Genomic DNA, 230,686 nt, shown 5'->3' on the forward strand with positions numbered 1-230,686 from the left:
CGGGTCGAATCAGCCCTGTGACCGGGCCCTCAGGCGGCGAACGAGTCCTCGCACAGTGACTTTGAGCGATCAGGGCGTGGTGCTCCGGCTGATCGCCAGAACGACCACTATGGACAGCGGTGCCGGACACGAGTTTTCGCCGACTGTGCTCGGCCCCGGCCGACACGATGCTGCTTCCTGTCCGAACAGGATGGTTGGCCGGAACCTGGAAAGCCTGCGAATCGCGCCGTCCCGCGGAACCGTCGGCTGTCCGGTCCGGCGCGGCCGAAGGTGGGCACTGATCGCCGAGTTTCGTTGCAGGACGGTGAGTTGGTGGCGGAGGGTCAGGGCCGAACAGCCCCAAGCGCCTGAGGGTGGGACTCGCCGGGCGCCGACGCGTCGAGCCGACTTTGCCGGGGCCCTGCCCTTACGACACGCTCCCGCGTCCCACGATCCAGTGTTCGCCAACAGGCTCTCAGACCGACTTGGTCTCTCCGCCGTCAACGCGGAGGTTCTGTCCGGTCATATAGGCAGACTCCTCGCCGGCCAGGAAGCGTACGACCCGAGCGGCCTCCGCGGTGCTCTGCGCTCGACGCAGTGGGATGCCGCTCGTCCACTCGGCCGGGACCACGCTGGGGTCGTCCTTGGTCAGTCCGGTGAGCACGTTGTTCATCCGGATGCCCTGCGGGCCGTATTCGTTGGCGTACAGCTTGGTAAAAGAGGCCAGCGCCGCTCGCATCGTCACCGACACGGGGAACATCGGGCCGGGCTCGAAGGCGCCTGCGGTGGAGATGTTCACGATCGCGCCGCCGCCGGAGGCGACCAGGTGGGGCGTCACGAGGCGGGCCATGCGCACGACGTTCAGCAGGTAGAGGTCGACGCCCTCGAACCATTGCTCGTCCGTGATCTCAAGTACCGGGCCGCGTGCCGCGTGACCGCTGCTGTTGACGACCGCGTCGACCCGGCCGTAACGCGACACGGCGAGGTCGACGCACGCCTGAAGGTCCTCGATGCTGGTGTTCGAGCCGTCCAGACCAGCGCCCCCGAGCGATTCGGCCAGGGCCCGGGCCCGGCCCGACGGCGACATCGCGACCACCCGGTAGCCGTTCGCGGCGAACTCCCGCACGCACGCGGCACCGATTCCGGATCCGCCACCGACGACGATCGCGACCTTCTCGGAGGCGGGCGAGGAGGTCTCAGGCATGCTCGTACCCCTTCAGGCGGGTGGTGACCAGGGACTCGAGCGCGTCGGCAGCCAGCTCGGCGTACCGGGTGAAGTCGATGTCATCGCCGGCGGCCGCGGCTACCCGGAAGCCGTCGGTGAGCGCGCGCCCCATGACGGCCAGGTCGTGCGCCAACTCTTCCGCGACATCCTCCGGTACCTCCGGGTACGAGGCCCGCAGCTGGCAGGTGACGAACTGGAACATCTCCTTGCGGATGGCGAGGTACCGCTGCCGTGCGAGGTTGTCCTCCAGGCGCCGCTCGAACGCGAACACGAGACCGATGCTCCAGAACGCGGCGGCCGGCGCGGCCAGGCTCGCGGAGGCTGCCGCCGACTCGCTGATGCTGCGTCGTAGCAGGTCGCGCATGCTACCGATGGGCGCGTTGGCCTGCTTCCAGACCTCGAAGCAGTAGTCGAGCAGCTCGACGAAAAGTTGCTCCTTGTTCTGGAAGTGCCAGTAGACCGACCCGATCGGCAGACCCGACGCGCTGGCGACATCGGCCATGGTGGTGCCCTCGTACCCGGCCTCGACCGCACGCGAGAGCACGGCTTCGAGAATCGCCCGCTTCGACGACTCGGACGCCTGGCGGGTCTTCCGCCTCGTGGTCATCGATCCCCTCGCTGCTCTCGGACTGCAGTAGTTCTACCAAATCGGCGCCAACCCTTGACACCGGCGATGGCCATGGTCATTGTAATGGCGATTCTAGAACTCTGCTTCTAGGTTAGCTCTGACGGAACGCGACCCGGTACGCGGTCCACCTCATCCCAGCGGGCCACTGCAATGGCGCATGTCCGCTCGATCCGAGATAGAGAGACCTTCATGAGGATCAATGACCAGATCACTCAAGAGAAGATGAGCGGCCTACAGATCCGCGCCGTCAGCGTCGCGATCGCCCTGGTCGTACTCGACGGCTACGACGTTTCGCTCTCGTCGTTCGCCGCCCCGTACGTCGAGAAGGGCTTCGGGATCTCCAAGGCCGAACTCGGACTCGTCATGTCCGGCGCCCTGATCGGCATGCTCGTGGGCTCGATCATCGTCGCGCCGCTCGCCGATCGCATCGGCAGGCGCAAATTGGGCGTCATCTCCACCGTGACGATTGCGATCGGCATGCTCATCGGCCCGTTCGCGACGCGGGCGACCGGGACCGGGCCCCTCGTCGTGAGCCGCATCATCACCGGCATCGGCGTCGGCGCCCTGGTGGCCGCGGTCGGCGTCATCCTCGCCGAGTACACGGGCAAGCGCGTGTACTCGCTGGTGATGGCCATCTACGCCGCCGCGATCAACATCGGCGGGCTGCTCGGCTCCATGATCGTAGGCCCGATGCTCGGCGCACACGGCTGGCAGTTCGGCTGGTGGGTCGGATTCGCGCTGAGCGCGATCGCCGCGGTCGCCACGTTCGCCTTCCTCCCCGAATCGCTCGCCTGGCTCTCCGAGGGCCGTCACACGGACTCCCTGCAGCGGCTCAACGCGCTCCTGACGAAGATGCGCCGCCCCGCACTCGAAGCGCTCCCGGAGTCCGACTCGACGGGCGTCAAGGCGAAGGGCTCGCTGCGCACCGTGTTCACCGGCCGGACCGGCTTCTACACGCTGCTGATGGTCGTCGGGTACGTCGCGTACATGCTCAGCTTCTACTTCATGACGACCTGGGCGCCGAGCGCTGTCGCGTCCGCCAACCACAAACCGGCACTCGCCTCGCAGCTCGTCACCGCCTTCAGCATCGGCGGCATCCTCGGCAACGTGCTCTTCGGCTTCCTCGGCAGCAAGCTCAACGTCCGCTTCCTCGCCCCGGTCTTCTTGTTCCTGGCCACCGCCGCCCTGTCGCTGTTCGGCATCGCCGGCCCGGGAATGCCGACCGCCTGGTGGACCCTGTTCCTGGCCTCGTTCTTCGTCTGCGCGGGCACCGCCGCCTTCTACGCGATCGTCCCCACGCTGTACCCGACGCTGGCCCGCTCGACCGGTTTCGGTGTCGTCATCGGCGTCGGCCGGTTCGGCGGCATCGCGGCGCCGATCCTCGGCGGGGCGGCCTTCGACGCGGGCATGGGGATGGGGCAGGCCTTCACCGTCTTCGCTTTGCCCATGCTCGTCGCCGGCCTCTGCGTCGTGGGCCTGCACCTGGGCCTGCGCCGCTCTCCTGTACCGGATGCCCAGCTCGCCGGTACGTCCGCGTAGCAGCCGTCCACCACTTTCGAAGGGAAACAAGCCATGCCGCTGGCCGTCGCAGCGCTCTCCCATGCACCGTCCTTCGGCAACGTCGACCCGGGCGGGGAGACGTTCGCCGAGATCAATGCCGCCATCGACGAGGTCAGGGGGTTCGTCGCCGAGTACGGCCCCGACCTGGTCGTGGTGTTCGGGCCCGACCACTTCAACGGCCAGCTCTACTCGCTGATCACACCGTGGGTGATCGGTGCGGTCGCCGAAGGGGTCGGTGACTACGGCACCACCGCGGGGCCGCTCCCCGTCGACGGCGGCGCCGCCCGGGCCTTCCACACGGCCGTACTGGGTGAAGGCATCGACATCGGCCGCAGCGAGCGGATGAAGGTCGATCACGGCGTGGTGCAGCCGCTCGACTTCGTGTTCGGCAAGGGTTTCACGCAGCCGATCGTGCCGGTGTTCGTGAATGCGATCGGCCTGCCGCTTTCCCCCATGCGGCGGGTGCGCCTCATGGGGGAGGCGTTCGGCCGGGCCGCCCAGGCGATGGACAAGAAGGTGCTGTTCCTCGCCTCGGGCGGCATCTCCCACAGCCCGCCGATCCCTCGCTGGGAGGGTGCCCCCGACACCGTGCACGAGCGCTTGGTCAGGTATGCGCCCTCCCCCGAGGAACGGCACGAGCGCGAGCAGATGATCGTCCGGGGCATCCAGGCGATCGCCGACGGCAAGGCCCCGAGCGACCCGCTGAACGAGGAATGGGACACGCTCGTCCTCGACGTGCTCCGCTCCGGCGACCTCAATCCGGTCGACGACTGGGAGAACGGCTGGTTCCTGGCGGAGGGCGGCTCGGCCGCGCACGAGATGCGCAGCTGGATCGCCGCCTACGCGGCACTGTCCACGGCGGGCCCGTACCGCCTGGCCGTCGACCACTACTGGGCGGTCGAGAAGTGGGGCGCCGGCTTCGCGATCCAGGCGGCGGTGACCGCATGAACCGCGGCGGAAAGACACACCTCGCGACCTTCTGGGAGGAGATCGCGGACCTGGAGCACACGCTGCGGTACGTGGACGCGGGCGGCTACCGCACCCGGGTCCTCGACTGCGCCGGAGCGGGCCCCGGGGCGCAGACGGTCGTACTCGCCAACGGCACCAGCGGCCACATCGAGGCGTGGACGCAGAACATCCGCGCCTTCGTCGAGGCGGGCTTCCGGGTGGTCGGCTACGACTACCCTGGCCACGGCTACACCTCGCTGGCCGATCATCCGCTGGAGATCCGCGACTACGAGGAGCACCTGCTCGCGCTGCTCGACGCACTGGAGCTGGAGCGCGTGCACCTCGCCGGCGAGTCGCTGGGCGGGTGGCTCGCACTGAAGTTCGCGCCGAAGCACCCCGAGCGGCTGCACACGGTGATCCTTTCCGCGCCGGGCGGGCGGATGATCGCCGAACCGCGGCTGGACAAGACGCAGTCGGTGAGCACCCTGGCGGTGAGCGAGCCGACCTTCGACAACGTGAAGAAGCGCTTGCAGGTCGTGATCCACGACCCGGAGAACATCACCGACGAGCTGGTACGCATCCGCCAGGCGATCTACGCCCGGGACGGGTTCAGCATGGCGAACGTGTCCGCGCTGCGGGAGCCGGAGCGGCGGTGGCGCAACCGGGTCACGGACGAAGACTTCGCCGCGGTGCCGGTCCCAGCCCTGATGGTGTGGACCGACAACGAGCCGACCGGCGACGAGGCCGAGGGCGAGCGGCTGTGCGGACTGCTGCCGGACGGCGAGTACCTGCTGGTCCGCGGGGCCGCGCACTGGCCGCAGTGGGAGGGCGCGGCGGAGTTCAACGCCGCGGCGGTCGCCTTCCTGAAGAAGCACGCGTCCGGAAAGGACCGCCGGTGAGTGTCGCCAAGGAGACCATCAACCGGATCGCGCGCGAGCTGTTCGAGGCGAAGCGCGGCGTGTACACCGTGCCGTACGTGAGCCCCCGGCTCCCCGAGCGTGATCTCGATGCGGCGTACGCGATCTCCGCCGAGTTCGCCGCCCTCCGCGAGCGCGAGCTGGGGGTGAAGCGGGTGGGCCGCAAGGTCGGCCTGACCAACCCCCTCGTCCAGCAGCGCGTGGGTATCGATGAGCCCGACTACGGGATCATCCACGACGACATGGTGCACCCCTCGGGCTCGCATCTGCCGCTGTCGCGGTACAACCGGCTGCTGATCGAGGCAGAGGTCGCCTTCGTGCTGAAGAGCGACATCCTCGAGGCCTCCCGCGAGGGCGTCGAGGCCGCGATCGACTACGTGACGCCGGCGTTCGAGGTGGTCGACTTCCGCTACGGCGGTTCGGTCGGGCAGATCGTCGACACCATCGCGGACAACGCCGGCTGCAGCGGCATCGTGGTCGGCGAGGAGCAGCACCCGTACGGCGAGGTCGACCTCACCAAGGTGGAGATGGTCATCACCGGCGGCGCCACGGAGATCACCCGGGGCGTCGGCGGCAATGTGCTGGGGGACCCGGTCAACGCGGTGATCTGGCTGGCCGAGACCGCGATCCGCACCGGCGAACCGCTGCGGGCCGGCGAGGTGCTGCTGTCCGGGTCCATCGGCTACATCGAGCCGTGGCCCGCGGACGTCGAGTGCGTCGCCACCATCACCGGACTCGGTCGCGTGGTCGCGACCGCGGATTCGAAAGGCTGAACATGAGCGACTACCGCCCCGTCGACGCGGCGGCCCGCGTCGAGATCGAGCAGCTGATCGCGGAGATGCTGTACCGCCTCGACCACAACCAGGCGGACACCACCTGGGAGCTGTACACCGAGGACGGCGTCTCGGTCGGCCCACTGGGTGACATGGACCGCGAGGCCATGAAGGCCTGGGGTGCCCAGCGCGCCAAGCAGACCGACATCGTCAGCCGGCACTTCATCGGCGGGATCCGCCTCGTGTGGGACGGCGAGGAGGTCGACGGCACGGTGCAGTACCTGACCTTCCGCGACACCAACGAGCCGCAGACGCAGCCCGCCTCGGTCGGCGAGTTCCGCGAGCGGTACCGCAGGGTCGACGGGCAGTGGCGGTTCGCCCGCCGCGAGATCGTGCCGGTCTTCGGCGGCAAGGCGGCCGCCGCGCACGCCGCGCGGCTGGCCGGGCGAGAGGGGCCGGCGCAGTGAAGCAGGCAGCTCTCGGCGGCGGCAACCCCGTTCTGTACCACCAGTCGGTGCCGTCGTTCTCGATGCCGGAGTGGGCGGCGGCAGCCGGCTACGACGGGGTGGTGCTCGACCTCCAGCACGGCGAGCTGGGCCTGGAGGCGGCCTGCGGGATCCTGCGCTCGCTGCCGCGTCAGAGCGCGTACTCATACGCGCGGGTGGGTTCGGTGGATCCCGCGCCGGTCCTGCGGCTGCTCGACAGCGGGGCCCGCGGCATCATCGCGCCCGCGATCGAATCCCGGGCCGAGGCCGAGGCGCTGGTCGCCGCGGTCCACTACCCCCCGGTCGGCAACCGCAGCCTTGGCCCGTCCAGACCCGCGCTTTACCAGGGCGCCTCGTACACCGAGGCCGGCAACCGCGCCGTATCCGCCATCGCCCAGATCGAGACGAAGACCGGCGTGGACCGTGCCGAGGAGATCATCTCGACCCCGGGACTGGACTCCATCTACATCGGACCGGCCGACCTGGCCGTCTCCTACGGACTGCCCGGGCGGGGCGACTGGGCGGACGGCCCCGTGCGGGAGGCGATCGCGCACCTGCGCGAGGTGACGACCGCACACGGCGTCACCCTGGGCATCTACTCGGGGCAGCCGGCGTACGCGGCCGGCCTGTTCGCCGCCAGCCTGGTCGACTACGTGGCCCTCGGCATCGACCTCGTCCTGCTGAACCGCGCGTTCGCCGACACCATCGCCGCGCTGGACTCGGCGCGATCTTCTGGGAGCACCGCATGAGCAAGACCACCGCCGATGTCCTCGTGATCGGTGCGGGGCCCGTCGGCCTCACCCTCGCGAACCTGTTGGGGCAGCAGGGCGTCGAAGTCCTCCTCGTCGAGCAGGGCGAGGAGCTGATCGACTACCCACGGGCCGTGGGCGTCGACGACGAGGCGCTGCGCGCGATGCAGACCGCCGGGCTCGTCGACGAGGTGCTCCCGCACACCATCCCCGACCAGAAGATCTACATGGTCAACGGGGAACGGATGATCCTGTCCGAAGTGAACCCGACGACGCGCGAGTTCGGCTGGCCGCGCCGCAACGGATTCGTGCAGCCGCTGGTCGACCAGGTGCTGCTCGCCGGCCTGGATCGCTTCCCGAACGCCGCCGTACGGTTCGGCGCCGAGGTCACCGATCTCGTCGAAGACGCGGACGGCGTGGTGGCCACCCTCGCGGGCGGCGGGACCGTCCGCGCCCGGTACGTGGTCGCCGCCGAGGGCGGGGCTTCACCCACCCGCAAGCGCCTCGGCATCTCGTTCGAGGGCGAGACCCGGCCGACCGACGGCATCGTGATCGACGTCGCCAACGACCCGATCGGCACGCCCCATGCCGTCTTCGGCGGGGACCCGGCCCGCAGCTACGCCTCCATCGCGCTGCCGCACGGCATCCGACGCTGGGAGTTCACACTCTTCGAGGACGAGCCCGCCGACCTCGTCGACGACGACGCCTACATCTTCGGGCTGCTCGCACCGCACGTGCCGGACCCGTCCAAGCTCGACATCATCCGCCGCCGCGTGTACCGGCACCACGCCCGTATCGCCGGGCGGTTCCGCCACGGGCGGATCTTCCTCGCCGGTGACGCCGCCCATGTCATGCCGGTCGTCGGCGGCCAGGGCTGGAACTCGGGGATCCGTGACGCCTTCAACCTCGGCTGGAAGCTGGCCGCCGTCCTCAAGGGCCTCTCGACCGACGCTCTGCTGGACACCTACGAGACCGAACGGCGGGGCCACGTCACGCAGATGGTGGCCGTCTCCCTCGGAATGGCGAAGGAGATGACCGACCACGATCCCGAGAAGGCCGCCGAGCGCGACCGGATCGCCGCCAACCGCACCCCCGAGGAGCGGGAGGCCCAGAAGCGGCAGGCGTTCAAGCCCCAGCCGAAATTCGAACAGGGCGTCGTGGTGCACACCCCGCTGCCGACGTTCAAGACGCTGCCGGCTCGTGACGTGCCGCGTCTCGCCGGCTCGATCTTCCCGCAGCCGCGGGCCACCGACGCGGACGGCGTGGAGATGCTGCTCGACGAGGCCACCGGGCAGGGCTGGCGGGTGATCACCTGGAACAACGACCCGACGGCCTTCCTGCCGGCGGAGCGGCTCGCCGTGCTCGAGCGCCTCGGCGCCCACCTCGTGCAGGTCGTGCCGAAGACACAGCTGCCGTGGGCGCGCAAGCACGCCGCGACCGGCGTCACGGTCGTCGGCGACCTCGGTGGGGTGTCGAGCCTGCAGGCGTGGTTCGACGCACGCCCGGTCGGCGCGGTCATCGTCCGTCCCGACCACGTGATCGCCGCCGAGTGCCTCGCCCAGGAACTCGACGACGTACTCGGCAAGGTCTTCGAGGCCGCCTGCATCGCGTGATCCCGCCCTGTCCCCGAGCGAACCCCGAACACGATGGAGCGCTGATGCCCGACCCGAGCGAGGTCGCCGAGATCGACGACGTGTACTGGCGCGACGAGTACACGCCCATCACAGAGGACGACGCCTTCCTCGAACGCATCGTCGCAGAGGCCGACCTGCCGTCGCTGCTCACGGCGCTGGCGGCCCTGACCGGAGATCACACGCTGATCCCGGCGGAGCTGCGCCCCCCGCTTCCTCCCGTCGACACGACCCCGCCTGCGCACGGCGGCATGAGCGAGGCCGCGCAGGCTCAAGCGCGCGAGCTCGCGCTGCCCGCGCTCAAGCGCGTCCGCGATGAGGGGCTCATCTCGCCGCGCCTGCTGGAGCCCGAGGAAGCACGCACCCTTGTCGACTTCCTTACGGGCGGGGCGAGTGCCGAGGATGCGGCACTGATGATGCACGAGCTCGACCTGGTCACACAGCGTCCGGGAGCACCGACTTGGCACATCGACGAGGTCGCGCCCGGCCGCGACTTCGAAGTCGCGGTGATCGGCACCGGGATGAGCGGCATCGCAGCCATGTACCGGCTCAAGCAGGCGGGCGTACGGTTCGTCGCGTTCGAGAAGCACCCCGAGGTCGGCGGCACCTGGTGGGCCAACACCTACCCCGGCGTACGTCTCGACACCCCGACCTTCGGCTACAGCTTCTCCTTCGCCCAGCGGGCTGACTGGCCCAACGCCTACGCCGAGGGCGCGGAGATCGAGGCGTACGCCGTCGAGATCGTCGATCGCGCCAAGCTGCGTGAGCACATCGAGTTCAACACCGAGGTCATCTCGATGACCTGGGACGAAGCATCGGGCACCTGGGAGGTCGTCGTACGGCGCGACGGCGCCGAGCAGTACCGGCGGTTCCACGCCGTCGTCGCCGCGACCGGGCAGCTGGAGAAGCCGAACATCCCGGAGATCCCCGGACAGGACGACTTCGGCGGCGTACAGATGCACTCCGCGCGGTGGGACCACAACGTGGACCTGACCGGGAAGCGCGTCGCGGTGGTCGGCACCGGCGCCAGCGCCTACCAGATCGTCCCGGGCATCATCGACCGAGTCGCCCACCTCGATGTCTTCCAGCGGTCCGGACCGTGGACGGTTCCCGCCCCGAACTACCACGACCCGGTACCGCCGGCCCTGGCCTGGCTCAGCGACCACGTCCCGCACTACGGGCAGTGGTTCCGATTCCAGGCGTTCTGGGGTGCCCGCACGGGACGGCTGCACACCGTCAAGGTCGATCCGGAGTGGAACCGCACCGACTCGGTATCGGCAACCAACCTGCGGGTGCGTGAGGCACTCACCGCGATCATGCGCGAGCAGTGGGCAGACCGTCCCGACATGCTTTCTGTCGTCGTGCCCGCGTATCCCCCCGGCGGCAAGCGCATGCTCCGCGACAACGGCGTGTGGACGCACGCACTGCACCAGGAGCACGCCGATCTCGTCACCTCCCCGATCGAACGGTTCACGTCGGACGGCATCGTCACCGCCGACGGCGAGCAGCACCCGGTCGACGCCGTGATCTACGCGACCGGGTTCAAGGCGTCCGACTACCTCGACCCGATCGTGGTCACCGGGCCGTCCGGGCAGACACTCAAGGAGCAGTGGAACGGTGATGCGACGGCCTGGGCCGGTATCGCCGTGCCCGGCTTCCCGAACCTCTTCCTCATCCAGGGGCCCAACACGAACTACGTCGTGCACGGCCAGTTCCACTTCATGATCGAATGCGGGGTCGAGTTCACCACCGAGGCGATCCACCAGCTGCTGCGGCGCGGGGCGGCCTCGCTCGAAGTCAAGCAGGAGCCCCTGGACCGCTTCCTCGCGTGGATCGACCAGGGCAATGCCGAGTGCGCATGGGGGCAGTCACAGGTACGCACCTGGTACAAGAACTCCCGGGGCCGGGTCTCGCAGGTATGGCCGTACAGCCATCTCGAGTACTGGACGCTGACACGGGGCGCCGACTTCGACACCGACTTCACGTTCCGCCCACGACCTGAGGCGACACCGTGACAGCGCGCCGTGACGTGCTCGTGGTGGGTGCCGGTCCGATCGGGCTCGTCGCCGCCCTCCTGCTCGCCGATGCGGGTGTGCGTACGACGCTCGTGGAGAAGGAGACCGAACCGGGAGACCTGCCTCGCGCGATCAGCCTCCAGGACGAGTCGTTCCGCACCCTCGAGCAGCTCGGTGTGGCCGACGCGCTCAAGGCCGAGTCCCTGCTCGACACGGGTAGTCGCTACTTCGGGCTCGGGGACCGCCTCCTGCTCGAGGCGAGGCCGGTCGCGTCCCGGCTGGGGCATCCCGCCAAGACCCAGTTCGACCAGCCGATCCTGGAGCGGCTGCTGTGGGAGCGAGCGGTCGCGCACGAGGGACTCGAATTCCTGCGCGGCGCCGAGGCAACGGCGATCACGCAGGACAGCGACGGGGCCGGCGTGACCGTGACCGTCGGAGAGAAGACACGGACCCTGACCTCCGACTGGCTGATCGGCGCCGACGGCGGGCGCAGCTTCACCCGCCGGGCGGTCGGGATCGATCTGGCCGGCACCACCCAACCGCAGCGGTGGATCGTCGTCGATCTGCACAACGAGCCGCACGCGCGGGGCCCGTTCGCCGAATTCCACGGCGACGGGGAGCGGCCGTACGTGCTCGTGCCCGGCGTCAAGGGACGCCTGCGGATCGAGTTCATGCTCTTCGACGACGAGGACCCCGAGGAGATGACGACGCCGGAGCGGATCCGCGAACTGGTCGTGCCGCGCTTCCGGGCCGAGCTGGCACCGGATGACGTGCGCCGCGCGGCCGTGTACATCGCGCACCAGCGTGTCGCGCGGACGTACCGTGCGGGGCGTACGTTCCTGGTCGGTGACGCCGCACACCTGATGCCGCCGTTCGCGGGCCAGGGCCTGAACGCCGGTATCCGCGACGCGACCAACCTCACCTGGAAGCTGATCGAGGCGATCAGCGGCGGCGCGACCGAGCGGCTGCTGGATTCGTACGAGGTCGAGCGCCGCACCCACGGAGCCGCGATGGTGAGGGTTTCGCGCCGCATCGGCGGGGTCGTCATGGCGACCCACCCGGTCGTCACGCGCTTACGCGACACCGTCGTCCGCACGGTCAGCCTGATCCCCCGGGTACGCGAATTCCTCGCCAACATGCGCTTCATCGCACCACCCGACTACTCCACCGGAGTCGCCATTGCGTCCCACGGCGTCACCCTCGACACCGTGACGGTCGGCCGCGCCCTGAGCCAGCCGGTCGTACGCGACGCCACCGGTGCCGAGCGTGGACTCGACGCCCACCTCGGGCGCGGGTGGACGCTGCTGCAGATCGGAGGTTCGCCCGACGCGGCGGTCGACGCGTACTGGGACGCGATCGGCGCGAACCGGCTGTGCGTCCGCGCACCGGGCGGCGAGCCGACCGACGGCATCGTCACCGAGACCACCGCGGTGCTCACCTCCGGCACCGGCCCCCTTCCGGTCTTCGTCGCGGTACGTCCCGACCGCTACGTCGCGGCGGTATTCGACTCCGCCGGCGAGCAACGCGTCGTCGAGCGCCTCCGCGCCTTCATCGATGACCGCTGCCGACCGGACTGATCCATACTCCGAAATCCCGCACTCGAGCCCACCACGGAACAGGAACCCGATGAGCAAGTTCGTCAGTTACTACCGCGCCGACCACAGCATTGCCTGGGGGCGTCTCGACGCCGAGACCATCTATGACGCGACCCCAGCAGCACCCTCGCTTGCCGAAGCCATCGCCGCCGGCGCCCTCGATTCCTTGGCCCACTACACCGATCGCGCGGTGGCGCTCGACGATGTACGGCTCGCTCCGGTCATCCCGGAGCCCGGCAAGATCATCTGCATCGGGGTGAACTACCGCAGCCACCAGGACGAGATCGGCAAGGCGGCTCCCCAGGCCCCGGTCGTGTTCGCCCGCTTCGCCGACAGCCAGATGGGCCATGGCGAGGACGCCCTCAAGCCGGTGCACTCCACGCAGTTCGACTACGAGGGCGAGGTGGCTCTGGTCATCTCCAAGCCCGCGCATCAGGTCTCCAAGGCCGAGGCCTACGACCACGTCGCCGGCTATGCCGTGTACAACGACTTCTCGGTGCGCGATTGGCAGCGTGCCGCCAGTCAGTGGCTGCCCGGCAAAACCTGGCCGGGGACCGGGGGCTTCGGTCCTTGTCTGGTAACAGCCGACGAGGTCGGCGATGTCACCGAACTCGAACTCACGACCCGGGTCAACGGTGAGGTACGCCAGCGCGGCAAGGTCGCCGATCTGATCAACGACATTCCCTCGATCATCGAGTACGTCACCACGTTCACCCCGCTTGCGCCCGGCGACGTCATCGTCACCGGCACGCCGGGCGGTGTCGGGCTCTTCATGGAGCCGCCGGGATTCATCGTCGACGGTGACGTCGTCGAAGTCGAAGTCAGCAAACTCGGGACGCTTCGCAACACTGTCCGCGACGTCTCCTGACCGGCGTAGGGCGGCAGGGCATCAGGCCCGTTGGTGAATGGTCACGTGGCTGGTCGTGACGACCGGCTTGAGGGGCGGCAGTCCTGCCTGTACTGCTGCGTCGGCCCTTTTTCGGGGTTGAGTAGCAGCGGTTCGCCTCCATGCCGGTGGAGTTGCTGACGGATGAGCAGGCCTTCCTGGATGACGAGGACCGGTGGCTGATCGGGAAACGCCGGGGCGATCATTCGCGCCTGGGGTTCGCGTTGGGGCCGGAAGTCCCGGACTTTCCTGTACGGGCGGGCGTAGACACACGCGGAGGGGCCGGTGGCGTTGTTCAACCACCAGGCCCGCCTGCACGTCCCACGCCTGGCCCGTCTCTGATCCTGGACGCGGCGTCGGCCGAATTCGGCGCACGCGGCTACGCGGGCGCGCGGATCAGCGCGATCGCGGCCAGGGCGGGCGTCAACCAGCAACTGATCTCGTACTACTTCGACGGCAAAGAGGGCCTCTACCAGGCCATGTCGCAGCAGTGGCAGCAGCGGCGGCGTGAGCTGACGCCGCCGGGCACCCCGCTGCCCGAACAGCTGCACCGCCACGCGCTGGAAGCGCTGGCCAATCCGGCCGGACTCCGGAGCCCGCCCTCGCCCCCTGGATGCTGCACGCGGAGCCGAAGCCGAAGCCCCAGTCCGCCGAGCACCAATAAGGACTCGGATCACAGGTTGATCAGCCGTACGCCCTCACCGAGGGGGTGCTCCGGGGCGGTCACGTTGCCGATCCTGGAGTGCCGCACGGACACGCGGGATGACGTCGTCGCCAAAGTGTCGCACCTGATCGACGGATTCGCTCTGGGGGACGAAATTGATGGTGTCGAAGCGTTCGTCGGTGACGAACTCGGTGATGATCTGGGCCCAGCTCTCGGCGTTGGCGTGGATCGGGGTGTTGCCGCGACCGGTACGTGGCCGGGAGGCGGTCGCGCCGTCGATGAGGCCGACGAGTTGGATCACGCGGTGGATGTCGGTCGGCTGTCGACCGGCGGCACGGGCGGCGGCGTCGATGCGGTCTTGCGCGGCTGGCTTGGTGTCGAAGGCCGTCGCCAGGGGAGCTATCCAACCGTCGGCCTTGGCTCCGAGCAGGTTGAGCATGCGGGGGCCAGCGGCGCCGAGCCAGATTCCGATCCGGTGGGCCGGGGGCGGGCCGCTGGCCGCGTCGATGAGCGGGTAGTGGCCGTCGGAGACGTTCAGAACGCGGTCCGCGGTCCACAACGCCCGGATCGTGTCGATGGCTTCGCTGGTCGCGGCGACGGTTTCACCGGGGCTCCAGCGGGGGCCGCCGAGTCCGGCGATCTGGTCCCATGCCCGGCCGCCGCCGAGTCCGAGTTCGAAGCGGCCACCGCTGAGCAGGTCGATGCTGGCGCTGGTCTTGGCCAGCATGGGCGCGGGCCGCAGTGGCAGGTTGGCGACGTTGGTCATGAGCCGGATCCGGCTGGTCGTGGTCGCCAGGTGCGCGATGAGGGTGAAGGTGTCCACGTAGTGGGGCACATACGGGTGGTCCTGAATGGACACATAGTCGAAGCCGGTCGACTCCGCGGCCTGCGCCTTCTCGGTGAGCTGGGGTAGTCCTTCGACATGGGGGCTGAGGAACACCCCGAACCGCGGGCCTGACATGGGTACTCCTGGTGTCGAAGATGGTGGTGGGCGCCCCGCCCCGACTCGTTGATCAGCGGGGGTGAATCCTGTCCAGGGCTTGCGTCGTTCTGGATTGCGGCCATGGCTCACGCCGTGATCACCGATCAGGGCCGCGATCGTGACGAAAAATCCCTCAGGGAGCGGAATGGGCACCCGTCATCAGGGCGGCGAGGTCCTCGGGCTTGATGAACGACGGCGGGGGTGGGGGACCCCAGCTGAACAGACCCTTGGCGCCTTCCAGGGTTTCCGGCGTCCACAGCTGGTCCTCGACTATGCAGTCCATGTCCGAGTAGTACTCGCTGAAGTTGCCCGCCGGATCCATGAGGTACCAGAAGAAGTTGGAGCCCGCGTGGTGCCGTCCCAAACCCCACACATGCCTTTCCGGATGGTCCTCCAGCATGGCCATCGCGCCGCGGCCGACCTCGTCGACATCGTCCACCTGCCACGAGGTGTGGTGCAGGTAGGGGATCGGCGCCCGGAGGACGAGGACGTTGTGGTGGTCGGTCGAGCACCGCAGGAAAGCGCCTTCGCCCGCGATCCGGTCGGAGAGCCTGAATCCGAGGCCCTCAAGGAAGAAACGCTCGGTCGCCTCGACATCGGGCGTGCCGAGGACGACGTGCCCGAGCTTGCGCGGCCGCACAGCCGTCTCGCGCAGCACGCCGGGCGCCCGGCTGCCCGCCCGCTCGACCCGGCCCGGACCGTTGTAAGCCGTCGCCCGCACCGCGGGTTGTATCAGCCGCGGTGCGATACGCACGAACGCACGCGTGCCCGTCACCGGCTCGACGACACCGATCCCGGCCGGGTACTGCTCTGCCCGGATCCCGAGTGCGGCGAGCCGGGAGGTGATCCGGCCGAGATCCTCGTGGTCGTCCGCGTGGATGGTCAGCGCCACCAGGCGGCGGCTCGGCGCCGGCACCAGGCGCAGTTGCTCCCCGCCGTCGAGAGTGCTGAACGCAGCGCTGCCGTCGCTGGTCTCCGCTGGGCTCAGCCCGAATTCCTCGTAGTAGTGGGCGGTTTCCGCGACGTTCGGTACCCCGATCACCACGGAGGCGAGACGGTGCAGACTCATGAGCTTGGTCTCCTTCCGGATTGGCCCCTCAGGCTTGGACGAAGCGCTGGCGCAACTCGCCGATACCCCGCGCGAAGCTCACGAGCTCGTCACCGGGCTGCAGGAAACGTTGTGGCTCGCGGCCGAGGCCGACGCCGGACGGAGTGCCGGTGAAGATGACGTCGCCGGGCAGGAGCGGGGTCACCCTGGACAGTCCTTCGATGAGCCGGGGGACCGAGAACAGCAGGTCGCTGGTACGGCCGTGCTGCAGCACCTCGCCGTCCACCGAGCAGCCGATCTCGATGTCGTCCGGGTCGTCGAACTCGTCGACCGTCACCAGCCACGGGCCGAACGGCGCGAATCCAGGGAACGACTTGCCGAGGCTGAACTGCGGTGCGGGGCCGGCGAGCTGACTGACCCGTTCGGAGATGTCCTGCCCGACCGCCAGACCGGCCACACAGGACCACGCCTCGTCCGCGCTCACCCGATGCGCGCGGCGGCCCAGCACGGCGACCAGTTCCACCTCCCAGTCGACCTTTCCGCCGGGAGGCAGTTCCACGGTGGTGCGGGCCCCGGCGAGGGAGGTCCGGAACTTCGTGAAGACGGGCGGGAACTGGCTGGGCACCTCGAAGTCGGATTCGGCGGCGTGGTCGGAGTAGTTCAGCCCGATCGCGAACACCTGCGCGGGGGTGGGCGCCGGGGCCTCCAGTGACCCGGCGTCAAACGGGATGGCCTCCTCGGCAGCGACTCCCGCGGCCCAGGTGCGGAACTCGTCCCACACCTCATAGACGGCCTGCGGGTCCGCCCCGAAACGGCCGTCCGACGCTTTTTCCACGTCCACCGCGCCGTCCCCGATCAGCAGGGCCGCTCGTCCGGACACATTGGCAAAACGCACGATCAGTCTCCTTCGACACAAACCGGCCGCGAGGACCACGGTGTGCGGGACCGCGCGCGAGGTGACTGCCTCGTGGCGCCGGATCTTCAGTATCAGGCGGCTGGTTCGATAAGTCCAGAGATTTTCGACATTTACCGACCGTCATTCACCCACGGCGGACGGCACGGTGCGCCGTGGGTTCGACCTGGGAGCCGCGCGGCCTGCTGCCGTACACGGCCAGAGGGCTGGATGTCCCCGACGATCACGACCGTCGGGGAAGGTACGGAGACGCCGGGCCGGCGATCGTGTTGCGCCGGCGGCGGATCGGGTGAGCTCAGCCGCGCGCCGCGTCGACCGCGCCGCCTTCGACATGCCGCAGCAGCACGTCGGTGGTGTACCGGATGTGGCGGGTGAGCGCCGCGACCGCCGCCTCCTCGTCGTGCGCCAGGACGGCCTCGAGGATCGTCCGGTGCTCGCTCGCGATGTCCCGGTGTGTCGGATCAAAGGGCACCGACCAGCGCCGGTACAGCTCGGCGGAGTCACGCAAGGACCGGGCGATCGCGAGCAGTCTGGGGTTCGGGCAGCCCATCAGCAACGCGTCGTGGTACGCGGCGTGTGCCCGGGCCCATTCGTCCGAAAGTCGCGCCGGGTCGCCCTCGGACATCTGCGGGGTGTGCTGCAGTTGGTGATGGGCGGCGAGCACCTGTGACTCCCAAGCCACGCCACCGTTCGCGAGCGCCTCGCGCAACACCAGCGTCTCGATGGCGCAGCGCGCGTCGGTGAGGTGGCGCAGGTCCTCCACCGACAGCGAGCGCACGCGGAAGCCCAGCTGTGGCACCGATTCGACGAGGCCCTCGGCGGCGAGTCTCGACAAGGCTTCGCGAAGGACGCCGACGCTCGCGTCGTACCGCGGGGAGAGATCCGCGAACGGCAGCTTCGCCCCGGGTTCGTGCCGTCCGGCGAGGATGTCGGTGCGCAGCGCATCGTAGGTGCGCTCGACCCGCGTGACTGGTCGTTCGGGAGCCATGGCGTCCAGTCAACCATCTTCGAGCTTGGCCTTCAATGTCGAAAATCCTTGCAGTCTCCTCGTCGAGACTCGACGATGGCAGGTAATTTCGAAATTATGCTTGCTATTCGATCCTGGCGATGTCACGCTTGACCCGTTGCGAGACACCCCCCGGGGGGTCGGGGAACTCCCCGTCGATCACATTCACCACATTCACCAGGGAGTGAAGATGGAGATCGGGTTCGTCGGTGCCGGACGGATGGGCCGTCCGATGCTGGTCAATCTCGCGGCCGCCGGACATGACGTGACGGTCTACGAGCGCAACGCCGGAGTCCTGGCCAGCCTGCGGGAAGAGGGGGTGCGGCCGGCCGGATCGGTGCGCGACCTGGCCCGGCTGCCGATCACGCTGAGCATGCTGCCCGACGGTGACTCCGCGGTCGAGTTCCTGCTGGGCGACGACGGCCTGCTCACGGCGGCCCGTCCCGGGCACTGTCACGTGCTGATGGGGACGGTCGGGCCCGAGTTGGTGCGGGAACTGTCCGCGGAGGCGGCCAAGAGGGACGTCCGGCTCGCCGATGCCCCGGTGTCCGGGAGCGTGGCCGCGGCGAGCGCACGCTCGATCGTGACCATGGTCGGGGCCGACGCCGACGTCTACGAGCGGATCCAGCCCGTCCTCGCCACGATGACGGCCGCACAGCTGCATGCCGGACCGGTGGGTTCGGGATCCGCCGTGAAGCTGGCGGTCAATCTCGTCATCGCGGCCTTGAACCAGGCCGTCGCCGAGGCCCTGCTGCTGGGCGAAGCGGCCGGGATAGCCCCGGCGATCCTGTACGACGCGCTCGAGCGGGGCGCGGCGAACGCGCCCTTCGTCGGGCAGAAACGTGCTGCGTTCCTTGAACCTGACCGGACTCCGGTGGCGGCACCGGTCGCACTCATCGCCAAGGATGTGCGGCTCGCGCTCCAACTGGCCGACAGCCACGGCTGCCGCCTCCCCGGAACTCTGACGACGGCCAAGGTACTCGAGGAAGCGTGTGCCGCCGGCGACGGCGGTCTGGACATGGCGCAAGTGCTGCGGACCCTCAAGACCACGGAACAGGGGAAGTAATGATCCGGCACGTCGTGACCTTCGCGCTCAAGGAAGACACCAGCGCGGACGACCTCCGTGAAGTCGAAGAAGCCCTGGGAAAGCTGCCCGGCCTGATCCCGGAACTGGTCTCCTACGAGTTCGGCCGCGACCTCGGACTGAATGCGGGGAACGGCGGATTCGCGGTCACCGCGCTCGTGGAGAAACCCGAGTACGTCGGCAGCTACCTGGACCACCCCGAGCATCTCCGGATCAGGCACGAGATCCTCGGCCCGCACGTGGCCGGCAAGACCGCCGTCCAGTTCGCCGTGCCCGACCGGGACTAGTCACGACCGGCTGCGGGCTCGTCCGGCAATGGGACACTGTGTGCTCATTCCTCGATGATATTCGCCATCTAGTCAACGGAGTATTCTCATGTCAGAGCGCATCATGCCCTGGAAAGACATCGTCTCCTACTCGGAAGAACACGGCCTGCTCGCGAAGCAGATCTACGTCGTCTTCTCCGATCCGGTGAACGGCATCGGGCCAGTCCTGGATTCCCTCGACCCGCACGTGGAGTACCAGCGGAAACTGGAGCGGGACGGCATCATGTTCGCCGCCGGCCCGTTCGCCAGCGAGGATCTGCAGGAATGGAAAGGCGACGGAATGTTCGTCTACCGGGCCGATTCGCTGGAGGCCGCGACGGCACTCGCCGAGGCGGATCCGATGCACATCAGCGGGGCACGTACATTCCGCGTTCGGCAGTGGCTACTGAACGAGGGCACGTTTTCCGTGCAGCTGTTCTACTCGGGCGGAAAACCGAAAATCGTCTGAACAGCGGTACCGGTCGGAGGACCAGCGGTCAGCGTGGAAGTCGGGGGTGGACTGTGCGGGTCTTGGCGGCTGGACCGTGGCCTCGTACCGAACGGCGAGCTTGTCATACCTCGTCGCCACCGCACTGTTGCGCTTGAGCCGCTTGATCCCGCATTCCACCGCGTGCCGAGGCTTGTAGCTCTCCGCATCCAACGGCGGGGGCGACCGGATCGGTCGTGTTGGGCCGTTTGGAGCAATTTCGGCGCGGCCCGGGCAGTTGCTGGAACCCGATTGGTCGCCGTGTGCATCAATTGTTCAGGCATGAAGCCGAGGAGGCCGCGTCCGCAGCCCGGGGGAAGATCATGAGTAATCCGCTGGTGGCCCAGAAGCAGGATTCGACGACCTGGCATTCCGGCATCAACGTCCTCGACGACGCGGCCGGGGTCTATCAGGGGGTTCAGTCCGGAAGCTGGATCGAGGGCGGGATCGCCGCTCTGGGTACCGGGATGGACCTGCTGACCATGGCGATGAACCCGGTCGGCACACTGATCTCCTACGGGTTGAACTGGTTGATCGAACACGTCAAACCGTTGAAAGACGCGCTCGACCAACTGGCCGGGGACGCCGACCAGATCGCCGCTTACTCCCAGACGTGGAAGAACGTCGCCCAAGCGGTCCAGCAAGCGGGTAAGGACCTCGCCGCTACGGTGGAGAAGGACACGGCGAACTGGTCGGGCCAAGCCGCCGACACCTACCGCGCCAACCTCAAGAACAAGATCGGTCACATCAACGCCGCATCCACCTGCGCGGAGACCATCGCCATCGTGGTGCAGATCGTCGGCGTCATCACCGGCGCGGTGCGCGGCATCGTGCGGGACATGGTCACCCAGGCCATCGGTGACTTCATCCAGGACGCCCTGGAGGAGGTCTGCTCCCTGGGCCTGGGCACTCCCGTCGTGGTCGCGCAGGTCGTCGAGCAGGTCTCCGCGTGGATGGAAAAGATCGGCGCGGTCATCAAGAAGCTCATCAACTCCGTCGAGAAGTTGCGGCCGATGATGAGCAAGCTGGAAGAGATCTTCGCCGCCATCAAGAAGGTCATGTCTGCCCTCCACGGCCGCCCTGGCGAGGCAGAGCCTCATCTCCCCGGCGAAAGCACCCACGCCTCCTCCGCCCACGACACCCCGGCCAGTCCGAACCCGGAAACTCCGCTGGGCAGCCATACCACGGATGGCACCACCCCCTCCGGGACCGAACCCTCGTCCGGAGGGATCAAGGACAATATCGGCGAACCACGGGACAACGCCGTTCCCGCCGACCAGCTCAAGTGCGCGCAGGACCCGGTGGACGTGGCCAGCGGGCGAATGGTCATGGCGCAGACCGACGTACAACTCCTCGGCGTCCTTCCGGTGGTGCTCCGGCGTGTCCACCTTTCCTCGTACCGCGCCGGCCGGTGTTTCGGCCCGAGCTGGGCATCCACTTTTGACCAGCGGCTCGAAATCGAGGACGAGACCGTGTACCTTGCGGCCGACGATGGCACGTTGCAGTCCTTCCCCAATCCGGCACCGGGATTCACGTCCCTTCCGGACGAAGGGCCTCGGCGGCTGCTCGAGCGTGCCGAAGACGGCGGATACCGCCTGACCGATTTCGAGCAGCGCGTAATGCTGTGTTTCGAACCCGACGGACCGGTACGCCGGCTGGCCTCCATCACTGACCGGAACGGGAACCGGGTCGAGTTCCAGTACACCGGTTCCGGTGCTCCCACGGAGATCCGGCACAGCAGCGGCTACCGGATACGAGTCGAGTGCGACGGAGATCTGGTCTCCGCGCTGCACCTTTGCGACAGCGGCGATGGTGACGACCTTCTCCTCATCTGGTACCGCTACCAGAATGGCAGGCTCACGGAGGTCGTCAACTCCTCCGGGCGACCGCTCCGCTTCGACTACGACCCCACGGGCAGGGTGACCGGCTGGACGGACCGGAACGGCGGCTGGTACCGCTATTTCTACGACGGTGCCGGACGGGTGGTGCGCACCGAGGGGCCGCAGGGTGCGGTCAGCGGAACGATGGAATACGACCTGGAAAACAGGGTCACGTATTCCGTCGACTCACTCGGCGGCCGGACCGCGTTCCACCTCAACGAGGCGAAGCAGGTGGTGCGGGAGGTGGACCCGCTCGGTAACGAGACGCGGTTCGAGTGGGACCGTTACGACCGCCTGCTGTCCCGCACCGACCCGCTCGGAAGAGTCGAGCGCTACCGCTACGACGAGGACGGGAACCTCACCACCATCACCCGTGCCGATGGAAGCCAGCACCTGTTCGAATACAACGAGTTCCGGCTCCCGGTGACCAGCGTCGGGCCGGACGGCGCGGTCATCCGGCGAGAATTCGACGAGCATGGCAACGTTACGAAGGTCGTCGATCCGGCCGGCAACGCGACCGAATTCGCCTATGACGAGCGAGGCGGGTGGACGGTCGGCGGCGGTTTGGCCTGGCGTGGTCTGCCGGACGGCTCGGTCGAGAAATGGGTCTACGACGGCGAAGGGAATTCCCGGGTCTACACCGACCCGATGGGACGCCCGACCCACACCGAGTACACCCATTTCGACCTGCCGAGCGTGGAGCGGCGCCCCGACGGCACCACCCTGGAGTTCACCTACGACACCGAACTTCGGCTGATCGGCGTCACCAACGAGCTGGGTTTGCAGTGGCGGCGTGAGTACGATCCGGCCGGAAATCTGGTACGTGAGACGGACTTCAACGGCCGGACGATCGCCTACCGCTATGACGCCGCCGGACAGCTGGTTGAGCGGGTCAATGGCGCGGGTGAGGCCACGCGTTTCACCTACGACGCTCTCGGCAACCTTGTCGAGCGCCGCAACGCCGCGGGTGTGGCGACCTTCGGCTACGATCCGGCCGGCCGACTGGTTTACGCGAACGACGGTGCCACCGCACTGTTCTTCCAGCGGGATGCGCTCGGTCGTGTCCTCACCGAGACCTGCAACGGGCACGCTGTTGTCTCCAGCTATGACGCACTCGGGCGGCGAGTCCGGCGACGCACACCGTCCGGGGCCGAGAGCCGCTGGGAGTACGACGCCAACGACCAGCCGGTCGTGCTGCACACCGCCGGGCGGACCCTGCGGTTCACCTACGACCCGGCCGGACAGGAGTTGCAGCGGCATATCGGCGCCGGTGTCGTACTCGCGCAACGGTGGAACGCCAATCGGCAGCTCGTCAGCCAGACGATCGCCGGGTCGTCCGGACGCCTGCAGCATCGCTCGTACACCTATCGTGCGGACGGTTTCCTCGCCGGGATCGATGATGGCCTGGCCGGGCGCCGGTCCTTCGACCTCGATGCGGTCGGCCGCGTCACCGCGGTCACGGGCGCGGAGTGGCGCGAGAACTACCGCTACGACCGGGCCGGGAACATCACTGGTGCGTCGTGGCCCGCCGACCCGGCAGATGGCGACTTGCTGGGCGAACGCCGGTATGACGGCACCCTCGTCCAGGAGGCGGGAACGACCCGATACCAGCGCGACGCCCAGGGACGGGTGGTGCTGCGGCAACGAAAGCGGTTGTCGCGCAAACCGGAGACGTGGCGGTACTTCTGGGATCCCGACGATCGCCTGGTCGGGGTCCGCACGCCGGATGGCACCAACTGGCGCTACTCGTACGATCCACTGGGACGGCGCATTGCCAAGCAGCGACTCGGCGCCGACGGGCATGTAGTGGAGCAGATCGACTTCAGGTGGGACGGTGTCGTGCTCGCCGAGCAGGCACATCGGACGGGCTCCGATGACGTCCGTGTGACGGTCTGGGACCACGAACCCGACCGGTTCACGCCGGTGACCCAGAACGAGCGCTCCTGGTCGGGAAACTCGTCACAGGAATGGTTCGACGAGCAGTTCTACGCCATTGTCACCGACCTTACCGGCACCCCATCCGAACTGGTGGACGAGCGGGGTGCCATAGCCTGGTTCCGCCGCGCCAATCTGTGGGGAAGAACGATCACGGAAAGCATGGCGGGCGCCGCCGCTACCCTGTTGCGGTTTCCCGGCCAGTACGCCGATCCGGAAACTGGTTTCAACTACAACTACTTCCGGCACTATGATCCGGACACCGGTCACTACGTGAGCGCCGATCCGCTGGGATTGGCGGCGGGGCCGCACCACTACCGCTATACGGTCAACCCGCTGCAGTTCATTGACCCTCTCGGGTTGGTCTCCTGCACCCTCAATGACTACGCCGACAGTCTGCGCGGGTCGAACCAGGCGAGCACTCCCCGTGTGGCGTCGGAATACACCACGCCGTCCGGCCAGAAATATCGTGCTCACAACCGGGAAGGGGTGCCGATCCCGGACCATCTGCGCAACGAAATGGAGCAGATCGCCCCACTGAGCAATCGGCACGGTGCGTGTGCGGAGGTCAACGCCCTGTCGAAGGCATACCTGGGTGAACGGGCCGCGGCGATCGCGGCCGGGAAGACCCCGGAAGAAGCCGACGCGCTGGCGCGGCAAGCTATCCGTGGTGGGAACATGGAGTCGGTGCGGGTGCGGCCGAGTGGGAGCCCGGTGAACTCCCATGGCACACCCATCGACCCGTGCCCGCCATTCTGTACGCCGTTGTTGCGAAGGCTGGGAATCAGCTGGTAGGAGCGTAACCGTGGGAGTTTTCGACAACCTGTCGCCTGGTGTCACTCGCGCACTGGAGGCGAGTGGCTGGAGCGCGGGAAGGCGGGTTTCGATCGACGGATGGAACCAGGTGCTGGCGAACGAGGGGTTCTTCCTCTCGGAGCCGGCGGCAGAGATACTGCGTTCACTCGGTGGGCTGGAGATACGGCCGGGAGCGGACGGTCCCTATGCCCACCCGCTACTGTTCGAGCCGGTGCTCGCCGGCAGTGGTGCGTACGATATCGCGGAAGAATTCGAATCCATGTTCAAGCAGCGATTCTATCCGATCGCGGAATGGATATCCAACGCGTGCGTCTTCGTCGGCGAGGCCGGCAAAGTCGTTTCGTATGACGACATCGAGTGGCTCGACATAGCGGACGACTTCGGCGCGGCTTTGGAGGTGTTCCTGCTGGGCGCACGCCGGCCTCGCGTGATCAGGGAGAACTGACTGGAAGATCGGCTATGGGGCCGATGGCCGCGCACACCGCGGGACTGCCGCAAGCAGCGGCATCGGCGTCGATGAGATTGACCAGGTCCGAGATGGATCTCGACCTGGTCTCCATCCACACCCTCATCCCCAAAATTCAGATCTTCTATTGTCGCCAGGGCTTCCTGGAGACACCAGACGACCTGCGGTACGCCCTGCCAGGTAATTCTCCGATTCTGGTCGACCGGCGGACGGGCGAAGCTCACATGACGGGGAATGCGCGCGACGTGACGTACTACGTGAGAGGGGTGCTCATCAGACGGCCTCAGCCGGTGACCACATAGGGACCACTGTGCTAAGGGCCGTCTCGGGGTCATGCACCCGGCGATGGGCCTCTTCCCGCCGCAACAGTTTCTGAACACCCTGAGCCAGGCTCTCAGCCCACTCGTCCAAGCCGGGCAGCAAACCGGGGCCCGATGATCGCCTGGTGGCAGTCTCGGTGGTGACGACGACATTGCCCAGAATCGAGTTCGCCTGCACCACGGAACCACAGACCACACCGCTGACCTCATTGTGCGCGACCGCGGGCGAGTGCTTCGCAACACCGTCATCGCGTTCCCCCACGCCCCCATGGTCGCAGAGGTCCGTTCGCGACAAACCGCCACCGCCGCACCCAACCCGCCAACGGTAGGCGATGCGACGGCCACGATCACGACAACGTTCCGTCACCCGTTCTGCGTGCGACCACATCGGGCCGTGAAACGCCTCAGGACGCCGCGACCAGTGCCTGCGGGGCGGCCTGCTTGACGCGCGTGACCAGCCACCGCAGTTGCCGGGTGAGGTCGTGCTGCGCGGACTCCACCGTGGCGACCAGTTCCTCGTCCCGCAACGCCCGCCCCGCCTGCCCGACCACGGTCCAGGTGAGTTCGGCCAGGGACGCGAGGGTGTGCAGTTCCTGAAGATCCCGCAGCAGGCCCAGCCCGCCCCGGCTGCCCTGGGGCGGTTCGGTGTGCAACCGCTCGGGTTCCTCCGAGCGTCGCGCGGCGTAGCGCTCCATCAGCGGCGGGAGCGCGGCGAGATGGCGGTCGTTGAACCGCGCGAGGGTGTGGCAGATTTCGGCCACGTCCGGCTCGTCGCCGTGCGCGTCGGCCACCTTTCGGAACGACGGCCTGCCCGCTCAGCTCTCGAATTCCAGCCGTTCCCACGCCAGCGCCGTTCGCCAGTCCTCGCGCTGGAATGCCCAGCTCTGGACGGTGCTCACGACGGTGTCGAATGCGGGTGAGAACGCGCTGTCCCACGGCGAGTCGTCGCTGACGACGGCGCGGAAATGTGCTTCCGGCCCACCTTCACGGAATTCGACGAGATACGCGCGCCCCTGGTCCGGGTCGACTCGTTCGTCGAGGCGCACCTGGAGGTAGTGATCACCAGGATCGTCGTCAAGGCGCTCGACGATCACGAACGGCACACTCAGGTTCATGTCCGCGAGGAGGTCGTGCAACTGCGTCTCGGAAGGACCTTCGATGGTCCGGTGGGAATCCGTCGCAACGATTCGCGGCGCTGTCGGCTGTTCGAGCACCCGAGCAGGATATCTTCGGGAACGGCCCGTGCCACAATACCGTTCATGACCGGGGAAGGTCTGCTCGCGCGGCAGGACGCGCTGCAGGAAGAAGCCGAAGCCGTGCACCAGGATCTCGGACTCGACCGGCTCGGGGAACTGGGGAAACCGGTCCGGGTCGGCAGTGCCGCACTCGGCCTGATGGTGCGGCGCGACCTGGACCTCACGGTGATCTGCCCGGCGCTCGACGACGAAACCGCGGACGCGGTGGCCCGGCTCGGGGCGCACCTGATCGGCCACCCCCTGGTGCGCGTGGTCACCCTGCGCGACGACACCGGGCACTGGAACACCGACCCCGCCTATCCGGACGGACTGTACCTCGGCGTGAAATACCGCTCGCCCGAAGGAAAGGACTGGAACCTCGACATCTGGTTCGTCGACGAACCAGCACGCCAGCCCGACCTGGCGCATCTCGAAACCTTCCCGCCGCGGCTCACCGACGAGACGAGGAAGACCGTTCTCGCCATCAAGAACGCGTGGGCGGACAACGCGGGCTACGGGTCGGAGGTCACCGGCTACGACATCTACACCGCGGTTCTCGACCATGGCGTCCGTTCTCCCCGGCAGTTCGAAGAATGGCGCCGCGCGAGGCACTGACAGGCTCAGCCCGGCCCGGATTCTCGTTCAGCGCACCGTGCGGGAAGCGGCGTTCGGCTGCCGAAGATCTGACTGGTACGGTGTTCGTGTGTCACGAACGGGGTTCGAGAGGCAGCGCACCGCAGCCCGCGCGAAGGGGCGGCAGGTCCTGTCCAGGCCGGAGGTACTGGCCGCCGCGGCGCAGCTGCTGGACGAATCCGGCATCGAGGGTTTGTCGATGCGGGCACTGGCCAGATCGCTCGGTACCGGGCCGGCCACCCTGTACTGGCATGTGCGCGACCGCGACGAACTGCTGACCGCGGTGCTGGACGAGACACTTCGTCACATCGACGTACCGATGGACGGCCCCTGGCAGGACCGCCTGGTGCTGCTGGCGGAACGGATGCGGGCGGCGTTGTTGCCGCGTCCCGCGTTGATCGAGGTTCTGTGGCACCGGGACTGGCAGCTGGGGCCGGTGACCTTGGGCCTGGCAGACGCCACAGTCGGTTTGGTGGCCGAGAGCGGGCTACCGGACGAAGATGTGGCCGACGCCTATCTGGCCGTGCTGTGGTTCATCCTCGGATTCATCTACGCGGAGTCGCAAGCCGCGGCCAACACCGGGTTCCCGCCGCAGGCGGGGGCCGACGACGAGCCAGCGCGCTACCCCAATCTCGTCCGCTACAGCCCCAATACGGACCTCGCCGCGATGCACCGTCGATTCGTGGCCGGGCTACGTCAGCTTCTCGCCGGCATCGAGGCGAGGACCCACCACACCGATCGAGAGGCTTTATCGTGAACGTTTCGACCCCGGCGACCGACGCGGTGATCGCCGCGGACCGGCGTTTCTTCGAAGCATTGTTGGCTGCCGACCGCGCCGCGCTCGACGCACTGCTCGATCCCGAGTTCGTGATCGTCGACGTCGCCGCCGGTGATGTCACGGCCCGCGCCGAATTCCTGCAGTTCGTGAGCGATCGAATCGTCCGGTTCACCCGGATCGACCAATTCCTCGACGAGGCGCTCGTGCGGCGATTTGGCGCGACCGCCATCATCGTGGGCCGTACCGCGATGGAATTCGGTCTGCCCGACGGCACGCAGGTCACCGCGGCCAGCCGGTACACGCATGTGTTCGTCTCCACCGAAGAGGAGTGGCATTTGGTGTCAGCGCAGGGAACGGCCATCGGCGCGTCCTAGTGCCTCTGTTGGAAACGGGGACATTCGGCGTCCGGGCGTAAGAATCGTCCGGTGCAGGCGGTCGGTCGCGTGCCGAAGGGCGGGTCACGGGATCCGGGTCGCGCGAGCTGTTGTCGGCAGGGTCCGAACTCGACCGGATCGCGTGCTGGCGGACAAGGCGTACAGTTCTCGCGCTAACGGTGTTCACGGCTGACGATAATGGCTGACTGGGATTCTGGATGAGCATTGGTGGATCGCGGTTGGCGGGACTGATCGAAAAGATCATCTCCGTATCGCCGGAGGAACGTGGAGATATTCGACTCGCAGTCGATGAAATGCTATGACATTGCACCGGTGTTCGACATTCCCGAAATAAGCCTTGATCCTTCAGAGGCTTCCCATGTTGAACAGTCAGAGAGTTCCTTGGACAGGTGCGGTGATGTGGTGAGTAACCTCTGACTATCCGTGGGCCGCTCATGCCGGTCGAACCTATGTGAGGCAAGGGGTGCAATGAGCGGACATCTGGTCGAGCCGAACCGCGACGAAATTCCACGGCCAACGTGTTGACTACGCGCCGTGCAGCCGGAAGAGGCGTTCCGCGTTGAGGTGGGTGATCTTTTCCCGTTCTTCGGGTGTGAGGTCGAGTTCGTGGAGGAACTGCCGGGTGTCGTCGAGGTGGCGGTAGGGGTAGTCGACGGACCAGATCAGTCGGTCGAGTCCGATCACGGCCCGGATGAAGTCGAACTGGGGGTGGTGGAACATGCCGCTCGGGGTGATCCAGACGTTGGAGCGGTAGATCTCGGTGATCGTTCGCGACAGCCCGGTGTCGCCTGGGGAAAGGATGTCGTCGAGGCGGCTGAGGTAGAAGGGGACCATCTCGCCCCAGTGGCCGCTGATGACCTGCAGGTCGGGGAGGCGTTCGAAGACTCCGGCGAGAATGAGCCGCAGGACGTGTATCCCGGCTTCGTGGTGCCAGCCCCAGGCGGCCAGGGAGAGTTCGGCGCTCACTTTGTCGTTGAACCCCGCGTAGTAGGCCTGCTGGACCTGCGGGACCGGATAGAAGGGGTGCACGTAGAGCGGCACTCCTAGCGCGGCGATCCTGTTCAGGACGGGCTGGTAGACGGGATCGTCGAGGAAGCCGGAACCGGGGCGCCCCATGATCAGGACCCCGCGCAGGCCGAGGTCGGTCACGGCGCGGTCGAGTTCGTCCACGGCGGCGGCGGGGTTTTGCCATGGCAACGCCGCCAGTCCCTGGAGCCGGCCGGGGTGGTCGGTGACCGCCTTCGACAGCCTGTCGTTGGCCGAGCGGCACAGGGTGATCGCCTTGTCCTCGGGGACCAGCTGAATCGGACTGGTCCAGGAGACGATCTGCATGTCGATGCCGTGCTCGTCCATCCGTCGGATGCGGCCCGGCCCGAGGTCGGCCCCGAGGCGGAGCGCTTCCTGGATGTCGACGGCGGGCCGTCGGTCAGGACCTGGTCGGACGGGGGAGGAGCTGGAGCTCTGCCAGCGCATGTACGGCGCTTCGCGGGCGAGGACCGGGCCGGCCGATTCGACGATCGCCTGATCGACCGCGTGCTCTTCGATGCAGATCAGCGTCATGGATCTTCCCTGCTACGAGTTGGATGTAAACTAAACTGTACCGTATACGTTCGCTGGGCGGGAGTGCCGGAAAGCCGGGCCGTGAGCAGGACCCGCCGGGTAACCCGGATTTCGTTCGATTCCAAGGAGCTCACATGATCGTTGTCACGACACCGACCGGCCGGATCGGCAGCTGCCTCGTCCGGCGGTTGCTCGACCGGCGGTGCGCGGTCCGGGTCATCGTCCGCGAGCCCTCGCGTCTGGACGGGGGCGTCGCCGAGCAGGTCGAGATCGTCCAGGGGGCCCATGACGATCCGGCGGTGCTGGACAGGGCACTGCCCGGGGCCGACGCACTGTTCTGGCTCGTTCCTCCGAACCCGGCCGCGCCGAGCGTCCAGGAGCACTACCGCACCTTCGCTCGAGCCGGGCCGCGGCCGTCCGGCGCCACGGTGTCGGCCACGTCGTGGGTGTGAGCAGCGCCGGGCACGGTTGGCCTGCCCCGGCGGGCGTCCTGTCCGCGGCATTCGCCATGGACGCCGAGTTGGCGAGGTCGGGCGCGGCCTACCGGGCCGTGTCCCCGCCGTTCTACCTGGAGAACCTGCTGGGGCAGAGTGCCGCGATCCGCGGGGATGGCGCGTTCTTCCTGACCTATGCCGCCGACCGGCCGCTCGCGTCCGTCGCGACGCGGGACATCGCCGGTGCCGCCGCCGACCTGCTCGCCGACCTGTCCTGGACGGGGCAGGAGAACCTGCCCTTGTTCGGTCCGGACCGGCTTTCCCCGGCCGGTATGGCGGAGGTGATGAGCCAAGTGCTGGGACGTCCGGTGGTCTACCGTCGCACCAGCGTGGACGACTTCGCGTCGATGTGCCGCTTCCAGGGGGCGAGCGAGCAGGCCGTCAAGGACATGAGCGAGGCGTTGGCGGCTCAGGACGCCGGCATCTACGACGCGGACTGGGTGACCGCGAAGATCGCGACGACGGACTTTCGGACCTGGTGCCGGGACGTGCTCAAGCCCGCGGTGGATGCGAAAGCGATGGCCTGAAGGCCGGCGGCGGCGCCTGCTCATCCGGTCACCGCTGGTTTGACGGTTTCCTGGGCGAACTGGCGGAAGGTGGTGGGTGTGGTGTTTTCGGCAGTGCGTTGTGTGGCGTTGTTGATGCCGCGTTCGCCGGCGATGTCCATGTCGATGGTGGATTGGGCCATCGCCTCGGAGAAGCCGCGGCCGATGAGGAATTGTTTGATGGCGGCGCGGTCTCCGGGCTGGAAGCGGATGGGTGTGCCGAGAACGTCGGTGAGGGTTTCGGCGATGTCGCGGTAGGAGAGGTCCTCGCCGCCGAGGACTTCGACGGTGTCCTGCCCGGTCCAGGTGCGGTCGAGGAGGTACCGGGCGGCGAGTGCCGCGATGTCCTTCGTCGCGATCCAGGGCATGGTGAAATCGGCGGGATGGGTGCCGGAGATGACGCCGTTTTTGATCGTGGGCACCTGCCGGAGGATGTTGTCCATGAAGGTGGGCAGGGCCAGTGCGCGCACGTGCGCGCCGGTGCTGCGGAAGAGGTCCTCCATGGCGTGCGAGGCGGAGATGTGCCCGGCGTAGATCTGCGATCCGCGCCCGAGTGCGGAGATGATCACGACACGGGGCACCGCGTGGTGTACGACGGCGTCGGCGCCCGGGATGGAGGCGGTCACGTACGCCTCGTAGGGGCTGCTCGCGGTCGCGGCCGACGGCATCAACCAGAACAGTGCGTCAGCGCCGTCGAGGGCGTGGTCCAGGACGTCGCGGTCGCGGTGCGATCCGGTGACGATCTCGGCTCGTTCGCGTACCTCGGCGGGCAGTCTGCCGGGGTCGCGGGCGATGAGGCGGACCGGTTCGCGCTGCGCCAGCAGCGTGGCGACGAGCTTGCCGCCGATCTGTCCGGTCGGGGCGGTAATCACAATCATGGATGATGACTCCGATCAGCACAGGAACTGAAGTAAACTCTACTGTACCGTATACTTGAGGTGGATGTCATGGCCCGACGCGGGGAAGCACTGCGTGCGCACATCCTCGACGCGGCGAAGCTCGCGTTCCTGGAGTCCGGCTTCGAACGGACCTCCATGGATGCGATCGCGGCGCGCGCCGAGACGTCGAAGCGTTCCCTGTACGCGCACTTCCCAACCAAGGACGCGCTGTTCCTCGCGGTCGTCGAGCGCATCCGTGCCCTGTTCGGCGAGCGGATGCGCACGCCCGCCGAATACGCGGGGCAGCCGTTGGAGGCGGTCGTGCAGTACTGCGGGCGCTTCCTGCAACTGTTGCGCTGGTCCTCGGTCGGGAAGATGGTCCGTCTCGGCATCGCCGAGGCGGAACGGCTGCCGGATCTGGCGGCGGGGCTCTACGACGTCCTCTTCGGACTCACGGTTCGCGATCTCGCGTCACACCTGGTGACCGCGTCGGGGCTCGCGGCCGACGAGGCAAAGGTGGTGGCGAACGAGCTGATCGGCCTCACGATCCACCCGCTGCTGCCCCGCCTGCTGTTCGGAGTCGAACCCCTCACGGAGGAGACGCCGGAGGAAACCCGCCTCGCGGAAGATGTGGACCTCGACAGAATCAGGCGTCTCGTCGGCATCGTGTTGCCTCCTCCGCCGGCGACGCCTTCAGGCTCACGGAAGGCGTGACACCGTAGGCGTCGGCCGCCACGAGTTCGCGATGAGCCCGGCCGAGCCGGATCCGCCGCAGGTACTCGTGCGGGGTTTCGTCGAGCGCGCGACGGAACCCCAGTTCGAGGGCCCGGACGGTGACACCGAGGTGGCGGGCCAACTCGCCGACGTTGAACACCGCCGCCGTCTCGTCCTCGATCAGCCGCATCGCCGACCACACCGCTTTGCTCGGAGCCGCACGGTGGGCAGGCTTGGTGGGAGCGCTGAGATCGTGCTCCAGGCCGAGCAGGACCGCGCTCAGCGCGTGCTCGGAGAGTGCAGCAACCCGTGGGGTACGGCGGCGACGTCGTCGTACCGTCCGAACGTCTCGGCGAGCAGCCTGGCGGCGCTGTGGACGACGTAGCCCTGCTCCAGCGGCAGCACCTGGTGCACGAACCGCGGTGGCCGCGCCGAGTCCCGTTCGCCCGTCAACCCGCCCGCCGCACGGGCAAGCGAGGAGGTTGTCACGCGGAGCAAGAGGACGTCGCAGTCGGCGCTGAACTCGGCGAGGAAGCGCCCGTCCGCCGCGATCACGACCATCGACTCCCCGGCCCACGCCTCGACGACCTCGCGCCTTCGCCAGACGCGCATCCGTCCCGACAGCGGTATCACCACCCCGACGTATCGAGAATCGGCCTGCCGGTCGATGATCACCTTCGCGCCGTAGCTCATCCGCCCGACCCCGACGGAGCCGGTGTCGGCGTAGAAGGCTCGCGCGCGGACGTCGTCGCGGTCACTGAGGCGGGCACGCAGCCGGCCCGGTGACATGAACCGGCTGATCTCCAGCTCCGCGACCTCGAGGTCGTGTGTCTCGTACCGCTTGTAGGCGGCGAGCGATCGCAGTACGGAGTCCTCGGCGCGCGGTTGGTGAGCGACGTCAAGCGTGGCAGTCATACGGCTCTCCCCGATGTCGATGCCTGGTCCGCGCTCGAGCCCAGGTCACGGATTCTGACGCGTCTGCGAATCCAGGAGCGCTCCGGCCAGGGCGATAGCCACCGAACGAAGTGACCAGGTGCATTAGGCGAACCCGCCGCACCACGCGAACGGCCGCGAGGGCTCACCGGACGCGTGCGTGCTCGTCAGGCGGCGCTGACCGCTTCGCCTGGTGGCTCGCGGGCGCGTTCCCGCGCACCTAGCGTGTCACATCGCGGCCCGGCCGTACGACGGGCCAGGAAACCGCTTCCAATCGAGAGGACGCCGGATGACCGCCGAGCAGCCTGCCACCTACCCAGACGTCGATGAGCGGCTTCTCCCACTGCTGAACGAGGCGACCATGGAGGTCGTTCCCGTGAAGGGCGCGCAGGCGCAGATCCTGGCGACGTCCCAAAACGCCACCGTCGCGGTGACCTGCTCCCCGAAGTTCGGGCTGGGGCGCACCCTGGAGCACTGCGCGATGGCGGCGAAATCCGGACGGCGCGTCGTCCCCCATCTCGCGGCGCGCATGGTGGCGGATCGCGCGTCGCTGCGCGACTTCGTGCGGCGCCTCGCGGACCTGGGCGTGACCGACCTCTACGTCGTCGGCGGCGACGCCACGACTCCCGTCGGCCGGTATCGCGAGGCCGCCGAGTTGCTCGACGACCTGTCGTCGATGGAGCACCCGTTCACGCGGATCGGCATCGCCTGCTATCCCGAGGGGCATCCGCACATCGACGACGACCGCCTGTGGGAGGCACTGCTGCGCAAGCAGGATGCGGCAGGCTACCTGGTCAGTCAGATGTGCTTCGACGCCGCGACGCTCACGTCGTGGCTGAGGCGGGCGCGAGAGCGCGGCGTGTCACTGCCGATCCGCATCGGCATCGCCGGACCGTTGAAGGTCCCCAGGCTTACCGAGCTGTCACTGCGCATCGGGGTCGGCCGGTCGCTGCGCTTCCTGGCCAAGCAGCACGGACTGGTCGGCAACGTCCTCATGGGACGGACCTACGACCCGGCTCCCCTCGTGCGGGCGGTGCTCGCTGCGGAGCCGGAGCCGGGCAGCGACATCGAGGGACTGCACGTCTTCACCTTCAACCAGGTGCCCGTCTTCCAAGCCTGGCTCCGCACACAGGCTGGAGCCACGGCATGACCGAGGCCCCGGCTCCCTTCGCCTACGCCCCGCAGTCCACCGGCAGCGCGAATTCACCGAGGCGTTGACGTGGCCGCCGAGTCACCGACGGCAACGCGATCGCAGGTCGGATCCGAGAGGTACTGGCTAGCGTAGGGCGCCTGCGGGTTCGGGCCGGTCAACCATCTCCCCTTTGGGGTTCAGGCGCGGTGGTGGTGGCGGCGTCGACAGGTGCCCCGTCGCCACAGTCATCCGGACGCCGAAAACGGCTCGCATTCCCCGCCACCGGCGCGGGACACTGACGCGGCCGAACTCGACCGCCGCTTTCCGGCTCTTCGGGGACGCGAGGTTGACCGCTGCGGCGGTCACCCGCCGATTGGGTATCCAACCCATCGGTGCCCACGAGGCGGGCGAACCGGTCAGCCGCCGCTCGACCGCCACCCGTGACTACTCAAGTAGATTTTTCGGTACGCCATTTCAACACCGCGCCACGGCGCTGCGTATCCCCTTGGTGAACAGGCACGGAGGGACCGATTCATGGGTGTGCGGACAAACCGCCGGGGGGACGCGAAGGTGACCGACGCGGACGGTCCGCCGGAGTCACTGCGGACCGAACGGGACGTCGAAACGGCTTACGCCCGTTATGGCAACGAACTGTTCGGGTTCGTCCTGAACGCGGTGCGGGACCGTCCCCTCGCCGAGGAACTCGTTCAGGAGATCTTCTTCCGAGCCTGGCGCGCCTCAGCGCGGTTCGACCCGGCGGCGGGCACGCTGCGGACCTGGTTGTTCGCGATCGCCCGGAACAGCGTGGCGGACTCGGCCCGCCGCCGTTCCGTCCGGGCCCGCGTGGAACAGACCGGCCGGAGCGACCGGCCGGACGGGCCGAATCCGGCGGACCCCTTCGATCGCCTGCTCACCGCGATCCAACTCGACGAGGCGTTGCAGCGCCTGAGCCCGGAGCACCGCCAAACGGTGGTCGAGGTCTACTACCACGGCCGCACCTGCGCCGAACTCGGCGGCGAACTGGGCATCCCGGCGTCCACCGTGCGCAGCCGCCTGTACTACGGGGTCCGCGCGCTTCGCCTGCTCCTGCAGGAGAACGGGGGACTGGTCTCATGAATCCGGCGTGCGCGGCCCTGCGCCCTGAACTGGCCGAAACCCTGATGCTCGGCCGCCCGCTGACCTTCGTGCAGCGACGGCACCTGGCCGGCTGCCCCGGCTGCGCCCGCGAGGCCGACGAGATCCGGGAGGTCGTGGCCACGCTGGATCAGGCGGAGGGCTTCCCGCGAACCGCCGGACCGGCGCCCGGGCCGGTGGAGGCGGCGGGCGGACTCGGACCGCGCATCGCCGCGGACATCCGCCGGAAACGTGTCGCCGGCACCCGCAGGCGCCGCGCCTTGGCCGTTTTCGCCGCCGCCGCGGCCATTCTCGGAGCGCTGGTGTTCACGCCGGTCCTCGGCCGGGGCGGGCCCGAGCCCGCGCACCCGGTCGCGCTCGCCCGCGAGGGCAGGATGATCCCGCAACCCTGGGGCACCGAGGTGCCGATCACGCTGACCGGCCTCGACCAGGGCAAGACGTATCGCCTGATGACCGCCGACGCGACCGGGAACACGATGCCCGCGGGCACCGTGCGCGCGGAGTCGGATCAGCCCCTGCACACGCACATGGTGACCGCGATGAACCGCGCGGCCATCAGGCTCCTCATCGTCGCCGACCAGGACGGCCGGCCCGTGGGGCAGCTACCCGTGGCCTGAAGCCCTTTCGCCCCTCCATCCGTTCCACCGAATCCGTGGGCCGGCCGGTGAAGTCTGCCCGGAAGAAGTACCGAGAGAGGAAGTGAGCATGTCGCGCAAACGCCGGGCCCGAAGGGCCCTGGCCACCCTGGCCACCCTGGCCACCCTGGCCACCCTGGCCACCCTGGGGACTGTGGCGGCGGCCGTGGGCGTGGTGTCCGCGTCGTCGGGCGGCATCGAGGCCGCCGCCGCGCCGGATCCCGCGTCGGCGGCGGAGGCCGCCTATCAGCGGCCGATCCCGGTGTCGTCCCAGGACCGGGTATACACCGCCGACCAGACGTCCAACACGGTCACCGTGATCGATCCGTCCAGCGACAAGGTGCTGGGCACCATCGCACTCGGGGCGCAGCGCCTGTCCAACACGCTCAACCCGCAGTACCTGCGGGACGAAAACGTGCACGGGTTGGCCTACTCGCCGGACCACCGCGAACTGGCCGTGGTCAGCATCGGCAGCGACACCGTCGACATCGTGGACACCGCCACCAACAAGGTGCTCAGCCACACCGACGTCGGCCGTTCCGCACACGAGGGCTGGTTCACCGCGGACAGCAGGCAGTTCTGGGTCGCCGATCGCGGACGCAACACGGTGACCATCGTCGACGCCGTCCACGGTGGGGTGATCACCACTGTCGACGTGGGCGACAACCCGTCCAAAGTGGTCATGAGTCCGGACGGGAAACTGGCCTACGTCAACCACTTCACCGTGCCCGAGATCACCGTGATCGATGTCGCTTCGCGCCGCGTCGTCGGCCGGATCACCGGTCTCGCCGACTCGCTGGCCTCGGACCTGGCGATCTCGCCCGACGGCACACAGCTGTGGGTTCCGCACAAGCGAGCCGGCAAACTCACCGTGGTGGACCTGGTGCACCGCAGGGTGCAGGCGGTCCTCGGCACCGGGCCGGACACCAACCACCCGAACTTCGCCCGGAGCGCGACCGGCACCTACGCCTACCTCACCGTGGGCGGCCTCGACGAGACCCTGGTCTACCGGCTCACGCCCGCCGGCGCCCCGCCGCTGACCGCGACGATCCACGACCACGGTCTCGCGCCACATGGCATCTGGCCCAGCGGTGACGGCACGCGGATGTACGTCGGCATGGAGAAGTCGGACCAGGTCGACGTCATCGACACCGCCACCAACCAGGTGACCGGCACGATCGGCGTAGGCCAGGAGCCGCAGGCGCTGGTCTACGTTCCCGGCGCCGCCCCCGGTGGCGGAGCGCCGAACCTGGCCACCCAGGGGCTCGGTCAGCAGGGGCACGACATCCCCACCACGCTGCCCGACGGTTCGGACGGCGAGACCATGAATCCGGCCCAGGGTCGGCACCTCGAGGCGACCGTCCGTCCCGTCGCCGGGCTGGACATGATCGACCTGCAGGCCCGCGGGCTCGCCGCGAACACCACGTTCGAAGCCGACAGCGTCGGCGCCGACGGCGGCGAGACCGCGGTGGTCACCTTCACCACCGACGCGAACGGCAACGCGCCGCAGGTACTCGCGTTCGCGATGTTCGACGGCAAGAGCATTTCGATCAAGCCGATCGGCAGCACCGACCGGCCCGCCTCGTCGACCGGTAACGACCTGGCCGCCGGGATGGGCGGGAAGGTGGTCACCGCCGCCGATCTCTTCTACTGCGACTGCTGCTGCTGATCGAGACTCCGGGGTGGACGCGCGCCGCGTCGCCGTCCACCCCGGCCGAACCGGGAGGACACCGCTGTGAACCGTTTTCCGCGTATCGCGGCGCCGGTAGCCGGTGCCGCGGCCGCCCTGGTCCTGCTGGCCGGATCGGCGCAGGCGCACGTCCGGGTGCGGGCGCCCCAGGCCGTCGTCGGGATGCCCGCGACCCTGCAGTTCCGGGTGCCCAGCGAGGAACAGGTCGCCGGCACGATCCGGCTGTCGCTGACCGTGCCCGCCGACCTGACGGTGACCGGGATCGACCCGGTGGGCGGCTGGACCGCCACCCCGGGAGCGGGCTCGCACGAGATCACCTGGACCGCCCAGCCCGGACATCCGCTCCGGCCCGATCAGGTGGCGGATTTCACCGTGCACGCCGGGCCGTTGCCCGATCACCCGTCGCTCGGCTTCGTCCTGGTCCAGACCTATTCCAACGGTGACACGGTGGCGTGGAACCAGATCCAGGCCGGGCCGGGCGCGCCGGAGTTCCCCTCGCCCGTGCTGACCGTCGCGGGTGCCTCGGCCGGTGCCCAGCCCGATCTCGCGCCCGGTTCCGTCGCGGCTGCGCAGGAACCTTCCACCGAGAACGCCCCGGTGGCCGGGCCCGCGGTGCTACCCGTGGCCCCCGCACCGGCGGCGAGTCCGAACCCGTTGTGGTACGCGGGTGGTGCGATCCTGCTCGTCCTCGGCGGGGGCGGGGGAGTTCTGCTCGGTCGCCGACGCCGCTCGACACCACGCATTCGACGAGTACCCGGCTGGGCAATCAAACGGCGGTAGGGCCGGTGGTCGCCTCCGCTAGGGTGTCGTCGTGGACGAAGCCCCGAGAGCCGATCCTTTCCCGCGCCGCCGTTTTCTCCTGGTGGCGCTCGCCGCGATTCTTGTCGTCGCGGGCACCGTGGTGTTCCTGTTGTGGCCGGATGACGACACCGCCGCTGGCCCGTGGACACCGGCCCCGGTGCTGCCCATCGCGGGACACGATGTGTGTGCGGACCAGATTGTGATCAGGGTCGAGTCCGACGCGCAGATGAGGCGGATCGCGGAGGTGCTGCACGATGATCACCGGGTGGGCAAGGTGTACACCGAGACCAAGGATGAGGCGTACCAACGGTTCCTGAAGATTTTCAAGGACGAGCCCAGATTGCTGGCGGGTGCCCGGCCGGAGGCTCTGCCCGCTTCGGCGACGGTCGTGCCGTTCGGGCAGGTCGACCTGAGGAAGTGGGCCGTCGAGTTGTGGAGCACCTTCCCGGAGGCGAGTTCGATCGAGCCGATGATCTGGGCCGAGATCAGGGCCACGCAGGCGGCCCGCTATGGCACGGCGGACCTGAGGCCACCGTGCCCGCCCAGCGGCGAATACCATTGAACACACTCAGGACCGGTCAGTCGCGAAATTCTGGTGGAGCGTGTCGCGGGCCGGGGCAGCACGGTGGCTGTCCGCTGAGGTCGGTGCGGCCAAGTCGTCGCCTCAGGCGCGCGATGTCGAGCGTGTTCTCTCTTATTCCCGGTGATATTTTAAACACCCCGTCCTCTCGGGCCGAAGCGGCGCGGATAGGCAACCAACAGCTCGGAAAAGGGAAGATGGTCCAGGCGTGCTGCCATCTCGGAGAGACTGCAGAATTCATTATCGTGGATGCGATACAACAGTTGGGGTACGCGGCGGAAACCGGTGATGTGGAGCGGGTGGCACGCCTGCTGCGGGAGGGCGTCCCGGTTGATGCCGGAAACACCGTCGGTCGGCCCCGCACCGCTCTCGACCGGGCCATTTGGGCGGAGCAAACGGGGTGATCGCTCCTTGCCGGACGGTGCAAGATCACGGCTGCCTGCCGTCGGCGGTTCCAGTGGCTCAGCAGCATTTTCAATGATGCCTTCGAAAATCGTAGACCGATCTAAGGAATGTGTATCTTTGCAAGAAACTCTGAGGCGCTCGATGCTTGACGAGCTGACCGGGGCACGACGATCATTCGATGGCGGAAAAATCTCTGTCGTCGATTTCGAGGTGCGACTGGAGAGGCTTGTTCTGAAGTTCGAAGACTGGCTGGCTCGCGCTCGACGGGAGTGAGGTGCGCTCGACCCTGCTCGGCCGCGACCCCGCCCCAGAGCCGCTCATCGGCACGAGTACCCCGGCGGTCGGGACGGCCGCCGGGCTGTGGTGTTGTCAGTGGTTGGTTGTGGTCTCGCTGGCGCAGGATGCCGCCGTTGCTCCGGTGCGTGCGGCGTTGTCGATGTTGTCTTCGACCCAGCTGCGCAGCATGCGAAGGGGCACGGCCGCGCTGTGTCCGAGTTCGGTGAGGGAGTATTCGACGTGTAGTGGCACGGCGGGGTAGACGGTGCGATCGAGGAGGCCGAACTCTTCCAGGCGCCGCAACGTCTGGGTCAGCACTTTCGGGCTGATTCCCTGCAGGTGCCGCTGGAGCTCGCCGAAACGCTGGGGACCGTCCTCGAGCGCGCCGATGGCCAGGGCGGACCACTTGTTCGCCAGCAGGTCCAGCATGGCCCGGCAGGGGCACTGCGCGGCGTAGACGTCGTGGTCGGAGTGCTGCCCGGTCAGGCATACGGTAGTCATGACAAGCCCCTCACCTGGATGCTTCCCGTTGGGAAGTTCTAGCCCTTGCGGGTAACTATATCCCTGGAGATACGTTTCGCGTGTCACGGGGAAGACAGTTCCGGTCTTTCCGGGCAGCTGAATCCAGGGAGAGAAACCAGTGTCCGACACAACGATGCGCGCCGTCCTGCAACACAGCATCGGCGGCCCCGACGTGCTGTCGGTGGAGCAAGTACCGCGCCCCGAACCGCTGCCGACCGAAGTCCGGGTCAAGGTGCACGCGGCCGGTATCAACCCGGTGGACTGGAAGACCCGGGCCGGGGCCGGAATGGCGGGCGTGCTCGGCGAGCCACCGTTCATCCTGGGCTGGGACGTCTCCGGCACCGTGGACAAGGTCGGCTTCGGCGTCACCACCCTGAAAGAGGGCGACGAGGTCTACGGCATGCCCTGGTTCCCGCGGGTGGCGGGCGGCTACGCCGAGTACGTCACCGCGCCGGCCCGGCAGTTCGCCCGCAAGCCCGCCAGCATCAGCCACGAACAGGCCGCAGCGGTGCCGCTCGCCGCGCTCACCGCCTGGCAGGCCCTGGTGGACACCGCGCACCTCCAGCCCGGGCAGCGCGTGCTGATCCATGCCGCCGCCGGCGGCGTCGGGCACCTCGCGGTCCAGTTCGCCAAACACCTCGGCGCCCACGTGATCGGCACCGCCCGCGCCGACAGCCACGACTGGCTCACCACGCTCGGCGCGGACGAGGTCATCGACTACACCACCGTCCGGTTCGAGGACGCGGTCACCGACGTCGACACCGTGATCGACCTGGTCGGCGACCACCACGACAACACCAGCACCCGCTCACTACAGGTGCTGCGCCCCGGCGGGCTCCTCGTCGCCATCCCCGCCGGCGTGTCACTCGAACTGGCCGCCGCGGCCGAAGCGAAGGGCATGCGCGTGACACCGTTCCTCGTCGAGCCCGACGGGCCCGCACTCACCACCATCGGCGCCCTCATCGACTCCGGCAAGGTGACCGTGCAAGTCGAAGAAGTGTTCCCGCTCGACCAGGCCGCCCAGGCCCACACCCGCGGCGAATCCAACCACACCCACGGCAAACTCGTCCTCCACGTCGCCTCCTGAACCCCAGCCGCAGAACCCTGGGAGAACACCCGAAGTTCCACGCACACGCCGCTTTGGCAGTGCAAGGTCCAGGCACGCAAACGATTCGGAAGAAAGGCATGGCCCGATGAGCGAACAGGACAATGCGGCAGACCCGCAGCAGCGAGTAGCCGACCTGTGGACGAGTGCCCAGCCAGGTGTACCGCTGTTCATGAACGTCACCCTGACCATCCAGCCCGAACGCCGGGAGGAGTTCCTGGCGGCCCTGCGCGAGGTGCTTCCCAGCGCGCGGGCCGAGCCGAACTGCATCTACCTGCACGTCGGTCAATCCATGACCGAACCCGACGTCTTCGTTCTTTCCGAAGGGTGGCATGACCTCGCGGAGTATCGCGACGTCGTTTTACCGAAGCCCTACTTTCAGACCTACCTGCAGATCAGCGAGAGCACCTATGCCCGGCCCCGCATCGTCGTGCCACTCCTGCCGGTCGAACCGATGTGAGACGGGCGCACCCGGAGCCGGCGAGGGGGCGGTTCCGGTCCTGCGGGAAACGGTGACGGTCGGCACATCGAGCATGGCAGCATAGGAGCTGCTTTTTCACCATTGCGGGACCCGGGTGGGCACTCTCTCCCCGTCCGGGGCCGCAACCCTCCTGCTGGCCGCAGCGGTGGGACTCCCCGCCGAAGCCTGTGCGTAGACCAGGTTGCCGTCGACATAGGTTTCGAGGACCTGCACGCGGTCGAGACGGGCATTGGGTTCGAAGATGTCGCGGTCGAGGAGCACGAGGTCGGCGAAGTTGCCTTCACGCAACATGCCGGCCTCGCCCTCCCAACCGCCGGCGTAGGCGGAGCCGGATGTGTAGGCCGCGAACGCAGTGTCCAGGTCGATCCTCTGCTCCGGATAGAACGGATTGACCTCGGGATCGGTGTACGGTTCCGTCCGATGGACTGCGACATGCATCTCCTCTAGCGGATTAGCACTGGTGACAGACCAGTCGCTACCGCCGGCGAATCGGGCACCCGCCTTCTTGAGTGACCCGAACGGATACTGCCAGGGATGCAGTCGCCGGGGCAGGATCGGAATCGTGTAGTCGTCCATCTGCTTTCCGTGGCTCGCCCACAGCGGCTGGATGTTGGCTATCGCGTTCAAACTGCTGAAGTGGGCGATATCGTGGGGGCTGACGATTCCCAGATGTGCGATCTGGTGGCGGCCGTTGCTGCCCGCTTCCCGGGCGACCCGGATGGCTTCGAGTGCATCGTGCACAGCGCGGTCCCCGATCGCGTGGAAATGCATGGCGAAGTCGTTGTCGTCCAACGCGATCTTCCTTGCCAGATCGCGCAGAAGCTCCAGGGGAATGAAGGTCGGACCGGCCCACTCTTTGGGGTGGTGGTCATCGCCCAAATACGGCATACTGAGTGCGGATTTACGACTTTCGATGATTCCGTCGAGGAAGATCTTGATCGACTCGACCCGATAGGTGCCGTGAAACGGATCGGCCTCGTGTCTCATCTTGCTGAACTTCCTGAGCTTGTCGCCGCACTTGGTCTCGAGTTCGTCACTCCAATTGGTGTCGAGAGACAAGGGAAGGGCGGCGGTCACTCGGCCGTGGAGCCTGCGCTCCTGTGCGGCCTTGAGATATTGATGATGCACCGTGTCGGAGACGAGGGCGTCCTGCCAGCCGGTTATCCCCCATCTGTGCAACTGTTTCTGGGCTTCCTCGAGGCCGTCTTGCCAGTCCTTTTCCGACGGTGGCGAAAGCTCTTTGGCGAGAGAGCTGACCAAACCCGCCGGTCCTTCGAAAAACATACCCTTTTGCCAGTTTTCCCAGTCGGGATCCTTGTCGTCCCACCATGACGCATTCTTGAAATGTTGTTCGATCAGTGTCAGCGCCGCGCTGTTGACCCAGGTCGCGTGCCCGTCCCGAGCGTCGAGGCAGATCGGTCGTTCGTTCCGCAGCTTCGCGTCGAGAATCGTCTTGTCGGGCCACTGCCCGGAGGTGAAGGTGCCCATGGTCCAGCCCGCGCCGATAATCCACGGATGGTCTTCACGGGTTCCGGCACGCCCATGGGCGTAGTCTCTTATTTTTTGTATGTATTCATCTTCTGTCCGGCAGTCGTGGAGATTGCATTGGATCATTTTCAGGCCGCCCTCGAGGGCATGGATGTGCGCATCGTGGAAACCGGGGATGAGTAGGCCTTGCCGGTGGAGATCGACAATGCCACCCGGCGGCGCCGTGTACTCGGGTGGCACGTCACCAGGGCCGATCGCTGCGATGTGCCCATCCGTGACGGCCAGGTAACCCGGTTCCAGACGAGGTCGGGTGGGATCGCCGGTCTGGATGGCGGCGTTGGCGAAGATGAGATCTACGAACATGAACATTACTTCCGACGTAGGGTTGCCGGGTCCAGGAGACCGGCCTTGTGAGTGGTGAATGGAGGCTGACAAGGGAAACAGCTGCCACGCGCTCGGGTGGAACGCTGGCGGTATACCTCGGTGCGCCCGGGGCGGAAACCAGGGAGGGGACACCCACAGGTGTGTTTCACGCGGAATTGTCCGCTACGGAGCGCGACTTTGGTGTTCAGAGGTAGAGAGTGCGGTTGCGCAGCGAACCGGTCAGGCGGCCGGCGGCGCGGGCCGTGCGGACCAGCCAGGCGCCACGGGCATCGCGTGAGCGAACGGCGGTCGGCGCGTACGTGGCGATCCAGCGCCACTCGCGGAGCGCGGCCGCCCGACCAAACACCCGTCCCTGCACCCCGAAGTACCTCTCGGGAGGTGTGAGCCGGTCGAGAGCGGCAATGACATGTGCCTGCGCAATCCGCTCTTCGCGGACCAGCTCACCGTGACGGTCTTCGGCGAGCTCGCGGTAGACGCCCAGGTCGTCGGGACGCTCACGCTCCGCCTTCTTCTCCGCGAGCCGGTCCGACGGCAGGTGGATGGACAGGTCGTCGATCCGCTCGTGAAGCCGGTCCAGCGATGCGCTCGGCCGTTCCCCCCGGCGTTCGGCGAGGGAGATCGCCAGGTCGCAGAACCTCTGCAGGAGCGAGAGTTCCTGCGACTCCGACAGCACCTCGCGAACGATCCTGGCGCGCATCGGCCAATCAGAGCGAGTCAGGAATTCGTCGTTGGGCCTACCACCCTCGTACTCGAGGGCGGGGCAGATCCAGCTAGACCGCTCATTCCCAGGCGCTGATCGCGTCGTCGAGAACCTGTTCCCACGGCAGAGTGCTCGGCACGCTCCCGGCCCAGTCCTCGGGGCCTCCGATGCGTTCCGACAGGCTCGATCGTCAGGGCGTCGCCACGTTTGTCGAAGTTCCGGACGATGTTCGTAATCGCCGGAGATCGGCCTCCTCGACGCCCGCACCCGTGCGTTCCCGCTGTCGTGACCGAGGTGGAAACCACGCAGGCACTGGCCGGTGTACCGGGTCCGTCCTGTTCGGATGGACCCGGTACACCCGCCCCGTGGATGACCCGTTTCCCACCGTGCTATCGCGAACTGTCGTCGCCTCAAGGTAGGCCGGCCAGCCCGGGGCGCCGTCGCGGATGAAGCGGAGGGCGCTGCCGCTCTGCGCGATGGCCGGGCGAAGAGATCACGGCTCCGCTCCATGGACAGCAGAGTGGTCACGCTCATCGCTCCCGCGGACTCTTCGGCGAGCGTGACCTGGCCCCGATCACCGCCGAACGCGGCGATTTTCTCCTCAGCCCACGAGGCGCCGCCGCGGAAACCCGGGGCTTGGCGGCTTCGCTGGGTGCCGGCGAAACCTGTTACGCCGTGATCCGCGACGCGACGACGGACCTGGTGAACCGCGCGCACACCTGGCTGCCGTCCGCCCCGAGGGAGACGACCTGCTCCCTGGTGACGGCCGTGTCCCTGGCCACCGAAGGCGACGCCGCGACGGCGCGGCGCCTGCTCGGGCTCGCCCTGGTGGGCGTGCTGCCCTGAGTTTCGTCAGGGCCCAGTGGGCCTCTGTGGTTGTCGGCGGGCCAGACGTGATCTAGGAAATGAGGCTGTGGAGACGTTCTGGTGGTTCGCGCGCCTCATCCTCATGGTGGCTCTGAGCGCTGCGACGTTGTTTGGTGGCATTCTCGTCATGCTCGTGCTGATCAACGGCGCTGACTACGGTCCGCTTCTGACCTGGTCAAGCCTGCTTGGCACGCCCACGATCCTGACCGCGGCATGGGCGGGTATGGCGCTCCTCCTCTTCCCGTCGGCATGGCGGAGTGTGCTGTGGTGGATTGCCCGCATCGTGGCGGGGGGCGTGCTGGCCGGTGCGACCCTGTTCGTCCCTGTTGAATTCCTGATCGGGTTGGCGAATGGCGCTCGGTTGCTGAACGGAGGGTGGTGGGTGTTGCTGGCCGGCCCAACGGTCCTTGTCCTGATCTGGATGGGTGCGGTGTTCCTGGTGTTCCGGCCGGCAGCCCGATGGTTTCGAGCGCGCGAGGAGGAGGATGTGGCCCGCATCACCGCTGGGCTTCGCGATACAGGTACCAGCCGCCAGTGAGACTCACAAGTCAACGTCCAGTACCAATACCTGCGAAGGGTCATGAGTTATCCAATGAAAAAACTCTCGGTGGCGATGGTTCGATCCGAACTGATTCTGATCGGGTACTGGCGGCGGAAGGCCGGGCGAGGATGGCCGGCGGACGACCGCTGGCCCTCCCCGGAGGATTTCGTAGACTCGTCTTGGGACGCCAACGAGCGCGACCAGGTCGCGGACTATCTCGGCAGAGGCTTCGTCGTGAGAGCCTGCATGGGCTTCTCCCCGTGCCGGATGTGCGGTCGGGCAAACGGTGCGCTCGAGTTGAGCGATGGGGTGTATGTATGGCCGGAGGGACTCAAGCATTACGTGGACGACCACGACGTTCGTCTCCCCGAACCTTTTACCTCGCACGTACTCGCCAGCATCGAGGCCTTCGAGACCGCTGGTCGTGATGAGTCTTGGTGGCGTAGCTTCGTCGTCCGCGAGCCACACGCCAGTAACGAGGAGAGTTTCGTCCAGCGCGCCGACCTCGATATGGACAGCGGGCGCAACGCGACTGGGTGGCGCGACGCCGAGGGGAACAGGATTGACGCATGACGATCGATGAAGGGGACCGTCCGGAGCCGACCCACGAGGAGGTCCGCGGAGTTCTGGCCGGCCTCGCCAGCGGAAAGCTGACCCCTGGTCAGGCTTCGGACTGGGCCACGCCGTGGATCAGGCGAGGAGGCGGGCTTGGTCGAGGACGAGGCGGTATGGGAGGCACTCGACTGGCTCAGCGGGGCGGACACCGAGACAGGCCCCGGTGTCTACCTGTACGGACCGGAGGACTTCCGCAAGTGGCTGGCGGACTTCGAATCGGCCATCGGGAACTGACCACCATGAGTCGGGACCGCCGCCGCTTCGACGGCCCGCACCCGACGTCCCCGAGGTGACCAAGGGCGAGCTGAAGATCGAAACTCGCGGCCGGTACCCGCTGGTGGCGTTCGCCGAGCGTCTGTTCAGCGATGCGGGTCGAAGACCTTGGCGATGTAGCCGTCGGGGCGCACCAGGATGGGGCGATCGACCGGCTCGGCGGGTTCCGCGAGGTGCATTTCACCGGTCCAGCCATCGGGTTTGGTGTCGCCGACGAGAACGAACCTGCCGCCGCGGAGGGCTTCGTACAGCCGCGTGCCGTCGGCGAGCGGGATGTCCGGCATTCGGGCGCCGACGAGTTTGTGCTCGCCGCGGGGCGCGCGGTACCGGAATCCGACGCCGCTGAGCTGTCCGGTCAACCGGCGGTGGACGGCCGGGACGCGCACGACGGCGGGGCCGAGGAGACCGCGCAGGGCGCGGGCGATCCGCGGCCGCAGCATCGCCATCCGGATGATGGTGCCACTGAGCCGCAACACCTGCTTGCCCACCAGGTGCCGCTCGGTCTGGTAGGTGTCGAGCAGCGACTCGGGTTCGCCGCGCAGCACGGCGGCGAGCTTCCAGCTGAGGTTGGCGGCGTCCTGCAGTCCGGTGTTCATGCCCATGCCGCCGGCGGGTGAATGGACGTGTGCGGCGTCGCCCGCGAGGAACACGCGTCCCACCCGGTACCGCGGAGCCTGCCGCTCGTCGCTGTGGAACCGGGACATCCACCGCGCGTCATGCATGCCGAAGTCGGTGCCCAGCGCCCGCTTGGTGACCGCGCGGATCTCGTCCAGGTCCAGCGGGGCATCGTCGGGCAACTGGCGAAGGCGGTCCCAGGCCAGCACCCGCCACCAGCCGTCGCCGAACGGTGCGATGAAGGCGAACTCGGTGCCGAAACCATTGACCGTCAACGTTTCCGGCGGTGTCTCCCGCAGCCGCACGTCGGCCAGCATGATCGATTTCAGCACCGACTTGCCGGGGAAGGGCAGACCGAGTGCCTGGCGCACCGTGCTGTGGAATCCGTCCGTGCCGACCAGATAGGCCGCGCGGTGGGTGCCTTCTCGCGTGTCGACCGAGACACCGGCCGTGTCCTGCCGCACATCGGTGACCTTCGCGTCGTAGACGATATCCACCCCGGCCGCGACCGCTCGTTCCAGCAACACCCGTTCGACGTTGTACTGCGCGGTGACGAGCAGGTAGGGGAAACGGCTCGGCAGGCGCCCGAGGTTCACGTCGACCCGCCCGAACAGCCGGGCGTCGGCGAGGCGGCTCACCCCGGTCTGGTCCACCTTCTCCGCGAGTCCTCGGGCGTCGAGCATTTCGAGCGTGCGGGCGTGCACGACGAAGGCGCGGGACAGGTTCGAGATCTTTCCGTCGCGCTTCTCCAGCAGCGTGACCGAGACGCCGGCCTCCGCGAGGTCACCGGCGAGTAGCAGGCCGGTGGGGCCCGCGCCCACCACGATCACATCCGACATGACGATCTCCTTCAGTAGTAGCTACGCATCAGTTCGGTCGCCCACACCGGCTGCGTGATCTCCCCGGCCGGCCCGAACTCGACCAGGTAGGGCTTGATGTCCAGCACCGGTGTGCCGTCGATCGCGTCCAGCCCGGCGACGTGGACGTCGAGTCCGTCGACGCCGAGCAGGCGGCACCGCGAGACGCCGAGCCGGTTGGGGCGGTTCTTGGCGCGCTGGGCGAAGATCCCGACCAGCGGCCAGTCCGGGTTGCCGCGAGGGCGCCGGGCGCCCTGCCGGATGTCCTCCGGCGCGACGAGGTGGAACTGGAACACCACCTCGAGGTGCGAGAAGTCGGTGAGCCCGGCGAGGGACTCCGGCCCGTACCGGTCGGCGTCGAGCCGGATGAGCGCGCGTTCGACGCTCCAGTCGTCGTCGTGGGGATCCGTCCGGCCGCCCACGACCGTGCCGATCGGCACGAGTTCCAGCCGCATGCGGTCGACGCTAGGCATCCCGTCCGCGCGGCGAATCTGTCATCGTTACCTGGATTGACCGGTCTCTTGGGTAGGTTCTCGTCGTGATCTTGGGCCGTGATCTGGAGAAGGCCCACCTCGCGGGCATGCTCGACGCGGTGGTTCAGGGCCGTGGCGCCGCCCTGGTGGTTCGGGGTGAGGCCGGTATCGGCAAGTCCGCGCTGCTGACGCACATGGCCGAGCTCGCCGCGGACGTGGCGTGCCAGTTGCGGGTGACCGCCACCGAGGCCGAGACGGACCTGCCGTTCGCCGGGCTGCACGCCCTCCTCCACCCGGTTCGGGAGCGAGTGGACTCGCTGCCGGAGCCGCAGGCCGACGCTCTGCACGCGGCGTTCGGTCTGCGGGCCGCCGCCGAGGGCCGGGACCGCTTCCTCGTCGGGCTCGCCGTGCTGACACTGCTGGCCGAGGTCGCGGAGGAACGGCCGGTCGTCTGCCTGGTCGACGACGCGCAGTGGCTGGACCAGTCCTCCGCCGACGCGCTGCTGTTCGCCGCCCGGCGGCTGCAGGCCGAACGTGTCATGGTGCTCTTCGGTATGCGCGACGGAGACCGGCCGTTCCCCACCGCCGGAATCGCGGAACTGCCGTTGCACGCCCTCGACGAGACGCAGTCGGCCGCGTTGCTCGCCGAGCACTGCGGCGAACTCGCCCCGGCGGTGCGCGATCGCGTCGTGGCCGAGTCGGGAGGCAACCCGCTCACGCTGATCGAGCTGTCGCGCATGCTCGGCCCGGACCAGCGGGCGGGAAAACTGCCACCGCTCGGCCTGTACACCGAGGCTTCTTCGCCGCTTGGCCGTCTGGAAAGTGCTTTCCAGAAACGGATCGGTGTGCTGCCGAAGCGGAGCCGGACCCTGCTGACCGTGGCCGCCGCCGAGGGCACCGGCGACCTCGGCCTGATCATGTCCGCCGCGACCGCACTGGGCGTCGGCGTCACGGACCTGGAACCCGTCGAGCATGCCGGGCTCGTCCGGATCGACGGTGGCCTGCTCGTCTTCCGCCACCCGCTCGTCAAGGCGGCGGCTTACCGGGGCGCGACGTTGTCGTGGCGTCAGGACGCGCATCGCGTTCTCGCCGACGTGCTCGCCTCCAGCGGTGACGAGGACGGAGAGGACCGGCGAACCCAGCATCTCGCGGCTGCGACGACCGGCATCGACGAGAACCTTGGCCGCCTGCTGGAGCGCGCCGCGGATCGGGCCACGCGCCGCGGCGCGCTCGCGGTGGCCGCGACCGGGTACGAGCGGGCCGCGCAGCTCACCGGGAACAGGGAGCTGCGGGCGCGCCGTCTGGCGCTGGCCGCCGAGAAGGCGGCCGAAGGCGGGCAACTGTCCCGGGCGGGCGGTCTGGCCGAACGTGGTGAGCGGCTCACCACCGCGCCCGAGGCCAAGGCAGAACTGGTCAGCGTGCGTGCGGCACGGGAATTCGAGCTGGGCGACGCCGAGAGCGCGGGGCGGATCATGGTCGAAGCCGCCGCGGCGATCGTGACGGTGGCGCCGGCGAAAGCCAGGGAAATGCTCGGCGTGGCCACCACTCGCTCATACCTGGCGGGAGACCTTGAGACGGTGCGACGGGCCGCGCGTGTCATGACCGCCACCACCGCGCCCGGCCCCGAGGCGATCGGATACCTGCCGGGCTGGGTCCGCGGCTGTGCGCTCCTGCTGTCCGGCGATCATCTCGGCGGTTTGCGCATGATGCGGTCGGCGATGCGCACCGGCGGGAAGCCAGTGGGCGCCACCATTTCCTACGCGCTGTTCAACGCCATTCTCCTTGGCGACGACCGGGAGGCGGAGGTGCTGGCGGACGAGTATGTCCGGCAATGTCGTGACACCGGCCAGATCAGCGAACTGACTCACGCGCTGCAGATCAGGACTCAGATCCGGATTCTCACCGGAAGGCACGCCGAGGCGAAGGCGGACGGAGCCGAACTGCTGCACCTTTCCGAAGCGACCGGCCACACCCGGCGCGCGGGCCATCTCCGGGGAATCCTGGCGCTGCTGTCGGCGATCGAGGGCAAGGACGCGGAATGCGAGTCGCTGGCCCGGCACGCGAGCGCGGGCGCGGCGGGCGCGTCCTGGGGCGGCTATGCCCTCGGCCTGCTGGCCCTGGGGCGCGGTGACCACCGGTCCACCGTGCGGCACCTGAACGATCTGCTGAGCGGCCGTGGCGGGCACACCGTCGTCGCCAAGTACGCCATACCGAGCCTCGTCGAGGCGCTGGTCCGGCTCGGCAGGCCCGATCCGGCGGCCGGACACTTCGCCCGCTTCCGCGACTGGGCCGAGGCGAGCGACCAGCCGTGGGCGCTGGGCTTGGTCCATCGCTGCATCGCCATGCTGAGCCCGGCAGCGAAAGCCGAACCCCACTACCTGACGGCGCTCGAACACCACGACCGCGGCACCCGTCCGTTCGACCAGGCCCACACCCTGCTGCTCTGCGGCGAATGGCTGCGCCGCGCCCGCCGCAGATCCGAGGCGGCCAAACGACTTCGTGCGGCAGCGGACATCTTCCACCGGCTCGGCGCCTCCCCATGGCTGAAGCGCGCCAACCACGAGCTGGCCGCGATCGGCGCACGTCCTCGGAGCACGACGCAGAAAGCCGGCGCGCTCGACCTGCTGACCGCGCAGGAATCCCAGGTCGTCCGCCTGGCCGCCACCGGCGCGAGCAACCGCGAGATCGCCGCGCAACTCTTCCTCAGCCCCCGCACCGTCGGCTATCACCTCTACAACGCCTTCCGGAAGCTCGGCGTCGGATCACGGACCGAACTGGCCCGGTACGGATCGCCCGACTCCTGACGGGCCACCAGATCGACTTGGCCTGGACACTGCGCTTTCCGGAGCTGACGGAGCAAGATCCAGGAGCCTGGGAAGCCACCGTTCGGGTTCACCTCAGCCCGGGTGAAGATCTGCGTATCTTCAGCTCAGACGTCACCGCCTTTCTCGATGTCTGAGCGCCGTCGAAGTGACCGTGCCAGGACGCCATGCGGAGGCAGTCGCCGGTCTCGGGTGATGCATGATCACGTGTTCGGGTCTTTCTCCCAGACCGACACGTGTTTGGTGCTTTCGGCGGTGAGTTCCGAGCGGTCCCAGTCCGCCCAGCGGTGTTTCAGGTGCATCCCGGCGATGCGTGCCATGAGGTCCATTTCGGCGGGCCAGGCGTATCGGAAGGGGATGCGGCGGAACTGCCCGGTCCCGTCCGGTGACACGGTGACGTGGTTCGACGTGAACTCTTGAGTGATGACGTCGTACTGGTCGAACCCGACATAGCCGCCCCCGTCGGGGCCGGGCGCCACCGCGAAGGGGACGGTGTCCTGTCCGGGTGGCAGGCGGCGCAGGCCCGGCAGGCCCACCTCGATGAGGAACAGCCCGCCCGGTCGCAGGTGTGCGGCCGCGTTGCGGAAGACGTCGACCTGTCCGTCCTGGGTGGTCACGTTGCTGATGGTGTTGAACACCAGGTAGACCAGCGAGAACCGCCCGGGCACCCGTGTCGTGGTCATATCGCCGATGGTGACCTCGACGGCGTGGCCGCCGGGCTTGTTCGCGATCCGCGCCGCCATCGTCCGGCTCAGTTCGATGCCGCTCACCGGCACGCCCCGGGCGGCCAGTGGCGCGGCGATTCGCCCGGTCCCGACGGCGAACTCGAGTACCGGGCCGTCGGCCAGGTCTTCGAGGACGTCCACCGCGGGTGTCACCACCTCGGGCAGGTTCGCGCCGCCGGGGGTGTCGTAGTGTGCGGCCACGCTCTCGGGGAACCAGCCGTCCGCCGGGTCGTCTTGCGCATTCGCCTCACCGATCACGGTCGCCGAGGCTACGCCCGAGACCGGGCGCTCCTCATCCCATTTTCGACGCTCGGAACTGCGCGTTCCCGTGAGGGGCCGAATGAGATGAGCGTTTCACCCGCCCGTAGACTCCGTTCGTTTTGACAGCTTGAGAATTCAGGAGCGGCCGTGCTGGGTGCGCCCACCGCCGAGTGGATCGCCGGTGACAGACAGGTCCGTGTTGCGTCCCGCTGGTGGTCCGGTTCCATGGCCGCGGTGGGTGTGTTGGCCGCGGTGTCGGCCGGGGTGTTCTGGCTGGTGCATTCGGCGATCATCGACGACTCCTACATCACGCTGAGCTATGCGCGGAATGTGGCGTTGCACGGGCATTGGGGTCTGATTCCGCAGCGCACGTCGAACACGGCGACCTCGCCGTTGAACGTGTTGCTGCTGGCCGGGTTCACGGTGGTGTTGCGGCATCCGGTGTGGGCGTTGGCCGCGGTGTTCGTTGCCGCCAACGTGGTGCTCGGCCTGACGCTGCGGGCGACGGCGCGGGCGTTGGGGTTGCGTGAGTGGGGTGTGTGGGCGGCGTGGCTTGTGGTGCTGGGCAACCCGTTGCTGTTGTCCGCGGTGGGTTTGGAGGTCACGCTCACCGCCGCGGTGCTGGGTGCGTTGCTGGCGGCGGCGGTGTTGCGCCGCCCGTGGCTGTTCGGGCTGTGTGCGGGGCTGGCGGTGCTGACCCGGATTGACCTGGCGGTGATCGTCCTGGTGGTGTTCGCCGCGGCCGCCGGGTTGTGGCGGGGGTGGTGGAAGGTGTTGCTGGGTGGGGTGGCGGTGGCCTTGCCGTGGTTCGCGTTCAGTTGGCGGGTGCTGGGTTCGGCGGTGCCGGACACGCTGGTGATCAAGACTCAGCAGAAGGCGTGGGGTAGCTACCAGTTCGGCAACGGCCCTTTGCTGTATCTGCGCAGCTACCCGGCGGCGACGGTGCTGGCGTTTCTGCCCGCGCTGCTCGGCGTGCTCGCTCTTGTTGTGGTGGTCGCGACGCGTGCGCGGCGCCGACTGGTGCTGCCGGCCGCGTTGGGTGCGGCGGGGGTGGTGCACTATCTGGCTTATACGGCGTTGGGTGTGCCGCCGTATCACTGGTATTACGCGCCGAGCCTGGTCTGCCTGTCGGTGTTCCTTGCCCTCGCTGTGTCGGCCGCGCACCCTGCGACCCTCGCGCTGGTGGCGGTGCCGATCGTCGGGCAGGTCGCGTTCGACGCCCACCACGGCTTGCCGTGGCGGCAGGCGGCGATCACCACGAACTGGGCAACCCCGGCCCAGTACGCCACCCTGGGTAGCCAGCTTGCCGCTCTCACGGGTGGGCGGCCGGTGCATGCGGGTGGTGAGATCGGGGCGATCGCCTACTTCTGCGACTGCGCCGTCGTCGACGGCTTCTCCGACCGCGCTGAACTCTTGCCCATCATCGACAACGTCATCGACAAGGCGAGCCCTGCTGCCCGTGCGCTGCTGGAACTGAACTACCGGTTCCTTGACCGCGCCACACCACCGTTGGACACGCCTTTCACCCTCACCCACACCCAAAACCCCGCCCCCGGCGACCCGGCCTGGCCCGCCAGTTCCTCCTGGCACGGCCCCGGCGCCCCCGTCGACGGCTACTACACCCTCACCCACACCCGATAGCAAGAAGACCGCGGGCCCCTGCGCCACCGCGGCCAGCGGCGAGGCAATTTTGTGAGGAGAAGTCATCGGACCTCGTGGGCCAATAATAGCCGGGAGTTCCATGGAGGCCTTTTATGCGGCTATTCCGGTCTATTGCGATGATGCCCGCCTTTGAGTCGAAGCTCGCTGAACAGGATCCGGACCTGCTGGATCTGAAACGGAGCGAGATTCACCTGGGCAAGTAGAGCGTTGAAGACATCGCAGCGGCCCCGTCGTCTCCGTTGTCGGCCTCGACCGGGGTTTCGGCGTTTCGCGCTCGATCCGACCTTCCTGGCCGAGGGCGCGGCGATGGGGCTGGTCTGCACCCGCACAGGTATCCCGATGCACGAAGTTCGGGCACACCGTCGCGTCAGTTCTGGATATCGTCGGAAGCGTCGGGTCGTGGGCATCGCTGGTCGAGTCAAGGAGGGCAGGCGCGGTGAAGGAGCCACTGTACCGTCGCGTGAACACCCGCGCCAGGTTCGTCCACCACAACCACGGCGGGGACTACCGGCACCAACGCAACACGAAACGAGAACGCGACTCCGACCTGCCGCGCGGGTCCATGGGCGGGCGGAAACGCCGGGGCCTGGACTACACGCCGTTGTTCCGGTTCCTGCTCGGCAAGATCGGCGAGGATTGGGACGAGGTGCGTGACGAGGCCGCCGCCCGGCTCGACTCCCCGGACCCGATCTACTGGCTGGTGGCGAGGCAGTCGCAGGAACGACGCGACTATGTGCGGATCGGCGAGGCCAGCTACTACAGCGGCCTCTACATAGACGATGACAACCGGTTGCAGGTCGTCAATCCCGAGCTGGGGGCCGACGACCTGGAGCCGGCCTGCCCGTGCTGCACGCACACCTTCAACGGCGTCCGGTTCACCCGCAAGGACCAGCACCCTCCGCTGTGACGGCATCACCACGGTGGTGAAAACTGTCGCTGCTGCCGGTTCGCTGGAACGCTCGTGCCCCTTGGCCACGAAAGGAATGCGCCGGTGCGGACCGGATATCCGGTCCGCACCGGCGCGGCGTCCCGTGAGCGGCTGGTCAGGCGCGCGGGTTGAACGGGTCGGTGATGGTGTTCCCGGTGTCGATCCAGACGGTCTTGACCTCGGTGTACTCCTCGATCGCGTGGAACCCGTTCTCCCGGCCGATGCCGCTTTCCTTGAATCCGCCGAACGGTGCGACGTAGTTGGTCTTGCGGTAGTTGTTGACCCACACGCTGCCGGCGCGCAGGCGGCGGGTCATGCGGTGGGCGCGGGCGAGGTCGCGGGTCCACACTCCGGCGGCGAGGCCGAAGGAGGTGTCGTTGGCGATCCGGACGGCGTCGTCCTCGTCGGTGAACCTGATGACCACGGCGACCGGCCCGAACACCTCCTCACGGGCGATGCGCATGTCGTTGGTGACACCGGTGAAGACGGTGGGCCGGACGAACAGGCCCTTGGCGAGCGCGGGGTCGTCGGGGCGCCCGCCGCCGGTGGCCAGGTGTGCGCCGTCGGCCTTGGCGACCTCGATGTAGTGCAGCACCTTGTCGTACTGGGCCTGGCAGGCGACGGTGCCCAGTTCGGTCTCGGGGTCGAGCGGGTCACCGATTTTGATCTTCGAGGTCTTCTCGACGAGCGCGGCAACGAACTCGTCGTGGACGTCCTCGTGGACGAGGACCCGCGAGCCCGCCATGCAGGTCTGCCCGGTCGCGGCGAAGATGCCCGCGATGACGCCGTTGACGGCGTTGGGCAGGTCGGCGTCGGGGAAGACGATGTTGGGGGATTTGCCGCCGAGTTCCAGGGAAACCCGCGCGAGCCGCTCGGCGGCGGTCACCGCGATCTTCTTGCCGACCGCGGTGGAGCCGGTGAAGGCGATCTTGTCGACCCCGTGGTGCCCGGCCAGTGCCGCACCGGCGGGACCGGCTCCGGTGACGACATTGACCACGCCGTCAGGGAAGCCGGCTTCCTGGATGAGCCTTCCCAGCACCAAAGTGGACACCGGGGTGATCTCCGAAGGCTTGATCACGACGGTGTTCCCGGCCGCGAGGGCGGGGCAGAGCTTCCACAGCAGCAAGGCCAGCGGGCTGTTCCACGGGGTGATGGCGGCGACCACACCGATCGGCTCGCGGACCGTGAAGACCTGCATGTTGGGCACGCTGCTGGCGAGTGTTTCGCCGAGCGGGCTTTCGGCGACCCCGGCGAAGAAGTAGCAGTGGTTGGCCAGCGCGGTCGCCTGGCTGGCGACCTCGCGGATGAGCTTGCCGTTCTCCCGTACCTGGATGCGGGCGAGTTCGTCGGCGTTGTCCTTGATCAGGTCACCGAACCGCCGCAGCAGCGTCGCCCGCTCCAGCGGCGTCGTGCGGGCCCATGGCCCGTCCTCGAACGCGCGCCGGGCCGCGGTGACGGCGTCGTCGATGTCCTGGGGCGTGGCGTCCGGAACATGGGCCCAGGCCTGCCCGTCGAAGGGGTTGACCGAGGGGAAGGTGGCGCCGTCGGAGGCGTCGCGCCATTTCCCGTCGATCAGCATGGCGTAGTTTTCGGTACTCATGAAGGGGTTCTCCCGAACTGTCTTTCAGGCGGACGTGGACGCGGCCGGTGCGACCGCCGCCACCGCCGTCCGCTTGCGGTGCGGTGTGCCGGCGACGGCGACGGCCGAGATGGCGGCGGAGGCGACGGTCAGCAGGGCGAGCGGCCACCATCGGGTGCCGTCACCGACCACGGCTTCGGCGATGAACGGTGTCGGCGCGCTGAAGATCAGGGCGCCCAGCGCGTTGCTCAACGCGGTGCCGCTGTAGCGGACCCTGGTGTCGAACTGGTCCGCGATGACGCTGGACACCACGGCGTAGACGGTGGCGTGGGCACCCAGCATCATGACGGTGATGACGACGGCGGTCGCGAAGACATGCTCGCGATCCATGAGCCAGAAGAACGGGAACACCGCCGCGGCGGTGAACAGGACACCTCCGAGCAGCACCGGCCGGGCCCCGATCCGGTCGCTGAGAGCGGCGACCACCGGCAGGACGAGCAGGTCGACGCCGGCCGCGATCATCACGATGAGCAGCGCGGTCTTGCGGGGCATTCCGAGCGAGGCCGTCGCGTAGGTCAGGAAGTACACCGAGATCAGGTAGAAGACGACGTTGACCGACGCCTGCACCCCGGTGCCGACCGCGAGCCCCCGCAGGGCGCGCGTGAAGACCTCGCCCACCGGCAGCCGGGCCGTTTCCCCCGCCGACTTGAGTTCGCCGAACTCCTCGGGTTCGGCGACGCCGAGGCGGATCATCAGGCCGATGGCGACCAGCACGAAGCCCACGAGGAACGGGATACGCCATCCCCAGGCCAGCAACTGCGCGTCCGGCAGTGTCGAGACCGCGGACATCACGGCGGTGGCGAGCACCAGGCCGAGTGGGCTGCCCATCTGCGGCGCGGACCCGAACAGGCGCCGCCGGGAGGCCGGTGCGTGCTCGACCGACATCAGCACCGCACCGCCCCATTCGCCGCCGACCGCCAGCCCCTGGAGCAGGCGCAGCGTGATGAGCAGGACGGGAGCCCAGACACCGAGGGTGCCGTACGTCGGCAGCAGGCCGATCAGGCCCGTCGAGACACCCATGATGCTCAGCGTGACGATCAGGGTGGTCCGGCGGCCGAACCTGTCGCCGAGGTGGCCGAACACCGCGGCACCGATGGGCCGGGCGAGGAACGCGACGCCGAGCGTGGCGAACGAGGCGAGCCGTCCACTGTGGGCGTCCACCGCGGGGAAGAACAGCTTGCCGAAGACCAGCGCCGCGGCGAGCCCGTAGATGAAGAAGTCGAACCATTCGATGGTGGTGCCGACGAGACTGGCGATCGCGGCACGGCGGGGCATGTTCCCGGAGGCCTGCACTGCTTGTGTCATGACTGTCTCCCTTGACATCAGGACGCGGTGGTCGGGGTGGAGCACCGTGCCGCCGCTGCTTCGCCCGCGACGCGGCCGAAGCAGAGGGCACGCAGGACGGACGTGGCGCCCGGGTACTTGTGGTGGTAGATCCCGGCCACCTCGCCGACGGCGTACAGACCCGCGATGGGCGCGCCTTCGCGGTCGAGGACGTGCGCGTGTTCGTCGGTCTTGAGACCGCCGAAGGTGAAGGTGATCGCGCACGTGACGGGCCAGGCCACGTACGGCGGCTCGTCGATCGGGCGCGCCCAGTTGGACTTCGGTGGTTCGAGACCGCTGGTCCCGACCCCGTCGAGCCGGTCCACCTCGAGCGGGCCCGGCCGGGCGGCGGCGTTGTACCTTTCGACCGTCGCGACGAGCGCGGCGGGATCGAGGTCGAGACGCTCCGCCAGCGCTTCGAGCGTGTCCGCGGATTCGGGCTCGCGGTCGGTCAGCACGGCGCGGGCGATGTCCTGGCGCACCAGCTTCTGATCCGCGATCACGTACGCGAACTGGTCGGCGTCGCGCCAGATCCGGTAGGCCACCGACTCGAAGGTGTTGTCCGGGGTGTCGGCGCCCTCGTCGAGGAACCGCTGGGCCCGGTGGTCGACCAGAATCCCGTACGGGTAGACCATGACCAGGGCTTCCGGCGACCGGGTCCGCGGATCGACGGGCTCGCCGTGGAAGCGTTCGAACTGACCGTCGGTCGCCGCGCCGGCCCGGATGCCCATCTCGATGCCTTCGCCCTGGTTGGCACGCCCGCCGGGGGCTATCGGCGAAAGCTCGTGGCCGTGCTCGCCGAGATGACGGTCGAGCAGGGTCGCGCTGCCTTCGAAACCGCCGCAGGCGAGAACCACCGTCGGTGCCTGCCAACTCGTCCCGTCGGCCGTCACGACACCGGTCACCGCGCCGGTTTCGTCCTGGACGAGGTCCTGTGCGGTGGTCTCGTACCGGATGGTGCCGCCGAGGGCTTCGACCCGTGCGGCGAGGGTTTCCACGATCGCCGCGCCGCCGCCGACGGGCATCAGGCGCGGGCCTTTCGAGGTCAGGAAGTAGGTGAGGTCCGATTTCGTGGCGACCCCGTTGCGGTTGAGCCAGTTCATGGTCGGCTGGGCCAGCTCGGCCAGCCTGCCGATGATGGCGGGGTCCGTCCTGCCCTCGCTCAGTTCGAGCATGCGCGAGGAGAAGTCGGCCGCCGGGGCGCCGTCCGCTTCGAGCCGGAAGAACGATCCGGTCCACGCCGTGTTGCCGCCGCGCCGGGCCTTCGACGTCCGTTCGAGTACCACCACCCGGCCCGTTGGCTGGAGTTCCAGGAACCGCACCGCCGTGGCGAGTCCGCCGGCACCACAGCCGACCACGACCAGATCCGCCTGTTGTCGACTCACGAAACTCCCTTTCTCGTCCCAGCGCACCATTGAGCGGTTCTGGAGTTCCACTGGGCAGTCCAAGTACCGCGAGCAACAGAAGAACACCGAGACCATATCCATGTCAACCCACAATGTGGTTTTGAAAAACCGCAGAATGGTCTACGGTGGGGGACATGGTTGAGACTGACACCGGTTCCACCCGGGCCGACGGGGGCGTGCGCAGCATCGCGCGCGCCGTCGAGGTCCTGGAACTGTTCGACGCGGCGCATCCCCTCCGGCAGCTCCGTGACATCGTCACGCTGACCGGGTTGCCGAAGACCACGGTCGTGCGGCTGCTCGCGACGCTGGAGTCGCTCGGACTGATCGTCGACCGCGGCGACTCGTCCTACGGCCCCGGGCCGGGCTTCCTGCGCTGGGTCAAGCTCGCGGAGACGTTGTGGGAGGTCGGTCCCGAGGCCCGGCGGGTCATGTCGGGCCTGGTGGACGCCTTCGGCGAGACGGTCAACGTCTACATCCGCCGGATTCTCGACCGGGTCTCGGTCGCCCAGGTCGAGGGCACCGCGACCGTCCGCAGCGTGGTCGAGGTGGGGGTCCCCTACCAGCTGGCCAGCGGTGCCGCCGGCAAGATCCTGCTCGGGGGCGCGCCGGACGAGGTGCTGCGCGACCTCGCCGCCCGCCGTTCCGACCTCGACCTGGAGTCGTTGCGGCGCGAGGTCGCCGGCATCCGCGAGGCGGGGTACGCGGTGACCCACGGCGATCGCGAACTCGGCGCTTCCGCGGTGGCCGCGCCGATCTTCGGCAAGGACGGCCGGGTGATCGCCGCGCTGTCCGCCAGCGGACCGACTTCACGGTTCACCGCCGACCGCGTCGGCCGCTACGTCGACGCCGTCACCGCGGCGGCCCGCGAGATCAGTGAAGCCGGTCTCGGCCCGGTGGAGGTGTTCCTGTGACCGCCGATCTGCTCGAAGGCGTTCGCGTCGTCGACCTCACCAACGTGCTGGCCGGGCCGTTCGCCGGATACCAGCTCGCGTTGATGGGGGCCGACGTGATCAAGGTGGAGACCCCGGGCGGCGGGGACCTGGCCCGTCAGCTCGGCGCCGACCCGAAGCTGGCCGGCGAGGGCCTCGGGGTGTCCTTTCTGGCCCAGAACTCCGGGAAGCGGTCCATCACGGTGGATCTCAAGAGCACCGGCGGCAAGACGGTCTTCGCCAAGCTCGTGGCGGACGCGGATGTGCTGCTGGAGAACTTCCGGCCCGGTGTCCTGGAACGCCTCGGGTTCGGCTGGGACCGCCTGCGGGAGATCAACCCGCGGCTGGTCTACTGCGCCGTCTCGGGATTCGGTTCGACGGGGCCGATGCGCAACAGGCCCGCCTATGACCAGGTGATCCAGGGTTTGTCCGGCATCATGAGCGTCACCGGGACGAAGGAGACCGCCCCGCTGCGCGTCGGCTTCCCGGTGTGCGACAGCTTCGGCGGCCTGGCCGCGGCGTTCGCGATCTCCTCGGCGCTGCTTCGCCAGCGGCGCACCGGCCGAGGTGCCTTCCTCGACACCTCGATGCTCGACGCCGCGCTCACCGCCATGGGCTGGGTGGTCTCGGACCACCTGATCGCCGGGCGGGAACCGGCGCCGATGGCCAACGAGAACATCACCTCGGCGCCGTCCGGCACGTTCGAGACGGCCGAGGGGGCGCTGAACATCGCGGCGAACAAGCAGGAGCAATACGAGACCCTCTGCCGGGTGCTCGGCCGCGAAGAGCTGATCGGTGATCCCCGGTTCGCCGTCCGTGAGGACCGCAAGCGCAACCGGGACATCCTGCGGGCGGAACTGGAAACCTCGCTCAAGGAGAAGACCGCGGCGGAATGGGACGAAATCCTGCTCGGCACCGGAGTGCCCGCCGCGCCGGTGATCTCGGTGTCCGAGGCGCTGGCCTCTCCCCAGGTCGCGCACCGCGAACTCGTCACCGCCGTCGCCTCGCCCGCCTCCGCCGGCGGCGAGGTAAGGGTGCTCGGCGCACCCACGCGGGTCGACGGTGCCCGGGTGGCCACGGACCTGCGGCCGCCGAAGCTGGGGGAGCACACCGACGCGATCCTGAAGGAACTGGGATTCGGGGAAGCCGAGATCGCGCGGCTGCGTGAGGAGAAGGCGGTATGACCTCCGCTCGTGAAGAGGCGATCCGCACGACTTCGGTCCGCGACGTCACCGACTGGTGGTCCACCGCCGTGTCCGACATCGAGCCCGGGATCATCCGGCTGCGCGGCTATCCCGTGGAGGAGCTGATTCCGAACGCCGGTTTCACGGAGACGATCTGGCTGATGCTGCGTGGTGAACTGCCCGGCAAGGCACAGGCCGCCCTGCTGGAGAAGGCCCTCGTCGCCGCCGTCGACCACGGGCCGCAGGCGCCGTCGATCGCCGCCGCCCGCATGGCGGCCACCTGCGGCGTCGGGCTGCACGGCGCGATGTCCACCGGTGTCGGGCTGCTCGGCGATGTGCACGGCGGTGCCGGGCAGCAATGCCTGGCACTGCTCGACCAGCTCCGTGAAGTGTCCGAAAAGGATGGTGTGGAGACCGCGGTCTCGAAGGCACTGGCGGAGTTCCGGGAACGACGACAGCACGTACCGGGCTTCGGACACCGGTTCCACCCGCGCGATCCGCGGCGCGATCCCCTGCTGCGGGCGGTGGCCGAGCAGGTTGCGGCCGGGGTCGTGGAGGGGCGTCACCTGAGCATCGCCCAGGAAATCGAACGGCAGCTGGCGGCCGGAAGGAGCAGACCGGTACCGATGAACATCGACGGCGCGACCGCCGTCGTCTACGCCGAACTCGGATTCCCGGCGGAACTGGCACGCGGGTTGTTCATCCTGTCGCGCTCGGTCGGGATCCTCGCCCACGCCTGGGAGGAAACCCGGTCGGGACGCCGGATCAAGGGCCCGCTCCCACCGCCGCTGCTGCCCACCTACGTCGGCGCGGCCGAACGCCGGGTGGCGCGGTCATGACGCCCGACTCGTTCCGGGCGACACGCTCGCTGCCCGACGGCACCCGCTTCCTCAGCCTGCCCGCCGCCGAAGCGGCGGGAGCGGGGCCACTGAGCCGCCTGCCCCACGCCAGCCGCGTCCTGGTGGAAAACCTGCTGCGCCACGAAAACGGTCGCACGGTCACCACCGATCACGTGCGAGCGCTGGCCGAACGGGACACCACCGCCTCGATTCCCTTCTACCCCGAACGCATCCTGTTGCAGGACGCCTCCGGCATCCCGGTGCTGGCCGATCTGGTCACGCTGGCCGAACGGGCCGCCGAACTCGGACTCGACCCCGCCTCCGTCGCGCCGAGGCGCCGGATGGACCTGGTCGTCGACCACGCGCTGGAACTCGACCTGGCCGGTTCCGCGGGGGCGGCCGGACACAACCTCGACCGCGAGTACGACCGCCACGCCGGCCGCTACCGGTTCCTGCGCTGGGCGCAGACCCGGTTCGGCGCTTTGCGCGTCGTGCCGCCCGGCATCGGCATCTGCCACCAGCTCAACCTCGAGGTGCTCGCCGACGTGGTCACCGGCGGCCCGCTCGCCCGGTTCGACTCCGTGGTCGGCACCGACAGCCACACCACCATGATCAACGCGCTGTCCGTGGCAGGCTGGGGGGTCGGCGGGATCGAGGCGACCGCCGCCGCGCTCGGCGAGCCGATCCTCCTGCGCGTGCCCGAGGTGGTCGGCGTCCGGCTGACCGGGTCCACCCGGCCGGGGGTGCTGGCGACCGACGTGGCGCTGACCCTCGCCGCACTACTGCGAGCCCACGGGGTCGTGCAGCGGATCGTGGAGTTCCACGGACCCGGTCTGGCCACGTTGGCGGTTCCCGACCGCGCCACGATCGCGAACATGGCCCCCGAGTACGGCGCGACCATGGCCTACTTCCCCGCAGACACCCGCACGCTCGACTACCTGGCCCGCACCGGCCGCCCGGTCGGCCCGATCCGCGACTACCTCACGGCACAAGGGATGTTGTCCGCCACCGAACCGGACTACGACGACCTGATCGAGCTGGACCTGGGCACGGTGGAGCGGACCCTGTCCGGCCCCTCCCGTCCACACGAGACACTCCGTCCCGCCGACCTGCGCCGCCCTGCCACCGGCCACCCCCGTGGGGAACTGTCCGACGGCGACGTGGTGATCGCGGCGATCACGAGCTGCACCAACACCTCGAACCCACGGGCGATGGCGGCCGCGGGCCTGCTGGCCCGCAATGCCGTGGCCCGCGGGCTCACCGTCGCCCCGTGGACCAAGACCTCACTGACGCCCGGCTCGCGGGCGACCGCGGAACTGCTGCGCGCCGGCGGATTGCAGCCCGCGCTGGACGAACTGGGTTTCCAGGTCGCCGGGTTCGGCTGCGGGACCTGCATGGGCAACTCCGGCCCACTACGGCAGGATGCCGGGCGGCAGATCCGTGAGCGCGGTCTCGCGGTTTCGGCCGTGCTGTCGGGAAACCGGAACTTCCCCGGACGGATCCACCCTGACGTGACCCACTCGTATCTGACTTCACCCCCGCTGGTCGTCGCGTTCGCCCTCGCCGGGCGCACCACGATCGACATCGACCGCGATCCCCTCGGCACCGGCCATGACGGAAAACCCGTGCTGCTGGCCGACATCTGGCCCACCGACGAGGAGATCGACGCAACGATAGCGACCGCCGAGCGGGCATCGCCGGGTCGTGGCGCCTCCCTGCCGCTGACCACGGATCGCTGGCAACGGCTGCCCCATCCCCACGGTGACGGTTACGCGTGGGAAGGGGAAACCGGGATGATCCGCCGTCCCCCCTTCGCCGACGGCGAGGTGTGCGCGCCGGTCCGGGGAAACATCACCGCGGCCCGGCCGCTGCTGGTCCTGGGCGACGACGTCACCACCGACCACATCTCGCCGGTCGGGCGCATCCTGCCCGCTTCGGCGGCGGGCAAGTGGCTCGTCGAACGGGGAGTGGCGGAGGACGGACTCGGCAGCTACAGTTCGCGCCGCCTCAACCATGAGGTGATGCTGCGCGGCGGATTCGCGAACCCGCGGCTTCGCAACCGGCTCGTCGAGGGACACGAAGGCGGCTGGACGCGTCTGCTGCCGGACGGCGACGTCATGCCGATCCACTCCGCGGCGGCCGCGTATGCCCGGCGCGGGACCTCGGTGATCATCGTCGCGGGGCGGTCCTACGGAGCCGGATCCGCCCGCGACTGGGCGGCGAAGGTGACCCGGCTTCTCGGTGTGCGGGCCGTGCTCGCGCAGAGCTTCGAACGCATCCACCGCACCAACCTCGTCGCACTGGGCGTACTGCCCGTCGAATGCCCCGCACTCGGCGGATTCGACGCCGACGGAACCGAGGAGTTCGACATCACCGGCCTGGAGGGCGGCCCCCTCGTCAACGCGCCACTGACCGTCATCGCGCGACGAGGCGGGAGAACGGTGTTCGAACAGGCCGCGCTCGCCAGGATCGACACCGAGGTCGAACAGGAATGGATGCGGGCGGGCGGCCTGCTCCACCGCCTCCTCACCGCACCCCGCTAGGGTGTTTCAACACGAAAGGGCATCGTCATGCAGTTCATGGTCCTCAGCCGCAGGCGCACCGAGCTGTACCAGGAGGCCGACTTCGACGCCGTCATCCCGGCCGAGACCCGGCAAGTGCGCCAACTCTACGCCGACGGAGTGGTGCGCCAGATCTGGTTGCGCGCCGACCTCCCTGGTGCCTGCTTCCTCGTCGAGGCTGCCGACGAGAACAGTGTCCGGTCCACTGTGGACGCGTTGCCCATGGCCCGGTCCGGTCTGTCGGAGTTCACCATCATCCCGCTCCACCCCTACCGGGGGTTCGGGCCCCGCTGACCGCGCCCGACCGCAACCCACCTGGGAAACGGGATGATCCTGCGTCCCGGGTGACTCGCCGTGCCTTCACGTCGTTCTCCGCGGCACGTTCAGCCCCTCCACCACGAATCTGGACTGTGGGCCATCGCGTTCAGGGAAACACTCTCCACAGGGCAACACAGCGACTTCAGGATATTTGACGCAACTCCGACAAGTAGATCGCGTGGACCACGCTACTGCGGCGGCATCCGCTGACCGAGGGACGGGGGCGGCTGATAACCGGGCGGGGGCATCGGGTGACCCGGCGGCAGATAGCCCGAGGGCGGCCCGGCGCGGAGCAGTCGTTGTCGCCGGGCCGCCCGCATGGCGCGGAAGTACCCGTGAGACGCGGGGAGCGCGAGGAGTGTGGCCGACCCGGTGACGAGCAGAACCGTGGCCACGGCCGCCAGCTGGGTCAGGTTCCGGTACCAGGGCACCGAGTCGTACGGCCCGATGATCAGCAGCCCGCCGTTGAAGCAGACCGTCAATCCGCCGAGCACCCACGTCAGCACCCGCGCCGACGACCGGCCGTGGCCGTCCAGAACCGCCAGCAGCAGGCACAGGAAGCTGAAGACCACGGCCAGCACGGCGTACAGCACCAGGCCGGTTGTGGCGAACTCGCCCGCCGCGTCGTCGGCGGCGCGTTCGCTCGCGTAGTGTCCGAGTTCGGGGATCGCGAAGAGCGCACCGATCGCGCTGACCAGGGCCAATGCCGCGACACCGGCGAACAGGTAGCTGCCCGCGAACACCGCGGCCGGCGGTTTCCGGTCCGGACGTGCCGCCGTGGTCGTCACGCCGCGCTCCTGTCCGTCGCCGTCGTGCGGCGGCGGCGGGACAACAGCCAGGCCCCCGCCACCAGCCAACCCGCCAGCGGCAGGGCGACGAGCGGGTACAGCAACGGATTCGACGTGGCTGGGGACGGCTTGGCGAAGGCTTCGACGGGCGGCTTGGAACTGGTCATGCCGCCGAACCACAGGTCGCCCCCGGCCTGAACCGGTTTGTACAGCGCGCCTCCCACGGCACCGGCCAGGTCCGGGTGGTCCTTGGTGAAGGCGGCGGCGCTCACCTTGTTCTCGTTGAGCCGGCTGAAGTCCACCCCGCCGTAGACGTAGGTGTTGGTGTAGACGGTGTTGCCTTCGGTGGTGGTGTGCGTGATGGTGAACTCGCCGTTCTTGTAGGACTGGACGTACTGGTCGAAGACCTGCCGCGGGGTCCACGGTTCCCGGGACCGCCAGCGGCTGATGTCGCCCTTGCCGATGAGGTCGGAGTACGCGGTGTGCTTGGTGGCGCTGCGCTGCCGGAACCACTCGGCGGCCACCCGGCTGGCGTACACGCGGCGCAGGTCGGCGTACTCGGGCGCATGGTTCACCGCGTCCTGCACCTGGGGCAGGATCGTCGTCTTGTACACCTGCTCGTTGTGCTGGGTGGTGGCCCGGTCCTGCTGGCCGCAGTCCGCCCCGACCCCTGGTGCCTTGATGTAGTCGCTCTCCGTCTCGACCCGCAGCGGTGTGTCCAGGATGTAGAGCTCGTCGCCGTTGTCCCGGACCGTCGCCGTGTCCGGCACGATCCAGTTGCGCATCTGAAGGCAGGGCGAGTCGCCCTGCATCGCGTCCCAGAACTGTTTGCCTGCCGGGGTGTCGGGGTGGATGAGCTTGGCGACGGTCTTCTTCATCTGCAGGTCCGCCTGCAGCAGTACCCGCCCGGCGTCGGTCGTGCCGAACTGGGAGTCGATGATGCGGTCGGGCTCGTCCGGATTGAGGTTCACCCAGAACTTGTCGGGGCTCAGTTCCAGCCAGGTGAAGAAGGAGTCCGAGGCGAGCTGGGCAGCGGCCTGGCCGCCGAAGGACTGCTCGCCGGTGGGCGACGCGTCCGCCTTGAACGCGTACTGCACGCCGGAGCCGTTGTGGTAGGTGTCGGAGACATACCGCAGCTGCAGAGTGGAGAAGTCGACGCCGCCAAGGTTGGGTTGGCTGTACGCGGAATCGTCAACGCCGGAATTGGGGTCCTGTGCGGCGAACCACTGGTTGGCCACGCCCTGCGTGACCGCCTCCCCGTCCGAGTTCGGCGCGGTGGCGATCGCGTCGGCCAGCGGGCTGTCGGCCGGGACCTGGCCAGGCCCGGCCAGTGGAGCGGCGCCGCCGGCCGGGCCGCCGGAGGGGCCGGACGGCGGCGGGGCGGTGACTCCGCCGCCGTCTTCGTCCGGCGGACTCCTGCCCTCCCAGTTGGCCGGCATGATGGGCTGGGCGAGTGCCGGCCAGTACACGACGGGGACCTGGATCCCGGCCGCTTTGGCCTCTTCCCGGATCATGGCGATCGACTTGTCGCCGGGCATCTTCCCGAAGACGTAGTAGAGCCGGCAGCCGGTCGCCTTGGCGATCTGGATCAGGTCCTGAAGCTGTTTACGGCCGGCATTACCCTCTATCGAATCCCCCGACTTGAATTCGAGGATCATCTTGAGCTTGGTCAGATCGACGGCGTCGAGCGGACGGTCGACAATGTGCAGCTTCGACGCCAGCTGCTTCTTCAGCTCGGGCGACAACTGCTTCCCGTACTTCCAATCACCCTGCGACAGCGTGGGATCCGCGTTGATCGCCTGCTCCCGGTAAGCCGACTCGAAGCCGTACTTGTCGAGGGCCGTGCCTCCTCTGCGGTCGTTGTTCTTGATGGTCACGTACTGCGCACGCCACGCCGGCCACTGGCTGGGATAGGTCTTGAACTCCTTCCACCGGGCGAGCATGTAGAAAGTGCTCTTGAACGGGTACGTGAAATTCCCGGCCGCGTCCTTCACCGGGCCTACCTGGGCCATCAGAGCGTCCGAAGGCTCGGGTATGTTGTCGAGAGCCTTCGCATCGCCGAGTACCACTTCTGCGTACTTCGCGCGCCACACGGTCCAGCCCGGTTGCTTCTGGAGGTACCTGCCCCAGGCGGCATACATGTGCTGCCAGGTGCCGTCCTTCTCGGCGGCCGGGTCCGTTGCGATCCTGTTCAGGTCGGCTTGAGTGGGCATGGGGACGTGCAGGAGCGCGCTGTGGTCCTCGTACTCGTAGACTCCCTGGGTCTGGATCGTCCATTCATCGCCGGACCCGACCACGGCGCCGGGCGGCACCGCGGGCGGGGCGGCCGCCGCCGGCGCCGCGACGAGCATGGCCAGCAAACCGATGACGGCCGCGACAGCCCACAGGCGAATGCGGCTGCGGATAGGCGACATGGGAGCCTGCGACACAGACGCAGAGTCTCCAGAGGCCGCCGGACAGCCGTCAACCGCCGATCAGGGGGTCACGGGCTACCAGGACATCCATTCCCGGAACAATTCGCCCAATAGCCGATGGTCTTCGAGCTCGAGCATGCGCACCAGATTCAGCAGCGGGGTGTAGGACGCCTTGACGTCGAGCCGTTGCAGCCAGAAATACCCCAGGAAGGGGCTGTGTTCGTCGTGCTCACCCGGCGTGTACTCCCACCGGGACGGCCGCGCCCGCCGGAGTACCTCACCCCAATACCACTCCGCGCCCTTGGCGAAGTCGGCCCGTTCCGGCGACCGGAACAGCTCTTCGGTCGGCGTCTCCTCGCGCACGACGGTGGCCAGTGCGTCGATCGAGTCGGGGGAGAAGTCCCACCGGTCGGCCGGGCCGTGGCTCGCGGCCCAGGCCGGGAACGCGCGCTCCCGCTCGGCCAGCCAGTCTCGCAGGAACCGCGAACCCGAAGGCGGCGGCGGGTAGGGCAGATCAGGAAGGACGAAGCCGCGCTCCCACTCGTCGAAACGGCGAAGCGCTTCCTCCGGATCGTCGGGCATACCGGCAGTCTAGGCCGAACAGCCGCTCAACGACGGCTTTCCACCGCGCACCGCGGCGGATCCGGGTTGAGCCACTCCGGTGAAACTGGCGAAAGTCACCCCCCGGTGCTGACGACACCGGTACTTTTCCCTCATTCGCACCGCTCTACCAGGGTCGGCGACACCCGGAGGGGGACCGATGCAGGGCAGGCCACGCACCGTTTCGACAGTCGTGATCGTCCTACTGGCGCTGGCCTGCGTTGCGATCGGCAGCGCCGTCGCCGAGGTGCTGCGCTACCGCGCCATCGCCGACATGCTCGGCGGATTCGAGCGGGGGCTGACCGAGCAGAGTTCGAAATACGGCCTCGACATCAGGTTCACCCAACTCCCGTCGGTCGCCATCGGGCCCACCATCATGGTGGTGGTGGTCTTGGCGGCTATCGCGGCCGGCCTGGTCACGCTGGCGCTCGCTCTCCGGCGCCCCCGCCCGCGGGCGCGGGTGAGCACGCTCGTGGCGGCGGGAACGCTCGCTGTGCTGGCCATCGCCCAGGCGGGGATCGCGCTGACCTCTCAGCTCGCGCTGAACCAGGTCGACGCCGAGTTTCAGAGCATGCAGCAGAGCATGGGAAAGCAGTACCAAAACGTGGCAGCCCTGCCGGCGGTCGGGGACCTTATGCCGCGTTGGCCGTACTACGTCGACTACGTGACCTCCGCCCTCGCCGTCATCGGGTGCGCCGCCGTCATCGCGCTGCTGGCCAAGCCGGGGGCGAGGACCTGGTTCGCCGCCGCGAACGGCGGCCCGAACCTGTCGACCGCACCGCTGTCGGTCCAGTCGCCGGGCGCCGCGCCGGTGACGCCCGTCGTGGACACCCAGACGATCGTCTCGGATCCGTGGCTGCGGTCGATAGTCAGCGAGTTGATGACCGGCCCGCGGAGCCTCGCCGACCTTCAGGCGGGGCCCCTCGGCACGAATCCCGAGGTGCTGAACTGGCGGCTGTGGGACCTGATCAACGCCGGGGTGGTGAGCCAATCGCCGTCATCGACGTCCCCTGTCTACGTACTGACCCCGCGCGGCGAGAACCTCCGGATGATGTTCGCCGAGACCAACCGCGGGGAACAGGGAAGCAGCCCCGGCCAATAGCAGGGCCGTTCGTCGTCGGCGCGGAGTTGCCCGGCCGTTGCGGGCTCAGCCGGCCAGGCGTCGCCGCAGGGCACGGGCGGTCCGGGTGGCGCTGCGGGCGCGCAGCGGGTGGCCGGTTCGGCGCAGGTACCAGGCGAGCCAGGTCAGCGAGTCGACCAGCGCCGCGAGCTGGCTGCGCGGATGCGGTTCCGGGAGCCGGGCGATCAGTTCGACAGCCCGGGCGGTGACGCCCGGGGCCTCGGCGCGGTGGTCGAGCCGGGCCAGCCGCAGCGCCAGGTTGGCGGTGGCGTGCGTCAGCCCGCTCAGCTGCTCCGGATCGGCCGACGGCACCTGGTGGTAGAGGTCGACGGCCTCGCGGCTGGCTTCGAGTGCTTCCTCGTGCTCCTCCAGATCGGCGCAGCGGATGCTCAGATTGTTGAGCGCCCGGGCCAGTTCCCAGGCGCGGACATCGGTCCGCGCGGCGGCGAAGGCGTCCCGGTAGTGCTTGATCGCCTCTCGCTGGGCCGTCGCGGCCTCGCGGTGGCGGCCCAGCGCGGCGAGTCGGGTGCCGAGGCTGTCCAGCGAGTTGGCCAGCAGGAACCGGACGTCGGCGGGCCCGGCTGCGTGTCGGGTTCCCGCGTCTATCGGGGGAGGTGCGGCCAGCCGTGCCCGGTGCAGCGCGATCGCCTCCCGGAGCGGGGTGAGCGCCTCCGCCGGGCGGCCCAGCCAGGCGAGGACCAGGGCCAGATCGTTCAGGACGACCGCGAGGTCCAGCCGTGCCGCCGGGAGGATCTCGACGAGGGGGCGAATCTCCTGTTCGGCCTGGCGCAGCAGCGGCAGCGCGGCGTCCAGGTCGCCGGCGTCGGCGTGCCGCATCGCGCGGCCGCTCAGCGCTTCGGCCTGGGCCAGTCGTTTGGTGACCGTTGGGTCGTGCATGGACATGGCGATGTCCCCCGGTTTCCCTCCGTCGCCGGCCCGACGGCCGGTCCAGCTCGCGGTCCTGCATCCCCGGCCCGTCATGGTCCACACTAGATGGTCCGGCTGGGCGACGAGCTCGCGGATTTGGCGAACTGCCGCAACCGGCGCTACGACGGATTGATCAGCGTTCAGCCGTGGGCGTCCACGGTTTCGATGTGCCTGAGGATGGCGTCGCTGACCTGGTCGGGTGCTTCTTGTGCGGCGTAGTGCCCGACCCCTTCGAGCTGGATCGAGCTGATGTCCCCGCTGGTGACCTGTCGAAGGGTCTCGGCGGTGAATGCGCCACCGCCCGCTCCCACGGCCAGCACCGGCATGGTCAGCGGTGTCCTTGAAGCAAGCGCTTGCAGTTGGTCGCCCTCTGAGAGCATCGATCGATAGAGGCCGACTGCGCCCCTCCAGCCGTTCGGACGGGAGAAGCCCCGGCTGAACTCCTCGATGTCCTGCGGAGTGATCGATCCGGCGACGGCGGTCATGGCGGGAAACGCCCATTCCGCAAGCAGTTGGCGCTCGCGGCCGGCGAACAGCAGGTCGGCGATACCGGGCGCGGCGAGTACGCCGATGTGCCAGGAACCGCCGCGGGTAACGTCGCCGAGAGCTTCGAGGCCGAAACCGCTCAGGCCCATTTCGATGGCGGTGAAGCTGAGTATGGCCTGCGGGTGGGAGGTGGCCAGCCGGAACACGGCGCCACCGGCGATGTCCTGTCCGACGAGGTGGACCGGTCCGAGGGCCAGGTGCGCGATGAGCCGATGCAGGTCCTCGGAGGCGATGGTGCTGTCGAACCCGTCCTCGGCGACGGCGGAGTCACCGAAGCCGCGCAGGTCGACAGCGAAGACGCGGTGCCGGGCCGCGAGGCGGGGGATGACCTTCCGAAAAGCCCACCACGTCTCGGGAAATCCGTGGACCAGCAGCACCGGCGAGCCGGTCTCTCCCGCCGAGACGTAGTGCAGTTCCGTGCCGTTGACGGCGACGGTGTGATGGGCCACTCCGAGATCGGGAGTGGGGACGACCTTGGCCACGAGCGGTTCCTTCCGCGACAGATAGACAGCTACGGTGTCGAATATAGACAGACTGGCTGTCGTTGTCGACAGCCTGGTTGTCGTTCGTCGTCTTGGGGTTGTAGCCTTGCGGCATGAGTCGTTCGGGTGCGGATCTCGCTCTGCTGCTGCTCGGCGGTTTTCGTGTGCTGGTCGACTCCGCCACCGCCGAGCTGGCTGCCCGTGGCTACGAGGACGTGCGTCCGGCGCATGACTTCGCCATGCGCGCCATCGATGCCGGTGCCAGCAGCGCCTCGGAACTCGGCCGTCGGATGTCCATCACGAAGCAATCGGCGGCGAAGATCATCGAAACACTGCTTGACCGCGGCTATATCCGTCGAGAGCCCGATCCCGAAGACGCGCGTCGCAAGCGACTGTCGGTGACGCCACTGGGGCACGAGGTCATGCGAGAAGGCGAGCGCGTGTTCAACCTGCTGCGGTCCCGCTTTCAACGCCGGATCGGCAAGTCCGAACTGGCGGAGCTCGAACAACACCTGACCGTGCTTGTCGGGGACGCCGGCGTGCGGTTCGACGCACCGGGCTGGGTCGCGACAGCCCTGTAGTCGTCGCGGGCCGCGGAATAAAACCTGAAACAGGGTCTAGCGGGGGAGTGATACCACCGGTGTGAGTTCGGCGGATTCCTCGGGTGCCACGATGCCGAGGGCTTGGTCGTCGCGATAACGCCCCGGTGCGACGCCGAATTCACGCTTGAACGCGTGCGAGAACGCGAACGGTGAGGCATAGCCGACGCGCCGCGCGATCGCCGCCAGCCCCAGGTCGGTCTCGCGCAGCAGCCTGGCCGCGAGCGTCATCCGCCAGTGCGTCAGATAGGTCATCGGGGCCTGCCCGACCAGATCCGTGAACTTCCGGGTGAGCGTCGTGCGGGAGAGGCCGGCTTCCGCGGCCAGGTCGTCGATCCGCCACGGCCTGTCCGGCGCGCCGTGCATCGCTTCGAGCACCGAGGTGATGGCCTGATCCCGGAGCGCGCGGGGCCAGCCCAGGTTTCCGTGGTCATCGCATCAGGCGCGAATCAGGTAGACGAGCAGGAGATCGAGCAGACCGGCGAGCACCGCGTCCCGTCCCGGGCGCCGAGTCGTCGTCTCGGCGGCAAGGAGATCGAGCGCGGCTCGCAGGCGGCCGTGGTCGCCGACGCGGGCGGGCAGGTGCACCACATTCGGGAGCATCGCCAGCAACGGATGGGGCCGCCGCCGATCCAGCCGGTACTTTCCGCACAGCAACTCGACGCTCCCCGCCGGATCCGCCACCGCGGTTTCGAATGGCACCGGGCGGCCTGCGTCCCGCGAGTCGGACAGCACGTGACCGTGACCGGCGGGCAGGAGCACGACATCCCCGGGGCCGAGCTGAACGGGGTCGTGGCTCTCCATGAGCAGCCAGCCCGAACCACGCACGACCACGTGGAAACCTGCGCCCTCGTACGGCGCGAACCGGTACGACCACGGGGAACCGACTCGCATCCAGTTCGCGGAGGGGTGCCCGGTACGCATGACCCGGACGATGTCGCTCAGCGGATCCATGGCACAAATTCTACCTCCCACAACTTGACCCGAACTCGTATCGAAATGGGCCGATCGATCATTCATCGCCTCGTCGGGTGTGCTTAGCATGGGGCTATGAGTGATTTCACCATCGGTGCCGTCGAAGTGACGAAGGTTCCCGAATGGACCGGCGAGGTCGCTCCGGCGCGCTTCATCGTCCCCGACAGCACCCCCGAGATCTGGCGGGACAACGAAGGCTGGCTCGCACCCGATCACTGGAACCCGGACACGGACGCCTACCGCGCGGCCGTGCAGACCTGGGTTCTGCGCAGCGAGGGCAGGACCGTACTCGTGGACACCGGGGTGGGCAACGGCCGCGACCGGCCGCAGATCCCGCTTTTCGACCACCTCGACACCGATTTCCTGGATCGGCTCGCCGCGGCCGGTGTCCGGCCGGACGAGGTGGACATCGTCATCAACACCCACATCCACTACGACCACGTCGGCTGGAACACCCTCGGCGGCGACCAAGGCTGGGAACCGGCTTTCCCGAACGCGACCTACCTCATCCCGGCCGTCGACGAGCGCTACTTCGCGCCCGAGAACGCCGGCCGCCGTCCGGCTCCCCGCAGCGACCACGAACGCCTGCGACAGCAAGGAAGTCTTCTCGTTTACGCCGACAGCATCGCACCGGTGCTGGGCAGGGCCACGCTGTGGGAGGGCGCCTGCCGAGTGGACGGCAACCTCACCCTCGAAGCGGCTCCCGGGCACACACCGGGATCATCCGTGCTGCGCGTGCGCTCGGAAGGCGAAAAGGCCGCTTTGGTGGGCGACATTCTGCACAGCCCCGTGCAGATCCTGGAACCGTCCTGCAACAGTTGTTTCTGTGAGGACCGCGGACAGGCGGCGGCCACCCGCCGGCGCCTGCTCGAACGGGCCGCGGACGAGGTGGAGATCGTGATCCCCGCGCACTTCCCGGGCGCGGGCGCGGTCGAGGTGAAGCGCGACGGCAGCCGGTTCCGGGTCGGCCGGTGGGTCGGTGCCGACTCCGGTGCCGAAAACTCCGGACAGGCTGCTGGCAGGTCCTTCGGCTGACAATGGCGGTCGTATCCGCAAGCCAGTTGCCCGCCAGTGATCAACGCCTCGGCGAGGCCGGGTCAGGTCACGGGCAGGAAGGTGGCGATGTCGGCGAGCGCATCCAGGGTGGCGTTGTCGACGTGGCCGGTGGCGATGTCGGTCTCTGCGATGATCATGGCGTTTTTGTCCGGCCGGGGTTGGTAGTGGTGCCCGGTGATGTGCACGCCGGTGAGGCCGAGTACCGCGGCGATCTCCAGCGGCCGGACGTCGCCGCTGCCCTGCACCCGCTCGACCTTTTCGAAGGCCTCGGCCTGCTTCGCGTTGCGGAACCCGACCCGGACCACCGACACCACCGCGGCGTTGCCGTGTCCGTCACCGACGGCCATGAGCATGCGGTCCAGCGAGGTGCACGGGGTCCGTACCAGGAATTCGCGGACCTTTCCGGTGGAGGAGGCAACGCAGTCCAGTTCGCGCTCGGCTTTGCGCTTGAGCCGCTTGAGCCGCAGTTTGCCCAGCGCCTCGTCGGTTTTCCCGTGCTTGGCCGATTCGCGGGCCGAGGTCCGGCGGGCTTTCATCGACCGCTCCGGCGGCAAGTCGGCCACGTCGCCCGCGGTGTTCCCCGCCAGCGCTTCTGCCGCGGATCCGGCCCCGGCTTCGGCGGCCGCACTGCCGAGCGCACCGATCCCGGCCGCCCCGCCCGCGCCACCCGCGATCACAACCGCGGCCGCCACCGCCACGATCCCGCCACGTCCCTTGCCGGAACCACCACCGGCGCCAATGAAGATCCGTCGGCCGTCCTTGGTGATCCAACGCCCGTTTTCCGCCACCCCGGTTCCCCCCTTCGTCGGACACGTGCCGCTCACGGCAAGCGAGCGGTAGCCCATGTTTATGCCCACCTCGGGACGGTTGCCGCAAAGTGGGACAAACCGCGTGAAGGATACCGGGTGGCCAGGCCCGGCGTGCCGATTTCGCGCGCATTCGACGGCTGCGGCGTACGACGTCAGGGGCGGGGCGGGCGCCGCGCGGACGTGCGCGCGTTCGCCCTGCCGTCCGATGAGGCTGAGGAATTCGACGGTACGTAGACAGTCGTGGGCCTTCGTGTAGGTTGCCGCCGCAGCGGCGAGTTGATGTCAGCGAAGGGACGCGAGCTCGTCGACCTGGTGCGTGGGGGTGCCCAGGAACAGGTCGGCCCGGATGGGGCCATAGGCGATGTTGAGCGTGTCCAGCCGGTAGGTCCATTCGCCGCCGCACGAGCCGGTGAACCGGTAGTTGATCCGCCAGCGCAGCCATTCCCCGCGGGCGAGTCGCCGCGCGGGGGGCCGTCGCAGCCTGCGTGGCAGGCCGAAGGGCGTAATGGTCGGTTGGACCCGCAGCAGCCCGTCGGCCTCCCGGAGGAGCACGTGGCGTCCGAGGTGGAGTCGGGCAGCCCTTCTCGTGTGACGGAGCGCGGTGGGAAACCGTCATGCTCGTCCATGAAGACCTCGTGTGTGAAGGGCGGTGGCAAGGCCGGGAGCGGGAACGCTGTCGGGGCGGCGCTGCGGCGCCTGGCCCCAGCGCCGCCGCGAGATCGCTTGGTCCATGACGTGCGCACCCACTGGACGACCGCCTCCATGACGTCATCCTCCGCGGCGGAGGCGTGCGGCAGCAAGGCGTTTCCGTCGGCGACCCCTCCTCGCACTGCGCCTTCCACAGTGGACAACGGTAGGATCGGCCGGTGACTGACGACATCACCGCCGGTTCCCGTTGCCCGTGCGGCTCCGGCGGGAACTACGGCGACTGCTGCGGCCCGCTGCACGCCGGCGAGCGCACGGCGGCCACCGCCGAGCAGTTGATGCGGTCCAGGTTCAGCGCGTTCGCGGTCGGCGACACTGCGTATCTGCTTGCCACGTGGCATTCCAGCACCCGGCCGAAGAGCCTGGAACTGGACCCGGCGCAGCGCTGGACCCGGCTCGACGTGCTTGCCACCAGTGGTGGCAGCCCGTTCCACGACAGTGGCAAGGTGGAATTCCGTGCGCACTACCGTCACGAGGGCAGGCCGGGCTCGATGCACGAGCTCAGCATGTTCACCCGCGAGGACGGCCAGTGGCGCTACCTGCGGGCGGTCTCGTAGGGATCTCCACGGGCTGATCACCCGCGCCGTTGCTTCATCGTGGCGATAGCATTGCGATGTGGTGAGCGACGAGGACGACCTGGCCCGGGGCGAGACGGAGAATGGCCCCGGCGGCGAGGGGGCCGCCGATCCCCGCTCACTGCCGCGGGGGATCAGGCCGTTGCTGGTATTGGGCAAGATCCGGCAGATCCTCGAGGTGTTCGGCCCGGAACGGCCGGAGCTGACCTTCGCCGAGATCCGGCGCGCCACGGACCTGCCCGCGAGCACGTGCCAGCGGCTGGTGTCCAACATGGTCGCCGAGCAGTTCCTGGACCGTCATGGCGACAAGTACCGCGTCGGACTGCGTCTGGGCTACTGGGCCGCACCCGCCGGTGCCGGACTGGACGTGAGCGAGATCGTGCACCCCGCGCTCGTCCGGCTGCGGGACACCACGGGCGAGACCGCCTGCCTCTACCGCCGCGAAGGCGACGTTCGGGTCTGTGTCGCGATGGCCGAGACCTATCACGCGATCCGTCGGCAGATGTACGTCGGCAAATTGATGCCCCTGCACGCCGGCTCGGCGAGCCGAGTTCTGCTGGCCTGGGACGAAGCGGCGGCGGAGGAAGTGCTCGGCTGGCCGCTCGAACCGTTCACGACGACGACGGTGACCGATCCGTCCGTGTTGCGGGCGTTGCTCGGCCAGACCCGGCAGCAGGGCTACGCGATCACGTCGGAGGAGCGCGACGCGGGAGCGGCGTCGGTGTCGGCGCCGGTCTTCGGTCCCGGGCAGGCTCTGGTCGGCGCCCTTGGTATCAGTGGACCGACACAGCGCCTGACCTCGCAGCGGGCCGCGGAGTGGGCACCCGAGGTGGTGCGCGCCGCCGAGCAGGCCACACGGCTGCTCGGCGGCCGTCCCGGCGTGTGAGGCGGATCGTCAGAGGTAGTTGCTCAGTTCGATCAAGTTACGGTCGGGGTCTCGCAGGTAGACGCTGACGATGGGGCCGGTGGCTCCGGTGCGCTCGACCGGGCCCTCCTCGACGGCGACCCCGGCCGCGGTGAGTTCGGCGATCACGTCGTCGAGCGGGGTGTCCACGATCAGGCAGACATCGGCGCTGCCCGGCGTGGGGCGGGCGGCCTTCGGCTCGAACTCCTTGCCCGCCTCGTGCAGGTTGATCTTGCTGCTGCCGAAGGTGAGTGCCTTGCGACCGCCCCGGAAGGTGACGACTTCCATGCCGAGTACCGCCGTGTAGAACTCGACGGCCGCTTCGATGCTGGCGACGGTCAGGACGAGGTGGTCGAGCCGGTTGATCTTCACGGGTGCTACCCCTTCCGGACGGTGGCCTGGTCAACCACGATGCAGTGACACTACCACTATGTGGTGAGACGTCGGGCTCTGGTTCGGCTCCGGCGATCGCGACAGGTCCTCTCGCGGAAATTATGAAATCCCGATGAAGTGCGGATCATCGACTCTGTCGCGGGCAAAGGTGGCCTGGGTACGATTGTCGCGTTACGGTCGGCGGCCGGTCAGAATGGTGAGGTCGGGTAGGATGAAATTGTGGGCGGCCTGCGCCGCCGCCTCGATGTGCGTTATTGCCGTGGCTGGTTGCGGTGCCTCGGGCCAGCAATTGAAGTACGGTGAACAGGCCACGGTGAAGGCGGTCAGGGGCGGCACCATCGGCGTGACCGTATTGGGGATCGAAGCGGGCAGAAACTCGGATCTGAGCGAGCTCAGCAATCCCTCTCAGTACGCCGGGGAGACGCCGTACTACCTCCATTACCGGCTGACGAAAACCGATCTGGTCGAGACCACGACCGATTTCGTGGTGACGGACGGAAAGAACGAGTTGACCCACCTGACCGTGATGGGGTCACTCGACGCCACCGCCGATCCGGACCATCCGCTGTCGTACCACCAGTTCAGCAAGTGCGTGCAGGCGGATTCGGACGAGTTCAGGAAACTCGCCAAGGGAGGTTCCGTCGAGGGCTGCTCGATTTACCTGCCCGAGCACGGTGCCGGCGCTCCGACGACCGTCGAGTGGGGCGCGCGCGACGGGAAAGAACCGGAAGTCACCTGGAACCGGTAACCGGAACAACCGTTCGAGTGGAGGTCACCTTCACCGCACCCCGAGCGGGAGGGTGGCGGCGAGGCCGTGGGCGTGGCGGCCGTCGAGGCGTTCCAGGCGGACGGCCCACTGGGCCGCCAGCCCGGTGAGCGTCCGCGCGGCGTGGTCCACCAGCGGCGGGTTCGCCGCCGCGATCCGCAGGGCGGCCTCGATCTCGGGTTCCGTCTCGGCTTTCCGGGTGGCGATCACGGAAACGGTTACGGTCGCCTGGGGGGCGGCGGTGAGCAGTCGCTGCACCAACTGGGATGCGATCGCCGGAGAAAGCGCATCCCAGCCGCCGAGGCGGAACGTCGCCTGCGACACGGATCCGCTGTGCCAGAACCGCCACTCCTCTCGAACCTGGTCCCGCCCGGCGGTGACCTGGGCGAGCGAGGCGAGGGTGCCGAGGAACTCGTTTTCCGCCAGCCCGATGCTCGGCAGCCCCTGCCGTCGAAGGTGGCGCCGCACCCGCCGCAGCGCGTTGCCGAGCGCCAAACGGACGTCGATGTCGGAGTACACCTCGACGGTTCGCAGTGCCTGCAACACGATCCAGGTCCGAAGTGGCCGTTGACGACCCAACCCGGCGTGGTGGATCACCTGCGCGGCAAAGGCGAGCGGTTGCTCGTTGGGCGGGGGTACCAGTGCTGCCGGGGGCGGCACGTCGTTCGACTGCGGTTGCAGCACCGCGCTGATCCCCTCGGCGCGGCTGAGCATGAACACGGGTTCGTCGTCGAGGGTGTCCGTGCAGCCCTCCGCTTCCGGTGCTATGAGGCGGAGCAGTTTCTGCGCGGGCCCGTCCCGGAGATCATCCTCACGGCGACGGCGCAGATACCGTGCGGACAGGAGCAGCCATTCGTAGCCCCACCGGCCGTGGACGCGGACGGCCGTCAACGCCAGGACCACCACGGCGCCGAGCCCGGTCGCGGCGATCACGGGCCACGACTGCCCGGCCGCCAGGACGGCCGCGATCAGCACCAGTTGCCAGCAGATGATCTGCAACGGGCCGATCCCGGCGAGCGGACCGGTGGCGCGCCGCCGGCCGGGAGGCGGGGCGGCCGGGGCCGGGTTCGCCGGCGCATTGCGCGGCTGGGCGCCGGCCGCCGCCAACCCCCCCGAGGCCCACGGTTGCTCCGCGGGCCGGGCCGCGGCGAGCGCGGCCACGGCGGCCGCCCGGGCCGCCGCTCGCGCATCCGGCTCGGGAAGGGACACGCTGCCGTAGGCGGTCGCGGTCGGCTGTCCGGCCATGCCCGTCTGCGGTTGCGGGGATGCCGGCGCGGTCAGCCGCGCCCCGCCCGCGCCTGGATCGGTCACGCTGAACCTCCTCGGGTCGGTTGCGGCCAGTTTTCCCGGGCGCACATGAGTTTTCGATGACGGGCAGTCCCTGCGGGTGTCCTACAGGTTGCAGTGGGCGCCACGGATGGGAACCGGGTCCCCGCTGTAGATGTGCGTGCCGTCCGTGCCGCGGATCTGGAAGCAGTACTTGCGCGCCGGGTCCACCGGCACCGCCTTGGTGTGCTGACGGCCCGCCATCAGCACTGTCGTGGTGAGCCGCTCCCCGGCGACGACCACGGCGAAATCCAGGTCGGCCCCGGCGCTCCAGGTCAGCTGGACCTGCGTGCCCTGATCGTTCGGCGGGGCCAGGACGAGGTTCACGTCCGGCTCCGCGGGCGAAGACGGCTGCGGCGACGAGGGCACGGTGCTCGTGTCGGCGCTCGTCCCGGCGGTCGCCGCGGCCGGTGCCGCGCCCTGGTCGGTCGAGCCGTTCAGGGTGGTGATCACCGGCACCACGGTCAACGCCGCGATGGCGGCCCCGAGCCCGGCCAGCACGGCGGGGCGCCTGCCGGGCCGTTGCGCCTTGTCCCCACGTGACCGCTCCGGACCGCCGAAGGTCCGGACCAGGGTCCGCCCGCCCTGCGCCCGCACCGGTTCGGACGGGAGCGCCGACGGTGGCGGGGGCGGGGCGGCCTGGGCCGTCCCGGCGAAATCGTCGAACTCGGCCTCGACGTCGTTGTGGCCCGCCTCGGACCGGTACATGCGCTCGAACAGCTCCGCCACCACCACCGCGTCCTGCGGCCGGTCGGCCGGATCCTTGGCCAGCAGGCGACCGACCACTTCGGACAGTCCGGGCGGGATGCCGGGAACGTCCAGCGGTGGTACCGGATCACGCAGCACCTGCAGAATCCGCTCACCGGGCTGCTGCCCGGTCCGGCGGGGAAACGGCGGCGCACCGGTCAACGCGGCGAACACCACCGCGCCGAGACCGTACAGGTCCGAGGTCACCGACAGGGTGTCCTCGCGCAGCGACTCCGGAGCGGCGTACTCCACCGTGTGCATCGGGTCGCGCGGAAACCGGCGGCGCAAGGCCACACCGAAGTCGGCGAGAGTCAGCTCGCCGGACTGGCGGTAAAGCACGTTGTGCGGCGTGACCCCGCCATGCACCACACCCACCTGGTGCGCCGCGGCCAGCGCGGCGGCGACCGTCCAGCCCACCGCGAGCGCGTCACGCACCGCCAGCACCTTGCCGGAACCGAGCAACCCGGCCAGTGAACCCCGGCACAGCTCCATCCGCACGCCCGAGCGGCCGTCGGGAAGCGCGATCACGCCGTCGGCGGGCAGGATCGCGCGCTCGGCCCGCAGGCTGTCGAGCGCCTTGCGCTCACGGTCGAACGAAGCGGTCGTTTCGCGGTCGAAGCCTTCTCCGAACACCTTGACCGCGACTTCGGCCCCGCCCCACTGGCCCGCGTAGACCGTGGCGACCGGTCCTTCGGCGAGCAGCCTCAGGCCGGCGACCACTTCGCAGCTCTCGACGCTCATGACACTCATTCTCTTCCCAGGACAAGGGGTTACGGGCACCCGAGGCAGGTTCCTGCCTCGGGACGGCGTTCGTCCCTCAGGACCGCTGAAGCAGCGAAACCTGCTCGGGGGGCTCGTTTCCGGCCGGTTCGGCCGCCACGGACGCGGCCCGCCCGGGTTGCCAGCCCCGCCGTCGGCCACGGGGCACGACGACGAAGACCAAGGCCACCAGCACCATCGCCCCGGCTCCTCCGACGGCCAGCCAGGTCGCGGTGGACGTCGTGTCGTGCACCCACGCGGTGTGCGCGAGCGCGGCCGTGTCCACCGGCGCCGGGTGATAGGCCGGGAGGCCCGCCGCCGGTGCCAGGGCCATCCCGTCGGTGACGGCGCGGTACGGGTTCACCAGACCGGCCCCGTAGGCGTCGCTGTCCTGGCCACCCCGCGCGGGGCTCGCGGTGGCCTCCAATCGTCGAATGACCTCGCGCGCGGACAACTGCGGCCAGGCAGCCCGCACCAGCGCCGCCGTCCCCGCGACGAAGGGCGTGGCGAAACTGCTGCCGTCGACGTAGGCATGACCGCCCACTCTCGTCGCGGCCAGCACCCCCGCACCGGGCGCGACCAGGCCGACGTACGGTCCGATCTGCGAGGTGGACGCGCGCGCTCCGTTGATGTCCACCGCGCCCACCCCGAGCACACCGGGATAGGCGGCGGGATATGACGGGAGCTCCGTCGAAGCGTCCTGCTGCGCGTTGCCCGCCGCGGCCACCACCACGACGTCCCTGGCCACCGCGTAGGCGACGGCGTCCCGGATCGGGGAGTAGTCGGCCAGTCCGGCCAGCGACAGGTTGAGCACCCGCGCGCCCTGGTCGACCGCGTAGCGAATGCCCGCGCCGATCACCTGGGGGTTGATCCGCAGGGTTTCCCCCCGGTCGCCGATGTCCCGGTCGCTGACCCGCACCGGAAGGAGCGTCGCGTCCGGCGCCACGCCGTGGAAGCCGACGCCCGGCTGGGCGTCGCCCGCGATGATGCTCGCCACGGCGGTGCCGTGGGAATCGCAGTCGAAGTTTCCCGGAAAGGTGCGCCCCGCCGCGAAATCCCGGCCCGCGAGGACCTTGCCGGGGCGGCGCAGCTGCGGATGGTCGGCGTCCACCCCGGAATCGACCACCGCCACCAGCACGCCCGCGCCGCGGCTGTAGGGCCAGGCCGCCTCGGGCGCGAGTGTCTGCTGGGCCCAGGGCTGGGCGGTGATCTCGGGGTGCGCCGGTTGCGCATCGGTGCAGGCCCCCGGCGGGGGTGCGGCGTGTGCCGTTCCGCCGCCGAGGGACAACTGGAGGGCCGCCACCGCGAGCACGGTGGCGATCGAGGCCAGACGGTGTCGGTTCACTCCGCGATACTGCGGCACCCGCGGCCCGACAACCGTGGCTTGGCCGCTATAGGTCAGGGGAGGACCGATTCCGGCGGCAGGGTCGTGTGTCCTCAAGGCCACCTTGAGGGCGTTTATGACCCTCAAGGCGACCTTCAGGGCACCCAACAGCACAAGCGCGTGAGGTTCAGTGGTCGGTCGCGTCGATGAGTTCCACCGTGCCGGTACCGGATTCGCCGAAGCGGTAAGGGCGTGCGCCGTCCTGACCGGTACCGCCGGTCCGCCCGCGGAGCGCGACCGCCACGCCGTCGTTGCCGCTGGCCCGCCGCCTGCCGCTGGCCGACCCGTCCGTGTGCTCGGCCGTGCCCGGACGCAGGGTGCCTGCGCCGCCGACCGGGGTGTGCGGTGTCATCGGCGGCACCATGCCGCCGCCCGTGCTGCCCCGCGACGAACCGGCCGCGCCCGGGGACACCTCTTCACCGGTGCCGGAGCGTTTCGCCGCGGCGGCCCGCACCATCGGGATCCCGCCCAGCCCGGTGCCCGCCGCGCCGAGGGCCCCGAAGGGCAGGGCCGTGGCGACCGGAGCCGACCCGGCCGGGCTCAGGCCAGGCAGGCCGCCGGACGAGCCGCCGCCGAGATCCGGCGGGACGAGGGAGCCCGCCCCCAGCCCGGCCAGCGACGGCCCCTGCCAGGACGCCCAGTCCTGCGGATTCCAGCTCACCTGTGTGCCGCCCGAAATGCCGGACAGGCTGGGTAGGTTCAGCGACGTCCCGCTGCTGCTGCCACCGCCGATGCCCGCCGTCTGGGCGAGGCTCTGCACCTCGGTCAGGAAGTTCACCGCCGCATCGGCCGTCTTGACCGCGTCCGCGGAGGAAATGTTGAAGTTGGGGATGAGGTCGGCCGGGTTGGTGACCCCGGCCGCCTGGCAAACGGCCAGCATGGCGGTCTGGAACTGCCCGCCCAGCGCGTCCATCACGTTGGCGGAGTTCTGCCAGGCCTGGGCAGCCAGTCCCCAGGTGAGCGGGTTCTGCCAGGTCGCGTCGAATTCGCTGGCGAAGGTCTGCACGGCGGCCTGCGCCGCGGGCAGCGCGTCGGCCAGCCCCTCCAGGTGGGTCCACACCTGGGACCCCGCGATCCGGTCGCTCCAGGTACGGAGGTCCGCGATCGAGCGTCCGGTCTTGGCCTCGAAGGAGTCCGCGGCCTTGTCCTTCCAGTCCGCGTAGGTCAGGTTGCCCGCGTTCTTCTGCAGTTCCGCGGCGGCGGCCTCGCTCCAGGCATGCACGTCCTGCCACATCCTGGCCGCGCCGCGGAGCACGGGGATATGGGCCTGCTCGGCGGTGATCATCGCTCGGTGGGCGTCAGGCGGCAGCACGATGTAGGGAATCATGGGTGTCTCCTCTTTCAGACGGTCTTCTGCGCGGGCTGACTCACCGGCGGAATGCCGGTGACGGACGGCGTGGTGCCGGTGGCTGGCACCGGGTGAGCACCGCCGGCGCCCGTGCTTCCCGTCGCGCCGGTCGTGCCCGTGTGCTGGGTGCCGCTGGTTCCACTCGTCCCACTGGCGCCACTGGCGCCACCGCCCGACGTGGTTCCCGTCGAACCGCTGCTGCTGCCGGACACCTGCTTCACCAGGCTGATGCCCTTGTCGGCCAGCTTGGTCATGGAGGTGGCCAGGTCGATGCTGTTGATCAGATCGGTGGCGCTGTACTTCGCGGCGGCGGCCTTGACCTTCGCGGAAATGGTGGTCATGTCCTCGCTGGTGTTGGCGATGAAGGCACCAACCACGCCGGTGGCGGCCTTGTCCAGCACCGTCATCAGGATGCCCTCGATCGTCCCAAAGAGACTGACAGGTTCGCCCAGCCTGCCGAGTGAGGCAGGCACTTCCGGCGCCTTCGTCGTTGCGGAAAACTGTGCCATCGACTCCGGGTTGCCACTGATGGACGAAACGCCTGACATATTCCCCTCCTCTAGTGTTGGTAGCCGCGCTCGGGGGCGGCCGTGTCGACTTTCCACAGCTCTTCATCAAGCACTTCGCCGGGTTCGCTGTTCTCGGCGGGCCGTGGTTTTGGTTTCATTGCCTTCGCCACCGTGGGCGTGGCGGTGCCCTTGCGTTTGCCCTTTCCCCTGGGGCCCTTGCCGTCCTGGCCCTCCCGACCGGACAGGACTACCCCCGCCTTGCCGTCGGGCTTGCGCGAGCGGACGGCGTTGACCTCTTCCGCCGCGCCGGAACGGACGCCTCCGCCCGCCCCGCCCCCGCCCCCGCCGCCGTAGCGCGGCGGATACATCGGCGGTATGCCGCTGGTACCGACCCCGGTGGTGCCCGTGGCGCCCGCGCTCCCCACAGTGCCCGCCGTGGCGATCGGGGGCATGGTGGTCGCGCTGCCGGAAATCGGTGTCTGCGGTGAATCCGCCGGCGGGGCGACACCGAGACCACTGGCTCCGACCCCGCCGACGCCAGGTCCGGTGCCACCGCCGAGTCCCGGGACACCGCCTGCCGAGGCCAGCCCGGGCAGGCCGGAATCCGTCTGCGGCAGAGTCGTATCGACCGGGGTGTACAGGTCCGCCGGGTTGAACGTGGTCGGATCAGGAATCTGCCCGGTGCTGCCGGTCGCGTTCTTGGCAAGGTCGAGCAGCTTGCTCGCCACGTCCACCGCGTCCTTCGCGGTGGTCAGCGGGGATTCCGTGGAATTGTTGTTGTTCTGTGTGGGGTTCTGGTTGGGGTCCTGACCCGGGTTCGTGGGGTCGGGGGTGTCCGTCGGGTTCACCGCGCTCGGGTCACCACCGCCGGAGTTCGGCGAGGTGCCTCCGGGGCCCGATGGCGTACCTTTCTGGTCGACCGTCGTGGGGGACAACGGGCTCGCCAGCGGGACATCGTTCCCCAACTGCTGGCCGGTGGCAACTTTCAGGTTCGCCGTCGCGTCCGTGTACCACGAGGTCAACAGAGTCATGGCCTGGGCAGCCTCTCTGGCCTTGTACTCTTCATCAGAGTAATTGGCCACCAGCATGCGTAACCCGTCTCTGGCCCTGATGATGATGTCCGCCAGTTCCCTGATGCTCCCGGTGAGCTTCTTCGTGTTGACGGTGGTCCCAGTACCGGGCTGACGTCCTGGAGTGCCGCCGTCTCCGGGTACGTTCCAGGTGTTCGCGGTCTCCGCGACTTCGCTCAGCACTGTGGAAAAGGCGGTACCCGCCAAGTCCGTCCAGCCATCTTCTTCACCCGTGAGCCTGTTCCTGGCTCCCGACAACCGACTGGCCTGCTGCGCCAGGTGATCGCGTCCCTCTTCCCACGCGTCCGCCAGCGCGTAGAGCGCCGGAACATGGACGTCTGCTTCATGTTCGATCAGGGCCAGCAGCTCCTGCGAACTCATTTTGCTGTAATCCGCCATTTTCGGTACCTCGCCGCCTACTGGCCGCCGTGGTTGTCGAGTTCCGGGAGGATCGTGGGCAGGTCAGCTCCGGTCATCTTCGCGAAACTGTCCCGGGTGAACTGGTCGAACGCCACCTTGAGCTGGTCCTTGAGATGTTCGTCCGTGAAATGGTAGTTGGCGGCCGCGTCAGTGGCGAACTTGCTCAACGCGCTGACCGCCTCCTCGAAACGCGTGACGAACTCCAGCAGTTTCTTGGTGCACTCGTTGGCCGTGTCCACGAATTCCTTGTGCCCGTTGATGTCGAGGGCACATGTGACGGCACCTTGGCCTTTGAGTGCGTTCGGAATAGGTTGGACCGCCACAAGCTTGAGGTCGCTCGCGCATTGCCGAATGTGCTCCGGATTGCCGTTGATCTGGGTTACTGGCGCCATCGCGTGCTCCCTGACTTTGCTCGTGTGCTCGAATCAATCACATCGCGGAACCACCCGGCCGTCGGCGGCAGGAAACTGCCATATGCGCCGACCCGCCGGAAACGGCCCTACACCTTGGGCGGCAGCCAGGCCACCTGCACCAGGTTCTTGCTCCCGCGCCGATCGACCAGCCAGCCCCGGCCGGGCGGCAGTACCTGGGCGCGCATGCCACCGAGCAGCGGTCCCTCGTCCCGGTCGCCGGACATCATCAGGCCGGGCGCGCCGACCTCGCGCAGCCGGTTCAGTACCGGTTCGAACAGGCCCTTGCCCGCGCCACCGGACCGGCGGGCCAGCACGACCCGCAGGCCGATGTCCGAAGCCTGCGCGGCCAGCGGCAGCAGCGGCATGAGCGGGTGGTCCTTGTGCGTGGCCACCATGTCGTAGTCGTCGACGAGCACGAAGATTTCCGGTCCCTGCCACCAGTTCCGGGCGCGCAGCTGCTCCGGGGTGATGTCCGGGCCCGGTAGCCGCTTGGAGATCGCGTTGATCACCTCGTTCATCAACGCGATGCTGTGCGCGTCGTTGGTGCCGGTGCCGAGAAGGTACTCGTCGGGGATCTCGCCGAGCAGCGAGCGGCGGTGGTCGATGAGCACGATCCTGGCCTGTTCGGGGGTGTAGGACGCGCAGATGCGGGCGGCTACCGTCCGCAGGAACGAGGTCTTGCCGCTCTGCGTGTCGGCCAGCGCGAAGAAATGCGGATCGGTGGCGAAGTCCAGCCGCACCGGCGACAGGTCGCGCTCGTAGATGCCGATCGCCAGCCCGGCATCGGGCCCGGTCAGCGTGTCGGTGGCGGGCAGTTCGGCGTAGGGGAACATCCCGGGCAGCAGCCGCACCGGTGGCGCGGCCGGGCCGGCCCAGGCGTCCGCGATCGCCCTGACCAGGCCACCGACCCCTTCCGCGAGATCCTCGGCGGTGGGCCGGCCGTCGATCCGCGGCAGGGCGACCAGCATCTGGTGTTTGCTCATCGCCAGGCCCCGGCCAGGACGGTCCGCGGGCACACCCATCGCGGCGCGACGGTCGACGATCGAGTCGATGGGGTCGCCGATCTTCAGCTCCAGCTTGCTGGTGAACAGGTCCCGGACGTTCATCCGCAGGTCGAACGCACGGGTGCAGCCGGCCACCACGTGGATGCCGTAGGCAAGTCCACGCGCGGCGATGTCGCCGATCAGCTCCTCCTGCCCCTCGAAGTCGTTGCGCAGCGTCAGCCAGCCGTCGACGACGAGGAACACGTCACCGTGTGGATCGTCGGCGAACCTGCCCTCCGCCTTCAGCTTCCGGTAGGTGATGATGCTGTCGATCTTGTGCTCGGCGAACAGCAGCTCGCGCTGCGCGAGCAGCGTGGCGACTTCCGCGACGGTGCGGCGGACCGCCCCGGTGTCCAACCTGGTGGCCACCCCGGCCACATGGGGCAGTCCTGCCAGCGAAGCGAGCGTGCCGCCACCGAAGTCGAGGCAGTAGAACTGCGCCTCACGCGGAGTGTGGGTGAGCGCGAGGCTGAGGATCAGCGTCCGCAGCAGGGTGCTCTTACCGGTCCGCGGCCCGCCGATCACCACCACGTGTCCCGCCGCCCCGGCGAGGTCCAGGGTCAGCGGGTCGCGCCGCTGCTCGAACGGCCGGTCCACGATGCCCAGGACCGGCCGCAGCGAGCCCGCCAGTTCGGTGGAATTGGCGGTCAGGCCACGCTCCCGGTGCACGACCAGATCCGGCAGCAACTGGTCCAGGGTCGGCGATTCGTCCAGCGGCGGCAGCCACACCTGATGCGCGGGCGTGCCCCGGCCGACCAGCCGGTCCACCCAGATGTCCAGCAGCGTGTCGCCGACCACGGTGTCCTGGTCGACCTCGGGTTCTTCTTCGGTGTCCTCGAGATCGAGCGCGGGCGCGTGGTAGGCGGTGGTGTATTCGTTCAGTACCAGTTGTTCCGTCGCGGCGACGGTCGTTCCGGTGCCCAGGTTCCGCTGATGCACACCGGAGACGTAGGCGGAACGGAATCGCACCATCGATTCGGTGCCCACCTTGAGGAAACCGTTGCCGGGCGCCCTGGGCAGTTTGAACGCGTCGGGCACCCCGAGGACGACCCGGCTTTCCATTTCGGAGAACGTCCTCAGGCCGATCCGGTAGGACAAGTGGCCCTCCAGCCCGCGCAGCCTGCCCTCGTCCAGCCGCTGCGAGGCGAGCAGGAGGTGCACCCCGAGCGAACGGCCCAGCCGTCCGATCTGGACGAACATGTCGATGAAATCCGGCTTGGCGGAGAGGAGTTCGGAGAATTCGTCGCAGATCACCAGGAGGGTGGGCACCTCGGGCAGCGGCGCGCCCGCCTGGCGGGCCTTCTCGTAGTCACGCAGCGAAGAAAAGTTCCCGGCGGCGCGCAACAGTTCCTGACGCCGGATCAGCTCGCCGTTGATCGCGTCGGTCATCCGGTCGACCAGATGCAGTTCGTCGGCCAGGTTCGTGATCACCGCGCTGGTGTGCGGCAGCTTGTCCAGCCGGGTGAAGGTCGCGCCACCCTTGAAGTCGATCAGCGCGAAGTTCAGCGAACTCGGCGGATGGGTCACCGCGAGCGCCAGCACCAGCGTCCGCAGCAGCTCCGACTTGCCGGAACCGGTGGCCCCGATCAGCAGGCCGTGCGGACCCATGCCCTCCTGCGCCGATTCCTTCATGTCCAGCTCGATCGGCGTGCCGTCTTCCTGGATACCGAACCGGATTCGGAGCCGGTCCCGGTTCGGCCGGGGCACCCACGTCTCGTCCGGGTCGAGGTCGTAGGGATCGCCCAGTTCCAGCAGATCGGCCAGGCCCAGTTCGGAACTCATCGGCGCGTCCCCGCGGATACCGGAGCTCAACCGCAGGGGGGCGAGCTGCCTCGCGAGGCCCTCGGCGGCGACCGGGCCGAGGAAGTCGGCGTCCCCGAGCGGGGCCCTGCCCTCGGCCGACTGGCTGGACAAGGTGCCGTCTTCGTCCACCGCGAGCACCACCGCGGTCCGGTCCAGCGCCCGTGGTGGTGTGGTGGTCAGGTCGATCACGGTGACACCTTCGACCCCGCCGCCCGTCATCAAGTGATCCGACCCGGCGACCGCCCCGCCGTCCAGGATGACCACCAGGTACGGGCCGGGCACGCTGACCTGTTCGTCGGGGTCGAATCGGGGTCGGTTGCCCAGTTCCTCCTCCAGCATCGACTCCAGTGCGGAGATACCGGGCGCGACCAGGCGCAACGGGCCGAGCGCGTCGGACCGGCTGGGGTGCAGTGCGTGCGGGAGCCACTTCACCCATTCCCAGTCTTCCCGGCGGTCCTCGCTCACGCAGACCGCGATGCGCAGGTCATCGGGAGATTGCAGGGTGGCCAGTTGGGCCAGCAGCGCACGCAGCATGCCCAGCGCGGCCTCGCGACCTCCGCGAAGGTAGATCCGGCTGAACCCGTTGACGGCGATGGCCAGCGGAAGCCCGTCGACGGTGCTGTAGGTGGTGAGGAACCGGCGCAGGGCCAGGGCGGACAGCGGTTCGAGTTCCTCCAGCGGCAGGGTGTCCGGAGCGACGATGCCCAGCGCCGGACCCTGGGGGCCACGGCCGATGCGGGCGACGGCGAAGTCCTCGTCCTCCTTGCGGCGCTCCCACAACCGGTAGCTCGCCGCGAGAGACCACAACGACGTCGGCTCCGGGTGCAGGTACGCCATGGTCGTGCGCTGGCGGCGCACCGCGCGGCGCAGCCGCAACCGGTGCTGGGACAGGTGCCGCAGGTACTTGCGCCGCGCGTGCCCCATTTCGCGTTTGCTCGGCCCGCCACCCTGGATGAAGCCGGTGACGACCATGCCGAGCATGCCGACGCCCATCAGCCCGTAGATCACGAACCGGACCGTGCCCGCGACGGAGCCCGAATAGAGCAGCAACGTCGACGCCATCATGGCCAGCATCGGCAGCACCGTGAACACCTGCGCCCACTGCCGTCCCGGCGGGGCCGGGATCGCGGGCGGCGGTTGCAGCATCAGCTCGCCCGCGGGCATTTCCGGAGCCTGCTTGCGGGCCGGCCGCTTGACCAGGACAGTCGCCATGCCCCCGATCCTCCGGGACGAACGGGCTGGTGCGGAGGCCGTGGCAGGAACGTGCCGCGGGCCCGGATCGCCGGTCCCGGCGAACTAGCTTCGGCAAGGTGAGGTCGCGGCCGGCCCGCCGGGAGCGCTTCACCGAAACCGATCACGGAGGGTCATATGACAACTTTCGACAGAATCAACGGTGATCCCGACCAAATGCGGCAGGTCGCCGCGTCCTGGAGCCAGGCATATCAGGATGTCGAGAGCGGGAACTCAGGCGTCAACGCCAGCGCCTCCGGCTTGGCAGGGTCCTGGCTGGGAGGAGGCGGGCGCCAGCACCAAATCGTCGAACTGGCACGGTTCGAACGGGTCCGGAAGCACGTCACCACCGGCAACGGAATGGTCGACGCGATGACGCTCTCGAGTAACAAGTACTTCGATTACGACTCCGACGTCAGCCAACGAGTCGGCTCGGTCGGCGACTTCGGTATCGACGGCGGGAAAATCAGCGATGCCATGGGTACCATCGCCTGAAACCCTGGTCGCGAGACCGGCCGAGCGCATTCTCCACAACACCAAGGAACAGTTCCCATCTGAAAGGAGACCAGATGTCAGGCGATTTGATCTCGGCGAAGCTCGAGGAAATCTTTGACCATGCCGGCACTCTGCAGCAGGACGTCAACCGGAGCTTCGGGTCCTTCTCCGACGTGATCCACCGTGCGAAGGGAACCGCTAGCGAGTTCCACGACGGCAACATGGACGAGATGTTCCGGCAGGCGGCCCAGAACAACAAGCTCGAGAACGAAACACTGGACCGCACCAACGCGCTTCACGGGACTCTCGTGGACGGTGCTTACGCATACGGCGACTGCGTGCAGAGCTGTGCGGCGATGTGGCCGAACGTCTGATCACGCCAGCTGACGGCGCGCCCCGCGCACATCGCGGGGCGCGCCTTTCTTGTTCCAGCCGACTGTGGTGCGGGGTCGGGCCCTGGTCGGAGAACCAGTTCGTGGCCGCAACATGCCAGGTGCCCGTTGGGCGCCTTCCATTGGCCCAGAATGGGCTGGAGCAGAGGAGGCGATGGGTGTGGACCAGTATGGCGACTACGAGCAGATGGCCGCTGAAGTCCGGGCGGCGCAGCAGCGCATGGCCGAGATCCGGGTCACGGCCGAATCGGAGGACGGGCTGATCAGCGCGACCGTTGGCGCCTCTGGCCAGCTGATCGAGCTGCGGCTGGACCCGCGCATCTATCGTGCCCCCGACTCGGCCGGGCTGGCGGAGGCGATCACCGATACGGTTCACGAGGCCGCCAAAGGCGCGCAGGAGGAAGGCTTCGAGATCCTTGCCCGCTACCTGCCCACCGACGCCACGCCCGAGAACGCCGACCTGCGCTTCGATCCCCTGCTGACGGACCTCGACCGAGAGGTCTCGGGAGGTGCCCCGCGATGACGGATCCGATCTACGACGCAGATGGCCTGATTGCGATGTACCCGGCCGAGACCAATCTCCAGATGGCCAAGCTGCGCGGGGTGGGCGACGACCTCAAGACCGCTTGGCAGAACGCGAAGAACGAGATCACGGCCGAGGGTAAGATCGGTAGCGGGCCACTCGGTGAGAAGTTCATGGCTCAATACAAACCCGGGGAAAAGAGCTTCTTCGAGGTCATGGACGGAACACCGGGGAAACTTGCCATCACCGGGGCTTACCAGGACTATGCCGACGCCGGTGAGTCCGCGGTGCGGAAATACGAGGGCACGGACGACGAGGTCGCCGGCTCCCTCGGCGGCTGACCCGGTTCGAAACCATGGGTGACGTTCCTGAGCCGAATTCGACGCTGTACACGTACGTGGTGAACGACGGCGGCTATCCCAAGGATCACATCTGGCCGCCGGACAGCGAAACCGACGTCGCCAAGCGCGCCGTAGCTTGGCTCAACGGCGCCGTGGCATTGATGAAGGCCGCGACAGCCGCCAATGGCGTGTCGAAGGAGCTGGTCAACACCTGGCCGGACCTGGCCGGTTTCAGCATGCACCGCAGCATCGACACCTCGGTCAACAAGACCGTCATGGACGTCGCCGCGTCGATGGCCAAGATGGCAGTTTTCTGTGGATCCTATGCGGCGCAACTGAAAGAAGCCAAGGAATTCGTCACCAAGACCATCCATGCCAACGAAGGAAAATTCGAGTTCGCCGGCCTCCTCGGCGGCACCGGCGCCTTGGGCGGCTGGAATGAAAACGGCGCGAAAACCGCGCGACGGTGGTTCGCGAAGCACGTCGCGGACGTTATTGTCGGCCAACTGGGCGAGGATCGGCACCGCGGTTTGCTGGACTACGGCGAGGCGTTCGCCGGTGGCGTCATCAACGCCCTCGCGGGCAACGCCGAAGGTCTGACATCGCTGGTCGGCTTTAACTGGGAGGACGGCTGGAGTCCGGGAACGGCGGGGACCGCCTGGAAGACCCTGGTGGAACTGGGCCTGACCTTCTCGAGCGCCGGTCCTTATGTGCTCGCGTTGAACAACTTCACCGACCTGCCGTTCCTGAAAAAGGGCGAACTGAGCACCACGGTAGTCGATTTCGCCAAGTTCATGACTGCCTGGGATGACCGGAGTGACCCGGCGTTCATGGCGGGGGAGATCACCGGCAACGTCGGTGCCCTGCTGGTTGGTCGCGGGGTCGGCGCCGGGCTGCGTGGTCTTGCGACGGCGGCCAAGGCAAGCAAGGTCGCTTCCATAGCGCGATTGGGCACGGCACTGGACCGTGTCATGAAGCTCCCCAGGCTCCGGGATCTTGCCGCCGATGGCCTGACGAAGCTCTCCAAAACAGACATTTCCGTCCGAGGCTTGCTCGGGCGCGGCGAGCAGACCGTGCTCAAGCCGCATGTGGATCCGACCTCTCGCCGTAGCGATGGCAATGAGCCTGGCAAGGGGAACAATCCCCCCGAGCCCGGCGGCCCGAAGTCACCCGGCCCACCGCCGAAGCCGCGGCCTGATGGGCCATCGGGGCCCGGTGCCACGCCACCCCATACCCAGGACACCCCTCCGACTGCGGCAGAGCCGGGGACCAAGCCGGTGACCACGGGGGGCCATCCGACGCCCGGTTCTACCGATGCGGCTCCGCAACCAGGCGCTGTCGCACCTGCTCCCGTTCATGGCTCGACGGTCAGTGGCGGGGGCGACACCGCGCCGACCGGGGGAGGCCGGCACGCTCCATCGGCGAACAACGACACCCCGCCAGCGAGAACCCCCTCGGCGCCGACGCCCCATGGCATGGGGGCCGCCGACCAAACAGCGCGGCCGCCGACAGGCGATAGCGCCGGAACAGAGCCCGTGGGCCAGCAGTCGGCAGCCCATGGCACCGGAGCCGCCGACCAAGCAGCGCGGCCGACGACCGCCAGTACGCCACAGCAAGTCGGCGCAGGCGAGACGCACCGCACCACCGTCGACGCGACGCACAACACGGAAGCTCGGCCGTCAAACGCGGAATCCGCTCCGGGCGAACCAAACGCGTCGGCACGCACGCCCCAGTCGTCGTCGCCGGTGATGATGGAGACACCGGGCCGTGGCGCGGCGGGAACGGCCAGTCCGTCCGGGCGCCCCGAAATAGGTACGGACAAAACAGCCGGGAAGGAACCGGCCGGAGGCGCGCGCCAAGACGGCAAAGCCGATCCCCTGTCCGACGCCTCGCGGATCGACAAGTCCGGGGGGCACGCCCCCGGCTCAACCGAGCAACCCGGCCTTGATGCTTCGAGTGAGTCGACTCATCGCGCGCAGCCCGGCGAGCCCGCTCAGTCCGACGGCGGGAGTCACCCGCCAACCTCCGATGGCTCCACAACCTCACGGGAGCCAAAAGACCCGCGCGAGTCCCTCACTCCCCGTAAAAAGGGTGTGTACGACAAGGTATGGGAGGAAACCGCCAACTCCGGCCATAAGGACCACGTCCGAAAGCATTACGCTTACTACCGGGCGACCGGGAGGTATCTCTCTGTTGAGCAAGAAGGACCTGCAAAGGTCGAATACCGCGAGGGCAAGACGGCGCTTGCCAGCTCGCAGGACCTGCTCAATCGACAAAGGGACGCGGGGACGATCACGGACCGACCCCTCGAACCCCTTCCGGACCTGGAGGCCCCGAAGTCCGGGGGTGTTACTTCGGATTCGGGGGACAAGGTTGGTGGTCCTGGTTCGAAGTCCGGGGGTGTTACTTCGGATTCGGGGGACAAGGTTGGTGGTCCTGGTTCGAAGTCCGGGGGTGTTACTTCGGATTCGGGGGACAAGGTTGGTGGTCCTGGTTCGAAGTCCGGGGGTGTTACTTCGGATTCGGGGGACAAGGTTGGTGGTCCTGGTTCGAAGTCCGGGGGTGTTACTTCGGATTCGGGGGACAAGGTTGGTGGTCCTGGTTCGAAGTCCGGGGGTGTTACTTCGGATTCGGGGGACAAGGTTGGTGGTCCCGGTTCGAAAGCCAGGGGTACTACTTCGGATGCGGGTTCCCGGCCTGACCCGGCGAACAAGGCCAACAAGCCCGACCCGAAGGCTGCGAAGACCGAGGAAGCTGCTTCTGGCCGTGGAGAGCGCGGGACCGATTCCCCGCAAGCAGGCGAACCTCCCTTTTCATGGCCACAGGATGGGGACTTGCGGATCGTCATCGGGATTGGTGACCATACCGTAGTCGAGCAGCGTGGTCCGAATTCAGCGAGAGCCGACCGGGGTTACGATGAAGGCGGGTCTGCTGAGCGCTCAGCGAGCGCTGAGCCCGATTCGCCAGGGTCGCACCGCGGTGACGACGGAAAGCCGACTGAGGCCTCGGTTGACGGCGAGCGACACACCCCAGACAAGACCAGCGACAACCCGCCGTCGATCGATGAATTCGCGAAAAACAATTTCTTGAAGGAATACCGCGAGCTTCGTGGCGGCCCCGATGCCGACGGCGATGGGAATGGCATCGGTCGTGGGCCAGATGGTCCCGCTGGAGGACCACCGCGGGGTGATGGTGGTGCCAATGCGGCGCAGCAGGCGCCGTACAATGCGGCCGTTGGCCTGCTCGACAGGGAGCCACTGGCGAGTGACGTGGAGCCCGCGACCAGTTCGCAGCCCGCAGTCGACCCGAAACCCGAACCGTCACCCAAGCTCGCCGAATCCAGTCATCCTGGAGAACTCCACAGCCCGGCCGAAATCGGTGATCCACTCCCGGATGAGGCCAATCCGGCCGAGACGCCGCAAACCGAGCCTGCCCGGACGCGAATATTGCGGACAGAGGAAACGGTCAACGGGGACTCGGCGCCGATGCACTCCAAGGAGCCACCCAAGTCACCCGAGCCACCGAAACGCACGTCGGCTCCGCCGGACGATGGGGCCGCGTCGTCACCGGCCGGCGGCGCTGCCGCCCCGCACGGGGCGGAGCCGGCTCGCACCAGCGGCACCGACCCTGCCGTACCGCAGCGTTCCGTACACCAGCGTGCCCAGGCGCAGCAGCCTCCCGCGGACCAGCCGAAGGCACCGTTGCTCCGGACGGGGCCGCTGGGCGCCGTCGCACAGCAAGGTTCACCGGCCGGGCTCCCGGCGGTCAAGCCGCTGGAGTCGATTCCGTCATCCGCGGTGCCGCGACTGGGTCCCACAACCGTTCCGGCAGGTCCAGGCACCGTTCCACCTCGAGACCTGCTACCCGCCGTACCTGCGGAGTTCCCGAAACCGCTGGTGGAGTCCGAGCCGGGCCGGGTCGCGTCTTCCCCCCTTCCGAAGACGCCTGCAGAGTTCGAGCCGAAGCATCCTGGCCTTGACGTCAGCCCCCACACCGCGCCGGAAATCCTGCCGGCCGCGACCGTGGAACCATCGAGACCCCTTGCGCCGGGCGACTACCCGAAGGGGTATCCGGACACGTCGCCGCCGCCGGAAGTCAGGCCGGTGCCCGATCACGTGGAGGAATACCCCCGGCCCGTCGAGTCCCCGAACAAGCCCACCCCGATCGAGCACCCGCTGCTGCCTTCGGTGCCGACGGTCACGGCTCCCACGGAAATAAGCTATCCGCTTCCCGTTGAGCCGTGGCAGCTCCCGCTGGGGGCCGACGCGAGCGAAAACCCCCTCGGACTGCCGGTCGACGTGTGGCACGAGTTGACCGATGCGGAACGCCGGGCCTTGTGGGAACTTTCCGTTCTGACCGGTTCAACCGCCGCGGGTCTGCTGGAACAGGCGATCGACGAGGTGCGCAAGCGGGCGTCGAAAGACCAGGAGAAGTCGAGGCGGCTCGGCCCGTTGCTGCCCGACGCCGGCCTCGCGGACAGGCTGAAGGCGATCAAGGGGCTGCGGGACGAAGTCGGTAAGCATCTCGACCGGCAGTTGGGCAAGCCGGTCCCGAGGCTCGTGGAGGAAGACCGTCTTCCGGGTGCGGGGGCCCCGGTCAGGTTGGCGGTGGGCGTGTCCATGGGGGCCGAGTCCGGCCTTCCCAACGCCTACTGGCAGGGCATTCGCGGCGACTACAACGAGGCACGCAAAGTGTTGTGGCTGTTGTCGTGGTTCCTGTCGGATGAGCGGTTGAGCCAACTGGTGAACGACTTCAAGCGCCTTGCGGACAAGCTCGCGCGGCTGCTGAACGAAAGGAAGTTCACCGAGATACCGGACCTGACGGACGAGGTCAGGCGGTTCGTGGCCGACCTCCGGACGTTGTTGGAACAAACGCTGGCCAGGTTCGGGACGGAATCACCGGAACAGTTCGCGTCAGAAATGACGCAGGTGTACCAGAGTCTGACCCGGGAGGAGCAGGCTGCCTTCGACGCTGTTGTCACCCAGTATGGCTTCCAAGACGCCCCGGAAGTGTTCGCCATGCTCAGCGAGGCAGTGGCCGCCTCGGCGTCCGTGGCGAACGAAGCCGGTGCGGCGCAGCACCCCGCTGACTGGCAAGGCAAAGGCCCGCTGACCGTCGAGAAGACCAGCACCGAGGTGCCGCTGCCCTTGACGGATGGGTCGATCCACACACTGCCGCCCGAAAACGAGTTGATACGTGACGAGGCAACGGGCGAGCCGGTGGCGTACCGGCAGTTGGTCGACGAAGACGGCACGAAGTTCGAGAAACCGGTCACGTTTTTTCCCGCGCAGGACGGCGGCTGGGCCAGGACCGAAAAGCCGCTGCACCAGACGGCGCACGAGGCGTGGTTGTCGAATGCCAACTATGACCAGGAGACCGCCCGGATCTTCGAGGATCTCAGCGCGCGCTACAGCGAAGACCTGCCCGAGGACGAACGTCTGGACAACCTGAGCTGGGACCAGCTGAAGGACCTGCTCCAGGGCAGTACCGAAGACGTGGCCGCCGCGATCTTCGAGGGAATTCGCCGGACAGAGGGAAAATCGTTGCGGTGGACGCAGTTGTCGGCCGCGAACGCGATGCGCGACGGCATCGTGAACATGGCCGCGGGCGAGGGCAAGTCTCTTGTCTATCTCGCGCACGCCGCGCGCGAGGCGGTGCGGGACAACGTGGACGCCGTGCTCATGCTCGAGACCCGGGGCCATCTGGCCGAACGGGAACTCGCGTCCTATCAGAAAGTGCTGGGCGAACTGGGTTTCGACATCCACCCCATAACTCCGGACAGCCCGATGCCGACGCCCGAGCATGGCAGGCCCACGATCTACGTCGGGACCCTGCAGGAACTCGAGTTCACGATTCTCAAGCAAGGCAAGATTCCCGGAAAGATCGAGGGCAGCAAGAACAAAATCCATGCCGTCGTCGACGAGATCGACGAGGCGTTCGTGTACTCCGACACCAAGTACATCCTCAGCAAGGGTGCGGAACTGCCCGCCCCGCCAGAAATCGTCAAGATAGTCCGCTGGGCCAAGAAGTTCGTCGAGGAGAACCTCACCCGAGAGCATTTCGACATCGTCGGAGGGCGCAAGAAGGGACTCCTCGTCCTGACCGACTCCGGCTTGCGTGAGGTTGGCAAAAAGCTGGGAAAGCCACCGACGCTCGAGCAGATGCATCGGCTGCAGATGGCCGCCAACGCCGAGTGGCTGTTCAGAAGGGGCATCGACTACATCGTCGACGACGGGACACATCCGACCGGGCCGGGTGTACGTGGCCCCAAAGGTCCTACGGTCAAGATTCTCAACCCAGTCACCCACGAAGTCCTTTACGACCCGGCGACAGCGACGGAAAGCCGGTGGAACAAGGGGCTAGCGCAGGCAGTCGAGGCCAAGGAAGGCCTGCGGATCCGCAATGACACGGAGAGTAGCAACGAGATCACCGCCAAGGAGACGTTCGGCGAGGGCGGGTTGATCCCGAGCGTGACCGGAGCCTCGGGGACGGCAAACGGACACGGCGAGCACTTCGCGTCACAAGGCCTGCCCGGCAGGGTTGCCGACATTCGGCGCTACTACCAGTCCCGGCTGATCCGACATGGCGATGTCGTTACCCGGAACCTGGACGAGAAGCTGGAAAGAATGGCGAGCGACATCCGGGCCTTCCAGGCGAAGGAAAAGCGGCCACAGCTGGTCCTCATGCATCGAAATGACCTGGTCAGCAAGCTTTCCAAGCTGCTCGAACGCGACGGAGTAGAGCATGAAGCGGTCGACGCGGAACGGTTCACCAGCTGGGGGGTTAACCATCAGCAGGAATTCGAGAAGATCCTCGACCAGGCGGGCGCGGCAGGCAAGGTGCTGGTCGTCAACATGATGGGCGCGCGAGGCCTCGACATCAAGGTCGAATCAGCCGCGTTGAAGGCGGGCGGACTGCAGGTCCGGGTCAGCGCCAGATCACCGTTCCTGGACATCGACATTCAGACCGAGAACCGTACGGCGCGCAACGGTGACCCCGGTGACGTGGTCTATTACCCGTCACTGGACGACGAACTGTTCGAAGCGGCCCCCGGCGCGCACGCCAGCCGCGTGATCATCAGGTACGAAGAGGCACACGCCGAACACGAGAACGCCGACGTCGAATACCGCGGCAACCCGACACCGGAGAACGAGCAGGCTCTCGCCGATGCCGAGCAGGCGCTTGCCGAGGCCGGGAGTGGGGTGGCCGCGATCATCCCCGAACTGCGGGGGCGAGCCGCCGCGGAGCGGGCCGAGTTCGAGACACCACCCACTCACCAGCCCAACGCCCCACCCGCACCCACCGAGGCCGCGGCCAATGCCCCGAGCGCACCGGACCTTAAGCCGCCTGAGGTTGAGGCCGCCGATCCGGCCGACTTCAGCGCTGTTCAGCGTGCGATCGCCGGCCTGCCCGAGGTGGCGCAAGAACAAGCGCCCGGATCAGGCTCGACCACGGCGCCCGCACTCCCTGGCACTGAGCCGGAGGCCGGGCCTTCGGAGCAGGTTTTCCAGGATGCCAAGGGCCTGTTCATGGGGACAGGCCTGCTCTCCGGGTTGGAAAGCGGCCTGTCCGCCCGAGAACTCCAGCAGTTCGCACCGGAACTGCTCCAGCTGTACGCCAGCCCGGACGAGGAGGTGTCCGCGGCGGCGGCTGTGTTGTCGCTGATCCTCAACGGCGGTGCGCTGAAAAACCTGTGGCAGCCCGGAGTCTTCGGCGCTCCCACCCGGACCGGCGAAGACCGGTCAGGTTTCCTGGAGTTCCCCGTCCGCAGCGCCAGCTCCACCGGACCCGAGTTCCGGGTCGTCGTCGCGCGGCTGGACGGCCGCGCCCCCGAACAGCGCCAGGCATTGCTCGACCAGGTCCGTCGCTACCAGGAATCCATTCCCGCCGACGACACCAACCGCCGGTTCCTCCTCCTCACCGGCGAGGCGACCACAGGCGATCCAGCCTGGCTCACCGAACTGTCCTGGCAACTGCTCGCCGCAGGATTCGACGCGGTACCCATCCACCGCAACGGGCAACCCATCGAAGTCCTCGCCGCCAAAGAACGACCCCTCACCCTCCAGGTCGCCACAGCCACCGGCCCACTCCGGCCGCTCGATGCTCAAGGACTCAAGACCTGGCTGTCGGCCAAGTCCGCAGCCAAGTACCAGGAACACGCCGCCTTCGCCGCCGCTCCGGCCGCGCAGTCCGAAGCGCCGGTGTCGGAACCAGTGGCGCCCGCAGTACCGCAGCCGGAGCCCGAAGCGCCCGCCGCCCAGCCTTCGGCTGACCTGTCCCCGGAGGCCGCCCGCCTGCGCACGGCATTGCCGTCGGATTCCCAGCGGGAAGCGTTCGACGAGATCCTCGCCAGGGATGGCACAAAGGCCACGATGGCCGCCGTGACCGGCATGCTGGCCCAGATCGTGAAGCAGGACGAGAAGCTCAGGAGCCTGCCCCCGGAGGAGCAACTCGGTCAGCTGACCGCCGAGCAGGCCCAGGTTTTCGCCCAGCGGCTGGAGGGCCGTCGCAACAAGGGGAAGGGCAAGCTGCCCTCGGTCGATCCGGTCAACCGGGAAAGCCTGGACTGGTACCAGCGGCTCGGGGCGCTCGCCCGCATCGACGATGTCCTCGCCCGGCTCGCGGACGCCAACGTCGACACGAGGACGGCGCGGACGAAACTGAAGGAGCTCGTCGAATCTCTTCGGCGCAATATTCCGTCCGAAGGCCCTCTGGACGCCGCGGCGCGCAAGCGACTGAACGGCGCGATGAACGACTTCGCCGGTGTGGAGGCGGAACTGCTCACCGCGCTGGTGCTGACCAGTCAAACCGATTCGCAACTCCGCCGCCTGGGATTGCGGGGCTTGAAGATCAAACGGGTCCGGTTGGGGAAGCGCTACGACGTCGACATCCTGGGGGAGCTCGGCGACGGGACCGAAGTGCACTTCGAGGTCAAGGCGTACCAGTCGATCAACGACCAGGACCGCACCCTGTTGCTCAAGGGGGCCGAGCAGAAAACCAAGACGGCCAGGGCGGAGGAAAAGCCGCCAAAGCTGGTCTACATCATCAGCAACAACGTCGGCCCGGAGGCCACCACCGGGCTCGACACGGTCGCCGGCGAGTTGCTGGAACGCGGGGTCGACCGGGTGCTCCATCACGGCTACCTCTGGTGGAACATCGAGGTGGTCGCGGAAGCCGGCCCCGGTGATCCGGCTGCTCCGACCCGGCCCGCACAGGCCGCCCCGCAGGGGAGCCCACTTTCGCCGGAGACACCAGCGGCGCCCGAACGGGAACAGCAGGTCTCTGCGGGACCCGGCGACCCCATTCGGGAGGCATTGCCCCCGCAGGCGCGCGGAGTCTACGGGGACTTCCACCAGGCCGCACCGGGCGCCGCCCCGCTCGCGTTGCGAGCCGTGGCCGCGGAACTCGCCAAGGGCACCGCGGTCGAGGGCGAAAAGGACCCGGTGCGGCAGCTGACAGGCCTGCCCGAGGACAGGCGTGCGCTGCTCCAGCCAAAGCTGTTCGATCAGTTGCTGGCGCACTTCGACACCGTTTCCGGATGGACCCGCGATTACCCGGTGCGGGAATTGGGCGAGCCTGCCGATGTTCTGCTGGCCGGTGCCCTCGAACTGGACCGCAACCGAAACCGGTTGTCCTCGCTCGGACTGAAAGAGCTGCGGTTGCTCGGTCGGCACAACGGCTATCTCGAGGGCAGGCTCGGCGATGCCGACGTGTTCCTTGCGGTCGGCGTGGTCGATGGCGACCACGTTCCGTCACTCGAGGAACTGCGCGCCGCCGTTGCCCGCATGCCTGCGGGGCCGGACAGCAAGCGGTACCTGCTGCTCCTGGGCGATCGGACGAGGGACGGCCAGTGGCTGGCCACCGTGACCAGGATGATGCGCGAGGCCGGGGCCGACAAGGTGTTCTACAAGCCAGTCGGCGACGATTATTTCTACACTCGTCGAGCCGACTGGCAGAAGCCGGTTCCCGACTCCCTCAGGCCCCCGGGGCTGGCACCGGAGATCTGGGGCAGCCTGGCGCCGGCCCTCAAATGGGCGCTGGCGGAGAACGCGCAGCGGCACGGCGTCGCGTTCGCTCTCCTGGCCTTCGCCAGAGCACTGGGCGATCACGCCGAGCAGCGTGGTATCCCCAGGGACGCGAGTCCTGCGCGAAAACTGGCTACCCTGACCCCAAGCGCGGAATCCACCATCGAGGAGCGGCTCGTCGCGGACACTCTTCGCTCGCCCGATCGGCTGCCGCTGCGCCCGTTGGGGATGAGTCAGGACGATGCCGCGCGAAACTGGTCCGACTTCCGCCGGATGCACGACGAGTGGGCCGGGTTGCCCGCCTTTCTCGCCCGCCCCAGTCAGCTCAGCAACAACGACAAGCGCATCTGGAATGCGCTCAGGTACGGCCTGCGAGAGCGAGCCATCAGCGGCCTGCTCCACAGTGGACTGGAAGTCGCGGCGACGCGAATGGTCGCCTACGAGCTGGCCCGGCTGTCCCAGCCGGAATTGGCCGCCCACCGGTTGCCTGGGCTGAAAATCGAGCCCCTGCCGGAAGAAATCCTCGATGAAAACGGCGTTCCGATCGGTCCGGCCGATTTCGACGCCACCTTCGCCGAAGGTGCGATCCGGTTCACCACCGCGCACGTGGACGGCCCACGCCGGCGGTCGCCCGATGACTTGGCACTGGCGGCGAAAAAACGTCAAGCAGCCCCGCACCGGCAGGGCGAGAAACAGGCATTCGTGCTCGTCGGCGAGCGGAGTCCCGGCGAATGGCTTGACGACTACGTTCGCAAACTGGACCGCCCGGGTGTGCGGGTCGTGTTGTACCTGCACACGGATTTCGCCCAGCACGGAGCCGGATCGCCGCTGACCCTGCTCGGCGAGTCGCCGCGTTCCGAACGCGAACAAGCCGCTGTCGGCACGACTGGCAGCGACGTGGGCGCCATGGCCGTGCACCACCAAGTTCCGGTGCAGGCCCCCGCGCAAGAGCCTCAGCCTGACAGCCAGCCGGTCCCTGCCCAGGCACCGGCCCCGCCCGCGGCGGGCGAGGGGCCGAGTTTCTCCGCGCCGGTTCCGTCCGACAGGAAGCCGGTTCGCCCGATCACCGGCACCATCGAGGTGCTCGTCGATCTCCATGCACCCCGCGACACCGAGCAGAAGGAGCCGGACAGCCAGATCTTCCTCTCGAAAATGGGGGACGCCGCGATCGCGGCCGACATGCGGATCGCCGAAGACGATTCGCTGCTCTCGGAGGAGCAGCGCTCGAAGGGTGTGCAAGTTCTTGAGGGGGCTGGGACACGGTTCGCTTTCGAGATCATCTCCGAGCCGAAACTCGGCTACTCACGTTCGACGCCAGTGACCTTCCAGGTCTTCCCGGAACCCGGCGCGAGCCGTCCGCTGCCCCAGGTCATCCTCCGCCTGCCCGACTGGCTCCCGCCGGAGGTGGCGGTGCTGCAGATGGCGCACGCGATGGCCGCGGGCGGGGCGATGGTGGCCGCCTACGCGCGCGGCCCCCTGGATTTCCCTAACGAACAGAGCCTCAGGTACGACCTGTTCCCGGGACAGGCACCGGAGCCCAAGCCGGCCGACCGGGGCTACATCGCTCAGGTCGCCGCGCTGGGCAACGAAATCGCGCGGTCCTCGTCCGGGTCGCGGCGCACGAGACAGCGGATGATGGCATACCTGCATCAACTGCTGTCGTATCTCGGCCTCACCGAGGAAGATCGTTACAGCGGCGTCCGGCTGCGCGCGCTCGCCGGGTATGGCACCAGAGTCCCGATGAGCGCAGCACCGGAAGCTCGCGAAGCGATGCCGGCGGTCAACGGTGCACTCCTCACGGCCAACCGGTACCGGCCTGCGAAGGCCGCCAAGGGCTACCAGCCCGGCAACTGGCCGGTCGGGGACCCGTACGTGGAGACCGAGTACCGCATGCCGGTGGATGCCCGTCCCCGGCGCTTCGATCGCGTCTCCGCGGTCGAAGGGGCCGTGCGCAAGCACCTCGCCAACACCGAATCCTGGCAGGGAGTGCGGCTGGTCCCCACCGGGGATGGCCTTCGCTACGACGCCTTCCGCGGGGATGAGAAGATCTTCACCGCGGACTTCCACGTGCTGCCGGGCCGTCAACTCGAAGCGGCAGGGGTATCGGCACACCCCGGCACGCGGGTACTGTCCGGCTACCTCCCGGCCCGGACCCGGCTCCGGGACGTGGAGGAATTCCTGGCCGGCGCGATCGCCTACGGGGCGCAGTATTTCGAATCCCCGGCCGACCATACTGCTGGAAACACACTGGGGCCGGACGCCGACCTGGACTACCTTCCCGACGGCCCCGCCGACCGCGCCTACGAGGCACGGATCGAGGTGCTGGGCCGGCGGATCGCCAATACTCCCATAGTGCGCCCGTGGCGCAAGGAACAGCTGAAATCCCAGTTGCGCGCGCTGCTCGAACAGGCAGGCCTGGAGAAGCAGGCGGAGGGCTACACCCTCGGTACGGTCTCGCTCGGTGCCGAGGCCGCGGAGGTGGTGGACAAGTTCGCCGTCACCAGATCCAACCTCGGTTACCTGTCCACCCTGTTCAACATCGCAGTCACGATCTGCAACGACTACCCGGCGAGGCTGGCGTCGGGGCTTGTGTACATCTTTCTCGGTGGCATGAGCAGCCTGGGCAATGGCATCGGCACTCTCGTGTACGGCTTGGTGGTCGCGGTCACGACCGGCGCGATGATCCGATGGTACGAGACGATCAGCGACGGCGTGGCCAAGAACAGGAGGACGGTCCTCGAAAAGCGATCCGCGCTTGCCAAGGCAGAACCCCTGGTCGAGTTGGACGAGAAAGCGCGGCGCGAGCACGGCCTGCCGCCGCAGGAGGGCATCGGGTTACCCACCGAGGCCCAGCGCCAGGGGGAGACGCCCGAGATTCCCCCGAGCTGGCGGCAGCGGTTCATCCGCGTCGTCACCCCGCCCGCGGTGGGCCTGGCCACGCTGGGCGTTCTCGAGCCTGTCGCAGCACTCACGGGCCTGTTGGACGGCGTTACCCTAGTCTTCTGGCTGGGCCTGCTGGGCGTGACAGTCCTTGCGGGCCTGCTGCAGCCACCCGGTGACGCTCGTACCCGGCGGTTGCGCAAGGGCATGGAGCAGGATGCGCAGGACCACTACCGGCGCAAGCGCGACAATCTCGACGTCGAAGACTACGAGAACCTGTACGAGCAGCTCGGACATGCCGCGGACGTGATCGAGGCCTACGTGGCAGGCGAGGAGTTGCCGGAGGGCGCGTTGGAGGCGCTGGTCCGACCTGATCCGCCGGCCCCCGACGAACACCTCGGGCTGTCCACCGGCGAGCCGGACGCGACCGCCGCCGCGACAAGCTTCTTGGCGCATGCGCCCTTCTGGACCAGGATCTTCAAGCCGTCGTCGGACCTCTATCCGTTCGGGAAGGTCCTGGACAAATGGCACCAGGCCGGGATCACCAAGCCGTTCAGGTGGGTCATCGACCGCGTGTACGGGAACCCGGACCTCACGAAAATCAGGGAAGTCCTGAGCCACGTCGACCTGCGCACCACGGTGGTGGCCTTCGAAGTGGTGCGCCTTCTGGGCGCGGGCGGTATTTCCGCCTGGGCGGACCACCGGCTGGCGCTGCTGGAGTTCCGGAACAAGTTCACCCGGCTGGCCATGATGATCCGAGCCGAACGCGAGACACAGATCCCGATGAAGATCCAGGTCCGGGATCAGCTGGTGCAGGACATCCTCGTGCATGCCCTGTACCTCGCGACCCAGGCCGTGAACCCCGCACCGCCGGAAGAGGCCTGGCGTCCTCACTTCGACACGTTGCCGCCGAAGCTGCAGGAGCTTGTCCAGAACGCCCGGTCGCACACGCCCCGCCCGATGGAGGCGGTCACCCGGAAGGCCGCGGCGTCCCGCCGGGCCTATTTCGGATACACGGCGGTCAAATCTGTTTCCACGTCTTTTCTCGTGGGTTTCCTGGCTTGGTCCCTCAACATGCAGGGCTATCTGGTAGTGAGCCTGGTAGCGGCCGCCGCGACCGGGCTTTTCGGCGCGATCGGCAAACGGTATTACCGGACACGCGAAATCAGCAAGGATGACTGGGGCAGCCGCCCTGTCGAGGAAGCGGCCGACAGGGCGGCCAGGGAATCCGGCTACGTGGCGAGGCTCGAATTCGCCTCCATGCTCCGCTATTACCTCGAGGCCTACGGCGAGCAGGCCATCCCCGCCCTGAGGGCGGACTTTTCGCGTGCACTCGCCACGGCCGTACCCGCGCCAACGCCGCTGACCGAATTCGAACCCATCCCCGCGAGCCAGAAGGACCTGGAGAAGGGCCTGGAGAAGGGAGAATGGACGCGGGCGGTCCGGGCGAAGCTGGCTTCCCTGAACGAGTCGGTCAACAGCGAAATCAGCCTCGACAACTGGGGTTTCCGTCCGACCTTGGAGCGCAGGCTGGGGTTGCTGCGAGAGGACCTGCCCCGGCTCATCAAGCGGGTGGACAGGCTGCTGGAGAAGTACGAACGCAGCGGTGACAGCCTCCTCGCCACACAGCTGTCCACTCTGCTCGGGCAGTACCTACGCACCGGAGAAGGCAATTTCACCTTCCAGGTGCACAAGGTGCTGTGGGCCCATGAACTCCTTGACCTCCCGCTCCTCAAGGAACTGAAAGCACTGGTGGAGCAGTACGAAAAGACCGGACAAGGCGATCTCGGCAACCAGGTACTCGACCTGCTGCGGAACGGGTCCGAAAACCTCGGGGATCTCCAGCTCGCCGCTCGCCTGAACGGGCTGGTGAAACCGTACTTCCGGTTCGGCGACCGGGAGCTCGTCCAGCACCTGAAACTGCTCCTGCACTGGTACGAAACCCACGGCGACGGCCACTTCGCCCGGCAGGTGGAGGCGGTGCTGCGGCGGGTTCCCCAAGGTGTCGCGCTCCCCGGGCAGCTCGCGCTGCTGCTGGCATCGTTCGAGAACGAACGCACCCGCACCGGACGGCTCGCCATGGAAGCCGTCAACCAGCTCAACAAGACCATCGACGAATACAAGGCGCTCAGCGATCCGCAACGGTTCCTCCACCCCGCAGACCCCGAACCCAAGCTCCCCGAACCGGTCTACAAGCCCGAACTCCAGCAGCGGCTGGACGACGCCAAGGAATTGCTGAAGAACAAACCCAAGAAGCTGCTCGGGTCTCGTTATCTCTTCGACGTCGTGCACAAGGACGACGGTGGTTCCGGCGATTCGAAGGACCCCGGCGAGAATCCCGATCAGGCCGGTCAAGGTGCGAAAAAGCCTGAGGAAGAGAAATCGCCGGAAAAGGAAACCAAATCGAAATCAGAACTCCTGAAGGACCTTCGGATCAGGGTGGCGCAGGCGGCCTGGCGCGACACGACGAACGGGAAGTACAGCCTGCCCGCCGTCACGGCGGACACCGCGTCGGCTCCTGCACGCAGGAAGCTCCTCGACGAGCAGGTCCCCGGACTGCGGGACATCAACCCGAAATACCGTTCCTGGCGAGCCGGAAAAAAGGGTTACAAGAATGTCTGCGTGGTTGCCACGAGTGCTTTCCTCTACGCACAGGCGGGCTGGAAGAACGCCACGGCCGTTTCGTGGAAGACGGCCGAGGAACATGGGCGGACCACGCTGGAGGCGCTCTGGGAGGAAGTGGGCGGCACCTGGCAGGCCCACGGCAGCTATGACGATGTCATAGCGGCGATGACCGGCCGCCAGGGGACGGCGGCCGCACTCGCCGTCGTGTCGCGGGGACGCGGCGGCCAGGAAATCCGGCACGTGACCGCCGTGGTGGTGCACCAGGAAACCGGAGAGCCGATCTTCGTGGATCCGATGACCGGCGACGCGACGCTCCTGCCACACAATCCGGAAGCGATCTACCTGCTTCCGGTCGACCTGGCGGAGTTGGCGAAGTCGGGCAAGACGCCCGAGTTGTCCGTCGATGGGCTGGCGCAGTTGCCGGACACGGAACGGGAGGCGGTCTACGGCGGTCGGTTCGACGACGCCTACAGCCTCGCGCGGGCGTCCAAGTTCGGTAAGCAGTTGCCGCCGAAGGCGCCGTCGGCTTCCGACGACAGTTGGCGTGCCACCTACGGGCGGCTGTCCACACTGGCTGGGATCGCCAGGGCCATCGGGTTGGCTGCCCCGGTGTTTCCGGTGTTGCCGGCACCCCGGTCGACCTCGGCCGAGGTTTACCAGTTCCATCCGGTGCAGTTCCTCTGGCGGGAATCGGATTATTCCGAGGTGGGCAGGACGCATGAATTCGCCGCCATCGAAGCCGGTGTCCTGTCCAGATCCGATGCGACGAAGTTCGTCAAGAACTACCACCCTGGTTACGCAGAGCCCGACCCGTATTTCTACGGCGTCGGTGCCTGGAAGGCGGACGGCACGGTCGACCAGGGCCACCTGGTGTACTGGTTCGGCGGACACTGGTTCCACGACTTCGACTCCTACGACGACGTGCTCATCGCGATGGCGGAACGCCAGTACGGTGCGCGGGCACTGATGCTCATCACCACCACCGACAACCAGGGGTACGAACACCAGCAGCTCGCCTACGTGGTCCGCGGCCGATACGGCGTCGCGTTTTTCGACCGGCAGAACGGCACATTACTGAAACTGCCCGAGTACCCGGCCCGGATCTCCCTGCTGCCCTACACCGACGCGCAACTGCCCTGGCCCGACGCACCCTCCGGATACCAGCCCCAGATCGGAATGCTGTTCACGGGGACAAGCGGCCAGCTCCTGGACCGGCCCTCCTACCACGACCCGGTGGCCGACCTCTGGCGCCGATCACCACTGGCCATCGCCACCGACAAACACAGGCTGCCCGCCATCGACGCCAACGGCTTCACCGCGGACTACCAGGCCTGGTTCCTGCGGGAACATCACCCCGACTTCGCCACGCCGAGGCCCGACTTCTACGGCGAAGGCGCCTGGACACCCAATCGCACCGTCGACCAGGACTACCTGCGGCACCGGTTCGGCGGAGAGTGGTTGCAGCACCTCGACTCCTACGACCACGTCATCAGAATGATGGCGGACCGCGAAACCGGTGCGCGGGCACTGCTGCACATCGTCGCCGTCGACCAGTACGGGACGATCAAACAACATCTCGGATACGTCACCCACGGCCCCTACGGCATCGCGTTCCTCGACCCACGAACCGGAGAACTACTCGACCTACCCGAACACGCTCCCCAGATCAATCTTCTGCCCCACAACGACCCCACCGTCTTCCGGTCCACCGCACCCGCCGTACACCAGCCCACACAGGGTTCTCCCAGGGATGCGGCGGCCGTACCGCTGGCGCCTGCGGAGACCGCGCTGGGTTCGGGTTATCTGGCCGATCATGGTCCGCGGAGCTGGTCGGCGGAGGTTGCGGTCACTGCGGCGACCACGCCCACTGAACTGGTGGAAGCGCTGCTGGCCGCCGAAGTCCCCCAACTTCCGGGAATCAATCCGGGCTACCACGACCCGCAAGCCGCCGAAAGCGGCTACCGGGACAACTGCGTCATCGCTACCGGCGCCCTCCTCCACACACTGGCGGGCCGGGACACCAACGCTGTCCCCTCCACTTCACTCGAGGCCCAGGGGCGCAACACTCTTGAAGCGCTCTGGCGGGAATTCGGTGGCACCTGGCAAAACCATGGCACCAGTTACGACAGTGTCGTCGCCGCGATGACCGGCCGCATTGGAACGGCGGCCGCGCTGGCCGTGGTTTCCACCGGAATCACCGGGCAGAAGGTCAGGCACGTCACCGCGATCGTGGTGAGTGAGGAAACCGGGGTGCCGATCTTCGTCGATCCGCAGAGCGGGCACGCCACCGACCTGCCCGACAACCCCGAAGCCATCTACTTGCTACCCGTCGACCTGGCGGAGCTGGCGAAGCCGGGTAAGCACGTCGAGCTGCCGGCCGACGGGCTCGCGCAACTGCCCGGAACCGAACGCACGGCGATCTACCAGGGTAAACGGCGCGACGACTCCGAACCGCCGTCTGTCTCGAAGGCGGCACCCGACGTGTGGGCCGCCTTGACCACCGCGGAGCGGGATGCGCTGGAGAGGCTGGCCAAGACAACGGATGCGCGGAAGGCGATCGCCGTGCTGGGCGACGTCGTGCGTGGCCTTGCGAGGGGCACGGACACGATGGGTGTCACCGACCTGTTGTCCACGCTTGGCCGGGCCGGCCGGCGGGCCGAGGTCGACTCGGCACTGAAGGCATTCCTCCAGGGAGGGCCAGAGACCCCCGAAATGGGTGTTTCGGCGGTCGACGGGCGGCTGGCCGCGCCGGTGTCCGCCTGGAGGCTTCGCGAGGAGCTCGTCCGTTTCCCCGATACGTCGTCTCCGGTGAGCGCCGTGCCGACGGTGATCCCTCAGGCAGATCTGCCCCGGGCCGAACCGCTGATCGCTCAAGCGCTGCGCGACGATCCGGCCGCAGGCGCGCGGGCGCGGAGACAGCTCGCGGAGCTGTTGGCCGAGCGCTCGGTCGAGGCCGATCCGGCGACCGTGATCGCGTACGTGATCACGCAACTGGACGAACAACAACTGGCGGACTACGGACTCGCCGGGCTGCGCGACGTGCGGGTGCGGGTGCCGGTTCATGGTGAACAGGGCGATCTGCTGGGCGTCGCGGACATCAACGGTGAGTTGCCCGGTGGACGCCGGGTGTGGCTTGCGGTGGCGTGGCTGGACGATTTCCCACAGGGGAAGAAGGAGCTGAGCGCTCACGTCGAGCGCCTTCGGGCACTGCCTGGGGGCGATGCGCAGCGGTGTCTCGTCCTCGCCTCCCGGAACGGCCACGGCGAAGGTGTGAAGCCCTTCGCGGAGCGTCTGGTGAACCTGGCCGGCTTGGACAGGGTGTTCTGGCACAACACACCGATGCTGGGCTCGGAAGCGAAACCGCCGTTCACGGTGCTCGCCGCCGCATCCCGGTACGCGCTTCACCCTGCCGAAGTGGCTCCCGCGCTGTGGGAAGCACTCACCCCGGCGGAACGGGAGGCAGTGACAGCACTGTCCTCAGTGGCCGGAGCATCGACCGCGGTGTGCGTACTGGCCGATGTGGTGCGGGGACTCGTCCCGGATATCACCAGCAGGATGGACGCTGTGCTCGGGGCGTTGTCCACACTGACGCAGCAGGACCGGCGGGCGTCGGTTGTCGTGGCGCTGGAGGATTTGGTCCATCAGGGATCGGGCACCGGGGTGGACTGGCGGGAAACCAGCGCCGTGGAGGCGTGGGAGCTGCGGTCGGAATTGCTGCGAGATCCCGATTCGGATCTGGTTGTGCGGTTGCCAAGGGTGGTACCCAACGGAGATCTCCCGCACGCCCGGTTGCTGCTGATCGATTCCCTGCCCACCGATGGGGAACACCAGGATCAGGCCAAGCGGGCCCGAGCACGACGCGAGCTGGCGGAACTGCTGGCGAAGCTGTCGGTGGAGACCGATCCCGCGGCGGTGACCGCGCACCTGCTGACGCACGCGGACCCCGGGCGGCTGGCGGACTACGGGTTGACGGGGCTGCGTGATGTCGAGCTACGCGTAGCGATCCGCGATGAGCTCGGCGCACTACAGGGGATCGTCGATGTCGCCGGTGAGCTTCCTGGCGGGGAGTCCGTGTGGCTTTCGATGCTGCCCCTGAACGGTTTCACGCTTTCTCAGGAGATGGCGGAGTCCTGCGTCGAGCGGCTCCGTGTGTTGTCCTCGGTCGTCGCCCGGCGGTATCTCGTCGTCTACCGGGCGGAGAACGTCGAAGGTGCGACGGCGTTCGCCGAGCGGATGATGCGGGAGGCTGGACTCGATGGTGTGCTCTGGTTGAGGCCGGAGTCGGATTCCGAGCCCGCTGAGCCCACCCAGTCGCTGCAGGTCCTCGCGGGCGGGCGCCGGACGCCACCTCTGGTCGCCGACGTCGCCCCGGCGTTGTGGGACGCACTGGTGCCGGCGGAACGAGATGTGCTGGCGCGGTTGAGCGCCCTTACCGACGCCCGGACCGCCACACTCGTGCTGGCCGATGTGGTGCGGGCGGTGGTTGCCGACAGTACCGGCACGATGGTGACCGATGTGGCCGAGTCGTTGTCGAACCTGGCTCTTCTGGATCTGCGGGACGAGGTTGCCCAGGAGCTGGGGTATCTGCTCAAGCGACCCGGTTCCTGGAACCCCCGGTCTTCGTCCAGTTGGCAGGAATCCCGCGCCCTCGAAGCCTGGCAGGTCTACGACGAACTGATCCGGCAGCCCGATCAGCCGCCTCCGCTGGACACCGTGCGGAGGATCGCGCCGGGGTTCGACGAAGCTTCGTTCGACTCGGGCATCGCGGGGGAACATCACGAGCAACTGCTGTCGCTCCTGCGCGCGGAATCCATCGAGGCCGATCCGGCGGCCGTGGTCGCCGACTGGATGCGCCGGGAGAACGGCCGCGAGCTGCGGTCCATTACCGTGCGGACGCCGGTCCACGGCAAGCAGAATGAACTGCTCGGGGTCGTCGACGTGGCGGGCGAGAGCGTGTACGGCGATCCAACCTGGGTGACGGTCGTTCACCTGAACGACTTGTCACCGTCGAGTCTGCGCGAAGCCACCGTCTACGCCGGTCGCCAGCTCGCACTGCCGTCCACGGCGAGCCGCCGGTTCGCACTGCTGTCCAAGGAGAGCCGCCAGGTAGTGATCGATTCTCCCTATGGTGTTTCGAACCACGCCTGGAGCGAAGACGAGCGGCAGCGGCTGTGGGACTTCACCGGTTCCCTGCTCAAGCAGGGCGCCGACACCGTGGTATTCCAGTACACCGCCCCGGAGGAGGCCGGAGAGAGCCTGACACGAGTGGTCCTGGCCGATTACCGGAACATGTCAGGGCGCGCGTCTGTCGACTGGAACGAACTCGGAAAACTGGCGCCCGACGCGCTGCGCGACGTGTGGCCCGCCTTGCACAACGACGAGCGGATCGCGTTCTGTCACGTGTACGCGACGGCGGGCCCGGTGGCCGTGCTCGCGCTGGAACATCTCGTGGGCGCGGTCGCCCGTAATAGCGATATCGAATTTCCCGGAAACGCCGGTATGGCCGAGGTGCTGAAGGCCCTGGATGACGGCTTGGCCAAGCGACGGAAAGACCCCCTCGCGCATTTGCTCTCATTTGCGAATCAATCGATGGAATCCCGTCCGATCTCCCTGCAATTCAATCGCATTGAGATCTCCACTCTCGATGAGACATCCCGGGCGGTAAGGGCCTGGAATACCCTGCGACTCCTGCGCGAGAACAAGAACGGCATCGCGCGCTCGATGGTAGCCGGAAATCCGTTCCTGCGGGACAAGGCGATAAAGACGGAGATCATCGTCCGGAGACCGGATCATGTTCGCGTGGTTTCCGGACATGACCACCTGAAGGCGCTGGCCCTCGGCGCCGACCGGCTGGCATTGCTTGCCTTCGAGTTCGAGCGCGAACCCGGTCACCTCTACCAGCTCGCGAGGACCGAGCTGCACCAGATCAAGCTCGACGCGATTCGAATCCCGGAATACGACGCAAAGAGCTACCGGCTTCGGGGGTTCGCCGATCTCGAAGGCAGCCTCCCTCGCGGCCACGACCGCGACCCGGTGCGCTTCGCGGTCAGCCACGTGCCCTCGGCCGATGAGCCGACCCGTGAACGGGTCACGGCGCACGCGAGGGAGCAACGCGCGCTGGCCGGAAAGGACGGACTGAACTACCTCTTCTTCCATCTCGACCACGACACCGCGGACCTGGCGGGGATCCAGGCCTTCGGCGCGGAACTGATGGCCGAACTCGACTTCGACGGCGTGCTGTACTGCCAGGCGAGCGAGCACGATCTGATCGACCGGCTCTGGACCGTCCAGCGCGATCCGGGGTCTGGTCTGCGGAACCTGCGGTTGGTCATGCGGTTGACCGACGACACGTGGCGTGTCACGCGAGACGGCGCACGGTCGTTGTTGTCCCGCGGATTGCCGGACCATGTCGAAACGTGGGTACCCGTGCAGGGACAGAACGATCTGCCGGGGATTGTCGAGATCCTGAAGCACCTCGGTGACACGAGCGAGGCGTGGGTGGCGACCGTAAGCCTGGACGGCTTCTCTCCGGAGGGCCGACGGGACGCGGACGAGCAGGCCGAGCTTCTGCTTTCGGTCCCAGCCGGGGGCGTGAGCCGCCATGTCGTGATCGACGGCCCCGTCGACCTCTCGAACCATTCGTGGACCGAGGACGAGCGGGCGTGGCTGTGGGATTTCACCGGCTCGCTGGCCAGGCGGGGCGCCGACAGCGTGCTGTACCAGTACACCGATTCCACGGAACCATGGGCGGGACCGTCCTGGGTGGTGCTCAAGGCCCGGCTGCGTCCGGCGGTGTTGCCGGCCGGTGACGACGTCCGGCTCGCGCCGCTGCTGCCCGACGCGCTGCACGACGCCTGGGCAGTGTCGAACCCGGCGGAGCGGGCAGCGGTGCGCGAACTGTGCGCGGCCGCCGGTCGGGAGGCCGGGAACCTGCTGCGCGATCTCGTCACCGCCATCGCGGCCGAGGAAGTCAAAGACCATCCGGCCGACGCCGACACCGCGGCGATACTGGAGTCACTCGGGAACGACCGCCCCGGCAGCCCCCGCGCGCTGGTCGCCGAGCGGCTGGTGGGCCTGCTCCACCGGGATGCCGCTTCTTCCCCCAGTTCGGACGTGGTTCGGGGCGTCCTGCCGGTCGAGCTGGTACGGAGTCAGTCCCGCGCCGCACGGGCCTGGGAACTCCACCTGAAGCTCGCTGAGGAAGAAAACACTCCAGCGCGCGAAGAAACGAAGAGGAATCGATTCACGCTCCGGAGAGACCCGGCCGTCAAATATCGGGAGGAACAAAAGAAAAACGAACGAGAACTTCTCCTGCCGGACGGAGAACCGGCACGCCTCAGGGAGATGTCCCTGGACGTCGACAGGCTGGTACTGCTGGCCCACAGCCTGCGCCGCCTGGACGACCCCGAGCGGTGGCGTGGCACCGATCTGGAGGACATCGTGTTCCAGGGTTTCCGGCTGCCCGAATACGACGCACGGGGCGATCTCCTCGGCCTCGTCGACCTTCGGGCATCGGCTGCGGGGCAGGTGGATTTCTCGGTCAGCCACCTCTCGTCGGTCGACGAGGCGACCCGCGAACAGGTGCTGGCACATGCCAGGAAGCAGCGCGCGCTCGTCCCGCGCGAAAACCGCAGCTACCTGTTGTTCCACGTCGACGCCGACACAAACCTGGACGAGGTGCGTGCGTTCGCCGCGGAGGTGATGGCCCAGCTGGACTTCGACGGCGTGCTGTACTGCCAGGCGGGCGAAAACTCACTGGTCGAGCAACTCTCGGTCGATAACGGTCCGGCCACCCACCCGGGTGGTCCGCACGGCAACCACGGCGGCGCCGAGCCGCTGATCCTTGACGAAATCAACGCGCGGTACTCCGAAAGGACACCGTCGGGTATCTCCTACCATGCCGGCGACCCGGAGATGGGGGACCTGCCGCACCGGGTGAAACCCGACCCCCAGGGCCGCTACACCGTGGACGTGGACGTCACGCGGGATGGCCTGGCCCGCATCGGCGACCGGCTCTACACGCCGGACGAATTCGCGGACATCCTGTGCCGCAACGGCGACTATGACGGCCGCCCGATCCGGTTGATCGGCTGCGACGCGAGTTCCAACGGCTTCGCCAGCTGGCTTTCGCGTGAGCTTGACACGGAGGTCGTGGCGTCGACGAAGCGGGCGTGGACCGATTCGCACGGCCACGTCTTCTCGACCGACTTCGAGATCGGACCGGACGGCCGGATGCGGCCCCGGATCCCGCCGAACGGCGAATGGCACAGCCACCGCCCGGATGGTTCGAGCCGACGCTCGGGTAATGACGGCTTCGCGCCGGAGTCGCGGCAGGGCGAACAACAAGACGTCGACGTCGACAGTGCACGCCACCGCGGTGACGGTGACGAGTCCGGCGACTGGCGCGACAGACCGGGCCCGAACGGCAGGCCGCACAGCGAAAACATCAAGGACCCGAAGTACATCGAGGAGAACTACTACCGGCGCGTCAACGCGAACGGCACGGTCGAACTGCGCCGCAGGCCCAGCGTCATGAACGCGAACCCGCCGCACCCGGAGCTGGACCTCGTGGACGGCGAGCCCGCGTTCAAGAAGGACCGGCCGCCCGCCGAATCGCTCGGGTTCGACGAATCCCGTTCGGACAGCTTCCCGCCCGAGCACGTGCCCGGCGGGCATGCCGACACGCGGAACTGGCGCGAGCAGGACTACCACGACATCGAAGCGAAGATCGCCGACCGCGAAGCAAGAAAGAAGGTTTACGACGACACACCGCCGGACTCCGACGGCTGGGTCGACGCGCACAACGCCAAGAACAACGCCTCCGAAGTGCTGGGCGAAGAAGCGTCCAACCACGCGATCCGCGACCGGGTGTACCGGCAGTTCCGCGAGGCGTTCCCTGGCGAGGAGTTCGACTTCCGGCCCCACCCGGACGCGACCCCGGGCGACCAGCGGTTCCAGCTCGTCGACGCGGACGGGACCGTCCGCGCGGAGATCACCCCCCACCACCCCACCGACGGCAGCAAGCCGGGGAACACCAACTTCGACCAGATCTGGGAAGTCGACTACAAGAACGGCGGCGACCCGCACTACATCGTCCACGAGGCGAAGGGGCCCGGCGGCAAGCCGAGCGAGCGCTATCTACCCCTGGAAGGCCGCACGGTCAAGCAAGGCCACCCCGACTACTTCGACGACACACTCAAGCATATGAGGCGCGGCAGCAGGGAGCTGGCCAACGCGCTGGCACGGGCCAAACTGGACGGACGGCTCGACTACGTCGAGGTCCGCGCCCGAGTGGACGAGTCGGTCACGCCGCACCTCAACCTTGGCTACGATTACAAGCCGTACAACGGCTACGGCTACCAGTCACCCCTGTCCAAAGCCGAAAACGCCAAGCCGGAGGAATGATCGCGATGACCACCGTGCCGAGGCACCCCACCGACGAGAGCACCGCGTGGGAGGAGATCGAAGACCTGTCACCACAGGTCATCATGTACCTCGACCACGTCGGGAAGAACGCCGCCGCGCTGAAGAACCTGCAGCAGACGACGCTCATGCTCACGCAGTGGCGGACGGTCGTCGACCCGGCCGCGGAGCAGCCGGAGACCTGGGAAGACCTCCGCATCGCGGCCCAGGCCGCCACCGCGGTCTTCACCGCTGCCGACACCGGCGAAGGCAGGCCGGTCGAGACGGTGGTGGCCAAGCCGGTGCGGTTCGCCGCCACCGGACCGGTTTCTGCCGCGAACCCCGGTGCCTGGCTCAACGCGGCCTGGCTGGCCGTGATCGACCGCAACGACGCGCTCATCCAGCGGCTGTGCGCGGTGTCGGTGGAGACCCTGCGCGCGGCCGGGACGGAACACGACGCGTACCTGGAGCCGTGGGTGGAGACCGTGCGTACCTTCCTGGCCCACCGCGAGGTGACGCCGGAGCTGTTCGGCGCGGTCATGGACGGCACCGACCCGGACAACGCCCGCATCACCCCGCCCCGCGTCATGCTCCAGCTGGTCTACCCGCCGATCCGGGCGTTCTACCACCTGCTTCGCCGTGACCAGGCGCAGTTCACCGCGGCACTGACCGAAGCGGTCCGGCAGCACCGGACCTTCTGGAGCGCCGACGGGCTCGCCGACTCTCCGGACGGGTTCCTCGCGCTCGCGCCGCTGGCGATCGCGGTGCTCGCCCGCTCAGCCGGGATGAGTACCGACATCGAGTCGGAGTACCTGCCACGCAACTTCCTCACCGGCATCCGACCGGCAGGCGAGTGAAGGGGGACAGCGCCATGAGCCAGCCAGCGGGGCCGTTGCGGCCGGAGCAGCAGCGGGAGCTTGTCGGTCAGGTCGGGGCGGTGGTGGCGTCGCAGGTGCTGCCGGGGTGGCGGCAGTTGCGGGTCGAGTACCGCGCCGCGGGCAGGCATGTCGAGGCTGACCTGCTGGTGACCGGTGCGGACGGGGTGCCCCGGATGGTACGGCCGCATCCGGAGGCGGTGCGGTTGCTGGGGGTGTTGCGTTCGGGCATGTACCAGCCGGGCCGGGGGACCTGGCTGGGCGCCATCGTCGTGTTCGGACCGGGGCTGCAGCCGGAGGTCGAGTTTGTGCGGCCGGATCTGGAGCCGCCGTTTCGGCAGCAGCCGCCGCCGATCGGGTTCCAGGACGAGTTGCGGTTTTTCCCGCGGGCGGAGGAGCACATTCCGGCGTGGTTGCGTGAGCGCGCGGGTCTGGTCCCGGTGCCCGGCCCGACGGTTGTTGAGGGTGGGGTGCGGACGCCGCGTATCTGGGATGGTCTCGACGCGTCCGGTAAGCCGCTCATCCGTCGTCAGTCGCTCGTTCCTGGTGAGGTCGAGCGTGTGCTGGCCTATCTTGATGCGGCGCCGGTGATCCTGGCGTCGCGTAGCAGGGGGCCGGATGCGTTCGCTCCGGAGCGTGAGGATGCGGTGCCGATGAACTTCCGTACCGACGGGGCCTGGGCGTGGCCCGGTGCGGTCGCGTACTACTTGCGTGAGCACGGGGTTGCGCCGGATCCGGACCTGCTTGCCCACATCCGGTCCCGTCGTTTCACCGCACCCGCCGAAGTCCCGGAAGCCGCCAGGGACCTCGCTCTCGCCGCCATCACCGGCGAACAACCTCGAACCGCTGAGTGACCTCGGTCAGTCCAGCCAGGTGACGCACGAAGGAGCAGCAGTGGAAGCACGGGAAGCTGTCGAGAAGGTCGAGCAGTGGTTGCGCACCGGCACGTCCGCCGACCTGACGACGGGGGAGCACGCCGTGCGGGTCGACCACGAGAACGTGTTGCGCGTACCGGAAGGCTGGTACGTGCCGTACGACACGGTCCGGGCGCTGGACGGGGGAGACTGGCTGGCCGCGCTGGTGCCGCAGCCCGCCTTGGTCGTGCGTGAGGACGGCGCGCTGCGCCAGCCCGATCTCAGCCCGGAAGGCAGGCTGCCGAGTTCGCCCGTGCCCGGCGAGGAGGACTGGCAGGAGATCCTCGAGCCGGAGTTCGAGCACAGCGGGGTGGCGTATCTCGGCGTTCCGGCCACCGCCGTGCTCGCCTGGCGGAAGTACGTCGACGGCGAGCCGACGGAGGAGGTGCGGATCAACCCGGAGTACGAACAGGGCCCGGAGCGGCTGGGTTACCCGCCCATCGACACGCCGCTGGAGTACCTGCTGAGCTGCTTCTCGACCGAGCGCTACGACCGCGCGCAGTACCTGGCGGGCCTGCTGAGCGCGGAGGTGCTCATCCCCCTCGACCCGGAAACCGGGCAGCCACTGGAACAGCAGTGGGAGGAAGGCCGGACGATGCTGCGGGTGTACAGCTCCCGGCGCCGTCTGCCGGTGGGCACGGCGCGCTGGCTGCGCGCCGACGTGCTGTCGGTCATCGACCGGTTCCCCGGCGTCGGCCTGCTGATCAACCCGGGTTCGTTTCCTTCGGACCGGCTGGAGGCGAGTGAACTCGCCGCCGCGCGGGCCGAATGGCCCAAGTTCCGCCAGTCGCCGCCGGTCGTGGAGAACTCACCGGAGCACTCCGAGCGGCTGGCCGAAACGGGCAGGCTCGTCGCGGAACGGTTCGGGCTGGACGACCCGCTCGCCGGACTGGGCGGGGCGATGGCGAAGGCCAGGGCCGCCGGGTTCGAACTGTCCGAAGTGGAGTGTGAACACTTCGTCGTCGGCCGGGCATGGGAACGCCGCAACGGCGTGCCCGCCGACGGGGTCGACTCGCCCGGGGACGACCTGTCCGGCCAGGAGTGGCCGGAGGACCTGGCGGCCAACGGCCTGTCGGCGGGCTACGACGCCCTCGGCCGGGTCCGGCCGCACGCGACGGGGTCGGGCAAGTTCTTCCGGCAGGACGCCGACGGGGTGGGCTTCCAGTGGCACCGCATCGCCGGGGCGTTCGTCGGGTTCGCCCTGGGCGAGTCGCTCGGCCTCGCGGTGGACAAGCTGAGCACACCGGAGGTCCACGCCCGGCTGGACGAGGGCCTGCTGGACCGGGTCGGCAGGCCCGGCCCGCTCACCGAGCAGTTGCTGTTCCACACCGAGGGCCTGCTGCGAGCGCTGCCCGCCCCGGTGACCCCGGTGCTGCAGACCGTCGGAGTTCTCGCCCTGCGACGCTGGCAGGAGGTCGGCGGCGACGACGGCTGGCTGGCCAGGGTCGCGGCCCTGCGCGACCGGGCACCCGTGCCTGCCGCGTCCGGCGACGACGTGAGCTTCCTCGTGCCGGGCCTGGCGGCCGCGGTCTGCGGCGGCGGCCCGGAATCGGACGAGGACACCGCCGCGCAGGTCGGCAGGCTGCTCGCGGCGGGTGCCGGCGCCGACGGCCCCACGGCCGACGCGGCGGCCGCCGTGGCGGATCTGTTCGCCCGGCTGTTCCGGCGGGCCGACCCGGCGTATCCGCCGCATGTGCATGTCCAGCGGCAACTGGACGCGGGGACGGTGTCCGGCCCGGTGGCCGAGGCGCTGGCCAACGCCGCCCGCACCAGGGTCGAACTGGTCCGCGCCGACCACGAGGAACTGGACGCGGCAGGCACCGGGCACAGCGCCGTGGACGCGCTGGGCCGGTCGTTGATCGCGGTGTTCCGGCGGTTCTTCGACCCGCGCTGGACACTGGTCTCGGCGGTCACGCACTCGGGCCACAGCGCCATCACCGGGGCGCTGGCCGGGGCGATGCTGGGCGCCCGGTACGGAATCCCGGGCCTGCCCGAGGACTGGTTGCACCAGTTGGAACTCCGCGATCTGGTGGAAACCGTCGCGGGAGATGCGTTCTGGCACTTCTCCGCCCACCCGCCGCTGGCCGACCCCCGGTACGCGACCGAGTGGGCCACCCGCTATCCGCGAGAAGCGCTCTGACCGAGGCTGGGTCGGCCGTGAGGAAACCTCTCACGGCCGTATCGACCAGGGCCCCGGCAAAGTCGTGTCGCTCGGCCGCGCGAGTCCCACCCTCCGGCGCTTGTGTCCCACGCTGGTGCGGGGTTGTGTGCCCTGAAGGTCGCCTTGAGGGTCATAAAGGCTCTCAAGGTCGCCTTGAGGGCAAGCGCTCCTCAGCCGAGGAGCGTGTGCCGAAGGCTGTCCGACCGGGGCGCCGCAGGGCCTGAGCGCCCGTCACCCCTCCACGGTGGGGCGCATCGCGGCGGCGGGGTCGAGACTCGGGCCTTCGGGCAGGCGGGCCACCAGCCCGCCGGGAAGCCGGACCGGGGTGGCCGAGGAGTAGCCGAGCACCTTCTCCACGTCCGGCGTGGCCAGCGGGTAGCGCCGCCCCTGGTCGGTGACCAGGGTCAGCGTGCCCGCCGGGGCCTGCGCGGACGGCATGGCCTCGACCAGGACCCCGGAGCCCGGCGGCACGTAGACCAGGTCGGCCAGCGGGGTGCCGGTCGCCGACCGGCCGGTGGTGGCCATGAGCCGGTTCGCGGGGGGCAGCGCCGGGTCGACGGTCAGCTTCGGCGCGTTCGCGCCGGGGGCGAAGCCCGCGCACACCGTGGCTTCCTGGTCGGCCAGCCGGACGATCGACGGTCGCGTGGCCGGGGCGGCGTCCGCCGTCGCCGCGACCGGGTCGAGTTGCCGCGCGGTGGCCGCCTCCACCGGGGCGAGCCGGATCGCGCGGGGTTCACCGCCGGGGTAGGCGGCGCGCGCCAGTTGCGCGTCGGCCAGCTCGATTTCGTACTGCAGCTCGCTGATCGGGCGCAGTGCGTCGTGTTCGGCCAGGTAGTACTGCTGCCCGCCACCGGAGGTCTGAACGACCAGCAGCGAACCGGTTCGAAGGTCGGTCCGCCCCGGTACCGCGGTCGACGGCTCCCCGGCCCCGGCGACCGCGACCGGCCCGATCGGGGCGCCTTGCGGGAGCACGTCCAGCCAGGCCTGATCCACCCTGGCCCAGGGTTCCGCGGTCAGCGCGAGCCCGGTGCCGACCGTGCCGTAGTCGTAGATCCGGTGGCGGTACCCGCGCCAGATCACGTACCGGTCCCCGTTCGACACCAGCTCCACCAGCAGCGCCTGGTCCCCGAGCCCGAGCCCGCCCGCCGGTTCCGCACCGGCCAGCAGCACCGATTCCTCGATCTTGCTCCCGGCCGCGTCGCTGGCCGGCGCCGAGCACAGCGACCAGGATCCGGTCAGCAGGCGGTCCGCGCCGGGCAGCGCGTCGGGCGCGTCGGGAATGCCGATCCGCGGCCCGCGGGGCACCCCCGCCAGCGAATTCGCCGACACTTCATCGGTGGCCACGTGACTGCCGAGCACCAGCAACGCCGACGCGTAGTTGGCGACCGGATACAGGCGGCCGTTCTGGTAGACGTACCGAGTGCCGGTCTCCTTCTCGACGATCACCGCGGACTGGTTCCGCCAGGAGTTGTTGCCGCCCGGCACGATCATCCCGTACACGCCGACGCACGCCAGTGACACGATCGCCAGCGCGATGCTCGCGAACGCCGCCCCTCCCGGACGGCGGAACGGCGGCTGCTCGGGATCGGTCTCCCTGGTGACCAGCGCCGAGATCGCCCGCTGGATCAGGAACTGGTACGCCTGGAGTTGATCACGCTTCGACGCCATGAGCTTCAGCCCCCCAGTCCGCGCACGTAGCCGTACAGCCCGAGCACCCAGCACGCCACCGGCACCAGAGCGGCCAGGAGCAGGATCTCCGAGTACTCGCCGAACCGGCCGAGGTAGGGGTTCGCGGCGCGCGTGCTGAGCAGGATCCCGGCCACCATCAGGGCCGCCGCCACCGCGAGCAGCGCGGCCACCACGGCCACCAGCGGCACCGTCCCGTCCGTGAAGGGCCCGGCCACCAGACAGGCGACGCCGAACATTCCCGTCACCAGCAACGGAATCCGCTGGCGCGGCGTCGGATACAGCCTGGCGCGCAACAGAAATCCGGCGGCGAGCACGGCGACCATCGTCACCGAGCCCGCACTGCCGTCGCGGATCAGCAGCACTTGGCAGTACATCACCACGACGGACGCGCCGCCGAGCATGCCGGTGAGCAACCCGTCGGCCCTGGCCACCGCGGCGTGGACCCGCTCGATGGGCGGCTGCGGATCATCCCGGACCAGGTCGGCCGTCGAACGCGGCAGCACCGGCATCGGTACCTTGCCGAGCCGCAGGGCCAGCGGGGCGAACACGATGGACAGCGCCAGCAGCGCGGCGGCGACCGCGGCCGCGGTCTGGTATGCCGCCAGATCGCTGACCGCCGCGACGAAACCGCCGAGAAGAGCGAACAGGCCGGTGGCGGCCGCCCCGGCGAACAGGGTCTGGGCCGCTGCCACGCCGAGGTAGCCCGCCAACGCCGCCAGCAGCAGTGCCACGCCCGCGAGCATCAGGTGTCCCGCCGCCAGCCCGTTCAGGGGGTGCGCGCCCGCCAGCAACAGCCCCCCGCCGAGGAAGGCGAACGGCAGCGCGGCCGCGGCGAGCACCGCGCCCGCCCCGGCGTCGCCGACCGCGCGGGCCAGTACCACGCCCGTGGCGAGCAGCACCCCGGCGGCGACGAGCGCCCACACCGCGGGTGTGGTCCAACCAGGCCCGGCACGCAGCACCGCGACCACGCCCAGCAGAATCGTCACGGTCGCGGCGGACAGCCCGGCGAGCCGGGTGTGCCGCGGCGCCCAGGCCGAACCCGTCCGCCCTGCTCCGGTGGCGATGGCGTCCACCACGTCGTCGTATTCCGGCTCCGGCCAGTCGGCCCGCGACGTCACGAGATGCAGGATCTCCCCGTCCCGTACCCGGTGCGCGCCCAGCGTGCGGCCGAGGTCGAACGGGGTCCCGTCCGGTCTGCGCAACTGCCAGCCGCCACCGGCGACCCCCTCGTCGGCCAGCCCTTCGCCCGCGCGGGCGAGCAGGCCCGGCAGTAACTCCGCGACGCTCGCGTACTCGGGCAGCGCCATGTCGATTCGTCGCGTCGGGGCGGCGATCGTCACTCTGATCAAGCCAGCAGCGTGCATGGCACCAGATTCGACGGCGAATCGCCGCCGCGGGAGCCCGAGGCAGGAACCTGCCGTGCGACATCGACGGCCGTCACGCGTGTCATCAAATCCTCATGTGGGGCGACGGAAACTGGGTGCATGCAGCTTGATGACCACCGGAAGGCGAGCTGATGACGGTCTCGACACCCGGCCGCGCGCTCCTGGTTTCGCAGCGGCCCGGCGCCTACCCGACGATCGGCGACGCGCTCGGCCAGGCGCAGCAGGGCGCGGTGATCACCATCGACGCCGGCAGTTACCCGGAACTCCTCGAACTGGTCGGCCTGCAGGTGACACTGGCCGCGGCTCCCGGCGCGAACGTGGTCATCGACGGCACCGGGGGAAACCATCCGGTACTCCATGTCCGCGGGGGATCGGTCGTGCTGCAGGGGATCGAGCTGCGGGCCGGGCAGGGCGCCGCGATCGTCGCCGAAGACGCCGGCCTGACGGCGCAGCGGTGCAAGGTCACCGGCGGGCGTGGCCCGGCGATCAGCGTCCGCGGTTCGGCGCCGTTCGAGCTGACCGGTTGCACGATCACCGGGGTCGAGCAGGGCATGGCCATCGAGGGCGCTTCCGGGCGGCTGGAGAACACGGTCGTCGAGGACGTCACCGGCGACGGGATCATCATCGGCCTCGGGGCCGCCCCGGTGATCCGGGACTGCACGGTGACCGGCTGCGCGCTGCGCGGGATCTACGTCTACCAGTACGGACGGCCGGTGATCGAGAACTGCGAGATCTCCCGGACCGGCCTCGAAGGCATCGCCGTGGCCCACCACAGCGAACCCGCGCTCAAGCGGTGCTCGGTGCACGAAACGGGCGGCGTGGGCATCGCGTTCGGCCCGGGCTGCCGGGGCACCGTGGAGGCCTGCCGCGTGGACAACACCGCGGAGCCGGGCATCGAGGTGTTCGAAGGGGCCAGCGTGACCGTGGTCGACGACGGCTCCCGGGGCGGTGGGATCAAACAGGGCGGCGGCGAACTGGACGGGCTGCTGGCCGAACTGGACGCCATGGTCGGCCTGCCGAAGGTGAAGGCCGAGGTCCGCGCCCTGGTCGACGAACTGCAGGTGAACGAATGGCGCCGCAACGCCGGGCTGCCGGTGGGGGCTACCGGTCACCACCTGATCTTCGCCGGCGCTCCGGGCACCGGGAAGACGACCGTGGCGAGGCTCTACGGCAAACTGCTGAAGGCGCTCGGCGTGCTGTCGCGCGGCCAGTTCCGCGAGGTGTCCCGGCGGGACCTGGTGGGCCAGTACATCGGACACACCGCGGAGAAGACCGCGGTGATCTTCGAGGAGTCCAAGGGCGGCGTGCTGTTCATCGACGAGGCGTACACGCTCTCGCGGTCGAGCGGCACCGGCGACTTCGGCCAGGAAGCGATCGACACCCTGGTCAAGCTGATGGAGGACCACCGCGACGAGGTGGCGGTGATCGTGGCGGGCTACACCGACGAGATGGTCGAATTCCTCGCCACCAACCCCGGTCTGGCCTCGCGGTTCGGCAAGACCATCGAGTTCGAGAACTACACACCGGACGAACTCCTCGCCATCGTCCGCCGGATGGTGTCGGCCGAAGCGTACGAACTCGACCCGGCCGCCGGGGAGGTGTTCGTCGAGTACTTCCGGCGGATCTCGCAGGACGCGAACTTCGGCAACGCACGCGACGCTCGCCGGTTGTTCGAGGCCATCCGCAAATCGCAGTCCCAGCGGCTGCGGTTGCTGGGCCGGGTACCGACCGTCGACGAGTTGCGCGGCCTGCTCGTCGAGGACGTGCGAGAGGCCGTCGCGGGCTGACGCGCAGCCGCGCGTGGCGCCGTGCTGATCGATGCGGCCCCGTGCCCGCGGTGTTCAGTGTGGCTGTTGCGGCTGTTCGCCGAGGGTGTGGAGTGCGACCGTGGAATGGGCGAACGCGCCGCCCGCGCGCATCTCCGCGGCCACCCAGATCGCCTCCATGATTTCGTGGTCGGTGGCGCCCTTGCGGTGGGCGAGCGCGGTGTGCCCGGAAATGCAGTAGGGGCACTGGGTCACGTGCGCCACGGCGACGGCGATGAGTTGTTTGGTCTTTTCCGGCAGTGCGCCTTCGGCGAACACCCGCTTGCCGAACTCGTCGAAGGCGCGGTGGATCTCGGGTGCCAGTTGCCGGCGGCGCTCGCCGATCTCCCGGGTGCCACGGGGGTACACGGCGTCGGTCATTGCTGGATTCCTTCCCCTGATGGTGGTGTCGAGTGGCGGGAGGACGACGTGGCGACGGTGAGCACCGTGACGCTGTCCTCGACGGCTTCCAGGCTGTGCCGGGTGGGCGGGATGGCCAGGAGGTCTCCGGTGCGGCCCTCCCAGGTGTCCTCGCCCGCGTGCAGGCGTACCCGGCCGCGCAGCACGATCAAGGTGGCCTCGTCGGGGCCGTCGTGTTCGGTCAGCGAGGTTCCGGCGCACAACGCGACCAGGGTCTGGCGCAGCACGTGTTCGTGCCCGCCGTAGACGGTGGTGGCGCTCCGGCCGGACGAGGAGTGCCTTGACCGGTCGAGGTGCTGCCGGGCCAGGGCATCCAGGGAGAACTTCCGCATCGTTTGCCTTCCGGGTTGCCGAATCAGTAGGGGACGCCGATGCGGCGCCAGCGCCGGCCGCTGGTGCCCGGTTCGGCCGGGTGGGCGGGCACTCGGCCGCGGTAGAGGATGAACGGCCGCCACAGGTACCACAGGGGGTAGCTCCAGACGTGCACGAGCCGGGTGAACGGCCAGATGCCCAGGATGGCCCAGGCCGCGGTGGCGTGGACCTGGTAGATCAGCGGTGCGTGGGCGATGGCGGCCACGTCGGGGTTTCCGGCGAACAGACCGCGGAACCACAGGGCGACGCTCATCCGGTAGTCGTAGCCGCTGCCGAGCAGGTTGACGCCCATGGTGGGGATGATGCCGAGCACGATCACGATGGCCAGCAGGATCAACGCCACCCAGTCGACTGGGCTGGTGGTCGCTCGCACTCGCGGAATCAGCGTCCGCCGGTAGGCGAGCATGGCCACGCCGATGATCACGCCGAGCGCGGCGATGGTGCCGGCGATGGAGGAGAACCAGCGGTAGGCGGTGTCCGGGATGCCGATCGCGTCGGTGAAGGACTCCGGGATCAGGATGCCGATGACGTGGCCGGCGATCGCGGCGAACGTGCCGTAGTGGAACAGCGGGCTGCCCCATTTGAGCAGCACGCGTTCCTGTAGTTGGGTGGAGCGGCTGGTCCAGCCGAACTGGTCGTAGCGCCAGCGCCAGACATGCCCGACGACGAACACGGCGAGGGCGAGGTAGGGCAGGATCACCCACCACCACAACTCCCAGGCGCTCATCGGCGTCCTCCCGTGAGGTATTCGGGTGGGGCGAACGGTTCCAGGCCCACCTGCTCGGCCGGTGGCCCGGCTTCGGCGAGGGCACGCAGCACGTCCCGGTGCCGTGGCGTGAGTCCGGGCAGGCGGCTGCGGATCACGTCGAGCAGCGCCGCGTAGGGGCTGCCGGTGGCGTGCACGGACTCGGTGAGCAGTTCCAGTCCGCCCCGGCAGTGGGCCAGCACGCGTTGTCCGGGTTCGGGGGCGGCTGCCGCGAATTCCAGCATCAGCGGCAGGAAGTCGGGCAGTTCGTCCGCGGGGGCCGGGTAACCGGCCTGGCGGTAGGTGTGTTTGAGGGCGAGCAGTGCCAGTCCACGGGCGCGGGTGTCGCCGTGGCGGTAGTAGGTCAGGTACAGGCTGCGGCGGCGGGTGTGGTCGAAGGTGGCGACGTAGTGCTGGGCGGCCTCGGTGGGCGTGTGTCCGGCCAGCCAGCCGGTGAAGCGGGCGAGCCGGTCGCGTGCCCCGGCGTCGGTGATCGCCGGGTATGCGGCGTTCACGTCGGCCAGGTGGGTGAGGACGCGGTCGTCGGGGTACTGCAGCAGGATCGAGGTGATCTTGAACAGCAGCGCGGTGTCCGCGGGGCGGGATACGGCGCGTCGAGTCCGGCGGATCATCGGCCACCGCCTTCGCCGAACAGGTGTGCCGGGCGGCCGGTGCCGTTCCAGCCCAGCAGGTTGAACCGGAGCCGCCCCTCGTCGTCGCGGAACTGGCTGCCGCTGCCGGCCGTCGCGGCCGTGTCCGCGGTATGGGCGCCCGGATCCGCGACGCCACCGGGATAACCGACGGCGCAGTGCTGGGCCTGCAGGCGACCGGTGTCCTCGGCGTGCGTCTTCGGGATGACGTAGCGCTCGTCGTATTTGGCGATCGCCAGGATCCGATACAGGTCCTCGACGCCCTCGGCCGTCATGCCGACCGACGCCAGCAGCCCGGCGTCCACGGGATCACCGATCTGCCGGGAGCGCATGTGGGTGCGCAGCACGGTCAGCCGGCGCAGTGCCCGCTCGACGGGCCGGATGTCCCCGGCGGTGAACAGGCCGGCCAGATATCCCAGCGGAATGCGCAGATCCTCGATGGCGGCGAACACCCGGTCGGGGTCGTCGTCGTCGTGGTGGCCGGTGGCGTGGACGGCGTCGGTGATGGGGGACAGGGGCGGGACGTACCAGACCATCGGCATCGTCCGGTACTCCGGGTGCAGGGGCAGCGCCACCCGGTGTTCGGCGATCAGCGCGTACACCGGGGATCGTTGCGCCGCTTGGATCCAGTCGTGGGCGATCCCGTCCCGCCCGGCCGCCGCGATCACCTCCGGGTCGTGCGGGTCGAGGAACACCGACAACTGGGCCTCGTACAGGTCCGTCTCGTCCTTTGTGGACGCCGCGGCGAGCACGGCGTCGGCGTCGTAGAGCATGACCCCGAGGTGGCGCAGGCGGCCGACGCAGGTTTCCGAGCAGATGGTGGGCCGGCCGCCCTCGATGCGGGGGTAGCAGAAGGTGCACTTCTCGGCCTTTCCGGTGCGGTGGTTGAAGTACACCTTCTTGTACGGGCAGCCGGAGACGCAGAACCGCCAGCCGCGGCAGCGGTCCTGGTCGACCAGCACGATCCCGTCCTCGATCCGCTTGTACATCGCCCCCGAGGGACACGACGCCACGCAGGACGGGTTGAGGCAGTGTTCGCAGATGCGGGGGAGGTAGAAGTAGAAGGCGTGCTCGAACTCCAACCGCACCTGCTCGGCCAGCCCGTCCAGGTTCGGGTCCGCGGCGGCGTAGGTGCCCGAGCCAGCGAGGTCGTCGTCCCAGTTCGGCCCGGCCGAGGGGGCCATGTTCCGCCCGGTCAACTGGGACTTGGGGCGGGCGCTGGGAAACGAGTCCGAAAGCGGTGCGGTGGTCAGGTGTTCGTAGTCGTAGGTGAAGGGCTCGTAGAAGTCGTCCAGTGACGGCAGTTCCGGGTTGTAGAAAATGGACAGCAGCTTGCGCAGCCGCCCTCCGGCCTTGAGCTTCAGCCTGCCGCGCCGGTTGAGCGTCCAGCCGCCCTTGAACCGGTCCTGGTCCTCGTAACGGCGGGGGTAGCCGGTACCGGGCTTGGTCTCCACGTTGTTGAACCAGATGTACTCGCTGCCGGGCCGGTTGGTCCAGACCTGCTTGCAGGTGACCGAGCAGGTGTGGCAGCCGATGCACTTGTCCAGGTTCATCACCATCGCCACCTGTGCCATGACCCGCATCAGAACTCCACCTCCTGGGCCCGCCGCCGGATGACGGTGATCTCGTCGCGCTGGTTGCCGGTCGGGCCGATGTAGTTGAAGCCGTAGGCGAACTGGGCGTAGCCGCCGATCAGGTGCGTGGGTTTGATCAGCAGCCGGGTCAGCGAGTTGTCGCCGCCGCCGTGCCGGCCGGAGATTTCGGTTTTCGGCACGTTCAGGTGCCGGTCCATGGTGTGGTACATGTACACCGTGCCCGCGGGCATCCGGTGGGTGACCACGGCGCGGCAGGCCACGACGCCGTTGCGGTTGTAGGCCTCGATCCAGTCGTTGTCGCCCACGCCGATCCTGGCCGCGTCGGCCGGGCTCATCCAGATCACCGGCCCACCGCGGAACAGGGTGAGCATGTGCAGGTTCTCCTGGTATTCGGAGTGGATGGACCATTTCGAGTGCGGGGTCAGGTAGCGAACCACCAGTTCCGGCCGGCCGTCCTCCGCGGCGGAGGGACGGCCGAAATGCGCGAGCACGTTCAGCGGTGGCCGGTAGGTCGGCAACTGCTCGCCGAATTCGGCCATCCACTCGTGGTCGAGGAAGAAGTGCTGCCGCCCGGTCAGCGTGTGCCAGGGTTTGTGCCGTTCCACGTTGACGGTGAACGGCGAGTACCGGCGCCCACCGGTCTCGCTGCCCGACCACTCCGGTGAGGTGATCACGGCGCGGGGCTGGGTCCGGGTGTCGGTGAAGGTGATGCGGTCCCCGGCCCGCTCGGCGGCCAGGTCGCGCAGCCCGACCCCGGTGCGCTGTTCCAGCGCGCGGAAACCGAGTTCGGCGAGCCGCCCGTTGGTGGTGCCGGAGAGCGCGAGGATCGCTTCGCAGAACTGGTCGTCCCGGGCGATCGACGGACGGCCGTCGGCGATCCCGCCGCGCACCGTGCCGTTCTGCCCGCGCAGATGGTCGATCTCGGCGTCGGGTGTCCAGGTGATGCCCTTGGTGGTCGTGCCCGCGGTGTCCAGCAGCGGCCCGATCGCCGCCATTTTCTCCGCCACCGCGGCGTAGTCCCGTTCCACCACGATCAGTTTCGGCATGGTCCTGCCGGGAATCGGCTCGCATTCACCGCTCTTCCAGTCCCGCACCACACCGTGTGGCTGGGCCAGCTCGTCGGGGGTGTCGTGCGCCAGCGGCGCGGCGATCACGTCGCGGCGTACCCCGAGGTGCGTCGCGGCCAGGCGGGAGAATTCGGCCGCGAGGGTGTGGAAGACGTCGAAGTCGGTGCGCGCCTGCCAGGGCGGGGCGATCGCCGGGGTGAAGGCGTGGACGAACGGGTGCATGTCCGTGGAGGACAGGTCGTACTTCTCGTACCAGGTCGCTGCGGGCAGCACGATGTCGGAGAACAGGCAGGTGCTCGTCATCCGGAAGTCCACCGCGACGGACAGGTCCAGCTTCCCTACCGGTGCCCGCTCGCGCCACACCACATCGGCCGGGCGCAACCCGGGCGGGGTTTCGGTCGCGGTGACGGCGTCATCGGTGCCCAGCAGGTGCCGCAACAGGTATTCGTGCCCCTTCATCGAGGACGCGAACAGGTTCGCCCGCCACACCATCAGCACCCTCGGCCAGTTCGCCGGGTCGTCCGGGTCCTCCGCGGCGAACCGCAGCGCGCCGGACTTCAGCTGGCCCACCACGTGGTCTGCCACGGTGACGCCGGACCGTTCGGCCTCGTCGCACAGATCCAGCGGGTTGCGGCCGAACGCCGGATGCGAGGGCATCCAGCCCAGCCGTGCGGCCAGCGCGTTGCAGTCGGGCAGGGTCCGCCCGGCCAGTGCCCCGGATCCGAGCGGGCTGGCCAGCGCGTCGGCGGCGAAGGCTTCGTAGCGCCACTGGTCGGTGGCCAGCCAGAACAGCGGCGTGCCCACCATGTGCCGGGTGGGGCGCTGCCAGTCCAGGCCGAACGCCAGGTGGAACCAGCCGGTCAGCGGCCGCACCTTCTCCTGGCCGACGTAGTGGGCCCACCCGCCGCCGTTGACTCCCTGGCAGCCGCACAACTGGAGCAGCGACAGGAAGGTCCGGTAGATCTGGTCGGAGTGGAACCAGTGGTTCGTGCCCGCCCCCATCGCGATCATCGACCGGCCGCCGGTGCGCTCGGCGTTGCGGGCGAACTCCCTGGCCACCCGCACGCACGCCGCGGCGGGCACCGAGGTGATCGCCTCCTGCCAGGCGGGCGTGTAGGGCTGTCCGGCGTCGTCGTAGCCGCTCGGCCAGTCGCCGGGCAGGCCGTCGCGCGCCACGCCGTACTGGGCCATCACCAGGTCGAACACGGTGGTCACCAGGTGATCCCCGATCCGGAGGGCGGGAACGCCTCGTCGCAGCGCCGCACCGGACTCGCTCCGTTCGCGGTCGAAGCGCGGCAGAGCCACGGTGACGACTTCGGTGGCGGGCCGGCCGTACAGCGTGAGGGCGGGATCGACATCCAGGTTGAGGTTCCACCGGCCGGGTTCACTGGCCCACCGGAAGCCCAGCGACCCGTTGGGCACGTGCGGTCGTCCGGTGGCCTCGTCGAGCAGTACGGTTTTGAACTCGGCGTGCTCGGTGCCGTGGCCGAGGTCGGCGGCGGTGAGGAACCGGCCCGGCACGAACCCCTCGCCGCGCTCGGTCAGGGTCACCAGGAACGGCAGGTCGGTGTAGGTGCGGGCGTAGCGGGCGAAGCGCGGCACTCGGCGGTCGCGGTGGAACTCGGCCAGGATGACGTGGCCCATGGCCATCGCGAGCGCTCCGTCGGTCCCCGGTACGGCGGCCAGCCACTCGTCGGCGAACTTGGTGTGGTCGGAGAAGTCCGGCGACACCACCACGACCTTCTGGCCCCGGTACCGCGCCTCCGCCATGAAGTGCGCGTCGGGGGTGCGGGTGATGGGCAGGTTCGTGCCCCACACGATCAGGTAGCCGGCGTTGAACCAGTCGCCGGACTCCGGTACGTCGGTCTGGTCCCCGAACACCTGGGGCGAGGCCATCGGCAGGTCGGCGTACCAGTCGTAGAACGACGAGATCGTGCCCCCGATCAGGGACAGGTACCGGGTGCCCGCCGCGTAGGAGGTCATCGACATCGCGGGAATCGGCGAGAAGCCGATGATCCGGTCCGGGCCGTGGCGTTTGATCGTGTGCACCTGGGCGGCGGCGATCAGCTCGATCACCTCGTGCCAGGCGGACCGCACGAACCCGCCCTTGCCCCTCGCCCGCTTGTACCGGGCCGAGCGGTCGGTGTCGCCGACGATCGACTCCCATGCTTCCACCGGATCCGCGTGTTCGGCCCGCGCCGCCCGCCACGACTCCAGTAGCGGCCCCCGGACGTACGGGTAGCGGATGCGGGTCGGCGAGTAGGTGTACCAGGAGAACGACGCCCCGCGCGGGCAGCCGCGCGGCTCGTACTCCGGAGAGTCCGGCCCCACCAGGGGATAATCGGTGGCCTGGGTTTCCCAGGTGATGATCCCGTCCTTGACGTACACCTTCCACGAGCACGACCCGGTGCAGTTCACCCCGTGGGTGGAGCGCACCTCGCGGTCGTGGCGCCACCGCTCGCGGGAGAACTCCTCCGCGCCCCGGCCGCCCTCCCGGTACAGCACCCGGCGGTCGGCGGACTGCTCACCCGGGAAGAACCACTGGGCGGCGCGCAGGAGCGCGTCGACCGCGTCCTGTGTGGACGGTCCGCTAGGGTACGGCGATCCGGCGGAGCACATGGGGCACAATCCCTCCGTGGCGGTAGTAGTCCGCTTCGCTGGGCGTGTCGATCCTCCTGACCCGCTGTGTCACCTCGTCACGGTTGCCGATCCGACGACCAAAGACCCCGGTTTCGCCTTGCTTCCCGTCGTTACAGTCACGGTGAGGGCAGGTGCTTGCAGATTGCCTGCGACCCGGCCGCGTCGTGGCGGTGAAACGCCCAGCGGCCACCAGAACCACCACAGACCGACGGTGTTCTTGAGATGAGCCAGTCACAGCAGCGGACCCGGCAAGACGGTCAACCGAATATCGCGGGCGAGCGGTCCGGCCCGCAGGTCAGCATCCAGTTGCTGGGGCGGTTCGCGGTCCGGCGGCACGGCCGGGAGCAACCGGACCGGGCGTTCGGCGGACGGCAGGCACGCCAGTTGCTGCGGATGCTCGCCCTGTCCCGGGGGACGCTGCTCTCCAAGGATGTCGCCATCGAGGCGTTGTGGCCCACCCACCCGCCGGTGGACGCCTCGGGCAATGTCGAGATCCTCATCAGCCGTATTCGTCGTGCGCTGGGTGAGAGGTCGCTGATCCTGACCGGATCCGGCGGCTATTCCCTGGTCGGGGACGACCGCTGCTGGGTGGACATCGAGGCGTTCCTGACCGCCGTGGCCCGGGGACAGGCCGAACTGAACCACGACCCGGACGCCTCGCTGACCGCGTTCCGGGCGGCGCTGGCGTTGTGGCACGGCGAACCGCTGGCCGAGGACGCGTACGCGGCCTGGGCCGCCGAGCATCGCCACCACCTGCTGCGGGCCCACCTCGACGCACTGGAGGGCGCGGCCACCGCGGCACTGGCGGCCGGCGACACCACCGGCGCGCTGACCTGGGCGCAGACGGCCACCGACGGGCATCCTCTGCGCGAGGCCGCCGCGTTGCTGCTGGTCCGGGCGCTGGCGGCCGGTGGCGATCGTGCCGCCGCGCTGGCGAGTTTCGACGCGTTCGGGCGGCGGCTGGCCGACGAACTGGGTATCGACCCCTCCGCCGACGCGCTGCGGCTTCGCCAGCAGGTGCTGTGTGACGAGGTCCGCCCCGCGAACTCCGCGCCGACCGTGCCCGGCGTCGTCGGCGCGGATCCGCCGACGTCGGTCCTGCCGTTGGCGGGGCGAGACCAGGCGCGGGCACGGATCGCCGGACTGCTGGCGGATCGGCAGGTGCGGGTGGCGCTGGTCCGTGGCGCGCCGGGCAGCGGGAACCGGCCGCCGCAGGCAAACCGCAGGCCGCCCCGAGCACCCTCGGCAACGGAACCACCGGAGCGGCAAGTGCCCGGGGGAGGCGGTGCGCGCTGGCGACGGTCGACGGGTGGAGGGACCGCGGTGAAGGTGAAGGAGATCATGACGACGCCGGTGGTGACCGTGCCGGTCGACGCGCACCCGTCCCGGATCGCCGCGGTGCTGCGGGAGCACCGGATCAGCGGCGTGCCCGTCGTCGACCCCGGCGGCGCGGTGGTCGGGCTGGTCAGTGAATACGACCTGCTGGCCCGGTCCGGTGGCAGCGCAGGCGATGTGATGTCGACGGCGGTCATCAGTGTCACCGAGGACACCGACGTCGACGAGGTGCGCCACCTGCTGGTGGAGCGCCGCATCCACCGGGTTCCCGTGCTGGCGGGGGCGCGGCTGACCGGCATCGTCAGCCGCTCCGACGTCGTGGCCTTGCTGGCCACCGAGTGGGTCTGCCAGGTCTGCGGTGAGGCGGTGCGTGGCGGCCAAGCCCCGGCGTCGTGCCCGAAATGCCAGGCCGGGACCGGGCAGTTCGTGCTGCAGGAGCCCAATCCCGGCAGCTAGCCCAAAGACCCGAGCCAGGAGGTATGCGCATGGCCGAGCCCTCTCGGGAACCGGTGAGCGGCTCCGCGGCCACCAGCGACCGCGGACGATCCGAGGACGCGGAAGTGCTGCGCCGCTACTACCGGCAGATGATGGTGATCCGGGTGTTCGAGCAGCGCGCCGCCGAGATGTACACGAAGGCGAAGATCGGCGGCTACTGCCACCTCAACCTCGGCGAGGAAGCCACCGTCGTCGGTCTGACGGCCGCCCTGCGAGCGGGCGACTACCTGTTCACCACCTACCGGGAGCACGGCTACGCCCTGGCCCGCGGTGCCGACCCCGGGCGGGTCATGGCCGAACTGTTCGGCCGCGCCACGGGGCTGTCGGGCGGGCGGGGCGGCTCGATGCACCTGTTCGACGCGCAGCACCGCCTGTTGGGCGGTTACGGCATCGTCGGCGGCCAGATCCCGCCCGCCACGGGTGCCGCGCTCGCCCTGGCCTACCGGCACGGCCCCAGCCCCCACGGCGACGCGGTGATGTGCCTGCTGGGTGATGCGGCCACGAACATCGGGGCCTTCCACGAGTCGCTCAACCTCGCCGCCGTCTGGCGGCTGCCGATCGTGTACGTGATCGTCAACAACCAGCTCGGCATGGGTACCCCGGTCGAGGCCGCCGCCGGTGAGCCCGAACTGTTCCGGCGGGGCTGTTCCTACCGCATCCCCGGGCAGCGGGTGGACGGCAACGACGTGCTCGCCGTCCGCGAGGCCGCCCGTGACGCGCTGGACCGGGCCCGCGGCGAGCACCAGCCGATGCTGGTGGAGACGGTCAGCTACCGGTTGCGCGGGCACTCGGTGGTCGACCCGGCCCGCTACCGCAGCGACGCCGACAACCGGCGACTCCGGGACCTGGACCCGGTGCCCGCGTTCCGCGCCCGGCTGATCGACGACGCCGTCCTCGATCCCGGGAGTGCGGCGCGGATCGACAGCGAGGCCGAGCAGATCGTCGCCGAGGCCGTCGAGGTCGCCGACCACGCACCGGACCCGGACGGGGAAACACTGTTCGACCACGTGTACGCCACCCCGGTCGCCAACACCCCCCAGGGCAGGCCCGGTGACCCGGCGGTGACTCCGTGACGGTGATCAGCTACCGGCAGGCACTGCACGACACGCTGCGCGCGGAACTGCTGCGCGACGAGGACGTACTGCTCATCGGCGAGGAAATCGGCGTCTTCGAAGGCTCCTACAAGATCACCGCCGGGCTGCTCGCCGAGTTCGGGCCGCGCCGCGTGCGGGACACGCCGATCTGTGAGGAGGGGTTCGTCGGCACCGCGATCGGCGCCGCCATGCTCGGCCTGCGGCCGGTGGTGGAGATCATGACGATCAACTTCAGCCTGCTGGCCATCGACCAGATCGTCAACCACGCCGCGAAGATGCGCTCGATGTTCGGCGGCCAGGTCCGCGTCCCCCTGGTGATCCGCACTCCCGGCGGTGGCGGCCAGCAACTGGCCGCCACCCACTCGCAGAACCTGGAAGTCTGGTACGCCCACGTCCCCGGCCTCAAGGTGCTCGCCCCGGCCACTCCGGCCGACGCGAAGGGACTGCTCGCCGCGGCGATCCGCGACGACGATCCGGTGCTCCTGCTGGAGAACCTCGCCCTCTACAACACCAAGGGCGAGGTCCCCGACGGCGACCACACCCTCGACATCGGTACCGCCACGGTGATGAAACCCGGCACCGGCATCACCGTCATCGCCTACTCCCGCGCCGCCGTGGTCGCCCTCGACGTGGCCCGCCGGCTGGAAAAGGACGGCATCTCCGTCGAGGTGGTCGATCTGCGCAGCCTGCGCCCCCTGGACCGGGACACCCTCTGCGCCTCGGTCCGCAAGACCAGCCGCGCCGTCGTACTGGAAGACGACTGGCTGTCCTACGGCATCGGTGCGGAAATCGCCGCCACCCTCCAGGAAGGAGCGTTCGACTACCTCGACGCCCCGATCCGGCGGGTCGCCGCCGCCGAAGTTCCCCTGCCTTACGCCAAACCGCTGGAACTGGCCGCGCTGCCCGACGCCACCGCGCTCACCCGGGCCATCCGGGACACCCTCGACGCGACGCGCTTCACCGGCCAGGAGGACCACCGATGACGGACGTGTTGATGCCCCGCCTGTCCGACACGATGGAAGAAGGCGTGCTCGCCGCGTGGCGCAAGCACGAAGGCGACCCGGTGCACCGCGGTGACGTGCTCGCCGAGATCGAGACCGACAAGGCCGCCATGGAACTGGAGGCGTACGACGACGGCGTCCTCACCCGCCTGCTGGTCGGCGAAGGCACCACCGTGCCGATCGGCACCCCCATCGCCGTCATCGACCCCGGCGGGGGCACCCCGTCGGCGACCGCGGAAACCACCGCGGAGACCACAGTGGTCGCTCCACCCGCCGCTCCGCCAGCGGAATCCCCGCCGCCACCGGCTCAGGCCACCGGCGCCAGGGGCGAGGCCCTCCGCGCATCGCCCCTGGCCCGCCGGATCGCCCGCGAACACGGCCTGGACCTGGCCACGATCCCCGGCAGCGGACCGGGTGGACGCATCGTGCGCGCCGACATCGATGCCGCCATAGCCGGCCAGGCCGCCGCCCCGCCTTCACCAGTTGCGCCCCCGGCACCGCCCGTACCGCCCGTACCGGAGCCCGCGACACGGCCCGTATCCGCTGCCCCGGCCGGCCCGGACACCGAAGAAATCCCGCTGACCCGGGTGCGGCGACTCACCGCGGAACGCCTCGCCGACAGCGCGCAGCAGGCACCGCACTTCTTTCTCACCCGCACCGTGGACGCCGACGCGCTACTGGCCTTCCGCGTCCAGGTCAACCGCGACCTCGCGGACGCCGGAATCCGGGTCAGCATCACCGACCTGCTGGTCAAGGCCTGCGCGCAGGCCCTCATCGCGCACCCGGAGGTCAATTCCTCCTGGGCCGGTACGCGGCTGCTGCGCCACCACCGCGTGCACGTCGGGATCGCGGTCGCGCTGGACGACGGGCTGATCGTCCCGGTCATCCATGACGCCGACCGCAAGACCGTGTCCCAGATCAGCCGCGAGGCCCGCGACCTCGCCGACCGCGCCCGTAACGGGCGAGTGTCGGTGGACGAGATCACCGGCGGCACCTTCACCATCAGCAATCTCGGCATGTACGGCATCGACCAGTTCACCGCCGTGATCAACCCGCCCGAGGCCGCCATCCTCGCTGTCGGTGCCGCCGCCCCTGGCCCCGTCGTCCGCGACGGTGGGCTCACGGTCGCCACCACGATGACGCTGACGCTCTCGATCGACCACCGCGTCCTCGACGGCGCCGGCGGTGCCCGGTTCCTCGCCGATCTGGCAGCGATGCTGGAACACCCCACCCGGATCGTGCTCTGAGCCCGTGCCACACCTTCGCCAGGCGCGGGGCGAGGCGATCACGTGCCCGGCTGACAGCAGCGCCAGCCACCATGACGCCCGGCCACGGCGTTCGCCTGGTCCGGCCCCCAGGAGCCTCGCGGGTAGGGCAGCGGCGGTTGCGACACGGCCAGGGCGGGCTCGACGATCCGCCACGCCTGCTCCACGGCGTCCTGCCGGGCGAACCGGGAAGGGTCGCCATCCAACGCGTCGTCGAGCAACTGCTCATAGGCGGCAGGGCCCTCGCCCAGCGCCTCGGCCTCCGACATGGTCAGCGCCACCGGTTCGCTGACCAGACGGCTGCCCGGCACCTTGGCCTGCAGGTGCAAGGTGATCCGGCCGTCGGGCGTGACCCGGAACCGCAGCTGGTTGGGGCCCGGCCGGGCCGGATCGGCTTCGGCGAACAACAAGCGGGGTGGCTCACGGAATTCCACGATCGCCTCGGTGACCGTGCACGGCAGTGACTTGCCGGACCGCAGGCAGAACGGCACTCCCGCCCATCGCCAGGAGTCGATCTCCAGCCGCAGCGCGGCGAAGGTCTCCGTGCGCGAGTCGGCCGCCACCCCGGCTTCGTCCCGGTAACCCACGTACTGGCCGCGCACCAGGTGCCCGGGATCCACGGCGCGGGTCGCGGTGAGCACCTTGACCTTCTCGTCCCGCAGCGCGCCGGGATCGGCCGACACCGGCGGCTCCATCGCCAGCAGGGCCACCAACTGCAGCAGGTGGTTCTGCACCACGTCCCGCACGGTCCCCACCCGGTCGTAGAACGCGCCCCGCCCCTCCACCCCGAACGACTCCGCCATGGTCAACTGCACCTGGGCTACGTAGTTGCGGTTCCACAGCGGTTCCAGGACCGTGTTGGCGAAGCGGGTGACCAGCACGTTCTGCACCGGTTCCTTGCCGAGGAAATGATCGATCCGGAAGATGTCCGCTTCGGCGAACACCTCGTGCAGGCAGGCGTTGAGGTGCCGCGCGGAGCTCAGATCCCGGCCGAAGGGTTTCTCCACGACCACCCGGCCTCCCCGGTGCAACCCCGCCGCACGCAACCCCGTCACCACGTTCTCGAACAGGTCCGGCGGGATCGCCAGGTAGAACACCGGTGCCCGGCACCCCTCCAGGGACACCGCCAGGCGGTGATACAGCTCCGGATCCCGGTAGTCACCCGCCACGTAGCCGACCCGCCCGGCAAGCTCACCGAGTACGGCGTCATCCACCGTCTCGCCGGCGGCTTCCGCCGCCGAACGGATCTGGCCGCGAAACCGGTCGGCAGTCCAGACCCGCGCCGCGGTCCCCACCACCCGGATGCCACTCAACCGGCCGCGGCACGCGAGCCGGTACACGCTGGGCAGCAACTTCCGGCGGGCGAGGTCGCCGGAAGCCCCGAACAGCACCAGCGCGTCCCCGCGGAGCGACACCATCGCCGTCTCCCCACTTCCGTTCGCTCGGTGAGCACCCGTCACGTCGGCGACCGCGGGCGACCGGCTGCTCGTGACACCCATCGACACACCCGTCGACACGGTCGGCCTTCGGCTGCGGGGTCAACCGGCCACGACCGCGACCCAGCCGTCCGGCCAGCACCGCGGCCCGGCTGTGCCCGACACCCCGAGCCCAGTATCCACCTGGCCCTGGAAGTGCCGCTCCCCTCACGGGAAAGAACGCCAAGAACGGACGTCGCCGACCGGTTGCCCGTCCCGGACGGCGCGTGCGGTCGCGGCGGCGGCGCCCAGCGCCGCACGGAAGAGCAGTGAGCCGGTACTGATCCGCCGGACCCCCAGATCTGCCAGTACGCGGATGTCCCGCTGCGCCAGTACGTTGACCGGGGCCGGGGTCGCGGCGACGACCGCCGCGATTCCGCGCTCGTCGCGCAGGCCGGGCACGAAGATCCCGTCCGCGCCGGCGTCGACGTAGCGCAGCGCGCGGTCGATCGTCGATTCCCGTTCGAGTGCCAGCCAGTGGGTGTCCACTCGGGCGTTGACGAACAGTCCCGGCGCGCCGTGCTTCAGGGCGCGGACCACCTTCGCGTGTTCGGCCGGGGCGGCGAGGCAGGCACCCCGGCCGTCTTCGATGTTGACGCCCGCCACGCCCAGTTCCCACAGTTGCGCGGCGAACTCGCCCGGGTCCGCGCCGAAGCCTGCCTCGATGTCCACCGTGACCGGTACCGGGAAGCGCGCCAGTTTCGTTGCCAGCGCGAGGGTTTCGGACCTGGCCAGCCCGGCCGCGTCCGGCACGCCGTGCGCGGCGGCGACACCGAGGCTGGTGGTGCCCAGTGCCGGGAAGCCCGCGTCGACCAACGCGGCGGCCGAGGCGAGGTCCCAGGCATTGGGCAGCAGCAGCGGCCGTTCGCCGTCGTGCAGGCGGTGGAAGGCCAGCGCGCCCTCGGCCAGCGCCTCGGCGTGTTCGCGGCCGGGGCACGCGTGCCGCCCGGCCCCGAACGGGGTGGCGGTCAGGTCGACCTCGACGATCTCACCGGTCGGTGTGACCCGGCGGGTGACCGGCACGGGGGGTTGCCTGCCCGCGATCAGCGCGTTCGTGGCATCGCACGCCTGCACCAGCAGCCCGATCCGGTTGGCGGTGTCCTCGTCCCAGCTGCCACCGCAGTCCGCGACGAGGCGGGCCACCGCCTCGTCGGCCTTCCGCGTCACCGTCGTGTGCGGTTGGTACGAGGCGGCGACGACGGCCACGTCGGCCGCGACCGAACGCGGCAGGCCGAGTGCCTCGGCCAGGTTCGCCACCGGGTTGCCCGGACGGCGCAGTGACCGGACATCCACGGTGGCCAGGTGACGCTCTGCGAGCGCGCGGCGCCGTTGGTGGGCCGCGCCCTCACTGAAGCGCACGACATGAGCGCGTAACCAGCCCACGCCGGAATCGGCGTCGGGAACGGTGGGAACGCGGTAGTCCGGGTCGGTCAGCATGTGCCCGACCGTAGGGCCGCGACCCTTCGGTCCCCGCCGAACGGTCATGTTCACGAGCTGTCCGTCGGCCGGTCCGGGTGCGCGGCACGGTAAGCAGGCGACGGGAATTTCCCTGTACCATGATCCGGAGAAGCGGGAAGAAGGTGCCGTTCCTTTGCGTGACGACATCCGACGGCCGGATCGCTCTTGGTCGAGCGAGCGGAATTTCATCCTGAGTCGCTATGTCTACAGTCATTCACAGTTGGTTCTGGAAAGTTTCGGGAATAATCCGTCCGACATCGTGCGGATCCTCTTCGAAGGCGTCGAACGAATCGAGGTCTACCGGTCGTACAAGGGGGGAATAGCCCTGTCCGAGGTCGATTCGCACGAGTCTTACCGGCAGCCGCCTCCGCACGTCCGCGCATCATTGTGGGAGATCTCTTCACCGAGCGGGACCGGCTTCGTCGCCGCCGGCCGAGTGCGTGTTTCCCGACACTCTCTTGAAGGTGCGGAACTGGAACTGCTGTTTTTCGCCCGGTGATCGCCGCGGAAACGGATATGCCGGAGTGTCGACAGGTGGTCGGATCGGGCCGAGGGGTGGAGTTCCGCACCGCACAAGTCGCGGGTTGAATGGGGTTGTGTGCGAGCGAGGTGGGACGACGGACGAGCAGGAGGGCGGGCCCTCGGCTTTCGGGAAGTTGTTGTTCGAGCACCGGCGCGCGGCGGGGTTGTCGCAGGTGGAGCTGGCTCGGGCCTCGGGCGTGAGCGTACGTGCGTTGCGGGATCTGGAGCGGGGCCGGGCGCAGGCGGCGCAGCAGCGATCGGCCGAGGTGCTGGCGGATGCGCTGGGGCTGAGGGCGGGGGCGCGGGAGGTTTTCCTGGAGGTGGCGCGGGACCGGCGTCGCCGGGCGGGGTGGACCGTGGACGCGTCGGCGTTGGGTGCGTTGCCGCAGCCCTTGCCGGATCTGGTGGGGCGGGCCCGGGAACTGGCGTGGCTGCGGGAGCGGGCGCTGACGGGCGGGCTGCTGGCGGTGGTGGGTCAGCCGGGCGTCGGGAAGACCGCGCTGGCGGTGGCGGCGGTCCATGAGCTGATGCCGCTGTTCCCGGACGGGTGCCTGGCGGTGGATCTGCGGGGCGTCGATGATCAGCCGGTGGCGGCGCGCGATGTGCTGGACCGGTTGTTGCGCTCGCTCGGGGTGCCCGGGCCGCAGGTTCCGGTGACCGAGGCGGAGCGGTCGAGCCTGTTCCGGATGCTGCTGGACGGCAGGCGGCTGTTGCTGCTGTTGGACAATGCGGCGGATGAGGCCCAGGTGCGCCCGTTGCTGGCGCACAGTCCCGGTTGCCTGACGCTGGTGACGTGCCGCCGGGCGCTGGCGGGGCTTGCCGGTGCGCGGTGGTTGAGGGTGGAGCCGCTGACCGAGGCCGACGCGGTGCGACTGCTGATGCGCGTCGCGGGTGAGGACCGGGTCGCCGGCGAGTCCAGGGCGGCGGCGGAGTTGGTCGGGTTGTGCGGGAATCTGCCGTTGGCGGTACGGATCGTGGGGAACCGGCTGGCGACCCGTCCCCATTGGTCGCTGGCGTATTCGGTCGGGCGGTTGCGGGATGAACGCACCCGCCTGGGTTCGCTGTCCGCCGGGGATCTGCAGGTGCGGTCGGCGTTCGAGGTGTCGTACCAGCGGTTGTCGCCCGGCGCGCGGCGGGTGTTCCGGCGGCTGGCGGTGATTCCCGGCGCGGATTTCGGGGCGGAGCTGGCCGGGGTGGCCCACCACGCGGCGGAGGCGGAGGTGCTGCCGCAGCTGGACGAGTTGGTGGAGACGAACCTGCTGAACGCTGCCGCGGTGCCGGGGCGGTTCGAGTTCCACGACCTGATCCGCCTGTTCGCGCGGGAACGGTGGGAAGCCGAAGACAGCCCCGAAGAGCGGTCCGCTGTACGCGACACCCTGCTGGTGCATCTGCTGCGGACCGCCACCACGGCCGCCGCGGCACTGTCCCCGTTGACCCGGGAGGCCGGCCGGTTCCCGAGCGCGGACAAGGCGACGGCGTGGCTCACGCGGGAGCAGTCGAACTGGGTGGCCGCCCAGCGCAAGGCCGCGGCACTGGGCCTGCACCGCGAGGTCGTCACGCTGGCCAAGGCTTTGAGCTGGCCCTTCTGGCTACGAGATCGGCTTCAGGAGCGTCCGTGGAGTGACGTCTTCGGGCACGGGGTGGCTTCCGCGCGCGCCCTTGGCAGCCGCTTGGATCTCGCCGCGCTGCTCAACCTCTTCGGCCAGGCGCAGCACGATCACCTCGGCGCCCCCGAGGACGCACTGGCCACCCATGCGGAAGCGCTGGTCGTGGCTCGTGAGGCCGGGCACCGGTCAGAGGAGGCCTGGGCCCACACGTGTCTGAGCACGGCCATGGATTCTCTCGGGCGCCTCGACGAGGCACTGGAGCACGCGCGGCAGGGCTGCGCGATATCCGCCGGACTCGGCAGCTGGATCACCGATGCCGCGAGCACGAGCAGACTGGGCCAGGCCCTGCGGGCACTCGGCCGTTATGAGGAGGCACTGGCCGTCCACCGGGACCTGCTCAGGCAGACCGAAGGGCACCACGAGGAGCTCGGCCCGGAGATGTGGCGGTTGGCGGCGGTGGCGTTCCTGCCGGACATCGCTCACTGCCTTGCCGGGCTGGGGCAGTGGCGGGAGGCCGCGGAGACGTTTCGCGAGGCCCGCTCCTGGCATGCCGCCGGTGGCGACTCCTTCCAGGAGGCCGAGACGGCACTGCATGAGGGTGCGGCCTGGCGTGAGACCGGGGAGTTCGACCGGGCGCGGGATTGCCTGCGGTTGGCGCTGGGTGTCTTCTCCGGCCCGGTGTTCGCCGATCGCCGGGCACGCGCCGAGGCGGAGCTGGCGTCGCTGCCCGGGTAGTGGCGGTGAAACCGGCGTGGCCACGGCACCGTCCACAGTGGTCACCCGGCACGCCGGGGTCGGCCCGGCTTGAGCGGAAGCTCGGCAAAGTGCTGGCACTGGTCCGAAGAGCGAAGCAACCGGACCGGGGGTGTGGCGTCCTATGGGCAAGTAAAGAAACACACCACCTCTGACCGACAGCAGGAGAAGACCGATGTTTCCGCAAGCATTCCGAAACTTCCGCGCAGCGGCTCTGCTGTCGATGGGGGTCGTTCTGGCCGGAGCTTTGGTGACCGGGTGCGAGTCGTCGAACACCTCGGCCAACGCGCCCGTCTCGTCATCCGCGTCCGCCACGGCCACCTCCACCGCCACAACGCCGGACAGCTCCACTCCCACCGCGCCCTCTGCTTCCGCATCCGCACAGGCCGCCCCGGCCGCGGTCAAGACCCAGGCACAGGCACAGACCACGCGGGCCGGGGGGAGCACCACTCCGCCGGGGCCGTGGAAGCAGGGCGTGCACTGCACCGATCTGTACAACTACGCGGGCGATTCGCGCGCCAACGCGGAGATCAACTCGATCGGCGAGTCCACCGGGACCTGCCCCCCGATCCAGCGGGCCGGGGGGAGCACCACTCCGCCGGGGCCGTGGAAGCAGGGCATGCACTGCACCGATCTGTACAACTACGCGGGCGATTCGCGCGCCAACGCGGAGATCAACTCGATCGGTGAATCCACCGGGACCTGCCCCCCGATCCAGCACTGATTCTCGGAGGTGATCGGAGCAGGAGGAATTCGGGAGGATCGACTGTCCTGCTAGCAGCACTCGGCCTGTGGGCCCCTCGGTGGGGGAGGGGCCCACGTCGTGGTGGAGGGTAGGTGCGGGATCAGCCGATGCAGCCGGGGACGTGGGTCGGAGCACAGTTGGTCGGAGTGTTGCCCCTGACGGCCGTCCTGGACAACACGACGGTGCCGCTCACGTTGGCGATGCCGCCCCCGGTTTGGGTTCCCCGGTTCTGCGTGACCGTGCTCCGGGTCAACCTCACCATGGCGTTCGACAACACACCGGGCCCACCAGCGGAGGCGGCGACATTTCCGTACAGATGCACGTTGTTCAGGTTCGCAATACCGCTGAAGACCGCGATCCCCCCGCCGATGCAGCCGGGCGCGGCGCCACCGGTCAGGTTGATCCGGTCAAACGCTGTTGTTCACGGTGAGGATTCGGAATGCCGCCGCGCTCGGGTCCCGGCTGATCGTGCTGTCATCACCATGAATGGTGAGCGGCTTGTCGATAACGGGAATGGGGCCGGTGGAAGGCGGACCGCGTGGACCGCCGTTCGCGGTAGGTGACAAGGAGATGGCACCGAATCGACGACGCTCGGCGTACCGCTGGAAGACACCGCCCGACCGGTGGCCTTGATCTTGCCGGTTGCCGATCTCCTGGCGGGAGGTCGTGATGGTCTGGAACGGCGGCCCCGGCGGGGCGGTCAGGGCTCCTGGTGCTTGCGAACCAGTAGGTAGGCGGAGTGGAACCGCTCCGCTTCGTGCGGCTCGCGCAGCAACCGGCCGACCTCGGCGAACCCGGCCTGTCGCAACAGTTCCGCGAGACTGTCGGGCGACCATTGGTAGGCGAGGGTGACTTTGTGGTCGACTTCCTGCGGCAGCGGGTCGTCACCAGCGAGGAATCCGAGCAGCAGATGGCCGCCCGGCGCCAGCACGCGCCGGAATTCGGTGAAAGCGGTGGGCAGTTGCCGCGGTGGTGTGTGGATGGTGGAGAAGAACGCGAGAATGCCGCCGAGCATTTCGTCGGCGAGGTCCAAGGCGGTCATCGACCCCTCGTCGAACCGCAGCTCCGGATGGGCCCGGCGGGCCAGGGCGATCATCTCGGAGGACAGGTCGATGCCGAAGGCGCTCAGCCCGAGCGCGTGCAGGTGCGCCGTCACCTGGCCGGGGCCGCAGCCGATGTCCGCGACCGGTCCGGCGTCGTGGGCCTGCACAAGTTCGGCGAACGCCGCCAGCAGAGCACGTTCCAGCGGCAAGGTCTCCAGCATGTTGCCGAAAAGTTCGGCGTAGAGGGGCGCAACGGCGTCGTAGGCGGCCTTGGTGTCGTGCAGTACGGAGGAGTCGGTCACGGCGGAAACCCTAGTCCGTTGCCGGTGTCCCAGGGTCTGGACATCCTCGGCCTGTTCGAGAACAGCGGACTGTCGTTGCGTCACGAGGGCCGGACAAAGTGCCGGTTTTCCACCAGGATCACCCGTGAATCGGTACCTGGTCACCAGAAGTCAAGATCATCTTCACTGGGGGATGGGTGCTGTTCATCAACTGTTTCCGCCATCTGGCTACCTTTCGCAACGATGTCCACCCCGGACATCCCAGCGGGAGGTCTGATCTTGCATGTCCCACTGATCGTCTACGCGGTCGTCGTGACCGCGCTGGCGTTCGATTTCACCAACGGCTTTCACGACACGGCCAACGCGATGGCGCCGTCGATCGCGACCGGAGCGTTCAAGCCCAGAACCGCGGTGACCGTGTCGGCGATACTCAATCTGGTCGGCGCCTTCCTGTCGGTCAAGGTGGCCAGCACGATTTCGGGCGGTATCGTCGACGAAAGCGGATTCCATGCCGACACCGGTCCCTACATCGTGTTCGGCGCCCTGCTCGGCGCGATCGTCTGGAACCTGCTGACCTGGTACCTGGGGGTGCCGTCGAGTTCGTCGCATGCGTTGTTCGGCGGACTGATCGGGGCGACGTGGGTCGCCGTCGGCGGCCACGTCGTCAACTTTTCCGTGGTGGTGCAGAAGGTGCTGCTGCCCGCCGTGGTTTCCCCGATCATCGCCGGTGTCGCGGCCGCGACCGGCACCATGATCGCCTATCGGACGAACGAAGGGGTGAAGAAAAAGCACGTTTCGCGGGGGTTCCGCGCCGGGCAGAACATTTCCGCCTCGCTCGTTTCCCTGGCGCACGGCACGAACGACGCGCAGAAGACCATGGGGGTCATCACCCTGACCTTCATCGTCGCGGGTATCCAGCCCGCGCACTCCAGCCCCTACCTGTGGGTCGTTGTCGCCTGCGGCCTGGCCATCGCGCTCGGCACCTACGTCGGTGGCTGGCGGATCATCAAGACGCTGGGCAGCGGGATCACCACGCTGGACAGCCCCCAGGGCTTCGCGGCCGAAACCAGTGCCACGGCGGCGATCCTGGCCTCGTCCCACCTCGGCTACGCGCTGTCCACCACGCAGGTGTGTTCCGGTGCGGTGCTGGGTGCGGGACTGGGCAAAAGCGGCGGTGAAGTGCGCTGGAGCACCGCGAGCAGAATAGTCATCGCGTGGGTCGTCACCCTGCCCGCTTCCGCGGTGTTCGGCGCCTGCGCCGGGAAACTCGCTTCGACCGGAGTCCTGGGCACGGCCGTCGTGGCGGGGATCGGCATCGTGGTCGCGGCCGGGCTCTTCGCGTTGTCCCGGCGCAACCCGGTCGGCGCGCACACCGTCACCGAGGCCCCGGCCGAAACCATGATGCCGGCGACGGCGGACGCCACCTACTGACGAACCAGACGGGAAAACCCATGCATATCCAATGGGGCGAGATGCTCCAGGTCTTCGGCGCCACGGTCGCGGCGACCGCACTGCTGGTCACGTTGTTCTCGGTCGGTGTACGGGGGCTGGGAAAGCGGTCCGGGGCCGGCAAGGGCGAAGGCTCCACCAACGTCAGCGACGCCGGTCCCGTGCTCAGCTTCGTGCTGAGTTTCGCGATCGTGATCTACGGCATCTACCTGATCGTCGCGAAGTGATCGCGGCCTTCGCCGCTAACGAGAGACGCGTTTAGTTGCCGGGGCGGGCACCGGACCGCCCCGGCAACTCGCAGTGCGGGGTCGAGAGTAATTCTCACGGCCGAACTGGGCGAGGTCGGCGAGCAAGCCGACCTGCTGCACCCGCACGGCCTGCTCGGCGAGTCCGAAGCAGAGAAACCCCCGGCGGCCAGGCCCGCATCACGACCCCGGCGGCCTCGTTGTGCCGACCAGCCGATGATCTCCAGCAGTTCGCCCAGAGTGGGCGCGGCGATGCCCTTCTTCGCTGAGCCGCGCCGGGTTCTGGTTACCGTAATGGCGTGATGTCATCGGTGGGCGGGGTGGCCACTGCGCTGGAGTGCTGGTCCGAGTGGGTGGACCTGTGCGGTGCTGGCCGGAACCAGGAAGTCTCCTCTGTGCCGGGCTTGTACCGGGTACGGAGAAAGGACGACGAATCCGGTCTGGTCTATATCGGGCAGACCGGGCGGTCGTTGCGGGGCAGGCTTGGCCAGCTGAGCGGGGTGTACAAAGCGGAGATGCCGTATCGCGATCCGCACACGGCAGGACCGGCGCTCTGGGCTCTTCGCCACCGGGATGGATGTGATTTCGAGGCTTCTGTGATCGAGATATCCGCTACCGTTCCTCAGCGCAAGGCGCTCGAAGCCACAGCTGTCAGCCTTTACCGCACAGCCTCCGGGAAATCGCCCGCTGCGAATTTCGGGCGGATGCCGTCGGGATACCGGATGTCGACGGGCAACAATGCACGGCTGACGGCGAGTGGACAACGCCTTCGCGGCGGTCCGGACCCGCACGCCCCGAGAGTCCCCGGCAGCGCTCCGGTTGCAGGCCGTCTTGGTACGGACCCACGTTCGGACCGCTGGATGAACTGGCCATGGACGTCCTGGGTACCCCTCCTCCAGGCGAGCACGCCGCCTGCATGCGTTGGAATCTACCGAATCGGTTCGAAGGACGATGCGAAGTTGACCTATATCGGCCAGGGCAGAATTGCTGCGCGCCTGCGGGCGCACCAGGCCAAAGCCCTGAAGCCGGACCATCGGCAGGGGCCCCATCTTTCTGCCGACCCGCAAGTGTCATGGGTGCCCTTGCCCGGCACCGCGATGGTCCATCTCTTGGAACACGAAAACGACCTGATCGCAGCTCACGTGATCGCAACAGGGCAAGCGCCCCTGGCCCAGTTCCTGGGTTGACCCCTGCTACGGAATCGGTGCGTCCTTGGCGTGGCGGCCGATGGCCGCCTCGCCTGTGACGGGTGAGTGCACGGAGATCGCTGTGCGCTGCCGGGCGGGCCGGGTCGCGTTGCCAGCGGACCGGCGCGATTGTGCGTAGGTTCCGGGTATGGCGGGTGGGATGGCCGTCGAGGCGACGATCAACCAGGTGACGCGCTACCTGGACCTGGCCGGAGTGTTCGCGTGCGCGATCCTGGGTGGGGCTGTGGCCCGCACCGAGCGGCTGGACTTGTTCGGGTTCCTCGTGGTGGGCGTCGTGTCGGGGCTTGGCGGCGGTGTCATCCGCGACACACTGCTGCAGCACGGCACTCCGGTCGCACTGACCGACTACGCCTACCTGCCGACCGCGCTGGCCGGTGCGCTGCTGTCGTTCGTCATCTCGATCAGTGAGAGTGCCTGGGACCGGCTGTTCACCGCGCTGGACGCGGCGGTCATCGGCTTCTGGGCCATCGCCGGGGCGCAGAAGACCCTGGCCGTGGGGCTGGGCTGGTTGCCCGCGATCCTGCTGGGCACGACCACCGCTGTCGGTGGTGGCGCGCTGCGGGACGTCTTGTTGCGCCGCGTCCCGGCCGTTTTCGGCGGCAACGGGCTTTATGCCACGGTCGCGGCGGCCGTCGCCGCCACGATGGTCATCTGCACCGCCCTGGGGGCCCCGTTGGCCGGGATCGTCGTCGGCGTCGTCGGCGCACTGCTGTTCCGGGTTGCCGCGGTCAAGTTCGGCTGGAACCTGCCTAGCGGGCTGGACTGGCAGCCGCAGTCCCGGCTCGCCGCTGCCTGGCACAAGCACCGTCGTCGGCGCAACCCGCCCGAGGAGGAAGGAGACTGATCATGGAGTCCGGCGTCGGCACCGTCCTCGGGCCGCTCGGCGAGATCCGGGCCGGGATCGAGGATTTCTACCGGGACCTGCACGCCCATCCGGAGCTCGGTATGCGGGAGTACCGCACGGCGGGCAAGGTCGCGCGGCGGCTGCGCGACCAGGGTTACGACGTGATCGAGGGCGTCGGCGGTACCGGGGTGATCGGTGTCCTGGTCAACGGGACGGGGCCGACGGTGATGCTGCGCGCGGACATGGACGCGTTGCCGGTGCGGGAACGGACCGGGCTGCCCTACGCTTCGGAGGTGACCGTGCCCGGTCCCGAAGGAGGCAGGCAACCGGTCATGCACGCCTGTGGGCACGATGTGCACGTCTCGTGCCTGATCGGGTTCGCCGATTTGATGGCCCGTGCCAGAAATGCCTGGAATGGGACAGTTGTGGCGCTGTTCCAGCCCTCGGAAGAGAACGGGGACGGCGCCGACGCGATGATCCAGGATGGACTCACCGAGCGCGTGCCGAAGCCGGATGTGTTGCTAGCGCAGCACGTTCTGCCCTATCCGGCCGGTTATGTCGGCACCAGGGCGGGGCCGTTTCTGTCCGCCGCGGACAGTCTCCGGGTGACGCTGTACGGGCGTGGCGCGCACGGCTCGTCTCCGCAGGCGGCGATCGATCCGGTGGTCATGGCGGCGATGACGGTGGTGCGGCTGCAGACGATCGTCTCCCGCGAACTGGCAGCCACCACCCCGGCGGTGCTCACCGTGGGCAGCATCCAGTCCGGCAGCGGGCCGAACGTCATTCCGGACCGGGCGGTGCTGCAACTCAACGTGCGCACCTACGACCCCGCGGTCAGGGAGCACGTGCTCGCCTCGATCGAACGCATCGTGCGCGCCGAGGCCCAGGCCACGGGTGCGGTGCGGGAGCCGGAGTTCGAAACCCTCGCGGCGTTCCCGCCCACGATCAACGACGAGGCCGCCACGGACGAGGTCGCCCGTGCCTTCGCCGCGCACTTCGGCGCAGACGCGCACACCATCGACGTGCAAACCGCCAGCGAGGACATGAGCCGGATTCCGGGGGCGTTCGGGGTTCCCTTCACCTACTGGGGCATCGGCGGGGCCGATCCCGGCCGCTACGCCGAAGCCGAGCGAAAAGGCACGGTGGCGCAGGACATCCCGGTCAACCACAGTCCGGAGTTCGCTCCGGTTCCGCAGCCCACGCTCGACACCGGGATCAAGGCCCTCGCCATCGCCGCACTGACCTGGCTCGGCCCCGGTCCGCGGACCGGCCGGGCCGAAGACCATACCGCGTAGCACCAAACCCCGCCGACGAGCACGTTCACGGCCGGTCGGTGTCCCCATGGAGGCGTTCGGTGAGGAAGGCGAGGATTTCGTCCCTGGCCGTCCGGGTGGGATGGCCGTCCTCGTCGACGAAGTGGGCAGTGACAACGCTGTGGGGGGTGCCGACCACGTCGCGGAAGAACGGGGGCGAGTCGGTGTTGGCGGTACTGCCCGGAAGGACGCGGCCGTCGAAGGCATCGCCGAGGAGGGCTCGATAGGCGGCGAAGCGCTGACCGGTGCACCAGCGGTCGTTGTCGAAGCGGTAGGCGAGCACCTTCAGACCGTCACGGGCGATGCGGTCGCGGACCGCGCGCGCGTCCTCGTCGCCGATCTCGAGTCCGGCGGGGTCGTCCAGCGGCAGCGAAGGATGGTTGACCACCGGCGCGATGACGGCCGGCTCGAGCGCCATGGTGAGGGCGAAGTTGCCGGTGAAGCACAACCCGATCGCGCCGACTCCCGGACCGCCGCATTCGGCGTGGGCCTGGCGCGCGAGCCCGCGCAGCCACACCGTGACGGGGCTGGTGCCGCCCCCGGCGAAGGCACGGAACTCGGCACTGACACACGCGCGCCGGACCACCTCCCGGCCACCCTCGACGGTGGGATAGGCGCCGTCGGTCCCGAAAAGTGAGGGGATGTGGACGGTGAAGCCCGCGTCCCGCACCCACCTCGCCAGCCGGAGGACGTCGGGGCTGATGCCCGGCATCTCCGGCATCAGCACCACGGCCGGTCCGGCACCGGCGACGAGCACCGTCTTCTCCACCCCGTCCACGGTCACGACCCGGCGTGAGAAGTCCGTGATCGCGTCGTCATGACCTTCCTTGGCAGTTCTCATACCGAGAGCTTGGACCTCCGGGCCCCACCCCGGGACAGGCCAGATCGCCAGGTATCGGGGTAATCTCGCCACTGCTTGGAGGTGAGCACGACCATGCTGCGAGTCGGTGTCCTGGCCTACCCGGGCTGCTTCGCGTCCGAGGTGTTCGGCGTCCCCGATCTGTTGACGATGGCTGCGCACGTTGCCGGCCCGGACAACGCCGGATACGAGGTGTCGATCATTTCGCCTCGGCGTCGCGTCGCCGCGTCGGGCGGGACCGCACTGGCCGTTTCCTCGCTGCGCGAGGTCGACGTCCTCGTCGTGCCAGGGTTCGAGCTCTCACCCGGACTCGACATGGAGGCCAAACTCGCGTCGCTCGCCCCCGAAATCGCGGCGATCCGCTCGCACGCCGCCGCAGGCAACGTCGTCGTCTCGATCTGCGTCGGTGCGTTCCTGCTCGCCGAGGCCGGGCTTCTGCACCGACGCCGGGCCACCACGGCCTGGCTCTTCGCGGACGAACTCGCCCGGCGCTGTCCCGGCGCCGACATCCGGCCCGAACGGATCGTCGTCACCGACAGGGGGGTGACGACGACGGCCGCCTTCACCGCGATGTACGACTTCGCGCTGGAACTGATCCGCGAACACAGCGGTGCCCGCGTGGCACGGACGACCGCACGGGTCGCGCTCGTCGACGACGCGCGATCTTCCCAGACACCCTACGTCGACGCGCGTCTTCTTCCGCAGCCCGGAAACGAGTTCTCCCGCAGGGTCATGCGACGGCTCGACCAGAACCTCGCGGCCCGCTACGACCTCGCCGCGCTGGCCGCAGCCTTCAACGTCAGCACCCGGACACTGCTGCGCCGCTTCGCGGACGAGACTGGTCAGAGCCCGCTCGACTACCTGCGGTCGTCGCGCGTCCGCCGTGCCCGCCACCTCCTGGAAACGACGGAGAGAACGGTCGCCGCCATCTCCGCCGCCGTCGGTTACCGGGACGCCGGCACCTTCGCCGCCCTCTTCGCCCAGCACACCGGCTGCCGCCCCAGGGATTACCGAGCGGCCTTCCGGCGCGGTGCCCGCTGAAGCCGCTTACCCGGGCTGGCCCACGGTTGCCGCCGAAGCCCCGGTTGTCCTTTCCGGACGGTCGTCGCGGATGCCGAGGACGGCGGCGGCGCCGAGCAGGGGCCCGGCGGCGAGGAGGGCGAAGGCGGCGTAGAACGAGCCGGTGGCGTGGAAGACGGGCCCGACCGCGGCGGGGACGAGGACGCTGCCGAGTTGCCAGACGGCGTTGACGGCCCCTGCCGCGGAGCCCGCGAGGAGGCCGCCCGCGAGCTTCGGGATCATCGCGGCGGTGAGCGGGCTGTAGGCGTAGGCCGCGATCCCGAGCACGGGCGCGACGGCGAGGAAGGCGCCGTAGCTGCGCATCGCGCCGAAAACCAGCAGCGACGCGGTGAACAGCAGCAGGATCGCCATGATCGGCAGGCGCATGCCGAGGCCGAGGCGGTCGGTGACCCAGCCGACGAGCGGCTTCACGGCCACGGCGACCCCGGAGAAGATCACCACGACGAGGCCCGCGTCGACACCGGAGAGGTGACTGCCCTTCATCATGAGGGTGTTGGACCACGTGACGAACCCGTAGGTGCCCCACAGGCCGCCGAACCCGGCAAGACCGAGCAGCAGGAGATCCCTGTTGCGCAGCAGCGGCCGGAGGTCGGGCAGAGCGCGCGTGGCCTCGCCGCGGGCCGCTGTGCCGTTGCGCAGGAAGACGGTGCACAGCACGGCGAGCACGACGGTGACGCCGCCGAAGACGTGGTAGGAGGCGCCCCAGCCGGTGTGCTTGATCAGCGTCGGTACGACGGCGTTGGCGATGACGGTGCCGAGTGAGGTGGCCGTCATGAAGATCCCGCTCGCCAGCCCGATTTCCCGCTCCGGCAGCCAGGTGGTGATGAGCTTCATCCCGGCGGAGAACTCGACACCGGCGAACAGGCCGACCAGTCCCTGCACGGTGATGCCGACGGGGATCGACGTGGTCGAGCCGAACACGATCATCAGCGAGCCCGCGACCAGCAGGCTGAGGCCGAGCACGAGGCGGCTGCCGCCCCAGTCGGTGAGGAACCCGCCCGCCGCGTTGGAGAGGACGTAGCCGATGTAGTAGCAGGTGGCGAAGATGCCGAGCGCGGCGAGGGGGACGTGCCAGGAGTCGCTGACCGCGGCGGCGGCGGGTCCCCAGGTCGAGCGGTCGACCGAGGTCATGGTGAAGGCGGCCCAGCACAACACCAGTACGACCCACCGGTAGGGCGTAGGTTTGGCACTCATCGTCGAGGCTCCCATCGGACGAAGGCAGGTCAGATGATCGCGTCCTGGCGCAGGAGCCGGGTACGGATCGCGGCCACGTCGTGCCTGGTTCCGTCGGCGTACTGGGCGGCGGCGACACCGGCGGCGTGCCCGGTGGCGAAAGCGGTTCCCATCACGCGCACGGAGGCGTAGGCCTCGGGATCGGAACTCGTCAACCGCCCGACGCCCCATAAGTTTTCGGTGTCGGCCGAGCGGATCGCGTCGTAGGGTACGTCGTACCAGCCGCGGCCCGCGATGGGGACGTAGCGGGTCACGCCGGGACCGGCGTGGTCCTCGACGGGCCAGCCGCAGCGGGCGATCGAGGACTCCGGACGTTTGCGCGCGCCGAGCACGTCGGCGCCGGTGACGGTGTCCCGGCCGAGCAGGTGCCTGCCTTCCCGGATACCCAGCTGCGGGCCGGTCTCGATCAGGTGGGCCCTGGACCAGCCGGGAAGGTGCTTGCGCAGCGCGTCGAGATACCGCCAGGCCTGGCGGCGCGCACTGGCCTCGTCACGGCTGAAGGTGGCCGCGTCCAGAACGTCGGCCTGCTCGTCGACCAGCAGCGCGATGACCTCCCCGGTCAGCGGGAGGTGCACCGCGATCCCGTAGTCGCGCGCCAGTTCGATGCCGGTGTCGTGGCGGTAGGCGCCGATGGCCGCGCGCAGCCCCTCCCGGGACAGGTCGGCATTCTCGGCCACCCCGCCGAAGCGGCAGACGAGCGTGCTGGTCTGGCGGCGTTCGACCGGCTCCACCCGTACCCCGGCGCCCGCCGCGGCCAGCAGCGCCCCGTCGCCGCTGGCATCGACGAAGGCCGCGGCGGTGACGGTCTCGCGTCCGCCGCGATGGTGCAGTTCGATCTCGGCCGCCAGGTCGCCGTCCCGGCGCGCGCCGATGAGGGTGGTGTGCAGGCGGACGTCGGCACCCGCTTCCGCGGTGACCGTGTCGCAGGCGAGCTTGGTGGCCTCGGCGTCGAGCAGGACGATCCGGTTCCCCGTCCAGCCCATGACCTTTTCCTCGTACGCGCCGAGATCGCGCAGCTCCCGCAGCACCCGTTCACCGACCCCGGCCACGACGCGTTCGCCGCGCTGGTCGAAGAAGCCGCAATAGGTCAGTACCGAGCTGATGGTGGCCGCGCCGCCGAGAAACGGGTACTGCTCCACCAGCAGGACCCGCGCTCCGGACCACGCGGCGCCGACCGCCGCTCCGATGCCACCGGCGCCACCACCGACGACCACGACGTCGTACGAGTCGCTCATCGCCCGCCCTTCGTCCGCGTCCAGCCAGTACACGCCGTGCGGCGGGACGGCGCCAGTGGATTTCCCAATCGGCGCTCACGTTTCCCGTGAGGGGTCCCCTCACAGCAATCGCTCGACAGGGGAACGGCACTCGCGGGACCGGGGGCGTGCCCTCAAGGTGGCCTTGAGGGCGTTTGTGACCCTGAAGGCGACCTTCAGGGCATCCCGCCCCGGCCCCGGCGTGGGACTTGCCGGCGGACCCGAGCCGACCGGACCGTGAGGGGACCCCTCACGGCGATGTCCGAGCGTCCCGGCCGAATCGGCCCCCGCCTCCCGGGGTGACCAGTCCGGTTTCGTAGGCCATCACGATGGCCTGGGCCCGGTCTCGCAGATCCAGCTTCAGCAAGATCCGGCTGACGTGCGTCTTCACCGTCGTCTCGCTCACGTGGAGTTGTCCGGCGAGCTCGGCGTTACTGAGCCCCTTGGCGAGCAGACGCAGCACTTCGAGCTCGCGAGGACTGAGCACCGAAAGGTCGCGGTGCAGTGCCGGGCCCACCGCCTCTTCGCTCGGCGCGAAGCGCTCGATCAGGCGCCGGGTGATGCTCGGCGCGAGCAGTCCGTCGCCCGCCCGCACCGTCCTCACCCCGGCGACCAGTTGCTCGGGGGTGACGTCCTTGAGCAGGAAGCCGCTGGCACCCGAGCTGAGGGCGGCGTACACGTACCGGTCGAGATCGAAGGTGGTGAGAATGATGATGCGCGGCGGATCCGCGATCCCGGTCAGGATCCGCCGGGTGGCCTCGAGGCCGTCGACCTCCGGCATCCGGATGTCCATCAGCACCACGTCGGGCTTGGTATCGCGGACCAGTTCGACGGCCTCGGCCCCGTTGCCCGCCTCGCCGACGACGTCGATTCCGTCGGCGGTGAGAATCATGGCGAAGCCGGTTCGGAGCAGGGTCTGGTCGTCGGCGACCACCACCCGCAGCGCCTCGTTCACGCACCCTCCATGGGGAAGACGACGGACACCCGGTAGCCGCCGGTGGGAAGCTCGCCCGCCTCGAAAGTGCCGCCGTAGACGCCGGCCCGTTCCTGGATGCCGATCAGCCCGCGACCGTTGCCCGCCGGCGCGGTGGTGCCGCCGGTGTCGGTCACCGAAACCCGGAGCCGGCCGTCGTCGTACTGCAGTGCGACGGCCACCCGGGCGCCGATCGCGTGCTTCATCGCATTGGTCAGCGCTTCCTGCACCGTCCGGTAGACGGCCAGTTGCAACCCGGCGGAGAGCGGGACCGCGGTGCCGGTCACGGTCAGCTCCACCGGCATGCCGGTCTGCCGGACCCGCGCCACGAGTGTGTCCAGCTGGGCCAGACCGGGCGCAGGCGCCTCCTCGGCCAGGAATTCCGGGTCCTCACTGCTCATCGTCAGCAGGTCCATGGTGTGGCGCAGTTCCGTCATCGCGGCCCGTCCGCCGGATTCGACGGCCAGCAGGGCGTCGTGGGCCTTGTCGGGCGCGGTCTCCATCACCTTCCGGGCCGCACCGGCCTGCACCATCATCACGCTGATGCTGTGGGTGATCACGTCGTGCAGTTCCTGCGCGATCCGGGACCGCTCCTGCTCCACCGCCAGTTTCGTCGCCAGCGCCTTCTCCTCCTCGGCGGCCCGCATCCTGGCCTTCCAGACGGAAACGGTGTTGGCCGCCAGACCCACCGGGATCAGCACCAGAAGGATCAGCAGGCTCGGTTTGCGGTCGGGCACGCTCTCGGTGTGCGTGACCATCAGCCACACCACTCCGGCCAGCGCGCTGATCGTCGCGACCGGCTGCCGCGGACTGTGCACCGCCGCGCTGTAGGCCCCGATCATGCAGGCGGCGAAGGTGAACGTGGGGTCGAACCCCGGGCTCAGGTGGTACAGCGCGCTGGCGAGAAGGACGACGCCGAACGCCGTGAGCGGATACCGGCGGCGGGCGGCCAGCGGCAGCGTGGCCAGCAGCGCGAGGGCCACCTGCCAGGGCTGGGCGGGACCGTAGTGGTGGGTGACGATCCCGATCGGGGCATCGGGTGCCGACGGCACCCCGGACGGCAGGCCGAACGGCCCCATCGGCTGCGTCGGGGACTCGGTGACGTCGTCAGGCCTGTTCAGCGCACCGTTCAGCGTGCCGATGGCCAGGACCAGCGCGAGAACCGCATCGGCCGCCCAGGTCCAACGGGACGGGCCGGGTGGCGGGAACGGGCCCCGGCGCACCACGGCGAGGGTGGCGTTCCATCGGGTCCTGAGGTCTCCTGTGTGCACCGGAGCAGTCTGACAGCCCCTTGTCCCGCGCCACATCCTTCGTGACGGCGAGGTCGACTCGTCCGCGGGGCCTCCTCCGAAAGGATGACGCGGGAGCCGGTCGTCCGGCAGACGGAACGGGTTTTCGTTTTCGCGGCCGACGCGCCGCTGCCGCGCACCAACCTAGCGTTGACGGCGCAATTTCGTCCCCGTTCTCCTGGAGGCCCCGTGACCGCGCCGCTCATCCGGATCCGCGACGTGAGCAAGAAATACGACGTCGGCAGACCAGCATTGTCCACAATAGATCTCGAAGTCGGTACCGGTGAGGCGCTGGCCGTGCTCGGCCGCTCCGGCAGCGGCAAGTCGACCCTGCTCAACCTGATCGCCGGACTGGACAAGCCCAGCGAGGGCGCTGTCTTCGTGGACGGTTTGAGGATCGACGAGATGAGCGAGGCCGAGCTGGCGCGGTACCGGCGGGAACGGATCGGCATGGTCTTCCAGTTCTTCAACCTGCTGGACGACCTGACCGTCGAGGACAACGTGATGCTTCCCGCCCAACTGGCCGGAATGCCCGCCGGTACGGCCCGCGGGCGGGCCGCCGAGCTGCTGGAGTCGCTCGGTATCGCCCGGCATGCCAAGGCTTATCCCGGGCGGCTGTCCGGGGGTGAGCGTCAGCGGGTCGCGGTGGCACGAGCCCTGATGAACCGTCCGGCGCTGCTGCTGGCCGACGAGCCGACCGGCGCGCTCGACAGCGCCTCGGCGGCGGACGTGCGGGAGCTGCTGGTCGAGCTCAACCGGAACGGCCAGACCATCCTGCTGGTCACCCATGACGTCGCGCTCGCCCGGTCCTGCACGACCAGGACGATCGAACTGCTCGACGGCAGGATCTTCCGGGACGAGCGGGTGGCGGTCCAGTGAGCGCACTCGGCAAGGTGGTGCGCGCCGGGACCGCGCGGCGCCGCTGGCAGACCGTGGTGATGGTCCTGACCACGATGATGGCGGTCACCGCCTCGATACTGGCCGCCGGGCTACTGGTGGCCTCGCAGGCTCCCTTCGACACGGCCTTCGCCCAGCAGCGCGGTGCTCACCTGACCGCGCGGTTCGACGCGGGCAAGGTCACCGCGACCCAGCTCGCGGCGACCGCAAGGGTGGCCGGGGTGACGGCCAGCGCCGGTCCGTTCCCCGTCCTGTCCCTGCGGCCGTCCCCGGCCGAGAGCGCCGACGGACTGCCCCCAGGCCTGCAGCTGGAGCGCATGACCTTCGTCGGTCGCGCCGATGACGGCGGTCCGGTCGACGACCTGGTGATCACCTCGGGCCGCTGGGCCACCGAACCGGGCGAGGTCGTGGTGAGCTCCACCGACTCGCCCTTCGAGGTCGGCGACAGGATGACCTTCCCGGACCTGCCGGGCAAACCGGCGCTCACCGTGGTCGGGCAGGCCCGGTCGATGTCCGACAGCTCCTCTGCCTGGGTGACGCCGGCGCAGCTGGCAGCATTGTCCACATCGGATACCAACCCCGCCTACCAGATGCTCTACCGTTTCCGTACCGCGGACACGGATGCCGAGCTGGCCGCGGACCGGGCCGCGGTCTCCGCGGCGGTGCCGCCGGGCTCGATGACCGAGGCCGCCTCCTATCTGAAGCTCAGGGCGGCCGCCGAGAAGACCGCCGCGACCTTCGTCCCGTTCGTAGCCGCCTTCGGTGTGCTGGGACTGTGCATGTCGATCCTGATCATCGGGATCGTGGTCAGCGGCGCGGTCACCGCGGCCACGCGCCGGATCGGCATCCTGAAGGCGCTGGGCTTCACCCCGGCGCAGGTGGCGCGCGCCTACGTCGGCCAGGCGCTGATCCCGGCCTCGATCGGCACCGCACTGGGCGTCGTGTCGGGAAACCTGCTGGCGATCCCGGTCATGGCCGATGCGGGCGATGCGTTCGGCGACGGGACGCCGACTCTGGCTCCGTGGCTCGACCTCGCGGTCCCCGCGCTCGCGCTCGGCGCGGTGGTGGCCACGGCCCTGCCGTCGGCGCTGCGCGCCGGCAGGCTGCGCACCGTGGAGGCGATCGCCGTGGGCCGCACACCGCGGGCCGGACGCGGCCGCACCGTCAACCGCCTGCTCGGGCGCCTGCCGCTGCCCCGGGCGCTGAGCCTCGGTCTGGCCGGCCCGTTCAAGCGGCCGTCGCGATCGGCGACGGTGGTCGCGGCCGTGGTCCTCGGGACGGTCGGGGTCACCTTCGGCGTCGGCCTGGCCGTTTCGCTGAGCGCGATCCAGGATGATCTCAACCGCAGGTCGCCCGGCGCGGCCGTGGTCCAGCTCTTCGGCCCACCGGCGCCGCCCGCCGTCGGGATGGGCGTGACCGGGCAGCCGACCCGGCAGGCCGACCCCACCGAGATCGCCGCCCTGATCAAGGCCCAGCCGGGTACCCGGCGGTTCTTCAGCACCGGCCAGACCCGTGTCGGCGTGGCCGGGCTGGCCGGGGAGACCGAGGTGATCGCCTACCAGGGCGACTCCTCCTGGGCCTCGTACCGGATGCTCAGCGGGACCTGGTTCCGCGGGCCGGGGGAGGCGGTCGCCCCGACCGGCTTCCTGCGCAGCACCGGCACGCGGGTCGGGGACACCATCACCCTGACCAACCAGGGCCGCAGCGTGACGGTGCGACTGGTCGGCGAGATCTTCTCGACGCACGAGGCCGTGCTGACGGACATCGCTTCACTGGACGGCCTCGACGAAGAAATCCTGCCGGTGTCCGTCCAGTTCGACATCGACCTCCGGCCGGGCGTGAGCCAGGCGAGCTACCTGGACTCCCTCGACCGGGCACTGCAGCCGTACGACATCACCGCTCAGCCCAACACCGGCCACGTGGGCTCCAATTTCCTCGCCATGGAAAGCCTGGTGGCCCTGCTCACCCTGATGCTGGTGGCCGTGGCCGGGCTCGGGGTGCTGAACACGGTCGTTCTCGACACCCGTGAACGCGTCCACGACTTCGGGGTGTTCAAGGCACTGGGGATGTCGCCGCGGCAAACCGTCGCCATGGTCGTCACGTCGGTGGCCGGCATCGGCCTGGTTTCCGGCGTGATCGGGGCTCCGATCGGCATCCTGCTGCACGGTGCGGTGGTGTCGGCCATGGGCTCCGCCGCGGGCAGCGGCATCCCGGCGGCGGACATCGCCATCTACTCCCTGCCGCTGGTCGTCGCACTGGTCCTCGGCGGACTGATCATCGCGACGGCGGGTGCGCTTCTCCCGGCAGGCTGGGCGGCCCGAAAGCCCCCGGCGGTGGCCCTGCGCAGCGAGTAGGCGCACTCGCCCGGCCGAGCGGCGCACCCCCGCGGCCCGCGATGCCCGTCGCGCCGGGGGTGCGGTGCCGGCCTGGCAACATCGAGGTGTGGGGGCCGGGGAGATTGAGCCGGGTATCGCCGTTTGCGAGGGCTACGCGGTCTATCGGGGGCCATCGACCGGCACCGCCTTGGGACCGTGGAAACGCGTAAGGGCGAAGCGCCGGTCGCCGGGGTGCACGTTTCATCGGCCATGGGCCCAGTCTCGACCGCCCGCCCCGGTGTGGTGTCGAAAAAATCGCTCGCCGGACCACCCGTGCCCTGCGATCATCAAAAACCCTGTCGAGGTGGGAAGAGCGCTACCGCGGCAGAAGCTGAGTTGCACTGCCCATCCCGCCGGATTTCCACCCGGCGCGTCGGCAGGGAAACACCATTACCCGGACAATCGCGAGGCGGATGCTGATGAGCCAATCTTTCGACGTCGGTGAGCGGACCTTGTGGAATCCGTCCAACGGCCCCGGCCGCTTGTTCGTGGACGTGGCCAAGGCGCTGGAGCCGCTGGCCGAACTGCCGTCGGGGATCGGGGTCGGCCGGTGGGGGCCGGGCGATCCCGACTGCCATGGGATCGATCTTGTTGCCTTCACGGCGTTCACCGACGCGTTGGTCCGGCGCTACCGGGAGTCGAACCACCTGATTCTGCGGTCGCTGCTGGAGGGGTTCGTCGCTACGGCGATCGTTCTGGTCGAGCGAGGTGGCGGCACGGTTCCCGCCCTGAGCGAGCAGCCGGGTACCCCCACTCGGGATGTTCAAATCGGGCCCGGCGGGCTCGCGGCGCAGGCCGGCCCGGACCGGCTGGCCGAACTGGCCGCCGAGCACTCGGCCGCGATGGCCTGGTGACCTGCCGGGCGCTACCTCACTCGCGTGACTCCGAGCAGCGTCTCCCCGTTCTTCCGGATGCCGGGGAACACGATCGCCACGTAGTCGCCGATGCGTACGCCCCGGGGTACAGCGTCCCCGGTCGCGTCGGAGAAGGCCTTCACCTGCTCGGGGTTCAACGCGGACACTTTGGTTACCTGGTCCTTCCCGGTGATGGTGTACAGCGCCGGACCGGACATTCCGGCCGCCATGAGCACCACCCCCGAGTCGTCGGCTCCCAGCAGCACCACCGAGCTGGCTCCGGCCACCTCGGCGTTCCACTTCTGCCAGGGGCTCGGCGGGCCGAACGCGACCACTCCGTCGTCGCCGCTGCTCCCTTTCCGAAGCAGGTAAAAGGAGTCCTTGCCCAGCACGAGATTCGACGGCAGGGTGCTGCCGCCGGCGGGGGGATCCAAGATGCCGGTGTCGGTGAACGTCAGATCCACCGGATTGCCGATTGCGGTCTCACGGCCGTTCTGGCTCGCCAGCACGGAAACGTGGTAATGCTGATCCCGATAACTTCTGCATGCTGCGAGCAGATAATTGTCGTTGCCGGTCAGCACGAATCGCGCGTCGTTGAGCGTCCAGTCGGGGGTGCTGTCGCGGCAACCGGTCAGCAGGTCGGAAACGAGCAGCGTCTGGGGGTTCCGGATGAGCATCACCTCGGGGTCGAGCGTGGGACTGATCCCAGTGCACAGGGCGAGCGCATAGATCCTGCCCTGGTACACCTGCGCCTGCCCGCCGAGCTTGCACGCCTTGCTGTCGCCAGGCTGCGGGCCGCCGCCGAAGTCGGTGGACCACTGCGGCCGTCCCGTCTTGGCGTCCACGGCGATCAGGTCCGTGGTCACCGGCTCATGGGTGTTCACCCCGGCGTAGGGCGCGACCACCACACCACCACCGATCGACAACGACTGGCTGCCGCCCTGCCGCGGCCATCGGGTGGCTCCCGCACCGACCAGACTGACCGGTTGTGCCCAGCCGAGTTTGCCCGTGGCCACCGACATGACCTGGAGATGGTCGCAGTGGTCGACGCTGTCCTTGCCGAAAACTCCGTAGGTGAACGCCCCGACCCCATCGGAGGTCGTGTTGCTCATCCCGCACAGCAACGGGGACCCGTCGGCTTCCGGCGGTTTCCACGTCCAGACCGCCGCACCGGTCGCGATGTCGTAGGCGGTCATCTCGTGGTCGGTGCCCAGCACCACCGTCGTCGGCGTGCTCCACATGCCGACGAATTCACCCGTCTTGTTCCCGTCCGTGGTCACCGCCCAAAGGAAGCCACCCTTCCCGTTCGGTACTGCCCTCGGCGGGAACCGCGGCTGTGCGGAGTTGTCCGGCCAGAACACCACGGCCGCGACGACGGCGAGCACCACGCACAGCACGGCTGGAATGCCATACCACATCGCGCGACGACGACCACGAGCCTTCGGTGGCCCGATCGGCTGGGGCGGGATCGGTTGGGGTGCAACAGGAGGAGCCCAGCTGGACCAGTCGGCCGGGCCGGTGCCGGGCTGCCCGGCTTGCCCGTAGCCGACGGGCGCCCACGCGGTCCGGGGTCCGCCAGGCTTAGGCGGCGTTCCGGCGAGCCCGGCGAGCTGCGCGTGCTGTGCGTCGATCATCTGGTGCACCGCGGGCGGCCACGGTCGAGCGGTGGGGGCCGGGGCGCCGACTGCCTCCAGGACCTGGGCCGGGCCGGGCCGGCCGGCGGGGTTCTTGGCCAGGCACGCTTCGACGATCGGGCGCAGTCGCGCGGGCAGCGCGCCGAGGTCGGGCTCACCCTGCACGATGTTGTACAACGTCCGCACCGTCGAGGAACCGGCGAATGGGCTGTTCCCCGTACACGCCGCCGCCAGTACGCAGCCCAACGAGAACACGTCGCTGGAGGGATCCGGTTCTCCGTCCTCGACCTGCTCGGGCGAGGCGAACCCGGCCGAGCCGGCCGGCCGGCCGGCCGGCTCCCCGTCCGTCCTCCGTTCCCGCGGCCGCGCCGAGCCCGAAATCGATCAGCCGCGGCCCGTCGGCGGTCAACAGCACCTTCGACGGGTTCAGGCGCCCGTGCACCACCCCCGGCCTGGTGAAGGTCGGCCAGCGCCGTGGCCAGCCCCGCGGCCAAACGCAGCACTGCCTCTTCGGGCAACGGACCCGTCGTGTCCAGGGTCTCCCGCAGCGAAGGGCCGGGCACGAACGCGGACGCCAGCCACGGTACCTCCGCGGCGGGGTCCGCGTCGGCGACCGCGGCGAGGTATGCCCCGGACACCTGGCGGGACGCGGCCACCTCACGGGCGAACCGTGCTCGGAAGTCTTCTTCGGCCGCGAGCCGGGGGTGGATCTGCTTGACCGCGACCAGCCGTCCGTCCAGCCCCGAGGCCAGCCAAACCCGACCCGTCCCGCCTTCGCCCAGCCCCGCCAGCACCCGGTACGGCCCCACCAGCCGCGGATCCGACGCCCCCAGTGGACTCACCATGAACCCAGCCCTCCACCACGATCACCGACCACACGTCCGGCCGCCATCCAACTACGTACCGATGAAACCCCGATGACACGCACACGGCGCCCCGCTGTCGCCGAACCGGCGTCAGGCCTTGTGGACCCTGATCCGGGCGCGGTGGGAGTCGAGGGTTTCGGTCGCCCAGCCGTCGGGCAGTTCGATGTTGTGGTCCGGGCCGACGATGGTGTTGTCGAGCGAAATGGCCGGTTGCGGTGCCGTGAAGCGCAGATCGACGTCGCTTCCGAACTCGGCCTGGTGAAGGTCCAATGAGGTTGCGAAAACAGCGTCGCGCAGGCTGAAATCACCGGTGCAGACCATTCCTTTGAAGGCCGTCTCGCCGTCGAAGCGGGCGCGGTCGAACCACGCGGAAAAGCCGAAATGGACCCCGCTGAACCAGGCGCGGGAGCGGAAGTGCGCTCCCTGGCAGCGAAACCGGCCGCTCAACCGGCCTTCCCCGGTGGTCGCCCTGGTGAACCAGACCGGGCCGGTGAACTCGGTCCCGCTGAGGTTCGAGCTGCTGTAGAGCCGTGCGTAGCGCAGGACCAGGGTGCCGACCTTGCGCCCGGTCAGTTCGAAGTACTCCAGCACGGCGCCGGTCAGGTCGAGGTCGTAGGCCGGAGCGGCGGCACCGGCCGGTGGCAGGAGATCCACGATGAGGCGCTGCGCGGTGAGCCGGACCTGGAGTTCGCGTTCGGCCACCGGATCGGGCTCGTCGGGCTCGTCGTCCTCGCCGTGGTAGCGGGGATGGTCGAACGGGCGGCGCAGGTAGGCGCAGAGCACGTCGAGCACGGTCTGCGTGTAGCCGGAGCTGGCGCGCGCGACCCCGGCGAGCGCGTGCAGCGCCCCGACCCGGACCTGATCGGCGTCGCTGCCCAGCAGTTCGACGGACTTGCCGAACCGTTCGTCGGTGACGCGTTCCCGGTCGCGTTCGGCGCGCAGCAGTTCCAGTTCGTACCGTTCGCGCTCGACCCGCTGCCGGTTCTCCTCGACCTGCCGTCGCCGGTCGTTGAGCCAGAGGGCATAGAGCGCGACCACCGCACCCGCGGCCAGGCCACCGGTGCGCAGCGCGTCGGCGCGGGTGGTCGCCGGATCGGTCAGCAGCCAGCCGCTGACGGCGACCAGCAGGACCGTCGCGAGAACGAAGGTGCCGAGTAGCGGCGACTTCCAGCGTGGGCGCTCCGTCATGATCACGGAGCCTAAGGCTTCGTCACAGCAGAAAGGGCGCCGGTCCGGCACCCGTGTGCCGAATGTAGCGCTAGTCCGACCGCCTGAACTTCGGCGACCGGTCAACGGAACCGGTCCGAAGATCGTTAACCTCTGACTCGCTGTCCATTGCCGGTCCAGGGAGGGCCCGTGACCATCGCCCACGAAGCGCCAGACATTCTTTCCCCGGAATTCGCGGAAAACCCCTATGCCGCGTACCGGATCATGCGGGAGCACGCACCGCTGCTCTGGCACGAACCGATGCAGAAATTCATCATCTCCCGCTACGACGACGTCGTGCGGGCGTGCAAGGACCCGGCCTTCACCACCGACAACTACGTGTGGCAGCTCGAACCCGCCCACGGCGGGCGGACCATCGTCCAGATGAGCGGGCGCGAGCACTCCGTCCGCCGGGCACTGGTGGCGCCGGCCTTCCGCGGCACCGAGTTGCAGCAGAAGTTCCTGCCGGTGATCGAGCGCAACGCCCGTGACCTGATCGACCGCTTCCGCGACGCGGGGCGCGCGGACCTGGTCTGGGACTTCGCGCGGCATTTCCCGATCAACGTCATCGTCGACATGCTGGGCCTGGACAAGAGCGACCACGTGCGGTTCCAGCGCTGGTACACCGCGGTCATCGAGTTCCTCGGCAACCTCAGCCAGGACCCCGAGGTCAACGAGGCCGGAGTGCGGGCGGGCGAGGAGATGGCCGCGTACATGATTCCGATCATCCAGCGGCGGCGCCGCGAACCCGGTGACGACCTGCTGTCCACGCTGTGCGCGGCCGAGGTCGAGGGCACGCAGATGAGCGATCAGGACATCAAGGCGTTCGTCAGCCTGCTGCTCGCGGCGGGCGGTGAGACCACGGACAAGGCGGTGGCGAGCCTGTTCAAGAACCTGCTGGCGCACCCGGACCAACTGGCCGCGGTGCGGGAGGACCGGACCCTCATCGACCGGGCCTTCGCGGAAACCCTCCGCTACAGCCCGCCGGTGCACATGGTCATGCGGGAGCTGGCCGAGGACGTCGAACTCAGTGGGGGCGTGGTGCCCGCGGGCAGCACGGTGATCTGCCTGCTCGCCGCGGCCAACCGGGATCCGGACCACTTCGCCGACCCGGATTCGTTCGACATCTTCCGCGACGACCTGCCCACCGGCACCGCGTTTTCCGCCGCGGCGGAGCACCTGTCGTTCTCGCTCGGCCGCCACTTCTGCGTGGGCGCGCTGCTCGCCAGGACCGAGGTCGAGGTGGGCACCAACCTGCTGCTGGACGCGATGCCCGACCTCGAACTCGACGAGGGCGCGAACCCGGTGGAACAGGGCGTCTTCACCCGGGGACCGGCGTCGCTGCCGGTCCGGTTCAGCGCGGCACGTACGTCGGGCTGAACCGGACCGGAAGGCTGGTCAGGCCGCGCATCCACACCGAGGGCTGCCAGACCAGTACTTCCGCCGGTACCGCCAGCCTCAGGTCCGGGAGCCGGTCGAGGAGCACTTCGACCGCCGTCTTGGCGATCACCTCGGCCAGCTCCGGGGCCGGCCACGGGCAGCCGTACTCACCGTGCCCGAAGGACATTTGGGCGTGGTTGCCGATGACACCGCCGTCGGGGTGCACGTGGGGATCGGCGTTCGCCGCGGCCAGCCCCAGCAGGAGCAGGTCACCGGTGCGGATCAGCCGCCCGCCCAGCTGGGTGTCCCGCGTGGCGAAACGCCCGATGTAGTTCTGCGTCGGGGTGTCCTGCCACAGCACCTCGTTGAGTGCCTGGCCGACGCTCGCCCGGCCGCCGGCGAGGTTGGCGGCGAACCGGTCGTCGGTCAGCATCAGCCGGATGGTGTTGCCGATCCAGTAGGCGGTCGGCTGGTGCGCGGCCGAGATGACCACCGCCAGATCCAGCACGATCTGCTCGTCGGTGAGGTTCGCCGGATGCGACAGCAGGTGGGACGGGACGTCCGGGCCCGGGTTCCGCCGCTTCTCCTCCAGCAGCCGCCCCATCGCGGCGGCGACCCGCTGGTGGGCGTTGGCGGAATCGGAATCGGCGTTGACCGCGAGCGTGATGTCCCGCACCAGGTCCGGCGTCTCGGACTCCGGCAGGCCGTACATGTCGGCCGCGGCCAGCAGGGGGATCGTCGAGGCGAACTGGGACATCAGGTCCGCGTGGCCGGTTCCCGCGAAGTCGTCGATCAGCCGGTCGGCGAAGTTCTCGCACTGCGCCCGCAGCGCGAACTGGTCGATCTCGTTCAGTGCGTCGCTGATCGCTCCGGCCCGCCGCCGGTGCTCGTTCTCCTCGGTGAACATCACCGAGTCGTTGTGGGCGACGAAACCGATTCCCGGCCAGTCGTCGGGGACCATGTGCCAGGCGTTCCAGCGGCGGGTGTCCCTGGCGAACAGTTGCGAGTCCGTGGTGACCTGGTGGACCTCCCGGTACCCGCAGACGAACCACGCGGGGACGTCGCCCTCGAGCAGGACCGGCGCGACCGGCCCGTACTGGTCCCTGATCTCGGCGTAAAGCGCCTTGGGGTCCTTCTGATATCGCGGTCCGTAAAGCCGCACCGGGTCCTGGTGCGAGTGCGCTGCATCCGTCATGAGGCGTTCTCCCGAGCGGCGGACAGGTCGTAAAGGTGGTTGACGAGTGCGATCAGGACTTGCTTGGCTGATTCCCGGTCCCTGGCGTCGCAGTCGATGAGCGGGATGTCGGGGGACAGGTCCAGCGCGTCGCGAAGTTCGTCGCGGCTGTGGTCGGGGCCCGGGAACTTGTTGCGCGCCACCACGAACGGTGTCCCGTGGTGTTCCAGGCGGTCGATCGCGTACCAGGAGTCGGCCACGCGGCGGGTGTCCACCAGCACCACGGCCCCCAGCGCACCGGCGAACAGCTGGTCCCACAGGAACCAGAACCGTTCCTGGCCGGGCGCGCCGAACAGGTACAGCACGAGTTCGGGGGTCAGGGTGATGCGCCCGAAGTCGAACGCGACCGTGGTGGTGGACTTGCCGGGCGCGCCGGCGTTGCTGTCGATACCGATGCCGGCCTGCGTCATCGTCTCTTCGGTGGACAGCGGCCGGATCTCGCTGACCGAGGAGACCAGCGTGGTCTTGCCGACCCCGAACCCGCCGACGACCACGATCTTCACCGCGTCGGCCGCGGTGCGGGGCAGCGGGGTGCGCGGCCGCTCAGATGTTTTGGAGTCCAACCAGCACCTTCTTCAGGAATGCCACATCGGGCAGTTGTAACTGGGCACGGCCGGTCGAGGGGTGCCGCACGGTCACCAGGTCATCGCGGAGCAGGTCCGACACCAGGATCCGCACGACGCTCACCGGCAGCCGCAGTTCGGCGGAGATCTCCACGACCGAGGTCGGGGCGCTGCAGAGGCGCAGGATCTTGACGTATTCGGACTGCATCCCCGGTGTGGCCTCGGCCTTGGCCACCACCAGTGTCACCAGATCCAGTTGCCGGTCGTCGACCCGGCTGCGTCCCCGGGTGATCGTGTAGAGCCGGTCCGGGTCTTCGTCGTCGAGCAGGTGAGGAGCCATGTCAGCCTTGATCGCGAGGGGCGGCGACGAGGAACTCGCCGATCTGCTCGACCAGCTCGTCCATCCGGTGCCCGATCAGACCGACATCGGAGTCGTCGGTGGCCAGCACCGCGAGGTGCGCCCCGTCTCCGGCCTCGACGATGAAGAGCAGGCCACCGTGGAATTCGGTCATGGACTGGCGGACCCCGCCGGTGCCGTCGCCGAACTCGACGGACGCGCTGTGGGAAAGCGCCTGCACGCCCGCGGCGATCGCGGCGAGCTGGTCGGCCCTGTCCACGGTCAGCCCACCGGTGTGGCAGAGCTTCAGGCCGTCACGCGACAACACCAGTGCGTGCTGGGCCCCCGGGGTGTCCTGCACCAGGTTCTCCAGCAACCATTCGAGACTCGGGTTGGTGGTGCTCATCAGGATTCGTCTCCTGTGTTGGTGTCCGGTGTGGTGGGCTTGGGCCGGTTCGCGTGCCGGAAGGCGCCGAACCGGGCTCCGGCGTCGGTGCGCGGCTTCGCCGGTGCGGGCTTGGGGCTGCCGGGCGACTTGGCGGAGGCGAGCGTCTGCCCGCGCCGCCGTTTCGGCAGTCGCTGCTCCTCCTCGTCGACGGCGGTCGCGGTTTCGGCCTGCGCGGCACCGAAGGCAGTGGCGGTTGCGGCGGGGGTGGTGGCGACCGGCACGGTGGTCTGCCTGGCCACCGCCGGCACCGATTCCCCCCGGTCCTGCGCCAGCAACTGGCTGGGCACCCGGACCACCACACCGGTTCCGCCGCGCGACGACGGCCGGAAGAAGACCTCCAGCCGGTGCTTGCGGGCCAGTGAGCCGACGACGGCCAGCCCGAGCCGGGTGCCGGACAGCTTCGCCAGGTCCAGCGGTTCCGAGGAGGACACCGCGTCCTTGGCCCGTTCCAGTGCCTGCGGTTTCATGCCGAGACCGGCGTCCTCGATCGTCACCACCAGGCCGTTGTGCAGTTCCTCGACGTAGACGTGCACCTCTTCCGACGGTGCGGAGAACTTGGTGGCGTTGTCCATGAGTTCGGCGAGGGTGTGCATGATGTCTTCGGCGGCGTACCCGGCGATCGCCGCGCCGCTGGCCGAATGGACCCGCACCCGCTGGTAAGCGCCGATCCGGCCCATGGCCCCGCGGAGGATGCTCTCCATCACGATCGGTTTCGTCCAGCGCCGGCCTGAGCGGGCACCGGCGAGCACGGCGATACTGTCGGCCAGCCGGCCGACCTGTGCGGTGCTGTGGTCGAGGGCGAGCAGGTCGCCGAGAACCTCCTCGGAGTGCCGTTCCTCCATCTCCCGCAGGTCGGCGAGCATGCTGGTGGCCATGGCCTGGACCCGCCCGGCGGCGTTCGCGCAGGCCACCATCGCCGCGGCCCGCTGGCGCTCACCGAGACCGATCTCGACCACCAGCGTGCGCAGGATGCCGCGGTGGATTTCCCTGGTGGGCTGGGGGAGTGCGGCGAGCACCGCGTTCGCCGGGGTGCCCTGGCGGAGCTTCGACACCGCCAAGGGCAGGGTTTCGTCGACTAGCTGGGTGAGTTCCGCTTCCATCGCGGAGACGCTGTCGACCATGCTGCGGGTCCGCCGCGCCTGGTAGACGGCGAGGGCAGCGCCCACGCACAGCGCTACGGCGAGCACCGCGGCGACGGCGGGCATGACGGCGGGCGTCCCGAAGACGGCCCAGGACCACAAACCGCCGGCCACGACGAACACGCCCAGGGAGGCGAGTAGCGCCTGGCTCAGCGGGGAGCGTTGCGCCCAGGGGCGAACGTCTTCTCGTGCTGACATTGATCAAGTCCTCAGGTCGGGGTGACGCACGAAGATACTCGATCATCGGGGGGCCACGTCAACCAGAGGGATTAATCCTTGCCCGATCGTTTCCGCTGCTCAGGACGACTGTCCAGTAGGGTGCATGTGGACTCTTCACGGACCGGGCGGCGATCAGGGAGCACACTCGCGAGGTGGCCGCCGAGCGGCCGGGACTGCTGCCCTCGCCGCCCGGCGGCACCCCGGCGGCAAACCGGGTGGAACTACTCAGGCGGCCAAAACGCGGAATCGATAGCGTGCCCGGTATGGTCCTTTTACCCAGGGGTGTGGCCGTCGTTTGTGCGGCCTTGCTGCTGACCTCTTGCAGTGCGGTCGCCGCCGGCTACGCGGAGACCGACCGGCAGTCCGTGACCTTGGCCGATGCGATCAGTTATCCGCGGCAGGCCGACGCCGCCGGGTTCGCCCGCGCTGCGCTGGCGACCCCACTGGGCAGGTCCGGCGACTTCAGTGTGCTGGAGGCCAAGGACCTGGACCACAAGGATTCGCGGGCGATGGCGCGCCTGGTCTGGCGGATCCATCACGCCGCATCCGAAGGCGGCTGGACCAGGGTCGAGGCGTTCGACGCCTGCTACAGCGTCGAATTCACGGACGACGAGGTCTCTTACGGGCCGGTTCGGATCACCTGCCCGGACAACGCCGTCGCGATCACGCCACCGCCTTTGCCGAGGCGGGGCATTCCGCCGGAATTCGACCCAGCCCTGAATGCCACCCTCACCAAACTGCCCGGGACGCCCACCGAGGCGGATGTGCGGGCCGCACTGGCCACGGGCCTGCCGACTCCGCCGGTCGACCCGGGAACCCACCTTGCCGGCATTTCGCCGGAGATCTTCGTGCAGGTCAGGGGTTCTGACGTCGGCGTGGCGCTGTTCGCCCGTATCGGCGTCGAGGACAAGGAATGCATGATGGGACGCCGTGCCGGCGGGGTCGTCACAGTGTGGTCGCTCAACTGGCGTGATCTGGGGCCGAGGGAGAAACCCTGCAGTCCCCAGGCCGCACTGGCCGGTCCATAGCGTGCCCTTCAACCGCGAACCACGGATGGGCGTGGCGTACCTGGCACGTTCTTCGGTTGTGTGTCAAGGATGGCGTGCCCGGGCCAGCAGTTCCGGAACGGTGCCGTCATGGGTGGGTATCAGGTCCAGCAACGCCGTCCAGAAACCGGACGGGGCCGATCGGGCGGTTTCGCACACCGGTGCGATGTAGTGGTCGAGCCAGGGATCGGCCGGGTTTCGTTCGGGGAAAGTAGTGATGCGCACGTAGTTGATCAGATCGCGGGCAGGGCGGACCGTGGCGGTCAGCTCGGCGTCGGTCAGGCTTCTCATGGCGCGGATCCGGGAGATCAGTTGGCCTGCGGGCCGGTGGGCCAGCACGGCCAGCACGGCCAGCACGGCCAGCACGGCCAGCGCGGCCAGCACGGCCAGCACGGCCAGCGCGGTTGCCCGGTTCCGCGGTGCGAAGGTCGAAAGCGGTTCCTCGGACAGCGCGCCGACCAGCGTGGCCGGGAAGTCGGCATGGCCCGCCAGCGCACACTGAACGGCCTCCGGCAGCGGCTCGGTGTGGTGCGCCTCGACCAGTCCGGTCCAGGGGAGGGTGGTCTGCGTGGCGAGCACGGCTTCGGCCTGGACCGGGGTGGTGCATCGGCGCAGTTCGGCGACCAGGCCGACGACCGGGCCACGGTGCGGGTAGCCAGCGCGGTCGCACGCAGGTCGGCGGGCAGCAGTTCGACGGTCCACCAGACCAGCCACCGCGCCCACGCCCCTGGGGAGTCCTCGGCCACAGCCGGCCACTATTCCAGCCGCCTGCCGAGCGCGGTGACCAGCTTCCGCTCCACCCCTGACATCGGCGTGGCGGGGTGATCCGGTTCAGAACTGCCGTGTCATCGGAATCTCATTTCGCTGCGATACTGTTCGGCCGTGTCCCAGGAACAGGTTGAGCGGGTGATCGGTGGGCGTTACCGCCTCATCGAACGGTTGGGGTCGGGTGGGTTCGGCCGGGTGTGGCTGGCGCGAGACGAGACCCTCGGGGTCGAGGTGGCGATCAAGGAGGTGTCGCTGCCGCCGTCCATGTCGGAGGAGGAACAGGCCGGGCGTCTGGCCCGGGCCGTGCGGGAAGCGGGCAACGCCGCCCGGCTCCGCGACCACCCGGGCATCGTGGCCGTCCACGACGTCGTGGTCGAGGACGGGATTCCCTGGATGGTCATGCAACTGGTGCGGGGGCAGTCGCTGGCGGAATACGTCGAGGCGCACGGGCCGTTGCCCGCCGAGCAGGCGGCCGTTCTGGCCCGGAGCCTGCTGCAGGCGCTGGCTGCCGTCCACGAGGCCGGGATGGTGCACCGGGACATCAAGCCGGCCAACGTGCTGCTGGCCGAAGACGGGCGTTTCCTGCTCACCGACTTCGGGATCGCCAAGCACCACGCCGACACCGCACTGACCGCCACCGACAGCGTGATCGGCTCCGTCGAGTATCTCGCTCCCGAGCGGGCACAGGGGCAGGACGGCCTGCCCGCGAGCGACCTCTTCTCGCTGGGCGTCACGCTGTACCAGGTCGTGGAGGGGGTGTCGCCGTTCCGTCGCGAGACCACCGCGGAATCGCTGAGTGCGGTGCTGTTCGGCGAAGCCGCACCCCCGCAGCGCGCGGGCCGGCTCGCGCTGCTGATCATGGGGCTGCTCGCGAAGGATCCCGAGAAGCGCATGACGACCGGCCAGGCGCTGACCCTGCTCGACCTGCCGGAGCCTGCCACCGGGCAGACCGTCGCGATGACCGCGGTCCAGCACAACCTCGCGCCGCAGGGTTTCGTGCCCGGCATGGGGGTGGGGCCGTTCGGTCCTCGTCCCTGGCAGCCGAGCAGCGGCACGGCGGTATCCGCGGGTGTCCTCGGCCTGTGCTGTGCCTGTCTGGCGCTGTTTGGCGTTTACCCGGATTTCGCCATCCTGCTCACCGGGCACGCCAACTACCCGCTGCTGCTGGTTCTGCACCTCATGCCCTGCCTGGCGGAGGCGGTGCTGCTCGGAATCGGTGCTGCATTGCTGCTGGCGGGCAGGTCGGCGGGGCGAGTGCTCCTGTCGGTCGGCGGTGGGCTGGTGATCGCGCAGGTGCTCATCACCGTCGTCACCATCCTCCAGATGTTCAACGGTTACCATATTTGGCGTATGGAAGGCGCTTTCGCCTACCTCGTGGTCGGGCCCCTCTCGGCGGTCCTGGCGATCGCCGTCCTCATTCTTGCGCTGGTACCGTCCACTGCTCAATGGTGCACCCGGCAGAGCCAGTTGAAGGGCCTTCTGCTCTCCTGAACCCGGTGGGCCGTGCCGGCCTGGCCCGCAACGACGGGCCAGGCCGGCACTCCGACGGTGACACCTAATACCTGGTGATTTTCCCGTCGTGGATCATCTGCAGTTTCCTGGTTCCGCCGAGGTCGACGTAGGGGCACCCTGGCAAGCCCTCCCGCAGCGTGGCTCCGGAATCGTCCGGCGCGATCCACAACAGTTTTCCCGAATCGAGCCACGGCCCGAGATCGAAATCGTAGTCACCGGTGTGCTGCTGACGTCCGGCCCATCCCTTCCAGCATCCGTTGTCGTAGTACACCTCGTATCGCCTTGTGCCCCAAAGGTTTTCCAGATCCACCCCGAGATGGCGCCGCGTGCCGAAATAGGTGACGGCCCAGCCGGTGTGCGGGCCGATCGGCAGTTGCGCGACGACTGCTCGCACTTGCGGGTGTGCCAGGAGGCGCGGAACGACATAGGGGGCATCGGGACCCGGCATGCAGAAGAAGGGCGCCGATGCCACCGGTTCGGCGAGCCGGACCGCACCGCCCATGGCCAGCCAGGTCGGCAGGACCCGCCCCCGGAGCCGGCGGGCCGGATTGTCGTAATCCCAATACCAGCCGTCCAGATCGACGGAGTCGATCGGCCACGGCACCGCGGATCCGGTGAACGGGCAGCGCGCCACCACCGACTCGGGCAGCAGTTCCTCGTACCGATCGTGCAGATCGAATACCCGGTAGATGGCGGCTTTTCCCCCGGCGGTGAAACCCACCTCCGCGTAGTGGGCTTTCAACCGGTTCCCCTCGGCGAGCAGAGCGCGCCGCTCCGTCGCAAAAACGTGCTCTCGATCCGCCATCGATCCGCTTTCTCCCCGGGTACGCCACGGCTCCAGCCCGGCGAACCGTAGCACCCGCAGCGGCACGTTGCCCTCGTTGACTTTGGTGTGCTCCACGTGCTTGAGGTGAGTCGGTGCGGCTCGCTGCCGCGAAGGGCCAACGGCTGCGGCGCCCGGCGGATGCGCTGGACGCCGCAACCACGCACGTCAGGCTGTCGTGATGGTCGCCCGGCCGAGGTGCCGGGCGAAGAACCGGGCCGCGCTGTCGGCCTCGAACCTGGGCAGTTCCTTGTGCTTGCCCGAGTTCACGTGCAACGACTTCTCCTTCGAGGCGAAGGCGTCGAACAGCGCGAGACCCTCCTCACGTGAGATGTGCTCGTCGTCCCACTGGAGGTCGAACTCGATCGGTATGGTGATCTGCTTCGCCTTTTCGGCCAGGACGTCGGGCCAGTGCTGGCCGAAGACGGCGGCGGTGATCCTCGGCTCGGTCGCCACGAACGGCACGCCGACCGCGGTGCCCATGTTGATGCCCCAGAACCCGACCGGCCCGTCGGTGCCGATCGCCGGAAGTCCCTGGAGAGCGTCCAGAGTCGCCCGGTACTCGGGCACGGCGAGGTTCGCCAGGTGGTCGTTGTAGCGCACGACGATCGGGCCTTCCGGCTCGCCCGCCGCCCTCGCCCGGAACAGCTCGGCGATTTCCGCCTCGTCGTGCGCCGTGCGGGGCCGGTCGCCGTGACCGGGCGCGTCGACGACGGCGACGTGGAAGCCGCACCCGGTCACGAGGAGCCGCGCGCGGCCGGACATCGCCGGATGCTTCTTGTGGTTGCCGCCGCCGTGGGCCATCAGGACCAGGGGCGCCCGGCCGGCCGCGGGGGAGTCCGGCGACCACAGCACGCCAGGGATGTCGCCCACGGTGAAGTCGCGTTCGAGCATGCCGTCCGACGACGACTCGGCGGTGAACTGAAGAGAATACATGGTGTTGCCTTTCGGGAGTGTCCTTCATCGAGGCGCTCCCGGCGACACCTACGTCAATCGCCCGCCGTGAGGGGAAGGAGGAGCACCCACCTCGATACAGCCTTCATGGGTCCCACCTCCTCGGGCGTTTTCACGGTCGGCTGAAAGGTACCAGTCCGATGATCATCCTTCAATCCCGGGACCTGTGATCAGGCCCCGCGCAGGGCGGGAAGGATCGCCTCGCCGATGCGACAGGACTCTTCCAGTAGCGGGTTTCCGGAGAGGATGAACGTGCCCACGCCCAGATCCCGGAACTCCGCGAGGCGTTCGAGCGCCTGTTCGGTGCTCCCGACGATCGCGGTGCCGGGGCCGGGGCGGAACAGGCTCATCCCCGGCGGTCCACAGTGGACGCGCTGACCGACGCCAGGCTGCCCTGGTTCCTCGCCTGCGCCTGCGCCGACGCGCTCGAAGTCCTGCTGCTGCCAACCGATCAGCGGCGCATCCGCGGTACGGGCTGACCGGGGCCGTCGCGGTGGGGAGCGCCAGTGTCCGAACGATCGCTTTGACCCGCCGAGCGGTGCGCCACGCGGACGCGCATAGGACGGAGCGCCAATACAGCGGCTCCACCCGGCCGGGTAGGTTGGAAAGCCCCGGTCGGAGTGCCTGCTTCATACCTTGGTGGGCTCAAAGGGGTGTCGGGCTGCGGCTAGTCGGGTTTCTGGCGAGTATCGGTGCTGCAACGGTCCATACCACCATCTCACCGCCGCGCGGATCTCAAGGGTGTGGGCCTGTCCCGGTCGTGCCGCCCTGCCGGTCGTGTGATGGAGGAGTACCCATGCGTCCTGCCCGTTTGGCGATCTTGTTTCGCCTGATGGCCGTGCTCATCTCGGCGGTGCTGCCGGCGTTCGGCGTGAGCGGGCCCGCCACGGCCGCCCAGCCTTCTGGGCGATCGCCTGCCCAAGGCGGTTCGCGCCACGCAGCGTTGCAGGCCGCGTTGGGTTGGGCCGTCACGTCACTGGGTTCTCCCGGCGCACTGGCGGGAGTCTTGGAGGACGGGCGGTCGACCGCCCTGTCGGCCGGGGTCGCGGACGTGGCGACCGGCCGCCGCACCGACCCGGACATGCATTTCCGGATCGGCAGTATCACCAAGATGTTCGTCGCGACCGTCGTGTTGCAGTTGGTGGGGGAGCGTCGTCTGCAGTTGAGTGACACGGTCGAGCAATGGCTGCCCAAGGTCGTGAACGGGAACGGAAACCAGGGCTCCCGGATCACCGTGGAGATGCTGCTCAACCACACCAGCGGCCTGTACAACTACACCGATGAAAAATTCATGAAGCAGGTCTTGGATCATCCGCACCGGACCTACAAGCCGATCGAACTGGTCGGCTACGCGCTCGCGCACCCGCCGTATTTTCCGCCCGGGACGTCGTATGCCTACTCCAATACGAACTACATTCTGCTGGGCATGATCATCGAAAGGGTGACCCGCCGCGCCTATGCCGCCGAGATCAGGGACCGGATCCTGCAACCGCTGGGACTGCGCGACACGTTCGTGCCGGAGGTGTCGGACGTTCTTCCTCCTCCGTTCATGCACGGCTACTCCATGACTCCGCAAGGTAAGACCGACGTCACCGAATTCAATCCGTCCTGGGCGGGGTCGGCCGCGGGCATGATTTCGACTGTCGGCGACCTGGACCGCTTCGAGGCGGCACTGCTCGGCGGAACTCTGCTGCAATCCGGACTTCTGAACACGATGCTCACACCCACTCCGCTGCTGGATATCAAGACCGGAGTCGGGAGATACCGCTACGGGTTGGGCATCGCCATCACGACCTTGTCGTGTGGTGTCGAGGTGTATGGGCACATCGGCGAGGTCCCCGGCTCGATCAGCAACCTCTACGGCACCCGTGGCGGCAGCCACGTGCTGGCCAGCAACCTCAACGGCGGATGGCTGCTGGACGCGCCGTTCGCCGAAGTGACGAACAACATCGAGTTCTGCCCGGACACAACGCTCACCGGAACCCATAGCGGCCGGCTCACCGTCACCCGCCCCACGGTGCTGGCGCCCGGTGCGCAGGTCGGCGGCCCCATCGTCATCACCGGCCAGAACGGGCTGCTCGCCGCGGGAGCCACGATTGCGGGTCCGATCCGCGCCAGCGGCGGCAGGGGTATGGAGTTGTGCGACACCACTGTCGCCGGCGCCACCACCGTGTCGGGCATGAACGGACCGATCACCGTCGACGGGCCCGTGTCCGCATGCCCGCCCTCCGTTCTGCAGGGCCCGGTCGTGCTCAGCGGAAACACCGGCTGGATCGGCATCAACGGGGCCAGGATCGACGGTTCGCTCCGCGTCACTGGCAACACCACGATCCAGAAAACGACCTCGGCGCCAAGTGAAACCGCTATCCAGGCCAACTCGATCAACGGCAGCCTGGTCTGTGCGGGCAACACGCCGCCGCCAAGCAACAACGGCCAACCCAACACCGTCCGGGGAGCACACGTTGGACAATGCGCCGCTCTGTAGCGCTTTCAGGCGCTCAGTCGGAAGAGGTGAGTGAGCGAGACCGCGTGCGCAGGTAGTCGCGTTCCCGCTGGTTCTTGGTGAGCCCCGCGGCGGCCTCGAAGGACTGCCTGGCCTCGGCCGCGCGTCCGAGCCGGGCGAGCAGGTCACCGCGGATGGCGTGGAACAGGTGGTAGCGGTCGAGATGGAGCCCGTCCACGAGGCGCAGTGCCGCGCCAGGGCCGTCGACCTCGGCCACCGCCACCGCCCGGTTGAGTGCGACGACCGGGCTCGGGTCGAGTTGTGTCAACTGGTCGTAGAGCGCGAGGACCTGGTGCCAGTCGGTGACCGGGTCGGTGTGCACGGCATTGATAGCGGCGAGGAGCTGGTAGCGGCCCGGGTGGTTGCGGCGCAGGCAGGCGCGCACGAGGGCGCGGCCTTCCGCGACGAGGCAGGTGTCCCATCGCGAGCGGTCCTGGTCGGCGAGCCGGACGAACGCACCGTTGGCGTCGGTCCGCGCAGCCCGCCGTGCTTCGGTGAGCAGCATCAGGGCGAGTAGTCCCGTTGCCTCCGGCTCGTCGGGCATCAGCTCGACGAGCACCCGCGCGAGTCGAACGGACTCGGCACACAGGTCGGCGCGCACCAGTTCGGCCCCTGCGGTCGCGGTGTGGCCCTCGTTGAAGATCAGGTAGAGCACCGCGAGCACCGCGTCGAGACGTTCGGGCAGGTCGGCCTGGTGCGGGAGCCGGTAGGGGATACGGGCGTGGCGGATCTTCGCCTTCGCCCGGACGATCCGCTGCGCCATGGTGGCCTCGGGGACGAGGAAGGCGCGGGCGATTTCGGGTGTGGTCAGCCCGCCGAGCAGGCGCAGCGTGAGCGCCACCTGCGTGGGACGGGCGAGCGCCGGGTGGCAGCAGGTGAACAGCAGCCGCAGCCGGTCGTCGGGCACGGCGCCCTCCTGGACGGGCTCGGCCGGGGCGTGCAGGACCGCCGCCTCGGCGTGCTTGTGCGCGCGGGCCGACTCGCGGCGCAGCTGATCGATGGCGCGGTTGCGGGCGGTGGTGATGATCCAGCCTGCGGGGCTGGGTGGCGCGCCTTCGTCCGGCCAGCGTTGCAGTGCGGTCGTGAACGCGTCGGCGACCGCCTCCTCGGCCAGACCGATGTCGCCCAGCAGGCGGACAAGGACGGCGACGGCCCTGCCGTACTCGGCGCGAAAAACCGCCGCGATCCCCTCCGGCGTCATCCCGTCAGTACGGCGCTATGTCCTGAAACGGGCGCAGCTCGATCGGCAGCGTCGTCGCTGCCGCGGCCTTGCGCCCCCAGGCGAGCGCCGCGTCCAGGTCCGGCGCATCGACGACGTAGAGGCCGCCGATGTGCTCCTTGCCCTCGAGGTAGGGGCCATCGGTGATCATGCCCTCGGGCCGGACGACCGTCGCGGTGTCCGGGGGATGCAGCGCGCCGGTGAACACCCACGAGCCGCTCTCACGCAGTTCCTCGTTGAGCCGGTGCAGGTCGGCCGCGATGCGAGCCAGGGTTTCGGCGTCGGGCCTGCCGCCGTCGGGCTGGTAGATGGAAAGCAGGTACTTCGGCACGGTCCGCTCCTTCACCGGCGGGTGTAGCGGGCGATGATGACGCCCATGGTGGTCGTCACGCTACGGGCGAGCTCGAACCGGGTCCACGGGGCGGGGCCTTCGAACAGCAGCGAACCGCTGCCCAGGGTCAGCGGGTGGATCAGCAGTGTGTACCGGTCGACGAGACCGGCGGCGTGCAGGGCGCGGACCAGCGACGCGCTGCCGATGACGGACAGATCCCCGTCCGACCGGGCCTTCAGCTCGCCCACCGTCGCGACCGCGTCGCCGCGCAGCAGCACCGAGTTCTGCCAGGCGTCCACGTCTTTCAGAGCCCGCGAGACGACGTACTTGGTGGCCGCGTTCAGGTGTGCGCTGAACGGGTTGTCCGCGGTCGCCCGTCCCCAGCTGGTGAGGAAGTCCTGCCAGGTGCGGCGGCCGAGCAGCATGGCGCCCGGCGCACTCATACCCGCTCCCATCTCCCGGGCCATCACCTCGTCCCAATAACCCTGCCCCCAGCCGCCGTGCGGGAAACCACCGCGGGTGTCCTCATCCACCCGTCCCGGACCCTGCACCACACCATCGAGCGTGACGCTCATCGTCACCGTGATCGAACCCATCGAGTGCTCCCTGGGGTTTCGCGGGCCGCCCGCCGCGAGCCCGTCACCCCTACACGAACGACGACCCGCGGAATCGACACCGCCGCCGAGCCGAAGACATCGCGGGCGGCTCAAGGACCGGGGTCCTACGCACGCACCGTCCGGAGTGCCGTTTCGACACGGGTGGCGAGGTCCAGTACGGCGGCGGAGCGGAGCGTCCAGCCGAGGGTGGTGGCGCGGTGCAGGGTGCGCACGAGCAGGACCGGGCCCTGGGGAAGCGGCTCGATCGCCAGCAGCCGCTCCACTGCCCAGGTTCGGTCGTAGGTGACGCCTGGGGTGCTGATGCTTTGCTTCCGTTGCCCGGCCGTGGTGGCGGCCAGCGCGTTGGCGCTTTTCACCAGTTCCGCGTCCGCGTTCAGGCGGTCCGCGACCACGGAGTCCCCTTCGAAGGGAGTGGGACCGGAGCCGCTGGGCGTACCCAAGGCGACCCGGACCGGGGCCGGCAGACTCAAGGGCACCGCATAGAGCAAGGTGCCCAGCCCGAGGGCGCGACGGATCGCCGTGCGCCCGTTCATGATCGCGGCGCGGAGTTCGAAGGGCCGCGGCGTTTGGGCGTCGATGTAGACGAAGCAGTGCGTCGGCGCCGGCATGCCGCTGAACCGCTCGCGCGGCGGCAGCAGGCTCCCGGCCGGAACGCCGGTGCTGGCGGCCGAAAGGGTCATGGCCGCGGGTGCGGAGGCGAGGCCGAGCTCGTTCCCGAGGGTCCGGGCGATGTCGGCGCTCACCTCCTCCTCGTCGGCGTGTCGGCCGGTCCACAGAGCGGCAGGCATCTTGGTCTCGCCTTCTTGGTCGGTCCGTCTCGCTTTCTCAGGCGTGCCCTGCGGTCTTCTGCAGGTCGTCGAGTCGCGTCAGCGCGGCCTGGAGTTCGGTCTGGAAGCGCCCCGGTCGCAGGTGCGCGAGCTGGCGCCAGCTGTCGGCCGCCGCCCGGGCCTGGGCGAGTGCCTCCGGCCGCTGTCCCCGGGCCTCCAGCGAGTCCCGCTCGGAGTCGAACCGTTGTGCCTGACGCAGCAACGTCTGCGAGCGGTCTTCGACCGGCGCCGGCGCCGCCGCCTCCGCCCGGGCGACCTTCCGTTTCCGGACCGTGATGCTGAGCCAGCTCACGAAAGCGACCAGCGCGCCGACGATGATCGGCCTGAGCACCATGTGCAAGAGGTCCATGAATTTCCCCATCCACTCGTGGTGGCGTGGCGCCACCGGAGGCTGTCCTCGCAGACGTTATTCACGGCGGATGAGTTTTTGATGACACGCTTGCCGGTGCCGCGGCGCCGCGCCGATCGGGGGATGCCGTCACATGCCGGGCTCGTGGGATCGGGGTTGCACGTGCGGGCTGGTGGCCGTCCAGCCGGCGAGGAGTTCGAGGGCTCGACGTGACGGTGATCCGGCTTCGGTGGTGTAGACGTAGAGGGTGGTGTCGGGGTCGCCGGGCAGGGTGAGGGTTTCGTATTCGACGGTGAGATCGCCGACCAGGGGGTGGCGCAGCCGTTTCGAACCGTGGGTGCGCTGGTGGACCCGGTGCTGCTCCCACCAGTGGTCGAACTCGCGGCTGTTGTGGCGCAGTTCGGCGACGAGGGCGGCAGTGGCCTGGTCGCCCGGGTCGCGGCCGACCTCGAACCGGAGGCTCTCGACCGCGGCGCGGGCCTGATCGTGCCAGTCGGCGAACAGCGATCGGGCGTCTTCGCCGAGGAACATCCAGCGGGCGTAGTTGCGTTGCGCCGCCGGAAGCCGGTCGAAGTCGGTGAACAGTACTTTGGCCATCCGGTTGGCGGCCAGAACGTCGGTGCGGCGCCCGAGGATGAGGGCGGGCTCGCCGTCAAGGGCGTCGAGGAGCTGGTAGAGCCCGGGACGCACCCGCTGGACGTCGCGGGCTCGCCGGGGGACAGGTGCCGAGGTCAGTCCGATGAGGTCTTCGAGATGGGCACGTCCCGCGGCGTCGAGTCCGAGCGCGCGGCCGATCGCCTCGACCACGGCGGCGGAGGGGGTGATGCGACGGCCTTGTTCGAGGCGGGCGTAGTAGTCGGTGGACACTCCGGCCAGCCGTGCGACTTCCTCACGGCGCAGGCCGGGCACGCGGCGCACCCGTCCATCGGGTGGCAGCCCTGCTCGTGCCGGGTCGATCTGACTGCGCGCCCGCCGAAGGAAATCAGCGAGTTCACGGTTGGCCTTGGTTGTCACGGGATCGATTATCCCGAACCTTTTCCGGTCCAGGGTGGACCTGTGCGTCCTAGGTCGCGGAGTCGGCGGTCGCACAGGGCGCGAGATACGCCCCCACCACGAGTTTTGGCCGGCCAAGCTGAAAGCACGCCACCACGGAAACGGCCCGGCGGCGCATCACTGGAATCGTGAGTAAAGGACCATCATGAATTTCCCCACGGATCGACCTGCGACCTGGTTCGTGACCGGTGCTTCCCGCGGATTGGGGCTGGAGCTGGTCACGCAGTTGCTTCGTCGCGGTGACCACGTCGCCGCGACGACACGCTCCACCGAGCGGCTGCTGGCGGCCCTCGGCGACCGCATCGACACGTCCCGGCTGCTGCCGCTCAGGGTCGACCTGCGGGACGAGGAGGAGGTGCGGCAGGCCGTCCGGCGGACCACCGAGCGATTCGGCGGCCTCGACGTGGTCGTCAACAATGCCGGTTACGGTTTCCTGGCCGCCGTCGAGGAGACCGGCGTCCGCGAGATCCGCGACATGCTCGACGTCCAGGTCATCGGCGTGTGGAACGTGTTGCGTGCCGCGCTGCCGATCCTGCGTGAGCAGAAGAGCGGTCACATCGTCAACGTGTCGTCGATCCTCGGGCTGACCGCCATGCCGGGCTGGGCGCTCTACTGCGCGGGCAAGTTCGCGCTGGAGGGCCTCAGCGAGGCGCTGGCGGGGGAGGTCGCCGACTTCGATGTCAAGGTCACCATCGTCGAGCCGGGCTACTTCCGCACCGACTTCCTCACCACCGACTCGCTCGCACTGCCCACGGCCACCACTGACGCCTACCCGGCTCTCCGCGAGATGACCGACAACCACCTGAAGCTGCAGGGCAGCCAGCTGGGTGACCCGGTCAAGGGCGCGGAGGCGATCATTCGCCGGGTCGCCAGCGGTGAGGGTCCGCTGCGCCAGTTGCTCGGTTCGGACGCACACTCCTACGCCACTGCCAAGGTCGACGCCCTGCGCGAGAACCTCGACGCCATCGCGCGGACCGCGAGCGCCACCGACTTCCCCACCGCCTGACCGCAGACCCTTCACGGCTCGCCCCGGCCCCGTCCGGGGCGTCTAGCCTGCGGGTGTGAGCGCGTGGCGTTTGCGGGTGATGAAGGGCCGCTCGAGCCAGCGGTAGCTCATCGCGGCGAGTGCCACGCTGGCCAGGACCACCGCCACGGCCAGCCCCAGCAACAGCATCATGCCCGGCTCGCCGGGCAGCAGCCGCTTGCCCAGCTCCAGCACCGGCCGGTGCCCGACGTAGACGCCGTAGGAGACCAGCCCGACCCAGGTCAGCGGCCGCCACGACAGCGACCGCGATCCGTCGAGCGCCCACAGCACGACGGCTCCGGTGAGCGCGGCGATCAGCGAGTATCCCCACACCCAGGCCAGCTGCCGGGGGAACGCGATCGGGAAGTGCAGATTGGCGGTGATCGGCCCCTGGCGCCGCAGGACCCCGATCAGCTCCGCCACGCAGACGACCGCCGTGAGCCCGCCGGTCGCCCACAGCAGCCGCACGGGCCGTCCGAGCCGTGCCCGTACCTCCGGCAGCGCGGTCAGCGCCCCGATGGCGAACGCGTCGAGGTACGTGGTGGGCAGTTCGTAGGTGGCGAGCACCAGCTGGTCGTGCCCGAACCCGTCCGCGGCCAGCACCAGGCCCGCCAGCACCCGGATCACCGGCCCGCCGACCGCGAGCGCGACGACCGTCCGCACGAACCATCGCCGTGTCAGCAGCAGGGCCAGCGCGGCCCACAACAGGTACAACTGCACCTCGACGCCCAGCGACCACAGGTGGTCGTACAGGTTGTTGTCCACGTAGCCCTGCGTCAGCGGGCGGAGGTCGTAGGTCCAGGTCCACAGGAACGGCAGGTCGGCCGCGAGGTGTTGCGGTCCGCGCCCGGAAAGCGCCAGCCCCGTCAGCGCCCCGCACGCGAGCAGGTACAGCGGCGCCAGCCGCAAAGCCCGGTTGCGCAGGAAGTTCCCCAGATCGGCCGCCCGGTCGCCGGTACGGCGTTCGAGCAGGATCCGGGTGATGAAGTGCCCGCTGAGCACGAAGAAGACCGGCACCCCGAGCCAGCCGAACGGCAGCACCCCGGTGTGGAAGGCGACCACGGCCAGCACCGCGAGTCCACGCAGCCCGTCCAAGGCAAGGGAATGTCCGGTGGGACGGGGTTTCGCGGCCGGCGGTGGGGACAGTTCGGGAACGGCAACCGTTTTACCGGACCTCGCTCGCCCCCCTGAGAGCGTCATGCTTGGGGTGATCGCCCCACTCGTCGCGGGCGTTACTGTGTAACGGGGCCGTGGCACCCGAAGCCGGGCTTCGGGTGCCGCGTTCACCCGGTCCGCACGAGCCGTGCGCGTTCAGAATCCGATGGCTTCGCGGAGCAACAGGACGGTGCCGCGTCCGGGCTGGTGTTCCGCGTTGAGGATGAGAAGCCGGTTGACGGCGCTGGGCCACCCGTAGGCTTCCCGGGTGCGAGCGCTTTCCAGCGGGAGGCAGTGGTCCTCGACGCGCCTCAGCGCGGTGTCCAGGTCGGGTACCACCTTCTGCGCCCCCACGACCCAGATCGCGCGGGCGGCGCCGCCGGAGTAGCTGGGTAGCTGGCTTCCGCTACCCGAGGCGACCACGAGGGAGCCGGTTTCGGTGACTGCGGCGACGCTTCCCACGACGACGTCGGGGCTGGCGAGCAGCCGCCGGATCTCGTCCAGTTGAGTGGCGCGGTCCATGGCCAGGGCCCGTGGCTTGACGGCCTGGTACCGTCCGCCGGCGTTGATGTCGTCGTCGATGCCGGACAGGCGGAGGGTCTCGCTGGCCCCGGTGAAGACGCTGGCACCCTCGGGGATCAGATCTTTGACGCGGGTACGCGCGGCGGCGGCGTCGTCGAGGATTTCTACGGTGAAACCGTGGGCGGTCAACGCGGTGGCCGCCCGCTCGAGGTGCTGCGCGGACGCCGGGTCGGCGAAGGGTGTTGCCGGGATTGGGGTGGTCATGATGTCTCCGAGCTTCCTGTTCACTGGGTGATGTGTTCGTCTCACCGGTTCGACAACACGGCCCCCCGGAATGTCAGGCGACGCACCGGCCTCACATTCCGGGGCGCTGTCTTGTCGAACCGGTGAGGGCAGAAGCGACCAAGGGAGCCGTCGGCACATGACCACACCATCCGGACCAGGGCACGTCCGGCCCGATGCGGGCCTGGACGCGATCATGAGCGAGCGGCGGCAGCTGATCAACATCGCCTACCGACTCCTGGGCACCCTGGCCGAGGCCGAGGACGCCGTCCAGGAGACCTATGCCCGCTGGTACGCCATGTCCGAGCAGCAGCGGGACGCCATCGTGTCCCCAGGCGCCTGGCTGACGACGGTTGTCAGCCGGATCTGCCTCAACGTGCTCGGCTCGGCCCGGGCCCGGCGAGAGACCTACGTGGGCGAATGGATCCCCGAGCCGCTACCCGAACAGTCGGAGTGGAGCACCGGGCGGCCGGGCGGCACCACGGCCGATCCGGCCGACCGGGTCACCCTGGACGAGTCGGTCAACCTGGCCTTCCTGGTCGTGCTCGAATCGATGACCCCGGCCGAACGCGTCGCGTTCATCCTCCACGACGTCTTCTGCCACTCCTTCGCCGAAGTGGCGGAGATCGTCGGCCGCACCCCGGCGGCATGTCGCCAGCTGGCGTCCTCGGCCCGCCGCCGCATCCGGGCCTCGCAGCCTCCCGCGACCCCGCCAGCCCAGCGCGCCGGTATCGTCAGGGACTTCAAGCAGGCATGGGAAGCCAAGGACATCGACGCCCTCGTCGGACTGCTCGACCCCGGCGCCACCGCGATCGCGGACAGCGGCGGCCTCGCCATGGCCTTCCTGCACCCCATCGAAGGCGGCGAGCAGATCGCGCACGCCTGGATCGAAATCGCCCGCCGGAGGCCCGGCGGCATGACGTTCCTGGAGCGTACGGTCAACGGTCAGCCCGGTCTGGTGGCTCAGCTCGACGGTGTCACCGTGACGGTGTACGCGTTCGACGTCGTCGGCGACCGGATCAAGCACATCTGGGTGGTGCGCAACCCCGAGAAGCTCCGTCTCTGGACGACGGGCTGACGCGCTGTCCGCGGCGCAGGCCGGGGGAGCCGGGTCGGTCGCGGCACCGACGGTGAGCAGCAGCGGCACGTATTGGTCGGCGATGGTGGGCGATCTCCACGCCGGGTGTTTCCGCCACGATCCAAAAGGACACCGAGAGCGTCTTCCGGGCATGAAGGGGTGACCGGCGGCAGCTATGGTTCCGGAGAGGCTCAGGCGGTGGTGGTGAGGGGTTCGGGTTCGTTGCGGTAGGTGCGACCGGCTGGTGTGGTGATCTCCAGGGCTCCGGTGTCGGTCATGCGGTGGTGCCAGCCGGGTTCGTCCTTGAGCCGGTGGTCTCTGCGGCAGAGGCCGCAGAGGTTGGCGTGGTGGGTGTTGCCGCCGTGGGCCCAGGGTTGGACGTGGTCGAGGTCGCAGGCCTGGACTGGTCGGTGACAGCCGGGTACGCGGCATTCCCGGTCTCGTACCTGCACGAGTTCTTTGGTGGCGGCGGATGGCCGGTAGCGGTGGCGCCCTACCTCGATGGGGGTGCCGGTCATGGGGTCGGTGATGACTCGCCGGATGGTGGCATTCGCGGCGATCTGGTGGGCCAGGTTTGCGGGGATGGGTCCGTGTCCGGCGAGGTTCGGCGGGTTCGTTGCGTAGCCCGGTCCAGGTCAGGAAGTCCAGGTATACGAAGACTTCCGCCCGCGGCGGCTCCACTGGCCGCGCGACGCCAAGGCACAGGTCGGAGAACACGTCCGCCCGCAGTTCGTCCAGGGTGCGTTCCTCACCCCGGCTCCGAAGCCGCCGCGCCACCCGGTCCACCCGGGTGTAGATGGTGGCGGCGATCTCGGCGGGGAGGTAGGCGTACAGGGTCGCCATGCCCTCGTCTTCGTGGCACAGCTGAATCTTGCGCCCCCGCTTGCGTTCCTCGCAGCGCCGCGTGTGTCCGTCGGGGTCGACGCGGGCGACGGTCCTGTTCACCAGGCGCCGTACTGAGGTCGCATCCCGCGTGGTGATCTTCCCGGCGACCTGGGCGTCGACTTCCCGGGCTTGGTCGTCGGTGAGGATCGAGGTTTGGTCGGCTACTTTCGACGCCCGATACGGATCCAGCGCACCCCGCTTCATCGCCTCAAAAGTCGCAGGCAACCGTTCCGCCAGATCCCGCGCCAGCGAGACCTGGCCCTCCGACTGGCGCGCACCGTAATGCAATTCGAGGGCGACCTCCTTCGCCACCGAATCGGAATCCCCCAACGCCGCCACCGCAGCCAGTTTCACCGCCTGACACGCGTTCGAACACGCCTCGGCCGCCGCGATCAGTGACAACACGTCATCCAGGTCGAGTGCGGTGATGCGGTCGTACAGTTCCGGATCGGGCCCGGAAAACCCCCAGTTTTCGGTCACGTCCCCATCGTATCCACGACACAACGCCAACAGCATCACACGATCAGTGGTTTTTCGAACGAGATTTCGTACAGTGGAAGAACTTGGTGAAGGCTAGGCGGCGAGCGTTCGTCGGCCTGATCTTCCAGCCCGCTCGACACCCAGATACGCCGGGATGCGGGCATCGGCCACTTCGACTACCTCGTGCTGTCGACGCTGTCGATGACCCGGAACGGACGATGCGGATGGGTGACCTGGCCACGCGGGCCGAGGCCTCGCTGTTCCGCCTGTCGCAGGTGGTTGTCAAACTCGAGAAGCGGGGCTGGGTGCGCCGAACCCGGACCCCGCGGATGGTCGCAATTCATCGCCAAAGCGCGACGGCGCATGGTGGACCTGGTCAATCGATCGGGGCTACTGGTGTTCGCCTCGCACGCCGATGAACTCCTGCTGGAGTTGTCCACCACGGCGATCTGGATGGACGAAGGCCGGATCCGGATGCGCGGCTCGGTGCGCGAGGTGCTCACCGCGTACAAGGGCCACGAGCCCGCCCTTTCTGGAGCGGGTTAGCACGTGAAAGCCGCCAGTCGGCGCCCGAGGTCGTCTACGCGTTCCGGCGGTTATTCCCGGTTCGGCGTCGACGGCTCACCATATACTTCACGCGCTATGGCATGCTCGCCGGAAATGCGAAGGAATGTGAACTGCTCTTCTCTGTTCTCTCGGGTGCTGCGCGGGAATGGGCAAGTCCGCTTGGAAAATCTGGTGGAGAAGGTGTTCCGTTCAAAGTCCTTCTTCTTGCCTATGAAGAGTCGATTGGCCTGCTGCTTGATGAGGTTTCCGTGTGACGACCTGAGGCGCCGGAAATGCCGCAGTGTGCAGGCGGCAACTGCCGAACGCCAGGAAGCGCGGGGGTCGCTAAGCGGGCGGCAGCGCGAGCCAGTCCTGCCAGGTGATGTCGCGGCCCAGGTACCGGGGCCGCTGGAAGGGCCAGTCGGCGGCGATCCACTGGGGCACCAGTGCGTCGAGCGCGCGCTCGACTTCGCCGCCGGCGAGGTCGTCCACCACCCACCAGGAGACCTCGCCGTCGGAGCCGGCGCGTTCGGGCGGGTCGATGTAGACGCAGCCGAACAGCGCCGTCTCCTCCTCGTCCAGTAGCGCGTAGTTGAACGACTGGTGTGCGGCTATCTCCCGCTCGTGCCGCAAGAGGTCGATGCGGTCCTCTTCACGGGTCATCGTCTCCTTGGGCCAGGACCAGGCCGGACCGAAGATCTCCCACAGGCGTTGTCGGGAGCCCATCACGGCGGGGTAGTCGAGTGCGGTGTCCGCCTCCCGGATCGGCCGCAGGTGCAGCGTGGTGCCGGGCACCGGAACAAAGACGGGGTGGGTGAAGTCCTCGGGGAGCCAACTCATGACCGCCGAGGCTACCGCCGTCCGGGCAGATCGCCCACCCCTTTCCGTCGGTGCGGCCGACCGTGCTTTTTGGACGTTCAGTTCTCTGCCGCCCGCAGCCACTTCCCGACCTGGCCCAGCACGTCGCCCTCGTAGTCCGTTTCCACCATGCGGCCGAGGTCGGCGATCGAAACCTCCCGCAGCGCGGCGCGCCATGCCTTGTCGGCGGCGTAGATGGTGCGTGCGATGGCGCGCGGTGCAGGCCTCGGGCAGGGGCCGATTCCCTACTCGATCGTGCGAGCCACCCAGTTCATGGAGTTCGTCCCGTCGGTGCTGGACCTCACGACCGACGGCGACGTCGTGCGCCTGCCGTCCACGCCGATCCAGTCGATCAGTTCCGCGGAGGTCGCCGCGGCGGTCGCCGAGCCCCGCTCCGGGGCACCCGCGAAATCGCGGGACCCGAGGTCTTCCCGCTCGACGAGTTGGGCCGCATCACGATCGACCCACCGCCTCCGCGGGGGCGTGGCTCGCCCCGACTCATTACCGCGATTGGCTGCGCTCCCGCTAACCGCCGTGAGGGTTCCGTTGCCTGAAGCGATTCGACCACGGGTACCGTGTCGGGCCGGGGGATGGAACAGGGCGGAGAGATGGGGCGGGACGATCTTGTAGGTGAGGTGCACCGCCTGGAAAGACACCCCCTGGACGAGTCGATCGGCCTGCTCGGGCTGCTGGTAGTCACGCCTGCGGGGGACGGGTCGAGGTATGCCCAACGCCTCAGGGGATTGATCGCCGCAGCGGTGGAGATCGCCCGGTCCGCCGACTTCGAGAGTGATGAAGTTTCGGGGGTCGGGCTTCCGTCGTGGTTCCTGGCGCTTTCCACCGGTGCGGCCGGGGACGTTCCGGGGGATGCGATGGGGAGCGCGGGAAAGCGAAGATACCTGGAAGTCAGGGACGATCGTTCCTGGAGTTCGGACGAGTGGATCTACTGCTTCGACCCGGATCTTCGGGCATGGTCCTGGTGGGACATCACTGTCGGCGACAACGGGAAGATCTGCGTTTGGGTCGACACGAAAGGTGAGGCCCATATTCCCTGTGAAGAGCTGTGGTGGGCGGTTTTCGCGGCGGGGGCGGCGAGTGTCGAGCGGTTGACGCTGGAATACGCCTCCGTGTGGGCGGAGCAGCCAGAGCCACCATGGCCGAAGTCGTCGCCATCGTAAGGCGGGACGCGCTCGGATGTCCCGGTGTAGAGTCGTGGCCGTGGAGCGGAGCAAACTCGGCGTCGGCATGCGCTTCCTTCTGGCGCTCGCGCTGTTTCTGCCCACGTTGTTCGTCGCGCTTCCCCTGGTTGGCGGCCTCAATCCACTGGGCCTCGCCACCGCGCTGACCGCATCCCTGGCGGTCGCCGTCCTCGCGATCACTGTGCACATCCGGGTCGAACCCGCCGCGGCCGTGATGCGAGTGCGCACGATCAGCCTGCGGGAACGCGCGCAGCTGTTCCTGCGTCTGCGTGATCCCGATGCACCCGGCCGCACCCGGTCACGAGCTCCGTCAACGGGCAGCGCGGCTGCCTGACCTTTCCTTTTGTCCTGAGTAAGGCAGTCGCTCCCGCCTGTCCATCTTCAAGCGACGGAGTGACTTTTCATGTTCGACTTTTTCCTGTACCCGGTTTCGGGCATCCTCTGGTTCTGGCACAAGGTTTTCGGCACGCTGTTGAATCCGGACACGGGCGTGGTGTGGGCGCTGGCCATCGTGTTCCTCGTCTTGACGCTGCGCCTGGCGCTGCTCAGGCCCGCGCTCGGTGCGCTACGGGCCGGGCGGCGCACGCAGGCGCTCGCCCCGCAAATGCAGAAGATCAGGGAGCGGTACGGCAAGGATCGCAGGCGCATGGCGCAGGAGATCCAGAAACTGCATGCCGACAACCATTCCAGCCCGTTCGCCGGGTGCCTGCCGATGATGATCCAGCTTCCGGTGTTCTTCTCGCTGTACTGGGTGCTCCGCGGTTTCACCCCGGCCGCCCAGTCGGACGGGGTGTTCGACCGCGGCGCCATCCGGTCCTTCCTGAACGCCGACCTGTTCGGCGCGAGGCTCGGCAGCTGGCTCTCGCAACCGGGCTCCGACCTGGCCGCCTACGGCACCGACCACTCTCACGTGATCGCGGTCGGCGTGCCGCTGATGCTGATCGCCGGTCTGGCCACGTTCCTGTCACTACGCGCGAACCTCGCGCGGCAGACCGCGGCGAACCCGCAAACCGCGAGGCTCAGCAGGGCGATGATGTACCTGGCCCCGGTCGGCATGCTGGTCTCGGGCTCGTTCTTCCCCGTGCCGATCGGATTGCTGTTGTACTTTCTGGTCAGCAACGTCTGGACCTTCGGCCAGCAACACGTCCTCACCCGGATCGTGGACCGGGAACTGCCCGGTGCTGGCCGCCGGTCTTGACCAGCGCGGTGACCCGCCAGCGCCGGTGGTGGTCCAGGCCGATCATGAGAAGGCTCGCCCACCTGAGGGCCTGTCGTGTGGATCACAGTGACGATCGCGGTCACGGAGGTTACATTCATCCACGCGACATACCCCCTGTGGGTATTAGGGAGAGTGGTGGAGATGAGTGCGATAGGGCACGCGCTGGCGCTGGCCGGATCGATGACCTGGGAGATCCTGTGGGCGCTGATCCTCGGGTTCCTGCTGTCCGCGGTGGTGCAGGCGGTGGTGCGCAAGTCCACGATCGTCCGGTTGATGGGCGACGACCGGCCGCGGACGCTCGCGGTGGCGTCGTTGCTGGGTGCCGCCTCGTCGTCCTGCTCCTACGCCGCGGTGGCGTTGGCCCGCTCGCTGTTCCGCAAGGGCGCGAATTTCACCGCCGCCATGGCGTTCGAGATCGGTTCCACCAACCTCGTGGTGGAACTGGGCATCATCATGGCGCTGCTGATGGGCTGGCAGTTCACCGCGGCCGAGTTCGTCGGCGGTCCGATCATGATCGTGCTGCTCGCCCTGCTGTTCCGGATCTTCGTCCGTAAGCGCCTGATCGAGAAGGCGCGCGAGCAGGCCGAGCGTGGTCTGGCCGGGTCGATGGAAGGCCACGCAGCGATGGACATGTCCGTGGCGGGCGAGGGCTCGTTCTGGCGGCGTCTGTTCTCGCCGCGCGGGTTCACCTCGGTGTCGCACGTGTTCGTCATGGAATGGGCGGCCATCCTGCGGGACCTGGTGATCGGCCTGCTCATCGCCGGGGCGATCGGGGCGTGGGTGCCGGAATCGTTCTGGCGCGCGTTCTTCTTCACCGACCACCCGGTCGTCTCCGCGCTGTGGGGACCGGTCGTCGGGCCGATCGTGGCGATCCTGTCGTTCGTCTGCTCGATCGGCAACGTCCCGCTGGCCGCCGTGCTGTGGAACGGCGGGATCAGTTTCGGCGGCGTGGTCGCGTTCATCTTCGCCGACCTGCTCATCCTGCCGATCCTCAACATCTACCGGAAGTACTACGGCACCCGGATGACCCTGGCGCTGCTGGGTACCTTCTACGCGGCGATGGTCGGCGCCGGATACCTCGTCGAGTTGCTCTTCGGCGCGACCGGCCTGATCCCGGCGCAGCGCTCGGCGATGGTGATGGCCGAGGGGATCTCGTGGAACTACACCACCTGGCTGAACATCGCCTTCCTGATCCTCGCCGCGGTCCTGCTCGTGAGGTTCTTCCGCAGCGGCGGCCGGGACATGCTGCGCATGATGGGCGGATCACCCGACGCCATGGCGAGCCACGAGCACGGCGGCCACGGTGGGCACGAGGCGCACGAGCACGGCGGCCACGAAACCCGTTCGAACCCGACAGTGCGGTGAGGCTGTTGCGCAGCAACAGTTTCGGGGTCGAGGACTCTACAATGACCTGTCGTAAGACGTGACAACTCCGCGAGGGTGATCGGTGGCGGCGGTCGCCCTCGCGGAGCGTTCGCGTCGCCGGTCTGTTCGTCGCCGTAAGCCGATGAGGGCGATCAGGCCGGCGGTGACCAGGAGTGCGGCTTGCAGGTCGAGCAACGGGTCAAGCCTCCAGGTACCGATGAGTGCTCCCGCGGCGAGTGTGCCGACGGTCTGAAATCCGGCCATGCCCGCGAAGGTCGTGGCGAGTACTCGGCCGGCGTACTCGGGGCGCACGCTTGTTTGCACCATGGTGAGCGCGCCCGAGGTGCAGAACACGGCCGGTGCCCCGACCGCGGCGAAGAGTGCAAGGTAGACCCAGTTGGCCGTGGTGAACTGCGGCAGGTTCCAGATCACGCCTGATACCAGTCCGAGCACGAGCGTGCCGGTGCCCATCAGCGTCGCCGGCGCGGCGCGACGGCCAAGGGTTGCGATCACCATGCCCGCGACGAGTCCGCCTATCGCCTGCACACCGCGCAGAAGCCCTACTTCGGCGTCGCCGCCGGCCAGCGGGCCGGTGATGAAGACGACGAACAGCACGAGGAACATGCCCTGGGCAAGCGATGCCAGTGCCAGCGTCATGCCCGTGATGCGCAGGCGCCGTTCCCGGCGGAATTCGGCGATGCCCTCGAGCCATGCGGTGAGCATGGGGTTCCGCCCGGGTGAGGGAGTGACCGGCCTGGTTGGAGTGGCGAAGCGCGGCAGGAGCAGCACGGTGGCCATCGACAGCGCGGCCAGGTAGCTGCCGACGACCCAGCCAAGACCACTGGTGCCGAGGACCAGGCCGCCGAGGGAACTGCCTGCCAGCCGGGAGATGCTGCTGTTGAAGCCCATCAGTCCGTTCGCCGCGGTGAGCCGTTCGTTGCCCACCAGCGTGGGTGTCAAGGCGTTGCGGGCCGGTTCGAACAGCGACGCCAGTGCCGACTGTGCGGCCATCACGAGGTAGATCAGCACCAGGCTGTGCCCGCCGTTGATCAGCAGTGGTGCCGCGATCACCACCTGGGCAAGGCAGACCCCCCACAGGATCCGTTGCCGATCCCACCGGTCGGCCAGCACTCCGGCCACCGGGCTGAGCAGGACCATCGGGAGGATCCCGGCCGCCATGGCCAGGGCGGTCGAGCCGGCCGATCCCGTCGCCTGGTAGACGAACACCGGCAGCGCGATCTGCAGCATCCATTCGCCGGTTTCCGCGAACACGCCCGCGGTCCACAATCGCACGAATGCCCGTTGCCCCAGCAAGTCCCTCATGAGCTGGGTTTTCCGTCCGCTTCGATGCGCAGGAACGCCCGCCAGCTCGCGTGCACCGGTCGGGCAGCCGCTGGTGCGCCGGTGCGGATCGTCGTGACGTAGGGGCGGAGCAACGCGTCGATGGCCGCGGTCAACTCCTCCAGTTCGGTCGGGGTGACCCGCAGCGAGTAGGTGTTCATCGCCGCGGCGTTGCGCCAGTCCGATTCGAGGTCGCCGACGGTGTCGACGAATCGTTGGGTCAGCGCCTGGTCGGTGGCGACGTTGGTGCCGAGCACGGCGAGTTGGGCGGCTTGGACGCTGGGGTCGGTGCCGAGTTCGTCGAAGTCCAGACCCACCTGGGTGGCCCGCCATGGTCGTTCCCGGCCATCGGTGGCATCGACCCGCTCGACCAGTCCCCACCCGGCGAGTTGCCGCAGGTGCCAACTGCAGTTCGACGCGGTGGAGTCGACCGCTACCGCGCATTCGCTGGCGGTCCGAGGTCCCACGGCCAGCAGGTAGTTCAGCAGTGCTGATCGCAGTGGATGGGCCAGTGCTCGCATCAGCTCGACGTCGCGGACACGCATCCGCGGTGGTAGCTCGGTCATCTCCACCCCAGCTCTGAAAGGATTCTTTCGAAAGACTTCTTTCAGAGTTGCACGCGAAGAGCAGTCGAGTCAACGGTCTCGGCGCCAGGAGGCGGAGGAGTCGTGTCCCGCCTATGGCTGGGCTGCGAGACTGGTGCCCGTCAGTTCTCCGTCGCCTCGACCCGGCGCCGGAGCAGGCAGAATTCGTTCCCCTCCGGGTCGGCCAGCACATGCCACGTCTCGGTGCCGGTCTGGCCGATGTCGATCTTGCGTGCCCCCGCGGCGAGCAGCCGCTCCAGTTCCGCGTCCTGATCGCGGTCGGTGGGGCTCACGTCGAGGTGCAGCGGCAGTTTCCCGCGTTTCGGCTCGGTGCTGCGGCTGAGCACCAGCACCGGCCGCGGCCCGCCGAAACCGGTTTCGGGCGGTCCGATCTCCAGGTCGTCGCCCTCCCAGCCGAGTTCGACGTAGCCGAGGACTTCGCACCAGAAGTCCGCCAGCCGTTGCGGATCGGCGCAGTCGATGACGAGTTCGGTGATCCTGCAGGCCATGCGCGCGACACTACCGCGTCGGGGCCGATCGCGGCTGGATCAAGTCCCAGCGATTGCCGTAGAGGTCTTCGAAGACGACCACGTCGCCGTAGGTTTCGTGCCGTGGTCGCTCGGTGAACCGCACACCGGCTTCGCTTAGGCGCTGGTGGTCGCGGGGAAGATCATCGGTGTACAGGAACAGGAACACCCGTCCGCCGGTCTGGTCGCCGACGCAGCGGGCTTGTGCCGGAGTGGCGGCGCGCGCGAGAAGGATGCCGGTCTCCCGTGCTCCGGGCGGGGCCACCACCACCCACCTCTTGTTCTCGTCGAGCGCGGTGTCCTCGATGAGGGTGAACCCGAGGACCTTGGTGTAGAAGGCGATTGCTTCGTCGTAGTCGTGCACGACGACGGAAACGAGACCGAGATGCTGCACGGCGCCATCATGCCGGTGATCGCCGGGTTCGCCCCGGGGACGGTGGACGAGCGGCACGCGGCGTCAGGCGGCGCGGATGCCCCGCCACACCAGGTCGACCAGTTCGGCGGTCTGGCGCGGCCAGTCGCCGTCCGGGTCGAGGTAGAGCAGGCCCACGAGGCTGCGCATCACCGTGTCGGCGCGCAGTCCTGGCCGCACCAAGCCCGCTTCGGCGTTCGCTCGCAGCAGTGCGTCCATCGCGCCCTGAATGGCCTGGACGGCACTGGCGGGCAGCGTCCCCCGCTGCGCCGTCACCGCGGCCAGTGCCTTCGCCAGGCCGCACTTGGTCATCATGTACGGCGCCAGGTGGTCCGTCGCCCAGGCCCGGAAGGCCTCGGCCGGGTCGGTGCGCTCCAGCAGTTCCGGCACGACGTCGACCAGGTGTCGCACCTCGCGCTCGTAGACGGCCAGGATGAGGTCCGCCGGGGTGGGGAAGTGCCGGTACACCGTGCCCACGCCGACCCCGGCCAGCTTCGCGATCGCGTTGAACGACACCTCGCCCGACGCGGTGAGGTTCTCCGCCGCGACGGCGAGGATGCGCTCGTGGTTGCGCCGGGTGTCGGCACGCCGTGGGCTGACCGAGCCCGCCGAACCCACCGTCATCGCCCCTCCTCGCCCTTCTCATGCTAGTCCGCTGACCTGGAGTAGCTCCGGGGGTACCGTTCGTTGCGAAGCGGATTGTAATCCGCTAACGTCGATTCCAGCGCTAGCGGATTAGTATCCGCTTCAGTTTGCCGGCCGAGCGGTCCGCCCAGGGCCGACTCCCACCGCAACCCATGCCGTCAGGGAAAGAGATCAGTGGACATCTCACTCGAAGTGAACGGGCGAACCGAACACCTGAGCGTCGACCCCGGGGTGACGCTGCTCGACGCGCTGCGCGAGCGACTCGGGGTCACCGGGCCCAAGAAGGGCTGTGACCGCGGCCAGTGCGGCGCGTGCACGGTGCACGTCGGCGGCAAGCCCGTGCTGTCGTGCCTCACGCTGGCCGCCACCGTGACCAAGCCGGTGACCACCGTGGAAGGACTGTCCACAGGGGACGAACTGCACCCCGTGCAGCAGGCCTTCGCCGATCAGGACGCGCTGCAGTGCGGGTTCTGCACGCCGGGGCAGATCATGTCCGCGGTGGCCGCCGTCGAGCAGGACGTCGAGGACGTCCGGGAGTTCATGTCGGGCAACCTCTGCCGCTGCTCGGCGTACCCGAACATCGTCAAGGCCGTCGAGCAGGCGAGGAGCGCCCATGCGGCCCTTTGAACTGACCGCCCCGGCGACCGTCGCCGACGCGCTGGAGGAGTCCGGCACCTTCCTGGCCGGCGGCACCACGCTCGTCGACCTCATGAAGCTGAACGTGCTGACGCCGCACCACGTGCTCGACATCAACGGGCTGCCGCTGCGCGGAATCGACACCGCGGACGGGCTGCGGATCGGCGCGCTCGAGCGGATGGCCGACATCGCCGCGCACCCCGGCGTGTACCCGGTGATCTCCCGTGCCCTGCTGCTCAGCGCCTCCCAGCAGATCCGCACCATGGCCAGCATCGGCGGCAATCTCCTGCAGCGCACGCGGTGCACGTACTTCCGGGACGTGACCATGCCGTGCAACCGGCGCGATCCGGGCAGCGGCTGCCCCGCGATCTCCGGCGCGAACCGGATGCACGCCGTGCTCGGCACGAGCGACTCGTGCGTCGCCACGCACGCCAGCGACCTGGCGGTCGCCCTCGTCGCGCTCGACGCCGAACTGCGGCTCGCCGGGCCCGAGGGCGAGCGCACCGTCAAGCTGACCGACTTCTACCGCCTTCCCGGCGACAGGCCCGAAGTCGAGCACGATCTGCGCCCCGGCGAGCTGATCACCGAGGTCATCGTGCCACGGCTGGACTGGGCCTCGCGCTCGACGTACGTGAAGGTGCGCGACCGCCAGTCGTACGAGTTCGCGCTCTGCTCGGCGGCGGTCGCGGTGGACGTGCGGGACGGGCTCGTCGCCGACGCCAGGGTGGCGGTCGGTGGGGTGGCCACCGTGCCCTGGCGCCTGGAGGCCGTCGAGGCGGCACTGCGCGGGAAGCCCGCGACGGAGGAGACTTTCACCGAGGCGGCGTCGATCGCCGCCGAAGGTGCGAAGCCGTTGGCGGACAACCGTTTCAAGTTGTCATTGCTGCCGCGGACGATCGTCCGCGCGCTGCTCGAAGTCACCGAGGGGAGCCGTTGATGCCCGCACGGCTGGACGCGCCGCTGAAGGTCACCGGTAGCGCGAAATACGCGGTGGACCACAACTTCCCGGACATGGTCTACGGCTATGTCGTGGTCAGCTCGATCGCGCACGGCGAGATCGAGCACATGGACGTCACCGCGGCGAAGGGCGCCCCGGGAGTGCTCGGGGTGTACTCGCCGTTCGACCCGCTGGCGCTGAGCGCGGCGATGTCGCCGTCGTTCGGCGAGACCTGGGTTCCCCTGCGCAGCACGAAAGTCAATTACGTCGGCCAGCCGATCGGGTTCGTCGTGGCGGAGACCTTCGAGCAGGCGCGGGACGCCGCCATGCTCGTCGAGGTCGGCTACCGGCAGCTCCCGGCACTGACGTCGCTGGCCGACGGGCTCGCCACCGCCGAGGCCGCGGTCCCCGCTCACCTGGACACCCCGCCGGAGATCACCGTGCTCGCGGACGGCGTCGACTCGATCGAGGACGCCCTGGCGGCCAGTCCCGTGGTCGTCGACGCGACCTACAGCACGGCGCCGCAGAACCACACCCCGATGGAGCCGCACTCGGCCGTCGCGGTGTGGGAGTCGGGCCGGCTCACCGTCTACAGTGGAAACCAGGGCTCCGATCTGCAGGCGAGGGAACTTGCCACGGCGCTGGATCTGGACCCGGCGGCGGTGCGCGCGGTGAATCCCTTCGTGGGCGGTGCGTTCGGTGGCAAGGCCAGGACCTCGGCCCCTGCCTTCCTGGCGGCCGCCGCGTCGCGGGCGCTCGGCAGGCCGGTGAAGGCGTCGCTGACCCGGGAGCAGGTGTTCACCGCGACGGCGGGCCGGGCGGCGACGGTGCAGCGGATCACGCTGGGCGCGGAGCGGGACGGCACGCTCGTCGCGCTGCGGCACGACTCGTGGAGTAGCACGGACATCGAGCGCTCGTTCATCGAGCCGACTTCGCACGGCACGTCCCGTGAGTGGTACGCCACGCCGAACCTGGCGATCAGCCAGAAGGTCGTGCCGCTGCACCTCCCGCCGCCCACGTTCATGCGGGCGCCGGGGGAGGCTCCCGGCTCGTTCGCGCTGGAGAGCGCGATGGACGAGCTGGCCGACGCACTCGGGATGGACCCGATCGAGCTGCGGCAGCGGAACAACTCGCTCGCGCCGCCCGGCAAGGACCTGCAGTGGTCGAGCAAGCACCTGGACGAGTGCTTCCGCATCGGCGCGGAGCGTTTCGGGTGGGCGGAGCGTTCGCCGCGCGGACGCACCGACGGGGACTGGCTCGTCGGCATGGGGGTGGCCGTGGCGATGTTCCCCGCCCTGCGGTTCCCCGCGTCGGTCAGGATCACGCTGAACGCGGACGACACCGCGGACGTCCAGACCAGCGGCGCGGACCCGGGAACCGGCCTGCTGACCGTGCTTTCCCTGGTGGGGGCCGAATCGCTGGACATCGCGGCCGAGCGGATCAAGCCCCGCCTCGGCGATTCGGCGCTGCCGGCCGGTGGCATGTCCGGGGGCTCCACCGCTACGGCCAGCGCGGGCACGGCGATCATGGCGGGTGCGGCGAAGGTCATCGACGAACTGCTCGCGGTGGCTTCGGCTCCGGGTGCCCCGTTCGCCGGGGAGGAGGTCGCCTACGCCGACGGCCGCGTCCACGGTGCTGGCCGCGCGATGACCTTCGGTGAGGTGCTGCGCGCGGTGGGACGGCCGAACCTCACAGCGGTCGGCTCGTCGGCGCCCGGCGAGGAGATGACGAAGCACTCGTTCAGCTCGTTCGGCGCACAGTTCGTCGAGGTCCGGGTGCACCGCCTGACGCGCGAGGCGCGGGTTTCGCGGATGCTCGGGGTCTTCGACGGCGGCCGGGTCATCAACGACCAGGCGGCGCGCAGCCAGCTCAAGGGCGGCATGATCTGGGGCGTGTCGGCGGCGCTGCACGAGGGTTTCGAAGTGGAATCCGGCGGCCGGTTCGCCAATGCCGATCTCGCGGGGTACCTGATCCCGGTGAACGCCGACATCCCGGACATCGACGTGCACTTCGTCGAGTACCCCGACACGTTGCACAACGACATCGGCGCGCGGGGCCTCGGCGAAATCGGCACGGTGGGCGTGGCGGCGGCGGTCGCCAACGCGATCTACAACGCCACCGGAATCCGGGTCCGCCACATCCCGATCAGGATCGAGGACCTGCTGGCCTGACCACGACGCCCGGCCGGGCTCCGGTGCCGGTTGGCTTCGGAGCCGGGCCGGGCAGCGAGGTCAGGGCCGGAACTCGGTGGCGTGTTCCTTCGCCCATTGCGTGAAGGTGCGTCCGGGGCGGCCGGTCAGCCGTTCGACGGTGTCGGCCACGACCATGGCCTCCTCGTGCACGCGGCCGTAGACCTGGAGAAGGAACTCGACCTTTTCCGCGTCGCCCAGTCCTTTGTCGCTGAGCGCCTTGAAGAGCAGCAGCCGCGGCGGCTTCCCCTCGGCGACCCATTCCCGGCGGGTCTGTTCCGGGGTGAGTTCCTCGAAAACGAGGTCGCGCCCGGTCGCCTCGCCGAGGATGCGGATCTTGTCGCGTGGGCTGAGTACCTCCGGCCCGGTGATCGGGTAGGTAGTGCCGGAATGGCCGTCGTGGATCAGCGCCACGGCCGCCACGGCGGCGATGTCGGCTTCGTGGACCGGGGCGCTTTTGCGGTCACCGAACGGCTCCCGGATCACGCCGGTGGTTCGTAGCCGCTCACCCCAGTCCGCCAGGGTGTTGCCCATGAATTCGATCGGCCGCAGCTGGGTCCACTCCAGTGGACTGGCCCGCACGGCGGGTTCCAAAGTGGACTCCGCCCAGCCGCCCAGCATCGTCACCTTGCGCACCCCGGCCCGCACCATCAGGTCGACGAGGCGTTCGCCGTTGCGCAGTGGCTGGTTGTCGCCGGTGAAATTGATCAGGTGGGCCGCGGTGACGCCGTCGAACGCGGCCGGCAACGTGGCGACATCGGAGAGGTCACCGGCGACGACCTCGACGGGGGCGGGCAGGTCGGCCGTTTCCGGCCGGCGGGTCAGTGCCCTCACCTGCTGTCCGGCGTCGAGCAACTGGCGGACGAGGTGGCGGCCGACGTTGCCGGTGGCTCCGGTGACCAGGACCGTCATGACTTGACTCCTTCGGATCGGATCGTGGTTGCTCTGCCCGGGGCGGTGCCGGAACGCGCCGCCATGGCTGCCCGTCAACCGGTCGGAGTCAGCACCAGGGTGGCGACGGCCAGTGGCAGGAAGAAACAGCTGCCCAGGAAGAACGTCGACGAGTAGTCGCCGACCCGGATGTGGGTGTAGGCGGCGCAGACGAAGAACAGGACGAGGCCGATCGCGGCTGCCGGGCCGACCCAGGGGACACCGAAAAGGCCGAGGGCGACGCCGAGCGCTCCGGCCGTTTTCAAGGTTCCGATCGGGAACACCAGCCACGACTCGGGCACGCCCGCGGTGGCGAGCGCCGGGCGCAGTGTCCGCATGATCGGCTCGAGCCGGGTGATGGCGGCGATGCCCGAGAACAGGTTGGCCGCGACGGTCAGGGTGGCGACGGCGACATAGGCGGCAGCCAAAGGGGACTCCGTAGTTCTCTCAACTGGGCAGTCGGCTCCGGGCGCCGAACCTTCTTCAATATGAAACTCATACTATCCGAGTGTCGTATCCGAGGCAAGATCCCGGCCATCCGGCGAACGGGGTGGGGAGCGCCTAGGTTGGTGGGGTGCGGGTCGAGCGGACGGAGTTGATCGCCAAGATCACCGGGCCGGGGTCGGTCAATCGAACCGACCGGCGGTTCGCCGTACACGGGACCGATCTTGGGATTCTCTGGGACGGCGGGGACGGGCGGGTGTTCGTGCTGTTCGGGGACACCTTCGGCGAGGGCTGGGGCGGGGATGGCGGTGGACCGGACAGTGCCGACTGGCGGTGCAACGTCCTCGCCTTCTCCCGTACCCGCGATCTGTCGCGGGGGCTGATCCTCGACGGCGTGGTTCCTCGTGCGGACGGCACCGCCGCCCAGGTCATCCCGCGGGACGGGCGACGCGATGAGGTCACCGTCATCCCGAATTCGGGCATCGCCGTCGAGGGCAGGCAGTACGTGCAGTACATGTCCGTGCGCGAGTGGGGTCCGCCGGGCTGGTGGCACACCAACTACGGGGGCATAGCCGTCTCCCGGGACGGTGGGGTGACGTGGGACAAACCGCGCGGAGCGCGCTGGGCCAACCGGGCGGAGCGGGACGACCCGTTCCAGATGGGTGCCTTTGCCCGCGACGGTGACCATGTCTACCTGTTCGGCACGACCAACGGACGGCATGGCGACGCCTACCTCGCCCGTGCCGAAATTCCGGACATCTTGGATGCTTCCGCCTACCAGTACTTCACGGGCCGCGGCTGGGTCCGTGACGAGTCCGCCGCGGTCCCGGTCCTGCCGGGCCCGGTCGGCGAGCTGTCCGTTGCCTACAGTGTCCACTGGGGACAATGGCTGGCCCTGCACCTGGACGATCCGGGCGGAGTGATCCTGCTGCACACCGCGGACCGCCTCGAAGGCCCGTGGTCGGCGGGGGAGGTGGCGGTGTCCGGCGCGCGGTTCCCCGGACTGTACGGCGGCTACCTTCACCCGTGGGCACTCGACGGCCCCGACATCTACTACCTGATGTCGCAATGGGGGCCGTACAACGTGTTTCTCCTGCGTTCGCGACTGACGCGCGATCGCTGACGTTCGCTCAGGCGGCCTCGACGCCGGCTTGGAGGTCTTGACTGACTAACCCAGTCAGTCAATACTGGGCGGGTGCGAGGTCGGGTGCCGCCGCGTTCGGTGGACGAGATAGCCGAAGCCGCGGCGAGGGTGTTCATGACCAAGGGCTACCGGGCGGCCGGGGTGTCCGACGTGTCCGCGGCCCTCGGCCTGAGCCATGGCGCGGTGTACACCTACGCGAAAAGCAAGGAAGCCCTGCTGTACCTGGCTTTGCTGCACCTGACCCGGCCGGAGTCCCTGGCCGGGCTGGACATTCCGGTGGTCAGGCCCGCCCCCGGGGAGATCGTGGCCGTGGTCGAGGCCTGGGCCGCCGACCACGAGGTGCTGCCCGTGCTGACCGGGGCCTCCGGCGGTCGGCGGCGGCACGTGGCGGTCGCCGAGGAGTTCGGCGAGATCATCGACGAACTGTACGAGTTCGTCGAGACCAACCGGCGGCTGCTGGCTCTGGTCGAGCGGTGCGCCCAGGACCTCCCCGAACTGGCCCGGTTCTACTTCGTGCAACGCCGGAGGAACCTGCTGGCCGACCTCGGTGACTACCTGCGCAGACGTATCCGCTCCGGCACGCTGCGCCCGGTTCCCGACGTGGCGGCAGCGGCGCGCTTCGTCGTCGAAACCGTCACCTGGTTCGCCTGGCACCGGATCGACGATCCGGACTCGGCGATGCTCGACGACGAGGTCTCCCGTCGGACCGTCCGCCACCTGCTGCTGGCCGCGTTCCTGCCCGAGCCGGACCTGGCCCGAGCACCGACATGATGCGAAATGGGGGTCTGGAAGGTCATGGATGACATCGGGATGTCCGAGGCGGGTGCTTCGGCTGGACCAGGAGAACCGGACGCGACACGGGTTTCCCCGCGGTTGGCGTGGAAACCCGTGTCGGCCGTGCTGGCTGTGGCCGGTTTCGTGCACCTGGGGGTGGCGGCCCGGTTCGGTTGGCACCGCGACGAGTTCTACTACGTGATCTCCGGCAGGCACCTGGCCTGGGGGTACCCGGACCAGCCTCCGCTGACCCCGCTGCTGGCCCGGCTGGCCGCCGACCTGCCCGGCGGGGTGCTGCCGCTGCGGCTGCTCGCGATCGCCGCCCAGCTGGGCTGTGTCCTGCTGGCCGCGATGCTGGCCGCCGAGTTCGGCGGCCGGGCCCGCGCCCAGGCCATCGCGGCCGGGGCGGTCGCGGCCAGCCCCGTGTTCGTCGCGGGCGCGATGCTGTTCGGCACCACGGTGACCGACCAGCTGGCCTGGGCCGCGGTGTTCGTGACGGTGGCCAGGGCGGTGCGGTTTGGCACGGTGCGTGCGTGGCTGCCTGCCGGAGCGGTGGCCGGGATCGGCTTGGAAAACAAGTACACCGTCGGGGTGTTGCTGCTCGGCATCGTGCTGGGGTTGGCGCTGTATCGCCGCGCCGCGCTGCGCACCCCCGGACCATGGCTGGCCGGTGTCCTCGCGGCCGTGATGCTCGCGCCGAACCTGGTGTGGAACGCGCAGCACAGCTGGGCGCAGTTCCGCATGGCCGCCGTGCTCTCGGCCGAGCAGGGCGGCCCGCTCGGTGCCTTGGCCCAGCTACCGGTGGCCTTCGCCAGCCCGCTGATCGTGTTGTGGGTTCTCGGGATACGCTGGCTGGGTTCGGCCGCCGGCCGAGACCACCGGTGGGTTCTCGTCGTCGCGGTGACCGCGGTGACGGTGTTCACCGCGAGTGGTGGCAAGGGTTATTACCCGGCACCCGTCCTGATCGGGCTGTTCGCGGCCGGGGCCGTGCTGGCCGAAGCCCTGGCCACGCAGCCCCGGACCACGCCCGTCCGTCGGCGCCGATGGCAGTTGCCCGCGCTGATCACCGCGTCCGGGATGCTCGCGGTGCTGATCGGCCTGCCCGTGCTGCCGGTGGGCGCGGCCAACGCGCTCCGCCCGGTCAACCCCCAACCGCTGGAGACCTACGGCTGGCCCGACTTCGTCCGCCAGGTCACGGCGGTGGCCGACACCCTGCCTGCCGGGGCGAGCGTCTTCACCAGCAACTACGGCGAAGCCGGTGCGTTGACCATCCTCGGCCCGGCGGCGGGCCTGCGACTGCCGGTGTCCAGCGGGCACAACGGTTACCTCCTGTGGGGCCCGCCGCCGGGCACCCCGGACACCGTCCTGTGTGTGGGCGAGTGGAATGCCGACTACCTGCACCGGTTCTGGTCCGACGTGCGGGAGATCGCACCCATCACCATGCCCGGTGGGATCGTGGACGAGGAGACCGCCCACCACGCGGCGATCTACCTGTGCCGGCAGCCGCACGGCGACTGGGCGCAGCTCTGGCCGGGGCTACGCCACCTCAACTAGGACTGGGATCGCCGTCAGCGACCCGGGACGTCCTCGTCGGCTCGGCCTCGCGATTCCGTTACTCCGCGAATGGTGAGGCGAGCAGCAGGTCCTCGAGGGTGGGCACCGGGAAATCGGGGATGTGGCGACGGCCGACCTCGGCGAAGGGGTGCATGAGTTCCCCCATGGGCTTCGTTCGGCACAGCGATATCATCGTGTTGAGCGCGTTTTTCTTGAAGCCGCTTCGGGGGAAGGCGGTAAGCACTTCTTCGAGCGCGTCGGCGGGGATCTGCTTCAGATCGTTTCCGGTGAAATCGAGTCCGGAGCCGACGGAGATCAAGGCGATCTCCGGCCGCTTCCTGGTCGCGATGCCGATACTGGTGTGCAGGGCGATCGCGTCCCAGATCAGCTCCACTCGCTCGGCCGGCACGCGCTGTTCCTGCAGGAACCGGCGTGCCGCGTCGGCGCCGTCGACCTCGAATCGTTCGGACGGGGTCTGGAACGCTTCGACCAGTCCGAGGTCATGCAAGACGGCCGCCACGAAAACGAGTTCCCGGTCGTAGCGGACGCCACGCCGGTCGAACAGCAGACTGCCGAAGACATACGTCCGCATGACGTGGTTGAACAGCGTCTCCGAGTACACGTTCCGCGCGAAGGCCGCGGCTTCACTGGTCAGCCTGCAGGTGGGGAAGACAACTCCGGCCACTGTGGACGGAAGAGTAAGGGAATCTGCGGTGGAATTCCCAGGAACCGCGGGGTGTGCGGAAGCAGGAAGATTGGACGCTGCGGCGAAGAGCGCGGATACTGTGCCGGCCGCCGCGATGCCGGCGCTTCCTCGCAGCACCGCGCGTCGAGCGACTCCGTTTGCTTCATTGTTCTTATCGATCACGCCGATACCCTACGAACGGCGCCGCCGCGCCGAATAGTGGCAAAAATGCCAAAGGGTGCCTGATTCTCGCCAAGCATGGCCTGTCGCGAAACCACGCTCCTCGCCGAATGGCCACACTTCACCGCGCACACCGCTTCGATACAGCCCTAGACCGAGGACGCCGACCGCCGACTCGGCCGGGAATCGTCGTAACGCAGGTGATGCCGGGCCGAGGTGCGCTGGCGACGGGAACCCGGTGGCCGGGCCCGGGTCACCGGAATTCGTGCACGACTTCGATCGGGCCGGCCAGGTGGGCGTTGAACTCGTCCAGTTCCTCGGCCGGAACCCACAACTCGAGGATGGTTTTGCCCCCGGCCTGCCGCACGGGGTAACGCCGGAGGAAATCCGACTCGATCCGGAAGCGGGTCACGTAGCCGACTCCATGGTGTGGGACGTTCCAATCCCGGGCGATCTTGATCGCGTACTCCTCGTTGAGCACGGGGTAGAAGATCGGCTGCTCGGGAAGCCGCGGGGGCCAAGCGCGCCAGCCGGATTGCCGGACGAGCTCCAGCTCCTCCGGTCCGGTCGGGCGCCACAGCACAGTGGTGGGCGTCTCTTTGTTCTGAACCACCCTGCATCCCTTCGTGCTCACCGCATCGGTCCGTTCCGCCAACGTCCCACAGCCTGGCCCTTCCAGGTCAAAGTCGCCACCAAGTTACCGGTCACCGGATTCTTCCGGGGCGTTGCCCGGTGCCCGGTCCTGGCCGTGGGCGCCCGCGGGGCGTGAGACCGAGGTCGTGAACGTGGTCGCAATCGGGCCAGGTCGCGGTGACCTGGAGGTGCCACTTCTATGCTGGCCGGGATGATTGGAAGGCGCCCATGTCCGTGAAGGAGCAATACCCTCGCCTTACGGCGCCACGGGTGATCGCCATCCTGGCTTTCGCGGGCGCTGACTTCTGGGTCGTCGAGTTGTTCGGAGCGAACGAGTGGGTCTGCGGCCTCATGGGAGGAGTCGCCGTCGCCTTCGGGTCCGCTATGGCAACCCGGTGGCGCAATGCCGACGCGCGTCGCGACAGCTGTTGGCACCTTCAAGACAGGCGGCGGCCAGGTTATGGGTCTGGCTCAGCTGGGCATCGGAAACCCACAGCGAAAATCCCGCGGCGCTGAAGAGTTATTGAACGTTGCACCGCCGAGCGTGATACCTGCCGGAGTACCACAGGTGGCGGGTCCTGACCTTGGAACCCCTCACCACCGCCGCCTGAGGGAATGGGCTGAGGGTGGACCAGCGACGCGGGGTGGCGCCACCGTCCACTGTGGAGCAGCTCGGTAGGGGGCCGCTAGGGGTCGTTGGAGCGGCTGGCCGCGGGGTAGCTTGGGGCGGCCGGGGAGCAGGTCAGTGCGGTCGTCCCGGTCCGAGAGACGGAAAGGCGGTGGGACGACATGGTCGTCCACGCGGAGAACGTCGAAGAGAGCTGGTTCCGCCGGTTCCACCCGTCATCCAGGGCGGTGGCGCGGCTGGTGTGCCTGCCGCACGCCGGGGGATCGGCTCCGTTCTTCTTCCCGATGTCGCGGGCGCTCGCCCCGCACGTCGAGGTGCTGGCCGTGCAGTATCCGGGGCGGCAGGACCGGCGGCATGAGCCGTTTCTGCACACCATCGACGGCATCGCCGACCGGATCGCCGAACTGCTGCGGGGCGGGAACGACCTGCCGCTGGCGTTGTTCGGCCACAGCATGGGCGCGATGATCGCCTACGAGGTGACGCGCAGGCTGGAGCAGGAGGGCAGGCTCGTGGCGGGTCTGTTCGTCTCCGGCCGCCGCGCGCCGTCGCGATGGCGCGACGAGAGTGTGCACACCCGCACCGACGAGGGTGTGGTGGAGGAGCTGCGCAGGTTGAGCGGCACCGAAATGGACCTGCTGGGCGACCAGGACGTGGTGCGCATGATTCTTCCGGTGGTGCGCAACGACTATCGCGCCGTGGAGACCTACCGGCACGCCCCGGGCGATCCGCTCGCGGCGCCCGTGGTGGCCTTTACCGGGACGGACGACCCGGTGGCCTCCGTGGACGAGGTCGCGTCCTGGGCGGAGCACACCACGGGCGGCTTCGAGCTGGTGCCGCTCGAAGGCGGGCACTTCTTCCTCACCCGGCACCAGGACGTGATCGTCCGGTCCCTGGCCGATCGCCTGGTGGGCAGCGAGGAGTCGGTCCATGTCTGAGGCTCTGGCGCCGAACGTCGACGAAGGATCGTTCGCCAACCGGCTCGTGGAGCTGCGCGAAATCAAGGAGGCGGCGCGGCGCGGGCCCGACGACGCGGCCACCGTCCGGCAGCACGAGCGCGGCAAACTCACCGCCCACGAGCGGATCGAACTGCTCCTCGACCCCGGGACGTTCACCGAGGTCGAGCCCCTCCGCAGGCACCGGGCCACCGGCTTCGGCCTCGAACACCGGCGGCCGTACTCCGACGGGGTGGTCGGTGGCTGGGGAACCGTGCACGGCCGCACGGTCTTCGTGTACGCACACGACTTCCGCATCTTCGGCGGCGCGCTCGGCGAGGCGCACGCGCAGAAGATCCACAAGGTGATGGATCTCGCGGAGGCGGCCGGCGCGCCGCTGGTGTCGCTCAACGACGGTGCGGGCGCCCGGATCCAGGAAGGGGTGACGGCGCTCGCCGGGTACGGCGGCATCTTCCAGCGCAACACCCGCTGTTCCGGGGTCATCCCGCAGATTTCGGTGATGCTCGGCCCGTGCGCGGGCGGCGCCGCCTACTCGCCCGCGCTGACGGACTTCGTGTTCATGGTCCGCGAAACCTCGCAGATGTTCATCACCGGCCCGGACGTGGTCCAGGCGGTGACGGGCGAGGAGATCACCCAGAACGGCCTCGGTGGCGCCGACGTGCACGCCGCGACCTCCGGTGTGGCCGCGTTCGTGTACGACGACGAGCAGACCTGCCTGGAGGACGTGCGCTACCTCCTTTCGCTGCTGCCCGCCAACAACAACGAGACCCCGCCGGTGGAACCGTCCGGCGATCCGGCCGACCGCCGCACCGACCGGCTGCTCGACCTCGTCCCGACCGATTCGGCCCGCGCCTACGACATGTGCGCGGTGATCGGCGAGATCGTGGACGACGGCGAGTTCCTCCAGGTGCACGCCGGCTGGGCCACCAACGTGGTCTGTGCGCTGGCCCGGCTGGACGGTCAGGTGGTCGGGATCGTCGCGAACCAGCCCGCCGTCCTCGCCGGAGTGCTGGACATCGAGGCGAGCGAGAAGGCCGCCCGGTTCGTGCAGACCTGCGACGCGTTCAACATCCCGCTCGTGACCCTCGTGGACGTGCCAGGCTTCCTGCCCGGGGTGGACCAGGAACACGGCGGGATCATCCGGCACGGCGCGAAACTGCTGTACGCCTACTGCAACGCCACGGTGCCCAGGGTGCAGCTCATCCTGCGCAAGGCCTACGGCGGTGCCTACATCGTGATGGACTCGCGCTCCATCGGCACCGATCTGTCGCTGGCGTGGCCGACGAACGAAATCGCCGTGATGGGGGCCGAGGGCGCCGCGAACGTGATCTTCCGCCGCGAGATCCGGGCCGCGGACGACCCGGAGGCGGTGCGCCGGCTGAAGATCAAGGAGTACCGCACCGAACTGATGCACCCGTACTACGCCGCCGAACGCGGTCTGGTGGACGACGTGATCGAACCCGGCCGGACCCGGGAACTGCTGATCCGGGCGCTGACCATGCTGCGCACCAAGCACGCCGACATCCCGGCGCGCAAGCACGGGAATCCGCCGGTCTGATGAGCGAACCCCGGATCCGCGTTCTGCGCGGCGCACCCGACGACGACGAGCTGGCGGCGCTGATCGCGGTTCTCTCCGCGATCAGCGCCGCGGCAGGGCAGGCCGGACCGGCGACCACGCCAACGGCGGCGCGCCCGGCGTCCCGCCGCCTGGTCCCCTTCCCGTCGGCGACGAGCTGGCGGACACCCCGCTGAACAACCCCGAGCCGCCGCATCCGTGCCGCACCCGGCGCGCACGGATGCGGCTTTCCACTGTGGACTCCCACGGACGGGTCACCCGCGCGACGCCGTGCTGTCCAAATAGGTCAGTACCGCGCGGATCCGGCGGTTCTCCTCCCCGCTGGCTTCCAGGCTGAGCTTCGCGAAGATGTTGCCGATGTGGTTTTCCACCGCCCCTTGCGTCACCACGAGCCGTTTGGCGATGGCGGCGTTCGACAGGCCCTGCGCCATCAGCCCCAGCACCTCCTTCTCCCGTGCGGTGAGGGCGTCGAGCGGGTCACGGCTGCGGGAGAGCATCTGGGCCACCACGTCCGGATCGATCGCGGAGCCACCGCCCGCCACCCGCCGGACCGCCTCCAGGAACTCGGCCACGTCGGCGACGCGTTCCTTGAGCAGGTAGCCCACACCGGAGGTGCCCTCGGTGATCAGATCGACGGCGTAGGTCCCCTCCACGTACTGGGAAACCACCAGCACCGGCAGCCCCGGAATCTCCTTGCGGGCGGCCAGGGCCGCCCGCAGGCCCTCATCGGTGTAGGTGGGGGGCATGCGCACGTCGGCGATGACGAGGTCCGGGCGGTGCTCACGAACGGCGACGAGCATGTCCTCGCCGTTGTCGACGGCCGCGGCGGTCTCGATGCCGACGTCGGCGAGCAGGCTCTGCACACCGGCGCGCAGCAGCACGGAGTCTTCGGCTATCACAACACGCATTTCGCGCTCCAGGGAAGAGTCACCAGCGGACGGGAAGGTCGGCGCGCACCACCGTGGGCCCGCCGACCGGGCTGACCACGGTGAGCACACCGTCGATCGTCGCGGCCCGGTCGGCGAGGCCGGCCAGCCCGCCTCCGGGGCGGATCGAGGCACCGCCGCGCCCGTTGTCGGTGATTTCGACGGCCACGGTGTCCTCGTCGCGGGTCACCCGCACGAAGGCACGATCCGCGCCCGCGTGCTTGGTGATGTTGGTGAGCGTCTCGCTCACGATGAAGTAGGTCGTGGTCTCCACCGGCGCGGGCGGCCGCGGTTCCACCGCCACCTCGACCTCGACCGGGATCTGCATCCGCGCCGTCAACGACGACAGCGCCGCGTCCAGGCCGCGGTCCTGCAGCACCGGCGGGTAGATCCCGCGGGCGAGATCGCGCAGTTCGGACACGGCGAGCTTCGCGTCGGCGTGCGCCGCACCGATCAGCTCGCGCGCGCCGTCCGGATCCTCCGAGTCGAGCTTCAGCTGCGCCCGGCCCAGGCTCATCGCGACGGCCACCAGCCGCTGTTGCGCCCCGTCGTGCAGGTCGCGTTCGATGCGCTTTCGTTCGGCTTCCACGGCGTCGATACCGCGGGCACGGGAGTGCGTCAGTTGCCGGGTGCGGGCCTCCAGTTGCGCCGTGCGGTCCGGCCCCAGAAACGACAGCGTCAGCGCGCCGTGCAGCGAGCCGATCCGCGGCGCCACGAAGATGCCGAACGGCGGCACGGCGACCGACACGATCCCGGCCACGAATTCGATGATGCCCAGCGGCAGCGCGAGCAGCGTGTAGCCCAGTTCACGCCAGGTCGTCGGGTCCACGAGCCTGGTCTGCCAGGTCTGCAGCATCCCGGCGCCGTGCCGCAACCGCCGGGGTGCGGCGACTTCGACGCCGAGCATGGCGCGCACCCAGGCGCGTTCCAGGTCGGCGAAGCCGCGGACCAGCGTGGTGGCGCTGAGCAGAACGGGAATGCCGATCCACAGCATGGTGGTGGCGATGCCGAGGACCGTGGTCACGAGGACGAGCACGAAGGCCACGAGCCGGATGGGGAAACTCGCGATGAGGAAGCCGATGGTCCGGATCGCGTGCGGGCGTTCCGTCACCGGGCTTGCGCCATCCGCTCGAATTCCGGTACGAGGGCGTCGAGCGTCGGCGTGGCCAGCATTTCGTCCCGTGCTTCGAGCGCGCGGTCGCGGAAGGACGGTTCGTCCAGCAGCCGCAGGACTCCACTTCGGACGGTCTCCGGCGTGACGTCCTCGAGGTCCACCAGCAACCCGTTGCCCCGCTCCACCTGCGCGACGGCCGACCCCCGCTCGCTCCAGGTGGTTCCGGGGATCACCAGCTGCGGGACGCCGTTGACCACCGCGTTGCCGATCGTCGCGCCGCCGCCCTGGTGCACGATGGCGGAACAACTCGCGAGCAGCTCGTTCATCGGCACGAAGTCCACCGCCCGGACGTTGTCCGGGATCTTCTCGACCGACGCGAGCTGGGCCGCGTTCAGCGTCGCGATCACCTCGATGTCGAGGTCGGCGAGGCCGTTGAGCAGATCGGACACCGAAGTCTCCTCGATGCCGAGCACCTGGCGGTTGGAGATGCCCAGGGTCAGCATCACGCGGGGGCGGGCGGGTTCCTCCAGTACCCACCGCGGGATCGCCATCGGTTTGTTCAGCGGCACGAACCGGGCCGGAAGGTAGTCGACGTCCACTCCGTCGTAGCGCAGATAGGACGGATGGCAGTCGATGGTCCTGACGCCGTAGCGCAACGTCTCGTCGTAGCCGGCGCCGAACCGGCCCACGGCGGCCGACATCCACTCCACGAACGGGTCCGGTTCCGTGCTCGTACCAAGGCGCGCGCGGAGATCCCGGTACTGCGCGCCGATCCTCGCCGTCTGGTCCGCCGCGTACATCATCCGCAGATGCGGTACGCCGAGAACATGCGCGACGATGGGCGCCGCGTAGATCATCGGGTCCCACAGCACGAGATCCGGCCGCCACCCGCGGGCGAACCGGACGAGCTCGTCGAGCAGGGAATCCGGTGTGGTCCAGCGGAACACCTCGACCCAGTGTTCGTAGACCGTGCGCACGTACTCGTCGGTGTAGCGTTCCGGCCTGCTCTCGGAGATCCTGAACTCGCCCTGCATCGCGTTGTCGCCCTCGACCTGGAGCTGCCGGTGGCGCGCGATGTCGAGTTCTTCGCCGAACCACATGGCGTCCAGGCCGGTCTCGGCGAACGACGCCACTTCGCGCGGGTTGCGCTGGCCGATGAACCGTACTTCGTGCCCGGCGGCGGCCAGTGCCCAGCCGACCGGGGCCATGCTGTAGACGTGCGTCCTCGTCGGGAAGACCATCATCATGACGCGCATCGACGCACACTCCGGAATCGCGAGCGGGAAAAGCAGGCTAGTCCGAAACGGTAGAGCGCGCGCGTCCTGCCGCCTACCCGGAAAACACGCGAGTAGGGGTGCGAAACGAGGTACCCCGGGGTGGGATTAGACCGGCTTTAGCCGCCCCTTAGGGGCTGGTGACGGCGGTGCGGCGGCGGATAGACATGGTGGAGGAACCGGCCGCGCTCCGGCCGGGCGAACACAACGAACGAGGTGATGAGCATGGCCGCGGCGCCCATCAGGAAGGGCTGGGTCTCCTTCGGCGCGTACCGCACCTGGTACCGGGTCACCGGGGCCGCGGGGGGAGAACTGCCCGCCGTCGTCGTGGTGCACGGCGGGCCCGGCAGCACGCACGACTACCTGCGCAACCTCTGCTCCCTCGCCGACGACGGGTGGCCGGTGGTGCACTACGACCAGCTCGGCGGCGGCGGCTCGACACACCTGGCGGACGCCGGCGAGAACTTCTGGACACCCGAGCTGTTCGGCGACGAGCTGGACAACCTGCTGCAGCGGCTGGAGATCGAGGACAACTACGTCCTGTTCGGACAGTCATGGGGCGGACTGGTCGTCGCACGGCACGCCGCGCGGCGGCCCGAGGGCCTTCGGGGGCTCGTGATAGCGAACTCGCCGGCGTCGTACCGGTTGTGGCGCCAGGAGATGGAGGTGCTGCGCGCCCTGCTCCCACCCGGCGTCGACGCGGAGCTGAGGGCGCACGAGGCCGCGGGCACCACCGGCAGCCAGGAGTACTTCGACCTGATGCGGGTGTTCTACGACCGGCACGTGTGCCGCGTGGTCCCCTGGCCGCGCGACTACCTGGCCTCCTTCATGGAGATGGCCGACAACAACACCGTCTACTCCGTGATGAACGGGCCGAGCGAATTCACCGTCACCGGTACGCTCAAGGACTACTCGGTGGTGGATCTCCTCGACGACATCGAGGTGCCGACCCTGCTCGTCTCCGGCAGGCACGACGAGGCCACCCCGGTGACCGTCCAGCCCTACTTCGACCGGATCCATGACGTGCGCTGGGAGATCTTCGAAGAATCCAGCCATGTCCCGCATCTCGAGGAACCCGAACGGTTCCGCGAGGTCCTGCTCGGTTTCCTGCGGGACATCCACGGCCGTGCCCGCGCGGGCCGGTCCGCCGAAAGAGAGGTCGCCAGCCATGGATGAGGCCACCCGGCCGGGATCGGCGGTCGTGTTCCCCGGGATGAGCCCGGCCCGCTTCGCCGAGTTCGGCAAGTTCCTGCTGATCAACCCCTTCGCCCGCAGGCTGATCGCGCAGGCGAACGACCGGCTCGGGTACTCGCTGGTCGACCGCTTCCGCGACACCGAGGGGGACTATTCCTCCTATGCCCAGGTCGGGTTCATGCTCACCTGTGTGGCGCTCGCCGAGTGGGCCGAGCAGGAGTACGGCATGACCCCCGACTACTGCACCGGCCCGAGCTTCGGTGAGAAACCGGCCAGCGTGTACTCCGGTTCCCTGACCTTCTCCGACGCCGTCTGGATGACGGCGGAGCTGGCCCGCTGCCTCAACGAGTTCTTCGCCACCGAGTACACGGACGTGGTGACGCACTCGTTCGTCCGCACGCCGGAGGACAAGCTGAACGAAGCCCTCGCCGAGCTCGAAGAGCGCGGCGAATGGTGTGACATCTCCTGCTACATCGACCACGACTTCTACATGGTGTCCCTGCGGGAGCGGAATCTCGACTGGCTCAAACGGACGGTGCGCGGCATGGGCGGGCTTTCGCTCTACACGATGCGGCCGCCCCTGCATTCACGGGCCTTCGGCGCGCTGCGCCGGAAGGCGGAGGACGAGGTGCTCGGCGGCCTGGACTTCCACGACCCGCTGCTGCCGATCGTCGCCGACCAGGACGGCTCGATCCTGCGCTGCGGCGAACAGGTGCGAACCATGCTGCTCGACAGCATCGTCAAGCCGTTGCGCTGGCCGCACGTGGTTTCGTCGCTGGAGCAGCTCGGCGTGCGCAAGCTCTGGGTGGCCGGTCCGGACACGCTGTTCGGCCGCGTCCGGGTCACCACGAGCCGGTTCGAGGTGTGCACGGTGAACCCGCGGCTGGCCCTGCAGCCCCGGCGCCGGGGCGCAGGACCGTCGCGCGTCAGCTGACCGGTGTCCCCTCCGGGGACAGGTCCGACAGCGTCGTCCACAGGCGCCCGGGATTCTCGAAGGTCTCCAGGTTCAGGGCGTCGTCTTCGAACCGCACGTTGTAGTGCTGCTCCAGGGTCGCGAGCAACTCGACGATCGCGAGCGAGTCGAGCCCGTACTCACGAAGCGGGGTCTCGGCCGTCAGCGCCTCGTCGGCGGACAGGAACGGAAGGAACGAGCGAAGCGTCTCTTCGAAAGTGGCGTCCCACATGGCTACTCCGGATTGCTGGATTCGGATGGCTACCAAGCGGGAAAACCGACCGCCCGGTTCTGTTTGGAATCTACCCCGCGTCGCCGCTCCGGATCGACGCATCGGCACCCCTATTCACGGCGAGAGGACGATGATGGAAACGAGCTTCACCGGGCTGCACTCGCGCTTCCTGCGGGGCCTGGAACTTTCGGCGGACGGGGTGGCCGTCCAGGTGGGCGGGCAGGCGCTGGGCTACGCCCGCCTGCACGACCTGGCCCTGCTGTGGGGTGGTGCGCTGGCCGATTCCGGTGCGCGGACGGTAGGGGTACTGGCCGCCAAGGGGGTCACCGCGTACGCCGGGATCCTCGCCGGGCTGTACGCCGGCGCGACGGTGGTGCCGTTGCGGCCGGACTTCCCGGCGGCGCGCACGGCCCAGATGATCGACGCCGCGGAGGTGGACGCGGTGATCGCCGACGCGCGGGGTTTCGCCCTCCTCCCGGAGGTGCTGGGCGCGCGGCGCCCCGCCGTGCTCGCCCCGGAGTGTGCCGGGGGGCCATCGGTGCTGCGGCCGCTCGATTCGCAGGCGCTGGCGGCACCCCGGTCGGTGAGCCCGAAGGACACCGCGTACGTGCTGTTCACCTCCGGCTCCACCGGGCGGCCCAAGGGGGTCCGGATCGGGCACGGTGCCGCGGACCACTACTTCGGCCTGCTCGACGCGCGCTACGACTTCTCGCCGGACGACGTGTTCTCGCAGACGTTCGACCTGAACTTCGACTGCGCGATGTTCGACCTGTTCTGCGCGTGGGGCGCCGGCGCCCGTGCCGTCGTGCTGCCTCCGGCGGCCTACCGGGGCCTGCCCGCCTTCGCGGCCGAACACGGGCTGACGGTGTGGTTCTCCACGCCGAGCGCCATCGACCTGGTCCGCCGAACCGGGGGACTGGCGCCGGGGGCGATGCCCGGACTGCGGTGGAGTTTCTTCGCGGGCGAGGCGCTCAACGTGCGCGACACGGCCGACTGGCGCACCGCCGCGTCGTCGTCGATCGTGGAAAACCTGTACGGCCCCACCGAGCTGACCATCACCGTCGCCGGGTACCGCTGGGACGACGAGGAGACGCCCAGGGTCGCGGTGAACGGTGTGGTGCCGATCGGCGCGGTGCACGCGGGCCACGATTTCGTGCTGCTGGCCGAAAACGACGCCGAGGCAGGGACGGAGGCCGGTGCCGAGGGTGAGCTGTGCATCGCGGGCCCGCAGCTGACGCCGGGCTACCTCGATCCGGCCGACGAGCGCGGCCGGTTCGTGGAGCGCGACGGCTGCCGCTTCTACCGCACGGGCGACCGGGTCCGGCGTCTCCGCGGCGGCGATCTCGCCTACCTCGGCCGGCTCGACTCGCAGGTGCAGGTGCTCGGCTGGCGCGTCGAACTCACCGAGGTCGAGCACGCCCTGCGCGACTGCGGGGTCCGCGACGCGGTGGCGCTCGGGGTCGCGACCGAGCTGGGGACCGAGCTGTTCGTGTTCTACACCGGACCCGAGCGGCCGGTCATCGAGCTGGTCCGCGCGCTGCGCAGGGTGCTGCCGGAGGGAGTGATCCCGCGCCGTTACCGCAACGTCGTCGAGTTCCCGCTCAACGCCAACCGCAAGATCGACCGCAAGGCGCTCGCCGCCGAGGCCGCCGGGCTCCTCGCCCCGGCTCCCGTCGGCTGAGCGGCACGAAGTGCCGTGAGGGACCACCTCACGGCTTGCCCCGACGGGCGCGCGAGTGCGGGACACGGGCGCACGAGTGTTAGGGGCGGTCTAGGGGTGTGGCGATCCGTGTCGCCGCGGCTAGTTTTCCGACGTCGGGGAGTGTTTTCGCGCCGGCGCGGTGATTCTTCGTGAGTCTTTTCAATCCTTTCGGGAGAGGCAGTCGTGAACGATTCTCCGGGCGGATCGCTCGTTCATTCCCTGCTCGACGAGGCGGTGGCCGAGGCCGCCACCTCGTCGGCGGTGCGCGACCGTGCGGGCGCGTGGACCTACGCCGAGCTGGCCCGGTGGAGCCGGGCCGTGGAGGCGGTGCTGGCGCGCCGCGGAGTCCGCAAGGGCGACCGCGTGGTTCTGCACCTGCCCACCAGCCGCGAACTGGTCGCCCTGTTCTTCGGCACCTCGCGCCGCGGCGCGGTGTTCGTGCCGATCAACCCGGCGATGAAGAAGTTCCAGTTCGACGCCGTGGTGGACAACGCCGATCCGGTGCTGGTCGTCACGCCGGACGAGTTCGGTCCGCTGTGGAACGAAGTCGAGCGGGCGGCGCACACCGGTGAGCGGGTGGAGGAGACGGAGGTCCACCCGGACGACATCGCGGTGCTCGTCTACACCTCCGGCAGCACCGCCACGCCGAAGGGCGTGATCGGGCCGCACCGCCAGGTCACCTTCGCCACCCGTGCGATCCAGGCCGTGCTCTCCTACCGCGGCGACGACGTGGTGTTCTGCCGGTTCCCGATGTCGTGGGACTACGGGCTGTACAAGGTGCTGCTGTCCTGCGCGGGCCGCAGCGAGATCGTGCTCGCCGACGCGGAGTCCGATCTGCGGCTGCTGTCGAGGATGCGGGAGGTCGGCGCCACGGTGGTCCCCATCGTGCCTTCGCTCGCCACCATGATCGCCACACTGGCCGGCCGCGAGTCCGGGCCCGCCGCTCCGGTGCGCCTGTTCACCAACACGGGCGCCGCGCTGCCCGGGGCCACGATAGCCAGGCTGCGCGCGGCCTTCCCCGGCGCCAGGGTGGTCCGCCAGTTCGGCCAGACCGAGTGCAAGCGGATCACCATCATGCCGCCGGACGAGGACACCGAACGTCCCGGGTCTTCGGGACTGCCGCTGCCCGGCACGTCCGTGCACATCGTCGCGGCCGACGGCACCGAACTGCCGCCGGGGGAGATCGGGGAGATCGTCGCGGCCGGTCCGCACGTGATGCCGGGGTACTGGCGCGCGCCGGAGCTGTCCGCCCGCGCCTTCCGCCGCGACAAGGCCACCGGAGGGCTGCGGCTGCACACCGGCGACTACGGGCGGCTCGACGCCGACGGCTACCTCTACTTCGAGGGCCGCCGGGACGACATGTTCAAGCGCAAGGGCATCCGGATGTCCACTTTGGAGATCGAGGCCGCCGCGATGGACATTCTCGGTGTCCGCGCCGCCGGTGCGATCCCGCCCAGCGAGACCCGGGACCTCGCCATCTGCGTCGAGAGCGATCTGCCGCCCACCACCGTGCTGCGGGAGCTCGCGAAGCGGCTGGAACCGCAGAAGGTTCCGTCGCTGTGCCACGTCGTCGACGAGTTCCCCCTCACCGCGCACGGCAAGAACGCGACGAAGGAACTCGCCCTGCTGGTGGAAGGTGCCCGCAAATGAGCAAGTACCGCGAGCTGGCCGAGAAGTTCGGTACGCCCGCCTACGTCTACGACCTCGACGTGGTCGCCGAGTCGCGCGATCAGTTGTTCGGCCTGCTGCCCGAGGGCTTCCACCTGTTCTACGCGCTGAAGGCCAACCCGCACCCGGAGATCGCGCGCGAGCTGCGCGAGAGCGGTGACCGGCCGTGCCGCGCGGAGATCAGCTCCACCGGCGAGCTGGCCAACGCGCTGGCGGCGGGCTTCACCCCGGACGAGATCCTCTACACCGGACCCGGTAAGACGAACGGTGAGCTGGAGCAGGCCGTCGCCGCCGGAGTCCGGCTGTTTTCCGTGGAGTCGCCGACCGATCTGCGGCACGTCGGTGCCGCCGCCGGGAAGTACGGCGTGACGGTGTCCTGCCTGCTGCGGGTGAACACCACGCAGGGCAGCGCCTCCACCGGCATCCGGATGATGGGCAGGCCCTCGCAGTTCGGCATCGACGCCGAGACGCTCCCCGCGCTCATGCCCGCGCTGATGGCGGTGCCCGGCACCCGCGTGGTGGGGGCGCACTTCTTCACCATGAGCAACGCGAAGGACGAGGACAGCCTGCTCGGGGAGTACGAGTTCGTGCTGCGGTCCGCCGCGGAACTGCGCGACGAGGCCGGGCTGCCGCTGGAACTTCTCGACATCGGCGGCGGTTTCTCCTCACCCTACGCGGTGCCGGGTCCGCGCACCGACTACCCGAAACTGCGGGCGGGGCTGGAGGCGCTGCTCGATCTCCATCTGCCCGAGTGGCGCTCCGGGGAGGTCGAACTGGCCTGCGAGTCGGGCCGCTACCTGTCCGGCAGCAGCGGTTCGCTGCTCGCGGGCGTGGTGAACGTCAAGGAGAGCCGGGGCAGCCGGTTCGTGATCCTCGATGCCGGGATCAACGCGGTCGGCGGTCTTTCCGGCATCGGCAGGCTGCTCCCCGCCGCCGTCGGGATCACCGAGGGCGAAGACACGGGGGAGAACGGGGTGACCGGCAGCCTGGTCGGTCCACTGTGCACTCCCGGCGACTCGCTCGCGAAGGCGGCCAGGCTGCCGGAGTTGTCGCCGGGCGACGTGGTGACGGTGCCGAACGTCGGCGCGTACGGCGCCACCGCGAGCCTGATCGCCTTCCTCGGCCGCCCGGCACCGGCCGAGGTCGTGGTGCGCGGCGGCGAGGTCGTCTCCGCCTCCCGGCTGGACTACGGGCGGGTCTACGAGGTGTCGCCATGACCGGAGAAGCCCGTGCCTACGGCGGCGGGACCGTGACCGGGCCGCATCGGCCGACGGTGATCGTCAGCAGCATGGCCTCCGATTCGCACACCTGGAACCTGGTGTACCTGGAACTGCTCGTGGGCGAGCTCGGCTTCGACGTGGTGAACCTCGGGGCGTGCGTGCCGGACGAGCTGCTGGAGTCCGAGTGCCTGAGCCGCCGCCCCGCGATGCTCGTGCTGAGCAGCGTGAACGGCCACGGGCACCAGGACGGCCTGCGTGTGATCCAGCGGTTGCGAGCGCTGGAGGAGCTGCGTGAACTGCCCGTGGTGATCGGTGGAAAGCTCGGCATCGGCGGCGGGCTCACCGCCGAGGAGACCGCGCAGTTGTTGCTCGCCGGGTTCGACGCGGTGTTCGACGACCACCAGGGCGCGTCCTCGTTCCGCCGGTTCGCCGCCACACTCCCCGGTGGGGCGGCACGGCTTTCCGCGCGGGTGGAGGGGGCCGGGGCGTGAGTTTCGAAGAGTTCGTCGCGAACCGGCACGCCGCCGGTGAGCTCGTGGTGCAGCCACGGATGGGTTTTGCCGACCCGGCCGCGATGCGTGCCGGGCTGGCCGCGACGAAGGCCGCGCGTGCCGCGACCGTCGGCACCGTCACGCTCGACAGCTACACACGGATCTGCGACACCGATTCCGCGGCCCACGCGCTGCGCCACGGCATCCCGCTCAACGGCTACCCGATCGTCAACCACCCGCCCGAGGCCACCCGGGAAATGCTCGACGGCATCGAAGGCCCGGACTTCCCGGTGCAGGTGCGGCACGGTTCGGCCCGTCCCGCGGACATCTTCCGCGCGATGATCGCCGCCGGTCTGCACGCCACCGAGGGGGGCCCGGTGTCCTACTGCCTGCCCTACAGCCGGACCCCGCTCGACGAGTCCGTGCGCAACTGGTCCCGCTGCTGCGAGCTGCTGCTGGCGGCCGGCCACCGGGATGCCCGGCCGCATCTGGAGACCTTCGGCGGGTGCATGCTGGGCCAGCTGTGCCCGCCGAGCGAGCTGGTGGCGCTCAGCGTACTGGAAGCGTTGTTCTTCTACCGCAAGGGGTTGCGCAGCATCTCGGTGAGCTACGCGCAGCAGACGAACATGGCGCAGGACCGGGAGGCGGTGGCGGCGCTGCGCCGGCTGTGCGCCGAGCTGCTGCCGGGCGCCACCTGGCACGTCGTGATCTACGCGTACATGGGGATGTTCCCGCGCAGCGCCGAGGGCGCGCGGTTCCTGCTGGGCAAGGCGGCCGAACTGGCGATGACGAGCGGTGCGGAGCGGCTGATCGTGAAGACGGCCGTGGAAGCCGACCGGATCCCGACCATCGCCGAGAACGTGGCGGCGCTCGAACACGCCGGGACGGTGGCGGCTTCGGTTCCTCCGACGGACACTGTGGACAGTGACAACCAGGTCTACCGGGAGGCGTACGCGTTCGTCGACGCCGTGCTGAACAGCCACGCGGACCTGGGGCGTGCGCTCGTGGTCGCCTTCAAACGCGGCCTGCTCGACGTCCCGTTCTGCCTGCACCCCGACAACGCGGGCCAGGCGCGCAGCCATCTCGACCCGGAGGGCAGGCTCGGCTGGTCCGCTCTCGGGTCGCTGCCTTTGCGCGGCGTGGCCGAGCGCGGGCACGCGAGCGCGATCACCTCGTCGACCCTGATGTCGGCGCTCTCCTACGTCCAGCACACCTACGACACCAAGGCGCTGGAACAGCGATGAGGACTTGTTCCGAAGGAAGAACAACCCAGTGAAGGGAAGCGCGATGAGCACCCGCCGGAAGGTCCGGGCGTATCCGTTCGACATGCACGAGATCTCCGTTTCCGAGCAGTACCACCTGCTGCAGCGGGACGAGCCGATGAGCCGGGTCCAGATGCCCTTCGGTGAACCGGCGTGGCTGGCGACGAAGTACGCCGACGTCAAGCTGGTGATGACCGATCAGCGGTTCAGCCGGGAGCTCGCCCAGGGCCTCGACCAGCCGCGCATGCGCCGCCAGCAGATGGGCGACGGCATCATGGGCATGGACCCGCCGGACCACACGCGCCTGCGCCGCCTGGTGGCCAAGGCGTTCACCGCGCGCCGCCTGGAGCGGATGCGCGCCGGGGTGCGGGATCTGGTGCACAGGCTGCTCGACGGCATGGCGGCCCAGGGCGATTCCGCCGACGTGGTGGAGGACCTCGCCCGGCCGCTGCCGGTGACGGTGATCTGCGATCTGCTCGGCGTGCCGCAGGAGGACCACCAGATCTTCCGCGAGTGGACGCAGGCTCTGGTCAGCGACGCCACGGCCAAGGGCGACGTGCTCGACGTCTACGGCGACCAGCTCGACAACTACGTCGCCGGGCTGGTCGCGCAGCGGCGCGAGGAGCCGACGGACGACCTGCTCGGGGCCCTCGTCTACGCCCGTGACGCCGGGGACAAGCTGACCGAGAACGAGCTGATCTCGATCGCGGGCGCCGGTCTGCTCACCGGCGGTGTGGAGACGGTTTCCTCGGCGCTGCCCAGCTTCCTCTTCACGCTGCTGACCCATCCCGCCGAGCTGGCGCTGCTGCGCGCCAAGCCGGAGATCATGCCCACGGCCGTGGAGGAACTGCTGCGGTACGTGCCGATCAACACCGCGGCGATGTTCGCCCGCTACGCCTCCGAGGACGTCCGCTTCGGTGACGTGGTGGTGCGGGCGGGCGACCCGGTGCTGCCGGCACTGCATGCGGCCAACCGCGACCCCGAGGTGTTCGCCGACCCGGATCGCATCGACCTGGCGCGCAGCCCGAACCCGCACGTGGCCTTCGGGCACGGCCCGCACCACTGCATCGGCGCCCAGCTGGCCCGGCTGGAACTGCAGGAGGCGCTGAAAGCCGTTTTGGAGCGGTTCCCCGAAATGCGTCTCGCGGACGGGCGTGACGGTGTGAAATGGGAATACGGCGTGATCGTCCGCGGGCCGTCGCTGATGCGCATCGCCTGGTGAATTCCCGCCCCTAACCGAGTTTTCTGGGGATCCGGCCCGGTCAGGGGCCGACCTACGATCGGACGAGTTGACCACGAATGCTGCCTTGCGAAAGCGGTGGAGTGCGCAATGCGTGAGTTTGAGAACGAGATGTCTCGTCAGGGTGACCAGGCGGGCGCGCGGCCGCGAAAACCCGCGGAAAACCCGGATTCCGGGTTCGCGGCCCGGCTGAGGGCAGTGCCGCCCGGCGAGCGCGCGGCACTGCTGGCCGAGGTCGTGCACGAGGCGACGCGGGCCGCGCTGCGGGCCGTGCTGCCGGAGGTTCCCGCGGTGCTCGATCCGGGCAAGGCGTTCTCGGACCACGGGTTCGATTCGCTGGCGGCGGTGGAGTTGCACGCGCAGCTCACCCAGGTCACGGGGCTCGAACTGCCGGTCACGCTGGCGTTCGACCATCCCACGCCCGCCGCGGTCGCGGACCTGGTGCACGCCACGGTGTTCGGCGCCGAAGCACCGGATCCCGGGCCGTCCGGACGGTCCGGGCGGTCCGGCCCCGCGGACGAGCCGATCGCCATCGTCGGCATCGGCTGCCGCTACCCGGGTGGTGTGACCTCCCCGGAACAGTTGTGGCGACTCGTGGCCGACGGGGTGCACACCATCGGTGGCTTCCCGACCGACCGCGGCTGGGATCTCGACGCCCTGTACGACCCGGACCCCGACCGCCCGGGCAGCAGCTACGTCACGTCGGGCGGGTTCCTGCCGGACGCCGGGGAGTTCGACGCGGACTTCTTCGGCATCTCGCCGCGGGAAGCCTCCGCGATGGACCCGCAGCAGCGGCTCGTGCTGGAACTGGCGTGGGAGGCACTGGAGCGGGCGAAGATCGACCCGGCGAGCCTGCGCGGCACCCCGGCCGGGGTGTTCATCGGTGCCGAGGCACAGGAGTACGGCCCGCGCCTGCACGAGGCGCCGGACGGACTCGACGGCTATCTGCTCACCGGGAACGCGCCCAGCGTCGTGTCCGGCCGGGTCGCGTACGCGCTCGGCCTGGAAGGCCCCACCCTGACCGTCGACACCGCGTGCTCCGGTTCGCTGGTGGCCCTGCACCTCGCGGTGCAGGCGCTTCGGTGCGGCGAAACCCGGCTCGCGCTCGCCGGCGGGGTCGCCGTGATGGGCGGCCCCGGCACGTTCACCGCGTTCAGCCGCCAGCGCGGCCTCGCCGAGGACGGCCGCTGCAAGGCCTTCGCCGCGGCCGCCGACGGTACCGGCTTCGCCGAGGGCGGCGGCGTCCTCGTGCTGGAACGGCTGTCCGACGCCGTCGCGAACGGGCACACCGTGCTCGCCGTCGTCCGCGGCTCGGCCATCAACTCCGACGGCGCCTCCAACGGCCTGACTGCCCCGAACGGTCCTTCGCAGCAGCGCCTGATCCACCGGGCGCTGGCCGACGCCGGGCTTGAACCGTCCGAAGTGGACGCCGTGGAGGCGCACGGCACCGGCACCCGCCTCGGTGACCCGATCGAGGCGCAGGCGCTGCTGGCCACCTACGGCAGGCAGCGGCCACCGGACCGGCCGCTGTGGCTCGGCTCGATCAAGTCCAACCTCGGCCACACCCAGGCCGCCGCCGGGGTCGCCGGGGTGATCAAGATGGTGGAGGCCCTCCGCCACGGTGTGCTGCCCAAGACCCTGCACGTGGACGCGCCGACCCCGCACGTCGACTGGTCCTCGGGCGCGGTCGAACTGCTCACCGAGGCGCGCGAGTGGCCGGTCGCGGACCGTCCTCGCCGCGCCGGGGTGTCCTCCTTCGGCGTCAGCGGCACGAACGCGCACGTCATCATCGAGCAGGCAGACCGCGTCGGGCACGAGGACGTCCTCCCCGCCGGACCGCTTCCGGTCGTCCCGCTCGTCGTTTCGGCCCGGAGCGAGCAGGCGCTGCGCGCCCAGGCCGGGAACCTGCTGTCCCTTGTGGAATCGGCGGGCCCGGCGGACCTGGTCGATATCGGCTTCTCCCTGGCCACCACCCGTGCCGCACACGATCACCGGGCGGTGGTCGTGTGCGACAACACCGCGAACACCGAGGGCATCACGGAGGCCCTCCGCGGGCTGAGGGCGCTCGCCTCGGGTGAGCCGGACGCCGGGGTGGTCACAGGTTCCCGCACGCCGGGCAGGCTCGCCATGCTGTTCACCGGCCAGGGTTCGCAGCGGCTCGCGATGGGCCGTGAGCTCTACCTCGCCCACCCGGTGTTCGCCGAGGTGTTCGACGAGGTCGTCGACCACCTCGACGTGCAGACCGACCGTCCGCTGCGCGATGTCCTCTTCGGACAGGACGCCGGGGAGCTGGACAACACCCAGTACGCGCAGTGCGCGCTGTTCGCCGTCGAGGTCGCGCTCGCGCGGCTGCTCCAGTCCTGGGGAGTGCGGCCCGACGTCCTGCTCGGCCACTCGATCGGCGAACTCGCCGCGGCGCACCTCGCCGGCGTGTGGACGCTGGCCGACGCCTGCCTGGTCGTCGCCGCGCGCGGACGCCTCATGCAGGCGCTGCCCGAGGGCGGCGCGATGGTCGCCGTCGCCGCGACCGAGGACGAGGTCCGGCCGCTGCTGACCGAGGGGGTGAGCATCGCCGCCGTCAACGGCCCGTCGTCGGTGGTCGTCTCCGGTGAGCGCGAAGCGGTCGCCGCCGTGGTGTCGGTTCTCCGGGCGCGGGGCCGCAAGACCAGTGAGCTGCGCGTCTCCCACGCGTTCCATTCGCCGCTGATGGAGCCGATGCTCGCCGAGTTCCGCGAGATCCTCGAGGTGGTCGACTACGCGGCCCCCGCCATCCCCGTGGTCTCCAACGTCACCGGCCACCTCGCCACGGCGGAGGAGCTGTGCTCGCCGGAGTACTGGGTCCGGCACGTGCGCCAGGCCGTCCGGTTCGCCGACGGGGTGGCGGCGCTGGCCGAGTCCGGCGTGACCACGGCGATCGAGGTCGGCCCGGACGCCGTCCTCTCCGCGATGATCGCCGCGGGCCCGCACGCCGAAGCGGTGTCCGCCGTTGCCGCCCAGCGCCGCGATCACGGCGAACTCGTGGCCGTCACCAGCGCACTCGGCCGTCTGCACGCCCGGGGTGTCACCCTCGACTGGACGGCGTTCTTCGGTCCGGCCCGCCGGGTCGACCTGCCGACCTATGCCTTCCAGCGCAAGCACTTCTGGCTCACCGCTCCCGCCGGGCACGGTGACGCCGCGGACCTGGGCCAGCTCGCCTCCGCGCACCCGTTGCTGGCGGCGAGCATCGGGCTCGCCGATCAGGACGGCCTGGTGTTCACCGGCCGGATCGGCCTGCGGACCCATCCGTGGCTGGCCGGGCACACCATCGCGGGCGCGGTGCTGCTGCCCGGGACCGCGTTCGTCGAGATGGCGCTGCACGCGGCCGCGCAGTCCGGCTGCGACCTCGTCGACGAGCTGACCCTCCAGGCGCCACTGGTCCTGCCGGAGGCGGGCGGCGTCGCGCTGCAGGCCGTGGTCGGTCCCGGGAAGGACGGCCGCCGCACCATCGAGTTCTACTCGCGTCCCGAGCAGGACACCGAGGCGGTCTGGACCCGGCACGCCGCCGGTGTGCTCGCCGAGGCCCCCGCCGCGGAGCCGGGGCCGATGTCCGGGCTGGCGCAGTGGCCGCCGTCCGGTGCCGAGGTGGTGGCCACCGGCGAGCTGTACGAGGAACTGGCGGCCCACGGCTACGGCTACGGTCCGCTGTTCCAGGGCCTGCGCACCGCGTGGAAACGCGACGACGTCGTGTTCGCCGAGGTCGCGCTGCCCGCCGACGGCCGCGATGCCGCCTTCGGCATCCACCCGGCGCTGCTCGACGCCGTACTGCACGCCACCGACTTCGCCCCCGGCGAGGCGCGGGCGGCCGACGAGATCCGCCTGCCGTTCGCCTGGACCGGGGTGCGGCTGCACGCCTCCGGCGCCGGGGAGGTGCGGGTGCGCATCACCTCGCCCGCCACCGGCGGGGTCTCGCTGGAGATCGCGGACCCGGCCGGTGCGCCGGTGCTGTCGGTCGAATCCTTCCGCTCCCGTCCGGTGCGCGGCGCCGATCTCGCCACCGGTGCGCAGGAACTGCTCTACACCGTCGAATGGACACCGGTCACGCCGTCCACTTCGGACGACCCGGGCATGGTGGCGCTGGGCCGGGTGCCCGGGCTGGACGTGCCGGTGGCCGATTCGCTCGACCAGCTCGCCGAGGTTCCGGACGTCGTCCTGTTCCCGGTCGCGGCGCGCGGCAAAACCGTTCCGGCCGCGGCGAGGCAGGCCGCCCACCGCGTCCTCGGCGTGCTGAAGCAGTTGTTCGACGGCGACCGCTTCGCGTCGGCCAGGCTCGTGGTCGTCACCGGCGGCGGGCTCGCCGACGGCGCGGTGCGGGGGCTGGTGCGCTCGGCGCAGGCCGAGCACCCTGGCCGGATCGTGCTCGTCGAGGGCACCCTGTCGGCGGCGACGCTGGCCACCGTGCTCGGCTCGGGCGAGCCGGAACTGCGGGTCGAGGACGGGCACGTGCATGCCCCGCGGCTGGTACGCCTCACCGCGAACACCGCCGCGAACACCTCGGGGGCGTCCGGTTGGCGGGCCGACGGCACCGTGCTGATCACCGGCGGCACCGGCGGCCTGGGCGCGCACCTGGCCCGTCACCTGGTCACCACGCACGGCGTGCGACGGCTCCTGCTGCTCAGCCGCCGCGGTCCCGACGCGCCGGGCGCGGCCGGACTGGTCGCCGAACTGGCGGAACTGGGGGCGGCCGTGCAGGTCGTCGCCTGCGACGTCAGCAAGAAGCGCTCGCTTTCGGCCGCGTTGCGAAGGATCCCTGCCGAGTACCCGCTGTCCGCGGTCGTGCACGCCGCCGGGGTGCTCGACAACGCGCTGATCGGCACCCTCACCCAGGCGCGGCTCGATTCCGTCCTCGCGCCGAAGCTCGATGCGGCCTGGGCGCTGCACGAACTGACCGCCGGGGCCGGGCTGTCGGCGTTCGTCCTGTTCTCCTCCTCGGCCGGTCTGGCCGACGGCGCGGGCCAGGCGAACTACGCGGCGGGCAACACCTTCCTCGACGCCCTCGCCGCGCATCGCCATGAGCTGGGCCTGCCCGCGACTTCGCTCGCCTGGGGGCTGTGGGCTCCCGACGAGGCTCCCAGCGGAACGCCCGGCACGGAAGAGGCGGCGCCCGGGATGGGCGCCACCTTGTCCGAAGTGGACCGTCAGCGGATCACGCGGCTCGGCCTCGCCCCGCTGACCGTGTCCGAAAGCCTGGCCGCGCTGGACGCGGCGCTGGCCACCGGCGCGCCCGCCGTGGTGCCGACCCGGGTGGACCGCGCCGCGCTGAGGGCCCGGGGCGAGGACCTCCCGGCGCTGCTGCGCGGTCTCGTTCCCGCGGCCCGCCGTCGCGCCGCCCCCGTCGCCGTCACGGAACTCACGCCGGAACGGCGGTTCGCCGAGCGGTTCGGGCACCTGTCCGAGGCCGACCGCGACCGTGCGGTGCTCACGCTGGTGCGCTCGCACGTCGCCACCGTGCTCGGCCACGACGGCGCCGACGCGATCTCCCCGAACCGCCCCTTCAGCGAAATGGGGTTCGACTCGCTGGCCGCGGTGGAGCTGCGCAACGCACTCGACTCCGTCACCGGCATGCGGCTGCCCGCCACCCTCGTGTTCGACTACCCGACACCGCGGGCGCTGGCCGGGTACCTCGTCACGCGGCTAGCCGGGCAGGCCCCGGATCGGCCGGTCGCACCGG

191 protein-coding genes and 5 pseudogenes (2 of these 196 only partly in view) are annotated in these 230,686 nt (G+C 69.1%); 105 read left to right on the forward strand and 91 right to left on the reverse strand.

What is annotated here, in order from left to right:
• Window positions 1–21, forward strand: the 3' end of a protein-coding gene (locus ORV05_RS08305) for an MFS transporter (protein WP_268757855.1). 1,569 nt of this gene lie to the left of the window's left edge; 21 of the gene's 1,590 nt are visible here — the last part of the coding sequence; its start codon lies off the left edge, out of view; it ends in the stop codon at window positions 19–21.
• A 433-nt stretch (window positions 22–454) separates the two neighbouring features.
• Here ORV05_RS08305 and ORV05_RS08310 read toward each other — a convergent pair whose 3' ends face one another.
• Both ORV05_RS08310 and ORV05_RS08315 read right to left on the reverse strand, forming a co-directional pair.
• Window positions 455–1,183, reverse strand: a complete 729-nt coding sequence (locus ORV05_RS08310; RefSeq protein ID WP_268757857.1) for an SDR family oxidoreductase — start codon at window positions 1,181–1,183, stop codon at window positions 455–457.
• Entirely contained in the window at window positions 1,176–1,811 is a 636-nt protein-coding gene (locus ORV05_RS08315; protein ID WP_268757858.1) for a TetR family transcriptional regulator, read from the reverse strand. Before ORV05_RS08315 ends, ORV05_RS08310 begins: the two co-directional genes overlap by 8 nt.
• A 210-nt stretch (window positions 1,812–2,021) precedes the next feature.
• On the opposite strand from ORV05_RS08315, the gene ORV05_RS08320 reads away from it, so the two are divergent.
• From ORV05_RS08320 to ORV05_RS08370, 11 genes and pseudogenes are all read left to right on the forward strand, one after another.
• Window positions 2,022–3,371 carry an MFS transporter gene (locus ORV05_RS08320; protein ID WP_268757859.1) on the forward strand — a complete coding sequence of 450 codons (1,350 nt, stop codon included), beginning with the start codon at window positions 2,022–2,024 and terminating at the stop codon, window positions 3,369–3,371.
• A 33-nt stretch (window positions 3,372–3,404) separates the two neighbouring features.
• Entirely contained in the window at window positions 3,405–4,340 is a 936-nt protein-coding gene (locus ORV05_RS08325) for a 3-carboxyethylcatechol 2,3-dioxygenase (RefSeq protein WP_268757860.1), read from the forward strand.
• Complete coding sequence (locus ORV05_RS08330; protein ID WP_268757861.1) at window positions 4,337–5,239, forward strand: alpha/beta fold hydrolase; 903 nt, start codon at window positions 4,337–4,339, stop codon at window positions 5,237–5,239. The genes ORV05_RS08325 and ORV05_RS08330 overlap by 4 nt, the downstream gene beginning before the upstream one ends.
• Window positions 5,236–6,030: a 2-keto-4-pentenoate hydratase gene (locus ORV05_RS08335; protein ID WP_268757862.1), complete on the forward strand. Its 795-nt coding sequence runs from the start codon at window positions 5,236–5,238 to the stop codon at window positions 6,028–6,030. Before ORV05_RS08330 ends, ORV05_RS08335 begins: the two co-directional genes overlap by 4 nt.
• Before the next feature lie 2 nt (window positions 6,031–6,032).
• Complete coding sequence (locus ORV05_RS08340; RefSeq protein ID WP_268757863.1) at window positions 6,033–6,497, forward strand: nuclear transport factor 2 family protein; 465 nt, start codon at window positions 6,033–6,035, stop codon at window positions 6,495–6,497.
• A complete protein-coding gene (locus ORV05_RS08345; protein WP_268757864.1) occupies window positions 6,494–7,264 on the forward strand; it encodes an HpcH/HpaI aldolase family protein in 771 nt (256 codons plus the stop codon). Before ORV05_RS08340 ends, ORV05_RS08345 begins: the two co-directional genes overlap by 4 nt.
• Complete coding sequence (gene mhpA / locus ORV05_RS08350) at window positions 7,261–8,877, forward strand: bifunctional 3-(3-hydroxy-phenyl)propionate/3-hydroxycinnamic acid hydroxylase MhpA (RefSeq protein WP_268757865.1); 1,617 nt, start codon at window positions 7,261–7,263, stop codon at window positions 8,875–8,877. Before ORV05_RS08345 ends, mhpA begins: the two co-directional genes overlap by 4 nt.
• A gap of 44 nt (window positions 8,878–8,921) precedes the next feature.
• Window positions 8,922–10,910, forward strand: coding sequence for a flavin-containing monooxygenase (locus ORV05_RS08355; protein ID WP_268757866.1), 1,989 nt, complete (start codon window positions 8,922–8,924; stop codon window positions 10,908–10,910).
• Entirely contained in the window at window positions 10,907–12,487 is a 1,581-nt protein-coding gene (locus tag ORV05_RS08360) for an FAD-dependent monooxygenase (RefSeq protein WP_268757867.1), read from the forward strand. The genes ORV05_RS08355 and ORV05_RS08360 overlap by 4 nt, the downstream gene beginning before the upstream one ends.
• Window positions 12,488–12,536: 49 nt before the next feature.
• Entirely contained in the window at window positions 12,537–13,373 is an 837-nt protein-coding gene (locus ORV05_RS08365) for a fumarylacetoacetate hydrolase family protein (RefSeq protein WP_268757868.1), read from the forward strand.
• A 356-nt stretch (window positions 13,374–13,729) separates the two neighbouring features.
• Window positions 13,730–13,876: pseudogene (locus ORV05_RS08370) on the forward strand (TetR family transcriptional regulator); the annotation flags it as partial.
• A 213-nt stretch (window positions 13,877–14,089) separates the two neighbouring features.
• On the opposite strand, the gene ORV05_RS08375 reads toward ORV05_RS08370, so the two are convergent.
• The 4 genes from ORV05_RS08375 to ORV05_RS08390 form a co-directional block, all read right to left on the reverse strand.
• Window positions 14,090–15,016 (reverse strand): LLM class flavin-dependent oxidoreductase, encoded by a 927-nt coding sequence (locus ORV05_RS08375; protein ID WP_268757869.1) that lies wholly within the window; start codon window positions 15,014–15,016, stop codon window positions 14,090–14,092.
• Window positions 15,017–15,170: 154 nt separating this feature from the next.
• Window positions 15,171–16,106 carry a VOC family protein gene (locus tag ORV05_RS08380; protein WP_268757870.1) on the reverse strand — a complete coding sequence of 312 codons (936 nt, stop codon included), beginning with the start codon at window positions 16,104–16,106 and terminating at the stop codon, window positions 15,171–15,173.
• 28 nt (window positions 16,107–16,134) lie between these two features.
• Window positions 16,135–16,980, reverse strand: coding sequence for a fumarylacetoacetate hydrolase family protein (locus ORV05_RS08385; protein WP_268757871.1), 846 nt, complete (start codon window positions 16,978–16,980; stop codon window positions 16,135–16,137).
• 313 nt (window positions 16,981–17,293) lie between these two features.
• The gene (locus tag ORV05_RS08390; RefSeq protein ID WP_268757872.1) at window positions 17,294–17,986 is read right to left on the reverse strand and encodes a GntR family transcriptional regulator; all 693 of its coding nucleotides are present in this window, start codon (window positions 17,984–17,986) and stop codon (window positions 17,294–17,296) included.
• A 208-nt stretch (window positions 17,987–18,194) separates the two neighbouring features.
• Here ORV05_RS08390 and ORV05_RS08395 point away from each other — a divergent pair, with 208 nt between their 5' ends.
• The 5 genes from ORV05_RS08395 (at window position 18,195) to ORV05_RS08420 (ending at window position 24,956) form a co-directional block, all read left to right on the forward strand.
• Window positions 18,195–19,070, forward strand: coding sequence for an NAD(P)-dependent oxidoreductase (locus ORV05_RS08395; protein WP_268757873.1), 876 nt, complete (start codon window positions 18,195–18,197; stop codon window positions 19,068–19,070).
• The gene (locus ORV05_RS08400) at window positions 19,070–19,375 is read left to right on the forward strand and encodes a Dabb family protein (protein WP_268757874.1); all 306 of its coding nucleotides are present in this window, start codon (window positions 19,070–19,072) and stop codon (window positions 19,373–19,375) included. The genes ORV05_RS08395 and ORV05_RS08400 overlap by 1 nt, the downstream gene beginning before the upstream one ends.
• Window positions 19,376–19,463: 88 nt before the next feature.
• Window positions 19,464–19,862 carry a YciI family protein gene (locus ORV05_RS08405; RefSeq protein ID WP_268757875.1) on the forward strand — a complete coding sequence of 133 codons (399 nt, stop codon included), beginning with the start codon at window positions 19,464–19,466 and terminating at the stop codon, window positions 19,860–19,862.
• Between the two features lie 341 nt (window positions 19,863–20,203).
• Window positions 20,204–24,490 (forward strand): DUF6531 domain-containing protein, encoded by a 4,287-nt coding sequence (locus tag ORV05_RS08415; RefSeq protein ID WP_268757876.1) that lies wholly within the window; start codon window positions 20,204–20,206, stop codon window positions 24,488–24,490.
• A 10-nt stretch (window positions 24,491–24,500) separates the two neighbouring features.
• Window positions 24,501–24,956 carry an SUKH-3 domain-containing protein gene (locus ORV05_RS08420; RefSeq protein WP_268757877.1) on the forward strand — a complete coding sequence of 152 codons (456 nt, stop codon included), beginning with the start codon at window positions 24,501–24,503 and terminating at the stop codon, window positions 24,954–24,956.
• A 294-nt stretch (window positions 24,957–25,250) separates the two neighbouring features.
• Here the strand turns inward: ORV05_RS08420 and ORV05_RS08425 are convergent, their stop codons facing one another.
• The 3 genes from ORV05_RS08425 to ORV05_RS08435 all read right to left on the reverse strand — a co-directional run bounded on the left by ORV05_RS08425 (window position 25,251) and on the right by ORV05_RS08435 (window position 26,511).
• On the reverse strand, window positions 25,251–25,559 hold the full coding sequence (locus ORV05_RS08425; RefSeq protein WP_268757878.1) for a hypothetical protein: 309 nt from the start codon (window positions 25,557–25,559) through the stop codon (window positions 25,251–25,253).
• A 142-nt stretch (window positions 25,560–25,701) separates the two neighbouring features.
• Window positions 25,702–26,088, reverse strand: coding sequence for a hypothetical protein (locus ORV05_RS08430; RefSeq protein WP_268757879.1), 387 nt, complete (start codon window positions 26,086–26,088; stop codon window positions 25,702–25,704).
• 24 nt (window positions 26,089–26,112) lie between these two features.
• A complete protein-coding gene (locus ORV05_RS08435; protein WP_268757880.1) occupies window positions 26,113–26,511 on the reverse strand; it encodes a hypothetical protein in 399 nt (132 codons plus the stop codon).
• Window positions 26,512–26,556: 45 nt separating this feature from the next.
• Between ORV05_RS08435 and ORV05_RS08440 the strand changes: the two genes are divergently transcribed.
• The 3 genes from ORV05_RS08440 to ORV05_RS08450 all read left to right on the forward strand — a co-directional run bounded on the left by ORV05_RS08440 (window position 26,557) and on the right by ORV05_RS08450 (window position 28,317).
• Window positions 26,557–27,147, forward strand: a complete 591-nt coding sequence (locus ORV05_RS08440) for a hypothetical protein (RefSeq protein ID WP_268757881.1) — start codon at window positions 26,557–26,559, stop codon at window positions 27,145–27,147.
• Window positions 27,148–27,235: 88 nt separating this feature from the next.
• Window positions 27,236–27,922, forward strand: coding sequence for a TetR/AcrR family transcriptional regulator C-terminal domain-containing protein (locus ORV05_RS08445; RefSeq protein ID WP_268757882.1), 687 nt, complete (start codon window positions 27,236–27,238; stop codon window positions 27,920–27,922).
• Window positions 27,919–28,317 carry a DUF4440 domain-containing protein gene (locus tag ORV05_RS08450; protein WP_268757883.1) on the forward strand — a complete coding sequence of 133 codons (399 nt, stop codon included), beginning with the start codon at window positions 27,919–27,921 and terminating at the stop codon, window positions 28,315–28,317. The genes ORV05_RS08445 and ORV05_RS08450 overlap by 4 nt, the downstream gene beginning before the upstream one ends.
• A gap of 546 nt (window positions 28,318–28,863) precedes the next feature.
• Here ORV05_RS08450 and ORV05_RS08455 read toward each other — a convergent pair.
• Window positions 28,864–29,898 carry an amidohydrolase family protein gene (locus tag ORV05_RS08455; protein ID WP_268757884.1) on the reverse strand — a complete coding sequence of 345 codons (1,035 nt, stop codon included), beginning with the start codon at window positions 29,896–29,898 and terminating at the stop codon, window positions 28,864–28,866.
• 134 nt (window positions 29,899–30,032) lie between these two features.
• On the opposite strand from ORV05_RS08455, the gene ORV05_RS08460 reads away from it, so the two are divergent.
• Window positions 30,033–30,350, forward strand: coding sequence for an NAD(P)H-binding protein (locus tag ORV05_RS08460; protein WP_268757885.1), 318 nt, complete (start codon window positions 30,033–30,035; stop codon window positions 30,348–30,350).
• Complete coding sequence (locus tag ORV05_RS08465) at window positions 30,341–30,919, forward strand: Rossmann-fold NAD(P)-binding domain-containing protein (protein WP_268757886.1); 579 nt, start codon at window positions 30,341–30,343, stop codon at window positions 30,917–30,919. Before ORV05_RS08460 ends, ORV05_RS08465 begins: the two co-directional genes overlap by 10 nt.
• A gap of 20 nt (window positions 30,920–30,939) precedes the next feature.
• Here the strand turns inward: ORV05_RS08465 and ORV05_RS08470 are convergent, their stop codons facing one another.
• On the reverse strand, window positions 30,940–31,815 hold the full coding sequence (locus ORV05_RS08470) for an NmrA family NAD(P)-binding protein (RefSeq protein ID WP_268757887.1): 876 nt from the start codon (window positions 31,813–31,815) through the stop codon (window positions 30,940–30,942).
• A gap of 69 nt (window positions 31,816–31,884) precedes the next feature.
• Here ORV05_RS08470 and ORV05_RS08475 point away from each other — a divergent pair, with 69 nt between their 5' ends.
• Window positions 31,885–32,529, forward strand: coding sequence for a TetR/AcrR family transcriptional regulator (locus ORV05_RS08475; protein ID WP_268757888.1), 645 nt, complete (start codon window positions 31,885–31,887; stop codon window positions 32,527–32,529).
• Here the strand turns inward: ORV05_RS08475 and ORV05_RS08480 are convergent.
• Together ORV05_RS08480 and ORV05_RS08485 are read right to left on the reverse strand one after the other, a co-directional pair.
• Window positions 32,462–32,719: a helix-turn-helix domain-containing protein gene (locus tag ORV05_RS08480; protein WP_268757889.1), complete on the reverse strand. Its 258-nt coding sequence runs from the start codon at window positions 32,717–32,719 to the stop codon at window positions 32,462–32,464. The genes ORV05_RS08475 and ORV05_RS08480 overlap by 68 nt on opposite strands.
• An 89-nt stretch (window positions 32,720–32,808) precedes the next feature.
• Window positions 32,809–33,444: a cupin domain-containing protein gene (locus ORV05_RS08485; RefSeq protein WP_268757890.1), complete on the reverse strand. Its 636-nt coding sequence runs from the start codon at window positions 33,442–33,444 to the stop codon at window positions 32,809–32,811.
• Window positions 33,445–33,751: 307 nt separating this feature from the next.
• On the opposite strand from ORV05_RS08485, the gene ORV05_RS08490 reads away from it, so the two are divergent.
• The 7 genes from ORV05_RS08490 to ORV05_RS08520 all read left to right on the forward strand — a co-directional run bounded on the left by ORV05_RS08490 (window position 33,752) and on the right by ORV05_RS08520 (window position 39,838).
• Window positions 33,752–34,612 (forward strand): methylenetetrahydrofolate reductase, encoded by an 861-nt coding sequence (locus tag ORV05_RS08490; protein WP_268757891.1) that lies wholly within the window; start codon window positions 33,752–33,754, stop codon window positions 34,610–34,612.
• A 516-nt stretch (window positions 34,613–35,128) separates the two neighbouring features.
• Window positions 35,129–35,710, forward strand: a complete 582-nt coding sequence (locus tag ORV05_RS08495; RefSeq protein WP_268757892.1) for a sigma-70 family RNA polymerase sigma factor — start codon at window positions 35,129–35,131, stop codon at window positions 35,708–35,710.
• Window positions 35,707–36,345, forward strand: coding sequence for a hypothetical protein (locus tag ORV05_RS08500; protein WP_268757893.1), 639 nt, complete (start codon window positions 35,707–35,709; stop codon window positions 36,343–36,345). Before ORV05_RS08495 ends, ORV05_RS08500 begins: the two co-directional genes overlap by 4 nt.
• Before the next feature lie 88 nt (window positions 36,346–36,433).
• The gene (locus tag ORV05_RS08505; protein WP_268757894.1) at window positions 36,434–38,032 is read left to right on the forward strand and encodes a beta-propeller fold lactonase family protein; all 1,599 of its coding nucleotides are present in this window, start codon (window positions 36,434–36,436) and stop codon (window positions 38,030–38,032) included.
• A gap of 66 nt (window positions 38,033–38,098) precedes the next feature.
• Window positions 38,099–38,833: a DUF1775 domain-containing protein gene (locus ORV05_RS08510; RefSeq protein WP_268757895.1), complete on the forward strand. Its 735-nt coding sequence runs from the start codon at window positions 38,099–38,101 to the stop codon at window positions 38,831–38,833.
• A 31-nt stretch (window positions 38,834–38,864) separates the two neighbouring features.
• Window positions 38,865–39,416 carry a permease-like cell division protein FtsX gene (locus ORV05_RS08515; protein ID WP_268757896.1) on the forward strand — a complete coding sequence of 184 codons (552 nt, stop codon included), beginning with the start codon at window positions 38,865–38,867 and terminating at the stop codon, window positions 39,414–39,416.
• Between the two features lie 113 nt (window positions 39,417–39,529).
• Window positions 39,530–39,838 (forward strand): hypothetical protein, encoded by a 309-nt coding sequence (locus ORV05_RS08520; protein ID WP_268757897.1) that lies wholly within the window; start codon window positions 39,530–39,532, stop codon window positions 39,836–39,838.
• Between the two features lie 370 nt (window positions 39,839–40,208).
• Here ORV05_RS08520 and ORV05_RS08525 read toward each other — a convergent pair whose 3' ends face one another.
• Entirely contained in the window at window positions 40,209–40,616 is a 408-nt protein-coding gene (locus ORV05_RS08525; RefSeq protein WP_268757898.1) for a winged helix-turn-helix transcriptional regulator, read from the reverse strand.
• Between the two features lie 154 nt (window positions 40,617–40,770).
• Between ORV05_RS08525 and ORV05_RS08530 the strand changes: the two genes are divergently transcribed.
• Both ORV05_RS08530 and ORV05_RS08535 read left to right on the forward strand, forming a co-directional pair.
• Window positions 40,771–41,724 carry an NADP-dependent oxidoreductase gene (locus ORV05_RS08530; RefSeq protein WP_268759737.1) on the forward strand — a complete coding sequence of 318 codons (954 nt, stop codon included), beginning with the start codon at window positions 40,771–40,773 and terminating at the stop codon, window positions 41,722–41,724.
• A gap of 106 nt (window positions 41,725–41,830) precedes the next feature.
• Window positions 41,831–42,202, forward strand: coding sequence for a putative quinol monooxygenase (locus tag ORV05_RS08535; protein WP_268757899.1), 372 nt, complete (start codon window positions 41,831–41,833; stop codon window positions 42,200–42,202).
• A gap of 96 nt (window positions 42,203–42,298) precedes the next feature.
• On the opposite strand, the gene ORV05_RS08540 is transcribed toward ORV05_RS08535, so the two are convergent.
• The 3 genes and pseudogenes from ORV05_RS08540 to ORV05_RS08550 form a co-directional block, all read right to left on the reverse strand.
• Entirely contained in the window at window positions 42,299–44,074 is a 1,776-nt protein-coding gene (locus tag ORV05_RS08540) for an amidohydrolase (RefSeq protein WP_268757900.1), read from the reverse strand.
• 205 nt (window positions 44,075–44,279) lie between these two features.
• Complete coding sequence (locus ORV05_RS08545) at window positions 44,280–44,792, reverse strand: hypothetical protein (RefSeq protein WP_268760092.1); 513 nt, start codon at window positions 44,790–44,792, stop codon at window positions 44,280–44,282.
• Window positions 44,793–45,335: 543 nt separating this feature from the next.
• A pseudogene (locus ORV05_RS08550) lies at window positions 45,336–45,512 on the reverse strand (hypothetical protein); the annotation flags it as partial.
• Here ORV05_RS08550 and ORV05_RS08555 point away from each other — a divergent pair.
• The 4 genes from ORV05_RS08555 to ORV05_RS08570 all read left to right on the forward strand — a co-directional run bounded on the left by ORV05_RS08555 (window position 45,432) and on the right by ORV05_RS08570 (window position 47,052).
• A complete protein-coding gene (locus ORV05_RS08555; RefSeq protein WP_268760093.1) occupies window positions 45,432–45,641 on the forward strand; it encodes a hypothetical protein in 210 nt (69 codons plus the stop codon). The pseudogene ORV05_RS08550 and the gene ORV05_RS08555 sit on opposite strands and share 81 nt — an antisense overlap.
• 67 nt (window positions 45,642–45,708) lie before the next feature.
• Window positions 45,709–46,200: a hypothetical protein gene (locus tag ORV05_RS08560; RefSeq protein WP_268757901.1), complete on the forward strand. Its 492-nt coding sequence runs from the start codon at window positions 45,709–45,711 to the stop codon at window positions 46,198–46,200.
• Window positions 46,201–46,254: 54 nt separating this feature from the next.
• Window positions 46,255–46,776 (forward strand): hypothetical protein, encoded by a 522-nt coding sequence (locus tag ORV05_RS08565; protein ID WP_268757902.1) that lies wholly within the window; start codon window positions 46,255–46,257, stop codon window positions 46,774–46,776.
• Between the two features lie 135 nt (window positions 46,777–46,911).
• On the forward strand, window positions 46,912–47,052 hold the full coding sequence (locus tag ORV05_RS08570) for a hypothetical protein (protein WP_268757903.1): 141 nt from the start codon (window positions 46,912–46,914) through the stop codon (window positions 47,050–47,052).
• A gap of 125 nt (window positions 47,053–47,177) precedes the next feature.
• On the opposite strand, the gene ORV05_RS08575 is transcribed toward ORV05_RS08570, so the two are convergent.
• Window positions 47,178–48,545 (reverse strand): FAD-dependent monooxygenase, encoded by a 1,368-nt coding sequence (locus ORV05_RS08575; RefSeq protein WP_268757904.1) that lies wholly within the window; start codon window positions 48,543–48,545, stop codon window positions 47,178–47,180.
• Between the two features lie 11 nt (window positions 48,546–48,556).
• A complete protein-coding gene (locus ORV05_RS08580) occupies window positions 48,557–49,018 on the reverse strand; it encodes an SAM-dependent methyltransferase (RefSeq protein ID WP_268757905.1) in 462 nt (153 codons plus the stop codon).
• Window positions 49,019–49,101: 83 nt separating this feature from the next.
• Between ORV05_RS08580 and ORV05_RS08585 the strand changes: the two genes are divergently transcribed.
• Entirely contained in the window at window positions 49,102–51,840 is a 2,739-nt protein-coding gene (locus tag ORV05_RS08585) for a helix-turn-helix transcriptional regulator (protein ID WP_268757906.1), read from the forward strand.
• A gap of 221 nt (window positions 51,841–52,061) precedes the next feature.
• On the opposite strand, the gene ORV05_RS08590 is transcribed toward ORV05_RS08585, so the two are convergent.
• Entirely contained in the window at window positions 52,062–52,841 is a 780-nt protein-coding gene (locus tag ORV05_RS08590; RefSeq protein ID WP_268757907.1) for a class I SAM-dependent DNA methyltransferase, read from the reverse strand.
• A gap of 150 nt (window positions 52,842–52,991) precedes the next feature.
• Between ORV05_RS08590 and ORV05_RS08595 the strand changes: the two genes are divergently transcribed.
• Complete coding sequence (locus ORV05_RS08595) at window positions 52,992–54,485, forward strand: hypothetical protein (RefSeq protein ID WP_268757908.1); 1,494 nt, start codon at window positions 52,992–52,994, stop codon at window positions 54,483–54,485.
• A 457-nt stretch (window positions 54,486–54,942) separates the two neighbouring features.
• Window positions 54,943–55,413, forward strand: coding sequence for a hypothetical protein (locus tag ORV05_RS08600; RefSeq protein ID WP_268757909.1), 471 nt, complete (start codon window positions 54,943–54,945; stop codon window positions 55,411–55,413).
• 136 nt (window positions 55,414–55,549) lie between these two features.
• On the opposite strand, the gene ORV05_RS08605 is transcribed toward ORV05_RS08600, so the two are convergent.
• From ORV05_RS08605 to ORV05_RS08615, 3 genes are read right to left on the reverse strand one after another with little or no spacing between them, the layout of a single operon-like run.
• Entirely contained in the window at window positions 55,550–57,034 is a 1,485-nt protein-coding gene (locus ORV05_RS08605; protein ID WP_268757910.1) for an aldehyde dehydrogenase, read from the reverse strand.
• 24 nt (window positions 57,035–57,058) lie between these two features.
• Window positions 57,059–58,378, reverse strand: coding sequence for an MFS transporter (locus ORV05_RS08610; RefSeq protein WP_268757911.1), 1,320 nt, complete (start codon window positions 58,376–58,378; stop codon window positions 57,059–57,061).
• A gap of 17 nt (window positions 58,379–58,395) precedes the next feature.
• Window positions 58,396–59,781, reverse strand: a complete 1,386-nt coding sequence (locus ORV05_RS08615) for an FAD-binding protein (protein WP_268757912.1) — start codon at window positions 59,779–59,781, stop codon at window positions 58,396–58,398.
• Between the two features lie 155 nt (window positions 59,782–59,936).
• On the opposite strand from ORV05_RS08615, the gene ORV05_RS08620 reads away from it, so the two are divergent.
• Genes ORV05_RS08620 through ORV05_RS08640 form a run of 5 tightly spaced genes read left to right on the forward strand, consistent with a single transcriptional unit; the run spans window position 59,937 to window position 65,609 of the window.
• Window positions 59,937–60,713 (forward strand): IclR family transcriptional regulator, encoded by a 777-nt coding sequence (locus tag ORV05_RS08620; protein WP_268757913.1) that lies wholly within the window; start codon window positions 59,937–59,939, stop codon window positions 60,711–60,713.
• Entirely contained in the window at window positions 60,710–61,915 is a 1,206-nt protein-coding gene (locus tag ORV05_RS08625) for a CaiB/BaiF CoA transferase family protein (RefSeq protein ID WP_268757914.1), read from the forward strand. The genes ORV05_RS08620 and ORV05_RS08625 overlap by 4 nt, the downstream gene beginning before the upstream one ends.
• A complete protein-coding gene (locus ORV05_RS08630; RefSeq protein ID WP_268757915.1) occupies window positions 61,912–62,754 on the forward strand; it encodes a citryl-CoA lyase in 843 nt (280 codons plus the stop codon). Before ORV05_RS08625 ends, ORV05_RS08630 begins: the two co-directional genes overlap by 4 nt.
• Window positions 62,751–65,297 carry an aconitate hydratase AcnA gene (gene acnA / locus ORV05_RS08635; RefSeq protein WP_268757916.1) on the forward strand — a complete coding sequence of 849 codons (2,547 nt, stop codon included), beginning with the start codon at window positions 62,751–62,753 and terminating at the stop codon, window positions 65,295–65,297. The genes ORV05_RS08630 and acnA overlap by 4 nt, the downstream gene beginning before the upstream one ends.
• Window positions 65,298–65,324: 27 nt before the next feature.
• On the forward strand, window positions 65,325–65,609 hold the full coding sequence (locus ORV05_RS08640; RefSeq protein ID WP_268757917.1) for a muconolactone Delta-isomerase family protein: 285 nt from the start codon (window positions 65,325–65,327) through the stop codon (window positions 65,607–65,609).
• A 212-nt stretch (window positions 65,610–65,821) separates the two neighbouring features.
• Here the strand turns inward: ORV05_RS08640 and ORV05_RS08645 are convergent, their stop codons facing one another.
• The 3 genes from ORV05_RS08645 to ORV05_RS08655 form a co-directional block, all read right to left on the reverse strand.
• Complete coding sequence (locus ORV05_RS08645) at window positions 65,822–66,421, reverse strand: hypothetical protein (protein ID WP_268757918.1); 600 nt, start codon at window positions 66,419–66,421, stop codon at window positions 65,822–65,824.
• Window positions 66,418–68,835, reverse strand: a complete 2,418-nt coding sequence (locus tag ORV05_RS08650) for a hypothetical protein (RefSeq protein ID WP_268757919.1) — start codon at window positions 68,833–68,835, stop codon at window positions 66,418–66,420. Before ORV05_RS08650 ends, ORV05_RS08645 begins: the two co-directional genes overlap by 4 nt.
• A 75-nt stretch (window positions 68,836–68,910) precedes the next feature.
• On the reverse strand, window positions 68,911–69,417 hold the full coding sequence (locus ORV05_RS08655; RefSeq protein ID WP_268757920.1) for a hypothetical protein: 507 nt from the start codon (window positions 69,415–69,417) through the stop codon (window positions 68,911–68,913).
• A gap of 211 nt (window positions 69,418–69,628) precedes the next feature.
• Here ORV05_RS08655 and ORV05_RS08660 point away from each other — a divergent pair, with 211 nt between their 5' ends.
• Window positions 69,629–70,537 (forward strand): winged helix-turn-helix transcriptional regulator, encoded by a 909-nt coding sequence (locus ORV05_RS08660; protein WP_268757921.1) that lies wholly within the window; start codon window positions 69,629–69,631, stop codon window positions 70,535–70,537.
• A 45-nt stretch (window positions 70,538–70,582) separates the two neighbouring features.
• Here ORV05_RS08660 and ORV05_RS08665 read toward each other — a convergent pair whose 3' ends face one another.
• Together ORV05_RS08665 and ORV05_RS08670 are read right to left on the reverse strand one after the other, a co-directional pair.
• Window positions 70,583–71,458, reverse strand: coding sequence for a tetratricopeptide repeat protein (locus tag ORV05_RS08665; RefSeq protein WP_268757922.1), 876 nt, complete (start codon window positions 71,456–71,458; stop codon window positions 70,583–70,585).
• Between the two features lie 164 nt (window positions 71,459–71,622).
• Window positions 71,623–72,510 carry an alpha/beta fold hydrolase gene (locus ORV05_RS08670; protein WP_268757923.1) on the reverse strand — a complete coding sequence of 296 codons (888 nt, stop codon included), beginning with the start codon at window positions 72,508–72,510 and terminating at the stop codon, window positions 71,623–71,625.
• 113 nt (window positions 72,511–72,623) lie between these two features.
• Here ORV05_RS08670 and ORV05_RS08675 point away from each other — a divergent pair, with 113 nt between their 5' ends.
• Window positions 72,624–73,091 (forward strand): MarR family winged helix-turn-helix transcriptional regulator, encoded by a 468-nt coding sequence (locus ORV05_RS08675; RefSeq protein WP_268757924.1) that lies wholly within the window; start codon window positions 72,624–72,626, stop codon window positions 73,089–73,091.
• A 36-nt stretch (window positions 73,092–73,127) separates the two neighbouring features.
• Here the strand turns inward: ORV05_RS08675 and ORV05_RS36580 are convergent.
• Window positions 73,128–74,063 (reverse strand): annotated as a pseudogene (locus ORV05_RS36580) (AraC family transcriptional regulator).
• A gap of 96 nt (window positions 74,064–74,159) precedes the next feature.
• Here ORV05_RS36580 and ORV05_RS08690 point away from each other — a divergent pair.
• A complete protein-coding gene (locus ORV05_RS08690) occupies window positions 74,160–75,119 on the forward strand; it encodes an MBL fold metallo-hydrolase (RefSeq protein ID WP_268757927.1) in 960 nt (319 codons plus the stop codon).
• Between the two features lie 62 nt (window positions 75,120–75,181).
• Here the strand turns inward: ORV05_RS08690 and ORV05_RS08695 are convergent, their stop codons facing one another.
• Both ORV05_RS08695 and ORV05_RS08700 read right to left on the reverse strand, forming a co-directional pair.
• Window positions 75,182–75,928 carry a hypothetical protein gene (locus ORV05_RS08695; RefSeq protein WP_268757928.1) on the reverse strand — a complete coding sequence of 249 codons (747 nt, stop codon included), beginning with the start codon at window positions 75,926–75,928 and terminating at the stop codon, window positions 75,182–75,184.
• Between the two features lie 303 nt (window positions 75,929–76,231).
• On the reverse strand, window positions 76,232–76,501 hold the full coding sequence (locus tag ORV05_RS08700; protein ID WP_268757929.1) for a hypothetical protein: 270 nt from the start codon (window positions 76,499–76,501) through the stop codon (window positions 76,232–76,234).
• A 314-nt stretch (window positions 76,502–76,815) separates the two neighbouring features.
• Between ORV05_RS08700 and ORV05_RS08705 the strand changes: the two genes are divergently transcribed.
• Window positions 76,816–77,211 carry a YchJ family protein gene (locus ORV05_RS08705; RefSeq protein WP_268757930.1) on the forward strand — a complete coding sequence of 132 codons (396 nt, stop codon included), beginning with the start codon at window positions 76,816–76,818 and terminating at the stop codon, window positions 77,209–77,211.
• 58 nt (window positions 77,212–77,269) lie between these two features.
• Window positions 77,270–78,115: an IclR family transcriptional regulator gene (locus ORV05_RS08710; RefSeq protein WP_268757931.1), complete on the forward strand. Its 846-nt coding sequence runs from the start codon at window positions 77,270–77,272 to the stop codon at window positions 78,113–78,115.
• A gap of 9 nt (window positions 78,116–78,124) precedes the next feature.
• Here the strand turns inward: ORV05_RS08710 and ORV05_RS08715 are convergent, their stop codons facing one another.
• Window positions 78,125–78,505, reverse strand: coding sequence for a VOC family protein (locus tag ORV05_RS08715; protein WP_407652733.1), 381 nt, complete (start codon window positions 78,503–78,505; stop codon window positions 78,125–78,127).
• A 232-nt stretch (window positions 78,506–78,737) separates the two neighbouring features.
• Here ORV05_RS08715 and ORV05_RS08720 point away from each other — a divergent pair, with 232 nt between their 5' ends.
• Complete coding sequence (locus ORV05_RS08720) at window positions 78,738–79,274, forward strand: hypothetical protein (RefSeq protein WP_268757932.1); 537 nt, start codon at window positions 78,738–78,740, stop codon at window positions 79,272–79,274.
• A 30-nt stretch (window positions 79,275–79,304) separates the two neighbouring features.
• Here ORV05_RS08720 and ORV05_RS08725 read toward each other — a convergent pair whose 3' ends face one another.
• From ORV05_RS08725 to eccCa, 8 genes are all read right to left on the reverse strand, one after another.
• Window positions 79,305–80,603 carry a type VII secretion protein EccE gene (locus ORV05_RS08725; RefSeq protein ID WP_268757933.1) on the reverse strand — a complete coding sequence of 433 codons (1,299 nt, stop codon included), beginning with the start codon at window positions 80,601–80,603 and terminating at the stop codon, window positions 79,305–79,307.
• Between the two features lie 81 nt (window positions 80,604–80,684).
• The gene (locus tag ORV05_RS08730) at window positions 80,685–82,106 is read right to left on the reverse strand and encodes a serine/threonine protein kinase (RefSeq protein ID WP_268757934.1); all 1,422 of its coding nucleotides are present in this window, start codon (window positions 82,104–82,106) and stop codon (window positions 80,685–80,687) included.
• A gap of 76 nt (window positions 82,107–82,182) precedes the next feature.
• Window positions 82,183–83,469, reverse strand: coding sequence for a type VII secretion-associated serine protease mycosin (gene mycP, locus ORV05_RS08735; RefSeq protein ID WP_268757935.1), 1,287 nt, complete (start codon window positions 83,467–83,469; stop codon window positions 82,183–82,185).
• A gap of 166 nt (window positions 83,470–83,635) precedes the next feature.
• Window positions 83,636–84,835, reverse strand: coding sequence for a hypothetical protein (locus ORV05_RS08740; RefSeq protein ID WP_268757936.1), 1,200 nt, complete (start codon window positions 84,833–84,835; stop codon window positions 83,636–83,638).
• A 14-nt stretch (window positions 84,836–84,849) separates the two neighbouring features.
• Entirely contained in the window at window positions 84,850–85,404 is a 555-nt protein-coding gene (locus ORV05_RS08745; RefSeq protein WP_268757937.1) for a hypothetical protein, read from the reverse strand.
• Window positions 85,405–85,415: 11 nt separating this feature from the next.
• Window positions 85,416–86,834 (reverse strand): hypothetical protein, encoded by a 1,419-nt coding sequence (locus ORV05_RS08750; RefSeq protein ID WP_268757938.1) that lies wholly within the window; start codon window positions 86,832–86,834, stop codon window positions 85,416–85,418.
• 17 nt (window positions 86,835–86,851) lie between these two features.
• Window positions 86,852–87,247, reverse strand: a complete 396-nt coding sequence (locus tag ORV05_RS08755) for a hypothetical protein (RefSeq protein ID WP_268757939.1) — start codon at window positions 87,245–87,247, stop codon at window positions 86,852–86,854.
• 107 nt (window positions 87,248–87,354) lie between these two features.
• Complete coding sequence (gene eccCa, locus ORV05_RS08760; RefSeq protein WP_268757940.1) at window positions 87,355–91,326, reverse strand: type VII secretion protein EccCa; 3,972 nt, start codon at window positions 91,324–91,326, stop codon at window positions 87,355–87,357.
• Between the two features lie 156 nt (window positions 91,327–91,482).
• Here eccCa and ORV05_RS08765 point away from each other — a divergent pair, with 156 nt between their 5' ends.
• From ORV05_RS08765 to ORV05_RS08800, 8 genes are all read left to right on the forward strand, one after another.
• The gene (locus ORV05_RS08765; RefSeq protein WP_268757941.1) at window positions 91,483–91,839 is read left to right on the forward strand and encodes a WXG100 family type VII secretion target; all 357 of its coding nucleotides are present in this window, start codon (window positions 91,483–91,485) and stop codon (window positions 91,837–91,839) included.
• Between the two features lie 74 nt (window positions 91,840–91,913).
• Window positions 91,914–92,213 carry a hypothetical protein gene (locus tag ORV05_RS08770; RefSeq protein WP_268757942.1) on the forward strand — a complete coding sequence of 100 codons (300 nt, stop codon included), beginning with the start codon at window positions 91,914–91,916 and terminating at the stop codon, window positions 92,211–92,213.
• A gap of 172 nt (window positions 92,214–92,385) precedes the next feature.
• Window positions 92,386–92,754: a YbaB/EbfC family nucleoid-associated protein gene (locus ORV05_RS08775; RefSeq protein WP_268757943.1), complete on the forward strand. Its 369-nt coding sequence runs from the start codon at window positions 92,386–92,388 to the stop codon at window positions 92,752–92,754.
• Window positions 92,751–93,095 carry a hypothetical protein gene (locus ORV05_RS08780; RefSeq protein WP_268757944.1) on the forward strand — a complete coding sequence of 115 codons (345 nt, stop codon included), beginning with the start codon at window positions 92,751–92,753 and terminating at the stop codon, window positions 93,093–93,095. Before ORV05_RS08775 ends, ORV05_RS08780 begins: the two co-directional genes overlap by 4 nt.
• Window positions 93,096–93,109: 14 nt before the next feature.
• Window positions 93,110–118,030: a WXG100-like domain-containing protein gene (locus ORV05_RS08785; RefSeq protein WP_268757945.1), complete on the forward strand. Its 24,921-nt coding sequence runs from the start codon at window positions 93,110–93,112 to the stop codon at window positions 118,028–118,030.
• 5 nt (window positions 118,031–118,035) lie between these two features.
• On the forward strand, window positions 118,036–118,884 hold the full coding sequence (locus ORV05_RS08790; protein WP_268757946.1) for an immunity 49 family protein: 849 nt from the start codon (window positions 118,036–118,038) through the stop codon (window positions 118,882–118,884).
• Window positions 118,885–118,898: 14 nt separating this feature from the next.
• A complete protein-coding gene (locus ORV05_RS08795) occupies window positions 118,899–119,756 on the forward strand; it encodes a ferredoxin (RefSeq protein WP_268757947.1) in 858 nt (285 codons plus the stop codon).
• Between the two features lie 40 nt (window positions 119,757–119,796).
• A complete protein-coding gene (locus tag ORV05_RS08800) occupies window positions 119,797–121,956 on the forward strand; it encodes a YrhB domain-containing protein (RefSeq protein WP_268757948.1) in 2,160 nt (719 codons plus the stop codon).
• Window positions 121,957–122,208: 252 nt separating this feature from the next.
• On the opposite strand, the gene eccB is transcribed toward ORV05_RS08800, so the two are convergent.
• Both eccB and eccD read right to left on the reverse strand, forming a co-directional pair.
• The gene (eccB, locus tag ORV05_RS08805; RefSeq protein ID WP_268757949.1) at window positions 122,209–123,645 is read right to left on the reverse strand and encodes a type VII secretion protein EccB; all 1,437 of its coding nucleotides are present in this window, start codon (window positions 123,643–123,645) and stop codon (window positions 122,209–122,211) included.
• A 5-nt stretch (window positions 123,646–123,650) separates the two neighbouring features.
• Window positions 123,651–125,006 carry a type VII secretion integral membrane protein EccD gene (eccD, locus tag ORV05_RS08810; protein WP_268759738.1) on the reverse strand — a complete coding sequence of 452 codons (1,356 nt, stop codon included), beginning with the start codon at window positions 125,004–125,006 and terminating at the stop codon, window positions 123,651–123,653.
• Window positions 125,007–125,182: 176 nt separating this feature from the next.
• On the opposite strand from eccD, the gene ORV05_RS08815 reads away from it, so the two are divergent.
• A complete protein-coding gene (locus ORV05_RS08815) occupies window positions 125,183–126,838 on the forward strand; it encodes a right-handed parallel beta-helix repeat-containing protein (RefSeq protein ID WP_268757950.1) in 1,656 nt (551 codons plus the stop codon).
• Between the two features lie 54 nt (window positions 126,839–126,892).
• Here ORV05_RS08815 and ORV05_RS08820 read toward each other — a convergent pair whose 3' ends face one another.
• From ORV05_RS08820 to ORV05_RS08845, 6 genes are read right to left on the reverse strand one after another with little or no spacing between them, the layout of a single operon-like run.
• Window positions 126,893–127,237 carry a carboxymuconolactone decarboxylase family protein gene (locus tag ORV05_RS08820; protein WP_268757951.1) on the reverse strand — a complete coding sequence of 115 codons (345 nt, stop codon included), beginning with the start codon at window positions 127,235–127,237 and terminating at the stop codon, window positions 126,893–126,895.
• Window positions 127,234–127,608 carry a cupin domain-containing protein gene (locus ORV05_RS08825; RefSeq protein WP_268757952.1) on the reverse strand — a complete coding sequence of 125 codons (375 nt, stop codon included), beginning with the start codon at window positions 127,606–127,608 and terminating at the stop codon, window positions 127,234–127,236. Before ORV05_RS08825 ends, ORV05_RS08820 begins: the two co-directional genes overlap by 4 nt.
• Before the next feature lie 23 nt (window positions 127,609–127,631).
• Entirely contained in the window at window positions 127,632–128,375 is a 744-nt protein-coding gene (gene narI / locus ORV05_RS08830; RefSeq protein WP_268757953.1) for a respiratory nitrate reductase subunit gamma, read from the reverse strand.
• Window positions 128,372–129,025 carry a nitrate reductase molybdenum cofactor assembly chaperone gene (narJ, locus tag ORV05_RS08835; RefSeq protein ID WP_268757954.1) on the reverse strand — a complete coding sequence of 218 codons (654 nt, stop codon included), beginning with the start codon at window positions 129,023–129,025 and terminating at the stop codon, window positions 128,372–128,374. The genes narI and narJ overlap by 4 nt, the downstream gene beginning before the upstream one ends.
• Window positions 129,022–130,626: a nitrate reductase subunit beta gene (narH, locus tag ORV05_RS08840; protein ID WP_268757955.1), complete on the reverse strand. Its 1,605-nt coding sequence runs from the start codon at window positions 130,624–130,626 to the stop codon at window positions 129,022–129,024. Before narH ends, narJ begins: the two co-directional genes overlap by 4 nt.
• A complete protein-coding gene (locus ORV05_RS08845) occupies window positions 130,626–134,324 on the reverse strand; it encodes a nitrate reductase subunit alpha (RefSeq protein WP_268757956.1) in 3,699 nt (1,232 codons plus the stop codon). Before ORV05_RS08845 ends, narH begins: the two co-directional genes overlap by 1 nt.
• A 243-nt stretch (window positions 134,325–134,567) precedes the next feature.
• On the opposite strand from ORV05_RS08845, the gene ORV05_RS08850 reads away from it, so the two are divergent.
• Genes ORV05_RS08850 through ORV05_RS08865 form a run of 4 tightly spaced genes read left to right on the forward strand, consistent with a single transcriptional unit; the run spans window position 134,568 to window position 139,517 of the window.
• Window positions 134,568–136,136: a CBS domain-containing protein gene (locus ORV05_RS08850; RefSeq protein WP_268757957.1), complete on the forward strand. Its 1,569-nt coding sequence runs from the start codon at window positions 134,568–134,570 to the stop codon at window positions 136,134–136,136.
• A gap of 29 nt (window positions 136,137–136,165) precedes the next feature.
• A complete protein-coding gene (gene pdhA / locus ORV05_RS08855; RefSeq protein ID WP_268757958.1) occupies window positions 136,166–137,248 on the forward strand; it encodes a pyruvate dehydrogenase (acetyl-transferring) E1 component subunit alpha in 1,083 nt (360 codons plus the stop codon).
• Entirely contained in the window at window positions 137,245–138,252 is a 1,008-nt protein-coding gene (locus tag ORV05_RS08860; RefSeq protein ID WP_268757959.1) for an alpha-ketoacid dehydrogenase subunit beta, read from the forward strand. Before pdhA ends, ORV05_RS08860 begins: the two co-directional genes overlap by 4 nt.
• Window positions 138,249–139,517, forward strand: a complete 1,269-nt coding sequence (locus tag ORV05_RS08865; protein ID WP_268757960.1) for a dihydrolipoamide acetyltransferase family protein — start codon at window positions 138,249–138,251, stop codon at window positions 139,515–139,517. The genes ORV05_RS08860 and ORV05_RS08865 overlap by 4 nt, the downstream gene beginning before the upstream one ends.
• Window positions 139,518–139,555: 38 nt before the next feature.
• On the opposite strand, the gene zwf is transcribed toward ORV05_RS08865, so the two are convergent.
• A complete protein-coding gene (gene zwf / locus ORV05_RS08870) occupies window positions 139,556–140,953 on the reverse strand; it encodes a glucose-6-phosphate dehydrogenase (RefSeq protein ID WP_268757961.1) in 1,398 nt (465 codons plus the stop codon).
• A 225-nt stretch (window positions 140,954–141,178) separates the two neighbouring features.
• On the reverse strand, window positions 141,179–142,447 hold the full coding sequence (locus tag ORV05_RS08875; protein ID WP_268757962.1) for an isocitrate lyase/PEP mutase family protein: 1,269 nt from the start codon (window positions 142,445–142,447) through the stop codon (window positions 141,179–141,181).
• A 154-nt stretch (window positions 142,448–142,601) separates the two neighbouring features.
• Between ORV05_RS08875 and ORV05_RS08880 the strand changes: the two genes are divergently transcribed.
• The 3 genes from ORV05_RS08880 to ORV05_RS08890 all read left to right on the forward strand — a co-directional run bounded on the left by ORV05_RS08880 (window position 142,602) and on the right by ORV05_RS08890 (window position 146,074).
• Window positions 142,602–142,967, forward strand: coding sequence for a hypothetical protein (locus ORV05_RS08880; protein WP_268757963.1), 366 nt, complete (start codon window positions 142,602–142,604; stop codon window positions 142,965–142,967).
• Window positions 142,968–143,064: 97 nt separating this feature from the next.
• The gene (locus ORV05_RS08885) at window positions 143,065–145,332 is read left to right on the forward strand and encodes an ATP-binding protein (protein ID WP_268757964.1); all 2,268 of its coding nucleotides are present in this window, start codon (window positions 143,065–143,067) and stop codon (window positions 145,330–145,332) included.
• 268 nt (window positions 145,333–145,600) lie between these two features.
• A complete protein-coding gene (locus ORV05_RS08890) occupies window positions 145,601–146,074 on the forward strand; it encodes a hypothetical protein (protein WP_268757965.1) in 474 nt (157 codons plus the stop codon).
• A gap of 721 nt (window positions 146,075–146,795) precedes the next feature.
• Here the strand turns inward: ORV05_RS08890 and ORV05_RS08895 are convergent.
• Window positions 146,796–147,440, reverse strand: a complete 645-nt coding sequence (locus ORV05_RS08895) for a class I SAM-dependent methyltransferase (protein ID WP_268757966.1) — start codon at window positions 147,438–147,440, stop codon at window positions 146,796–146,798.
• Between the two features lie 258 nt (window positions 147,441–147,698).
• Here ORV05_RS08895 and ORV05_RS08900 point away from each other — a divergent pair, with 258 nt between their 5' ends.
• The 5 genes from ORV05_RS08900 to ORV05_RS08920 all read left to right on the forward strand — a co-directional run bounded on the left by ORV05_RS08900 (window position 147,699) and on the right by ORV05_RS08920 (window position 152,460).
• Complete coding sequence (locus tag ORV05_RS08900; RefSeq protein WP_268757967.1) at window positions 147,699–148,850, forward strand: inorganic phosphate transporter; 1,152 nt, start codon at window positions 147,699–147,701, stop codon at window positions 148,848–148,850.
• A gap of 20 nt (window positions 148,851–148,870) precedes the next feature.
• Window positions 148,871–149,095, forward strand: coding sequence for a hypothetical protein (locus ORV05_RS08905; RefSeq protein WP_268757968.1), 225 nt, complete (start codon window positions 148,871–148,873; stop codon window positions 149,093–149,095).
• A gap of 317 nt (window positions 149,096–149,412) precedes the next feature.
• On the forward strand, window positions 149,413–150,300 hold the full coding sequence (locus tag ORV05_RS08910; RefSeq protein ID WP_268757969.1) for a hypothetical protein: 888 nt from the start codon (window positions 149,413–149,415) through the stop codon (window positions 150,298–150,300).
• A gap of 148 nt (window positions 150,301–150,448) precedes the next feature.
• Complete coding sequence (locus tag ORV05_RS08915; protein ID WP_268757970.1) at window positions 150,449–151,165, forward strand: trimeric intracellular cation channel family protein; 717 nt, start codon at window positions 150,449–150,451, stop codon at window positions 151,163–151,165.
• 2 nt (window positions 151,166–151,167) lie between these two features.
• The gene (locus ORV05_RS08920) at window positions 151,168–152,460 is read left to right on the forward strand and encodes an amidohydrolase (protein ID WP_268757971.1); all 1,293 of its coding nucleotides are present in this window, start codon (window positions 151,168–151,170) and stop codon (window positions 152,458–152,460) included.
• 25 nt (window positions 152,461–152,485) lie between these two features.
• Here ORV05_RS08920 and ORV05_RS08925 read toward each other — a convergent pair whose 3' ends face one another.
• Complete coding sequence (locus tag ORV05_RS08925) at window positions 152,486–153,319, reverse strand: dienelactone hydrolase family protein (RefSeq protein WP_268757972.1); 834 nt, start codon at window positions 153,317–153,319, stop codon at window positions 152,486–152,488.
• Window positions 153,320–153,412: 93 nt separating this feature from the next.
• Between ORV05_RS08925 and ORV05_RS08930 the strand changes: the two genes are divergently transcribed.
• Window positions 153,413–154,378, forward strand: coding sequence for a GlxA family transcriptional regulator (locus tag ORV05_RS08930; RefSeq protein ID WP_268757973.1), 966 nt, complete (start codon window positions 153,413–153,415; stop codon window positions 154,376–154,378).
• 6 nt (window positions 154,379–154,384) lie between these two features.
• Here the strand turns inward: ORV05_RS08930 and ORV05_RS08935 are convergent, their stop codons facing one another.
• From ORV05_RS08935 to ORV05_RS08950, 4 genes are all read right to left on the reverse strand, one after another.
• Window positions 154,385–155,611 (reverse strand): MFS transporter, encoded by a 1,227-nt coding sequence (locus ORV05_RS08935; RefSeq protein ID WP_268757974.1) that lies wholly within the window; start codon window positions 155,609–155,611, stop codon window positions 154,385–154,387.
• A gap of 29 nt (window positions 155,612–155,640) precedes the next feature.
• Window positions 155,641–156,885: an FAD-dependent oxidoreductase gene (locus tag ORV05_RS08940; protein WP_268757975.1), complete on the reverse strand. Its 1,245-nt coding sequence runs from the start codon at window positions 156,883–156,885 to the stop codon at window positions 155,641–155,643.
• Between the two features lie 268 nt (window positions 156,886–157,153).
• Window positions 157,154–157,795, reverse strand: a complete 642-nt coding sequence (locus ORV05_RS08945) for a response regulator (protein WP_268759739.1) — start codon at window positions 157,793–157,795, stop codon at window positions 157,154–157,156.
• A gap of 59 nt (window positions 157,796–157,854) precedes the next feature.
• The gene (locus ORV05_RS08950) at window positions 157,855–159,147 is read right to left on the reverse strand and encodes a sensor histidine kinase (protein WP_268757976.1); all 1,293 of its coding nucleotides are present in this window, start codon (window positions 159,145–159,147) and stop codon (window positions 157,855–157,857) included.
• 207 nt (window positions 159,148–159,354) lie between these two features.
• Between ORV05_RS08950 and ORV05_RS08955 the strand changes: the two genes are divergently transcribed.
• From ORV05_RS08955 to ORV05_RS08965, 3 genes are all read left to right on the forward strand, one after another.
• Window positions 159,355–160,044, forward strand: a complete 690-nt coding sequence (locus tag ORV05_RS08955) for an ABC transporter ATP-binding protein (protein WP_268757977.1) — start codon at window positions 159,355–159,357, stop codon at window positions 160,042–160,044.
• Window positions 160,041–162,416 (forward strand): ABC transporter permease, encoded by a 2,376-nt coding sequence (locus ORV05_RS08960; protein ID WP_268757978.1) that lies wholly within the window; start codon window positions 160,041–160,043, stop codon window positions 162,414–162,416. The genes ORV05_RS08955 and ORV05_RS08960 overlap by 4 nt, the downstream gene beginning before the upstream one ends.
• 440 nt (window positions 162,417–162,856) lie before the next feature.
• Window positions 162,857–163,291, forward strand: a complete 435-nt coding sequence (locus ORV05_RS08965; RefSeq protein WP_268757979.1) for a DUF6086 family protein — start codon at window positions 162,857–162,859, stop codon at window positions 163,289–163,291.
• Window positions 163,292–163,302: 11 nt separating this feature from the next.
• On the opposite strand, the gene ORV05_RS08970 is transcribed toward ORV05_RS08965, so the two are convergent.
• Together ORV05_RS08970 and ORV05_RS08975 are read right to left on the reverse strand one after the other, a co-directional pair.
• Window positions 163,303–165,306, reverse strand: a complete 2,004-nt coding sequence (locus ORV05_RS08970; protein WP_268759740.1) for a protein kinase domain-containing protein — start codon at window positions 165,304–165,306, stop codon at window positions 163,303–163,305.
• Window positions 165,307–165,881: 575 nt separating this feature from the next.
• On the reverse strand, window positions 165,882–166,979 hold the full coding sequence (locus ORV05_RS08975; protein WP_268757980.1) for a hypothetical protein: 1,098 nt from the start codon (window positions 166,977–166,979) through the stop codon (window positions 165,882–165,884).
• 168 nt (window positions 166,980–167,147) lie between these two features.
• On the opposite strand from ORV05_RS08975, the gene ORV05_RS08980 reads away from it, so the two are divergent.
• Complete coding sequence (locus tag ORV05_RS08980; protein WP_268757981.1) at window positions 167,148–168,377, forward strand: cytochrome P450; 1,230 nt, start codon at window positions 167,148–167,150, stop codon at window positions 168,375–168,377.
• Here the strand turns inward: ORV05_RS08980 and ORV05_RS08985 are convergent.
• The 5 genes from ORV05_RS08985 to ORV05_RS09005 are packed head-to-tail and all read right to left on the reverse strand — an operon-like array spanning window position 168,352 to window position 172,296.
• The gene (locus ORV05_RS08985) at window positions 168,352–169,572 is read right to left on the reverse strand and encodes a cytochrome P450 (protein WP_268757982.1); all 1,221 of its coding nucleotides are present in this window, start codon (window positions 169,570–169,572) and stop codon (window positions 168,352–168,354) included. The two genes, ORV05_RS08980 and ORV05_RS08985, sit on opposite strands and share 26 nt — an antisense overlap.
• Window positions 169,569–170,174 (reverse strand): GTP-binding protein, encoded by a 606-nt coding sequence (locus ORV05_RS08990; protein ID WP_268757983.1) that lies wholly within the window; start codon window positions 170,172–170,174, stop codon window positions 169,569–169,571. The genes ORV05_RS08985 and ORV05_RS08990 overlap by 4 nt, the downstream gene beginning before the upstream one ends.
• A complete protein-coding gene (locus tag ORV05_RS08995) occupies window positions 170,155–170,514 on the reverse strand; it encodes a DUF742 domain-containing protein (RefSeq protein ID WP_268757984.1) in 360 nt (119 codons plus the stop codon). The genes ORV05_RS08990 and ORV05_RS08995 overlap by 20 nt, the downstream gene beginning before the upstream one ends.
• Window position 170,515: 1 nt before the next feature.
• A complete protein-coding gene (locus ORV05_RS09000) occupies window positions 170,516–170,917 on the reverse strand; it encodes a roadblock/LC7 domain-containing protein (RefSeq protein ID WP_268757985.1) in 402 nt (133 codons plus the stop codon).
• Window positions 170,917–172,296 carry a sensor histidine kinase gene (locus ORV05_RS09005; RefSeq protein WP_268757986.1) on the reverse strand — a complete coding sequence of 460 codons (1,380 nt, stop codon included), beginning with the start codon at window positions 172,294–172,296 and terminating at the stop codon, window positions 170,917–170,919. The genes ORV05_RS09000 and ORV05_RS09005 overlap by 1 nt, the downstream gene beginning before the upstream one ends.
• 173 nt (window positions 172,297–172,469) lie before the next feature.
• Here ORV05_RS09005 and ORV05_RS09010 point away from each other — a divergent pair, with 173 nt between their 5' ends.
• Window positions 172,470–173,345 (forward strand): hypothetical protein, encoded by an 876-nt coding sequence (locus ORV05_RS09010; RefSeq protein ID WP_268757987.1) that lies wholly within the window; start codon window positions 172,470–172,472, stop codon window positions 173,343–173,345.
• 63 nt (window positions 173,346–173,408) lie between these two features.
• Here the strand turns inward: ORV05_RS09010 and ORV05_RS09015 are convergent, their stop codons facing one another.
• Window positions 173,409–174,086: a hypothetical protein gene (locus ORV05_RS09015; RefSeq protein WP_268757988.1), complete on the reverse strand. Its 678-nt coding sequence runs from the start codon at window positions 174,084–174,086 to the stop codon at window positions 173,409–173,411.
• A 159-nt stretch (window positions 174,087–174,245) separates the two neighbouring features.
• Here ORV05_RS09015 and ORV05_RS09020 point away from each other — a divergent pair, with 159 nt between their 5' ends.
• On the forward strand, window positions 174,246–175,622 hold the full coding sequence (locus ORV05_RS09020; RefSeq protein ID WP_268757989.1) for a serine/threonine-protein kinase: 1,377 nt from the start codon (window positions 174,246–174,248) through the stop codon (window positions 175,620–175,622).
• A 64-nt stretch (window positions 175,623–175,686) separates the two neighbouring features.
• Here the strand turns inward: ORV05_RS09020 and ORV05_RS09025 are convergent, their stop codons facing one another.
• The 3 genes from ORV05_RS09025 to ORV05_RS09035 all read right to left on the reverse strand — a co-directional run bounded on the left by ORV05_RS09025 (window position 175,687) and on the right by ORV05_RS09035 (window position 177,770).
• On the reverse strand, window positions 175,687–176,514 hold the full coding sequence (locus tag ORV05_RS09025) for a hypothetical protein (protein WP_268757990.1): 828 nt from the start codon (window positions 176,512–176,514) through the stop codon (window positions 175,687–175,689).
• A 120-nt stretch (window positions 176,515–176,634) separates the two neighbouring features.
• Entirely contained in the window at window positions 176,635–177,402 is a 768-nt protein-coding gene (locus ORV05_RS09030; protein WP_268757991.1) for an alpha/beta hydrolase family protein, read from the reverse strand.
• A 188-nt stretch (window positions 177,403–177,590) separates the two neighbouring features.
• Entirely contained in the window at window positions 177,591–177,770 is a 180-nt protein-coding gene (locus ORV05_RS09035; protein ID WP_268757992.1) for a hypothetical protein, read from the reverse strand.
• Window positions 177,771–178,216: 446 nt separating this feature from the next.
• On the opposite strand from ORV05_RS09035, the gene ORV05_RS09040 reads away from it, so the two are divergent.
• Window positions 178,217–179,905: a serine hydrolase domain-containing protein gene (locus ORV05_RS09040; RefSeq protein ID WP_268757993.1), complete on the forward strand. Its 1,689-nt coding sequence runs from the start codon at window positions 178,217–178,219 to the stop codon at window positions 179,903–179,905.
• Window positions 179,906–179,918: 13 nt separating this feature from the next.
• On the opposite strand, the gene ORV05_RS09045 is transcribed toward ORV05_RS09040, so the two are convergent.
• From ORV05_RS09045 to ORV05_RS09070, 6 genes are all read right to left on the reverse strand, one after another.
• On the reverse strand, window positions 179,919–181,124 hold the full coding sequence (locus ORV05_RS09045; RefSeq protein ID WP_268757994.1) for an RNA polymerase sigma factor: 1,206 nt from the start codon (window positions 181,122–181,124) through the stop codon (window positions 179,919–179,921).
• Window positions 181,125–181,128: 4 nt separating this feature from the next.
• Window positions 181,129–181,473 (reverse strand): YciI family protein, encoded by a 345-nt coding sequence (locus ORV05_RS09050; protein ID WP_268757995.1) that lies wholly within the window; start codon window positions 181,471–181,473, stop codon window positions 181,129–181,131.
• A gap of 11 nt (window positions 181,474–181,484) precedes the next feature.
• Window positions 181,485–182,069, reverse strand: coding sequence for a dihydrofolate reductase family protein (locus ORV05_RS09055; protein ID WP_268757996.1), 585 nt, complete (start codon window positions 182,067–182,069; stop codon window positions 181,485–181,487).
• A 125-nt stretch (window positions 182,070–182,194) separates the two neighbouring features.
• Window positions 182,195–182,878, reverse strand: coding sequence for a hypothetical protein (locus ORV05_RS09060; RefSeq protein ID WP_268757997.1), 684 nt, complete (start codon window positions 182,876–182,878; stop codon window positions 182,195–182,197).
• A gap of 37 nt (window positions 182,879–182,915) precedes the next feature.
• Complete coding sequence (locus ORV05_RS09065; protein ID WP_268757998.1) at window positions 182,916–183,266, reverse strand: hypothetical protein; 351 nt, start codon at window positions 183,264–183,266, stop codon at window positions 182,916–182,918.
• Window positions 183,267–183,395: 129 nt separating this feature from the next.
• On the reverse strand, window positions 183,396–184,280 hold the full coding sequence (locus ORV05_RS09070) for a helix-turn-helix domain-containing protein (RefSeq protein WP_268757999.1): 885 nt from the start codon (window positions 184,278–184,280) through the stop codon (window positions 183,396–183,398).
• Window positions 184,281–184,464: 184 nt separating this feature from the next.
• On the opposite strand from ORV05_RS09070, the gene ORV05_RS09075 reads away from it, so the two are divergent.
• A complete protein-coding gene (locus ORV05_RS09075) occupies window positions 184,465–185,325 on the forward strand; it encodes an SDR family oxidoreductase (protein ID WP_268758000.1) in 861 nt (286 codons plus the stop codon).
• 42 nt (window positions 185,326–185,367) lie between these two features.
• Here ORV05_RS09075 and ORV05_RS09080 read toward each other — a convergent pair whose 3' ends face one another.
• Window positions 185,368–186,438 carry an acyltransferase family protein gene (locus ORV05_RS09080; protein WP_268758001.1) on the reverse strand — a complete coding sequence of 357 codons (1,071 nt, stop codon included), beginning with the start codon at window positions 186,436–186,438 and terminating at the stop codon, window positions 185,368–185,370.
• Between the two features lie 216 nt (window positions 186,439–186,654).
• Window positions 186,655–187,284, reverse strand: a complete 630-nt coding sequence (locus tag ORV05_RS09085; protein WP_268758002.1) for an LUD domain-containing protein — start codon at window positions 187,282–187,284, stop codon at window positions 186,655–186,657.
• Window positions 187,285–187,441: 157 nt separating this feature from the next.
• On the opposite strand from ORV05_RS09085, the gene sigJ reads away from it, so the two are divergent.
• Window positions 187,442–188,380, forward strand: a complete 939-nt coding sequence (sigJ, locus tag ORV05_RS09090; RefSeq protein WP_268758003.1) for an RNA polymerase sigma factor SigJ — start codon at window positions 187,442–187,444, stop codon at window positions 188,378–188,380.
• Window positions 188,381–188,571: 191 nt separating this feature from the next.
• Here the strand turns inward: sigJ and ORV05_RS09095 are convergent, their stop codons facing one another.
• Both ORV05_RS09095 and ORV05_RS09100 read right to left on the reverse strand, forming a co-directional pair.
• Window positions 188,572–188,898, reverse strand: coding sequence for an HNH endonuclease signature motif containing protein (locus ORV05_RS09095; RefSeq protein ID WP_407652734.1), 327 nt, complete (start codon window positions 188,896–188,898; stop codon window positions 188,572–188,574).
• 250 nt (window positions 188,899–189,148) lie between these two features.
• Window positions 189,149–189,781 (reverse strand): annotated as a pseudogene (locus ORV05_RS09100) (DUF222 domain-containing protein); the annotation flags it as partial.
• Between the two features lie 303 nt (window positions 189,782–190,084).
• Here ORV05_RS09100 and ORV05_RS09105 point away from each other — a divergent pair.
• Window positions 190,085–190,291 (forward strand): annotated as a pseudogene (locus ORV05_RS09105) (ABC transporter ATP-binding protein); the annotation flags it as partial.
• 101 nt (window positions 190,292–190,392) lie between these two features.
• Window positions 190,393–190,566, forward strand: coding sequence for a hypothetical protein (locus ORV05_RS09110; RefSeq protein WP_268758004.1), 174 nt, complete (start codon window positions 190,393–190,395; stop codon window positions 190,564–190,566).
• A gap of 70 nt (window positions 190,567–190,636) precedes the next feature.
• On the opposite strand, the gene ORV05_RS09115 is transcribed toward ORV05_RS09110, so the two are convergent.
• Window positions 190,637–191,131 carry a GNAT family N-acetyltransferase gene (locus tag ORV05_RS09115; RefSeq protein ID WP_268758005.1) on the reverse strand — a complete coding sequence of 165 codons (495 nt, stop codon included), beginning with the start codon at window positions 191,129–191,131 and terminating at the stop codon, window positions 190,637–190,639.
• A gap of 608 nt (window positions 191,132–191,739) precedes the next feature.
• Here ORV05_RS09115 and ORV05_RS09120 point away from each other — a divergent pair.
• From ORV05_RS09120 to ORV05_RS09135, 4 genes are all read left to right on the forward strand, one after another.
• Window positions 191,740–192,327 (forward strand): hypothetical protein, encoded by a 588-nt coding sequence (locus ORV05_RS09120; RefSeq protein ID WP_268758006.1) that lies wholly within the window; start codon window positions 191,740–191,742, stop codon window positions 192,325–192,327.
• A gap of 40 nt (window positions 192,328–192,367) precedes the next feature.
• Window positions 192,368–192,682 (forward strand): DUF6412 domain-containing protein, encoded by a 315-nt coding sequence (locus ORV05_RS09125; RefSeq protein WP_268758007.1) that lies wholly within the window; start codon window positions 192,368–192,370, stop codon window positions 192,680–192,682.
• A gap of 69 nt (window positions 192,683–192,751) precedes the next feature.
• On the forward strand, window positions 192,752–193,546 hold the full coding sequence (gene yidC / locus ORV05_RS09130; protein WP_268758008.1) for a membrane protein insertase YidC: 795 nt from the start codon (window positions 192,752–192,754) through the stop codon (window positions 193,544–193,546).
• A gap of 162 nt (window positions 193,547–193,708) precedes the next feature.
• Window positions 193,709–194,932 (forward strand): permease, encoded by a 1,224-nt coding sequence (locus ORV05_RS09135; RefSeq protein WP_268758009.1) that lies wholly within the window; start codon window positions 193,709–193,711, stop codon window positions 194,930–194,932.
• Between the two features lie 36 nt (window positions 194,933–194,968).
• On the opposite strand, the gene ORV05_RS09140 is transcribed toward ORV05_RS09135, so the two are convergent.
• The 5 genes from ORV05_RS09140 to ORV05_RS09160 all read right to left on the reverse strand — a co-directional run bounded on the left by ORV05_RS09140 (window position 194,969) and on the right by ORV05_RS09160 (window position 198,420).
• The gene (locus tag ORV05_RS09140; RefSeq protein WP_268758010.1) at window positions 194,969–196,255 is read right to left on the reverse strand and encodes an MFS transporter; all 1,287 of its coding nucleotides are present in this window, start codon (window positions 196,253–196,255) and stop codon (window positions 194,969–194,971) included.
• Window positions 196,252–196,839, reverse strand: a complete 588-nt coding sequence (locus ORV05_RS09145; RefSeq protein ID WP_268758011.1) for an ArsR/SmtB family transcription factor — start codon at window positions 196,837–196,839, stop codon at window positions 196,252–196,254. Before ORV05_RS09145 ends, ORV05_RS09140 begins: the two co-directional genes overlap by 4 nt.
• Before the next feature lie 140 nt (window positions 196,840–196,979).
• Window positions 196,980–197,366, reverse strand: a complete 387-nt coding sequence (locus ORV05_RS09150) for a VOC family protein (protein ID WP_268758012.1) — start codon at window positions 197,364–197,366, stop codon at window positions 196,980–196,982.
• A gap of 10 nt (window positions 197,367–197,376) precedes the next feature.
• The gene (locus ORV05_RS09155) at window positions 197,377–197,778 is read right to left on the reverse strand and encodes a VOC family protein (RefSeq protein ID WP_268758013.1); all 402 of its coding nucleotides are present in this window, start codon (window positions 197,776–197,778) and stop codon (window positions 197,377–197,379) included.
• Window positions 197,779–197,841: 63 nt separating this feature from the next.
• Window positions 197,842–198,420, reverse strand: a complete 579-nt coding sequence (locus ORV05_RS09160; RefSeq protein WP_268758014.1) for a TetR/AcrR family transcriptional regulator — start codon at window positions 198,418–198,420, stop codon at window positions 197,842–197,844.
• Between the two features lie 195 nt (window positions 198,421–198,615).
• Between ORV05_RS09160 and ORV05_RS09165 the strand changes: the two genes are divergently transcribed.
• Genes ORV05_RS09165 through ORV05_RS09175 form a run of 3 tightly spaced genes read left to right on the forward strand, consistent with a single transcriptional unit; the run spans window position 198,616 to window position 202,185 of the window.
• Entirely contained in the window at window positions 198,616–199,068 is a 453-nt protein-coding gene (locus ORV05_RS09165; protein ID WP_268758015.1) for a (2Fe-2S)-binding protein, read from the forward strand.
• On the forward strand, window positions 199,055–200,014 hold the full coding sequence (locus ORV05_RS09170) for an FAD binding domain-containing protein (RefSeq protein ID WP_268758016.1): 960 nt from the start codon (window positions 199,055–199,057) through the stop codon (window positions 200,012–200,014). The genes ORV05_RS09165 and ORV05_RS09170 overlap by 14 nt, the downstream gene beginning before the upstream one ends.
• Window positions 200,014–202,185, forward strand: a complete 2,172-nt coding sequence (locus ORV05_RS09175) for a xanthine dehydrogenase family protein molybdopterin-binding subunit (protein ID WP_268758017.1) — start codon at window positions 200,014–200,016, stop codon at window positions 202,183–202,185. The genes ORV05_RS09170 and ORV05_RS09175 overlap by 1 nt, the downstream gene beginning before the upstream one ends.
• Window positions 202,186–202,245: 60 nt before the next feature.
• On the opposite strand, the gene ORV05_RS09180 is transcribed toward ORV05_RS09175, so the two are convergent.
• On the reverse strand, window positions 202,246–203,115 hold the full coding sequence (locus ORV05_RS09180) for an SDR family oxidoreductase (RefSeq protein WP_268758018.1): 870 nt from the start codon (window positions 203,113–203,115) through the stop codon (window positions 202,246–202,248).
• 74 nt (window positions 203,116–203,189) lie between these two features.
• The gene (locus ORV05_RS09185; RefSeq protein ID WP_268758019.1) at window positions 203,190–203,561 is read right to left on the reverse strand and encodes a DoxX family protein; all 372 of its coding nucleotides are present in this window, start codon (window positions 203,559–203,561) and stop codon (window positions 203,190–203,192) included.
• 146 nt (window positions 203,562–203,707) lie between these two features.
• Between ORV05_RS09185 and ORV05_RS09190 the strand changes: the two genes are divergently transcribed.
• The 3 genes from ORV05_RS09190 to ORV05_RS09200 all read left to right on the forward strand — a co-directional run bounded on the left by ORV05_RS09190 (window position 203,708) and on the right by ORV05_RS09200 (window position 207,049).
• On the forward strand, window positions 203,708–204,700 hold the full coding sequence (locus ORV05_RS09190) for a DUF4185 domain-containing protein (protein WP_268758020.1): 993 nt from the start codon (window positions 203,708–203,710) through the stop codon (window positions 204,698–204,700).
• A gap of 72 nt (window positions 204,701–204,772) precedes the next feature.
• Entirely contained in the window at window positions 204,773–205,492 is a 720-nt protein-coding gene (locus ORV05_RS09195) for a TetR/AcrR family transcriptional regulator (RefSeq protein ID WP_268758021.1), read from the forward strand.
• A 117-nt stretch (window positions 205,493–205,609) separates the two neighbouring features.
• Window positions 205,610–207,049 (forward strand): glycosyltransferase family 39 protein, encoded by a 1,440-nt coding sequence (locus tag ORV05_RS09200; protein ID WP_268758022.1) that lies wholly within the window; start codon window positions 205,610–205,612, stop codon window positions 207,047–207,049.
• Between the two features lie 58 nt (window positions 207,050–207,107).
• Here the strand turns inward: ORV05_RS09200 and ORV05_RS09205 are convergent, their stop codons facing one another.
• Together ORV05_RS09205 and ORV05_RS09210 are read right to left on the reverse strand one after the other, a co-directional pair.
• Window positions 207,108–207,917: an HD domain-containing protein gene (locus ORV05_RS09205; protein ID WP_268758023.1), complete on the reverse strand. Its 810-nt coding sequence runs from the start codon at window positions 207,915–207,917 to the stop codon at window positions 207,108–207,110.
• Between the two features lie 250 nt (window positions 207,918–208,167).
• On the reverse strand, window positions 208,168–208,527 hold the full coding sequence (locus tag ORV05_RS09210; protein WP_268758024.1) for a hypothetical protein: 360 nt from the start codon (window positions 208,525–208,527) through the stop codon (window positions 208,168–208,170).
• Between the two features lie 809 nt (window positions 208,528–209,336).
• On the opposite strand from ORV05_RS09210, the gene ORV05_RS09215 reads away from it, so the two are divergent.
• From ORV05_RS09215 to ORV05_RS09225, 3 genes are read left to right on the forward strand one after another with little or no spacing between them, the layout of a single operon-like run.
• Window positions 209,337–210,110: a thioesterase II family protein gene (locus ORV05_RS09215; protein WP_268758025.1), complete on the forward strand. Its 774-nt coding sequence runs from the start codon at window positions 209,337–209,339 to the stop codon at window positions 210,108–210,110.
• Window positions 210,103–211,686, forward strand: coding sequence for an acyl-CoA carboxylase subunit beta (locus ORV05_RS09220; RefSeq protein ID WP_268758026.1), 1,584 nt, complete (start codon window positions 210,103–210,105; stop codon window positions 211,684–211,686). Before ORV05_RS09215 ends, ORV05_RS09220 begins: the two co-directional genes overlap by 8 nt.
• Entirely contained in the window at window positions 211,686–211,880 is a 195-nt protein-coding gene (locus tag ORV05_RS09225; protein ID WP_268758027.1) for an acyl-CoA carboxylase subunit epsilon, read from the forward strand. The genes ORV05_RS09220 and ORV05_RS09225 overlap by 1 nt, the downstream gene beginning before the upstream one ends.
• A gap of 78 nt (window positions 211,881–211,958) precedes the next feature.
• On the opposite strand, the gene ORV05_RS09230 is transcribed toward ORV05_RS09225, so the two are convergent.
• Genes ORV05_RS09230 through ORV05_RS09240 form a run of 3 tightly spaced genes read right to left on the reverse strand, consistent with a single transcriptional unit; the run spans window position 211,959 to window position 215,000 of the window.
• Complete coding sequence (locus ORV05_RS09230) at window positions 211,959–212,612, reverse strand: response regulator (RefSeq protein WP_268758028.1); 654 nt, start codon at window positions 212,610–212,612, stop codon at window positions 211,959–211,961.
• A 19-nt stretch (window positions 212,613–212,631) separates the two neighbouring features.
• Window positions 212,632–213,741, reverse strand: coding sequence for a sensor histidine kinase (locus ORV05_RS09235; RefSeq protein WP_268758029.1), 1,110 nt, complete (start codon window positions 213,739–213,741; stop codon window positions 212,632–212,634).
• The gene (locus ORV05_RS09240) at window positions 213,738–215,000 is read right to left on the reverse strand and encodes a nucleotide disphospho-sugar-binding domain-containing protein (protein WP_268758030.1); all 1,263 of its coding nucleotides are present in this window, start codon (window positions 214,998–215,000) and stop codon (window positions 213,738–213,740) included. Before ORV05_RS09240 ends, ORV05_RS09235 begins: the two co-directional genes overlap by 4 nt.
• 243 nt (window positions 215,001–215,243) lie before the next feature.
• On the opposite strand from ORV05_RS09240, the gene ORV05_RS09245 reads away from it, so the two are divergent.
• Both ORV05_RS09245 and ORV05_RS09250 read left to right on the forward strand, forming a co-directional pair.
• The gene (locus tag ORV05_RS09245) at window positions 215,244–216,194 is read left to right on the forward strand and encodes a proline iminopeptidase-family hydrolase (protein WP_268758031.1); all 951 of its coding nucleotides are present in this window, start codon (window positions 215,244–215,246) and stop codon (window positions 216,192–216,194) included.
• Window positions 216,187–217,146 (forward strand): ACP S-malonyltransferase, encoded by a 960-nt coding sequence (locus ORV05_RS09250; protein ID WP_268758032.1) that lies wholly within the window; start codon window positions 216,187–216,189, stop codon window positions 217,144–217,146. The genes ORV05_RS09245 and ORV05_RS09250 overlap by 8 nt, the downstream gene beginning before the upstream one ends.
• Here ORV05_RS09250 and ORV05_RS09255 read toward each other — a convergent pair.
• On the reverse strand, window positions 217,139–217,396 hold the full coding sequence (locus tag ORV05_RS09255; RefSeq protein ID WP_268758033.1) for an acyl carrier protein: 258 nt from the start codon (window positions 217,394–217,396) through the stop codon (window positions 217,139–217,141). The two genes, ORV05_RS09250 and ORV05_RS09255, sit on opposite strands and share 8 nt — an antisense overlap.
• Before the next feature lie 130 nt (window positions 217,397–217,526).
• On the opposite strand from ORV05_RS09255, the gene ORV05_RS09260 reads away from it, so the two are divergent.
• From ORV05_RS09260 to ORV05_RS09290, 7 genes are all read left to right on the forward strand, one after another.
• Window positions 217,527–219,077 (forward strand): AMP-binding protein, encoded by a 1,551-nt coding sequence (locus ORV05_RS09260; RefSeq protein WP_268758034.1) that lies wholly within the window; start codon window positions 217,527–217,529, stop codon window positions 219,075–219,077.
• Between the two features lie 204 nt (window positions 219,078–219,281).
• Entirely contained in the window at window positions 219,282–220,748 is a 1,467-nt protein-coding gene (locus ORV05_RS09265; protein ID WP_268758035.1) for an AMP-binding protein, read from the forward strand.
• Window positions 220,745–221,983: a type III PLP-dependent enzyme domain-containing protein gene (locus ORV05_RS09270; protein ID WP_268758037.1), complete on the forward strand. Its 1,239-nt coding sequence runs from the start codon at window positions 220,745–220,747 to the stop codon at window positions 221,981–221,983. Before ORV05_RS09265 ends, ORV05_RS09270 begins: the two co-directional genes overlap by 4 nt.
• Window positions 221,980–222,477: a cobalamin B12-binding domain-containing protein gene (locus tag ORV05_RS09275; protein WP_268758038.1), complete on the forward strand. Its 498-nt coding sequence runs from the start codon at window positions 221,980–221,982 to the stop codon at window positions 222,475–222,477. Before ORV05_RS09270 ends, ORV05_RS09275 begins: the two co-directional genes overlap by 4 nt.
• Entirely contained in the window at window positions 222,474–223,721 is a 1,248-nt protein-coding gene (locus ORV05_RS09280) for a methylaspartate mutase (RefSeq protein WP_268758039.1), read from the forward strand. Before ORV05_RS09275 ends, ORV05_RS09280 begins: the two co-directional genes overlap by 4 nt.
• 43 nt (window positions 223,722–223,764) lie before the next feature.
• Window positions 223,765–224,961 (forward strand): cytochrome P450, encoded by a 1,197-nt coding sequence (locus ORV05_RS09285; protein WP_268758040.1) that lies wholly within the window; start codon window positions 223,765–223,767, stop codon window positions 224,959–224,961.
• Between the two features lie 255 nt (window positions 224,962–225,216).
• Window positions 225,217–230,686 carry the start of an SDR family NAD(P)-dependent oxidoreductase gene (locus ORV05_RS09290; RefSeq protein ID WP_456062018.1) on the forward strand. 10,634 nt of this gene lie beyond the right edge of the window, so 5,470 of the gene's 16,104 nt are visible here — the first part of the coding sequence; the start codon lies at window positions 225,217–225,219; its stop codon lies off the right edge, out of view.

This window comes from Amycolatopsis cynarae (assembly GCF_026802195.1).
Taxonomy (GTDB): Bacteria; Actinomycetota; Actinomycetes; order Mycobacteriales; family Pseudonocardiaceae; genus Amycolatopsis_E; species Amycolatopsis_E rhizosphaerae.

Excerpts from the sequence above, each read along its gene's own strand:
- ORV05_RS09230 (WP_268758028.1), bottom strand. The coding sequence starts at position 212,612 with ATGCGTGTTGTGATAGCCGAAGACTCCGTGCTGCTGCGCGCCGGTGTG.
- ORV05_RS08480 (WP_268757889.1), bottom strand. The coding sequence starts at position 32,719 with ATGCGGCTGATCGAGGACGAGACGGCGGCGGTGTTCAACGTCGGCGAG.
- ORV05_RS09145 (WP_268758011.1), bottom strand. The coding sequence starts at position 196,839 with ATGACCGAGCTACCACCGCGGATGCGTGTCCGCGACGTCGAGCTGATG.
- zwf (WP_268757961.1), bottom strand. The coding sequence starts at position 140,953 with ATGGTGTCGCTCCGCGGGGACGCGCTGGTGCTGTTCGGGGCTTCCGGC.
- ORV05_RS08355 (WP_268757866.1), top strand. The coding sequence starts at position 8,922 with ATGCCCGACCCGAGCGAGGTCGCCGAGATCGACGACGTGTACTGGCGC.
- ORV05_RS08495 (WP_268757892.1), top strand. The coding sequence starts at position 35,129 with ATGGGTGTGCGGACAAACCGCCGGGGGGACGCGAAGGTGACCGACGCG.
- ORV05_RS08750 (WP_268757938.1), bottom strand. The coding sequence starts at position 86,834 with ATGGCGGATTACAGCAAAATGAGTTCGCAGGAGCTGCTGGCCCTGATC.
- narI (WP_268757953.1), bottom strand. The coding sequence starts at position 128,375 with ATGAGCGCCTGGGAGTTGTGGTGGTGGGTGATCCTGCCCTACCTCGCC.
- ORV05_RS09170 (WP_268758016.1), top strand. The coding sequence starts at position 199,055 with ATGCGGCCCTTTGAACTGACCGCCCCGGCGACCGTCGCCGACGCGCTG.
- ORV05_RS09075 (WP_268758000.1), top strand. The coding sequence starts at position 184,465 with ATGAATTTCCCCACGGATCGACCTGCGACCTGGTTCGTGACCGGTGCT.
- ORV05_RS08985 (WP_268757982.1), bottom strand. The coding sequence starts at position 169,572 with ATGACGGATGCAGCGCACTCGCACCAGGACCCGGTGCGGCTTTACGGA.
- mhpA (WP_268757865.1), top strand. The coding sequence starts at position 7,261 with ATGAGCAAGACCACCGCCGATGTCCTCGTGATCGGTGCGGGGCCCGTC.
- eccB (WP_268757949.1), bottom strand. The coding sequence starts at position 123,645 with ATGGCGTCGAAGCGTGATCAACTCCAGGCGTACCAGTTCCTGATCCAG.
- ORV05_RS09035 (WP_268757992.1), bottom strand. The coding sequence starts at position 177,770 with ATGAGCCTGTTCCGCCCCGGCCCCGGCACCGCGATCGTCGGGAGCACC.
- ORV05_RS08780 (WP_268757944.1), top strand. The coding sequence starts at position 92,751 with ATGACGGATCCGATCTACGACGCAGATGGCCTGATTGCGATGTACCCG.
- ORV05_RS09240 (WP_268758030.1), bottom strand. The coding sequence starts at position 215,000 with ATGCGCGTCATGATGATGGTCTTCCCGACGAGGACGCACGTCTACAGC.
- ORV05_RS08655 (WP_268757920.1), bottom strand. The coding sequence starts at position 69,417 with ATGCCCGACGATCCGGAGGAAGCGCTTCGCCGTTTCGACGAGTGGGAG.
- ORV05_RS08470 (WP_268757887.1), bottom strand. The coding sequence starts at position 31,815 with ATGATTGTGATTACCGCCCCGACCGGACAGATCGGCGGCAAGCTCGTC.
- ORV05_RS08940 (WP_268757975.1), bottom strand. The coding sequence starts at position 156,885 with ATGAGCGACTCGTACGACGTCGTGGTCGTCGGTGGTGGCGCCGGTGGC.
- ORV05_RS08775 (WP_268757943.1), top strand. The coding sequence starts at position 92,386 with ATGGGTGTGGACCAGTATGGCGACTACGAGCAGATGGCCGCTGAAGTC.
- ORV05_RS08920 (WP_268757971.1), top strand. The coding sequence starts at position 151,168 with ATGGAGTCCGGCGTCGGCACCGTCCTCGGGCCGCTCGGCGAGATCCGG.
- ORV05_RS08975 (WP_268757980.1), bottom strand. The coding sequence starts at position 166,979 with ATGACGGAGCGCCCACGCTGGAAGTCGCCGCTACTCGGCACCTTCGTT.
- ORV05_RS09005 (WP_268757986.1), bottom strand. The coding sequence starts at position 172,296 with ATGTCAGCACGAGAAGACGTTCGCCCCTGGGCGCAACGCTCCCCGCTG.
- ORV05_RS08400 (WP_268757874.1), top strand. The coding sequence starts at position 19,070 with ATGATCCGGCACGTCGTGACCTTCGCGCTCAAGGAAGACACCAGCGCG.
- ORV05_RS08995 (WP_268757984.1), bottom strand. The coding sequence starts at position 170,514 with ATGGCTCCTCACCTGCTCGACGACGAAGACCCGGACCGGCTCTACACG.
- ORV05_RS08545 (WP_268760092.1), bottom strand. The coding sequence starts at position 44,792 with ATGCGCGCCAGGATCGTTCGCGAGGTGCTGTCGGAGTCGCAGGAACTC.
- ORV05_RS08440 (WP_268757881.1), top strand. The coding sequence starts at position 26,557 with ATGACCGGGGAAGGTCTGCTCGCGCGGCAGGACGCGCTGCAGGAAGAA.
- ORV05_RS08605 (WP_268757910.1), bottom strand. The coding sequence starts at position 57,034 with ATGAGTACCGAAAACTACGCCATGCTGATCGACGGGAAATGGCGCGAC.
- ORV05_RS08475 (WP_268757888.1), top strand. The coding sequence starts at position 31,885 with ATGGCCCGACGCGGGGAAGCACTGCGTGCGCACATCCTCGACGCGGCG.
- ORV05_RS09160 (WP_268758014.1), bottom strand. The coding sequence starts at position 198,420 with ATGACGGTGGGTTCGGCGGGCTCGGTCAGCCCACGGCGTGCCGACACC.
- ORV05_RS08390 (WP_268757872.1), bottom strand. The coding sequence starts at position 17,986 with ATGGCTCCCGAACGACCAGTCACGCGGGTCGAGCGCACCTACGATGCG.
- ORV05_RS08785 (WP_268757945.1), top strand. The coding sequence starts at position 93,110 with ATGGGTGACGTTCCTGAGCCGAATTCGACGCTGTACACGTACGTGGTG.
- ORV05_RS08580 (WP_268757905.1), bottom strand. The coding sequence starts at position 49,018 with ATGCGGCTGGAACTCGTGCCGATCGGCACGGTCGTGGGCGGCCGGACG.
- ORV05_RS09220 (WP_268758026.1), top strand. The coding sequence starts at position 210,103 with ATGTCTGAGGCTCTGGCGCCGAACGTCGACGAAGGATCGTTCGCCAAC.
- ORV05_RS08415 (WP_268757876.1), top strand. The coding sequence starts at position 20,204 with ATGAGTAATCCGCTGGTGGCCCAGAAGCAGGATTCGACGACCTGGCAT.
- ORV05_RS08720 (WP_268757932.1), top strand. The coding sequence starts at position 78,738 with ATGAAATTGTGGGCGGCCTGCGCCGCCGCCTCGATGTGCGTTATTGCC.
- ORV05_RS09045 (WP_268757994.1), bottom strand. The coding sequence starts at position 181,124 with ATGACGCCGGAGGGGATCGCGGCGGTTTTTCGCGCCGAGTACGGCAGG.
- ORV05_RS08935 (WP_268757974.1), bottom strand. The coding sequence starts at position 155,611 with ATGAGTGCCAAACCTACGCCCTACCGGTGGGTCGTACTGGTGTTGTGC.
- ORV05_RS08770 (WP_268757942.1), top strand. The coding sequence starts at position 91,914 with ATGTCAGGCGATTTGATCTCGGCGAAGCTCGAGGAAATCTTTGACCAT.
- ORV05_RS08815 (WP_268757950.1), top strand. The coding sequence starts at position 125,183 with ATGACGGTCTCGACACCCGGCCGCGCGCTCCTGGTTTCGCAGCGGCCC.
- ORV05_RS08730 (WP_268757934.1), bottom strand. The coding sequence starts at position 82,106 with ATGAGCGTCGAGAGCTGCGAAGTGGTCGCCGGCCTGAGGCTGCTCGCC.
- ORV05_RS09085 (WP_268758002.1), bottom strand. The coding sequence starts at position 187,284 with ATGACCACCCCAATCCCGGCAACACCCTTCGCCGACCCGGCGTCCGCG.
- ORV05_RS08500 (WP_268757893.1), top strand. The coding sequence starts at position 35,707 with ATGAATCCGGCGTGCGCGGCCCTGCGCCCTGAACTGGCCGAAACCCTG.
- ORV05_RS08505 (WP_268757894.1), top strand. The coding sequence starts at position 36,434 with ATGTCGCGCAAACGCCGGGCCCGAAGGGCCCTGGCCACCCTGGCCACC.
- ORV05_RS08915 (WP_268757970.1), top strand. The coding sequence starts at position 150,449 with ATGGCGGGTGGGATGGCCGTCGAGGCGACGATCAACCAGGTGACGCGC.
- ORV05_RS08825 (WP_268757952.1), bottom strand. The coding sequence starts at position 127,608 with ATGCGGAAGTTCTCCCTGGATGCCCTGGCCCGGCAGCACCTCGACCGG.
- ORV05_RS08675 (WP_268757924.1), top strand. The coding sequence starts at position 72,624 with ATGAGTCGTTCGGGTGCGGATCTCGCTCTGCTGCTGCTCGGCGGTTTT.
- ORV05_RS08405 (WP_268757875.1), top strand. The coding sequence starts at position 19,464 with ATGTCAGAGCGCATCATGCCCTGGAAAGACATCGTCTCCTACTCGGAA.
- ORV05_RS08795 (WP_268757947.1), top strand. The coding sequence starts at position 118,899 with ATGAGCCAGCCAGCGGGGCCGTTGCGGCCGGAGCAGCAGCGGGAGCTT.
- ORV05_RS08640 (WP_268757917.1), top strand. The coding sequence starts at position 65,325 with ATGCAGTTCATGGTCCTCAGCCGCAGGCGCACCGAGCTGTACCAGGAG.
- ORV05_RS08620 (WP_268757913.1), top strand. The coding sequence starts at position 59,937 with ATGGTTGAGACTGACACCGGTTCCACCCGGGCCGACGGGGGCGTGCGC.
- ORV05_RS08540 (WP_268757900.1), bottom strand. The coding sequence starts at position 44,074 with ATGTTCGTAGATCTCATCTTCGCCAACGCCGCCATCCAGACCGGCGAT.
- ORV05_RS08610 (WP_268757911.1), bottom strand. The coding sequence starts at position 58,378 with ATGACACAAGCAGTGCAGGCCTCCGGGAACATGCCCCGCCGTGCCGCG.
- ORV05_RS08745 (WP_268757937.1), bottom strand. The coding sequence starts at position 85,404 with ATGTCAGGCGTTTCGTCCATCAGTGGCAACCCGGAGTCGATGGCACAG.
- ORV05_RS08380 (WP_268757870.1), bottom strand. The coding sequence starts at position 16,106 with ATGAGTCTGCACCGTCTCGCCTCCGTGGTGATCGGGGTACCGAACGTC.
- ORV05_RS08690 (WP_268757927.1), top strand. The coding sequence starts at position 74,160 with ATGAGTGATTTCACCATCGGTGCCGTCGAAGTGACGAAGGTTCCCGAA.
- ORV05_RS09040 (WP_268757993.1), top strand. The coding sequence starts at position 178,217 with ATGCGTCCTGCCCGTTTGGCGATCTTGTTTCGCCTGATGGCCGTGCTC.
- ORV05_RS09180 (WP_268758018.1), bottom strand. The coding sequence starts at position 203,115 with ATGACGGTCCTGGTCACCGGAGCCACCGGCAACGTCGGCCGCCACCTC.
- ORV05_RS08325 (WP_268757860.1), top strand. The coding sequence starts at position 3,405 with ATGCCGCTGGCCGTCGCAGCGCTCTCCCATGCACCGTCCTTCGGCAAC.
- ORV05_RS08395 (WP_268757873.1), top strand. The coding sequence starts at position 18,195 with ATGGAGATCGGGTTCGTCGGTGCCGGACGGATGGGCCGTCCGATGCTG.
- ORV05_RS09250 (WP_268758032.1), top strand. The coding sequence starts at position 216,187 with ATGGATGAGGCCACCCGGCCGGGATCGGCGGTCGTGTTCCCCGGGATG.
- ORV05_RS09175 (WP_268758017.1), top strand. The coding sequence starts at position 200,014 with ATGCCCGCACGGCTGGACGCGCCGCTGAAGGTCACCGGTAGCGCGAAA.
- ORV05_RS08965 (WP_268757979.1), top strand. The coding sequence starts at position 162,857 with ATGAGCCAATCTTTCGACGTCGGTGAGCGGACCTTGTGGAATCCGTCC.
- eccCa (WP_268757940.1), bottom strand. The coding sequence starts at position 91,326 with ATGGCGACTGTCCTGGTCAAGCGGCCGGCCCGCAAGCAGGCTCCGGAA.
- ORV05_RS08765 (WP_268757941.1), top strand. The coding sequence starts at position 91,483 with ATGACAACTTTCGACAGAATCAACGGTGATCCCGACCAAATGCGGCAG.
- ORV05_RS08530 (WP_268759737.1), top strand. The coding sequence starts at position 40,771 with ATGCGCGCCGTCCTGCAACACAGCATCGGCGGCCCCGACGTGCTGTCG.
- ORV05_RS09120 (WP_268758006.1), top strand. The coding sequence starts at position 191,740 with ATGGAACAGGGCGGAGAGATGGGGCGGGACGATCTTGTAGGTGAGGTG.
- ORV05_RS09285 (WP_268758040.1), top strand. The coding sequence starts at position 223,765 with ATGAGCACCCGCCGGAAGGTCCGGGCGTATCCGTTCGACATGCACGAG.
- ORV05_RS09055 (WP_268757996.1), bottom strand. The coding sequence starts at position 182,069 with ATGGGTTCGATCACGGTGACGATGAGCGTCACGCTCGATGGTGTGGTG.
- ORV05_RS08365 (WP_268757868.1), top strand. The coding sequence starts at position 12,537 with ATGAGCAAGTTCGTCAGTTACTACCGCGCCGACCACAGCATTGCCTGG.
- ORV05_RS08845 (WP_268757956.1), bottom strand. The coding sequence starts at position 134,324 with ATGTGCTCCGCCGGATCGCCGTACCCTAGCGGACCGTCCACACAGGAC.
- ORV05_RS08310 (WP_268757857.1), bottom strand. The coding sequence starts at position 1,183 with ATGCCTGAGACCTCCTCGCCCGCCTCCGAGAAGGTCGCGATCGTCGTC.
- ORV05_RS09065 (WP_268757998.1), bottom strand. The coding sequence starts at position 183,266 with ATGGACCTCTTGCACATGGTGCTCAGGCCGATCATCGTCGGCGCGCTG.
- ORV05_RS08790 (WP_268757946.1), top strand. The coding sequence starts at position 118,036 with ATGACCACCGTGCCGAGGCACCCCACCGACGAGAGCACCGCGTGGGAG.
- ORV05_RS08665 (WP_268757922.1), bottom strand. The coding sequence starts at position 71,458 with ATGTCCATGCACGACCCAACGGTCACCAAACGACTGGCCCAGGCCGAA.
- ORV05_RS09000 (WP_268757985.1), bottom strand. The coding sequence starts at position 170,917 with ATGAGCACCACCAACCCGAGTCTCGAATGGTTGCTGGAGAACCTGGTG.
- ORV05_RS09135 (WP_268758009.1), top strand. The coding sequence starts at position 193,709 with ATGAGTGCGATAGGGCACGCGCTGGCGCTGGCCGGATCGATGACCTGG.
- ORV05_RS09115 (WP_268758005.1), bottom strand. The coding sequence starts at position 191,131 with ATGAGTTGGCTCCCCGAGGACTTCACCCACCCCGTCTTTGTTCCGGTG.
- ORV05_RS08340 (WP_268757863.1), top strand. The coding sequence starts at position 6,033 with ATGAGCGACTACCGCCCCGTCGACGCGGCGGCCCGCGTCGAGATCGAG.
- ORV05_RS08330 (WP_268757861.1), top strand. The coding sequence starts at position 4,337 with ATGAACCGCGGCGGAAAGACACACCTCGCGACCTTCTGGGAGGAGATC.
- ORV05_RS08820 (WP_268757951.1), bottom strand. The coding sequence starts at position 127,237 with ATGACCGACGCCGTGTACCCCCGTGGCACCCGGGAGATCGGCGAGCGC.
- ORV05_RS08875 (WP_268757962.1), bottom strand. The coding sequence starts at position 142,447 with ATGCTGACCGACCCGGACTACCGCGTTCCCACCGTTCCCGACGCCGAT.
- ORV05_RS09095 (WP_407652734.1), bottom strand. The coding sequence starts at position 188,898 with ATGACCGGCACCCCCATCGAGGTAGGGCGCCACCGCTACCGGCCATCC.
- ORV05_RS09225 (WP_268758027.1), top strand. The coding sequence starts at position 211,686 with ATGAGCGAACCCCGGATCCGCGTTCTGCGCGGCGCACCCGACGACGAC.
- ORV05_RS09110 (WP_268758004.1), top strand. The coding sequence starts at position 190,393 with ATGCTCGCCGGAAATGCGAAGGAATGTGAACTGCTCTTCTCTGTTCTC.
- ORV05_RS08320 (WP_268757859.1), top strand. The coding sequence starts at position 2,022 with ATGAGGATCAATGACCAGATCACTCAAGAGAAGATGAGCGGCCTACAG.
- ORV05_RS08755 (WP_268757939.1), bottom strand. The coding sequence starts at position 87,247 with ATGGCGCCAGTAACCCAGATCAACGGCAATCCGGAGCACATTCGGCAA.
- ORV05_RS09140 (WP_268758010.1), bottom strand. The coding sequence starts at position 196,255 with ATGAGGGACTTGCTGGGGCAACGGGCATTCGTGCGATTGTGGACCGCG.
- ORV05_RS08485 (WP_268757890.1), bottom strand. The coding sequence starts at position 33,444 with ATGACTGCCACGCTTGACGTCGCTCACCAACCGCGCGCCGAGGACTCC.
- pdhA (WP_268757958.1), top strand. The coding sequence starts at position 136,166 with ATGGCCGAGCCCTCTCGGGAACCGGTGAGCGGCTCCGCGGCCACCAGC.
- ORV05_RS08575 (WP_268757904.1), bottom strand. The coding sequence starts at position 48,545 with ATGTCGGATGTGATCGTGGTGGGCGCGGGCCCCACCGGCCTGCTACTC.
- ORV05_RS08535 (WP_268757899.1), top strand. The coding sequence starts at position 41,831 with ATGAGCGAACAGGACAATGCGGCAGACCCGCAGCAGCGAGTAGCCGAC.
- ORV05_RS09270 (WP_268758037.1), top strand. The coding sequence starts at position 220,745 with ATGAGCAAGTACCGCGAGCTGGCCGAGAAGTTCGGTACGCCCGCCTAC.
- ORV05_RS08945 (WP_268759739.1), bottom strand. The coding sequence starts at position 157,795 with ATGATTCTCACCGCCGACGGAATCGACGTCGTCGGCGAGGCGGGCAAC.
- ORV05_RS08455 (WP_268757884.1), bottom strand. The coding sequence starts at position 29,898 with ATGACGCTGATCTGCATCGAAGAGCACGCGGTCGATCAGGCGATCGTC.
- ORV05_RS08460 (WP_268757885.1), top strand. The coding sequence starts at position 30,033 with ATGATCGTTGTCACGACACCGACCGGCCGGATCGGCAGCTGCCTCGTC.
- ORV05_RS09215 (WP_268758025.1), top strand. The coding sequence starts at position 209,337 with ATGGTCGTCCACGCGGAGAACGTCGAAGAGAGCTGGTTCCGCCGGTTC.
- narJ (WP_268757954.1), bottom strand. The coding sequence starts at position 129,025 with ATGATCCGCCGGACTCGACGCGCCGTATCCCGCCCCGCGGACACCGCG.
- ORV05_RS09150 (WP_268758012.1), bottom strand. The coding sequence starts at position 197,366 with ATGGCCTGCAGGATCACCGAACTCGTCATCGACTGCGCCGATCCGCAA.
- ORV05_RS08315 (WP_268757858.1), bottom strand. The coding sequence starts at position 1,811 with ATGACCACGAGGCGGAAGACCCGCCAGGCGTCCGAGTCGTCGAAGCGG.
- ORV05_RS08630 (WP_268757915.1), top strand. The coding sequence starts at position 61,912 with ATGACCTCCGCTCGTGAAGAGGCGATCCGCACGACTTCGGTCCGCGAC.
- ORV05_RS08565 (WP_268757902.1), top strand. The coding sequence starts at position 46,255 with ATGAAAAAACTCTCGGTGGCGATGGTTCGATCCGAACTGATTCTGATC.
- acnA (WP_268757916.1), top strand. The coding sequence starts at position 62,751 with ATGACGCCCGACTCGTTCCGGGCGACACGCTCGCTGCCCGACGGCACC.
- ORV05_RS08850 (WP_268757957.1), top strand. The coding sequence starts at position 134,568 with ATGAGCCAGTCACAGCAGCGGACCCGGCAAGACGGTCAACCGAATATC.
- ORV05_RS08525 (WP_268757898.1), bottom strand. The coding sequence starts at position 40,616 with ATGACTACCGTATGCCTGACCGGGCAGCACTCCGACCACGACGTCTAC.
- ORV05_RS09275 (WP_268758038.1), top strand. The coding sequence starts at position 221,980 with ATGACCGGAGAAGCCCGTGCCTACGGCGGCGGGACCGTGACCGGGCCG.
- ORV05_RS08925 (WP_268757972.1), bottom strand. The coding sequence starts at position 153,319 with ATGAGAACTGCCAAGGAAGGTCATGACGACGCGATCACGGACTTCTCA.
- ORV05_RS08905 (WP_268757968.1), top strand. The coding sequence starts at position 148,871 with ATGCATATCCAATGGGGCGAGATGCTCCAGGTCTTCGGCGCCACGGTC.
- ORV05_RS08865 (WP_268757960.1), top strand. The coding sequence starts at position 138,249 with ATGACGGACGTGTTGATGCCCCGCCTGTCCGACACGATGGAAGAAGGC.
- narH (WP_268757955.1), bottom strand. The coding sequence starts at position 130,626 with ATGCGGGTCATGGCACAGGTGGCGATGGTGATGAACCTGGACAAGTGC.
- ORV05_RS08650 (WP_268757919.1), bottom strand. The coding sequence starts at position 68,835 with ATGTCGCCTATCCGCAGCCGCATTCGCCTGTGGGCTGTCGCGGCCGTC.
- ORV05_RS09030 (WP_268757991.1), bottom strand. The coding sequence starts at position 177,402 with ATGTATTCTCTTCAGTTCACCGCCGAGTCGTCGTCGGACGGCATGCTC.
- sigJ (WP_268758003.1), top strand. The coding sequence starts at position 187,442 with ATGACCACACCATCCGGACCAGGGCACGTCCGGCCCGATGCGGGCCTG.
- ORV05_RS08375 (WP_268757869.1), bottom strand. The coding sequence starts at position 15,016 with ATGTCAGGCCCGCGGTTCGGGGTGTTCCTCAGCCCCCATGTCGAAGGA.
- ORV05_RS08930 (WP_268757973.1), top strand. The coding sequence starts at position 153,413 with ATGCTGCGAGTCGGTGTCCTGGCCTACCCGGGCTGCTTCGCGTCCGAG.
- ORV05_RS09060 (WP_268757997.1), bottom strand. The coding sequence starts at position 182,878 with ATGCCTGCCGCTCTGTGGACCGGCCGACACGCCGACGAGGAGGAGGTG.
- ORV05_RS09260 (WP_268758034.1), top strand. The coding sequence starts at position 217,527 with ATGATGGAAACGAGCTTCACCGGGCTGCACTCGCGCTTCCTGCGGGGC.
- ORV05_RS08740 (WP_268757936.1), bottom strand. The coding sequence starts at position 84,835 with ATGATTCCCTACATCGTGCTGCCGCCTGACGCCCACCGAGCGATGATC.
- ORV05_RS08490 (WP_268757891.1), top strand. The coding sequence starts at position 33,752 with ATGACCGCCGAGCAGCCTGCCACCTACCCAGACGTCGATGAGCGGCTT.
- ORV05_RS08520 (WP_268757897.1), top strand. The coding sequence starts at position 39,530 with ATGTCGAGCGTGTTCTCTCTTATTCCCGGTGATATTTTAAACACCCCG.
- yidC (WP_268758008.1), top strand. The coding sequence starts at position 192,752 with ATGTTCGACTTTTTCCTGTACCCGGTTTCGGGCATCCTCTGGTTCTGG.
- ORV05_RS09255 (WP_268758033.1), bottom strand. The coding sequence starts at position 217,396 with ATGTGGGACGCCACTTTCGAAGAGACGCTTCGCTCGTTCCTTCCGTTC.
- ORV05_RS09245 (WP_268758031.1), top strand. The coding sequence starts at position 215,244 with ATGGCCGCGGCGCCCATCAGGAAGGGCTGGGTCTCCTTCGGCGCGTAC.